Below are 229,434 nucleotides of genomic sequence, written 5' to 3'. Positions count from 1 at the left end.
TATTTACCTTAAAAGTCAGTACTGTGCGCCGAACAATCAAAGTTTTCTATTAATTAGTCTGTTCAGTATGTTTTTTATAAGTGCTATTGCCCTAACGGATAACTTTATCGCTTTCTGCCTGCATGCCGTGCCTTCCGCATTGGTCATTCTATTACTGGATGGGATGCACAATACCGTACGGATCGTATTCACCACGGTATTGCCGATTATCGCTTTCTCTATCCACCACTTGATGCTCAAACGCAGTGAGATCTTTACGCAAACGCTGGTGGCTAATCTGTATAACGAACGGGACAGGTTCAGCAATTTAAGCATGATCGATCCGCTAACCGGGCTTTATAACCGCCGTGGCCTGGAAAATAAAATCAATATGCTGAGTGCCTCGCCGTCGGGTTGCCATTTCGTTGTGTTACTCGATATCGACCACTTTAAGGCTTATAACGATAATTATGGTCACACCATGGGTGACCAGGCGTTGGTGCAGGTGGCGATCACCATCCGTGATTCGGTCCGTTCGCGCGATATTGTGGTGCGCTATGGTGGGGAAGAGTTTCTGGTGCTGTTGACCAATGTGAGCGAGGAATATGCCACTCTGTTGGCCGAAAGAGTACGGCAGCGGGTGCAGGAATTAAAAATCCCACACCGCTTCAACCAGTTGGAAAGCACGACCGTGACGCTCAGCGCCGGGATATCCGCATTGGATAAACTTGACGTGTCTGCAGCGATCCGGGCCGCCGACGCCGCACTGTATCAGGCGAAAAACAATGGCCGTAACAATATTCAAGTGGCGCCAAACGTGCAGCCCGCCGCTGTCTGAGCCGGCGGGCCTGGTGCTTAGCGGCGGCGCTGCTGCAAACCGTAAGCAAACACCACGCCGAAGCACAGCAACGGCAGCACATAGGACAGCGCCGTACTGTACTTGTCCGCCAACGCCCCCATAAAGTAAGGCATGATGGCGCCCCCAACGATCGCCATGATCATAAAGGAACTGGCACGCTTGGTGTGTTTACCCATGTTTTTCACGCCCAGGGCAAAAATGGTTGGGAACATAATCGACATGAAGAAGAACACGGCGATCAACGCCACCACCGAAACCCCGTCCATGCTGAGCATCACCACGCCACACAACACCATGTTAATCAGCGAGTAAAACATCAACAACGTGGCCGCTTTGACTCTGCCCATCAGCCAGGTACTGAAAAAACGTCCCACCATAAAGCAAATCATGGCGATAGAAAGCAAGTAGGATGCGCTTTGGTTGGAAACGTCGCGCCAGTGCTCAGTGGCATAGTTAATAAAGAACGCACCGACGCCGACCTGTGCCGCCACATAGAAGAACTGGGTAATCACCCCCCCGACAAAGTGCTTGTGTTGCCACAAGCCTTGAGCGATTTGACCGTGCTCAGGCTGTTCTTCTTCACGAATATCCGGCAGCCGTGTACGACTGAACAAAAAGGCAATCAGCAGCACCAACACGGCAATTGCCACGTAGGTCATCTTCACTGCCCCCTGGTCACCGCTACTTGCGCCCTGAGTGGCAGAGAAAAACAGCGTGCCGCCGATCATCGGACCGATAAACTGCCCCAGACCGTTAAACGACTGGGAAAGATTCAGCCGCCGTTCAGCGCCCTGCGCATCCCCCAGCACCGTTGCATACGGGTTAGCGGCCGTTTCCAAACAGCCCAACCCACAGGCAATAACAAACAGCGCGAACAGGAACATGGCAAAGCTGTTGGCAGACGCCGCCGGCACAAACAGCAATGCCCCCAGCGCATACAAACACAACCCAATCAGGATTCCGGCCTTGTAACCTTTTTTATCCATAAAATAGCCGGCAGGCAGCGCCACCAGGAAATAGGCGCCGAAATACGCGGCCTGCAATAATCCCGATTGCGCCTTGGTAACGTGCAACGTTTCTTGAAAATGTTTATTCAATACGTCCAACAGGCCATACGACAGCCCCCACATGAAAAACAGGCTGGTGACCAAGATAAACGCCCAACGCAGATTGGCAGTCGCCCTGGCGCCCGCCTGAGGTGGGGCCACAGTTTTTTCAGCAAGCATTGATATATCCTCGGTAGGGTAGGTTATTGTTGTTGCAAAGAGAATATCCGCTCCATCACCACCCATTTATCGCCCTGCGGCGTCCAGGGGGTGGCGACCTGGTAGTGCCACATCAGGGCTTCCCAGCGCTGCACGTGGGGATTGCTCAGGCTGGCGGCATCAAACCGCGCAGCATCGAACTCGGAACTGACCTCAACGATCATGAACAGCCGGGTACCCAGCCGATAAATCTCCATATCCAGGATGCCGTGCTCACGTAGATGAGCGGCGATTTCTGGCCAGATCTGCCGGTGATGGCTCAGGTATTCCTCGATCAGCGCCGGTGAGTCGACCAGATCTAACGCCTGACAAAAGCGCTGCCCCGCTGTGCCGTTCATGTGATTGCCCGATCAAGATGCAGGTAACCGCCGTCCACCGACAGCCATTGCCCGGTGGTGTGCGACGACCGCGAAGAGATCAAGAACACCACGGTATTGGCAATTTCCTGTGGCGTGGTCATCCGCTGTTCTAAAGGAATACGCGCAGTAATTTTCTCACGCTGCTGTTCCGGCTCCGCGAAGGTGTTAATCCAGCGCTCATACTGCGGCGTGATCACTTCTGCCGGTACCACCGCATTCACCCGTACGCCCTCATGCCGCAGCGACACCGCCCACTCACGCGTCAACGCCAGCACGGCGCCTTTGGCAGCGGTATAGCCGCTGGTCCCGCCCTGCCCACTGAGCGCGGTCTTGGACGCAATGTTGACGATGGCCCCCTTGCTCTTTTGCAAGGCTTGCTGGCACAGGTGCGCCATCAAGTAGTAATGAATCAGGTTTTTCTCCAGCGAGCCGACAAAGGCTTCACGTCCGGCGTCCAATCCCACCCCGTCGTTAACACCCGCGTTATTCACCACCGCATCGATACGACCAAAGGTTTCCTGCGTTTGTGCCACAGCCCGCCGACAGGCTTGTTCTTCACACAAATCGGTGATGATCACGGTGCTCTGCGGCTGCAAGCGGCGCAGCGTTGCCAGAAACTCCCCCTCCGGCATGGCGTTAGTGACAATCACCGGGATCGCCCCTTCTTCCGCCAACAATTGAGAGATGGCTGCGCCGATGCCAGAACCGCCACCGGTAACAATCACCACCTTATCTTTCAGATACAGATCCATAACCAGACTCCGTTAACCCATAAATTCGGCAGGCGGTGCCGCCCCAAATTTCCGCCTGCTGCGAAGGACTCAGCGTGGCGATCGCCTGCTCATTCAGTTGATAAACCTGGCTGTATTCACCCGCCAACAGGCACACCGGCCAGTCAGATCCGAACATCAGCCGCTGTGGCCCGAATGCCTCCAGCGCCGCCTCAAAAAACGGGAGCAGCTGCGACGCCTGCCACTGCCCGCCGGGTGCTTCCGTGATCAGCCCGGACAGCTTGCAAACCACGTGCCCCAACGCCGCCAGGGGTTTGATTTGCTGCGCCCAGTGTTTAGCCCCCTGCGCAATATCCGGCTTGCCGAGATGATCCAGCACCAGCCAGTAATCGTCGTGCTCCGCGGCAAACTGCGCTGCCGCGGCCAAATGCCGGTGGGTGACCAAAATGTCGTAGGTATAACCCTGTCGCTGCAACGCCTGCATGCCACGCCGCACTTCCGGTCGTGCCAACCACACGTCCGGCGCAGGTTCGTCCTGCACTTGATGACGAAAACCCCGCAGCAAAGGTTGTTGGCGCAGTACATCGAGCCGCTGCGCCAGCTGCGGTGCGGTCATGTCCAGCCAACCCACCACGCCACATACGCCACGGCTCCGCTGCGCCTGCGTCAATAGCGTCTGGGTTTCCTGCTCGCAGTGACGGGCCTGTACCACCAGCGCACCGTCAAAACCGTGGCGTTTCAGCAAGGGCTCAAGCTCTTCCGGGCCAAAATCTTGCCGTAACACTGCCATCTGTTCGCTGATCCACGGATAGCGTTGCGGATGGTAATGCCAGTAATGTTGGTGGGCGTCGATGCGTAGCATGGGCTGTTTCCCGTTCAACCGCGGAACCGGTACTGTTCAAGCGACGATGCATGCATTTCGATCGAATAACCGGGATTGAGTGGTGGCATGTATGCCGCCCCCTTGATGTCACAGGGGTGGACAAAATGTTCATGCAGATGATCGACGTATTCAATTACCCGGCCGTCGTGGGTACCGGCAATGCACAGATAGTCAATCATCGATAGATGCTGGACGTATTCGCACAACCCCACGCCGCCCGCATGCGGACATACCGGCAGGTTGTACTTGGCGGCCATCAACATCACTGCCAGGACTTCGTTAACGCCACCAAGGCGACAAGCGTCGATCTGCACCACGTCAATCGCCTCACGCATGATGAACTGTTTGAATAGGATGCGGTTTTGGCACATCTCGCCGGTGGCAACCTTCACCGGGTAAACGCCTTCGCGGATGCGGCGATGCCCTTCCACGTCGTCCGGACTGGTCGGTTCTTCGATAAACCAGGGTTTGGCGAAGGCCAGATGCTTTACCCAGGGAATAGCGTCGTTAACTTCCCACACCTGATTCGCGTCAATCATCAATTGACGATCGGGGCCGATGACCTCGCGCGCGATGCGCACCCGACGGATATCGTCTTCCAGATCGCGCCCCACCTTCAGTTTCAGGTAGGAGAAGCCCGCGTCGACCGCTTCCTGACACAACCGACGCAGTTTGTCGTCCGGATAACCCAGCCAGCCGGCAGACGTGGTGTAACAGGGGTAACCCTCCTGCAGTAGGCGCTCCAGGCGCTGCGCTTTGCCTTCGGCCCGCTGCTTGAGCAAGCTGAGCGCTTCCTGCGGCGTAATGCAGTCGGTGATGTAACGAAAATCGATGCAGCGCACCAGTTCTTCGGGTGTCATCTCTGCCACCAGTCGCCACACTGGCTTGCCTTCTGCTTTGGCCCACAGATCCCACACCGCGTTGATCACCGCTCCGGTCGCCAGGTGAATCGCCCCCTTGTCCGGCCCAATCCAACGCAGCTGGCTGTCGCCGGTGAAGCGCCGCCAGAAGGCCCCCATGTCGGCAGTGATCTCCTCAAGCCGGACGCCGACGATCTGGTGCTCCAATGCGCGGATCGCGGCACAGCAAATCTCGTTGCCGCGACCAATGGTAAAGGTCAATCCGTGGCCGTTAAGATCGGCGCGATCGGTTTCCAGAATCACATACGCAGCGGAGTAGTCCGGATCCGGGTTCATCGCGTCGGAACCGTCCAGCGCAAGCGAGGTCGGGAAACGAATATCTTCAACCCGCAGTGCGGTAATCGTCGTCATGGCAATGCTCCTCATCAGGCTTGTACGGTTGTTTGACGCTGTTCACCCAATCCTTCAATGCCCAGGCGCATGGTCTGCCCGGCTTTCAGGTAGATGGGCTGCGGTTTTTGTCCCATGCCGACGCCTGGCGGCGTACCGGTAGAGATCACATCGCCCGGCTGCAGACTCATAAAACGGCTCAAATAGCTGATGATGTACGGAATGCGGAAAATCATGGTGCTGGTGTTACCGTCCTGATAGCGTTTGCCATCGACTTCCAGCCACAGATTCAGGCTGTGGGGATCGGCAATTTCGTCGGCCGTCACCAGCCAGGGGCCTGTGGGGCCAAAAGTGTCGCACCCTTTCCCCTTGTCCCAGGTACCGCCGCGTTCAATCTGGAATTCACGCTCAGAAACGTCGTTAATCACACAGTAACCAGCAACGTGGCGCATCGCGTCCTGCTCGCTGATATAGCGTCCTCCCTGGCCGATAATCACGCCCAGTTCCACTTCCCAGTCGGTCTTTAGCGAGTCGCGCGGGATTTGCACTTCATCGTTCGGCCCGACCACCGCGCTGGTCCATTTGTTGAACACCACGGGTTCAGACGGGATCGCCGCACCGGTCTCCGCGGCGTGATCGGCGTAGTTCAGGCCGATGCAGATAAACTTGCCGATGCTGCCGACGCAGGGGCCAAGCCGCGGCTGACCTTCGACTCGCGGCAATTGGTTGATGTCCAGCGTGCGCAGCTTGTCGAGCGCGGCTGGCAGCAACGCCTCACCGCTCAGGTCGGCAATATGCTGCGAAAGGTCGCGGATCTGTCCGTCTGCATCCAATATCCCTGGGCGTTCCTGCCCCGGTGCGCCATAGCGTAAAAGTTTCATTCAATCCTCTCCAAGAAAGTGGAGGTCTGGGTCAGCGGGCGTTGTGAACGTACACGGCGTAGATGAGGAGTCCGAGTACTGCCCAAGCGTGAAATGACAGGCGCAACGGCCCGATCGCCCATTCCTCAGTTGCTCCAGCCACCATCAATAATCTGCACCGTACCTGTGGTGTAGGAACTGGCGTCAGAAGCCAGATACAGCGCCAGCTGGGCTATCTCGCCGGTGGTGCCGATGCGGCCAATCGGTTGGCGGGCAACAAATGCCTGATACACCTCTTCTTCGCTGCGCCCCTGCTCGCGTGCCTGCTCGGCAATTCGTTGACGCAACGACGGCGACTCTACCGTTCCGGGGCAAATGGCATTGCAACGAATACCCTGCGTGACGTAATCCGCCGCGACGGAGCGCGTCAGGCCGATCACGGCGGCTTTGGTCGCGCTGTAGGCAAAGCGGTTCGGCACCCCTTTCACACTGGAGGCAACTGAAGACATGTTGATAATCGAGCCGTTTTTGCGCGCCAACATGCCGGGCAAAAAGGCGCGGATCATGCGGAACATCGCCGTCACATTAAGATCGACGGCGAATGCCCACTGTTCTTCACTGCATTCCAGGATCGAACCGCTGTGCACCACGCCCGCACAGTTGAATAACACGTCGATCGGCCCGAGCGTTTCTGCCGCTGCGGCGATCGCCGCCGGATCGGTCACGTTCAGGGTCATCGGCTGAATGCCGGACAATCCCTGTAGTTGCTCGGTGTTGATATCGGTGGCAATGACATCAGCGCCTGCCTCGGCAAAAAGCCTGGCGGTGCTCAAGCCAATGCCCTGCCCAGCTGCGGTGATCAGCACGCGTTTTCCGGTTAAATTCATTTTCGCTCCCTTGGCTTAAAGGTCTAATGGTCAGGCCACTAAAGGCGATTAAAGGTCAGGCCTTTAACATGACAAAAGACGCTGTTCGCGTTATGGTTTGGTGATAATGTTATAAGACTCGTTTAAAACAGCATTTTGATTAACCAACTTTTTACACTTGATTAACCATTACTCAAGCAGCTTGACTAATAATTGTGCGCTGAATCACTTTTACCCGAACAGCCTAAGGTAATATATGCCGATCACAAGACTGGAAAACCCAAGGATTTACAGGCAGATAGCCGACCAATTGAAACGGCTTATCGATAATAATGAATTTCCTCCCGGCAGCCGCCTGCCCTCCGAACGGGATCTGGCCCAGCAATTACAGGTCAGCCGTGCTTCCGTCCGTGAGGCGCTGATTGCGCTGGAAGTGATTGGGCTGGTGGATGTCAAAGTCGGCAACGGGGTGATTGTCCGGGCCCAAACGCCGGTGATGGCGTCGCAAGAACCGGTCATGGCGCAAGCCGGGCGCGATCAGTGGGCGGAAATCGATGATGAGTTGAATATCGAGCTGGATTTTAACGCCGAGCTGCCGCCATTCTCCCTGTTGCAAACCCGCCTGTTGATCGAGCCAGAAACCGCCGCGTTGGCGGCACGCCATGCCACCGATCAAGAACTGGCGGGCATCCGCGAGGCCTACGAGCAAAACTGCCGCGACAACCGCGCGGGATCGGCCACCCACCCCGGCGATCGGCTATTTCATATTCGTATCGCCCAGGCCAGCGGTAACCCGGCTTATGCCTTTATCATCGGCCATCTGCTCGGCCACCGTTACGGAAGCATGTTCCGCGTGCTGCAACGCCACTACACGCCTGACGATATGCCACACCGTTCCGAGCAAGAACACCGGGAGATTCTGGCGGCGATTGAAGCCCGTGACGTACGCGGAGCGCGCAAGGCAATGAAAGCCCATCTGGATGAAGTCATCGCCATTTTCACCCGCGCGCAGTAGACCCATCAGGCGTCATCGGGGCGGTGATAAATTATTTATCAAACCGCTCTTTTTTCCACATGCAGCCAAGGCCGAGGCACATTACACTGACAGCAGACAAGACCGGGCTATGCCACGGTTTGGGCCTTTCTCTGCTGCCTTTTTAAATGGATAACGACCGTTGAAGAACTCTTTCTCCACTTCATTGCTGGCGCTGTGCCTGTGTGCCGCGCCGCTGGCTGCGCAGGCCGCCGCCCCGCAACTGGCTTCGCAAATCGTCGACCAGTATGCCGAACATATTTTCTACAACAGCGGTGCCACCGGTATGGCGCTGGTGGTGATCGACGGGAATCAGGTGGTTAACCGCAGCTTTGGTGACACCAAACCCGGGAATAACCTGCGCCCACGGCCGGACTCACTGATCCGCATCGCCTCGATCACCAAGCTGATGACCAGTGAAGTCATGGTCAAGATGGCGGCAGAAGGCCGGGTTAAGCTCAATGATCCCTTGCGTAAATATGCCCCGCAGGGCGCTTACGTGCCGGCGTATAATACGCGCCAACCTATCACGCTGCTGAACCTGGCAACCCACACCAGCGCACTGCCGCGCGAACAGCCGGGCAAGAAGCCGCCAAAAACGCCCGTCTTTACCTGGCCGACCAAAGCGCAACGCTGGCAATGGCTGGAGCATGCCAACGTCACCGTGCCACCCGGCGTACGTGCGTCTTATTCCAACCTGGCGTATGACCTGCTGGCCGATGCACTGTCACGGGCAGCAGGCAAACCCTACAGCGCGCTGTTGAAGGAAAAAATCACCGCGCCGCTCGGCATGGTAGACACCACCCTCACCCCAAGTGCCGAACAGTGTTCACGCCTGATGGTGGCCTCGGCCGGGCCGAGCGCCTGCCGCGACACGACGGCGGCAGGCGGCAGCGGTGGTGTTTACTCTACCCCACGCGACATGCAGCGCTGGATGCAACAGTTCCTTACCTCTAACGTCTCAGGCTCACGCAAATCGACCGCCGCCAGCGAGCAAACCATGTACTTCCAGCGTAACGATCTGGTCTCGCTGAAAGGGATGGACGTACCGGGCGAAGCCAGCGCACTGGGTCTGGGTTGGGTGTATATGGCACCGAACGGTGAGCTGCCGGGGATTATTCAGAAAACGGGCGGTGGCGGCGGCTTTATTACCTATATGGCAATGATTCCGCAGAAAAATGTCGGCGTATTTGTGGTGGTCACTCGCTCAGAACTGAGCAAATTCACCAACATGAGCGATCCGGTTAACCGGCTGGTGGGCGAGTTAGCCGCCAACAAAAGCTAAGTTTAAGGGGGCAGCTTGCCGCTGCCCCCCCGTTAATCTCAGGCTAAACTCATCTCGTGCATGACCGGATGGAAGTTACGCTTGAAGTAGATCAAACCGTTCCCTGCCGCACTTACCACGATCTGGCGGATCTGCACCAGATACACCTGATGGGTGCCAATACTCTGGATCTGCTCGATCTCGCCTTCCAGGCTCGCCAGCGTATTACGCAACACCGGTTGGCCCAACGCACCATTTTGCCACGCATCCAGTCGGAAGCGCTCCTCCATGCTCACCTCCGTCATACCGGCAAAGTGGCGCGCCATCAGCTCTTGTTCGTGGTTCAACACGTTGACGCACAGCCGCTGATTCGCCTGGAAAACCGGATTCATCGCGCTATTGCGGTTGATACACACCAGCAGCGTCGGCGGTGTATCCGTCACCGAGCACACCGCAGTGGCGGTGATACCACAGCGCCCTGCCGGGCCATCGGTCGTCACGATATTTACCGCCGCTGACAGGCTGGCCATCGCGTCGCGAAACAGCAGACGGTGTTCATTTTCCTGAGACATACAAACCTCCTACCGGATCACTTAAGCAGTTTATCCAGTTGATTAATATCATCATTGTTATGCAGATGCGGTACTTTCCAGCCGTGCTGGTCGTAGTCGGACAGGCATTTGTCGACCATTTCCATCATCTTGCCCATGGTGCCGGATCCTTGCGCATGGCGCAGACATTGCAGGCGGATCTCATCTTGGCTGCCGGCATAGTTAATCTCATACAACTCGTGACGACCGCCGAATTCACTGCCGATCGCGTCCCACATCAACTTGAGGATCTTGATACGTTCAACATGATCCATGCCGTCAGATCCACGCACATAGCGCGACAGATACTTGTCGATCTCTGGGTTGTTCATGTCACGGACACTCGACGGCAGGTAGATCAAACCGCTGGTAACGTTCTTTTCGATGATGTTCTTCACCTTGGCATAGGCCATCGGCGCCATCACGCGATAGGTCTGAATCGCGGCGGAATCTGGCAAATAAGCGCCGTTTTCCCACTTGGTGGCTTCAGCGCACATGGCATCGCTCAACGACCAGAACAGATTACGCCAGGCAACCACTTCGCCGAGATCGGCCTGCACGCCGCGGAACTCAAGCACCCCGGTACAAGACAGGCTTTTTTGCAGCAGTGCGGTAATGAAGTCCATCTTCACCGCCAAGCGTACGCACGCCTGTAACGGGAATAGCCGGGCAAAACCACCTTCGGTACTCCAACGGCGGCAACGATCGAAATCACGGTAGATCAGGACGTTTTCCCACGGGATCAACACATGATCCATAATCAGGATCGCATCGTTCTCATCAAAACGGCTCGATAGCGGATAATCAAACGGCGATCCCGTGGCACCTGCGACCAATTCATAAGAAGCACGAGAGATCAGCTTCACCCCTTCAGCGTCCATCGGTGCGACAAACATCAGTGCGAAGTCCGGGTTATCGCCCATCACCTGCGCGGAGCCAAAGCCGATAAAGTTGTAGTGCGTCAACGCCGAGTTGGTCGCCACCACTTTGGCACCGCTGACAATGATGCCGGCGTCCGTCTCTTTCTCCACCTTAATGAACACGTCTTTCACTTCGTTAACCGGCTTGTGACGATCAATAGGCGGGTTGACGATAGCGTGGTTAAAGTACAGACCGGTTTCCTGGATGCGTTTGTACCAATGGCGTGCGTTGTCGGCAAACTGACCATAAAATTCGGGATTGGCGCCCAGTGCGCAGCCAAACGCCGCTTTGTAATCTGGGGTACGCCCCATCCAACCGTAGCTCTGGCGCGACCAGTCGGCGATAGCATCGCGCTGCTGGCGCATCTCTTCAGGGCTGCGGGCGTAGCGGAAGAATTTGTGCGTGTAACCACCGTTGCCGGTATCGGTATTCCAGCACAGGCGATCCTGACCGATCGGATCGTGCAATGCGTCATACAGTTGGCCGACTGACGCCGCCGCGTTACGGAACGCCGGATGAGTGGTAACATCTTTCACTCGCTCGCCATAAATGTAGATTTCACGGCCATCCTGCAAACTTTTCAGGTATTCGGCACCGGTGAACGGGCGTTTGCTGTCAGCACGAAAGTCTTCTGGTTTCATTCGTTGTCTTCCTCGTAATCGGCATTTTATGGGCCGTGTATTCGGCCACTTGTTAAAATAATGTTTTCTTTTGGTTGCTTAATTGAAGCTCCCAACGCCGATTTCGAGAAGAGACTTTTGCGGCAATCGCGGGTACTTTTCAGGTGGGTTTGCCGCTTTCGCGGCAAACTGTGATCCAGGCCGTATCCGGCCGTTACGAAAGGGAATGTTGTGCAGCGCGGTAACTTGAGGGAGAGCACCCTTCCAGCCGGTTGAAAAAACGCGCGAAATAGGCGGGATCCTTAAAGCCGAGGCTATAAGCGGTTTCATGCACCGTGCAGGCGCTGAACAGCAGCATCCGCTTGGCTTCACGCAATACGCGATCAAATATCAGCCGCTTGGGGGGCTGATTGGCAAAGCGCCGGCACAGATCGTTCAACCGTGATTCAGTCACCCCCAGCGCCTGAGCGTAGTCCGGTACCGGCAGGTGATCGCGGAAACGTTCATCGACCATCTTGTTGAAACGCTGGAACAACTTGAGCTCGCCGCGCACGCCGCTGGTCGCGGAATCTTCCAGTGCGGCATTGCGTAGCAACAGGGTCAATACCGCCTGCGCGAGCAGCGCCAGCGTCTGCTCGCGGCCGGCCAACCCTTGGCTGAACTCACGGCGAATCAGCGCCCAGTAATGACTGAGCGCCGTTAATTCCTGCGGTGCGTCTGCCATCGACAAACAGATACCTGGCATATCCAATGCAAGATTGCTGCCGGGGTACAAGCGCTCCAGCAGCGGCCATATCAACTCCTGACGCACCGTCAGTACGTGGCCGTCGCTGTCCGGTTCAGTAAAGAACGCGTGCGGTACCGAGGGCGGCGTCAGGATAAACAGCGGGGCCTGCACCGAATAGTGCTGGCTGTCCAACTGCAACTCAATCTTACCGGTCTCCAGGAAATGTACCTGGAAGAAACGGTCATGCCAGTGCACCTGCATATCGCGGCCAAAAAATGCCGCCAGCCCGGCGAAGGTTTCGTAGTGCACTTCATCCGTAGCGTAACGCGCATCGTATTCTTTACAGATATCGATATTGGCGATAAAACCGGTACTTTTCTGCATTATTGTCCTCACTCTCCCCGAAAACGGGTTGAGCGTGCTCAACCCCTACAGGTGTTCGGTAGGGGCCCAGCATGCTGGGCCCGTCCATTACGGCGTGGCCCGTGGGCGCGAGCCCTGCATTGGGATACGCCAGACAAGTAACGCACCGATGATCAACAATGCCGAAACGAAGTACAGCCCAGAGTTAAAGCTCCCGGTCAGATCCTTAAACCAGCCGATCAACAACGGACTGACCGCCGATCCAATATTGCCGGTGGCGTTGATCACCGCGATCCCAATCGCCCGCGCCTCCAGACTGATCGATTGATCCGGCGTGGTCCAGAAGATCGCCATAGCGGTGAAGGACCCCACCGATGCCATCACGATCCCCAGCAATTGGATCATGCTGTGATCGGTCGCCGAAGCCAGCAACCAACCGGCCGCGGCAAACAGATACGGCAGTGCCGTATGGTGTTTTCGCTCCTGCAATCGATCCGATCGTTTACTCCACCAAATCATCCCGGCAATGGTACAGATCTGCGGGATCGCCGCCAGAATACCGATCACAATGTTGCTGCTGCCCTGGTTAAAGCTCTGCAAGATCTGTGGCGTCCAGATGTTGATGGCGCTCAGCGTATTGGTCAGGCAGAAATAGGCCAGCGTATACATCAGCACAATTGGCGTGAACACTTCCCGCCACAGGCTGCGCTGCTGCATCGCCCGGTGGCTACCTGGCCCATTAGGCTGCACCAGTTGCAGCTTGTCGGCATCCATCATCGCTTTCAGGCTGCTTTTTTCTTCATCGGTCAGCCATTTGGCTTTGGCCGGGGTATCGTCCAGATAGAACCACACCACCACACCCAGCAGCACTGAAGGAATCCCCTCCAACAGGAACAGCCATTGCCAACCCTTAAGGTTCATCAAGCCGTCCAGCGCCAAAATATAGCCGGATACCAGTGAACCGATCGCCATGGTCACCGGCATGGCGATCATAAACAGCGCGTTGGCACGGGCGCGGTAAAACGCCGGGAACCAATAGGTGAGATAAACCAAAATACCCGGCAGAAAACCGGCTTCGGTGATGCCGACGATCATCCGTAGCACATACAAGCTGGTCGGCCCGGTGGCAAACAGGGTGCAGGTTGAGGCGATCCCCCACAGCACCATGATGGTGGCGATCCAGCGCCGTGCCCCCACGATCCCCAGCATAATGTTGCTCGGAATACCAAAAATCACATAGGTGACGTAGAACAAGGTCGCTGCCAAACCAAACATGGTCGAGCTGAGGCCAAGATCCTTACCCATCGTCAGCCCGGCGAAACCGATATTGATGCGGTCGAGGAAAGAGAAAACAAACAGCACAAACAGGAAAATAATCAGTCGCCGAAATAACTTTTTAATCACCGATTGCTCGGCGGCGGTTAACGCTTTATGTTGCTGCGCCGGGTTGGCCGGTGGCAGCGAATCGACGTTGCTCATGGTGTCTCCAATAAGATTGCACCTATACCTTTATCTTTCACATCGCAGGGGTGTTGCCTGCAGCGTGAAATCTATTGGGTATACAACCTAATAAACGCTCGGGGATTGCACGGGGGCTTGCGCGTGTTTAAAGCGGCCTGCCAGCGTTTCCGCTGCCCGCGCCAGCAGAGTGGTATCCACCCCCACCGCGACAAACAGTGCGCCGGACGCCAGGTAATGCTGCGCCAGTTCCGGATTCGCCGTCAAAATGCCCGGTGCCTTGCCAGCTGCGCTGATACGCGCAATGGCGTCGTCGATGGTGCGCTGCACCTCCGGCTGCTGCGGATTACCGGCAAACCCCATATCTGCACTCAAATCCGCCGGGCCGATGAATACCCCGTCGACCCCGTCGACCTGCAGGATCTCGTCCAGATTTTTCACCGCCTCACGCGTTTCGATCTGCACTAACACGCACATCTGCGCGTCGGCCTGTTGCAGATAATCCGGCACCCGATTCCAGCGCGATGCACGCGCCAACGCACTGCCAACACCGCGTATACCGCTCGGTGGATAACGCGTGGCTCGCACCGCATCACGCGCCTGTTCGGCGTTTTGAATCATCGGGATCAGCAGCGTTTGCGCGCCAATATCCAGCAGTTGCTTAATCATCACCGCGTCATTCCACGCCGGGCGGACCACCGGCTGGCTCGGGTAAGGTGCGATCGCCTGCAACTGTCCCAGCACCGTTTGCACGTTGTTAGGCGCGTGCTCACCGTCGATCAACAGCCAATCGAAGCCAGAACCGGCCAGCAGTTCTGCGCTGTAACTGCTGCATAACCCCAGCCAGAGGCCAATCTGCGGGCGCTTTTCCTGCAACGCCTTCTTAAAAGAGTTGGTTAACATCGCATTCTCCCTGATTAACGGGCGCAGCCAGCAGCGCCCGGACACGCTTAAGGTTCGGCCTGCCGAACCCGCTGATTACACAAATCGGCAGCTAATGCAGCCCATCGGGCCATAATCCGCATGGAAGGTATCACCGCGCCGGGCGGCGACCGGCCGGGTGAAGGAACCGCCAAGGATCACCTGTCCCGCTTCCAGCTCCACGTCATACGGGAACAGCTTGTTGGCCAACCAGGCGACGCCATTGGCCGGATGGTTCAGCACCGCCGCCGCGACGCCAGACTCTTCGATGACGCCATTGCGGTACAACAACGCACTGATCCAACGTAGATCCAGTGCATCCGGTTTGATCGGTCTGCCGCCCATCACCACACCGGCGTTGGCGGCGTTATCGGAAATGGTGTCGAATACCTTGCGGGGACGCTGCGTTTCGGGATCGACGTTATGGCTGCGTGCATCGATGATCTCCAGCGCCGGAATGATATAATCAGTGGCGTTGTAGACATCAAACAATGTGCAGTTTGGCCCGCGCAGAGGCTTGGCCAGCACAAACGCCAGCTCAACCTCAACCCGTGGCACGATAAAACGATCGATGGGAATGTCGCTGCCGTCATTGAAAAACATGTCATCGAGCAAGGCACCGAAATCCGGTTCCGTAATCTGCGAACTGACCTGCATAGCACGCGACGTCAGGCCGATCTTATGGCCCTTTAATGTGCGGCCTTCTGCAACCTTTAGCGCCACCCACTGCCGCTGAATGGCGTAAGCGTCTTCAATGGTGATCTCGGGATGATCCAGTGATAACGCGCGGATCTGTTCACGGCTCTGCTCCGCCTGATGCAAACGCTGCACGGCACGGCTAACCAGTTCTTTATCCAACATTGACGGCCCCTTACTCTTTGCGGAATAGCGCGTGGACATTGTTTTGTTTGTAGTTCAACACCGGATCCAGCTCTTCCATGGTGAAGGACAGCGCCAAATAGCGGCTGGCCATCAGCGCAGCAAAGTGCTCGGTGATCAGCGCGAACAACATTTCCCCTACCTGTTCACGACTTTCCAGGCTGCGGCCATGACCAATCTTCAGCGTCATGTGTACGAAGGCGTAATCCTGCTTGCCGTCAGCCATCTGCCAGGTATCCAGCCAAATAGCGCGGCTGCGCACCCCGGCCAACGGGAAAATGCCGGTGTCCGCCAGTGCCTGGTTGACCTTGGCGAACAGCGTGGGCAAATCCGCCTCACGGCGGATATTGTCGGTACATTCAGCGTAAAAATGGGGCATGGCGACTCCTCAGGCTTCGGCTGGCAGCGGGAACACGGCATTGACCTGCCCGGTGCCGGAACTGGCGAACAGCGGCGTAATGAACTCCACCTTGCCGTCATATTTATCCCACCCCAGCAAGCCGAGCAGCATCACGGTGTCATGCATGTTGCCTTCGCCGTAGCAGTAATCGGCGTACTCCGGCAGCATTTCGCAAAACTCGCGGAAGCGCCCTTCCTCCCACAGCTTGACGACCCGTTCGTCCATTTGCTGGTCGAACTGACGCGTGTAACTGTTCATGCCTTCTTCAGCGCGCTGGTCGTCAATAAAACGGTGAGAAAGCGACCCGCTGGCCAGTACCGCCACCGTGCCATCGTATTTATCAATCGCGGTTTTGATCGCTTCACCCAAACGGCGGCTGTCGGCAAAGTCATGCACGGTGCAGAACGCAGAGATCGATATCACCTTGAAATGCTTATCGCTGTTCATATAGCGCATCGGCACCAGCGTGCCGTATTCCAGCTTCAGGCTTGGGATCTCATGCGCTTTAGCGCGCACTCCGAGTGCGCAGGCTTCGGCGGCAATCAACTGACCCAACGGAGGATTACCTTCGTATTCGTAGGTCATGTCGCGGATGAAGTGCGGCAGTTCATTACTGGTGTAGAGCCCCTCGAAGTGCGGGCTGCAATTGATGTGATAAGCGCTGTTCACCAGCCAGTGGGTGTCGAACACAATAATGGTGTCGACACCCATTTCACGGCAGCGCGCGCTGATCTCTTTGTGGCCGTCGATCGCCGACTGGCGGCAACCAAAGTTTTTTCCAGGAATTTCCGACAGATACATCGATGGAACATGTGTAATCTTGGCGGCTAACGCTAACTTACCCATACAACCTCACATGAAACAAAAATGATTCCGTGAAACAGTGCCGGGGCGGACTTAAACGCCCCAACGTGGGATCGGGTGATCACCCATGGAAATACACACGTTCTTCATCTCGGCGAACACTTCGAAGCTGTATTCCCCGCCTTCTCGGCCGGTGCCGGACGATTTCACGCCGCCAAAGGGCTGGCGCAAATCACGTACGTTTTGGGTGTTAACGAAAACCATACCCGCTTCAATATTGCGGGCCAGACGCAGCACCTTGCTCACATCCTGCGTCCAGATATACGACGCCAGGCCGTACTCCACGTCGTTGGCCATACGCAGGCCGTCTTCTTCTGATTTGAACGGCAGCAGGCAGGCCACTGGCCCAAAAATCTCCTCCTGCGCGATGCGCATACGGTTATCGACATCAGCCAGCACCGTCGGGCGCAGGAAGTTGCCGTGGCTCAAGCCAGCCGGTTTGTCCGGGCCGCCTGCCAGCAAGGTGGCGCCCTCTTCCAGCCCAAGGCGAATATAGCCAGAGACTTTTTCCCAGTGCTGTGGGCTGATCAGCGCCCCCACCTGGGTGTTGGGATCCTGCGGATCACCCACGCGCAGGCGGTTGGCACGCTCGGCGAAGCGTTTGACGAATTCCGGATAAATGCTCTCTTGAATGAAGATGCGCGAACCGGCCGTGCAGCGTTCACCATTGATCGAGAAAATGGTAAACAGCGCAGCATCCAGGGCACGTTCGATGTCCGCATCTTCAAAAATCAGCACCGGCGACTTGCCGCCCAGCTCCATGGAAAACTTCTTCAGCCCTGCGCTTTCAATAATGCGTCGACCGGTGGCGGTACCGCCGGTAAAGGACACGGCACGCACATCTTTATGGCGTACCAAGGCATCCCCGGCAGTCGCACCGTAGCCCTGCACCACATTGAGCACCCCGGCCGGGATGCCCGCTTCCAGCGCCAGTTCCCCCAGACGATCGGCGGTCAGCGGCGACAGCTCGGACATTTTCAGCACTGCGGTGTTGCCCAATGCCAGGCAGGGCGCAGTTTTCCAGGTGGCCGTCATGAATGGCACGTTCCACGGCGAAACAAGCGCACACACCCCCACCGGCTGGATCAACGTGTAGTTGAGCATCTTGTCGTCCACCGGATAGGTGCGACCATTCATCTGCTGGCAGATCTCGGCGAAAAACTCAAAGTTGTGCGATGCGCGTGGAATCAACACGTTTTTGGTTTGGTGGATAGGCAGACCGGTATCGGCGGTTTCCATCTCCGCTATCTGCGGGACATTCTCGTCGATCAATTCACCCAAGCGACGCATCAGGCGTGCGCGCTCTTTCATTGGCGTATTGGCCCATTTCGGGAAAGCCTCTTTGGCGGCGGCCACCGCCTGATCGATCTCCAACTGCCCGCCAGACGCCACTTCTGCCAGCACCTCGCCGTTGGCCGGGTTGGTGGTGGTGAAATACGCTTTGCTGGCTACATTCTTACCGTTAATCCAATGGTTGATGGTTTTCATCGCAGGCTTTCCTCGTAATCTTTTTCACTGATGATGTGGTTAACCAAACGGCCAATGCCCTCGATCTCCACCACCACTTCGTCACCCGGCAGCACGTCAGCCAGCCCTTTCGGCGTGCCGGTGGCGATCATGTCGCCCGGCTGCAGCGTCATAAATTCGCTCAGGTAACTGATCAGGTACGGAATATCGAAAATCATATCGGCGGTGCTGCCGCGCTGGCGCAGCTCGCCGTTGACGTAGGTGCTGAGCGCCAGGCGGTGCGGATCGGCAATATCGTCACGATCCACGATGTACGGCCCAATCGGCGTCAGCGTGTCGCGGCTTTTTACCCGCAGATTCGGGCGGTAGTAGTTTTCCAGGTAATCGCGAATGGCGTAGTCGTTGCACAGGGTGTAACCCGCAACATAGTCCATGGCGTTTTCACGGCTGACATTGCGCGCAGTCTTGCCGATCACCGCCACCAGCTCGGCTTCGTAGTGCATATACTCGACGTCAGCCGGGCGCACCGACACCTGGCGGTGCCCGGTCAGGGTGTTTGGCGCTTTCAGGAACACCAAGGGTTCTTCCGGTGCCTTGAACTCCAGCTCGCTGGCGTGATCGGCGTAGTTCAGACCCAGCGCGAACACCGTGCCCTGTGCAGGCGGCAACCACTCGGCCTCCAGCTCGTTCAGAACGTTGCCGTCCGGCAGGGTAACGCGTAATTGTTCATCGACGCTGACGTTAACAATTTTGCCGTGATGGCGAATACGGGCGTGTCTCATGATGCTTCTCCTGCCTGCGTCACAGGGTTGGTCAAGGTCGGCAAGCCGGCTGCGCGTACCCTGACTTCATCCCCCGGCATGATCTCCACACGTTGGTGTGGTGTGCCGATCAATACCGCGTCACCCGGCTGCAAGGTAATAAAATCGCTGATGGCCGCAATCAGCTCCGGCACCGAACGCACCAGATCGGCCGTTGACCAACGATCCCGCTCCACGCCATTGATTTCGGTGATGATTTCCAGCTTTGCCGAGGTCGCCAACTGGCCGATATCGCCTAACGGACAAAAGCCGTCGCGGCATTTCGCTTTGATTGCCGGCCGATAGAAGCTGCTTTCCGGCAGGCTGATGTCATTGGCCAGGGCATAACCGGCCAGATAATCAGCCACACGCTCGGCCGGCACCTTACGCGCGGTGTCGCCGATCACTACCGCCAAGGTTGCGCCGCTCTGTACCTGTTCACCGGCAGGAAACGGGATCGCCCCGCCGTTGGCGAGGTGGGTATTACGCGGCTTGATAAACCACACTGGGGTTTTCGGCGGGGTTTTATAAGGTAGCTCATGGAATGCCTGATCCCAGGCGTCAATTTGGCTGCGGTGGTTTAGCGCGACGGAAAATACGGTGCCTTTCATGCAAACTCCTTTCAATGACAGAACATGACAACCGGCATTCATTAATATGTTAATGATTACTTTTATACGCTGTTCAGCTTTTACGCAACGCGGGAGGGTTGATTTGTGATCGTGATAACAAAATATTCACAACCAGTGAACATTAGCGTGATTATTCAACGTATTAATCATTTTTAGGCGATTTTTCCACCCACAGGTACGTTTTCGCTTTATCCGGTAAGGTAAACTTGGCTACTATTAAGTTATTAATAAATCCAGGCAGTACATTGCGTTCTCTGCGATCGGTGCCGGAATAACAAACACCTTGATAGCAAAGGCTAAACCTATGCATGAATCCTTAACTATTGCCCTGCTGCAGGCACGTGAAACCGCCATGGGGTTTTTCCGCCCAATCCTGAAAAGCCATAATCTGACGGAACAGCAGTGGCGCATCATTCGCGTGCTGGCCAATAGCCGCTCCATTGAGTTCCATGAACTGGCGGCGGAAACCTGTATCTTGCGTCCCAGCCTGACCGGCATCTTGTCGCGTATGGAGCGCGATAAGCTGATTTTCCGCCTGAAACCGGTTAACGATCAGCGCAAGCTCTACGTTTCACTGACCCAGCAAGGTCAGGAATTGTATGAGGTGGCACGTCATCAGGTCGAACAGGGGTACGGTGAGATCGAAGCCGCATTCTCGCAGCAGAAGATGGACCAACTAATGGCACTGCTGGACGAGCTGATCACTCTGGGGGATAAATTGCCCGCCAACGTAACCGCCCATCCCACAAAGAAATGATCCTCCCGGCTCTCATCCTCAATGAATTGGCGTTGCCGCTTGGCGGGCGGTAGGGGCGCTGCGTGCTGCGCCCTGTTAGCCGGTCCGAATATATTCGCCCCCTGCGGTGAGCGTAGGCAGCCAACAACGCTGCAACTTCAGGCAAGAAGAGGATGGGCCTCGGGTAATAATGCGCCGCCATCCACCACCAGCGTCTGCCCGGTAATATAGGCCGCCGCCGGTGAGGCCAGGAACACCATCGCCGCAGCAATGTCTTCAGGTTCCCCCAGCCGCCCGAGTGGCACTGCGGCGGCAATGGCCTGATTGACCGTGGCACCACCCAGGTTGGCCATCGCCGGTGTGCGGATCATCCCCGGCTCCACGCCGTTCACCCGCACGCCTGCCTCTGCCAGCTCCAGCGCTGCCGCGCGAATAAAACCGTTAACCCCGGCCTTGGAGGCGGCATAATGCGCCAACCCCGGATAAGCCACCCGTGGGCCCGTCACCGATGAGGTCACCAGAATGCTACCGCCGCCCTGGCGCTGCATCCAGGGTAACGCCGCCTGCGCCAGAAAGAACGGAGCCATCAGATTGACGCTCAGCGTGCGTTGCAACAGCTCAGCATCGATTTCGGCAAACGGCGTCAGCGGGAAATACGCCGCATTGTGGACCACGACGTCCAGCCGCTGATAACGTTGCCCCACTGCCGCCACCCATTCTGCAATCTGCCCAGGGTCCGCCAAATCGCAGGCCATCGCCTGCACCTGCCAGCCCTGCTGTTGCAGCGTCTCAGCCGCTGCTTGTGCCTTTTGTCGCTGCAGATCCGCCACCACTACCGTCGCACCCAACTGGGCAAAAGCGCTGACAATCGCCAGCCCAATGCCCTGTGCACCGCCGGTTACCAGCACGACCTTGCCGCTGAAGGCATCGTCCGCATACGTCGTCTTCATCGGCTTATCCCCGTGGATGGCGGGTCGTATTGAGCACTTGCGCATGGGCACCCACCGCAAAATTGCTTAGCGCACTGAAATCGCTGCCCTGATAACCGAGGATCTTGCCGTCAGTTCGCATCCCTTGCAGATCGATCATTACCACCCCTAACGTTGGTACGATTTTCTCGCGCCAGACGAACAAGTAGAGTTTTTCAGCCACTTTCACGTAGTGGCAGCGATCGACATCCGCCAACCCTTTCTCCACACCGTCCAGACACTGCCAGGCGTAGAAATTGTCGTTCAGGTAGATATGTTCGTACCGTTCTGTCGGGCTATAGGTGTACATATTGCGCATACCGATCAACTCGTCGGTGAAATGCGGCGGCGTAACCTTGGCATCATCCAAGGTGCCAAATTGGAACTCGACGTTGACCGCCGTTAACGGCAGCCCCTGCTCAACGCGGCTGAAGGCATCCAGACGGGTTTGCTCCTCACTCGGCAACTGGCCGTACACCGCAGTGAAATTGCCCTGGTTGCGATCGCACACCAGCGTGATACTGGCGTTATCCTGTGCGGGATCGAGAAAATCGATAAACAAAATGCCGGGACGAATACTGGTAGCCCGATAAGCAATGCCCCGGTACTCGCCCCAGCTCAGCGTCTGCTCGTCCACAAAATGACAGCTCAGCATTTCCCCGTCGGTAAAGCGCAATACCAGCGTGCTGCCGCTCAATCCGTGCTGTTGCTCCAGCGTATTGCTGTGTGGGGCAAAACCTTCCGCCAACGCGCCAACCTGAATAAATACCGCTTCTGAACTCATTTGATGCTCCTTAAAGAGAAGTGAAAGCCAATGTCGGTACGTCAACAATGGTTGAACCGCCGTCCGCCACAAGCGCCGCGCCGGTAATGATTGACGCTTCCGCCGAACAGAGAAAACGACAGATGCCGGCAATTTCTTCGGCGCTGGCCGGGCGGCGCAGCGGCACGTCACGGCAGACATGCTGGTAGGCCTGTTCCAGCGTAAGTTGGTGCGCTGCCATCAACGGCTGCATTTCTTCATCCGCCATCGGTGTCGTGACCCACCCCGGGCAGACGGCATTGGCACGCACGCCTTGTGGGCCATAATCGCGGGCGATGGATCGCATCAGCCCGATCAACGCGTGTTTGGCGGTGACATAGCCGCAGACCTCCGGCCCGGCGGCCAGCGAGGCGATAGACGCGACAAACAACAGATTACCGCCGGTTTTAACCAGCTCCGGCAGGCAAGCACGGGCGCTGGCAAACGCACTATTGAGATTGCTGTCCAACGCGTGGCGCCAGTGGTCATCGCTCATCTCGGTAATGCGCCCCAACCCCATGCCGCCCGCGCTTCCTATCAGGCAGTCGATGCGCCCAGCCTGCTGCAAAATGGCCGGCAGCAGCACGGTTTTCCAACAGTCCCCGCTTGACGCGTCGCCCACTAAAGCCTGTGCGCCAATGTCGTCTGCCAGCGCCATCAGGGGTTCACGACGACGGCCGATGATGAACACGCGGTCGCCGTTGCCCGCCAGCAATCGGGCACAGGCGGCGCCAACACCGGTGCCACCACCGGTAATCACTACGACTCTACTCATCCAGTTTCTCCATCAATTGGCCGATCATCAGCAAACTGCTCAACAGCAGCCGCCGCTGTTCCGGCTCCAGCCGCAGATAGCGGCGACCTGCCGGCAACCGGCTGACCACTTCCGAAGCGGCAAAATGCTCGATCTCCAACCGCCAACGGCCAGCGACCGCCGTCAGTTGAATACGACGAAAATCAAGCTGTTCCAGCGTTTGACCTATTTGCGGATAACGCTGCAGGGCAGCAATCACCTGTTGCGCCACGGCATCTTCTCGGCGGGTGCGGTACACCACGCCGCGTCGACGTAGCCAACCCCCTGTGGTGATACGTAGCGTCAGCGGCGCCTTCAGCGTGCAATCACCCTGCAACAGAAAACGGTGGCTGACGATATGCGCCATAAACAACGCGCTAACCTGTTCGCTGATGTCGATCACCGGCCCCTGCGGCAAGGTCAGGCGCAGCAAACAGGGCGACAGACGCTCACAGGCATAAGGCTGCAGGTTGTTTGCCAGGCGGCTCAGGGTTACCCCAGGCTGATAGCCGGCTGGCGCGCGCTGCCAAAGGCGGTTAAGTGAGGGAAGTAAGCCGATCAAACTGCGCCTCCTCGTTTTCTGCTTTCGCAAAGGCAGTTTCCAGCACCTGTTCAACCGGCACGGGCTTGAACGGGTTAACCTTCTGCACGCACAGGGTCCAGAACAGCGCATAGGCCGCAGTCAGGCCAATCATGATGCTGAAAGGAATGTAGACGGCTCGCGGGTTCATACCCGGCGGGGTGATATAGATAATCGCCAGCACGATGCCCACACTGGAAATGATTTGTGGCAGCGGGAACCACGGCGATTTATACGCGCGTGGCAAGTCTGGACGACGAATACGCAGGATCACCACCGAACAGGTCACCAGCAGGTAAGCCACGCCCCAGGCGCAGACCGCTGCCAGCACCAAGGGAATAATGCGATCGAGATTGCCCTGAATGGCAAAGGCGTGAATACAGGGGATCAGCACCGCCACCAAAATCCCCACCACCGGGGTTTTAAAACGCGGGTGCAGATAGGCGAAGATACGCGGCAGTGCGCCGTCCAGCGCCATGCCGTAAAGAATGCGCGGTACCGCCGCCATCAGCGTATTAATGGTGGCCGCGCCGGCCAGCAACAGCCCGACGCCCAGCCAGTATTTGCCGAACTCCCCCATTACCTGGCCGGCAAAGGCCGGGATCGCCATCGGCGTATCCAGCAGGTGAACGCCATTGGCGGCATCCACGACCACGTTTTCCACCTGATGACTGAGTGCCGCACCGTATAGCGCCATGCAAACCGCCACGCCGCACAACCCCAGCGACATTGCACGCGGGATCACACTGGCGGAACGTTTGATCTCCGGCGCCATCGGCGTGACCAACTCACAGCCGACGAACATGAACATCGCCATGCCAATCAGGCTAAATACCGCGAACGGATCGCTTAGACTCAACGTGCTGCCAAACCAGCCTTCCAGAGGAACCGCATGCGGCGACAGCAGCCCCGCAATGCCAAAGATCACCAGCGTGCTCCACATCGCGAAGGTCAGCACGATTTCCGCTTTGCCGAACGCCTCAATACCGAATGCGTTAAGCAACCCGAACACAATCACCAACCCCACCCCCACCATCCAGGACGCATTATGGGTTTCCATCAGGGTGTTAAGGTGTTCAAAATTCACCAGCGCCATAATGCCGGACAGAATGGTTTCTGCAGTACCGGCAAAGATATGCACGATCAGGTAGGCTGACAGCGCGCCGGTGATGGCAAAAAAGCGCCCCATGCCACAGGCGATATAGTCATATACCGAGCCGGACGTCGGCAATATCGCCGCCGCCTCGGAGAACGTGGTGAGCTGGGCCTGCATCATAATAAAAGCGATCAGCATCGCCAGCGCGAAGGTGTCGCCGCCGATACCAAAACCACTGGTGACAGTGAGGATCACCGGACTGGCCATAATCACCCCGACCGAGCTGGCCAGCGTGGTGGGGAATCCGACCTTACCCCGCTCAAGGTGGGCGTGAAGCCGCGACGACAGGTTCATGGTTATTTCCTCTTATAGTTTTATCGTTTTGCCCTGATGGTGCATTTGCAGGTTTTACGTCGCCAGTGGCGGCAATATCACTATAGAGAGGAATCGAAAATGCTGACTATCGTCCTAAAGGACGAGAGGGGCTCAAGCTGTGCTGCCGCTCACAGCACTGCGCCATTGCATGGCGCCCTGGGGGCTACGCGGGTAAGCACGCAGCGGTTCAAGCAGCGCAGAAAAGAAGGCGTAATAGCCCGCACACAGCCGGTTATAGCGATCCGCACCGATGTGCGCCGGGCAGCCGCCCTGGCAGACAGTTTTCACGCTGCAGCTCTGGCATTCGCGGCGCAGGCTTTTGACCCTGCCGAAGTCCATGGCCGTTGCCGCCGATACCGCGTCCGCGAAGGGCGTATGTTGATCGAAATGCCCCAGATAATGCTGCGCGTCCATCAGATGATCGCAGGCGTAGAGCCGACCATCCGGCTCCATCACCAAATTGCCGCCGCAGCGTTCGGCATGCACGCAGCTGGGGCTGACCTGGGTGAAGTACTGCGCGTAAACATGTTCGATGTTCATCACAAACACCTTGCCCCAATGCCCCTGTGCGCGCCAGCGACGGTAAATCGCTAGCATAAAGCGCCCCCAGTTGGCGGCGCTCAATCCGTAGCCGGCATCCGGGGCGTCACCTTCCAGCATCAGGGGCTGAAATTGCAGGTAACGTGCACCGAGCGCAACAAAATGGTCGTACATCGCCTGCGCTCGATCCACCACACCGTCATGCACCACCACCAGCAGGTTGAACGCGATGTGATGCTGATGCAGCAGCGCAATACCGCGCAGCGCATCGTCATAGCTACTGCCACCCCGCTTATCCGGACGGTGTGCGTCCTGGATCTGCCGGTCGCCGTCAAGGCTGACGCCAATAATGAAATCATGCTGTTTGAACCACCGGCACCAGGCGGCGTTCAGCAACGTGCCGTTGGTCTGAAGACTGTTGCTGATCCTAACGCCCGGTGGCGCATATTTTTGTTGCAGCGCCAGCGCTCGCTTGTAAAAACCGATACCTGCCAGCAACGGCTCGCCCCCCTGCCAAACAAAGTTGATCTCGCGGCTGTAGCGCGGCTGGGCGGCGATATAGCGACGGATAAAATCCTCCAGCAGCCCGTCGTCCATTTTTTGCGGTCGCTCGCCCTGTCGCTGCGGGTAATAGCAATAGTTGCAGGCCAGATTACAGCCAGCCCCGATAGGTTTGACCAACAGATGGAAAGGCACCGCGGCACGCGGTTCGACATCAACCGGGATCTGCTGCGCGCGCAGCTGAGTCAGGTTCATTCTGCCGCCTGCGGCAAGGGCTTATGGGTAATGGGATCGAGGCCAATATAGTTGCCGGTTTTGCCGTCCACCCCAAGGTAATCAATCGCTTCGCCTTTGGCTTCTATCACCATGCCTTTGTCAGCGTACTCCTGGTATTCCTTACTCAGCTGCTTAACCCGCTCGGGGTTGGCGGCAGCCACATCCTGTGTTTCGAGGGGATCGTCCTGCAGATTGAACAGCCCCCAGGGTGCCATTTGCGCCGTCGGCCCGGCTTTCACCAGCCGTCGCAGCTTCCAGATGCCATCCACGTAGGCGGCCTGATTGTGCAGCTCAACGCCGTAGGTTGAGCGCGGCACGCTGTCGGCATCGCCGCTGAAATACCGCTTGAAGCTGACGCCAACCATCGGCAACGTCGGTTTTCCCTTCAGTTGCTTACGGGCATCAATACCGGCGTAGTCGTACAGCGTCGGTGCGATGTCATACACCGCCATGGGCGTTTTATCGATGCCGCCCCGGCCTTTTAACTGCGGCGCAGAGATGATGAAATCAGTATTGATCCCCCCCTGCGCGCTGGTGGTTTTATGGTGGTTAGCGTACGGCGCATTGCTGACGTTAGCCCAGTGTGGGCCGTAAGAGATAAAGGACCCTTTGCGGCCAATATTGGCGTAACTGTTATCAAACTGCTGCCAATACTCCGGCTTAGATCCGTAGTAAAAGCCGCTGGCCGGGTTAGCGCCATTGTCGGTGGCAAAAATGATCACCGTGTTTTTATCACGCCCGGTCTGTTTTAGCGTCTTTAGCACCCCACCGACCTGATCGTCCATATAGGCGATCATCGCCGCATACACCTGCATGGTTTTTGCCGCGTATTTCTGTTGCTCCGGCGTCATGTCCTGCCAGGCTTTATCGAGCGCCAACGTCGGCATGGGCGTGTTATCAGAAATGATCCCCAATGCCTTCAGCCGCTGAATGCGTTGCTGATAGGCCTGCTGGTAACCAGCATCATACTTGCCGTCAAATTTTGCGATCCAGTCGTCCGGTGCCTGCAAGGGATCGTGCGGTGCGGTGAAAGCCAGGTAGGCGAAGATAGGCTTATCCTTCGGCGTATCGCTGATCCACTGCGCCATTTGGGTAGCGTAGGCCTTGCTGGAATAGAAATCCTGTGGCAGCGAGACGCGCTTGCCGTTCAGGGTGTAGAAAGTATGGAAGGCCTCGACCGTCCCCAGCGGTTTTGCATCGTCGAAATGGCTGGTACCGCCCCCCATAAAGGCAAAAGCGCGTTCGAAACCGCGATCGGTCGGTTTCGACCCCTCGGCATAGCCCAGGTGCCATTTACCCGCCATCATGGTGGCATAGCCAGCGTCCCGGAAACGTTCAGGCATCGTGGTCACCCGGTCGGTCAGGCGCATTTCGTAACCCGGCTGCGCCGCCGTACTTTCGTACCACCACATGCCACCCATGCCGGCCTGTTGGTTGGTGTTGCCCGTCATCAGCATCGATCGCGCCGGGGCAGACATCGGCGAAGTATAATACTGGCTCATGCGCACCCCTCGCTCGGCCAGCGCCTGCAGGTTGGGCGTGGGGATCTCACTGCCGAACGGGCTGATGTCGGAATAGCCCATGTCATCCACCAGAATGATCAGCACGTTGGGGCGTTCGGCGTCTGCCGCATGTGCCATCCCCGACAATGCGCTACCCAGCGCCACCGCCAGCGTTTTCTTCTTCATCATCACCTCATCCCCTGCATTGTCATTCGGGTTGAACAACCAAACGCCTCAGCCCGAGAAAGGTCATAGTTTTTTCGTCTTATCCTTTTGCCGCCGGCTGCCGTTATCTTCAAGGCATAGCCAGAGCGGTTTTTTGCAGTGTAGGAAGCAATGGAAAAGCCTGGCTATCGTTCTTAAGAACGAGGCGCCGCAACGAAGAAGCCGAGATGTAGCACGCAGAACGCAAAACTGTCCGCGCCACGGAAAGCGCGAAAACCGCTGTAAATTCAGCGGCAAAACGTCATAAAGATTTCATTAATGTATTAATGAAACAGGCTAGAAATCGAGTGCAGGCAAGGATGAGGAGCCAAGTGGCATCTTGTTATTTATGTATTTTATTGCAATCAGGCTCACGTTGTTAATATGTTTTTATTGTGTTGCGAAATTGCTACAACTATGCTTGTATCGTTCATATTGTATACAGATGCGCGTACCGTCCCAGTACCAGAATGACATACCCAGTGAATTTAACGTTGCCGCTCATCACGCTGCGGTTTAAAGACGACGGGTAAAGGGAGGAAATGAATCATGCACACTGCACCACCTGATGCCTTTATCACTAGCTGCCTGGCCACCATCGCGCACCTGATCCCGGTGTCCGCTGGGGTATTTTATTTAGTGAATTCCGATCTGCGGCCAGATCACTATATTTTGCATGGCATTTCCGATAAAACCCACCAGCAGTATTTGAACCATTTTCAGCAGATCGATCCGCTCAAACCGGCCAATTTCCACCATCAGGATATCAATATGGTCGGGATGAGCCCGATGGCGATAGCCAATAATCGTCATTATTATCATGATTTTATGCTGCCCAATGACATGCGCGACATGACCGAGATTTTTATCCGGCAACGTAAACGCATCGTCGCTGGCGTGTCGCTGATCCGCGATACCCCCTTTACTGAATTGGAGCGTGGTCGCTTGCGGGCGGTCATGCCGTTGATCGAACTGGCGACCCGCGATCTGCTGCCCGAGGGGGAAGCCCAATTACTGACGGCCAAAGAGCAAGAAATCGTGAATATGGTACGCGAAGGAGCCAGCAATAAACGCATTGCGCTGAAATTAGGCATTTCACTTTCAACCGTGAAAACCCACATGCGGAATATATTTGCCAAAACCGACGTGGTAAATCGTACCGAATTAGTCGCCAGCAGCTTTATTGCCCACGGCTAATAAATAAATCGAGTCATAGCAAGGAGTTATAGCGTTGGTCATACAACGCGTTAATTATTCGCCATCCTTGGCGCGGTGCCCGCCTGCCTAAAATCCGGCATCGCGGCTATATCTGATTCAGACTTAACCTGCGGGGATAATTATTATGTCCAGTGATTCCGTTTCTGTGCCCGCTGCCGGGGCGGCTCTCCCCTGCCCGCCACGGCTGTTGACTGCCATTATTATCTTTGCCGCCATTGCGCCGGGCATCCTGATGACAGCCCCAGCGGTAGCGGCGCAATTGGCCAGCCAATGGCACCTCACCCCGGCACAAATCGGGCATTTGTTTTCCACCGAACTGGGCGCAATGAGCCTGGCGACGCTGCCCGCCTGGTGGTGGATTGGGCGCGTTAACTGGCGCCAGATCGCGGCGCTGGCGGCAGCCGTATTTATTGCCGGGAATCTGGCCTCAGCGCTGGTCAGTGATTTTAGCCTGTTATTGGGGCTACGCTTTGTCGCTTCGTTGGCGGGCGGTACGCTGATGATCCTGTGTATCACCTGCGCCGCCGGCACCGCCAACCCCAGCCGAGTCTACGCCCTGTGGGTGCTGGGCCAACTGGTACTGGGAACCGTCGGGCTGCTGGTACTGCCGCCGCTGTTCGCCCATGTTGGCCTGATGGCGGTTTATCTGATCCTGGCAGCCATCATGCTGTGTTGCCTGCCACTGATCCGCGCCTTCCCCAGCGGGTTTCACCCGGCGCAAACCACAACCCAATCCGCAGCGATTCCCTGGATCCGTAAAGCCTTCGCCGTACTGTCCGTGCTGACCTTTTATATCAGCCTGAGCGCAGTCTGGACCTTTATCGGCAGCATCGCCGCCGCTGCCGGGCTTTCGCCGGTCAACAGCGGTCAGGTACTGGCTGCCGCCACGCTGTTTGGCATCGCCGGTGCCGGCGGTGCCGCGTTAATCAGTGCGCGCCGTAGCGGCAATGTACTGATTTGGCTGGGCTACGCGTTGTTGATCGCCGGTATTGGGCTGTTGTTCAGGGAACCCCTATTGCTGCGTTTTGCTGCGGCCGCCGTGCTGTTCAAGTTCACCTGGACCTTTGTACTGCCGTTTATTTTGGCCCGCGTTGCCGGCCTGGATAACAACGGCAAACTCATGAACAACATCAATCTGGTGATTGGCGGTGGTATGGCGATAGGCCCAACGCTGGCCGGTTATCTGATCGAATCTTTCGGCGGCTTCGACGCACTGTTGGTCGGCGCACTGGGCAGTGCGCTGCTGTCGCTGCTGTTGATTTTGTTGGCTTCACAGCGCGTTCGCCGCGCCGTTTAACAGGAGTAAAAAGGTGAAAAGAAAAACCGGTTTCTTGTTTGATGAACGCTGTTTCTGGCACAGCACCGGCCTGCACGCCACCACGCTACCGGTCGGCGGTTGGGTACAACCCCCCTCGGGGGCGGGCCATGCCGAATCGCCGGAAACCAAACGGCGCATGAAAAACCTGATGGACGTGTCAGGTCTGTCGCGCCAGCTCACCCTGCTGAGCGCGGAACTGGCGTCGGATGAAGACCTGCTGCGCATTCATCCGGCCCACTATTTACAACGCTTCAAACAGTTAAGCGACAACGGCGGCGGCATGCTGGGTGAGGAGGCGCCGCTCGGCCCCGGCAGTTACGAGATCGCCAAGTTGTCCGCCGGGCTAGCCTGCGCGGCAGTCGAGGCGGTGCTGCAGGGCGATCTGGACAACGCCTACGCACTGTCACGCCCACCGGGCCACCACTGTCTGCCGGATCAGTCGATGGGCTTTTGCTTTTTGGCCAATATCCCCATAGCCATAGAACGTGCCAAAGCGAAATACGGTCTGGGCAAGGTGGCGGTGCTCGACTGGGACGTTCATCACGGCAATGGTACCCAGCATATCTACTGGCAGCGGGACGACGTGTTAACGCTGTCGCTGCACCAGGATGGTTGCTTCCCTGCAGGATACTCCGGTGAGCAGGATCGCGGGGCCGGTGCGGGCGAAGGCTATAACATCAATATTCCGTTGCTGGCCGGGGCCGGTGACGACGGTTATCTGCATGCCATGCGCCAAATTGTCATTCCGGCACTGGAACAATTCCAACCAGAAATGATCATTGTCGCCTGCGGTTACGATGCTAATGCCCTCGATCCGCTGGCGCGTATGCAGCTGCACAGCGACAGTTTCCGTCACATGACGGCGTTGGTGCAGAACGCCGCCGATCGCCTGTGCGGTGGCAAATTGGTGATGGTACATGAAGGCGGTTATGCCGAATCCTACGTCCCCTTCTGCGGCCTGGCGGTGATGGAAGAGCTCAGCGGTATCCGTACCGAGGTACAGGATCCTCTGCTGGCCTTTATCCAACAACAGCAGCCGCGTGAAGCCTTCAACCAGTTCCAGCGCCAGGCTATCGATCGCCTGGCACAGCAGTTCATTCGCTAATCGCCTCGGGGTGCAGCATCTTGCGCCCCTACCAATTCCTCGCTTTGCCGCTACGCTCAATAGGGTTTCCGTTTATCCCTACCGATGAGAAAAATAATATGTCTGAACAGAAAATTACCTTTATCAAAGGTGTCCAGGGCGATATCGCGGTACATGATTGGGGCCATGACCGGCCGCGCTTTCTGGCGCTGTTGGTACACGGTTACGGTGAGCATCTCGGTCGCTATCAGTACGTCGCGCGCACGCTGGAGGCGCAAGGTGCGCGAGTCTTTGGCCCCGACCACATTGGCCACGGTTTGTCGCAGGGTGAGCGCGTATTAATTGAAGATTATGACGCCGTCGTCGACGACGTTCACCACGTGGCGGCACATTTCCAGCAACGGCATCCGGGGGTACCCCTGGTGATTATTGGCCATTCCATGGGCGGCATGATCGCCACCCGCTACGTTCAACGCTATGGTGATAACGTGCGTGCGCTGGTGCTTTCCGGCCCGTTGATTGGCGAAAGAACCCAGATTTCCGATCTGCTGAATTTACCGAAGATCCCGGACACGCCACTTGATACCGCGACGCTGTCGCGCGATCCGGCCGTCGGCGTTGCCTACCAGGCCGACCCGCTGGTGTGGCACGGCCCATTCAAACGCCCGACGCTGCATGGCATGCAGCACATGCTGGCCAAAATCAACGCCGGGCCGGGCTTTGGTGCCTTACCCACGTTATGGATACACGGTGATGACGACCGGCTGGTGCTCATGGCACAGTCGCAAACCGCCATCAACATGCTGAAGGGCAACGATTTTGAATCTATGGTGAACCCAGGTGGGCGTCATGAGAGCTTTAACGAAACCAACAAAGATCAGATCCTGAGGCGGATCGGCAGTTTTATTGAGCGGGTGCTGGGATAAGCGGTTTCCCCTCTCCTGCAGGAGAGGGGATTGCAATAGGATCAGCCTTCGACAATGGCCAGATAGTGTTTTACAAAACGATCGGAGGTGATTTCCCAGCGAACCGGCGTGCCCTTCTCGACAAACCACGAGTCACCAGCCTGGTACTGCACAGATTTACCGGTGTTCTCATCAGTCAGCGTGGCCGTGCCTTCCCATACGGTGGCATGTTCGGCGAACGGGTATTCCATCACGAAGGTACCGCGCGTACAGCTAAAAATGCCGCAGTTCAGGTTATCGGTTGGCTCACCGAAAATAGTCGCGACGCCCACGTTCGGCTCCCCGGCGATCACCTTGGCACCCAGGTTGCTGACGCTGCCAATTTCCAGCAATTCAGGCAGCGGTTGCTTAAGCAGTAATGGTTTCATGTCTCTCTCCTCTCATAAGAATTAACGGCGGCCTTTCCAGTAGCCGGATGTCTGGTGCCAAACTTTGCCGGCAGTGGTCATCACCCGCCGCAGTTTGTCCTTGCCGAAGATATTGACGTGCGGAATCGAACTCATCAGATCGTAACGATCCGATCCTTCGCTCATGCCCTCCGCCAGCACCTTGCAGACGATATGACTCGGCGTGACGCCAAAGCCGGAGTAACCCTGTACGTAGAACACGTTATCGTGCTGTGGCAAGGTACCAATCTGCGGGAACAGGTTGGCGCTACAGCACAGCGGGCCGCCCCAGGCCAGGTCAATTTTGACGTCATGCAGATAGGGGAACACCTTCAACATCAGATTACGGTTCCAGGCTTTGAGATCTGCCGGAATGTATTCGATCAACCGGGTCGCACTGCCGAACAGCAGCCGGTTTTCATTGGTCACCCGGTAGTAGTCGATCACCGGGCGAATATCGCTGTAGGCGCCGCGGATCGGGCTGATCTGCCGGATCAACGCGTCAGGGAGCGGTTCGGTCGCCAATTGGAAAGCATAGGTATTGATGGTTTTGTTGTAGATGAACGGCTCCATGCCGTTGAGAAAACCGTTGCAGGCCCACAGCATCTTATTGGCGCGTACCGATCCCATGGCGGTGCGTACCTTAATGCGCGAACCGTACTCCACGCCCAGCACGCTGCTGTTCTCGAAAATTTTCACACCGTAGTCGCTCAGCGCTTTGGCCTCGCCCAGCAGCAGGTTAAGTGAATGCACATGCCCACCGCCCATGTGTTTCAACGCGCAGGTATAAGCGTCCGATCCCACCACCTGCTTCACTTCCGCACCGGTATAAAGTTCGATCTCTTCGTCAGGCGATACCGCTTTAAATTCCTTCAGCCAGCTGCGCAGGGTTTTTTCCTGGCGCGCGTTGCTGCCGAGGTAGCCGTAGCCAAAGCAAAAATCGGCGTCGATTTGGTATTTTTTGATGCGTTCGCGAATAATCCCGGCACCGAGGTTGCTGATTTTAAAAATGGTTTCCAGCCCGGCAGGACCGACGTGGCGTTTGATCTTTTCCAGGTCATGGCCGATCCCCGCCATCACCTGCCCACCGTTGCGGCCGGTGCCACCGTAGCCCAGATGACGTCCTTCAAGAATGGCGATATTGGTGATGCCCCGCTCCGCCAGCTCCAGGGCAGTATTAATGCCGGAGAAGCCGCCACCGATGATGACGACGTCAACGTCCAGATCTTCTTCCAACGTCGGGAAGCGCAGATCGTACTTTTTGGTTGCCGCGTAGTAGGTTAAGGATTCGATATTATTATTCACTGCCGCACTCCCGATGACCTTGGCTCTATCATCGGATTATCGGCAAGCGACCCGGCGGCCACCATATCCCCTTAGGGACATTCGCAACAAATAATTAACACTCAGGCGCTGCGACGCAGCGGGGTGGCTAACAGCAAGCTGAACAATTCAGCCTGTGAGCCGATATTCAGCTTGCTGTAGATGTTCTTGCGGTGATTTTTCACCGTGCCCAAGCTAATAAACAGCCGGTCGGCAATCTGCTGTGAGCCGCAACCCTCAAGGATCAGATCCACAATCTCGCGTTCGCGGGGCGTCAGCAGATAACGCGCCTGCACGGCCTTGTCCATTACCTTTTCCGGCGTAGCGGGGGCGGCAATCACTTCCCCATGCAGACGAGCGACGCTTTTCAATAGCGTCAGCGCATCGCGTAAATCCGCCAGTTGGGGGGAACGTACCCCGACCGATTGACGCGCCGACCCGAAGAACACCCCCAGCCCGCGTTCCGCCGTCAGGGGCAGCAGCACGCCAGCTTCGTCATGCCAGCCGGTCTTGCGGTAAAAATTACGGTAATAATCAGTATGGTAGAAACCGCAGGGCGCGAGCTGGCGCAGCGTTAGCACGTCGCCCCCAGCGCCGCCGTTCAGCGCCTGATAAAACGGATCCTGGAGGTAGGCGCCCTGTTGGTAAAGTTGGTTAACCGCGTCGCTGTTTTCCTTCTCGGTTTTTATCAGGCAGCGCGGCGCCTGGCCGCGTTCAAAAGCGTAGACAATGGCATTATCAAAAGCGAAAAAGCCTTCCAGCCAGGCCAACAAGCCAGGATAAAAGCCTGGGGTCGCCACCGCGTCGATCACCGCTGATAATCGTTCGACCTGAATAGTCATCTCTGCCCGCCATCATTAATAAATTAACAATTACTGTGCTCCGGCTTCATCCTGGCCTGCTTGTTATAAAAAACACTCAATGGCGCCAAATGCAATCCCTGAATTGTTTACATGTTAAACAAATCACACCTTCGCAAGATTATTGCGCCCTGCCACAATCATGCTGGGTTAACATATTAATGGAATGTCATTCAGGCAGTGAAAAGCAGTGGTTCGGCCGCTGAGGCTGGCTTATGCTGTGGTTTTCGTGCGCCAAGGAGAGACTATGACAACCAGCCTGACGATCGCCAACCGCCATACCTGGTTCGGCCACGGCAGTATCAGCCAACTGATCCCGCTACTGAACGCAGAACCGCAGCCGACGCTGCTGTTTAGCTGCCGCTCATTTCTCAATGGCGCGGTGTATTCTTCGCTGGCGGACACGTTGACGCCGCTGCTTATCGGCACTGAGATCGTCAGCCACGAGGCGTCACCGCACGAGATCGACGCCTGGGTAGCGCGCTGGCGCGGCAAGGTTCAGCGGGTGGTGGCGATCGGCGGCGGCAGCGTGCTGGATGCCGCCAAGGCCTTTGCCGCCCTGGTTGAGCACCCACTGCCAACCCTGCGCTATATGGAAAAAATCGGCGACACTAAAATCAGTGGGGCCACCTTGCCGCTGATTGCCATCCCGACCACGGCCGGTACCGGCAGCGAAGTCACCCAGAATGCGGTCATCACAGATACCCAGTTCAGTAAGGTGAAAGCCTCGCTGCGGCATAACAATTTTGTCCCTCATACCGCTATTCTGGACCCGCAACTGCTGCAGGGTGCGCCGGATAAGGTCCTGGCTTACTGCGCCATCGATGCCTTCACCCATTTGTTCGAGGCCTACCTGTCCAAAACCGCCAATGCCATGACGCGAGAGATGTCATTGACCGGTATCCGCCACTTCCTGCAAGCCTGGCCCAGGCTCAACCGCAGCGATCAGGCACGTGAGGACATCATGCAGGCTTCCTACTTAGGTGGGCTGACGCTGAGTGCCGCGGGGCTGGGTGTGATCCACGGTATTGCAGGTGAGATTGGCGCATTGCGCGATTATCACCACGGACAGGTCTGCGGCCGTCTGCTGCTGCCTTTCCTCGAGCTGCTGGCTCAAAGTGAACAACCGCAGCAGCGGGCACTGATGGCCGACCTCGCCACTCGCCTGTTCCCCGAACAACATGACAGCCCGGAACGCTACCTGATCGACTTCATTACCCGCAACGCCATCGCCACGTTTTGGCAGGACGATCTGCCCCTGTCCGCCGACGAACTGGCCGTGACGCTGGCTAAATCCAACAGCAAGAACGCGCTGATCGACTACAGTGCGCCGCAGCGTCAGCTGATGATCGAAGGCGCATTCCGCGTCGAATGATTATAGAATGAGATCAACGTAATAGCGGGGGATCGGAAATGGGTATCATCAGCTGGATTTTCACCGGCATCGCGATTGGCATACTGGTCGGTGTGCTGCTCAAAATTTTCAGCAAGAAGAAAGATCAGTAACATCAAGCTGTTCCATGAGCCGCCAGCAGGCACTCGTGGAACAGCTTCACGACCCGTTGCGGGCTGGGTGAACGCCGTAATACGCTGGAATACTCACAGTGGTAACAGAACAGCGACGGTTTGATCGCCCGCATCATATTCTGCGCGACAAAAAATGCCGCATAGTGGTCGGGAAGAAAACCGACGTACTTGCCGGAAAGGATCAACGTCGCGATCGACTCCTGAGCAAATCCGGTCGCTTTACGCTGCAAATGCTGTTGCAGGCTCAGCTCCATATTCGGTGAATGGTAGCCTAAACCGGCAAAGGCATAATGGTGCAACAGATCCCAATTCAGCGTTTCATGATTAACAGAAAATAATTCATGCTGCGCACCACAATATAAGAACATCCTCTCATTAAATAACGAACTATAAGATAAACTTTCTGCACTACGGTGCATGGGAATAATACCCACCTGGAATTGGCCATCAATAACGCCACGCTCAATGGTATTTATTGGTTCCACATACATTTGCAAAGACACGTCCGGTGCCTGCTCGCTAAATAATGCAATCGCCCGGCCGATGTGTGCCTGAGGATTACTGACGGTGTGATCAAATATCGCCACATGCAGTTGCCCCCCCAAACGCTGGTGCACATCATCCACCCCACGGCGGAAAGCTTCGGTCGCCGCCAAGAGATTGATGGTTTCCTGATAAATCAACAGCCCTTCGTCAGTGACTGCAAACCCCTCACGCCCGCGATGGCAGAGCGTCAGCCCCAAACGCTGCTCCAGATCCTTGATATGCTTGCTGATGGTCGACAGGCTGATATTCAGTTCCAGCTCAGCCGCACTCATGCCGCCGCAGTCAACCACGGCCTTAAACACTCGCAGCAACCGTAAATCCATATCCGCTAACTGCCCCAAAAGTGCGCGCTTTTTTACTTGCATAAAACCTTAAGTAAGTTTCGATATATGATTATTCACATTAGTGAAGAAGCAGAACATAGTCAATTTCAAGCAACAATTCATTAACACGTCAGATAATTTAATAAACCTACCTATTCTCCCCCCGGAGGGAAAAATGGCTGATTTAAATCACCCTGAAAATAAGCCCGAACGTGAATGGTTAGAAGCACATTGGATGCCGTTTACCGGTAACCGTAATTTTAAAGCCAACCCGCGAATCATCAGCCACGCTGAAGGCGTTTATTATACCAGCCAGGATGGGCGTAAAATCTTTGACGGTTTATCCGGGTTATGGTGCTGCGGATTAGGTCATGGCCGTCAGGAAATAGCCGACGCGGCCTATAAACAACTTTCCCAACTGGATTACTCCCCGGCATTCCAATTCGGCCATGCCTTATCATTCGAGTTGGCGAATAAAATTAAAGCCATGACACCGGCCGGGCTGGATTATGTCTTTTTCACCGGCTCCGGCTCCGAAGCGGCAGACACGTCATTAAAAATGGCGCGGGCCTATTGGCGAGCCAAAGGTCAGGCAGGGAAAACCTGCTTTATCGGCCGCGAAAAAGGCTATCACGGCGTCAACTTTGGCGGGATTGCCGTGGGCGGGATTGCCGGTAACCGCAAAGCCTTTGGCACCAGTGCCGAGGCAGACCACCTGCCGCATACCTTGCTGGCGGAAAACGCCTTTTCGCGCGGGATGCCTGCGCAAGGTGCCGATCTGGCGGAAGAACTGAACCGGATCATCGCGCTGCGTGATGCGTCGACCATCGCTGCCGTCATTATCGAACCCTTTTCCGGTTCCGCTGGCGTTATTGTCCCCCCGGTCGGCTATCTGCAACGTATCCGTGAGATCTGCACCCAACACAATATTCTGCTGATCTTTGACGAAGTGATCACCGCCTTCGGTCGTTGCGGCGCATTGACCGGCGCTGAAGCCTTCGGTGTCACGCCAGATATGATGAATATCGCCAAACAGGTGACCAACGGTGCGCAACCCATGGGCGCAGTCGTGGTTCGCCCAGAGATTTATCAGGCCTTTATGGCCACCGATGACCCCGAGTATTTGCTCGAATTCCCGCACGGCTACACCTATTCCGCCCACCCGGTTAGCTGTGCCGTCGGGTTGGCGACGCTGGATATCATTGAGCGCGAGCAGATGATTGAGCAGGTTCAGGCGCTGACGCCGTATTTTGAGCAGGCCGTGCACGGATTGCAAAGCTGCCGCCACGTTACCGACATTCGCAATTTTGGCCTGGCGGCGGGCATCACGCTGGCGGCACGACCGGGCGAAGCGGCACGCAGGCCATATGAAGTGGCGATGCGCTGTTGGGAAAGTGGGTTTTATGTCCGCTACGGCGGCGACACCCTGCAACTGGCACCGCCGTTTATCAGCAGCGAAGCGCAGATTGATTCGTTAATCAACGCCTTGGGCGACGCCATCAACGCCACCGAATAAGGAACGAATACCATGCCAATTGCACATTGGATCAACGGCCAGTCCGCCACTGGCGGTACTCGCAGCCAACCGGTCTTCGATCCGGCGACCGGGCTGTCACATCAGGCGGTCTTGCTGGCTGACCGCGCCACCGTGGAAAGTGCCATAGACGCCGCCGAACGGGCCTATCCAGCCTGGCGAGATACCCCGCCGTTGAAGCGGGCCAGGATCATGATTCGTCTTAAAGCGCTGCTGGAACAGCACGCCGATCACATCTGCCAACTGATTACCGCCGAACACGGCAAAGTCCTCAGCGACGCCATGGGTGAACTCCAACGCGGGATCGAAAATATTGAGTACGCCAGCTATGCACCGGAACTGCTGAAAGGCGAACACAGCAAGGACGCCGGACCAGGTATCGACAGCTGGAGTGAGTTTCAGCCACTGGGTGTGGTGGCCGGTATCACCCCCTTTAACTTCCCGGCGATGGTCCCCTTGTGGATGTGGCCAATGGCCGTGGTATGCGGCAACACCTTTGTATTGAAGCCGTCAGAACGCGTGCCTTCCTCCACGCTGTATATCGCTCAACTGGCATCGGAGGCCGGCTTACCCCCCGGCGTACTGAATCTGGTCAACGGCGACCGCGAAGCCGTAGACACTCTGCTGCACGATCCACGCGTTAAGGCGGTGAGCTTTGTCGGCTCCACGCCCGTGGCTGAACACATCTATCATACCGGCTGTGGCCAGAATAAGCGGGTACAGGCGTTGGGCGGCGCGAAAAACCACGCTGTAGTGTTGCCGGATGCTGACATCGCCGGTAGCGTCAGCGCACTGATGGGCGCGGCATTCGGCTCCTGTGGGCAACGTTGCATGGCAATCCCGCTGGTTGTCGCGGTGGGGGATGATACCGCCGACGCCCTGATCGCCGGCTTGCAACAGCAAATGGCCAACATGCGAATTGGCGCGGGTAATGATAACCGCAACGATATGGGGCCTTTGGTTACCCAGCAACATTTTCAAAAGGTAAAAAGCTACATCGATCAGGGTGTTGAAGAAGGCGCCCGCCTGGTGGTCGACGGCCGTGAACTGAAGGTACAAGGCGACGACGGGCAATTGAGCCAGGGTTATTTCCTCGGCCCAACGCTGTTTGACCACGTGCAACCGGGGATGCGGATTTATCAGGAAGAGATCTTCGGCCCCGTGTTAGGCGTTGTGCGGGTCGGCTCATTGAAAGACGCGATGGCAATGATTGACGCCCATGAATACGGTAACGGCACCTGTCTGTTCACCCGTGACGGCGAGGCGGCGCGTTACTTCTCCAGCCATATTCAGGTCGGCATGGTGGGGATCAACGTTGCACTGCCGGTACCGGTGGCGTACCACTCATTTGGGGGCTGGAAACGTTCACTGTTTGGCGACTTACACGCTTACGGCCCGGATGCCGTCAGGTTTTACACCAAGCGCAAAACCATTACCCAGCGCTGGCCTTCGTCCCATGACGCCCAATATGCCAGCTTCAGCTTCCCGTCCGGGCAAGGGTAAATTCACTATAGAAATAAATATGTTACAGGGGCGAAGACATTCGCCCTCTTTTTCCACGCGTTCCATTTAATCAGGCCCGGGCGACGACATGCCATCGCAATGATCTACTGCATGAATCGCCGCCCGCAACATCACTCACTTACGCGTTGTTCATGGGGTATTGAATGAAAGAGCCCACACCAGAACATAAATTCAAAGGCAATCTCAGCGTCCTCGACGTGGTGATGATCACTGCCTCCGGCGTCACACCGGCCAGCTCTATCTTTGTCATTGCCCCACTGGCGATTGCCAGCGCCGGCAGCGGTGCCTTTATTTCATTCCTGATCGCCGCCTTTATCGCCGCCACCATTGCGTTGTGCTACGCCGAGCTGGGTGCAGCGCACCCCAGCGCAGGCGGCGAATACAGCATCATCAAGCGGCTGTTTGGCACCCTGTGTGGGCTCCAAACTTACCTGTTTATCCTCAGCGCCGCGCTGTTTGTCCCGGCAGTGCTGGCCACTGGCGCGGTGCCCTATTTAAATACCGCACTGGGTACGCAATTTGACGCCTCTACGGCAGGTATGATCACCATCCTGATCGGCGGTGCCTGCGCCATTTTCAATATCAAGGCCAATGCCCTGCTGACCGGCACCTTTCTGGTGGTCGAGATCGCGGTGTTGGGCTTAATCGCCTGGCTGGGATTCAGCAATCCGCACCAAAGCGCAGACATACTCACCGCACCGGTGATACTCAACCCCGAAGGGGGGCTGTCGCCGGTCTCCGTGCCGTTGATCGTCACCATGGTCGGCGTCGCGCTGTTTTCCTACAACGGCTATGGCGCGGCGGTATACATGGCAGAGGACATGCGTGAACAGGGCAAACCGATGGCGACCGCCATCATGTTAACGCTGGTCATCGTGGTGCTGGTCGAATTGCTGCCCTTCACCGCGCTGTTGATCGGCGCACCGTCTTTGGTTGAAATGGCCAAACAGGCCGATCCCGTCGGCTACGTGGTCAGCCAGTTGGGCGGGCCGACGCTGGCGCGGGTGGTCAGCGGGGCAATTTACCTCTCCGTGTTTAACGCCATCATCGCCATCGTGGCACAGTTCAGCCGGATGATGTTCTCCAGTGGGCGTGACGGTTTCTGGCTACCGCAGATAAACCGGGCACTGAAAAAGATCCACCCGCGTTTTGGTACCCCGTGGATCGCCACCCTGCTGTTCGGCATTCCCTCCGCGCTACTGGCCTTTTGCTCCAACCTCGGCGATCTGACCTCCTTTACCGTGATCCTTCTGTTGCTGGTGTACATCATCATGGCCATCGCCGCGCTGATCAGCCGCCGCCGGGTGCATTTCCATCACCCGTACCTAATGCCACTGTGGCCATTGCCGGTAGTGATTGCACTGCTTGGCTGCCTGTACGTGCTGTGGACAATTTTGATCGCCAGCAGCCTGAAAGACTTTATTATCATTGCCGGTATCCTCTGTTTTGGCCTGGTGCTGAGCTACATGCACACCCGTCAAACCGTCCCGCTCGTAGAACCCTCAATTGAAGGAGAATAACCATGTCGCAGCGCGCTCAGGATTTGGGCATTAAGATCGGCCACGGCGTTGCCGGCCCGCTGAACGCCATTACCGATGTGCCCGGCGTCCGCGTTGGCCACGCCAGCATCCACGCCGATCTGGCCGACGGCCGCAGCGTGCGCACCGGCGTTACGGTGATTGAACCCCGTGCCGGCCAGGCCCGGCAATCCCCCTGCTTTGCCGGTGTGCATGTCCTCAACGGCAACGGTGACGCCACGGGGTTGGAATGGATCCGCGAAGCCGGTCTGCTCACCAGCCCAATTGCCTTCACCAATACCCACAGCGTCGGGATAGTGCGTGACAGCCTGATTGCCCTGGAACGCGAAGCCCTGCCCGCCGGCGACAATGCGGTGTATTGGAATATGCCGGTAGTGATGGAAACCTTCGACGGCCTGCTCAACGACATTAACGGATTTCACGTCAAGCCGGAGCACGTACGGCAGGCACTGCAAGCGGCGCACAGCGGATTACCTCAGGAAGGTGCGGTCGGTGGCGGCAGCGGCATGATTTGTCATGAGTTCAAAGGGGGAAGCGGTACGGCATCCCGTCGCCTGCCCGCCGATAGCGGGGGTTGGACGGTGGGTGCCATCGTGCAGGCCAACCACGGCAAACGCGCGTCGCTGTTAGTGGGCGGATACCCGGTGGGTCGCCATCTCGGGCATATTCACTCGCCATTCACGCCGCAACTGCCACATCCCGGCATGGGATCGATCGTTGTTACGCTCGCGACCGATGCGCCGTTGTTGCCGCACCAATGTACACGATTGGCCCAGCGTGCCAGCATCGGCATTGCCCGCACCGGCGGCGGCACCGAAGACTCCAGCGGCGATATCTTTATCGCTTTCGCCACGGGCAACGACGGGCTGCCGCCTGCCGACTACGCCAACAAAGGGACATTCACCACCCCAATGCGCATGGTCAATAACGATTACATTTCTGAGTTGTTTGAGGCAGCGGCGGAGGCGGTGGAAGAAGCGATTATCAACGCCCTGCTGGCGGCCAATACCGTTTCGGGCAATGGCCACCGGGCAGAAGGGTTGAGCGCGGAGCAATTGCTGACGGCATTGGAAGAAAGCGGCTGGCGGAAATAAGGCCAGAGGCACTGCATACTGCGCCCAATGCCAGAATCAAAGCGTTAAATCGGGTCCACCCTGGTCGACCCGATTTAACACGACGTGAGCCGGTCGGCAATCTCAGGACTCGCCGCCCGGTTTGGGCGCCGGGTAGTCGTAATCCAGTTTAAGCGGTTCGGCGTAAACGCTGTTCCACAGCTGGCTGTAGAGCTTATCCACGCGCTGACTCATCAGCGGGTTGTGCAACACCAGTTCCAGATTACGCGAGTTATCCAAATAACCGCCGGTCCAGTTGCTGGTGCCGATCCACGCCGTTTCGCCGTCGATGGTCATGATCTTGCTGTGGATCACCCGTGCAAACGGAATGAACCCGCTGCTTGCCGGGGGGATCGTGACGATCTTTATCTGCACATTCGGCACCACGGACAAACTTTTCAGCCAGGCAATATCCGGTTTTTTGGTGTTCCAGTTGGCAACCATCAGCTCGATCTTCACGCCGCGTGCAGCGGCACTGCGCAGGGCGTTGTCGATCACGGCATAGTAAGGCCGGCTGCGCTCCGGGCCATAGGACAGCGGCGCATAATCCATCACCTGCACCCGAACCTGCTGCTTGGCGGTCGCCAACAGGCGCGGCAGCTCAACCTGCGAGTCAATCACGCCAGCCGGATTGTAAGCGCGTGGGCTGGCAACCAAATAGTTGCCCTGCGGCGTGTCGGCATTGGGCTGGTACGGCAGTGGCGGCACTGGTTTATCCGCGGCCAACAAGGCCTGTGCTTGCCAGTCCTGCTCGAAGATCGCCTGGATTTGCCCAACAACCCCGGCATCGCTGATGCGCAATCCCGTTTCGTGGATATGCGCCAGCGCCCGCCAGTCAAAGTTTTGGCTGCCGACAAATGCCTGTTCACCGTCCACCAGCAGGTATTTAGCATGCAAAATACCGCCGCTCAGGCGCTGATAAGGGATAATGCGCAGTTCCAGGTTCGGGATCGCCTTAAGCTGCTCCAGCGTCTCAGGGGTGGAAATGCGAATGCCCTTCTCTTCCATCAGAAAACGGATTTTCACCCCGCGTTCGCCCGCGGCTTTCAGGTGCTGCAATACACCGTCCAACAACGATCCCTGTTCATTCGCCACGTAGAACTGGCCCAGATCGATACGGGTTTTCGCCGCATCAAACATCTGCTGCCACACTTGCGCAGTGTTGCGCAGGTCATCTGCCTGCAACGCAGTTTCTACCGGCGCGGTATACACCAGCTCGTAGCCGGGGATCTCAAAACGTGCCGCCGCACTCTGGCTCAACATCAACAGACAGCTACCCCATAACGCAGTGTAAAGGCGGCCCAGCGGCCGCCGTGGTTGACGGCCATTAGGCATAGCGTGGTGCCTCACTGTCAACCCATTGCTCACGGCTGCCGTTTTCCGGGCGGCTGGTCGGCGCACCGGCGCGGATCAACAGCACTTTCAACAGTTCGTTTATCCGTTCCATGCGGCTTTGCAGATAGTTGTTCCCGACCAGGCACAGCAGCGCGATGGCGATACCCAGCCCGGTGGCGTACAACGCCGTACCCATACCGGCAGAAACCAGGCTCGGCTCAGACACGCCAGAGGCAGCCAGCGCCTTAAAGGTTTCGATAATCCCCATGACCGTGCCCAACAGCCCCAACAACGGTGCGGCCGTCACGATGGTTTCCAGCAGCCACAGGCCACGCGCCATCAGTGGTTTACTCAACAGGTACTGCGCGTCGATCAGATCGCCGATCGCCTCACGGTCGCCGGCACGGTGCTTTTGCTCCAACACTGGTGAAATAACCGCCAGCGGCAGGCTGTTGCGTTGGGTCAGTTCATCCGGCAAATCGGCGGTGCGACGCACGTCCAGCGTCAGCGCCTGCTCCAGCCGACGCGCCTGACGTTGGGTGTAAGCGAAATACAGCGCACGCTCGACAATGATCACCAGCGCAATCGCCAGTGCGGCATACATCACGTAGAAAATAATGTCGTGTAACAGGTTGGCATTCATCGCTCAGTCCTCTTGTTCATCGTCCTTCACGCTGCGGCCTTGTCGGCCACAACGTGAAGGACATGACGTTTAATTAGTTAAAAGGTGGCTTCCAGCGAGACGCTGAAGGTACGTTCTTCCCCGACGTTGTAGTACGGCGTGCTGGCCCTCACACCGCCATAAGGCGCTGCGTTAAAGGTGGTGGTACGCACCGACGTCAGGTACTCCTTGTCAAACAGGTTGCTGATACCAAAGCGTAATGCCGCGCTCTTGACGATCTTTTTGTCCACCGGCAGATGCACGCCCGCAGCCAGATCGAATACCGTGCGGCCGCCGATCTTCTCGTCATTGGTCAGGTCGCCATAGAAGGAACCGACGTATTTGCCACTGACGCTGCTGTAGTACAAACCGTCGTCATAACCCAGCGTCATGTTAAGCAGGTTTTTCGGTACGTTCGGCACCTCTTTGCCGCTGGTTGGCAGCGGCAGACCGCCGTTGCTGACAATGTCGCTCTTCTGCTTGGACTCGGTGTAAGTGTAAGAGGTGTAGTAGTTGAAGTTATGCGGCAATTGGCCGCTCCACTCCAGCTCCAGCCCTTTGTTCTCTACGTTGCCGATGTTCATCATCTCGTAGTCGCCCGCCGGGTTGGTGGTAGAGATCTGGCGATCGCTGTAGCGCATGTAGAACAACGTGGCACTCATCAACATGTCTTGCCGCTCGAAACGCCAGCCCAACTCATGGTTCCAGCTCAGTTCCGGCTTGGTGCTGATCGAATCCCCCACGTTGTACAACACGTAGTTTGGCGGGGTACGCATGTTACGCGTCAGGTTATAGAACACCTGGTTTTCCGGGTTCAGCTTGTAGCTGGCGCTGAAGTTCGGCAGGAATTCATGGTATCTGGCATCGCGCTTTTCCGGCACGTTATACAGGCTGCCTTTATTGTCCCCATTGCGTTCAACGTACTGATAGGCCAGCCCGCCGACGAAGGTCAAGTCCGGCGTAGCAAACCAGGTATCCTGCAGCCACACTTTCTGTGCCGGCGTGATGGTGTACTGGTTACGCCCCTGCACGGTTTTGCCGTTGGCATCCTTCACCTGATCGGAACCGCCCGGTTTACCCGAAATTTGCTCCGGGTTGCCGTCGTCCTTGATGCCGATAAAGGGTTGGGTCTGTGACTGACGCGCACGTTCATACCAGTAGCCGATATCCAGGCTGTGCTGATCGTTGATGTCCCACTTCAGCTTGGTGGTGATACCCGGGCGCCAGGTCTGGGTCCATGACGGGCGGTAATAGGTGTTGGATTTCAGATTGCTGAGATCGTACTGGCCGGCCTTATCTGAGGTGTTGGACAGCACGGAAGCGGTTTGCCCGTTGAAGCTGCCGCCGTTACCCCAGTAGTAATAAGGTTGTACCGTCAACGCCAGGTTGTCACGCAGTTGCAGTTTCTGGGTGAACGACAGGGTGAAGGTATCAAACGGGTTACGGTTGAGTTTGTAGTACTTGTTCAACTGGCCCTTACTGTTGTACTCCGGTGTAGCAGAGTAGTCGTTGGCATAACGGCCGTCCTTGTCAAACTGCGCCTTGCTCAGGGTGTTGTAGTTGATGTTATTCTGGCGGTTGTACTTCATCACCAAGTTGCTGCTGTTACCGTTGCCGTCTTCGTACAGCGAGTTCATCTCAAATTTGTCGGAATAGTTGCGCCCTTCACCGCGCCACTTTTTCGCTTCGGTGTGCGAGTAAGAGAGCCAGTTGCTGAAGCCGTTGTACTCACCGGTCTCCAGACGCGCAAAGGTTTTGCTCAGGTTGTTGCTGCCCAGCGTCTGTTTGACAAAGCCGCCAAAGTCCTTCGACGGACGGCGCGTCACCATCCCGATGTTGCCGCCGCTGGAGCCGATATGCGGGCCATCAACTTCTGAGGACCCCTGAGTAACGAATATCTCTTCCAGGTTCTCCGAATCGCCCAGCAAGTTCGGGTACACCGCATAGTTACCGGAGTCGTTGATCGGGATACCGTCCATCGACAGACCGATTTGATCGGAGTTCATACCCCGCATGGTGTAATCGACGCCGCTCAGGCCGCTGGCGTCGTTACTGTTGACGTTCAAGCCGGGGGTATATTTCAATTTGTCGATGGCGTTGGCCGCCGCCGGCATTTTATCCATGGCTTCTTTGGTGACGGTGGAGCGTGACTTGGCGCTGTCGTCCTGCACCATCATGCCACCGCCCAGCGACTGCCCTTTTACACTGATGGTACCGACGTCGGTCGAGTCCGCCGCCAGCACCGCGCCCGGCAACATCGCCGACATCACTGCCAGATAAATCCCAGAACGATTAAAAGATTTCATTGTTTCCATCCCATAAAGATCAAACTGTTATGCCAGGCGTCAAGGCGCCTGATAATTGAACGTGGCTGAAAATCGTTTTGTTGTTTGCCCGTTGAAAGCGTCGCTTGGAAACGGCTTCACCTGGCTGATGCTTTGCAGGCTGCTCAGCGCCGCACGGTTGAGCAGCATGCTGGTGGCCTTATTCGTGATGCCGGACGAGAGCACTCGGCCGCTGCGGTCAACCTCCAGCCACACCTCTACGTTGCCTTGAGGCCGTTCGAGAGAGGCCTGCCGTCCGCTGGGGTAGCGCTTGCGCTGTTCCAGTTCGTGGCGTAGTGCCTGCAGATACCCGTTTTCGATCGCCTGGGTGTTCACCTTTGGCGCGGCCGGGGCGACCGGAGCGGGTACTGCCGCCGGTTTGCTGACGAATGCTCTTGGCGCGGCAGGTGCTGCGACAGGTTTGGCCTTCTCCACCGGTTTGGCTTTTTCTTTCACCGGTTTCGGTTTCGGCTGCGGTTTTGGCACCGGCTTAGCCTCGATAATCGGCTCTGGGGCCGGCACGACCGGTTCAGGAATCGGTTCCGGCTCTGGCGGCGGGGGTTCGGGTTGCGGCGGCGTTTCCACCGGGGGTTCCGGCTGTGTCTGAGGCTCCGGCTCGACCAAGGCCAGCTCCATGGCAGTTTCGTCATAGCGCGGCTGAATTTTCAGTGCCGCCTGCTGGCTGGCGAACAGCACACAGCCCGCGACGATCAGCGCCGGTAACCAGCTGAAAAGGTGACGTGAACGATAAAGCAGATACATGTCACAGCTTCCGTGTGGCGATAGAGACGGAGTAGAAGCCGCCCTGACGCAGGTTATCCATCACCGCCACCAGCCGTTCCACCGCCACGCCTTTGTCACTGTTGACGATAATGGTGGTGGTCTGGTTTTCCTGCTGCTGTTGCTTCAGCGTGCTGACCAGCGCGCTCAGTGCGACCGGTTGGCCGTCGAGCTGCAATTGATCCTCTGCGCCCAGCGTGATGATCGCCTTCTTCTGCGGTTTCAATTGCTGCGCACTGCCGGCGGACGGCAGTTGGGTCTTCAGCCCAAGGGCCGGGATCACGTTCAGGCTAATCAACACAAAAAACACCAGCAAAAACATCATCACGTCGATCATCGGGATCAATTCGATGTGCGCCTTGTTCTTTTTCGGCTCGTTCCAGTTACGCATGGCACTCCCTCCCAAAAGCAAAGCAGCCAATATAGAGAGCCTATGTTTACCTTTTGTTACGCTTGTGTGATCTTATTTTCACAGCACACATATTTTGAGAGAATTCTTTCAACCGGGAATGGGTCAGAGGGGTTATATAACGTATTAATCAGCGATGATTTTTAATGGAATAATAACGAAGTGGCCATTTCTGGACGCGATGACCAAGGTGGATGGGTTGTGATTATTATGACAATTTACCGCATGGCCTCCGGCCGTATTGTCTCCCCAGAAGCGTTTTTCAGCCAAAAAAAAGACGCCCGAGGGCGCCTTTCTCACAGCGATTCAATCAATCAGTTCACTTTAACCGGCATACCGGAACGGGCTTTGATCGCCGCATCCACTGCGCTCTGGTTAACCGCAGGATCCATCATCACTTTGCCCACAGGCGCAGAGATGGTCAACGGCACAGGGTCTTTCGACTTCAGCTGTTCTTCGTTAGCAGAAAGTGGGTTATGCACTTCAATGTAACGGGAACCGTCCGGTTCAACGCTGGCTTTGATCGGCTCATTGATGAACTGCACGCGCGTACCGACCGGCACGTTTTCGAACAGGAACTTGATGTCATCAGCACGCAGACGCACACAGCCGTGGCTCACGCGCAGACCGATACCGAAGTTGGCGTTGGTGCCGTGGATCGCATACAGACGACCGACGTACAGCGCATACAGGCCCATTGGGTTGTCCGGGCCTGCAGGGAATACCGCAGGCAGGATCTCGCCATCCGCGGCATATTCTGCGCGCATCTTGGCAGTTGGCGTCCAGGTTGGGCCGTCTTTCTTACGCTGTACCGTGGTAGTCCAGTTCAACGGGGTGTCTTTACCCAGTTGGCCGATACCAATCGGCAGCACGATCACCGTGTTGGTGCCTTTCGGGTAGTAGTACAGACGCATCTCTGCGCTGTTGATGATGATGCCTTCACGCGGTGCGTCCGGCAGGATCAACTGTTGTGGAATAGTCAGTGTACTGCCGGCCTTCGGCAGGAAGGGATCCACACCTGGGTTGGCTTCCAGCATGTTGCTCAGGCCCATCTGGTATTGAGCGGCAAAGCTCTCCAGCGGCAACTTGCTGTCTTCCGGTACGGTGATTTGGATGTTTTCACCCACCAGACGACTGTCTTTGGCAGGCAAAGGATAGACAACGGCGAAGGCAGCTTGGCTGAATACCACCAGTGCCGTAAACAGGGTTAGTAACGCGCGAATGCTCATTTTCATCTTCGTGTTGGTTGTGGCCACTGGCAATTATAGATATAGGTTAACTCGGCCCTCTGTACCCAAAGAAATTCTGGTTGCGGCCCGGCGGCAAATGCGCGAATGCTCGGACGCTTACTCAGGTAAGTGGACGAGCTGTACGCACACAGCCAACAACGCTGCAGTTTGAAAGGCATAGGGTATATGACCGGATGCGCATTATATGTGCACATCAACCTAAGTGTGAAACATTACCGGCGCAATATCGAACTTTTTTGTAACCTGGTGCAGCACGAAGGGGCATTTGTGTGAAAACCGCCGCTAAAGTGCGGCGGCTGGCGGTGAGATACGACGAATAGGAATCAGATATTCGCAGCGGATCGCCGCGCCATCTGCGTTACAAATGCCGCTCGGCATGGAATAAAACCGCTCGATGTCCTGTCCTGGCCGCCGTATCGCTTTCATCATGGGGATCGCGGTGTCATACAGGCGGGCGACAAAGTTTTGTAACTCTTCAACTTGCCCCTGATAGGTAAAGCTGGCGTAGTCGCCCGGCTCGATCAGTACCCTTTCGCCCTCGGCTCGCTCGTCCGCCAGCGCCAGAGTATAAGCCATCCGTTGCCCGCCGCGCTGTCGGCTGTCGGCCTCCAGGCTGGTAAGGCCGTATACCACTGTTGAGGTTTCGGCTTCCTTCGGCATCATCTGACGCCAGGCGTGCTGACGCAGCGCGTTTTTCGAATGCAACAGCTGCCCCAACGTACAACTGCGGTGCTGAGTACAGCCAATCAATTGCATCGCCGGTAACGTAATGATCTCCGCCTGCGGCAACGGCGCATCCATCGGCCGCAGTGGAGGCTGCATCCCCTGCCCTGACCAGTCCGCACTGCGACGATAACAGGCCGGTGGCATGCCAAACTGCTTTTTGAAACAGCGGGTGAAGGTCTGCTGGGAATCAAACTGATACTTGTCGGCGATAAAGGCCACGCCGTGGCTGGTCAGCCGCAGTTCACGTGCGGCGGCGGTCAGCCTCCTGCGCCGGGCGTAAGTCCCCAGGATCTCGCCGGTTAACGCTTTAAATAACCGTTGCAGGTGCCATTTGGAATAGCCTGACTTAGTGGCAATGTCGTCCAGTGACAATGGCTGCTCAAGGTTTTGCTCGATCCAGGCAAGCAGTGCCGTAATAACCTGTTGTTGATACATCGCCCCCCCTTATTGCGTCATTGCGTCATTGCGTCATTGCGTCAGCAAACGTTGCGCCAGTTCATGAGCCAGATGCTCGCTGGCAACCACCTGTACCGGGTAGCCCCAGAAACGGCTGGCGAAATCGACAAATTCTTCCGCAGCCTTCCGCCGCACGTCGTCCGGTTCAATCAGCACCATGCCTTTCACCCAGCGTGCCAGCGCCTCACGGTGATCACGCTTCCAGAGTGCGATTTGGGTGCGCTCATCACGATCGTGCTCGTCGTTCTGATCCATACGCCGGTCGCACAGCAGCACGAAGGGCTGCTCGCGCTGCAATAAGCGGCTGAACTCGGCAAACTCGGCAGCGGTGTCGTGCGGTTGTCCTGCCGTTGGCTGACGCATCCACACCAGCGGGAAGGTGGCGGAGTCTAATGACATGGTGTGTCTCCTGAGAGTGCTAAAACGAGCGCTTACTTTATCGACCAGGGTGCTAGACCACATTGCACAATCAGGACATAATGTTTTTCAATTCCGCCAAATTGAGAATTATTCTCATGACCTTTATCACCGAACCGCGTTTCGATATCGATCAGGTCCCGCGCGCCATTTTTGCCGTGCAGGGCTCCACCATTGGCAAAGATTGGGAGATCACCCATCACCGGCACCGCAAGGCACAGCTGATTTATACGGTGCGCGGCATGATCCGTTGCGAGGTGGAAAACGGCCTGTGGCTGGTACCACCACAGTGTGCGCTATGGATGCCCAGCAATGTGCTGCATAACGCCCAGGGGGCCAGTGCCAGCGAATGCTACTGCCTGTTTGTCGATCAGGATGCTATCGCAGGATTGCCAACCCACTGCTGTACGCTGGCGGTGTCCCCACTGCTGCGTGAACTGCTGTTCCAGGCTAGCGGGTTCGAACAGTTGTACGACCAACAGGGCCCGGAAGGACGATTAGCCAGTGTGTTGTTGGATCAACTCGTCAAAGCACCTGTTGAGAACCTGCACCTGCCGGTTTCCAACGACGCGCGCATTCGCCAGTTAACGGAGCGCCTGCTGGCCAACCCGGCGGACAAGGCAACCCTCGGCCAATGGGCGCAGCGTATCGGCATGAGCGAACGTTCGCTCAACCGCACTTTGCAACAGCAAATGGGCATGAGCTTTGGCCACTGGCGGCGACAACTGCACGTGGTGCTGGCGCTACAGCGGCTGACCCAGGGCGACAGCGTGCAACGGGTGGCGCTGGATCTGGGCTACGAAAGCGCCAGCGGTTTTGTCACCATGTTCCGCAAAGCGGTTGGCAAGCCACCGGCGCGTTATTTGGCAGAGAAAAACGCGGCCGATCGGGCACAGGGCGCCGGGATCGTCATGTAATACGCAGCAGTATGGCAATTGAGGTGCCCGAGGCAGTCGGGCCCTTGCCAGCAACCCCCTCCGGCCCTCCACACTGTGATTTTCACTCAACTCCAGATTGAAATAACTCCCATTCTCAATAAATAATGATTACTATTCGCAAACATAAAAGACCCGGTGCGCCACGACGCGACCGGCAGGACTTTACCTTCAATTCGATGATGAGCTTTCTTGGTCCCAGAGCAACGGCCCTGTGACGATAGGCTTTTTAACTCCATGGAGAGGTTATGAACTCTGCAACAACTCGCAACCGTCGTTTCGGCGGACGTACAGCTTTCCCACTGATGCTTCTCACTTCAATGCTGTTCTCCGCCCCGCTGTTCGCGCAGGGTGAGCCAGAACTGCTGCGCAAACCCGTCGGCAAAGGCGCCTATGAAATGGTGTACAGCCAGGGCGAGAACGCGCTGTATCTGGCCACGTCGCAAAGCCGTAAGCTGGATAAAGGCGGCGTGGTGTATCGTTTGGATCCGCAGACGCTGGACATCACCCAGATTATTCACAATGATATCAAGCCGTTCGGCGCAGCCATTAACAGCAAAACCGATACGCTGTTCTTCGGCAACACCGTCAATAACTCGGTGACCGCCATCGACGGCAAAACCGGTGAAGTGAAAGGCCGCCTGGTGCTGGATGCGCGTAAACGCTCCGAGACGGTAAAACCGCTGGCGCCGCGTGAGCTGGTCGCTGATGCCACCACCGATACCCTGTACATCACCGGGCTGGGTGAATCCAGCGTGGTGTGGGTGGTGGACGGTAAAGACCTGACGCTGCGCACCACCATCACCGAAACCGGTAAATACGGTACCGGCCTGGCGCTGGACGCTGCCGCAAACCGCCTGTATGTGACCAACGCCGACGGCGAACTGGTGACCATCGACACCAAAACCAACAAAATTGTCAGTCGCAAGAAGCTCGATGAGTCCAAAGAGCACTTCTTCCTGAACATCAGCCTGGATCCAGCCAGCCACCGTGCCTTTATCACCGATTCCAAGCAGGCACAGGTATTGGTTGTCGATACCCGCGACGGCAAGATCCTGAGCAAAATCGACGTGCCGGAATCCCTGGCCGTGCTGTTCAACCCGGCACGTAATGAAGTCTACGTGACCCATCGCCAGGCCGGTGAAGTCAGCGTGATCGACGCCAAGAGCTACAAGCTGCTGCAAACCATCAAAACGCCAACCCACCCGAACAGCCTGGCGCTGTCACCGGATGGCCAAACGTTGTACGTCAGCGTTAAGCAAGCTTCCAGCCGCGAGAAAGAAGCGTCCGCACCGGACGATGTGATCCGTATTGCGTTGAAATAAAAACATCAGGGCGCCCAGGCGCCCTTTTTATAGGTTAAACCCTAAACCCAACATGCTTGCCATCTGGCAGTTCGATATCCAGTCGCAACGTCCCCCCCATGGCTTCTACATAACGTTTTAAGGTGGAAATCTTCAGCTCATTACCACGCTGCTCGATCGCCGCGACGGAGGGTTGTGAGATACCAAGACTATTCGCCAACGCCTGCTGCGAAATATTCAGCGTTTCACGCAACTCGTACAAACGCGTCTCCAGCAGCATCTCTTCTGCCATTTCCTCAATCCGTTGCCTGCTCTCTGGGGTACGCGAAGCTAGCATGTCTTTTAATGTACCCATTGGTTACTCCTCAAAATTAAGATTCAAATGCTGGGTAAATTGCGCATCTGCAATAGGTAGCATGACTTTGTAAAACCGTTTCTCATTGCCTGTCTTGTCGCCCGCACACAAAACGATAGCCTTACGTTTCGGATCAAATGCAAAGAAAGCACGAATTGGCCGCCCCCGATGCTGAATCCGCAACTCTTTCATATTGGGATACAGTGACCCCTTCAGCGAGTCGACAAACGGACGTGATAGATTGGGGCCACTCCGTTCGAGCATCACCAGTGCAGCAAGAACCTTCTCTTGCGCGGGTTCATCTTGCGATGTAAACCATCGATCAAACGCTTCCGTTGTTATTACCGTCCACATGGCATTCCCTTTTTATAGGCTACGGTCTATAAAAAAGATATAGACTATAATCTATAAACACAACGCCATTGCTGAATTTTTAGCCATTGATAGCCAAATTGCTACACCTTACCCAGCAGCCCGTCAGCTTCCTGAACCACCGCTTTTTTGGTTGCACGTTGGTAAAGGCACAGCGCTTTGCCCGCTTTGTTATGCATAAAAGGCTGCGGGTATCGGCCGGTGATCAGCAGTGCGGAGTAACCGACGTCGTCGCCGTAATGAATAATGTTGCCGGCGGCTTTGGCGCCTGTTAACCCACTGGCCTTCAGGCAGGCCGTTTGCAATGCTTTGTCGCCGTTGGCCCAGGCGGCTTCGGACGACGCCGTCGCGTTGAAGGCCGTAATGGCGGCGACAAACACAATAAAGACTCTGAACATGGATATCTCTCCTGAATAAGGGGGTCACCCGCAGTATATGCAGCCATTTATTATTCAGCCATCAGACCCAAGCCGATTATTTACAGCTTTTTTATTCCAGACATAAATAACGTTACGGCGTTTTTACAGACAGTTTTCAGGGGCACGGATAACATCATTACATCGCCGATATGGCCTCACGAGACGGATGCCTCATGTGTTTATCCCCTGCCCTGATGATGATTTCCCCCACTGTTTTTATTAAATCCGGGGGCCACCATGTATTCTAATATTATTGGCTTTAACCCGTTGCTGGCGGAAATACCTGCCTCGCAGGCGCGTTCATTCCGCAAAGACGTCGAGCAGTATTTACAGCGTTATCCAGATACCGAACACGTCGATATTTATCTTAACGATCTGAACGGCCAATTCCGTGGCAAGCGGCTGCCGGTCGCCGAATTGTTCGCGCTGGATAAGGGCTGTTATTTCCCGCTGTCGATCTACGCCATGGATCTTGCTGGCCAGGTGATTGAAGAAAGCGGGCTGGGCCAGCAGGCGGGCGAACCCGACCGGCTGTGCCTGCCGGTACCCGGCACGCTACGGCCCTGTGCCCGCGATCCGCAGCACCACGCACAACTGCTGCTAACCATGAAAAATACCGACGGCGACGCCTGCGAACTTGAACCGCGCGTGGTGCTGCAACAGGTACTCAAACGTCTGCAGGCCAAGGGGTATTACCCTGTGGTCGCGGCAGAGTTGGAGTTTTATCTGCATGACCCGCTGCAACAGCCTGCTGGCGCCAGCCAGTGCCCAACGCAGAGTTTTTCTGTCGATGCACCAGAGCGCCACCATGCGCTGCTCAATGACATCGAACATCAGGCCCGATTACAAGCGCTGCCGCTAACCGGCATCGTCGCCGAGGCGGCCTCCGGCCAATATGAGCTGAACCTGCACCACAGCGCACGAGTGCTGGAAGCCTGCGACCAGGTGCTGGCGTTGAAGCGCCTCACCCGCCAGATAGCAGAGAAACACCATCAGCACGCCTGCTTTATGGCAAAACCCTGCGCGCAGGCAGCGGGCAGCGGTTTGCATTTTCATATCAGCCTGCAAGACGAACAGGGCAACAATCTGCTGGCCAGCGCGCCGGGCGCGCTGAGTACCACCATGACGCAGGTGATAGCCGGGATGCTGGCGCTAATGCCGGCTTCAATGGCGATACTCGCGCCAAACATCAACGCGTTTCGTCGTTTCCGTCCGGGCATGCATGTGCCATTACGCGCGTCATGGGGGCACAACAACCGCACGGTAGCGTTGCGCCTGCCCTGTGCCGACAGTGCCAACCAACGCATCGAATACCGGCTTGCCGGTGCCGACGCCAACCCTTATCTGGCGGTAGCGGTAATGCTGAGCGGCATGCTGTACGGGCTGGAACATGCGCTGCCACTGCCCCCGCCAGCCTGTGGCAACGGTTATGAAAATGACGACGCGGCAGTGCTGCCGCTCAGCCAGCAGGAAGCGTTGACCCTATTCCAACAATGTCCGGGGCTGCGCGACAGCCTTGGTCCGGCATTTACTGCGCTGTGGCACACCTGCAAGACCGCAGAACTGCGCCGCTTTGAAGGGCAGGTCACCGCAGCGGAAGTGAGCTGGATGCTTTAACGGCATGCTGCGCCCACGTTAGCCGGGACACTCCCAATGAACCACCATGCCGTCGGCTTAAACACGACGTGTACCGGGAAAGAGGACCACCATGAAATATCAGCAATATTCAGCATTGGCTGAAAATACCGATCAACCCATCGTGTTAGATCATGGGCACGTATTTATCTGGCATAAAGGCGCTTTTCATATCAGCACCGATCGCCAGCGGCTGGACATGGATTTTATTCATCGTTTTCTCAGCCATTCACATTGGGCGCAGGATATCGACCGCACTACGCTGGAAAACGCCCTTCGCCACAGCCTGTGTTTTGGCCTGTACCGCAAAAACCGTCAGCTCGGCTTTGCCCGATTGATCACAGACCACGCCACCTTCGCCTACCTGAGCGATGTGTTCATCACCGCCGAATACCGCGGCAATGGGCTGGGCTTGTGGCTGGTGCAAAGCTGCCTGGATCACCCGCTGATGGCCGGATTGCGCCGCATCATGCTCTATACCAGCCAGGCGCCTTGGCTGTATGCCCGGGCGGGTCTTGAGCCTGTCAACCAGCCGGACCGGGTGTGGACGCTTACCCGGCCTGATATCTATCAGCAACCCGGCACGCTTCACACCGCCCCGTCCGTACACTAAACAAGGAACGCACCATGTCTCGTTTGGTTTTGATCTCGAATAAACAGTGTGACAGCAAGGATCTGGCCTGCGCCACCCAGGCCTTATCGCCTGACACCACCAGTGATGACAGTCAAGGGTTGTGGCTGGGCTGGAACGGCGACGTGCAAAATTTTGGCGCAGCAACGCGCCGCCCGATCAGCTATCAGCACCGCAGCGGCTATGAACAGGTGACCTTTCCGCTGTCTACCGAGGAGTTTCACTTTCACTATCAGGGCTACTATCACGATGGCCTGTGGCCGGTGTTCCACAACCGCCCGGAGAAAGCGCATTTCACGCCGGAGAACTACTGCGCATACCGGCAACTCAACCAGCATTTCGCCGATATAGCCTGCGAATATGTGTGCCCAAACGACATCATCTGCATTGATGATTACCAACTGCTGCCCTGCGGCCAGGCGCTGAAAGAACAGGGGTTGCTGAACCCCTGCGCATTTTTCTTCCATTTACCCTTCCCGTCGGCGACGTTGCTCAGGCAGATCCCCGAGCATCACGGTTTAATCGAGTCGCTGCTTTTCTATGATCTGATCGGCTTTCAGGCACTCGACGATCGCAACAACTTCCTCAATTATCTGGCCAACGACTATCCGGTAGAAATGCTGCCTGATGACCAGTGGCAGGTTAACGGGCACATCTTCACTGCTGGCATCTTCCCGGCCGGGATTAACACCCGAAAACTCTATTAATCTTTGCCTTCCGCGGCGTACTGACTTTTCGTGAAAGCCGCCTTCCATTCTGCGTATATACCGCTGAGATGAATATCAGCGGTATACCTGTCACTTATATTTAATTAATGAATACATCCGTTATAAAATGAATTTTCATCCTGTTACATATATATTATAAAAATATACGACACTCAATTGATTTCCATTAACTAAAAACCTTACCCTCTCCCTGTATTTTTCCATCAAGGGAGGGCCAGTGGACGATGACATATTTAATGTCAGCCTAACGCTATTGAGTATCTTTCAGTAATGCCCTCTACGCTGCATTCTGAAAGAAGCAGAATGCGGCAGACACTCGGTTTTTCATCGATGGCATCCTGCTATGCCAATGATTTAAAACTGATAAATTGCCCATCAAACGTCCCAAAAGCGGATCGTCCACGATTAAAAAAACACAATAAAAATGGCTACAGCCGTCTTTCTCTCCCAGCAATGGCGTATTCACCATGTCAAAAACCGGATTTTTGGGAAAATAAAGGGTCTGCATTATGCAAAATAACCAGGGTATATCTATTTTTAAGAAGTACTATTTAAACGACATTATCGTCATCGCCATCGGGATGTTATTTATAGCCTTCTTCATCCGAGCCTGGGGTGATATGCACAGTGGATTTAATGAGAAGAATACCCCGGCAATGAGTCTCGATGCCTGGAACCTTTTTTATTATTCGCTGAGAACCAGCATGCGTTTTATCATCGGCATGGCCTGGTCATTACTGTTTTCTATCGTCTTTGCGGTACTGGCAGCCCGCTATGTCCCCCTCCGCCGGGTGATCCTGCCCTTCGTCAACTTTATGGAGTCAGTCCCCCTGGTGGGTTTCTTAACCTTCACCACGGTGTATTTCCTCAATCTCTATCCGCACAGCGTAATGGGATTGGAATGTACCGCCATCTTTGCGGTATTCACCGGCCAGGCCTGGAACATGATGTTGACGCTGTATCAGACATTACGCATCATTCCGCATGAGCTGGATGAGGCCGCACGCAGCTTTAATTACAACCCATGGCAGCGCTTCTGGCGACTGGAGTTTATTTATTCGGTCCCAGGACTGCTATGGAATGCCATGGTCTCGCAATCCGCCGCTTGGTTTGCCTTGGTCGCGTCTGAAGCGATCCCGGTTGGCGATCGTTCTATTGCATTGCCCGGCGTAGGTTCCTATATCGCCGAGGCGCTGGCGCAACAGAACATTCAGGCCATCTTGTTTGCAGTGATCGCCTTGGTTGCCAACATTGTCGTATTGGATCAACTGATTTTCCGTCCGCTGGTACGTTATACCTCGCGCTTCAAATACGAAGACGTTACCGCCACTCGGGCGGAAGGCGGCTCATGGTTTTACAACTGCCTGACTTTCTCTTATGTCGGAGCGGCATTCAGCGGAACGCTGCGTGTGCTGGCAGATCTCTGGCTGTTCAAATTACCGCGGGTTTGGTATGCGCTGGGTTTACATCATCTGTTTCGTATTGTCGCCAAAGGCAATTGGCTGTGGCGCAGTCTCTGGTATCTCGCGGTGGTGATGGCTTGCGTTTGGTTTGGCTATCAACTGTGGGAATACTTCCCTAAACAGTATTTCAGCATGCTGCCAGAGTGGATGCTGTTGACCACGGCCCGCGTCGTGACGGCCATGCTGTTAAGCATCGTCATTTTCACACCGCTGGGGGTGTGGATTGGCATGAATCCACGACGGGTGAAGTTCTTTCAACCGATCATCCAGATCCTGGCGGCCATCCCGCCCAATATTTTCTATCCGCTGATCGCTGCCTTCATCGCTATTTATCATCAGGATCTCGGCTGGTGGGCCATTCCCATGATCATGTTGGGCACACAGTGGTACGTGCTATTTAACGTAATAGCTGGCGTATCGGCCATCCCTACGCAGATTACCGAAGTCAGCAAAACCTTTCGCCTACGAAACGTCAACTGGTGGCGTTATTACATGCTGCCGGCGATTTTCCCCTACATCGTAACAGGCATCATTTCCGCCGCCGGTGGGGCCTGGAACAGTGCGATTGCTGCTGAGGTGATTCAGTGGGGTAGCACCACCCTCAGTACGACCGGTTTGGGCGCATTCATTTCTGTGGTGACTGATGCAGGCAAAAACCCAGAATCCGCATTGGGTTGTACCGCCATGATCGCGCTGGTGGCGCTGTGCATCATTTTCGTCTGGCAGCCACTGTACCGACTGGCAGAAACCAAATTCAAATACGATTGATGAGGTAAGACATGGAAACTCAAAACGTTATTCTCCAGGCTACGCAGGTGACTAAAACCTTCATCGGTGAAAATGGCCGGCCAAAAACCGTGTTGAAGAAGGTTAACCTGACCGTTCATGAGGGAGAGTTTGTCACTATCCTGGGCCAGTCCGGCTCGGGGAAATCCACCCTGCTGCGCATATTGGCCGGGTTACTCTTCCCCGACAGTGGAACAGTCAGCCTGGAAAACGTCCCTCTCAAAGGCCCGGATGAAAGTATCAGTATGGTATTTCAATCATATGCACTTTATCCCTGGCTAACCGTTTACGACAACATCGCTTTTGGCCTACTGGCACAGAGTTTGCCCCCACAAGCGATCGCTGAAAAAATCGGAGGACTGTTGAAGTTGATTGGCCTGACAGGCTATGAACAAGCCAGGCCACGTGAACTGTCCGGTGGTATGCGCCAACGCGTCGGCTTTGCCCGGGCGTTGGCCGTGGAGCCCAAAGTATTGTTGCTGGATGAGCCATTCTCTTCTCTCGACATTTTTACCGCGCTTAAACTGCGTCAGGATCTCATGGCGCTGTGGATAGCAAAAAGAATCAGCACTCGCGCCATGGTGATGGTGACGCATGACGTTGAAGAAGCGGTGATGATGTCCAACCGGGTGATCATCCTGGATGCATCCCGTCGACAAATAGCCGATCAATTCACCATCACTGTCCCGCCCCCACAGCGCAATCGGCAAAATATGCGTCTTATTACTGAAGAGATTACGGACTGCCTGTATAAAAAAATCGCGGTATCGCAAGCGTCATCGTAATCCGCCATGTTTATCACTGGCTCAGGATGGGATGATGTACCTACGCTGAGGCTTTGCAATTACTCGTAAACAAGCATGAGGGGGAACACATCAAATCGGTTCCCCATAATAATCCTGAATAACGCTGCCATTATTATTTCCAATTCCGTTTACCTACGGTTTATATTTCAAATAATTGATGGCAATATTCATTTATGAACCAATCTGGTTTACATCCCGTTTAAACAAAACAGGTTCCCTCTCCTGCATTAATATTAAATTACATTTTGATTAGACAAAACAACTTCGCACCGTTGAACAATGCACGCTATTACGGTTATTATCCTCCCATGAAAAATAACGAGGAAATTATATGGACGGCGACGGTTCGTTGTTTAATGGTTTGTTGAATTTACTGAAGGACCAGGAGCAATAGTCATCATATTGCGTCCTGAAAGTGTCAGGATGTGAGTCCGTTACACCCCTTTTCGCTTTTCCCTTCGGTTTTTTGCTTAAGCGTTCCTGGCTCTGCAGGATGCTTATGCCCTGTCAGCACCCCATAAAACGCCTTTTTTATTAACAGTCCGACAAGCGGTCCGGCATGTTTTCGCCTGCAATTATGGCATTCATGTTCACACCCCATTTGCGGGCAATATTCTATGCACATACTTTTTAATAGATTAAAAAGGGTATTTCATGATCAATAGAAAAAGTCTGCTAACGCTCAATAACGTCAGCAAGAGTTTTCAGCTTGCCGGAAAGAAAAGTCATTTAGTCTTGAGTGAAATAAACTTTAAGATTTACGATAATGAAATCGTCAGTATATTGGGCAAGTCCGGTTCGGGAAAATCTACCCTGTTGCGCATTATTTCCGGTCTCATCAAGCCAGATTTAGGCACCGTCATGATCGGAGAAAAAAAGGTTTCGGGGCCTAATCCACAGATCAATATGGTATTCCAGACCTTTGCCATTTTCCCTTGGCTGACCGTTGACCAAAATATCGCTTTCGGCCTGCAGGCTCAGGATCTCCCGCAGCAAGTGATCGAAACCCAGACCCTGAAAATGTTGGATCTGGTCGGCCTGACCCCCTATCGCGACGCTTACCCACGAGAACTTTCCGGCGGTATGCGCCAACGTGTGGGTTTTGCCCGTGCGCTGGCGGTAGAACCCATGTTGCTACTGTTGGATGAGCCCTTTTCTTCGCTGGATATTTTTACCGGCGAAAATCTGCGTCGCGATCTGCTGCGGATCTGGATGACTCGGCAAATAAAAACCCGCTCTATGGTGTTGGTAACTCACAGCGTAGAGGAGGCGGTGATGATGTCGGACCGCATTGTCCTGTTAGGATCTGAACCCGGCACCCTTAAAGGCTATTACCACATCAGGTTACGTCGCGAAGAGAGAACCCGCCAAGGAATGCAAGCACTGACAGAGGAAATCAGTGAGGCACTCAGCCAGCAAATCGCCAGCGCACATTAACCGGAAACCGCGGCTTGGCAGGTGTCCTGCCTGCCGTATTAACTACCTGTTTATCAAGAATTACCCCCCGATGGGTGGTTCATGATAAGCGGATAATACATTGAGTATTTATCATGCATTTCATTCATACATTACTGACGCTGTTTACTGCGTCCGGGTTAGGTGCCGTCATTGGCTACGAAAGGCAATTCCGCCAGCGCACCGCAGGGTTGCGCACCAATACCCTGGTGGCAACCAGCGCGGCAATCTTCGTACATCTGGCTATGACGATTGACGGCAGCGGCGGCGCGGTACGGGTTATTTCCTATGTGGTTTCTGGCGTTGGCTTTCTCGGCGCCGGGGCAATCATGAAAGAAGGAATGAATATCCGAGGTTTGAATACCGCAGCCACACTGTGGGGTTCCGCCGCGGTCGGTGCCTGTGCCGGCTGCGCCCTGTATGGCGATGCGCTGGCTGCCACCCTGTATGTATTGGCAGCCAATACCTTGTTGCGCCCTATCGTCAATATGGTGAATAAGCAGCCGTTCAACGACGTTAACGGTGAGTCCACCTACCAAATCTGCGTGATCGCCTTCGAACACGAACAGCGCGATGCCTTGGCCAAATTCAAAAAGGTGCTACAGGCAGAAAGTTGCTTCATCTCGCATCTGGATATTGAGCCCTTCGGTGATGACGACGTAGAAATTACCGCCACGCTGATGCCTGCTTCCGTCACCACCCTGGTGCTAGACCGGACCATCAATAAATTGCTGGGCGACAGCATGATGAAACAGGCCTACTACAGCCGCATCGCCGGCTCCGGTTAACGCAGGACAGGGTCTTTTCCTCCTTGCCATGCCTTATTCTCCGAATAGAGAGATTTACCATGAAGAATATGCCGAAATTTTCTCATCTGACTATTTTCAAAGAAATTGTTACCTGTGGAAGTTTACTTGAAACGTCAAAAAAACTGGGCATTTCACAGCCTACGCTTAGCCGTATAATCAAAGAACTGGAAGCGAACATTGGCTCTCGCCTGCTGGAGCGCAGCAACCGCGGCGTACGCCTGACTGCGGTTGGAGAGGTCTTCTATCAAAAGATAGATCGGGTCACTAATCAACTGAGAAATGCGATTGATGAACTGCGGGGAATGAGCAGCTCGGGGGAGAAATACCTGCGGTTGGGTATGAGCATTGACCCCTTGTTGTGTTATCTCGGGGAGGCGATCGACAGCTTTAACCAACGCTACCCTCACACCAGAGTGACCCTGGTTGAAGACTCGCCAGAGGGGCTGATTGCTAAACTCAGAAACAGCGAGCTGGATTTGGTGCTATGCAGCCTGAGCAACAACACGACCTGCGCAGACTTGGCCATGCAGGCGCTCACCCGCGAGCATTTCTCCCTCTATCAAAACGGGGATAAAGCGACGGCCACGCTGCCGCTAGCCGAAGCCAAATGGGTGGTACCGCGTTCATGTTCAGTAGGCCACGCCACCATTAAGGACATCGCCAGCCAGTACACACCGAACGGGAACATCGTGGAGACCGATTCCTTTTTGGCTACCTGGTGTCTGGTCAAACAACAGGGCTATCTTGCACTGCTAAGCGACCGGGTTGTCGCGCAATATGCGCCACAGTTGAACCTGAAAAAGATGCCCGCGGAAGAGATCGACATCAGTGCACAATTTTATATCTTCACCCGCAATGAGCCGGTAATGTCCCCACTCAGTACCGCATTCATCGATATCCTGCAGGCCATACAACCCGCCTGAAAGACTCAGCCCACTGACGCTCCGTGTTCATCTCGTTGTCGTCGGTGGCGCCCAACCGCTCACCCCTGTTTTTTGACCGCTTACCGCCCCTATAGCACCGCTGACTGAAATTCGCATGTCTTCCCCAGTCCCAACCCGCAATGATGAGCTGTTCCTAAACTCGTCATACTTCAAGTTGCATCATTGTTGGCTACGATTGCTCACCCGAAACACTTACTTATGTAAGCTCATCGGGCCTCACTCCCTTGCCGCCTCGATGCCACTCGAATTATTTAGAGTTCATACCCGACCGTTATCCGCACCCAGGCCGCGTGCCTGAAACATCTTATAAGCGGATTAACTCACTAATTTTTTTTGCAGATTTTAACTAAGGACATCTCAATGAACCGAGAGGGGATTTTAAAACACATACCCTGGATGCTGCTGGGGATACTCGGCGCGTCCTGCCTGGGCGTAGTGGCACTGCGCCGCGGCGAACACATCAGCGCCTTGTGGATCATCGTCGCTTCGGTGGCGGTGTATCTGGTGGCATACCGTTATTACAGCCTGTACATCGCCACCAAGGTGATGAAGCTGGACGCCTTCCGTGCGACGCCGGCCGTGGTCAACAACGACGGCCTGAACTACGTCCCGACCAACAAGAACGTGCTGTTCGGCCACCACTTCGCCGCCATTGCCGGTGCCGGCCCGCTGGTCGGCCCGGTGCTCGCTGCGCAGGTCGGCTACCTGCCCGGCACGCTGTGGCTGCTGGGTGGCGTGGTGCTGGCGGGGGCGGTGCAGGACTTTATGGTGCTGTTCATCTCCTCACGCCGCAACGGCGCATCGCTCGGTGAGATCATCAAAAAGGAAATGGGCCCGGTACCGGGCACCATCGCGCTGTTTGGCTGCTTCCTGATTATGATCATCATCCTGGCGGTGCTGGCCCTGATCGTGGTGAAAGCGCTGGCGGAAAGCCCATGGGGCGTGTTCACCGTCTGCGCCACCGTGCCAATTGCCCTGTTTATGGGCGTCTATATGCGCTTCCTGCGCCCGGGTCGGGTGGGTGAAGTGTCGGTCATTGGTATCGTGCTGCTGGTGGCATCCATCTGGTTCGGCGGCGTCATCGCCCATGACCCGTACTGGGGCCCGGCGCTGACCTTTAAAGACACCACCATCACCTTTACGCTGATTGGTTATGCGTTCGTTTCTGCCCTGCTGCCGGTATGGCTGATCCTGGCACCGCGCGACTACCTGGCGACCTTCCTGAAAATTGGCGTGATCGTCGGGCTGGCGATTGGCATCGTGATCCTTAACCCTGAGCTGAAAATGCCGGCGGTGACCCAGTTTATCGACGGCACTGGCCCGGTGTGGAAAGGCTCGGTGTTCCCGTTCCTGTTCATTACCATCGCCTGTGGCGCCGTGTCCGGCTTCCATGCGCTGATCGCCTCCGGCACCACGCCAAAGCTGTTGGCCAATGAGAAAGACGCACGCTTTATCGGTTACGGCGCGATGCTGATGGAATCCTTCGTTGCCATCATGGCACTGGTTGCCGCTTCCATCATCGAACCTGGCCTGTACTTCGCCATGAACACCCCACCGGCAGCACTGGGCATCACCATGCCAGACCTGCACCGTTTGGGGACCGAAGATGCGCCGATGATCATGGCGTCACTGCGTGATGTGAGTGCCCATGCGGCAGCGACCGTCAGTTCCTGGGGCTTTGTCATCAGCCCGGAACAGATCCTGCAGACCGCCAAAGACATTGGCGAACCTTCCATACTGAACCGCGCCGGTGGCGCGCCAACGCTGGCAGTAGGTATCGCCCACGTGTTCCACCAGATCATCCCTGGTGCCAACATGGGCTTCTGGTACCACTTCGGTATTCTGTTTGAAGCGCTGTTCATCCTGACCGCACTGGATGCAGGTACCCGTTCCGGCCGCTTTATGCTGCAGGACTTGCTGGGCAACTTTGCGCCATTCCTGAAAAAAACCGACTCACTGGTGGCCGGGATTGTCGGCACCGCGGGCTGCGTCGGCCTGTGGGGTTACCTGCTGTATCAAGGGGTGGTCGATCCGCTCGGCGGCGTGAAGAGCCTGTGGCCGCTGTTCGGCATCTCCAACCAGATGTTGGCTGCCGTCGCCTTGGTGCTGGGCACCGTAGTGTTGATTAAGATGAAGCGCACCCAATACATCTGGGTCACCGTGCTACCGGCGGTGTGGCTGCTGATTTGTACCACCTACGCGCTGGGCCTGAAGCTGTTCAGCGACAACCCGCAGCTCGAAGGTTTCTTCTTCCAAGCCGGTGAGTACAAGCGCAAAATCGCTGAAGGCGGTGCCGAGCTGACCGCCCAGCAGGTGGCAAACATGAACCATATCGTGGTGAACAACTACACCAACGCCGGGCTGAGCATTCTGTTCCTGCTGGTGGTGTACAGCATCATCTTCTACGGGGTGAAAACCGCCATGGCGGCGCACAAAAACCCGAACCGCAGCGACCAGGAAACGCCGTACGTGCCGGTGCCTGAAGAAGCGCCTTCCCACGGCGTAACTGAGGGGGACGTCAAAGTTTCACCGCAGCACTGATGTGATTTAACGGATACCCTGCATAATGAAAGTTAAGTAGTACCCAATGGATTTCGAGCCGCAGCAAGGCGGCAAATGAGCGACAAATCGGTAGGGAACCGATTTGAACAGCGTTTGCGCTGGCCCAAAGGGTGAGCCTCAGGGATGAGGCTCATTAATCCCCAGGAGCTTACTCAAGTAAGTGACTGGGATTCGTGAATGAAGCCAACACCGCTGCGGTTCGAAAGACGAAGGGTATGCAGGGTAATTTTTGGGAGAAGGTTTATGTTCGGTAATCTCGGCCAGGCGGGTAAATATCTCGGGCAGGCGGCGCGCATGTTAGTTGGCGTGCCTGACTACGATACCTACGTCCAGCATATGAAAGACAACCACCCGGACAAGCCGGTGATGACCTATAAAGAGTTTTTCCGCGAACGCCAGCAGGCCCGCTACGGTGGGGACGGTAAAGGCGGTATGCGCTGTTGTTAGTTAAAAGGATCCGCAATGAAACCCATCGCAGTCACCATTCTGACCGGCTTTTTGGGTGCCGGTAAAACCACCCTGCTCCGCCATATTCTCAACGCCGAACACGGCTACAAGATTGCCGTGATTGAAAACGAGTTCGGCGAAGTGCCGATCGACAACGCGCTGATTGGCGACCGCGCCAGCCGCATCACTACTCTGAGCAACGGCTGCATCTGCTGCAGCAAATCCAACGAGCTGGCAGACGCACTGCTCGACTTGCTGGACGGCGTAGACAGCGGCCAGCTGGCGTTCGACCGACTGATCATCGAATGCACCGGCATGGCCGATCCCGGCCCGATCACCCGGACCTTTTTCTCGCACGAGATCCTCTGCGAACGCTTCCTGCTGGACGGCATCATCACCCTGGTGGACGCCGCACACGCCGATCAACAACTCAGCCAGTTCAGCATCGCACAGGCGCAGGTGGGCTACGCCGACCGCATTCTGCTGACCAAAACCGACGTGGCACCGGACTGCGAAGCGCTGATACAACGCCTACAGCAGATGAATGCCCGCGCACCGGTGTATAAAGTGACGCACGGCGATATCGATCTTGGCGTATTGTTCGACATCGAAGGCTTTGTGCTGAACGACAAGCTGACCCTGACGCCGCCTGCCCCGCTGTTCCGCCGCATCCCGCAGGCGCAGAACAACATTACGTCGATTGTGGTGTACCACGAGCAACCGCTGGAACTGATGCAGATATCCGAAGTGATGGAGGGCCTGCTGCTGGAATACGCCGACAGCCTGCTGCGTTATAAGGGGATTTTGTCGATCAAGGACGAGCCGCGCCGCCTACTGTTCCAGGGCGTGCAACGGCTGTATAACGCCGACTGGGACCGCGAGTGGCTGCCAGAGGAAGAGCGCCGCAGCACCCTGGTGTTTATCGGTGTGGATTTGCCGGAGGAGACGATCCGCCAGCGGTTTGCCGACCTGACATAACCTTAAGTTCATCAGGCTGCGCCTTTGCTCGCGCAGCCCATTTCTGCCCCTTACCCCTTCTGAAAATACGGCCCCGCCGCTACAGAATCCCGCAGGATCAGGCTCGCCGGGAAGGCCGGGCGTTTGCTCAGCTCGCCGCCATCCAGCATCGACACCAGCCGATTGATGGTTTCCTTGATCATGTCGGTCACCGGCATTTTCATGCTGGAGAGCGAGGGAATGGTATAAGGTGCCAGCGGGATGTCATCAAAACCTATCACCGACACGGCGGACGGCACCGGGATTTGGCACTCTGTCAGCCGCTTGATGGCGCCGATGGCCATCTCGTCGTTGCTGGCAACAATGGCGCTGAACGTGCAGCCGCTAGCCAGCAGCGCATCGACCGCCGCCATGCCGCTTTGCGCATTCCACTTGCCTTCGACAATCAGGTCGCTATCGACCGCGATACCCTGCTCCGCCAACGCGGCTTTATAGCCGGAAAGCCGCTCCAGCCCTGTGGGTGAATCCAGCGAACCGGTGATAAAGGCAATATCGCGGTGCCCCTGTTCGATCAGGTGCCTGACCGCCGTCGCGCTGGTGGCGTGCTGATCGCTGAAGATGCAGTAGCTGTCGTTCAGCCTTAACCGGCGATTGATGACCAGAATCGGCTGTTTATGCTGGGAAATGATCGCGTCCATCTCCGCAATCGACAGAAAGCGCGGGTAGATGATCACGCCGTCACAGCGCAGATCCAGCAGGAATTGAATGGCGGCCTTTTCCTCTTCGGCGGTGTGCTTGCCGTCCGCCAGGATCAGTTGGCGGCCGTGCTCTTCCATGATGCGCGCCGACTGAAACATCAGCTCGCTGAAGTAGTTGCCACTGTACAGCGTGTTGGTGACCACCAGCCCGATGGTCTGGGTAGTTTTGGTGGCGAGATTGCGCGCCAACAGGTTGGGCCGATAGCCGGTCTCGGCAATGGCTTTCTCTACCTGTTCGCGCTTTTCCGGGCCGACATAGCCGCTGCCGGACAGCACGCGGGACACCGTCGCTTTCGACACGCCCGCCCTTTTAGCCACCTCAAGTATTGTTGCCATCTCTGCGCCGTCAAAATCCAGGGTTCAGCGCAGTCTACCCAAGACGCCCCCCGTTTGAAATCTTTTCACGCCTGCCGCTGCCGTCCCCTTCGGCCTTAAAGTGACCAGGTTCACGAAACGAAAAACCCAAAAATCATAATTCTTGCCAGACAAAAAACAGATCAGCATTATTTTGTGAAACCGGTTTCTTGTGGGCGTTTCATTCAGATGGAACGGCGGATCGCCCAGGCAGTAAAAGTGAGCCTTTGGGCAATCCGAATTCATATCTGAAGAGACGACAACCTTATGCCGAAGAACTACGCAGAGATCTCACCCGCCATCGTGAATGCGTTGGGCGGTCTCAGCAACATCGACGCCGTTACGCACTGCATGACCCGCTTGCGATTCGTGGTGAAAGACAAGGCGCTGATCGACACGCCGAGACTCAAAGCGATTAGCGGCGTGATGGGCGTGGTGCACAGCGGCGAGCAGTGCCAGGTGATCATCGGTAACGAGGTGTCAAAAGCCTATCAAGCGGTGTTGGCGCTCGGCCTGCCGGGCAACGCCCCCGCCGCCGTGCCGGCAAAGCGCAAAATCACCCTGAAAGGCATCGGCGCCGGCATTCTCGACGCGCTGGTCGGCACCATGTCGCCGCTGATCCCCGCCATTATCGGCGGTTCGATGGTGAAGCTACTGGCAATGATGCTGGATATGGCCGGGGTGTTCGACAAAGGCTCGTCGACGCTGGTGATACTGAACGTGATTGGCGACGGGGCGTTCTTCTTCCTGCCGGTGATGGTGGCGGCCTCTGCCGCCCTTAAATTCAAAACCAATATGTCGCTGGCGATCGCCATTGCTGGTGTACTGCTGCACCCTAACTTTATCGATCTGATGGCCAAGGCGGCGCAGGGCCAGGCGGTTGAGTTCGCTTACATTCCGGTGACGGCGGTGAAATACACCTACACGGTGATCCCCGCGCTGGTGATGACCTGGATCCTGTCGTACATCGAGCGCTGGGTAGACCGCATCACCCCGGCGGTGACCAAAAACTTCCTTAAGCCGATGCTGATTGTGCTGATCGCCGCGCCGATCGCGATAGTGTTTATCGGCCCGCTCGGCATCTGGATCGGTAGCGGGATCTCGGCGCTGGTGTACACCGTGCATGGCTATTTGGGCTGGCTTTCCGTCGCCATTATGGGGGCGATCTGGCCGCTGCTGGTGATGACCGGCATGCACCGCGTCTTCACCCCGACCATCATTCAGACCATCGCCGAAACCGGCAAAGAGGGCATGGTGATGCCGTCAGAGATTGGCGCCAACCTGTCGCTCGGCGGCTCTTCGCTAGCGGTGGCGTTCAAAACCAAGAACCGCGAACTGCGCCAGACCGCCTTGGCCGCGGCCGCCTCCGCCATTGTGGCGGGCATTTCCGAACCGGCGCTGTACGGCGTGGCGGTGCGCCTCAAACGCCCGCTGATCGCCAGCCTGATCAGCGGCTTTATCTGCGGTGCCGTCGCCGGCATTGGTGGGCTCGCCAGCCATTCGATGGCCTCGCCCGGCCTGTTCACCAGCGTGCAGTTCTTCGACCCGACGAACCCGATGAGCATTGTCTGGGTCGGCGGTGTGATGGTGCTTTCTGTGGTGCTGTCGTTCGTGCTCACGCTGCTGTTGGGCTTTGAAGACATTCCGGAAAGCGAAGCCTCGCCAACGGCGGCCACTGCGCCTGCGGTAAATACCGCTAACGTTGTCCATTAACGCACTATTTTTATACCCTAAATAATTGGAGTTGCATCACGGCGGCAAGGCCGTACATCCCCAGGAGCTTAGTCAACTAAGTGACTGGGGTGTGCGACAAATCTGTCAGGAACAGATTTGAACGCTGCTTGCAGCGGCCCCGAAAGGGCAAGAGCCACGGATGGGTCTTGTAACGCAGCCAACACAGAGGCAGCTTCAAGTATGACGGGTAATTGAGGATTACATGTCTGATTCAACATTCCCGCAAGGGTTCTTATGGGGCGGCGCCCTGGCCGCCAACCAGTCGGAGGGGGGTTATCGCGAGGGCGGCAAAGGGCTGACCACGGTTGACATGATCCCGCATGGCCCCAACCGCATGCCGGTGAAGCTGGGCCTGGAGAAGCGCTTTAGCCTGCGCGAAGACGAGTTTTACCCCAGCCATGACGCTATTGATTTTTACCATCGCTACCGCGACGACATTGCGCTGATGGCGGAGATGGGCTTCACCGTGTTCCGCACCTCCATCGCCTGGAGCCGGATTTACCCGAACGGCGACGAGCTGACGCCTAACCCGGAGGGAATCGCCTTCTACCGCAGCCTGTTCGAAGAATGCCGTAAATACGGCATCGAGCCGCTGGTGACGCTGTGCCATTTCGACGTGCCGATGCACCTGGTGACCGAATACGGCTCCTGGCGCAGTCGCAAGATGGTGGAGTTTTTCACCCGCTATGCCCGCACCTGCTTTGAAGCCTTCGACGGGCTGGTGAAGTATTGGCTCACCTTCAACGAGATCAACATTGTGCTGCACAGCCCGTTCTCCGGCGCAGGATTGGTGTTTGAAGCCGGCGAAAACCCCGAGCAGGTAAAATACCAGGCCATACACCACGAACTGGTGGCCAGCGCCCTGGCGACCCGCATCGCGCATGAAGTGAACCCCGCTAACCAGGTGGGCTGCATGCTGGCCGGCGGCAATTTCTACCCCTGGTCCAGCAAGCCGGAAGACGTGTGGGCCGCGCTGGAGAAAGACCGCGAGAACCTGTTCTTTATCGACGTGCAGGCCCGCGGTGCTTACCCTGCTTACTCTGCGAGGGTGTTCCGCGAGAAAGGCGTGAGCATCGCGATGGAAGAAGGCGACGCCGAGATCCTGAAGAACACCGTCGATTTTGTCTCCTTCAGCTATTACGCCTCACGCTGCGCGTCTGCCGACATGAACGACAACAACAGCAGCGCCGCCAACGTGGTGAAATCCCTGACCAACCCGCATATTCCGCGCAGCGACTGGGGCTGGGGCATCGACCCACTGGGTTTGCGCATCACCATGAACATGATGTACGACCGTTACCAAAAGCCGCTGTTCCTGGTGGAAAACGGCCTGGGCGCCCACGACGAGTTCAATGCCGCAGGCGAGATTGAGGACGATTACCGCATCAGCTACCTGCGGGAACATATCCGTGCCATGGCCGACGCCATCGCCGACGGCGTACCGGTGATCGGCTACACCACCTGGGGCTGCATTGATCTGGTGGCGGCATCGACCGGGGAAATGAGCAAGCGCTACGGCTTTGTTTACGTCGACCGCGACGACCACGGCAACGGCACCCTCGCCCGTACGCGCAAGAAATCCTTCTGGTGGTATAAGAAGGTGATTGCCAGTAATGGGGCGGATTTGGGGTGATGGATTTGGCGGCGGCAAGAGCCGCTAATGGCGATTGTTGCGAGCCGCATTCCAGATTGAGCAGTAAGCCCCTGTAATTCTATACAGCCTATTTTTTCGCCTTTTTGTCAGCGCTATAGTCTCCCGGCTGCGGCACAATCCGCAGCCGGAGTTAGCGTTCCGAACATACACTGAGCAGCATTATGTATATAATGCTGGGGCCTTGAACATCCAGAATTATGGTGGCCCAGGCGGAGGCTTCGCAAGAAGCGCCGGTTTCCTTAGTGTCCGGTAACGCTAACTCCGTTTGGGCTACCACCATGGGTTTAGCGTCTCATGTGGTAGCAGCGCACCACACTAAGGAGAGCAACCACATGGAAAACACTTCCACCTCACAACCCGAGACAAGCACCCTCACCCTCTATCGCCAACTGTTCAATCAGCTCGATCTCAGCACCTTAGACGCAACACAACTCTTAGACCTTGCCGCCCTCTCCGCCGAACAGGCCGAAGGGTTATGTCATGGCCTAATACTGTTCGGTGAGCTAATGCAAAAGAACCCGCAGCCCAACGACACCCAGTGGGAACAGCTAAATCACTACCTCAACGCAACGGCTCACTTAGTACCGGCATTGTGCAACCTTTATGGCCGTGCTCTGCGCGAGATGGAATGCCAGAGCTGATAAGTTAAAATAAAAGCCAAAACAAATAATAAGAACGGTATTAGTTTTGTGCCGTTCTTATCACCCTGGTAAATCTCATAGATCTGACTGACATATCACGATAAACACATTCACGAAGGTAGGCATTTCCCCCGTGGCCTGGCATAGTTAACGCATTCGATAAATCGATGAGTTAACTGCTGGATAATGACGCATGGCCGCTGGCAGTACGCAAACGCATTGATCAGAATCCGTTCTGCAATGAGGGGAATGTTTTGGCTATAAAGATCGCAATGTTATCTTCGAAAGAGGCTGTTTTAGACGCAATCAAAGAATATAACAACCAAGGTTATGATGATTTCCTTAAGAAAAATAAAGTTGAAAAAATAAGAACACACAAGGTCCGTTATAATAAATCCCTGTACGACATTAATGGAATCGCCACCGCAGCTTATATTCTCCAAATTGGTGAACCATCAGATAAAGTAAAATTCAGTGTTAATCTAGAAACGGTCATCCAAGAGTTAAAAAAACTCGGCCTCGAGGTAGTTGAAACGCCGCATCCTCTGGAGAAATTAGAGAAAGGTGAACTTTATAAACGTAAAGACCTCCACGACCTCTACGGCGGGCAAGAGCAAGGCGGAATATCGACACCCAAAGAATTCCCCGTGATCTTCATTTTCACCGGCGAGGCTGGCGAAACGCATGGGTACAAAGACGGATGGTCTAACGACGACCACTTCTCCTACACGGGAGAGGGGCAGAAAGGTGACATGGCGTTTACCAACGGTAATAAACATATCCGAGACCATAAAGATAATGGTAGGGATATACTTTTATTTGAATATAATAAAAAACGTACGGGCGTAAAATTTATTGGATTGTTTGAGTGCGATTCATGGAATTACACCCAATGTCTAGATACCGAAAAAAACATGAGGCAAGGGATAGTTTTTAATTTATTCCGAGTATCTTCTGCTCAAGACGTAGACAATGACACCACTACATCAGAAGTAGACCCAAAGAAAGAAACACTCGAGCAGCTACGCGCCAAGGCGATAAAATCATCCATGATGACAGGCCAGCGTAAAGAGAGTGACAGCAAAAACTCTTGGTTCAAACGCAGCGAAGACGTGAAAAAATACGTACTTCAACGCGCCAATGGCATCTGTGAATCCTGCGAGCAACCCGCACCGTTCCAGAAAAAGAATGGCGATCCTTATCTAGAACCTCACCACACAAAACGCCTGGCCGATGAAGGCCCCGATCACCCGCAGTGGGTTGGCGCCATCTGCCCTACCTGCCACCGCCGGATCCACAGTGGTGCTGATGGAAAAGCGCTGAACCAGACTTTAATGGTGAAGTTGGAGCTGAAAGAAGCGAGTTTTAAATAGCCATTGTTTAAAAACTATTTGAGTAGAAGTGTTCGAGGATGGTGTTTAAAGAGATGATCCTAGAATTATTGAACGTAGAACAGTTCGTTCTCACGTGTATGACAAAATCCGCAGTATGATCGATATCTTTGTTAATGGCATGAGTGGGCTCTGATAGGAGAGTAATAATGGCATTAGATCTGAGTAATACTTTGGTTATTGGTATAAGTGCTACCGCACTGTTTGATATGAGTGAGTCGGATCGTATATTTCAAGAGACATCGGTGACAGACCCCGACAGTGCAATTGAGCAATATCGTGCCTATATGCTAGAGCATGAAAATGAACCACTCAAGCCTGGGACTGGCTATCCACTAATAAAAGCATTACTCGGGCTAAACCAGCATAAACAAGCCGAGGATACATCGCCGTTAGTAGAAGTCGTTGTTATGTCTAGAAATAGCCCAGAGACCGGTATTCGCGTATTAAACACAATCCGCCACGATAAGCTGAACATCTCACGTTCGGCGTTCACCGCTGGAGAAACGGTTGCCGATTACTTAGATGCATTTGATGTAGACCTTTTTCTGACGACAAATGTTGCTGATGCACAGAAAGTAATTGACTCTTGTTTCTGTGCTGCAGCCATTTTGAAAGATCCTCCCGCAGATGCTCCAGAGATCCCTGAAGGCCAAGTCAGAATTGCCTTTGATGGAGATGCCGTACTTTTTTCAGATGAGAGTGAATTGGTCTATAAAACACAAGGGATAGCAGCATTCCACGCTCAAGAGAATGCACAGCAAGACATCCCTATGGGGGAGGGCCCATATGCTACATTGCTCAAAAAGTTGGCAAAACTTCAAGAGCGTCTGCCAATAAGAATAGAATACTCCCCAATCCGTATTGCTTTAGTCACTGCAAGAAACTCCCCATCAGAGATGAGAGTGATTAAAACGCTACGCAACTGGGGCGTTTACGTTGACGAAGCATTTTTTCTCGGCGGTGTTGGAAAAGACAAAGTTTTAAAAGCATTCAGACCACATATCTTCTTTGATGATCAAGATGTTCATTTGGATGCAGCAGCAAAGATTGTGCCTTCAGGTAAAGTGCCTTATGCAAAAACTTCTGGACTCTACTTAGCGGCAGATACGAAGAATTGATATTGTAATTGGATGCCAAGCGGGTAAATTATACGTGATTAAGCCCCAATATCTGGGGCAACATGATCGGCAATCTACTCCTTACCAGCACCGCTTATTATCTCCCCGCCAACCGCGCGCACTGCTGCCTGAGACCATCAAAAATGCATGCCGCTAATTCAGGCGGAAACGAAGCAGGCAGCAGTCCAGCGACCAGATCAATAACTCCCGGGGTCGCCGCCAGCAGCTCTTCAATAATAGATTCAACCTCCTGTTGCCCTAACCCGGTTATTTCACCGTGTTTTATCCAGTGGCGGCGTCGGATCTGATTAATGAGATAATGGTTACTGCCCCCGCGAACGGCCATTGCCAGTTTACACTTCCGCCAGGCTATCTGGCTATTCCCCGGGCCAATCACTGGCCAGGCGGATAACACATCGTACAGGGGCGTCAGGTGGTAACGATTCTGCGGTAAATGCGCAAGACTGAAATTCTTTGCGTGACCATCGGTCGCGGCAAGCAACCAAAAAATAATCTGTGCCTTAAAAAAGTGTCTGCGATCTGTTTCAGCCTGATCTGAACGGCTCAGAACTTCCATAATATCTGTAATGCCAGGGCCACCATCAGACTGATATTTCCTCAGCGGTGAGACACCCAGAGCCTGGCACATATCTTCTTGAGGCAGGCGTATCCACCATTGCCTATCACTCGATAGCTTCCTGTCAAAACGCTCAACGATCAGTGCCTTTTGATCTTCAAATTGCGCAATAGCCGTTCTTGCGACAGGCACACCATAGTGCTCAAGAATCAGAGAGCAGAGCCACTCATTCTCGATAGATGTCCTCATATCGGCCCGCATATTCCCCACCAGCCCCAGCGCTAATTTGAAAATATGCGTGGTCGGCGTATTTCCCTCAGGCAAACACCACTGATTGTCATGCCACAACAACGCTGTTTTTTCCTGAGCACCGGCAATAGATAAACGTAGATCGTCATCCTGGCCATGTTGTCCCGGTAACACCGCGGCAGTATTACGAAGCATCTCGGCAATTTGCGCCTCTGAAAGCGGGCGCTGCCTGATGGAAAAGATATGTGTGGGTTGCTCATCAATATCAAGAAGCTGTATAGCGCCAACGCAATCACGGCCAAGCTCAGCCAGTAAATCAAAGGGATCCAGACTTTCGGCATGATAACGCATTGCAAGACGGCGACGGATCCCCTCGCTATCAGGCAGCAGGTTATCGAAATAATCGCGCACTAAGTTGCCACGATAAGGCTGATTCCCCGGTGTGAACGGCAACGAAAGCGACAAAGGCCTCCCCTGACTATCAGCAATCCAGTCAGGCAGATATTCCAGCCGACCTTCACCTTTGCGCTTTTCCCAGTATCCCACCGGAATACCGTTCATCCAGATAGCTAAGCGTTGTTGCAAACGACGCATATCATCACCACTGTTCCCGTCTGGCGGGTGAGTCTATATGAGCTGTAGAAGCTTCCTCGGTTTCACATCCCGGAGGGGTAAGCTCTGATGAAAACACCATTTCAATACCCAGCACATTAAACACCCTAAACAGACGTTCCAGGCTGGCTGATGTCGGGTTTGACTCCATGCGTGCATAGGTCTGCTGGGTGACGCCCAGCCTCTCAGAGACGTCTTTTTGCGTCAGACCTTTTGCTTTACGAAAACCCACCAGTAAAGGACGTAGCTGGCTTAGTGTTTTTAACGGATATAGGGTATTCATAGATAGCGGCTCGCTGCCTCATCGCTGTGTACAGATTATAAGCTGTATGGTTCACATTACACCCCGTAGGCTGTAAATGCAAAATACAGCCTATAGGGTGTTTTATGATAAATACAGCCTAAAGACTGTTAACTTAGCTAAATTTATCCCTAAAAAAAATCCACGCCGAAGCGTGGATTCAATGTCATAGCCAAAGCCAGATATCACGTTATTCGAAGTGAACTTCGGGGTTATCCGCCAGTGACACGAAATTCTTCGTATTTTTATCCAACGTGCGGATCTCGCCACTTTCGATGTCGTACACCCAACCGTGAAGGCGCAGGCCGTTGTTGCGCAGGCCCACGGCAACGGACGGGTGAGTCTTAATATTATTTAGCTGGGCGATGACGTTCTCTTCGACCATAGCGTTAACTTTGTCGGTTTCGTTATTCCAGGTTTTCTTCTCTACCACCGCTTTGGCCGCGTCCGCATAGTGCAACCAGTGGGCCACAGCAGGCATCGGGTCAAGGCACTGGCAAGAGGCTATCGCCTTCATGGCACCACAGTTCGAGTGCCCGCAAATCACGATATCCGTGACGCCCAGTGCCACTACCGCGTATTCAATGGTCGCCGACACCCCGCCCGGTTCCGGGCCAAAGGAAGGAACGATGTTGCCTGCGTTACGGATAACGAAAAGCTGCCCCGGATCTTGCTGAGTCACAAGCTCGGGTACCAGGCGGCTGTCAGAACACGAAATAAAAAGCGCTTTAGGGTTCTGGCTGGAGGCAAGGCTGCGGAAGAGTTCCTTACGCTGAGGGAAAATCTCTTTCTGGAAGCTGAGGAAACCTTCAATGATATGTTGCATAACACGCTCTCTGGATCGGTAGTATCGATAACATGATAATCATCACTCCCGGTTAGTCCAGCATCTCTTTGGCGGAAATGAACAAGAAGCAACTGCACAACGGCCTACAAAAGTGGCAATGACGAGATGCGGCAATCCGTTGATGGATAAATCTAGGTAAGGTAGGAAAAACTCGCGGGGCTGGATTTCAGGCACAAAAAAACTACCTTTCGGTGGCTTCTGCAAAGAGTAAAAAACACATAAATGCGTTTCCCATCAGCAAGCAATACTCACTAATGAGAAGAGCGGCTCTTCATCGTTCTTCTTTCGTATGCCAGAGATCAACGATGTAAAGGGAAGCGTCGCGGAGCTCGTAGTGAACCTCGTAGTCATCGAATAATACTTTTCGAACTTCCCGAGGTTCATAGCGACTCTGCTGTACGCCAATTGCCGGGTGTGCTGTAAGAGCGGTGTTGCCAATGATCAAACGATCTAAAACGTCATCGGCATGCTGGCGGCTGTACTGAAGGGCAAAACGGTAGATACGTTCCAGGTCATCCTGAGCTTTAAGCGTCCAGTAAATTTCCATTTATCAGGTTTTCTTTAAACGATTGGCAAAATCCACCATGTCCGAATGACTCACTACACGACCGGCATCCACATCAGCAAGACCGGCCTGGATGCTCTGGTGACGCCGTTCACTTTCGGCCAGCATACGGGTCAAGGCTTCCTTAATAATCCAGCTTTTAGAACGATCCAACTCAATAGCCAGATTTTCGACAGCAGCTGCCAACTCAACGGGTATCTGTGCGCTGATGGTTTGTTTAGTAAGCGAACCCATAGGGACTACCTCGTTTAATAACAGTTAATAACTCCTATTAACCTTAACATGCTTCTGCTTATAAAAACATCACCGCTCATTTTGCTGGTAGCATTTCAAGGTCGTGGTTCGCCACGATCTCGTTCATCTTCTCTACCGGATCCAGGCGTTTAAACGTAATGTGTACATTCCCCACTTTCGGAAAATCAGGTCGTCGTCAGCCATCTGCTTATGCAGGTGATCAGGAGATGTACGTTGAAGTCGGTTGACCTTGAGAGAGTTAATTTAGTGGGAAGGGGAATCCATACTGAATCGCAGGCACAAAAAAACCACCTTTCGGTGGCTTCCTGTTCGCGCTGTACTAATGGTGCGAAGGCCGGACTCAAACAACAATCCAACACAATGAAATATATAGAATAACTATATATAATTCGAGATTATGCCCCTTTTTGTGCCCCCAGTATAAATTCTGTGATACATCAGAAAATTAATCCTTCCCCCCTGCATTTTCGACCAGTATTCAATCAGATAAAAAATTTCGGTTCGGTTCCGTCCTACGAACCCAAACCGGAAGCGCAACTAAGCATAAATTGTCACGGGTATTTTCTGAACACAGGGTTCTCTTTCTTGGAGGTTGAAAAAAAAGATTTATAGAAAAACTGGTCACACTGTTCACTTTTTATTTTAATTGTTTAAAAACAATAAATTAAACTGTTATTAGTTGGTGATGAGTTTGCCCTGACTGGTCACTTATCGTGAACAGTCAGCCCCAAAATGCAAAATACCGGCCTGAGCCGGTTATTGAGTTGCTTCTCACGATGATGTAAGTAATTTCTACTGTGGCGGAATTTGAGCGGGGTCTGTTGCTTAAGCGCGCGCTCAGGTATTGCGAGGGCAAAACAGCTGGAAAGCGATTTGGTCGCCCTTCAGCACTGAATGAAGAACAACAACTTGCTGTGATTACACGTATAAGCGCCGGGATCAGTATCTGCGCCATTGCACGGGAATTTGATACCACCCAGTAAACAATACTCCGGTAAAGATAGGGCAGTAATAATCCTGAATGCAAATGTATAGCTCCGGGTTGACAGTTTGCTATATGCCAGAAGCAGATGTTGTTAATATCAGCCTGTTTTAATCCATAGGGCAGGTCATACTCATTTACATGAGAAGAACACACCTTACCTGACATATAAAAAAACCAGAATCTCCGTGTCATCCAAACCTGCAGAGCCATAAGAGACCGGATAGCACCTTATGCTACTTAACGATGATACGTTAGAGATGTTTGAGTCAATTTAGCTCTGAACCTGTCAGGGCTTCTGTGGCAACCCAGTGCCAATATAATAGAGCGGTCTCTGAACAAACGTGAAACTTTTCACCACGCAACACTAATTCTAATATCGTTTCCAGACAGAAAATTTATCGCTGGTTTTTCAAGATTACTCATGTGGGCAAACACGATCAAGACGGTCACAAACAAGAATTTTCTGTTCATTTTTTCAACTCCTTCCAAGATGAACATTCATCATCAACTAAGCAGCAGCCTAAAGCACGATCATAAAATTCTGATAAAAATGATCTAGACGGGCGGACTAAAGCACATGCATGATATGTTACATAGAAACTTATCGTTGAAAATTTATACTAGTAGAGGGTATATGTTATGAATGCCGTTGATCATGATCGCCATGCTTTTTCGGATATCACAGATTTTATCGCTCAAGAAATATATATTTTGTCCGTAAGAAAAAAGTTTCCTTTAGAGTTTGATTTAATATGCCAGTTAGCAAAAGATACAAAAGAAGAGTTTAATTTCGTTAAAGATGAATACAATGAGCATTATGCATATGAAGATATTGTTGAGATCTTAATAAATAGCATCGCTACGAAGGGGGATAAAAATTCATTACAGAAAGAAATATGTTATCATCTAGATAATATACGCCTAGGCCATGAAGATAACGACAATCTCTTTAATTATATAGCAAACCTGAAAAATAGAGTTCTTACATCCTTGGTAAGACTATCTGAAAAATATTGTAAATTCTCTCTCAATTTTACACCTCAGTATCCTCCATATATATTTTGTCTAAATAATGATTACCTATCTGCACTAGTATATTATTATGGGAAAGAATATCTTCCAAAAGAAAAATACACTAAAGAAGGGCGTGAGACATGCTTTACCAATGCTCCATATAAGCTTAGAAAATGCTATTGGTACTCAACTTACAGAACTCGACACATGCAACATGAAGTCGATGTTCCAGAAAACACTTTGAAGAAATCTATAAAAAAAGAACAGTTAATTATAAATTTTAAAGATGAGCAGGAAAGTTTAATTCAAGAATTTCTTGTCATGGACATGCTTCGTGACATGGATACTGTAAGCTTTACGCATGAACTACGGATAAGTATTGATACGTCGGCTCCATTAGATGATTTGGCTGTCGATAAGCTCTTGGCAATGATTCGAAATGAACTATCTTCACTACAACTCAAAAATAAATACTCTAAATATATTTTAGCGGAAAGCATGGATGATTTAGAAGAAGCATCTAAGATTCCAACTATTAAGTCCCATGGCCTAATCGATTTAAAAGAACTACATAGTTCACAGATCCCTGGACTAACAAGTTATTACACTGCAAAGAATTATCTGTGCGGGCTAGTTATTTTACATCGACATCTTTTTGATCATAAACGCGAGGGTTCTTCTTTAGATAATTTATGCTCAGACCTCTCAGAAGAATTGACGAACGTTATTAAAATAGACAATTCAAAGTTTTCACCAGTAACAATAATCAGGGGATACAAGCAAGTAAGAAAGTTACTTCACAATCAAATTAAATTGCTTTGTGTCGACAACCATGGGCCAGAAAATTTTTTATGACTTCGCTCTTCTCTGAAAATCTAAGCAAGAGGCGGTTTACAGCCTCTTGTTGAATCCGGCACTTGAACTAGAGTGCTATAGCGTCCAGTTTTGCAGGTTACAAAGTGAAGTAAAATTATAACCGTGAGTCTGCTTATTACGAGATTTAAATTGGATAAGTGGTTAGAAAAATCTATCAGCTACTTACATTTCCATTACCTTCTGGGGTGAACAGCTACAATTTTTTTATTCATTCTATTAGTTCGCTATTTCTTCGTTCACCACATATAACTCCCGCTTTTCGCTCAAAGCTGCCTGTCAGAACCTGTTTGCCTAAAAAATTCTTAGAGTGGGATTTTTTCCGTTTTCCACACGGCCCCCTCTATGGCTAACTTTGGATAAGGCATATTATGAGACAGTCTTTATTGATACCTAATGAAAGGATTCGGATGATGGCATTTGAAGATAAGAAGAAAAAGGCAATAGCCCTGATGGAAGATAAAAAGATGTGGCGGAGCAATTATGCACCGCCGATCTTGCGCCTGTTTTGGAAAATGGGGGGTAAAATGCCACCGCCACCGTTTGCCCCTTTCTGGCTAAATACGTTGTTCTTCGCCGTCTGGTTTGGCCCTCTATGGGGCATTGTTATGTGGTTTAGTCGCTGGAAAAATCAAGACTTCAGCGTATTGCTTGCGGTGTTCACCGCCCTCTTGGCCGGTTTGCTGTTTGGTTGATTCATGGCGTTAATCCACTCTTGGCGCAAATGGGCCAACAAACTGCCTGACTGGAAGAGTCTCTAATGGGGCGACAATCTAAACGTCAGAAAAAAAAGATTTATAGAAAAACTGTTCACAGTGTTCACTTTTGGTTTTAGTTGTTTAAAAACAAATGATTAACCCGTGATTAGTTGGTGATGAGTTTGCCCTAACTGGTCACTCACAGTGAACAGTCAGCCCCATAAATGCAAAACACCGGCCTGAGCCGGTGACTTAATGTACTGAGGGTGAGCGGCAGGGAGAGGTTTCAGACAGAGAAAAGGCCTGCAATGCAGGCCTGAGTAGTCACCGCTACGGGGTTCCCCGGTGTTGGGTGTATGCGGTTTGTACAGGGGAACTATAAGTGCCCCTACACAACAGCGTCCAATGGGTTCGGCAGATCAATAACCGCCTATTGATCGGCAGAAACGATCGTGACGCTATTTGCTCAGCGCATTTCACACTTGGGGAGCCAGTCGGCTTCACAGTCTTCGCTCAATATCAGGTTGGTCTGCATCCCCTGATTGGTCTTGCGTTTCAACAGCGCGACTTCATACTCACGCAGGGTTTGCGGCACGGCACGCCCGAACGCGGTCAGATTCAATGGGTACTTGTGTCCACGCGCTTCCATGTAAGAGAGGTACGCGTGATACAGGTATTTGCGTGGGTTCGCCGGGGTAATGTTGGCATTACCGATATAGAGGCCGTCAGGCGCACTGACCGCCAGCAGGTAGCCGCAAAAATCGACCAACGGATCGGCACTGCGTTTAATCTCCAGCGCTTCATCGGAGTTCTGCTGCGCTTCCAGCAATACGCGGGCCTCATTGGGCGCGGCAAAACGCTGCATCAGGTGGCGCACGATCACCGCCAGCTCGCCGGTAATTTTTGCCAGCAACTGCGGGTCACGCTCGTTGGCCGGTATCACCTCCGGGAACGGCAGGATCACCCGACGGCGAGACACCCCGCCGCTGCGGTCACTGAACTGCATCGGGTTGTTATTCACCGCCAGAATCACCGCCGGAATGTGCGTGGAGTAGGCATCCCGGTATTTCGGATCGATAGCCACCGCATCGCCGCCGGTGATCGCTTTGATGCCCGCGCCATCACCGCTCCATTTCTCTTGGTCAGGCAGGATAATTAGCGAGAACCCGACCACGGAAGCCCGCTCACGTGACGATTCCAACGTATCGATGGTGGCCGAGGTGGTGTTGTCTTTCCCCGCCAGCAGGCTGGCTATGGCGGCCATCACGCTTTTGCCGCTGCCACCGGGGCCGGTGACCTCAAAGAACAGTTGCCAGTCATACCGGTTCGCCAGCACCATAAACAGCGCGGCAAGAATACGCGCCTGCTTGTCGGATTGCTGTCCGGCGGCACGGGTCAGCCAGCGCCAGAAGTGCGGGGCATGGTCGGCCAGATTTTCCCCGGCCTTGGGCGGCGTGTAGTCCACGCTGTTGACGGTGCGCAGCCAGTGCGTTTTCTGGTGCGCGCTGAATTGCCCGGTGGTGGTATCAAACACCCCGTTACGAAAGCCAATCAGGTGGCGTGCCGGCGTGCCCATTTGCGGCACCATCAGCCGGAGCGTGTCCAGAATGCTGTTGATACCCGCCGCCGAGAACGGGGCGCGGATTTTCTGGAACAGCGCGGCAATCTCGCGGCTGAGCACCCGGTACGGTAACACCTGCCATGCGCCGTTTTCATAGCGGCACAGGTCTTCACCGACCTGTGGCACAGCCAACAGGTGCTGGTAGTGTTCTGCCAGTAACTCGGCCTTTTCACTGGCGCTCAGGGCTTTCAGGTCGGCATCGCTGAGCGTATCAAACGGGCTGGGTTGCTTGGGCTGGCTGAAGGCCGTCAACTGCGCAAGTGTGGCCAGCTTGCCCTGTTGCAGGTAAATGTCGTTCCAGTCTCCCACCTCTGGCGGTAATGCCGGTTTGCCGCCGCTCAGTTGCGCGGCTTCGGCAGCGCGGGTTTGCCCAGTGCCGTTCTCATCATTATCGGCCGCCAGCAGCAACAACGCATCAGGATAGTGAGCGCACAATTGCTGCGCCATCGCAGACAGGTTATTGGCGCTGAGCGCAACGCAGACGCTTTCCCCGGTCAGTTGGTGCACTGTCAGGCCAGTGGCGTAACCCTCGGCCAGCCAGATAACGGCATTATCCTGCCCCGGCAGGAAATGGCAGGTTTTTTTCACCTGTCCTCCGGCCAGCGTGCGCTTGTCGCCCGCAGCATTAATTAACTGGACGTTGACCACCTCCCCGGTGCTGTCGGTCAGTGGCAACAGCAGGTCGCCGGGCTGGTAAGTGATACCGCCGACACGCAGTGACGCCCCCTGTAATGTCAGGGCGTCAGTGTCCGGCCAGCCTTTGGTGGTCAGATAGGCATTCCCGACCTGCTTCAGGGCACTGTTGAGTAACTGTCTGGCCTGTTTTGCCGCATGGTGGTGTGCCTGTGCTTTGTCTTGCTGTTCCTGTTGGGGATTGTGCTCCGGCAATGTACTGCCCGACGGCTCACCCAATACCCCGGCCACCTTCACAGCGGCCTCTTTGGCGGTCACGGCCAGCGCCTTTTCGACCAGATTCAGGCCATCGCCACCGCCGCACTGGTTACAAAACCATGTGCCACGGCCCTGCAGATTATCAAAGCGAAAGCGGTCTTTGCCGCCGCAAACCGGGCAGGGCTGCGCCCGGCCCCCTGCCGTAATGTGAATGCCCAGCGCGGGAAGCAAGACCGGCCAGTGGCCGGTAGCAGCACGTGAGGTGTGAGAAACGCTTAATGCGGTCATTGTTTTGCCTCCTCAGTGCACGGTGGTGTGACAGGTGACGGCCATCCGGCCACAGCACAGCTCATCCATCATCTTTTGGCCGAGCGTGGTCAGTCGCGGTGGCGCCACCAGAATATCTGGCTGCACCATATCACTGAGCATGGTGCAGGCCATGTCCATGCCTACCTCTGCGCCGTGCTGGCGGACAAAGTAGCCCTCAATGTCCATCGCGATAACCATTTGCAGCTCATCCAGCGTGTAGCCGGGGGTCACCCGGTAAAAAGCGCAGGTATCGAGATAGGCATGGGCCAATGCGCGGCGGTAAACGGCGGTACGGACTTCAACGGGTAAACAAGACTGTGGGGTGTTCATGCGGCGGAAGCCTCCATGCTGGCGATGATGTGGGAATCACAGGTTTTGACGACTTGCCCGAGCTGGTCAGTGAGTACGGCAATGACAGATGCAAGGGCGGCTTTCTGAGCGGCGTCCGGCCGCTGACCGGTCGATTCGAGTGTGTCCAGCATGTCGAGGAACAGCACGCCGGTAGAATGTGCGTGCTGAAGACGCAGGAAATCAGCATGCGGAATGGGGTAATAGGTTTCACTGTGGAAACGGGCGGCCAGCGTATTCATGCCACCCCCTGCACGGGCAGACGGCCCGCAAACGACAGAATATAGTCACGCGCCAGCAGGCGGCGGGCGCTGTGCTCAGAATCCGCCACGGTGCGCAGCATACACGGGGTTGCCGTCAGGGCAGTACGGCGAATGGCCGCAAACAGGAAACAGAATTTAGGGTGAGACGGGATGAGGGTCGTAGCCATGGTGGCAGCCTCCATTGAGTAATGGTTATTGCTACCACCGAAGTTTCCACGCTTATGGGTGGTAGCCCAGACGGGGGTGGAAATACCGGCCTCAATGGATACCGGCCTGACCGAAGTCAGCCCCGCCTGAGCCACCATTGTTTGACAGCCACAGTAGCATAAAAACCACTGTGCAAAAAATGAGCGCACTAAGGCCGCGACATAAAAAAACACGCTAGGCGCGTGTTGTGTCGCCATTGAGTTACACGGGTTTCCACGCCCGGCTGCCGATTGTGCGACAGCGGGAGGACTATAGCGCAGGGCCGGACGCGGGGGCAAGCCGTAAGACGCCCCCGGACGTTCAATCGATCGCATAGTGATCAACAGTCGGTAAGCTGGTCATTGCGGGTATCGGCTCCCGCATCGGTCAAGGGGATCGGCCCGGCGCGGAATAAACGTGGCTCGGCCTGGCTGCTGGCCAGGCGGATCACGCCGTGTTTATCAGAGCGGTGCTCCGGCAAGGCAATATCCGGCTGTTTGCGTTGCAACAGGATGGATTCTGCGACAAACAGTGCGTCGTTGTCGCTCAAGGTAAAGTGCTGGCGACCAAAGGTTAACCTCATCATGCTGCGGCCCCCTGATGACGGTTGGCGATGCGTTCAGCCATCCAGCTTTCGATTTCTGATTCGAGCCATGCAACGGTTTTACCGCCAAGGGAGATTTGGGCCGGGAACTGCCTGCGCGTCATCATCTCGTAGACGGTAGAGCGTGACAGCCCGGTGGTGTACAGCACTTCCGGCAGGCGCATAAAGCGATCGCGTGGTGTCTAATCAACCGGGACGGGCGAGAGTGTGGAAGGGGTCTGTGTGGCAACTGCAAGCATGGAATGCTACCTCGTTTATACCCGGTGGGATCTCACCGGTGCTGTGTGGGTTCGTTTGGTAGCGCCCTATTATGAGAGTATTTTGCGGGGTGGCAACAAGGGGATGTTGTGTGATGAATTAAGGAATTGCACGTAAAAACAACGAATTGTATTAAGTTGCACTAGCCCACCCCTCCTCGTACTTCCTCACCTTTAGCCCATAGTTTTCAGCAATCAATAAGCGATTTATAAATAGGCAGGAACATCAAAAATAAATCTAACCATGGCTAGCCAGAGAAAAGGTCTTTTTTAGAAAAGTGAACAGTAGTGAACACTTGGTGACGAGTTTTAGATAAACTAGTCACTACTTTATTTACTGATTTATTTAACTTTTTTATTAAAGTGAACAGTAGTGAATAGTTCTATATAAAACTAAAATCTCGTTGATGGTTTTATCGTCAGTTTTCAGTGCTGTTGTCCTGCGGACAGTCCAACCGGGATGAATGGCGATGTTGTACGGCAGTCAGCAGAATAGCTTCACATTGACTGACACCGGAGATAACCTCATGAGCACAACTACATTACCCAAGTACATCAACGACAAACTGCAAGCCCTGCGTGATGCCCGCGCCGCCCACGACAAAAACTATCAGGCGCTGACAGACGTCATTACAGGGATCGCCCGCTGCCATCAGCAGAAGAAAGACACGGAAGTGGAAAGTCACGAGGCGGAAAGCCAGTGGCGCACCCTGTTTCGCAAACTCCGCGGGGAAATGACCCCGGAGCTGCAAGCGCAGCATCACAGCCGGATTTCCCAACGGGAGCTGGCGAAAGAGTTCGATGGTCTGGTTGAAGAAATGGAGCTGGATAAAATGCAGCTCCACCTCAAATGCGGCGGCACGGCTCCGAAGGTGGTGGTGGCGCACGAAGCGGCCCTGACGGCCTTTGCCGAACACGCGATGAGTAAGGCGGTGGATGCGCTGAGCACTGTGCTTATTAGTCCTGACGTTATCAAGGCTTGTGTGCTGGCGAAACAGGCTTACGGCGTCTACGGGAACGACCCGATGACAACGATTGAACAGCGTCTGTTAGGAGCACTGAGCGGCCATATTCATGCGGCCACGGCACTACAGGGCATTGAGCACCCAGTATTGAAAGATATCGGGCTGACGAAGCCGGAAGAAACCGGGGCATTACCGGAGTTGCAAAACAGCCCGGCCACACGGATGAAAGTCGCGAGGGAACTGGCGGAAAAACGTCAGCGCTTACAGCAGAAGGGGGCCACATCATGATGCGTTGTCCGCTGTGCACCCATTCGTCTTATACCCGTACCAGCCGTTATGTCACGGAACAGACGAAAGAGGCCTATTACCAGTGCCAAAACATCGTGTGCTCCTGCACCTTTAAAACGGTAGAGAGCGTCGATAAGATTTTATGTCAGCCTATAAAAGCGGAGACGGTGACTAGTGGTGATTTACCGCCGCCGGAAAAAAGGACATTAAATCGTTACCGCCGTTATAGCCGAAATCAAACACTTCACTGATTGAACAGCCCCGTTGCAATGCTGATTTTGCTGCGGGGCTTTTACCGTTCCCCAAGTCCAAAAACAGCCTTTTTTCTGGCTAGCCTGCCTCAAACTGCGCGTGCATGCATAGGGTGCATGATTTTGCATTAATCCCCAGCCTCTCAAAACAGTCGAAACCCCGCGCCACAAGGGCTTACAGGGCCTCTGAGTCATGCATGAAATGTGCATGATAAAGTCAGAGCGCGTAGGCGAGGGAGTATTGCGCGCAATTAGGCATTTCTAACCTCATTTTTTTCATTCATGCATAGTTTCAACGAAAATGTTTGAAAAATGCCATATTTGATGAACAATCAATTTTTTTCGAAATATGATGATTGCAATTATCTACTCAAGAACTTAAATTAATCTCATCCACTAAGCGATGAGAATAAGAAACATGAAATATCAAATGCTTGTTAATATATTAGATAAAATTCGAATGGGCGCACCAGCAAACCAAGAAAAAACCTATAAACCAGACCCAAATGACATTGATAAGATTAATGCCTCAAGAGCAAGAGCATTCATTCATTTATTTATAAAAGTCAAATTTGGCTTGATGGAATTTAAAGAAAGAGAGAGGAACATCACGGATTCCAGCTATGATGGTGGAATTGATGGTTATTACATTGACAAAGAAGACAGATTGATTTACTTAATACAATCAAAATTCAGAACCACAAAAACAAACTTTGAAAGCAAAGATATTTCATATGATGAAATACTCTGCATGGATGTTGAGAGAATATTAAAAGGAGAGTCACATGATGAAGCAGGTAATGAATACAATGGAAAAATAAAGCAACTACAGAGGGAGTTAAGCGAAACCGACAATATAACCAAGTTTAATTACAAGATAATAATTCTTGCAAATTTAAAAGACATCCAACCAGCAAGACTTCGAAAGCTAACCGATGGGTATAATGCCGATGTATTTGATTATACCAGAACCTATAATGAATTAGTTTTCCCTGTAATTTCAGGCACACTTTTTACGGCACATGACATTTGCATCCCTATTGACTTATCAGCCAAAAATGCCGGAAGCAAGATAAGCTATACTGTTAAGACTAAAGCGAGCACCTGTGAAATAACAGTTTTGTTTGTGCCAGTCTTAGAAATAGCAAAAATAATGAGCAAGTATAAAAACTCAATTCTAAAATACAATCCACGTAGCTATTTAGAATTTCAAGGACAAGCTGTTAATGCTTCCATCAGAAAAACTGTTATAGACAATAACACGAATGAATTCGCGCTATACAATAATGGCATAACAATGATTTCCGATGACACAAGCATCAATGAACGAATCGGACAAAAAAATAAAGCCCAACTAAGCATAAAAAACCCACAAATTATAAATGGCGGTCAAACGTCATATATTTTGAGTAGGATTTATGAAGAGACTCAACTGGATAAACTAGAAGAAACGTTTAATGAAAAGGAGGTGCTACTTAAAATAATAACGTTAATTGATAATGATAATGACGAGAATAAGCTCAAGCTTATTGAAGCTGTATCTGAGGCAACGAATAAACAAACCCCAGTAATTAACGCAGATAAATTTGCTAATGAACCTATTCATCAAAAAATCCAGAGGACTCTTTTCGATAATTTTGGATTGTTATATGAGCGTAAAAGAGGAGAGTTTGCTGATGGCTTAAACTTCGGATACATCAATTCAGATCAAGTAATAGAACGTAACTTTTTCCTAAGAATATACTTTGCTGCAAATGGTGAAATCAATCTAGGCTCTCAGAAGAAACTATTCCAAAAAAACCCAGAGAGCAAGCTAAAAATAGATGATGAGAAAATAAATAATTTTTATATCGGTCACCACCTATTTGATGAGCTTACAAAAAAATTAAGGAATAGGAGGCAGCACCTCAACATAAAAAAAATAGACAAGTCTTACTCAGGTAAAATTTATCTCTATAACATATTATTTCCAAACTCAAAAATCCATGATATTAAAAATAACATAAACACGCTTGAGGACAAATGGGTTGAATTTATGAAGTTTGCATTAAAAGAAAATGAGAACATCAAAAGACTATGGATTGGCGGGACAAATTTCAATGAAGATAAATATTATAATTCTGAACATCTAGAAAAAGATCTCCATTTGTATATCAAGAACAACTTTTGATAAAGAAGAGGGGATTACCCCTCTTTTATTTGCTATTGCTATATATGTTTTTTTTACCATATTCAAAGGGGGCGATGTAGGATTTTCTGTTGATATCAAGATAATCCGCCCACCACTGAACCATCAACCTACGCTCATCCAAATGCTCAGAGGTATGGATGTAAGCAGCACGTACATTATTACGCTCCGAATGGCTTAGCTGACGTTCTATCGCATCATCGCTCCACAACCCAGACTCACCCAAAGCACCACGCGCCATCGTCCTAAAACCGTGCCCACATACTTCCGTTTTGGTGTCGTATCCCATCGCACGCAACGCATTATTCACCGTGTTTTCGCTCATGATTTTTTTGGGATCGTGGTCGCCGGGGAAAAGTCGCTCGTTATCACCACTTAGCTGTTTCAACCTCTCCAGCAAGGACAACGCCTGACGACTTAGCGGAACAATGTGCTCTTCTTTCATCTTCATCCCACGATGGGAATAACGTACACCTTCTATTTCTTTCCGCTTTGCAGGTATGCGCCAGCAAGCCTTATCAAAATCGAACTCATTCCAGCGAGCAAAACGCATCTCACTAGAACGTACAAAGGTAAGCAATGAAAGTTCTACAGCGATACGCGTCATCTGACGGCCACGGTAGGCACCAAGACGTGTAAGAAACTCTGGAAAACGGTGTGGAGGCAGAGCCGGATAATGTCGAGCCTTGGTTATCGTTAACGCTCCAGCCATATCAACGGCAGGGTTCGAATCGATATAATCGTTCTGGACAGCAAAACGCATGATAGCCGTAACACGCTGTTGTAGGCGCTGAGCAACATCGTGCTTGCCAGTGGCATCAACAACCTTGATCGGTGCTAAGAGATGGCTGGTTTTAAGACCACGAATATCAGCAGCGCCAATATACGGGAAAATATGCAGTTCCAGATAGCGGAGCACTCGCGAACGGTGATCCTCACTCCAGCGCTTGTTGCTGATATGCCATTCTCGGGCGATGGTTTCGAAAGTGTATGCCCCTGCCGTTTCGGCCTGTGCTTCTTTCTGCTCGGCTTTTGGGTCTACTCCCTGCACCAGTAACCTTTTGGCCTCATCTCGTTTTCCACGAGCTTCGGCAAGGGTAACTGTCGGCCACACACCAAATGCTAAGCGATCTTCTTTTTTGTCATTAGGTCGTCGGTACTTCATGCGCCAGTATTTGGATCCCCTCGCGGTGATCTCAAGATACAAACCGCCACCATCGGCCATTTTGTAGGTTTTGTCTTTGGGCTTTGCGGTCTCGACTTGGCGGGCATTGAGCTTCATTTTGGGGGCACATTTTCAATCGAAGTGTAGATGCCCCCAATTATGCCCCCACCGATACCCGGATTGCAACGGATGTGCTCGGACGGATTCAGGCCAAAAAAAAAGCCTTTCGGCTTTAATTTTAGTAACTTACGGACTGTTACGGACGTTCTCGAACATACTAATGGTGCCGAAGGCCGGACTCGAACCGGCACGTATCTCTACGGTTGATTTTGAATCAACTGCGTCTACCGATTTCGCCACTTCGGCACTGCAAGTAGTATGCGGAAAACGTGTGCATTATACCTTTCAGCGATCCGCACGCAACACTTATCCGTTGTTCAATGAGTTAAGTGCTGAAAAAAACGCCGACATGCTTATATTAAGCCCGTTTTGTGGGCGAAATAAGCAGTGTCTCTACGAATAATATCGGCGATATCTGCGGCAAACAGCAGGGGCGCAGCGTGCTGCGCCCCTACGGATGACATCGACGATAATTTGCACCTGTGCGTAGCGATATCAGCAGCAGCGCGTCCAAGAAGCACCAGAAACAAAAAAGGCGTAACCGCATGGCTACGCCTTTTTACATCGTCTGTCGCGTCGCTACTTGCGTTTTAGCAGCATATACACGCTGATCAACAAGAACAGCATGCTTGGCAGCAGCGCACCCAGTACCGGCGGCATATTGTACACCAGGCTCAACGGGCCAAATATCTGGTCCAGCACGTAGAACAAGAAGCCGAAGCTGATACCGGTCACCACACGCACGCCCATCGGTACGCTGCGCAACGGCCCGAAGATGAACGACAGCGCCATTAGCATCATCACCGCAACGGAAAGCGGCGAGAACACCTTGCTCCACATGTTCAGCTGGTAGCGGTTGGCTTCCTGGCCGCTCTGTTTCAGGTACTTCACATAGTTGTGCAGGCCACTGATAGAAAGCGATGTTGGGTCCAGCGCCACCACGCCCAGTTTGTCCGGGGTCAGGTTGGTTTTCCATTCGCCGGTCAGCGTTTGGGTACCGGTAACCTGCTTTTCGTTGGTCAGGTCGGACGTATCCACCTGCGAAAGCTTCCACACGCCGTCTTCAAAACTGGCGGTGGCGGCATAGCGCACCGTCTCCAGCCTGCGCTGGTCGTTGAAGTGGTAGATGTTCACGCCGGAAAGCTCTTTCTCGCCCGCTACGCGTTCAATGTAGATAAAGTCGTTGCCGTCCTTCGCCCACAGGCCGCTCTTGGTGGAAAGCAGTGAACCGCCGTACATCTGCTGCGCACGGTAGTTACGCGCCATCTGGTCGCCCTGCGGGGCAACCCACTCGCCAATCGCCATGGTCAACAGCACCAGCGGGATCGCGGTTTTCATCACCGAACCGGCGATCTGCATGCGGGTAAAACCAGATGCCTGCATCACCACCAGTTCACTGCGCGTCGCCAACTGACCTAGCCCAAGCAAGGCGCCCAGCAAGGCCGCCATCGGGAAGAAGATCTCGATGTCCTTCGGCACGCTGAGCAGGGTAAACATCCCGGCGCCCAGCGCCGTATAGTCACCCTGGCCCACTCTGCGCAGCTGATCGACAAACTTGATGATGCCGGAAAGCGACACCAGCATGAACAGCGTCATGATGATGGTGTTGAAAATCGTCTTACCGATATACCGGTCTAAAACACCAAACATCAGGCCGCTCCTCTCAGGCGTGCACGCAGCTTACGCATCGGCACGGTATCCCACAGGTTCAGCGCCAGCGCGATCGCAAAGTACACGGCGTTGACCAGCCAAAGCCACAGCATCGGGTCCAGCTTGCCTTTACCGGCGTTAGAACGCAGCGAGGTCTGCAGCAGGAAGAATATCAAATACAGCAGGATCGCCGGCAGCATGCTCAGCACGCGGCCCTGTCGTGGGTTCACCACGCTGAGCGGCACGACCAGCAAGGCCATCAGCACCACAGACACCACCAGCGTCAGGCGCCAATGGAACTCGGCGCGTGCGTCCGGATCGTCAGACTCCAGCAGCGTCTTCATCGACATCTGTTCGGCCTGGTTACCGTCCACGGCAACCGCACGGTGGCCGACCACCGCTTTATAGTCGTTGAAATCGGTAATGCGGAAGTCACGCAGCATCGCGGTGCCTTCAAAGCGGGTGCCTTTATCCAGCGTCACCACCTGCGAACCGTCCTTCAACTGGTTGATCTGGCCGTGTTCAGCCACCACCACGGATGGGCGTTGGTTGCCGTTCGGCCGCAGTTGCGCCAGGAACACATTGTTGAAGGTGCTGCCTTTAACGTTGCCGATAAACAGCACCGCGTTACCGTCTTGGGACGTCTTGAACTGCCCTTCTGCCAGCCCGGCAATGCTCGGGTTAGCTTTGGCTTCGGACACCACTACGTCCTGATAGCGCGAGGCCCAGGGCCCAACCCAGAACACGTTGGCCGCCGCAATCACGGAGGTGAAGAGTGCCAGCACCATTGCCGCGATGATCAGGGTACGTTTACCCAGCCCGCAGGCATGCATCACGGTGATTTCGCTATCGGTATACAGCCGCCCAAGCGTCATCAATAAGCCAAGAAACAGGCTTAATGGCAGGATTAGCTGCGCCATCTTCGGCACACCCAATGCGAGCAAAGAAAGAACTAAATTTGTCGGGACATCGCCGTCCACCGCATCGCCTAACACCCTGACTAAGTTCTGACAAAAGAAGATCAGAAGCAGGATGAACAAGATTGCGATTTGGCTCTTTAGCGTTTCCCGTACCAGATATCTTATGATGATCACGCTTATTACGCCTGTGAAAACTTGTCTTTTTGCAGGAAAATCGATAGTTTCATCGCTAATCCGCCATTTATTCTCATCATATGGCAACAGACACAGCTAAAATAGTATTACAACATCTAGCATTTGGGTGTCCTATAGGAACTTACTTATAGTCGCCAAAACAGAGCAATTTACGCCGTTCAGGTTAACATAGTTAGTTAACTCGACGGCCGGAGATCGTTACGGAGTGCGTCATTCTAGCCGTAGCGTCCGCCTTTGTCTTTAAGATTCAGGAGAGTGCATGGAGTTCAGTGTAAAAAGCGGTAGCCCGGAAAAACAGCGCAGTGCCTGTATTGTAGTCGGCGTTTTCGAACCGCGCCGCTTGTCCCCTATCGCAGAACAACTCGACAAAATCAGTGATGGTTATATCAGCGCTTTGCTGCGCCGTGGCGAACTGGAAGGTAAAGTCGGGCAGACGTTACTGCTGCACCATGTACCTAACATTCTCTCCGAACGCATCCTGTTAATTGGCTGTGGCAAAGAGCGCGAGCTCGATGAACGCCAATACAAACAGGTGATTCAAAAAACCATCAATACCCTTAACGATACCGGCTCCATGGAAGCGGTCTGCTTCCTGACCGAGCTGCACGTGAAAGGCCGTAACACTTACTGGAAGGTGCGTCAGGCGGTAGAAACCGCGAAAGAAACGCTCTACACCTTCGATCAGCTGAAAAGCAACAAAGTGGAGCCACGTCGTCCACTGCGTAAAATGGTGTTCAACGTGCCGACCCGTCGTGAACTCACCAGCGGTGAACGTGCGATCCAGCACGGTCTGGCGGTGTCTTCAGGCATCAAAGCCGCAAAAGATCTCGGCAATATGCCGCCGAACATCTGTAACGCCGGTTATCTGGCTTCGCAGGCTCGCCAACTGGCGGACGCTTTCAGCACCAACATCACCACCCGCGTCATCGGCGAACAGCAGATGAAAGAGCTGGGGATGAACGCCTATCTGGCGGTTGGCGCAGGTTCGCGCAACGAGTCATTGATGTCGGTGATGGAATATAAGGGCAATCCGAACCCGGACGCTAAGCCGATCGTGCTGGTGGGCAAAGGGTTGACCTTCGATGCCGGCGGCATCTCGATCAAACCTGCCGATGGCATGGACGAGATGAAGTACGACATGTGTGGCGCAGCCACCGTGTACGGCGTGATACGTGTGGTGGCGGAACTGAACCTGCCGCTGAACGTGATCGGCGTGTTGGCCGGCTGTGAGAACATGCCGGGCGGCAGCGCTTATCGTCCGGGCGACGTACTGACCACCATGTCCGGCCAGACCGTCGAGGTGCTGAACACCGACGCCGAAGGCCGCCTGGTGCTGTGCGACACCCTGACCTACGTCGAGCGTTTCGATCCAGAGCTGGTGATTGACGTTGCCACCCTGACCGGTGCCTGCGTGATCGCGCTGGGCCACCACATCACGGGCCTGATGTCGAACCACAACCCGCTGGCGCACGAACTGATCGGCGCGTCCGAACAGGCCGGCGACCGCGCGTGGCGCTTGCCGATGTCCGACGAGTACTACGAGCAACTGGACTCCAACTTTGCCGATATGGCAAACATTGGTGGCCGTCCGGGCGGGGCTATCACCGCAGCCTGCTTCCTGTCGCGCTTTACCCGCAAGTACAGCTGGGCGCACCTGGATATCGCCGGCACCGCATGGCGTTCCGGCAAGGCCAAAGGGGCTACCGGTCGTCCGGTCGCACTGCTGTCACAGTTCTTACTCAACCGTGCAGGCCTGAACGGCGACGATTAAAATACCCTTCATCTTTCAAGCCGCAGCGTTGTTGGCTGCGTTTGTTCCCCCCAGTCACTGACTGTATGTCAGTTCCTGGGGATGAACGAACTTGCCGCCTGGCTGCAACTTGAAACCTATTGGGTATATAATCACGGTAACAAAGCGAAGGGCGCACAAGTTGCGCCCCTAATTTTTTCTAACGGCAATGAACTCATGAGCAAGCAGGCGACGTTTTATTTACTCGAACACGCGGAACCCGCAGGTGCGCTCAGCGCGCATGAGGCCGTGGCCTGCGCCGTTGCCGCTGAACGTTGGCGCTCCGGCAAGCGGGTGTTGATCGCCTGCGAAAGCCAGGAACAAGCCCAACGGTTGGACGAAGCGCTGTGGCAGCGCGATCCGCACCAGTTTGTGCCACACAATCTGGCCGGTGAAGGCCCGCACTACGGTGCGCCGGTCGAGCTATGCTGGCCCGGTAAACGCGGTAACTCGCCGCGCGATCTGCTGATCGCCCTGCTGCCGCAGTTTGCAGATTTTGCTACTGCTTTCCATGAAGTGGTAGACTTCGTCCCTTACGAAGACACCCTGAAACAGTTGGCGCGCGACCGATATAAAGCTTATCGCAGCGTCGGCTTCCATTTGACCACGGCCACGCCGCCAACTCACTGAACAACGATATAAAATGGAAAAAACAAACAGTCATCTCGATACCGCATACGACCCGAAAGAGATCGAACAGAAGCTGTACGATCACTGGGAAAACCAGGGTTACTTCAAGCCAAATGGTGATACCAGCCAGGAAAGCTTCTGCATCATGATCCCGCCGCCGAACGTCACCGGCAGCCTGCACATGGGCCACGCATTCCAGCAGACCATCATGGACACCATGATCCGCTACCAGCGCATGCAGGGTAAAAACACCCTGTGGCAGGCAGGTACCGACCATGCCGGTATCGCCACCCAGATGGTGGTTGAGCGCAAGATCGCCGCAGAAGAAAACAAAACTCGCCATGACTATGGCCGCGACGCGTTCATCGACAAAATCTGGCAGTGGAAAGCGGAATCCGGCGGCACCATCACCCGTCAGATGCGTCGTCTGGGCAACTCCGTGGACTGGGAGCGCGAGCGCTTCACCATGGACGAAGGCCTGTCCAACGCCGTTCGCGAAGTGTTTGTTCGCCTGCACAAAGAAGATCTGATCTACCGTGGCAAACGCCTGGTGAACTGGGATCCGAAACTGCGCACCGCCATCTCCGATCTGGAAGTGGAAAACCGCGAATCCAAAGGCTCCATGTGGCACCTGCGCTACCCGCTGGCCGACGGCGCCAAAACCGCCGAAGGTAAAGATTACCTGGTGGTCGCCACCACCCGTCCGGAAACCGTGCTCGGTGATACCGGCGTGGCCGTAAACCCGGAAGATCCGCGTTACAAAGATTTGATCGGCAAAGAGGTTATTCTGCCGCTGGTTGGTCGCCGCATCCGCATCGTCGGTGACGAACATGCCGACATGGAAAAAGGCACCGGCTGCGTGAAGATCACCCCGGCGCATGACTTTAACGACTACGAAGTCGGTAAGCGTCACGGCCTGACAATGATCAACATCCTGACTTTCGACGGCGATATCCGTCAGGAAGCGGAAGTGTTCAATACCCTCGGCGAAATCTGCACCGATTACTGCAACGAAATCCCGGCCCAGTTCCGTGGCCTGGAGCGCTTCGCTGCGCGTAAAGCCGTAGTGGCAGCCTTTGAAGAGCTTGGTTTACTGGATGAGATCAAACCGCACGACCTGACGGTGCCTTACGGCGACCGCGGCGGCGTGGTGATCGAACCCATGCTGACTGACCAATGGTACGTACGTACCGCTCCGCTGGCCAAAGTCGCGGTTGAAGCGGTTGAGCAAGGCGAGATCCAGTTCGTACCTAAGCAATACGAAAACATGTACTTCAGTTGGATGCGCGACATTCAGGACTGGTGTATCTCTCGTCAGCTGTGGTGGGGTCACCGTATCCCAGCCTGGTACGACGTGAACGGCAAAGTCTACGTTGGCCGCAGCGAAGAAGAAGTGCGCAGCGAGAACAACCTGGGCCCTGACGTGGTGCTGAACCAAGACGAAGACGTGCTGGACACCTGGTTCTCTTCCGGCCTGTGGACCTTCTCCACCCTGGGCTGGCCAGAGCAAACCGATGCGCTGAAAACCTTCCACCCAACCAGCGTGATGGTCAGCGGCTTCGACATCATCTTCTTCTGGATTGCGCGCATGATCATGCTGACCATGCACTTCATGAAGGACGAAAACGGCAAGCCGCAGGTTCCGTTCAAGACGGTTTACATGACCGGCCTGATCCGCGATGACGAAGGGCAGAAAATGTCCAAGTCGAAAGGTAACGTGATCGACCCGCTGGACATGGTTGACGGTATCTCGCTGGAAGACCTGCTGGAAAAACGTACCGGTAACATGATGCAGCCGCAGCTGGCGGAAAAAATCCGTAAGCGCACTGAAAAACAGTTCCCGAACGGGATCGAACCGCACGGCACTGACGCCCTGCGCTTCACCCTGGCGGCACTGGCTTCAACCGGCCGTGACATTAACTGGGACATGAAGCGCCTGGAAGGCTACCGCAACTTCTGTAACAAGCTGTGGAACGCCAGCCGCTTTGTGCTGATGAACGCAGAAGGCCAAGACTGTGGTTTCAACGGTGGCGAGAAAGTGCTGTCGCTGGCGGACCGCTGGATCCTGGCCGAATTCAACCGCACGGTGAAGGCATACCGCGAAGCGCTGGACACTTACCGCTTCGATCTGGCCGCCAACATCCTGTACGAATTCACCTGGAACCAGTTCTGTGACTGGTACCTGGAGCTGACCAAACCGGTTGTCAGCAACGGCAGCGAAGCGGAACAACGTGGCACCCGCCACACGCTGATCACCGTGCTGGAAGCCCTGTTGCGCCTGGCACACCCGGTGATCCCGTTCATTACCGAAACCATCTGGCAGCGCGTGAAGACCCTGACTGGCGAAACAGCAGACACCATCATGCTGCAACCCTTCCCAGAGTACGACGCCGCGTTGGAAGACGCACAGGCGTTGAACGACCTGGAGTGGATCAAGCAGGCGATCACCGCGGTACGTAATATCCGTGCCGAGATGAACATTGCGCCGAGTAAAATGCTGGACGTGCTGCTGCGCAACTGCAACGCCGACGCGCAGCGCCGCGTGCAGGAAAACCAGAGCTTTATCGAGCGTCTGGCGCGTCTGTCGTCTATCACTCTGCTGCCTGCCGGTGACAAAGGTCCGTTATCCGTCACCAAGCTGGTTGACGGTGCCGAGCTGTTGATTCCAATGGCGGGCTTTATCGATAAAGACGCCGAGATTGCGCGTCTGTCGAAAGAGATGGGCAAGCTGGATGCAGAAATCGCGTCAATCGAAGGCAAGCTGTCTAATGAAGGCTTTGTGGCACGTGCGCCAGAAGCCGTCGTCGCCAAAGAACGCGAACGTCTGGCCGCCTGCAAAGAAGGCAAAGTGAAGCTGCAGGAACAGCAGGCGACTATCGCCGCGCTGTAATCTGTCGGTTCGCTGCAACAGCTGAAAACAGCGGGGATTTCCCCGCTGTTTTTTTATCGCCATTGCATCCGGCCCGCTTAAGATGTTATTACAAGTTTTACCCTATAGCTTTCAAGTTGCAGCTAGGCGCCCAGCTCGCTCATCCCCAGGCGCTTACTCGAGTAAGTAACTGGGGTGAGCGAGTGCAGGTAACAACGCTGCAACTTGAAAGATGACGGGTATATTAATGCTGCATGGACGCCGCTGGAAAATAACCCCAGCGCGTTTTGTGTTGCGATAAAAACGAATGTGGTTCCCTTTAATGGCGAGTGTAAACATGACAACAGCAACCCCAGTACGTCTTCTGGTGCGCCCAATAACGGCTGACGACAATGCCGCTATTGCTAATGTCATTCGCGAAGTCTCCGCCGAGCACGGTCTGACAGCGGACAAAGGCTATACCGTTTCCGATCCCAATCTGGACGTCTTATATCAGCTCTACAGCCTGCCACGCAGCGCGTATTGGGTGATAGAAGTCGATGGCCGGATTGCCGGCGGCGGCGGTGTTGCGCCACTGCAAGGCGGTGAAGACGATATTTGCGAATTACAGAAAATGTATTTCCTGCCGCTGTTACGCGGCCAGGGCCTGGCAAAACGCCTGGCGCTGCAAGCACTGGAGTTCGCCCGTCAACAGGGCTTCCGCTGTTGTTATTTAGAAACCACCGCCAGCCTGACGCAGGCCATTGGCCTGTACGAGCATCTGGGCTTTGAGCACATTGACCACGCCATGGGCACCACCGGTCACGTCGACTGCGAAGTCACCATGCTGAAGACGCTATAGTCTTGCTTCTGCGCTCGTGGTAATCACGGGCGCAGCATGCAGCGCCCCCTACTGGGCTCCCACCCTCTGCGTCTTCCTGCCCTTCACTGCCACTTCAATACGGCTGAGTACCACACTCGTCAGGTACGACACCCCAATCAACAACAGCAAAATCAGCGGCGTATAGCGCGGCGCAAAAATCAGCTTTTGGGCGAAGTAATAGCAGTAGAAGCTGTGGGTCAGCCACATGTACATCGAATGCTTGCCCAGCTCGCCCATGACCCGGTTCACCGTGCTGCCCAGACCGTCTGCGGTGTTCATCAGCGCGATAATAAACAATGGCGTCACCAACAGCAGCCCTGGGTTATGGGCAACGATAAACACCGCCACCGTCACCATCAGCAGGATCAGCGGATGGGTGCGGCTCAGGGTGACAATCAGCTTCGCCAGCCACGAGTCCTCCGGCATCTGCTTGCTGCGGCCAAACACCATGCCAAAGCCGAAAGGCAACAGCCAGGTACAATATTCGATTAATACCTCCGGTGCCCAGGCGACATATTGCAGCCCCTTGCCGCACACCGCCGCCAGTACCAGCAGCCCCAATAGCGGGTAGGTATTTAGCCGCGACAACAGCGGCAGAGAAAGCACGTACAAAACGTAAAGTTTGAAGAACCACCACTCGCTGTTATACGTGGATTTTAAGCCGATCAGGTTTTCGAAAAACAGCGACAGTGAGTGGGAATATCTTTCGCCAGGAAAGAAAAAAAGGCCAATCGGCACAAAGATAAAAAACACTATCCAGTAACTGATATATAAGTTTTTCAGCTTTCCCCAACTATATTTAAACGTGACTTCTTTTTTAAGCGAGAATCCGTAACCGGATAAAAACAGGAACATCGACACGCAAATCTTACCGAACAGGCCAAGGTACATCTCAATGTCGACACTGTTAACAATATGATAGACGGGGATATCCGGGCTAATTCGGAGAGGGTAGGCAAACAGGTGATGGACCAACATCAAAATGATGGCAATCCCTTTTAAATAATTAGACTTATTAATCGAAATGTCCATATTTCTTAATATCTTATCCAACCATAGAGTGATTCATCATATAGCAGCATTTTTGCGCTGGCATCCTCTTTCCTAATCGGATAAGTCTCATATTTGATATTCCGTTTAGAAACAATGCACCGAATATTTATAACAGCGTACTTTTCCCCACGTGCATTCCGTCACCCTGTAAAACCGAAAAATTATTAATATGAATAATTAATTTATTAACCATACAAATCAATAACATGATTAATGTTAAAAACATTTTATGTGATATTCATTAATAAATTAACGATGATAAATTGACCTGCCGCCCGCTTGCGCTACTCTGCCAGAACAGGCTAATGCCGCAATCGCACAGGGAGCAGTCATGTCGGAAAACGCTTTTGATTACATCATTGTCGGCGCTGGTTCTGCCGGCTGCGTACTGGCAGCACAGTTAATCCGCCGTACTCAAGCGCGGGTGCTACTGCTGGAGGCCGGTGGCGACGACAATAATTTATTCATCAAGATGCCGGCCGGCGTCGCGAAGATTATCGCCAAAAAGAGCTGGCCGTATGAGACCGAACCGGAGCCACATGCCAACAACCGGCGTATGCAAATCGCCCAGGGCAAAGTGTTGGGCGGCAGCAGTTCGGTCAACGGCATGATCTACATCCGCGGTCAGCGGCAAGATTATGACGAATGGGCCGAACGCTACGGCTGCGTTGGCTGGGGGTATCAAGACGTACTGCCCTACTTTAAACGCGCCGAGGCCAACGAAAGCCTGTCCGGTGCCTATCACGGGGGCGGTGGGCTGCTGCCGGTCAGCGAGAACCGCTACCGTCACCCGCTCAGCATGGCGTTTATCCGCGCGGGCCAAGAGCTGGACCTGCCCTATCGCAACGATTTCAACGGCGACAGCCAGCACGGCGTCGGCTTCTACCAAACCACCACCCACAACGGCGAACGCGCCAGCACAGCACGTACCTACTTGAAAGCGGTACACAACGAGCAACGCTTGGTCGTGAAGCTCAATGCGCTGGTACACCGCGTGGTGTTCGACAACAACGTCGCCACCGGGGTGGTGTATAGCCAAAATGGCGGCGCAGAAGTCACCGCGCATGCGACGAAAGAAGTGATCCTCAGCGCTGGCGCAGTAGGATCGCCGAAGATCCTGATGCTGTCCGGCATTGGGCCACGCGAACATCTGCAGCAGTTGGGCATCGAACCGCGCGCGGATCTGCCGGTGGGCAAGAACTTCCACGACCATCTGCACATGTCGATCAACGTCAGTACCCGCGACCCCATCAGCCTGTACGGCGCCGATCGCGGCCTGCAAGCATTGCGCCACGGCACCGAATGGCTGGCCTTCCGCAGCGGTGTCCTGAGCTCCAACGTGCTGGAAGGCGCAGCCTTCACCGACAGCCAGGGCGACGGCCGACCGGACGTGCAGATCCACTTTTTGCCGATGCTCGACAGCTGGGACGACGTGCCCGGCGAGCCGCTGCCCAATATCCACGGCTTCACGCTGAAAGTCGGCTACCTGCAACCCAAAGCACGCGGCGAAGTTCTGCTGCGCAGCCGCGACCCGCGCGATCCGGTGAAGCTGCATGCCAACTACCTCGGGCACCCGGAAGACCTGGCCGGCAGCGTGCGCGCAGTGAAATTTGGCCTGAGTTTCCTGCAAACGGCAGCCCTCAAGCCGCTGATCAAAGATCTGCTGATGCCGCAGCCGGCGTGGTTGAACGACGAAAGGCAGTTGGAAGAGTTTGTGCGCAACTTCTGCAAAACGGTGTACCACCCGGTGGGCAGCTGCCGCATGGGGCAATCCCCGCAGGATTCGGTAACTGATTTACACCTGCGGGTGCATGGTTTTGAACGACTGCGCGTGATCGACTGTTCGGTAATGCCACAGGTGACCAGCGGCAATACCAATGCACCGACCATTATGTTGGCAGAAAAAGCGGTGGATTTACTGCTGGGCGCACCGGAATAAAAACCCATCACGGCGGCCCGGTTATCAGGCGATGGCCGGTACGCCGCTGTGGAAACGGAACTCGCTGTCCGGCGTTTGGATCAGCTCGGCTTCAATACGGCCAAAGTGAGCCACCCGTTCACTGATATCGCCACCGGCAATTTGCTCGGCCAACGTCAGGTAATCCTGATAGTGGCGCGCCTCGGAGCGCAGCAGCGAAACATAGAAGCGGTTTAATTCGTCGTCCAGATGCGGTGCCAGCCGGGCAAAACGCTCGCAGGAACGCGCTTCGATATAAGCACCACAAATCAGTTTGTCGATCAGCGTAGCGGGATCGTGGGTCCGAATCTCACGGATCATGCCTTTGGCATAACGGCTGGCGGTGATCTTCTTGTACGGGATCTGCCGCGCCAGCATGATCTCCAACACCTGTGAGAAGTGGTGTAACTCTTCTTTGATCAACAACACCATCTTGTCCGCCAGATCCTGGCCATAGGCCGATCCGTTTTTTGGCAGGATCTTACGGGTGAAGTTATTCTGCTGGAACAAGGCTTCCGGCACGCCCTGCGCTTCATGCAGAAACGCCTCATAAGGCCTGAGCAACGCCAACAGTGCGTCGCCGCTCTCCTTGTCAGCCACATAGCGGCGGATCAACCACATGCCGGTCTGCGCCGCTTTCAGCTCACACACCATATGGTCAGTCAGCAACAGCGGCAGGTTTTCCGGGCGGCGTGCGGCATCAATCCAGGCGTCCGGAGTTTCGCAACGCAGGAAGTGTAAAATGGGGGCTAACAGGGATTGGTATTTCATAGGCTTCAACGAAGAAAGAGGGGCTGGCACATACCGGCCCCCAGAGCAGAATTGATTAGTGGCGTTTACCGTCGTCGTCTTCGTCGATGAAGTCACCTTCTTCTTCGTCGTCGTCGCCTTCTTCGCCGTTGGGATCTTCAAAGTAGGTGCCCCAACCGTCGTAGTTAACGCCACAACGTGCTGCCAGCGCGACCAGTTGTTCTACCTGAGTGTCGATCAGCTCGGCGTTCAGGCCGATTTCGCTGATCACGTCACAGCACATCACCAGGGTACCGTCTTCCACTTCCAGCTCTTCGGCGTCGGTCACTTCGTAGCCCAGTTTGAAGGCTTCGACAGCGGCTTTCTCCAGCACTTCAAACTTTTCAGCAGAAAGGTGGTGTTCGATAGTGTAGAGCGCCTCTGGATCACTGCCGTCTTCCAGCAGTTCTTCGATGATCAGGCGGGTCTCTTCACGTTGTTCTTCTAGCTGTTCGCGGTTTGCCATGCCTATATCCTCAAGTCAAATGGCCTGTATTCCTTCTATTTTCACACACCGCTGGCATTGCTTCCACGATAAACGTGAAAGATTTCTATCTCGGGGTTGAAATTGAATATTCATACATATAAAGTGAATTTAAATTCAATTTAAGCGATAAGGATATACGGCAATGAGTAGCATAAACCCGTTCTACAAACGTCACTTCCTGAGGTTAATGGATTTCACCCCGGCGGAACTGCAGATGCTGTTGCAACTGTCGGCCGACTTGAAGCAGGCCAAGAAGCAAGGCAAGGAAACTCGCCACTTGCAGGGCAAAAACATCGCGCTCATCTTCGAAAAAGACTCGACCCGCACACGATGCTCTTTCGAAGTTGCCGCTTTCGATCAGGGCGCTCAGGTCACCTATCTCGGCCCCAGCGGCAGCCAGATCGGTCACAAAGAATCGATGAAAGACACCGCCCGCGTGCTGGGCCGCATGTACGACGGTATTCAATACCGCGGTTACGGTCAGCACCTGGTGGAAACCCTGGCGAATCATGCCGGCGTTCCGGTGTGGAACGGGCTGACCAATGAGTTTCACCCCACTCAGCTATTGGCGGATCTGCTCACGGTGCAAGAACACCTGCCGGGCAAGCCACTCAATGAGGTGAAGTTCGCCTACCTGGGCGATACCCGCAACAATATGGGCAATACCCTGCTGGAAGCTGCAGCATTGGCGGGCATGGATCTGCGCCTGGTGGCACCAAAGGCCTGTTGGCCACAGGCCGACCTGGTGGCAGAGTGCCAGGCGTTAGCGCAAAAGACCGGTGCCAAGATCACCCTGACTGAAGACATCGCCGAAGGGGTTAAAGACGCGGATTTCCTCTATACCGACGTATGGGTGTCGATGGGTGAGCCGAAAGAAACCTGGCAGGAACGTATCGCACTGCTCAAGCCGTATCAGGTCAACATGGCGATGGTGAAACTGACCGGCAACCCGCACGTCAAATTCCTGCACTGTCTGCCGGCATTTCACGACGACCAAACCACCCTCGGCAAACAGATGGCAGAACAATACGGGCTGCACGGCGGCATGGAAGTCACCGATGAAGTCTTCGAATCAGCGCACAGCGTGGTGTTCGATCAGGCCGAGAACCGTCTGCACACCATCAAAGCGGTGATGGTCGCCACCTTAAGCAAAACGTTTTAAGCATTACCCTCATCAGTGGGGTGGCTTTCTCGTCACCCCACGCCCAACCGATTAACTATTCCGCCCTCTCTGGGGGTATCGCAGATTTTTATGCACCTGACGTACATAATATCGCCCTCATTAAGCCAATGCCCTCCGCTAATGCTTTGTTTATTCTCTTGGAATAAAATAGAAGCCAGCCGCATCACAAAATAAAAAACCATCCTCTTTTACCGACCGGAATAAAAATTCAAAATAATGTGCACACATCAGAATATTAATAACCTGAAAATGCATAACTACGCCACACGACAAAGAAAAACCAATAATTACAACACATTAAGAAAGTCGCCTCTAAGGTCCCCTGACTTCCCCATGGATAATTAACGCGACAAATGGGTATTAATGCATTTTGGCAAATGAAATTTCCAATAAAACAATGACGTTAATCAATTGATAATCCTTTTCATTCACCTCGCCTTCTCAATGTGACATTCATCACAAAACAACCTAAGGCAATGTTTATTATCAGCGGCAACGGAACGGCACCCATTCTCAATAAATGAAATAACTCTTTATTTCGTTTTGTTCGATGTTACCTAAATCTGATAATAGGAAATGACATGGATAAGAATTATGTAGGTTCTGAAATAGGCCAGCTGCGCAGCGTTATGCTTCACCGACCTAATTTAAGTTTAAAGCGATTAACCCCATCAAACTGTCAGGAGTTATTATTCGACGACGTATTGTCCGTCGAACGCGCTGGTGCGGAACACGATATATTTGCGCAAACATTACGTGCACAGAATGTTGAGGTTTTACTGCTGACCGATCTGCTGACCGAAACCATGAGCATTCCCGCCGCCAAGCAGTGGTTGCTGTCGGCGCAGGTCTCTGACTTCCGCCTGGGGCCGTCGCTTGCCGCCGATATTCGCGGCTGGCTGGGCGATTTACCCGACCGCCAATTGGCGCGACATATGACCGGTGGCCTGACCTATGAGGAAGTGCCGGCCAGCTTCAGTAATATGGTGGTCGATACCCATCAGGGTACCGACTTTATTATGAAGCCATTACCTAATCATTTATTTACCCGCGATACCTCATGCTGGATATATAACGGCGTATCGATTAACCCCATGGCCAAACCCGCACGCCAGCGTGAAACAAATAACCTGCGCGCTATCTATAAATGGCACCCGTATTTTGCCAACGGCAATTTCACCACCTATTTTGGCGATGAGGAGCGTAATTACGATCATGCCACACTGGAAGGCGGCGACGTTTTGGTCATTGGTCGTGGCGCCGTATTAATCGGCATGTCGGAGCGTACTACGCCGCAAGGGGTCGAATTCCTGGCGCAGGCGCTGTTCAAATCCCATCAGGCTGAGCGGGTCATCGCGCTGGAATTGCCGAAGCACCGTTCCTGCATGCACCTGGACACCGTCATGACTCACATCAATCTGGATACCTTCTCGGTCTACCCGGAAGTGGTGCGTAAAGAAGCGCAGTGCTGGACGTTAACGCCTGACGGCAAAGGGGGTTTGCATCGCCAACAGGAAAAACACTTCCTGACCGCCATTGAACGCGCACTGGGTATCAGCCAGGTGCAGCTCATCACCACTGGCGGCGACAGCTTTGAGGCCGAGCGCGAACAGTGGAATGACGCCAACAACGTTCTCACCATCCGGCCTGGCGTGGTCGTCGGCTACGAACGCAACACCTGGACCAACGAAAAATACGACAAAGCTGGCATCACCGTCCTGCCGATCCCCGGCGATGAGCTGGGCCGTGGCCGCGGTGGCGCACGCTGTATGAGCTGCCCGCTGGAACGCGACGCCATCTGACCCCCCAACGGAGTAAACATCATGACTAAACCCACAGTGGTGATTGCCCTGGGTGGGAACGCCCTGCTGCGCCGCGGAGAACCGCTTGAAGCGGATATCCAACGCCGTAACGTTCTGCTCGCCAGCCGCCAAATTGCGGCACTGACCGAAAGCTGGAACGTCGTGCTGGTGCACGGCAACGGCCCGCAGGTTGGTTTGCTGGCACTGCAAAATAGCGCCTATCCACAAGTTGCCCCCTACCCGCTGGACGTACTCGGGGCGGAAAGCCAAGGCATGATCGGCTACCTGCTGCTGCAGGCGCTGAAAAACTGCCTGCCAAAACAACAGATCAGCGCCCTGCTAACCCAAGTGGAGGTCGACCCCGACGACAGTGCGTTCGGCAACCCCAGCAAATACATCGGGCCGGTCTATGACCAGAAAAGTGCACTGGCGCTGAGCCTGAAGAAAGGCTGGACGATCAAGCCGGACGGGCAATACTTCCGCCGCGTCGTGCCGTCCCCCAAGCCGCTCAACATCATCGAGGCGGACGCGATTAACACCCTGATTGCGCAGGGGCATCTGGTGATCTGCGCCGGTGGGGGTGGCATTCCGGTGTTACGCCGCGACGGCCACCTGGAGGGTATCGAGGCCGTGATCGATAAAGATCTGTCCGCCGCGTTCCTGGCAGAGCAGATCAAAGCCGATGCGCTGCTGATCCTTACCGATGCCGACGCGGTGTACCTCGGCTGGGGTACGCCACAACAGCGCGCTCTGGACAAGGCAACGCCAGACGATCTGGCCGGTATCGCCTTCGACGCGGGTTCGATGGGGCCGAAGATCTCGGCCGCCAGCCATTTTGTGCGCTACGCCCAGGGCATCGCCGGCATCGGCGCGCTACAGGATGCCACCCGTATCCTGGCCGGTGAAAAAGGCACGTTAATTACGCCAACGCTTTGAACAGAGAGGAACACGATTATGAGCATTAACTTACGTCACCGTCATTTCCTGAAACTGCTGGATTTCAGCAGCGATGAGATCCAACACCTGATCGATCTGGCCTTCACGCTGAAAAAAGCCAAATACGGCAATGTAGAAAAGCAGCAACTGCGCGGCAAAAACATCGCGCTAATTTTCGAGAAAACCTCCACCCGTACCCGCTGTTCATTTGAAGTCGCGGCGTTCGATCAGGGTGCTCAGGTGACCTATCTCGGCCCAAGCGGTTCCCAGATTGGCCATAAAGAGTCGATGAAAGACACCGCTCGGGTATTGGGCCGCATGTATGACGGCATCGAGTACCGGGGTTTCGGGCAGTCTATCGTAGAAGAGCTGGCCGAGTTTGCCGGGGTGCCGGTATGGAATGGCCTGACCGACGAATTCCACCCGACGCAAATCCTGGCTGACTTGATGACCATGCTGGAACATGCGCCAGGCAAAAGCCTCGATCAGATCTCGTTCGCCTACCTCGGTGACGCGCGTAATAACATGGGTAACTCGCTGATGGTGGGCGCAGCAAAAATGGGCATGGATATCCGCCTGGTTGCGCCGAAGGCCTTTTGGCCGGACGAAGCCTTGCTGGCGCAGTGCGCAGACATCGCCCGCGATACCGGTGCGCATATCACCGTAACCGACCAGGTTGAGGAAGGCGTGAAAGGCGTCGATTTCCTCTATACCGACGTGTGGGTATCAATGGGTGAACCGAAAGAAGCCTGGGCAGAACGTGTCAGCCTGATGCAGCCTTACCAGATCAATGCTGCAGTGCTGAAAGCCACCGGTAACCCGCAGGTTAAATTCATGCACTGTCTGCCAGCCTTCCACAACGAGCAGACCAAAGTAGGCAAGGAAATTGAACTCGCCTATGGCCTGAAAGGGCTGGAAGTCACGGATGACGTGTTCGAGTCGGCCCACTCCATTGTGTTCGATGAAGCGGAAAACCGCATGCACACCATCAAGGCCGTGATGGTCGCCACCCTCGGCGACTGATTGACGACGCGGCGGTATCGTCTGCCGCCGCGTCCTCTCTCCCTCTGAATCATTATTTTCCTGCTGCCCTGCGCAGCTGGAGGAACCCTCATGTCTGAAAAAAAACTGGGACTGGTAGCCCTGATTGCGCTGGTCATCGGATCCATGGTGGGCGGCGGCGTGTTCAGCCTGCCGCAAAACTTCGCTTCCGTCGCTTCGCCAGGCGCATTGCTGATTGGCTGGCTGATCACCGCAGTGGGGATGATCTGCCTGGCATTAATTTATCAGAACCTAAGCGCCCGCTGCCCACAGCTAGAGGGCGGTATTTACAGCTACGCTCGCGCGGGATTTGGCGATTTTATTGGCTTCCAATCCGCCTGGGGCTACTGGTTCTCGGCCTGGTTGGGGAACGTCTCTTATGCGGTGCTGCTGTTCAGTGCCCTCAGCTTCTTCTTCCCGGTGTTCGGCCTGGGCAATAATTGGCAATCGATCCTCGGCGCATCCATCGTTTTATGGCTGGTGCACGCGCTGGTACTGCGCGGCGTGCAGGAAGCGGCGATGATCAATACCGTGCTAACGGTGGTCAAAGTGCTGGTGTTGTTGGTGTTTATTGTGGCGGTCGTGATCGCCTTCCGCATCGGCATTTTTACCGCAGATTTCTGGGGCCGCATGATGGTGATCGACGGCAGCCATCCCGCGCTGTTTGATCAGGTCAAAAACACCATGCTGGTCACCACCTGGGTATTTATCGGTATTGAGGGCGCCACGGTCGTCTCCGCCCGCGCCGCCAGGCGCGCTGACATCGGCAAAGCGACGGTGATAGGTCTGCTGGGTTGTCTGGTGATTTATATTCTGGTCAGCGTGTTGTCGATGGGCGTGCTCGATCAGGCAACGTTGAACGGATTAAAAAACCCGTCAATGGCCGGGGTGCTGGAGTCCGTGGTCGGTATCTGGGGGGCACGCTTCGTCGCCGCCGGCGTGATTTTGTCGGTTGCCGGTGCGCTGCTTGCCTGGACGCTGTTCGCCGCAGAGCTGCCGTTTGTCGCAGCCAAAGACGGCATGTTCCCGCAGGTATTCACCAAAACCAACGCCAATGGATCACCAGCGGTGTCGCTGTGGATCACCAACGGCCTGATACAGCTCTTTTTGTTGCTGACATTGGTCTACAGCGCGGGCTATCAGGCGCTGTTCTCCATCGCGACTGCCGCTATCCTCCCCCCTTATTTGTTCAGCGCCGCCTATGGCTTGAAGCTGGCGATCACCGGTGAAAGCTACCAACCGGGTGAAACGCGTACCCGCGATCTGATCCTCGGGCTGATAGGCACCGTCTACGGTTTCTGGCTGTGCTATGCCGCCGGTAGCCAGATGCTGCTGACTTCATTGTTGTTTGTCCCTGGTTTGCTGGTTTTCCTCTGGCATCAAAAAAACCAGCATGCAGAGCGGTTATTGAAGGGTTATGAAGCGCTCATTGCCGTTCTTTTGGTCATTGTCGCCCTTATTACCCTTTATATGATTGCGACGGGTCATATCACCCTCGGTTAACCCATCTTCATTGCATTGATTTATATAGAGTTGTCACTCATTTTTAAACCAAGGCAACATAATGGCGAATAAAACAGAAACCCTGTGGGAGAAAGAACAACGGAAACTGGCCCTGTGCCGCAAGCTGGTCGTGAGCCAACGCTATTCATCACAGGAGGAGATCCGCAGTGAAATGATACGAGGGGGTTATACGGGCATCAGCCAGTCGACCGTTTCCCGCCTGCTGAAAGCGCTGGGAGTCATGAAGGTGCAAAATGCCAAAGGGAAAAAGGTCTATTCCCTTAATGCACTGCATCATCCGGCCCCCTGTATCAGCGAACCCCTGTCAGCCATGCTGATTGATGTCGAGCATAACGACAATTTTGTGCTGATCCACATGAATTCCGGCTATGCAAAAGCCATGGCGCGGATCATCGATCTTTGCGCCTGGCCCGCCGTATTGGGTGTTATCGCCAGCAGTAATGTGGTGTGGGTAGCACCGCGTGATACGCGCTATGTCGCGCAGCTGCACCAGCGCCTGAAGGCGCTGTTGGAAAACGTCCCTCTTCTTTAGCCAACCTTCCAAGCCCTCTTCATGAGGGCATTTTGCTAAATGGGTATCGACCCGCCTTTTTCCCTGCTTACTGTTATAACGGGCGCAGCATGCAGCGCCCCTACGCCAGGCACCGGTGAAGGTTTTGCCAGCAGTCTCACACCCTCTGCATGAGGGCTTTATTTTCTGTCGCGGTGGGCGGAGGATGGCTCGGCGTCCTATAGTGCTTTTGGACATATCAAATAGCCGATTGACCTTTGTCAGTCGCCGACAAAGATTTTAACGTGGCATCCTGGCGGTGAAAACGCCGTGAAAAACAATGATAACAATGCGTTCCAGACACCGGAGACCACGGTGCATTCAAGGGAAAACATCAATGAAAGCCAAAGTTCTGCCGCTATTCGTCCTCGCAGCCCTGTCTACCCCCGCACTGGCTGCAACCCCACCCAACACGCTCGTGGTGGTGCAATCGCTGGACGATATTGTCAGCCTCGATCCGGCGGAAGCCAACGAATTATCCAGCATCCAGACCGTACCCAGCTTGTATCAGCGGTTGGTACAGGCGGATCGCGATGACCCGGCAAAAGTCGTGCCCGTACTGGCAGAAAGCTGGAAGGGCGATGCCGCAGCGAAAACGCTGACGGTCAAACTGCGCCCGCAGGCGGTGTTCGCCTCCGGCAACCCGCTCACTGCCGACGATGTGATCTTTTCCTACCGCCGCGCCGTGAAGATGAATAAGTCACCGGCATTTATCCTTAACGTACTCGGCTGGCAGCCGGACAACATCGACGCGCAGCTCAAGAAAATCGACGACCACAGTCTGCAACTGAGCTGGACGGCAAACGTAAGCCCGGCGGTGGCGCTGAACATTCTCTCCACGCCGATCGCCTCGATCGTCGACAGCAAGGCGGTGCAGCCTAACGCCAAAGACGGTGACTACGGCAACGCCTGGCTAAAAATGCACTCCGCCGGCAGCGGGCCTTTCAAAATGCGCGTCTACCAACCCCATCAGGCCATTGTGCTGGACGCCAACCCGACGTCACCGGGCAGTAAGCCATTGCTGAAAAGCATCATCATTAAAAGCGTGCCGGACTCCGCCACCCGCCGCCTGTTGATCCAGCAAGGTGACGCCGACGTGGCACGTGAGCTTGGCCCAGACCAGACCGTCGCATTAAAGAATCAAGCGGGCGTGAAGGTGCTGGAGATCCCCTCAGCCGAGCAGAACTATCTGGTATTCAATACCGGCAATACCGCTAACCCGTTGCTGAAAAACCCGGCCTTCTGGGAAGCGGCGCGTTACCTCATCGACTATCAGGGCATCACCAACGATTTACTGAAGGGCCAATATTTTGTTCATCAGAGCTTCCTGCCCGTCGGGTTGCCGGGTGCACTGAAAGAGAACCCGTTCAGCTTCGATCCGGCAAAAGCCAAGGCGATCCTGGCCAAGGCCGGTATCACCCAGGCTTCTCTGACGCTGGACGTAGAGAACAAACCGCCGTTTATTACCATCGCGCAGGCGTTGCAGGCCAGCTTTGCCGAAGGCGGCGTGAAGGTAGAACTGTTGCCGGCGGCTGGCAGCCAGGTCTATTCACGTGTCAGAGCCAGACAGCATCAAGCCGCGATCCGTTTGTGGATCCCGGATTATTTCGATGCCCACTCCAACGCCAGCGCCTTCGCCTATAACGACGGCAAGACCAGCACGGTCGCAGGCCTCAACGGTTGGCAGATCCCACAGCTGAACCAGCAGACGCTGGCGGCAGTTGCCGAAGCCGATCCGGCCAAACGCACCGCGCTATACACCGCCATGCAGCAGGAACTGCAGCGCAGCTCGCCGTATGTCTTTATCGATCAGGCGAAAACCGAAGTGGTGCTGCGCGATAACGTCAAAGGCTATCAGCAAGGTCTGAACGCCGATATGGTCTACTACGATCGCGTCAGCAAGTAAGCCGCGGCAAAACGCCGGGCCTGATGCCGGGTAACATCCGGCGTTTGGCCCGCGCGATACAGATCCGATCCCAACCCGGCGCCGCTGCAACCGGCAGCCAGATAGTCCGCCAGATTTTCCGGCGTAATGCCGCCAACGGCATACAGCGACGTACCTTTAGGTAATACGCTGGCCAACGCCCCGATGTAGCTCACGCCCAGCACGCTCGCCGGGAAGACTTTCACGGTATCGGCCCCCGCCGCCAGCGCGGCAAACATCTCGCTCGGCGTCATCGCCCCGATGCAGGTCATCAGCCCCGCCGCTTTGGCACGGCGGATCAACCCCGGATCGGTATTGGGCGTCACCATCAGCGACGCGCCGCTGGCGATCAGCGCGTCCAGCTTTTCGTCATCCACCACCGTTCCGGCACCAATCTGTGCACGCCCACCGTAGTGTTGCTGCAGCAGTTGCACGCTTTGGCGCCAGTCGGGCGAGTTGGTCGGCACTTCTATCATGTCAAACCCGGCCTCAAGCAGGGCAGCTGCGTGCTCCAGTACCTCGGGCGGCGTAATGCCACGCAAAATAGCCACCAGCGGTAATTTACAAGGCTGCATAAATCCTCCCGAATCCGTTCAACATGGCGACCTGCGCCTCAACAACCACTGCCTTTTGCTCAGCGATGCGACACGCGGCCAGGTAATGCGTCACCAACGGAGTGTCCCCCACCAGCGCTAACAGTTCGCTCTGCGGCCAACGCCGCGCCAGCTGTGCCAATTCGTCACCTATCAGCACACCGGATAACCAGGACGCCACGCTCGCCGCCGGCAGATACCCTAAAACCCGTCGCGAACGCGCGTAGAACAGGCGATTCAACAGGCTGCCTTCCCCACGCAGCGACGCCAGCACGCCGTCGGCGAATGCCTGAGGATCGCTCTCGCCTTCCGGTAGCCCCTGCCCCAACAGGCTATGCTGGAGCAGCAACTGATACATCTCGCCGGTGATGGCGGTCGAGAATTCCGCTATCCACGCCCCCTGCGGCGTAATCACGGGTTTCACCCACTTGCTGTGCGTGCCGGGGAACAGATAAACGTCCGCCTGCTGGCAAGCCAGCGCCCCCAACAGTTGCACCTCTTCACCGCGCATCACGTTAGCGCGTTCCTCTTCTGGCAACGCCAACCCTGGGCGCAGCCACACCGCGCTGCGCAACGAGGAGGGCACCGCAATGCAACCGGCGGCGATCGCCGTTACCGGCAGTGGCAGCTTTTGATAACCGCTGTCCAACCAGCCGCGATCGCTGCCGATCATGCCGGCCATCAGCACCGGAATTTGTCGCGCCTCGATCCAGGCCCGCCAGGGGGCCAGCAGCGCCATCAATACCTGGTCGTGGCTGCCCGGTTCAATGAACTTCACCCCCTGCGCCGTCTGCTGGTGCGCAACGCATTCACCGTTCTCTATCCGCCAGGCGCGCAGGTGGCTGGAGCCCCAGTCAATGGCGATATAATTTGCTGTCATGTTGCTTTCCTGGCCTTAAACGTTGCGGTTAGCGGTGGCATTTTTACCCAGCGGTACCTTGACCGTTGGGCGGCTCTCCCGCTCGCGGGTGATCATGTCCAGTGCCTGTTCGCGGCTCATTTTGTTGGCCGGTGTCACCAGCGTGACCACCACCGCCCCGATCAGGCTGAACAGCACCGACGGGAAACAAGGATTGCCCCAGAACGCCAGCCAGTGGCTGTTCATCAACACGGCCATCGAGGTTGCCGCCCCGGCGATCAGCGCCGCCAGTGCGCCCTGCCAGTTAAAGCGGATCCAGAATCGGCCCAGAATCGAGCAAATAAACAGGCCGGACATGATCATCGAGATCATCTTGGTGATGTAGCTAATGATGTCGTTGGAGGTCAGGGCAAACACCAGCGCCAGCGCAATCACCAGCACCAGGAAGATCCGCGACAGCCGAATCGCCTTGTCTTCCGCCGGCATATGCCCGGTAAACAGCGTGTAGAGGTCGCGCAGGATAATCGACACCCCGGCGATGGCGTCCGAGCTGCCTGAAGACATGTTCGCCGACATACCGGCCACCAGGATCACCATCGCCACCGCGTGCGGCAGCACCTGGGTGCCGTACAGGAAGGCAAAGCCGCTGTTTTCCAGATTGGGATCCATGGTCCACACCGCCATGCCGATGATTGCCGGCAGGAAGGAGAAGAACAGGTAAAGCACGCCGGTAATAGTGAATGACTGACGCACCGAGGAGACGGTTTTGGCCGAGTAAATCCGTTGACGGTAAGAGGGCGTCGCCAATACGCCCACGGCGATCACCAGTGCCAACGAGAACGCCGGCAGCATGCCCAGTTTATCGATGGCAAACAGGCTTTGCGCCGCCGGATCCACCGCGTGCTGGATGCTTGACCAGCCGCCGACGTGCTGCACCGCCAACACCGCCATCAAAATAAAGCCGAGGAACAACACAATAGATTGCACCGTGTCGATCCACACCACCGCAGAATAACCGCCGATTCCGACATACACCACAAAGGCCAGGGCAATAATCACTTTAGCCACATTAATATCAATGCCGCTGGCCCAGGCCAAATATAAACCGCCCCCTAAAATATGCGCACCCAGCCAACCAATAGACGCAATGAATATTAATAGGGCAACGACGTTTTTTATTATTTTACTGCCGCCGGTATAATAAGATATCTCTTCGCTCATGGTCATAAAACGCATTTTTCTGACCGGTGCAAACAGCCAGGCCACCAAGAGTATTCCCACCGCGCCACCAATGCCGTACAGCATGCCGGCCCATCCGTTGGCGTAGCCAAAGCCCACTGCACCTACGCTGGAGCCGGTACCGACCATAGTGCCCACCGTCGAACCGAGCGTCAGGATCATCGGCAGGGAACGACCGCCCAATAAAAAGTCATCGCCGTTTTTTTGATTGCGTGAAACGTACCAGCCAAGCGTAATCATGGCCAGGGCATATAGAGCAAACCAGATAAGGAAGGATAAATTATTCATGTCTCACATCCAGTTAGTGTTGGGTAGCAGTAAAATAAGAAAAATAAAATAGCGTTATGCCGCCCGAATTAAATCAGGCGTTTATTATTAAGGGTGGTTTAACCACCCTATACAGTTTTATATTTTAGAAAGGACTTATCGGGTAATACGTGCTGCGTTATAACAGGTAATATCAACTTCGACTTTGCAATCCACCACCAGATCGGCAACCGCACAAATACGTGCCGGTGGGTGAGCGGCAAAGAATTCGCGGAACACTTTATTGAATGACTGGAAATAACGCGCATCGGTCAGAATGACCTTCACGTGCACCACATCTTCCAGGCCGTATCCCGCTTCCGCCATAATATCCAGACAGTTTTGGATCGCCAGGCGGGACTGCTCAATAATCCCCCCCTCCACCACTTCGCCGTCTTTCATCGGCGTTTGGCCAGAAATGTACAACCAGCCGCCGGCTTCTACCGCGCGGGAAAACGGCAAGTGTTGCCCGCCGGTTCCGGTGCCACCGTCAATGCCGTATCTTTTAATCGTCATACCTTGCTCCTGTCTATTTTGTTGCCCTCGCGGCACAAAAACCGCCCGGCGCGCAGGCCGGTCACGGCCTGATGTTCGTAACTCAGTACGCCATTCACCCACACCGCGTCGATTCCGGCAGCGGGTTGCCGAGGGTTGCTGAACGTCGCGCTGTCTTTCACTTTTAACGCATCAAACAATACCAGATCGGCGTAATACCCTGTTTTGATCAGCCCACGCTGCGGCAACTGATAACGCGCCGCGGACATGCCACTCATTTTGTGCACCGCCACGGTCAGGGGGAATAACCCTTCGTCACGGCTGTAATGGCCAAGTACCCGCGGGAACGCGCCCCACAAGCGCGGATGTGGCATAGGATCGTTCGGCAGGCCATCCGAGCCCACCATCGTCACCGGGTAGCTCAACACGCGGCGCACATCCTGTTCGTCCATGTTGTAGTAAATCGCGCCCGCCGGCATCAACTGCTTGCCGGCATCATGCAGGCTCATCGACCAGGTACCGGCGATATCCCGCAATGATTGCCCCGCCATCTCCGGGTGTGGCTCTGACCAGGTAATGACAATATCGAATTCATCGGTGATCTGCTTTAAGTCCAGTGTGGACGAGCTGGCGGAATAGGGGTAGCAATCGCAGGAGACATCCTGCGTTTGGCGCACCTTGTCGAACAGCTTTAGCGTTTCCTGCGTACGGCCCCAGTTTTTGGCCCCGGCGCATTTATGGTGCGAAATTACCACCGGCACTCGGCCATGGCGCCCAATGTGGAATGCTTCCTCCATTGCGTCGAGTATGGGTTCAAACTCCGAACGCAGGTGGGTGGTATAAATGCCCTGCTCGCCCGCCAGTTCTTCCGCCAGCGCCATCACCTCTTCCGTGGGTGCCGAGAACGCCGTGGCGTAGGCCAGGCCGGTGCTCAGACCCAAGGCGCCCTGCCGCAGCGCGGTGCGCAGTTGCTCGCGCATCGCGGCGATCTCTTCGGCACTGGCCGGGCGGAACAGGTCATCCATCTGATTGCTGCGCAGCGTCGTATGCCCAATCAGCGTCGCCACATTTACCGCTGGCGTCACCGCCTCGACCTGCTGACGGTAGGCGGCAATCGTCGGATAAACGAAGTGCGCTTTTTCGCCCAACAAGTTCATCGGGTCGGGTACGCTGGTTTTGATTACCGCCCCGGCAGCGCTGATGCCGCAGTTGCCGACAATCACCGTGGTCACGCCCTGCGAAATCTTCGGCAGCATCTCGGGCATACGGATCACGTTGGTGTCATCGTGGGTATGCACGTCAATAAATCCCGGAGACAACACCCGGCCTCGCCCGTCGATCACCACCTCGGCGTCGGCGTCGAGGGCAGGCGCAATCGCCGCTATCCGATCGTCTTTTACCGCCACATCGGCGCGATATTGCGGCCCGCCGCTGCCGTCGATCACCGTGACATTTTTAATCAGATACTGATACCGCATGAATCATCATCCTTCCGTTAGTGTCTTGGCTCACCGACTCAGTCCCCCAGCGGCTGGCGATCTGCCCCTCCGCGGTGGCTGTCCAGCGCCAGCTTGATGCGACGCAGCCGGTCACGAGACTGGCGCTTGTTCGCCATGGCCAGCGCCGTCGCCAGCACATCGACCATCGCTAACATGGCATAGCGCGACGTGCTGGGTTTGTAGATGTAATCATTTTCCCGCACCACCAGCGCCAGCAACACATCAGCCTGCGCCGCCAGCGGCGTTCCCGCTGGGGTAATCGCCACCACTTTGGCCCCGTACTGGCGCGCAATGGCTGCGCTTTCGACCATTTCCTGCGTGTAGCCGCCCAATGACAACGCCACAACCACATCTTGCTTCGTCACCGCCGCAGCCATCATCCGCACCAGCAGACCGTCGCTTTGCGCGGTCACAGGTAAACCAAGGCGGAACAGACGATGCTGGACCTCTGCAGCGCAAATGGTTGAACCGCCTCCCATGCCTAGCGCCAGAATGTGTCGCGCATCGCCTAACCACCCCACCGCCTTGGCCAGCGCAGGCTCATCAATCGTCCGACGATTAATATTCAGGACATTGATGATGGTTTCATAAATCCCCTGGATCCCTTCAAGATCAGGCTCCTCATGAATGAACCGCTGCCCCACCGCCAACGACTGCGCCAGTTTGACCTTAAGATCGCGTACGTCTCGACACCCCAAGGTTTTGGCAAAACGCGTGATCGACGCCTGACTGACGCCGGCCTGTCGGGCCAGTTCGGCAATCGGCAACGCGGTCACCGCCTCTGCATCGTCCAGAATGAATTGCGCGATGCGTTTTTCGGTGCTGCTCAGCTCAATAAAACGCTCTGTAATACGCGAGATAATGTCGATATCAACACCCATCGCTTCACCTCATAGTGGTTAAATTTTGTCATTTACAATGCAAGAAAACAGTGGAAGACTACACAAAAAACAGTTCAAAAAATGATACTTTGTACCCTAATATCGATAATAAATATTAAAAATACAGTTAAATCAAAGCAATTAATCAAGATACCTAATTTCAAAAAGATAGAACACCCAAAGGATAATGTTATGAAATACCAAAACGATTTCACCGTTACCCACAAAGCCGCCGTGATGCGCAGTGACCCGACTGCGCCAGCGAACCTGCTGAATGAAGATGTCTGCCTGCCGGCCGCCGTGATTAAGCTCAGCAGCCTGGAAAACAATATCGCCTGGATGCAACACTATGCCGACGCCCGCGGCGTCTCGCTGGCGCCGCACGGGAAAACCACCATGACACCCTGGATCTTCCAGCGCCAGGTGGCTCAGGGCGCCTGGGCCGTTGGCGTCGGTTCCGCCTGGCAGGCAAAGGTAGCGATGGAAGCCGGTGTGCCACGGGTGCTGATGGCTAACCAATTGGTTGGCAAGGCCAACATGCGCTTGATAGCCGAACTGAAAGCGCAGCATCCCGCGACAATGTTCTTTTGCTGCGTCGACAGCCTAAGCAATGCACAAAGCCTCTCGGCATTTTTCAGCCAGCAGGGGCAAACGCTGGATGTTCTGTTGGAATTGGGCGTCCCTGGCGGCCGCTGCGGTTGCCGCAACGTGGCGCAAGCGGAGCAACTGGCGCAGGAGATCGCCAGGCTGCCGGGGTTACGACTGCACGGTATCGAGCTGTATGAAGGCGTGATGCACGGCGACGATGCCCAGCGCAAAATCGAACAGTTTCTGCGTGACGCTGCCGGCTTGCTGCGTGAACTGCACCGGCAAGGTGTATTTGGCGGTGAAGAAGCGATCCTCACCGGGGCCGGCTCTTCCTGGTATGACGTGGTCTGTAGCGTCTGGAGCCAAGAGACGCTGCCAGCAAACTGCCGTCTGGTGATTCGCCCCGGCTGTTACATCACCCACGATCGGGGGATTTACCAAGACGCGCAAAATGCCGTGTTAGCCCGTGACAGCTACGCCTGCGACCTGGCAGGAGAGTTAACCTCAGCGCTGGAACTGATTGCGCTGGTCCAGTCTGTACCGGAACCCGGCAGGATTATCGTCAATTTCGGCAAACGGGATGCGGCCTTCGACGCCGGCTTGCCACAGCCGATCGCCCATTACCGTAGCGGTGTTCAGCAACAGAGCGACGTCCAACGCCTGACAACCCAGGGGATTATGGATCAGCACGCCATGCTGAGCTGTCCGGCAACGTTCCCGGTACAGGTCGGTGATATTCTGGTGTTCGCCACCTCACACCCCTGCCTGACCTTCGATAAATGGAAAACGCTATTTTTGATTGATGATGATTACAATATCATCGAAACCATAGAGACGTTTTTCTGATAACGGAAAAGGATATCTGATGAATAACCTGCCCACCGACAGTCTCTTGTCGGTGCAGAATCTCTCCCTGGCAAGTCCAGGGAAGCCACCGCGGATTCATGGCGTCACCTTTGCCCTTCAGCAAGATGAATCCGTCACCATTATCGGCCCAAACGGCAGTGGAAAATCCACGTTATTACGGCTGCTTACCGGTGAGCTAAAACCGAGTGGCGGTGAAATATGCTTTCAGGGAACGCCCTTATCCACCATCAAGCCGCATCAACGTGCCCGTTCTATCGCTTTGCTTAGCCAGCACGATAATGCCGATTTACGGCTTAAGGTTAACGAGTATGTGGCCCTGGGTCGGTTACCCTGGCAGGCCGATAGCCTGCCATCTGAGCATCTACGCATTGTGGCAAAAGCGATGGATGACGTGGGCCTCCACTCCCTGCAACATGTGCCGTTGGGCAATCTTTCGGGTGGCGAACGCCAGCGTGCCGGATTCGCCCGGGTATTGGCGCAGCAGCCGATGCTGCTCTTACTCGATGAACCCACCAACCATCTCGATCCGCTAGCCCGCCACCAACTGCTGTCGCTGATTCATAAAAAAAAGATAGCCACGTTAAAAGTGCTGCATGATCTGGAGTTGGTACAGCCCTTTTCAGACCAGGTCATCATGATGAATCAAGGGAAAATCGTTTGCCATGGCAGCCCTGATGCCGTGCTGGAGTCGGTGCACCTGCAACAGGTGTTTGGGATGAAATCCCTGCAAGCCCGCCATCCTGAAACCGGCAAAGCCCTGCGCTTCTTCGAGGCATTGCCGACATAAACCCGCTTAAATCCCAACAATCGACGGTTGTTTGATCTAACTACATTTGTCATATGAATTATTCAGGTATGTTGCCCCCGTATCCAACGAGCCGGGTGACTGACTTCGGTTTTTGAATCTGGAGTCGATGTGAAAAAGTTAACCCTCGCCACATTACTGGCATTAACTGCAGGAAGCGCCGGCGCTTCTGGTTTCCCTGTCACGGTGGACAACTGTGGTCAGCCACTGACCTTTACCCAAGCCCCACAGCGCGCCGTTATTCAAGACATTAATATGTCGCAAATGGCGTTTGCCCTGCGGCTGCAGCCGGCGATGGTTGGCGTGACGGGGATCTCCGGCTGGTATAAAAATATTCCTGAATTCACGCAACAGCAGGGGGCGATCCCTGAACTGGCGCCGAAATACCCAACGATCGAAAACCTGCTCGCCGTGAGTCCTGACCTGTTCTTTGCAGGCTGGAATTATGGTCTGCGTGGTGACGTTACCCCGCAAGCGCTGGCAAAATTCAATGTCAAAACGCTGGTGCTGAGTGAAAGCTGCATCCACGTCGACAAGCATCGCCCACGCGCCAGTATGGATTTGTTATACGGAGACATCATTAGACTCGGTAAAGTATTTGGTAAACAGGAAGATGCGGAAACACTGGTCAATGGCTGGCAGAAACAGGTGGAAGGTATCCATCGCAAAATTGCGACGCAAAAACCGATAAAGGTATTTCTTTATGATTCCGGTGAAGAAAAGCCCTATACCAGTGGGCCTTACGCCATGCCGACGGCAATTATTGAAGCCGCTGGGGCAAAGAATGTGATGGAAACCCTGAACACCAGTTGGACGACCACCAATTGGGAAAGTGTCGCGGCGATGGAACCTGAATTTATCATTCTGGTGGATTACCAATCAGAGGCATCCAGCGATACCGACGCACGGCAGCTTTTCCTTGAACAACATCCCCTGATGAAAAAAACACTGGCGGTTATTCACCACCGTTATTTGAAATTAAAATATCAGGAACTGACGCCGGGGCCGGCCAATATTGAAGCCATCCATAAACTGGCTCACGCTCTTTATCCCGCCGCCTTCAGCTAATGTCGGAAAAAAACCGTTTTAGGCTGGCATGGGCAGTCGCCCCACTGCTATTGGCAGGGCTCATCCTCGGCAATATCGTGCAAGGCAGTGTGCCACTCTCTTTTTCTCAGGTGATGACCGCGCTGGGTATCACCCAGGGTGATGTGCCGCCAATGATTAAAAGCATTGTGCTGGAACTGCGTTTGCCACGAACGCTGCTGGGTTTACTGGCAGGAGCCGGATTGGCACTGGTCGGCGCACTCTTGCAAACCACTACCCGCAACGATCTGGCCGATCCTTTTCTGTTCGGCCTTTCCTCGGGCGCCTCTGCCGGCGTGGTGCTGGTGATTACCCGTCTCGGTAATAGCCTGGGGGCGTGGGCTTTACCCGTTTCCTCTTTTGTTGGCGGAATACTCTCCGCCGCGGTCGTGATGCTTATTTTCATGACCCAATCGCAGAAAGGCACCGAGAAACTGATCATCTGCGGCCTCGCGGTCTCTTTTTTATTCGGGGCCTTCACCAATTATCTGGTTTTTTCCGGCGATCAACGAACAGCCGGCAGCGTACTCTTCTGGACACTGGGCGGGCTGGGTCTGGCCCGTTGGGATAATTTGATTTTTGCCTTGATCGCGCTGCTGTTACTGGTGGTATTGATTACATTACGCTGGCGATCGCTGGATGCTTTACTGGCGGGTGAACAGACTGCCGGCACGCTGGGCATCAACACCAGCCGATTACGCATGGAAGTCTTTCTGTGTTGTTCGCTGGCGACCGCGTTACTGGTGGCATTAACCGGAGTGATTGGGTTTGTCGGCTTAATGGTTCCCCATCTGGCACGCCCCTTTACCGGCGTTCGTCACCGGCGCCTGCTGCCGTTGGTTGGCGTCATGGGAGCAATGTTACTCTCTGCCGGCGATCTGCTAAGCCGCGTCATTGCCTCGCCCCAAGAACTGCCCATCGGGATTATTACTGCCGGTCTTGGCGGGATTTTCGTGCTGGTTATTTTACTGCGGCGCACTCACTGATCCTTGATTTACAGGGCAGGTTCCTAAAAGCAACCAGCCAATCGATTGCGAAATGGCAAAAAATCGGCGTTTTAGCGCTTGCAGTGTCCAAAAGCGCGAGTATAATGCGCGACAATTTGCCAGGAGAAAGCATGAAAAACGACGTTTGTTTTGTTAGCCACAACCGACAAAACCGACTGCCAATCGGCAGCCAACTGCCGTTATTTCTCCTGTTGCTAAACCGATCGTTTCAAGCCCCTCATTGAGGGGCTTTTTTTTGCCTTAAAAAATCATGCCCGAGAGATTTCGGGGCGCAGCCAGAGGTAACCGCTTGAATCACCCTGCGCTTAGTCAGCTAAGTGACGGGGGAAAAGCGAGAAGCCAACACCGCTGCGGTTCGAAAGATGACGGGCATTCCCGCGCCACGGGCATGTGTCGAGAAGGAGTGAAAAATGGCCAATCCGCTGTATCACAAAAATATCATCTCTATTAACGATCTCAGCCGCGAGGATCTGGAGCTGGTGCTACGCACCGCCGCCAGCCTGAAATCCAATCCACAGCCTGAGCTGCTAAAGCACAAGGTCATTGCCAGCTGCTTCTTTGAAGCGTCAACCCGTACCCGCTTGTCGTTTGAAACCGCGATGCACCGCCTGGGGGCCTCGGTGGTTGGCTTTGCCGACGGCAGCAACACCTCACTCGGCAAGAAAGGCGAAACCCTGGCTGACACTATCTCGGTCATTGGCACCTACGTCGACGCCATCGTAATGCGCCACCCACAGGAAGGCGCTGCACGGCTGGCAACCGAATTCTCCGGCGGGATCCCGGTGCTCAACGCCGGTGACGGGGCCAACCAGCATCCGACGCAAACGCTGCTGGATCTGTTCACCATTCAGGAAACGCAGGGCCGCCTGAACAACATCAATATCGCTATGGTGGGTGACCTGAAATACGGACGTACCGTGCATTCACTGGCACAGGCGCTGGCTAAATTTGAAGGCAACCGCTTCTTCTTCATCGCCCCGGACGCGCTGGCCATGCCGACCTACATCCTGAAAATGCTGGAAGAAAAAGGCATCCAATACAGCCTGCACAGCAGTATCGAGGAAGTGGTGCCTGAACTGGATATTCTCTACATGACCCGGGTACAGAAAGAGCGCCTGGACCCTTCCGAATACGCTAACGTGAAAGCGCAGTTCGTCCTGCGTGCAGCGGATCTGGCAGACGCACGTACCCATCTCAAAGTCTTGCACCCGCTGCCGCGCATTGACGAGATCACTACCGACGTGGATAAAACACCCTACGCCTACTACTTCCAGCAGGCAGGCAACGGTATTTACGCGCGTCAGGCACTGTTGGCGCTGGTATTAAACGCAGATTTGGCTCTTTAAGGGGGAACCGTCATGACTCACGATAACAAACTGCAGGTTGAAGCAATCAAATGCGGTACGGTGATTGACCATATTCCGGCACAGATAGGGTTTAAGCTACTGACGCTGTTTAAACTGACTGCCACCGATCAGCGCATTACTATCGGCCTGAACCTGCCGTCCAATGAGCTGGGCCGCAAAGATCTGATTAAAATCGAGAACACGTTCCTGACGGAGCAACAAGCCAACCAATTGGCGATGTACGCCCCCAAAGCGACGGTTAACCGCATCGATAATTACGAGGTGGTGCGTAAACTGACTCTCAGCCTGCCGGATCATATCGACGGCGTGCTGACCTGTCCGAACAGCAACTGCATCAGCCGTAGTGAACCGGTATCGTCCAGCTTTAGCGTGAAATCCCGCGACGGTGACGTACACCTGAAGTGCCATTACTGCGAGAAAGAGTTCGAACACCAGGTCGTATTGCAGGCAGACTAAATCTGCGCTTTTCGCCGGGAGACGGCGCTGTTATTCTCCCGGCGACGCCCTATAATGGGGTTTCTGGATAGAACAACCCACGTTGCTACCCAATGGATTTTAAGCCGTAGCCAACAACGCTGCGGTTTGAAAGACGAAGGGTAAATTAGGAGAAAAAATGTCACGTAACATCAGCACTGAACTCGCCCCGGCAGCCATTGGTCCTTACGTGCAGGGCGTTGATCTGGGCAGCATGATCATCACTTCCGGTCAGATCCCTGTCGATCCTAAAACCGGTGCCGTTGCCGACGACGTGACCGCTCAGGCACGCCAGTCACTGGAAAACGTTAAAGCGATCGTTGAAGCCGCAGGCCTGAAAGTCGCCGATATCGTGAAAACCACGGTATTCGTGAAAGATCTGAACGATTTCGCCACCGTTAACGCCGCGTACGAAAGCTTCTTCACCGAACATAACGCGCCTTTCCCAGCACGTTCTTGCGTCGAAGTTGCTCGTCTGCCAAAAGACGTGAAAATCGAAATCGAAGCCATCGCCGTTCGTCGTTAATTCTACGGCAACGCGCCCAACGGTCAGCCATCGGCTGGCCGTTTTTATTTTTCCACTTGCAGCATGCCCCTCTTCTGACGCGCCACTAACGATCACTCTGGCTCTCGCTCACTGCAGTTTCGCCCCGTTTTAAGGCACCCCTCGCTTTGATTGCACCTAGAGAGTGCTCCTTCTCGTCCCAATCCTGTGTTTTCGCGCCATTTTCGCCCCTTTCTCACCTTGGCACATTTTATGCTGGATCCGTTTACAGCCTGTAATGTCGACGAGGTGATGATGCTAAATATCGATCTGTCCGCTTCACCGTTTTTTGATGAGATGCTTCTGGCTGAGGGTAAACACCGGGGTCACTACGAAGCTTACTGGCACTGGCTGCAACAGGCCGACCAAAAGGCCATTCAACGCAAAAGAGAAGAAGCTGCACTGCTGTTTCACCGAGTGGGGATTACCTTTAATGTCTATGGTGATGACGATGGTGCCGAACGACTGATCCCGTTTGATAGCGTGCCACGCATCATTCCCGCCAGCGAATGGGCGATGCTCGATCGCGGCATTCGCCAACGTGTTCAGGCGCTAAACGCCTTTCTTCACGACATTTACCATCAACAACATATTCTGAAGGCCGGGATCATTCCGGCAGAACAGGTGCTGGCGAACGATCAATATCAGCCTTGTATGCAAGGGGTCGATCTGCACCGCAATATTTACGCGCACATCGTTGGCGTGGACATGGTGCGTAACGGTGACGGCCAATATTACGTGCTGGAAGATAACCTGCGCACGCCCTCCGGCGTTTCCTACATGCTGGAAAACCGCAAGATGATGATGCGCCTGTACCCCGAACTGTTCGCCCAGCAACGCATTGCACCGGTGGAACGCTATCCGTCGCACCTGCTGCAAACCCTGCGCGAAAGCTCGCCGATTAACGATCCCACGGTCGTGGTACTGACTCCGGGCCGCTTTAACAGCGCCTATTTCGAGCACAGTTTCCTGGCGCAGCAGATGGGGGTTGAGCTGGTGGAAAGCGCCGACCTGTTCGTCAAGGACGGCGCCGTGTTTATGCGCACCACCGCCGGGCCTTGCAAGGTGGATGTGATTTACCGCCGGGTGGACGACGCGTTCCTCGATCCGCTGGCGTTCCGCCCCGACTCGATGCTCGGCGTTCCGGGGCTGCTGTCGGTTTACCGCACCGGCAATGTGGTACTGGCAAACGCCATTGGCACCGGCGTGGCCGACGACAAGTCGATCTATCCGTATGTGCCGGACATGGTGCGTTTCTATCTGCAAGAAGAGCCGATCCTCAACAACGTCCCCACCTGGCAATGTCGTCACAAGAATGAGCTGTCCTATGTGTTGGCCAATCTGGATCAGATGGTGGTGAAAGAGGTCCACGGTGCCGGTGGTTACGGCATGCTGATCGGCCCGGCGGCGACCAAAGACGAAATCGCCCATTTCCGCACCTTGCTGTTAGCCAAACCCCATAACTACATTGCGCAAAATACCCTGGCGCTGTCGACCTGCCCGACTTTCGTCAACGAAGGCTTGGCCCCGCGGCATATCGATCTGCGGCCGTTTGCCCTCAGCGGGGCTGAAATTCGGCTGGTGCCCGGCGGGCTGACGCGTGTGGCGCTGGCGCAAGGTTCGCTGGTGGTCAACTCGTCGCAAGGCGGGGGAACCAAGGACACCTGGGTGTTGGAGGACGACATATGCTGAGCCGAACTGCCAGTGAACTCTATTGGATGGCCCGCTATCTGGAGCGGGCAGAAAGCATTGCCCGGGTACTTGATGTGACCAACAAGCTGTCGATGATGCCAATCCGCGACAGCGAAGATCAGGATTTGCAGGTGCCACTCAATTTGACCAGCACCGGGCAACTGTATGCCGCCGCCTATCCCGATCTAACCATGGCCAACCTGGTGAGTTTTTTCGCACTCGACAGCCGCAATTACAGCAGCATTTACAGCTGCCTGCAAATGGGGTGGAACAATGCCCATGCGGTGCGTGGCAGCCTGTCCTCCGAGGTGTGGGAGTGCATTAATGCCACCTGGATCGAGATGAAGCTAATCCGCCGCCAAGGCATAGGTTCGGTAGGCGCAGATGCCTTTTTCGACTGGGTGAAAGAGCGTTCACACCTGTTTCGCGGTGCCATGTTCGGCACCTTGTTACGCAGTGACGCCATGTGCTTTATCCGCCTCGGTACCCTGTTGGAGCGGGCCGACGGCACCGCACGTCTGCTGGGAGTCAAGAATAGCTTGATGGACAGGGACGGCGACCCGGTACGCGAGTATTACCGCATGGACACGTTGCTGCGGGCCGTGAGCGCACGCGAAGCCTATCACAGCATCTACAAACAGCAGCTCAGCCGGGACACCATTGCCGAACTGATGATCCTGCGTAATGAAATCCCACGCTCCCTGCTGGCCTGCGTCGGCGACATGGTGCAGCAGCTGGAGCAAATTGGCGGTAACCGTTCAAATCAGCCACGCCGACTGGCGCACACCCTGCACGCCGAGCTGCGATTCAGCAGCATGAAAGACCTGAACAAGGTGGGGCTAACCAACTGGTTAGACGCGTTTCTCGGGCAGATTAGCGGTATTGCGGAGAGCGTCCATCACACTTATCTGGAGGCACAATGAAACTGAACATTGAGCACAACACCCATTATACCTACGCCCAGCAGGTACAGCGTAGCACTCAGTATCTGCGCCTGACGCCACAGGACTCAGAGCATCAACGCATCATCTCCTGGCAACTCACGCTGCCGGAAGAGGCGGTATGTACCACCGACGCCTTCGGCAACGTGCTGCATGTACTGACGTTGGATCATCCACACCAGGCGATTACCATTCAGGCCCATGGCGTCGTGGAGATTGAAGATAGTGCAGAGGATCAGGTCACGGGGCATCTGTCACCGCTGGTTTTTCTGCGTCACAGCCCGTTGACCCAGCCCGACAGCGCGATACAGGCCTTTGCCCTGCGCTATCATCAACCACAGGCGGTGCTGGACGGGCTGGAAAACCTGATGGGCGAACTGTTGCTAAAAATGCCTTACAGCCCAGGCTCCACCAGCGTCACCGACAGCGCCGCCCAGGCATTCGCGACCGGTACCGGCGTTTGCCAGGATCATACCCATGTGTTTCTGGTCTGCTGCCGCAGCCTGAACATTCCGGCGCGCTACGTCAGCGGCTATCTCTACAGCGAAGACTCCACCCATGTCGCCACCCACGCCTGGGCAGAAGCCTGGATCGACGAACGCTGGCACAGCTTTGACGTCACTAACAATACCCGCTTGCCGAATCAGCACCTTAAGCTGGCCGTGGGCATCGACTATCTGGACGCCTGCCCGGTGCGCGGCATGCGGTTGGGGGGAGGGTGTGAAAATATGCAAACCATGGCCGAAGTGCAGATGATGCCAACCGGGCAATAGCCTCTTGCCGAAAGCGAAGGTTTACGGCACGCTGGCGTTTGGCGGCGTGCCAGTACTGTTTTGAGGGATTTGGTATGACCTATTGTGTGGCCATGCGCTTGTCATCCGGGCTGGTCTTTGCTTCCGATTCACGCACCAATGCCGGAGTGGACCATATTTCCACCTTCCGCAAACTGCACGTGTTCCAACAAGACGGTGACCGCATGCTGGTGCTGCAAAGCGCCGGTAACCTGGCAACCACCCAAAGTATCATTAGCCTGCTGCAGCGCCGCTGCAAGGACACCGAACGTCTCAACCTGTTGAATGCCCCCAGTATGTACGAAGCCGCCACGCTGGTGGGCGAAACGGTGCGTGAAGTGATCCAGCGCGACAGCGAAGCACAGCAAAGTGGCAGCACCACTGACTTCAGTTGTAGCCTGTTGCTTGGCGGCCAGATCACGGGCGAAGAGATGCGGTTATTCCATATCTACCCGCAGGGTAATTTTATCGAAGCCACCCGCGATACGCCTTATTTCCAAATTGGCGAAAGTAAGTACGGCAAACCGATTATTGATCGGGTGCTGAATTACGACACGCCATTGGAACAAGCAATGCAGTGCGCGTTGATTTCGCTCGACTCTACGCTGCGCAGCAACCTGTCGGTCGGCCTGCCGCTCGACGTGATGATCTACCCACGCGACAGCTTTAGCAGTTCGCAACAGTACCGCATCACCGAAGATCACCCACATTTTAGCGCCATCCGTAAAGGCTGGGGCGAAGGGTTAGTCAGCATTTTCAAACAGTTGCCGCCGTTGCAACTGTAGGTTTTTGAGGGCTCAGCATGCTGAGCCCCTATACATGTTGAGCTCCGACGCCCGCTGACTTACCTCACTCGACGGCGCTGGCGCGCAATAGCGTTTCCAGCGGATATACCGCCGCAATCACCACTTCATCCCGTATCTGCGCCGCTGCGTCAAGCTGCTGCTGTATCTGCGCCGCTTCTGCCTTACTCAGCGGCTTGTCCTGTTGATAACGCTCCAACAGCATCAGCCCCAGCGCGGATAGCGCGCCGACATCTTGCGCCACAGGCGCCAGATCCTGCATCACCCGGTTACCGGCAATCACCGTTTTTACCGGGGCAGTATTGAGCTGCCAGCGTTGTAGGCGCTCACGCAATGCCTGCGCTGACGCACGGTCGTTGCGATCCTTCACCAAAGCGGCAACCTGCTGGCCCATTTCACGTACCGCGTTACTTTCCGGGGGTAAGGCATCGGCAAAGCGGTTCAACGGTTCGAACTGATGGTAATTGCCGGCCTTGAATTTGAGATGCTGACGGGTGTAGTACTGGCCCGGCTCCACGGCTTCGGCCAGGGTTTGCAGCGGTGCAATCTCTACGCTATTTGCGAGCCGGGTAAATTCGCGCGCGGTCTCAGCATGCTGTTGCAGCCCCACCGACACCACCGACCAGGCATCAACCGCCGCCAAGCGCCGATACATGTTGTTTTCATCGGTCACATCCTGCGCCGACCACAAACGCTCCGCTACCGCAAACCCACGTGGCCACAGCTTGAGATCAAGGATGGGCGCTCTGATATTTTCCGCCCACAGCGCCGCTTCACCGCCGAGAATATTGGCCTGCTGCTTCACCCCCGGCACTACCGGCATCTTGCCTGCCGGGATAGCCGCCAGCTTGCTGCCGCTCGTCGGGTAACGTACGTTACCGACCAACGTATACCCGCTGAGTTTGTCTTGATCTAACCTGAACACCGGACGCGTATCCCCCATCCAGGTATCGAGACGGAAACTCACCTGTTTTGGGGAACGCCAGACAATATCGTGCAACGCACGGCGCGACTTGCCGTTGAAGTCAATAAAACCGCGCCAGCCCTGTTTCCCTTCAATCAGAGTAAAACTGCCCTCCACTGCGCTACCCTTCAGGCGTGGCATGCTGAACTGCCAGCTCTGCGCCTTCTCATCAGGCTGTACCTCGGTAGCGACGCCCAGTGGTTGAGGCAGGATCTCATTGCGATAGTGATATGCCGTGCTCTGCGGTTGATCGAGGTAAAAACCGGTGGACAGGATCCCTTGATAACCGTCCTGCGCACTGGCGCCGAGCGAGTCCGGCCCCTGCCAAGACTGGATAACGATGGTGCGCGGCAGAGACGGATGATAAATCTCATCCCAGCCGACCATCTGCCGCTGGTGCTGTTCAAGGATTTTTTCCAGCCTCTGGTTGAAGTAGGCCTGCAACGCATGGGCGTCTGCCAGCTGATGCTGTTGCATAAAGGCCTGAATGGTTTTTGATGCTTTCCACTGGCTGGCATCGACCTCGTCACCGCCAATATGCAGGTAGGGATCGGGGAAGATCGCCGCCAGCTCACCAATGATCGCGTCAACAAATTGATAAACTTCATCGCATGTCGGATCCAGGGTGGGCTTATGTACGCCCCACTTGCGCTCCATTTGATACGGCCCCGGTGCGCTCATCAATTCCGGGTAGGCCACGGCGATACTGGAAGCATGGCCTGGCAGATCGATTTCCGGCACGACGCGGATGCCGCGAGCGGTGGCGTAGGCCACCACCTGTTGCATCTGCTCGCGGGTATAGAACTGACCATCGCTGGCCTGCTGTTGCAATTTAGGGTAATGCTCGGAGGCAAAACGCCAACCCTGATCGTCGGTCAGGTGCCAGTGAAATACGTTGAGCTTGGCTGCTGCCATGCCGTCAAGCTGGCGCAGAATATCTACCACCGGCAGGAAATGACGTGCGGAATCTAACAGCACACCGCGCCACGGGAAGCGCGGCACGTCGGTAATGCTCACCCACGGCAGGAAAGTGTTCTGCCCATCGGTCTGCACCAACTGGAGCAGGGTTTCCATACCCCGTAGCGCACCAAAACGGGTATTTGCCGTCAGCGTAACGCCGTCCGGCTTCACCACAAGTTTATAGCTCTCGTCACTGCCCGGCAGCGGCTGCATCGCCACCTTATCTTTGATATCGACCTGAATGACCACACCCGCGTCTGTTGCTGCCTGCGGTGCCAACGTCCAGCCGGTTTGCAGTTCAATACGCTGCCGCCAGCGCTGCGGTGCATCGGCCAAATCGTCGCCCTGTACCTTGATCGATAAGCGGTGATCCAGCACCAGCTTGCCCGCTGGCTGGGTCAGGTCAACCTGTTGCGGCCAGGGCATCAGCGGCAGATCGCCGGCCGGCTGCGCCAGTGCGCCCAGAGACAACAATAACGATGAAGCCAGTAGCGTATAACGCAAAGTTCTGTGCATCAGAAATTCCTCAGAGGAAAAAATATCAATAAAAACAGCAAACGATAATGAAGCTGTAAATAAAGACTGAGCACCGTGCAGATGTCCAACTCTGAGACTGAAAAGCCGGGTTGGATCACAGATGCCCCTCCTACGGACGTAAGAGGGGCGCGGGTATTATTGCCAGCCGTAGCGGCGCACAAACCAGCCTTTTACGCACTGGGTCAGCACCATGTAACCGGCCAGGATTAGCACCAACCACGGGAAATAACCAAGTGGCAGCGCCTGCAATTGCAGGAAACCGGCCAACGGCGAGAACGTCAACCCAATGCCGGTCGTGATCACGACCAGAGTCATGATACACAGCGGCCACGAAGGGCGACTCTGAATAAACGGAATTTTGCGGGTGCGGATCATGTGCACAATCAGCGTTTGCGACAGCAGGCCCTCAACAAACCAACCTGACTGGAACAGCGTCTGCATTTCTGGCGTGTTCGCCTTAAACACCCACCACATCAGGCTGAAGGTCAGCACGTCGAAGATCGAACTGATCGGCCCGAAAAACACCATAAAGCGCCCAATATCGCCAGAGTTCCAACGCTGTGGCTGCGTTATCTGATCGTCATCCACGTTATCAAAGGGAATCGCAATCTGCGAAATATCATACATCAGGTTCTGAATCAGCAGGTGCAGCGGCAACATCGGCAGGAACGGCAGGAAAGCGCTGGCGATCAGCACGCTGAACACATTCCCGAAGTTGGAGCTGGCGGTCATCTTGATGTACTTGAGCATGTTGGCAAAGGTACGCCGCCCCTCGATCACCCCCTGCTCCAGCACCATCAGGCTTTTTTCCAGCAGAATGATATCCGCCGCTTCCTTGGCAATATCCACCGCGGAATCAACCGAAATACCAATATCCGCCGCACGCAGCGCGGGCGCATCATTGATGCCGTCCCCCATAAAGCCGACCACATGGCCCTGCTGGCGCAGCAGCTTGACGATACGCTCCTTGTGCAGCGGCGTCAGCTTGGCGAACACCGTGGTGCGTGCCGCCGCTTGTGCCAGCTGCTCGTCGTCCATTTGTTCGATTTCACTGCCGCGCAGCACATGATCCGCCGCCAGCCCGACGTCTTTACACACTTTCGCCGCCACCAGCTCATTGTCACCCGTGAGAATTTTCACCGTGACACCGCTGTTTTTCAACGCCGCCAGTGCCGGCGCCGTGCTCTCTTTCGGTGGATCGAGGAAGGCCACATACCCTTCGAGGATCAAATCGGATTCATCGGCCACACTATATTCATGAGCCTGCGCCGGCAGGATTTTGTTCGCCACCGCCACCACCCGCAGCCCTTGCTGGTTAAGATCGTCGGTGATACGCCGAATCCGAGCCAGCAGCGCCTCAGTAAGCGGGATGACCTCATTTTCCTGCCGCACATGGCTGCAAATCGCCAGCATCTCTTCCAGGGCACCCTTGCAGACAAGCTCGTGATATTGCGCGTCTTTGGCGACCACCACCGACATGCGGCGGCGCTCAAAATCAAACGGGATCTCATCGACCTTGCGGTAATGCTGTAGCACATCCGGCTGTTCATTCTGCTCTGCGCAGCTCAGCACCGCCACATCCAGCAGGTTTTTCAACCCCGTCTGGTAGAAGCTGTTCAGCCAGGCATAATGCAGCACCCGGTCACTGGCGACACCGAAGACATCAGTGTGGCGTTCCAGCACAATTTTATCCTGGGTCAGGGTGCCGGTTTTATCAGTGCACAGAATGTCCATGGCGCCAAAGTTTTGAATGGCATCCAGACGTTTGACGATCACCTTCTGCTTGGACAGCTTCACAGCCCCTTTGGCCAATGTCGACGTGACGATCATCGGCAGCATTTCCGGGGTTAGCCCCACCGCAACCGACAGCGCAAACAGCGCGGCCTCCCACCAGTCACCCTTGGTGTAGCCGTTGATCAACAACACGATCGGCGTCATCACCAACATAAAACGGATCAACAGCCAGCTGACCTTGCTAATGCCGCTCTGGAAGGCATTCGGTTGTTCATCCTGGTTGATTACGCGCTGCGCCAACTGGCCAAAATAGGTATCGCCACCGGTGCCGATCACCATCGCAAGCGCCGTGCCACTCACCACGTTGGTCCCCATAAAGCACAGGTTTTGGCATTCCAGCGGATCTTCCGCCTGGCCGCGCAGCTCGGCGAGCTTTTCTACCGGCAGGGACTCACCGGTCAGCGCGGCCTGGCTGATGAACAGATCCTTCGCGGACAGCACGCGGAGATCTGCCGGGATCATGTCGCCCGCCGCCAATTTAATGATATCGCCCGGTACCAGCTGAGATATCGGCAGTTCAATATGCTCGCTTTTGCCCGTCAACGCGTCACTGCGGATCACTGTCGCGGTGTTGCTGACCATGGCTTTCAGCGCATCCGCCGCCTTGTTGGATCGCGCTTCCTGAATGAAATTCAGTAACGTTGAGATCACCACCATCAGGGCGATCACCAGCGCGCCGGTCAGATCTTCAGTCGCATAAGAGATCATGCCCAGCGCAGTCAGCAACAAATTGAACGGATTGCGGTAGCAGTGCCACAGGTGTTGCCACCAGGCCTCTTGCTGCTGATCGTCGATAATGTTTTCACCGCAGCGCTGGCGCACCACATCCGCCTCATGGGCGGTCATCCCTTCCGGGTGGCTATGGAAGCGCAAATAGAGCTGGGTTGTGTCGGCAACAGCACAGTCTAAACGTTGCTGCGCCAGGCCGGCGGGCAGCCCCTGAGCTTTGCCGCCAAGGCCATCCAACAGACTGTCACGGTGCACCAAACGGCGCGGTAAATTGCGGCTGAGCAGGCCCAGCAGCCGACGGGGGATATTTTTCAGTTTCATTTTTTCGCACCTCGTCGCCCATTGCCTCACGGCAGCGGGTGAACGCAGGATCTTTCCCCTGCCGGGCTTTCGGACACGCCAAAAAGCCTCTGCCGGGGCAGATTCTTGTATTTTTAGAAGCAGCAGGAGCGAACGACGGACGTGCGCTACCGGTTACCGTTTACTTCACCGGTAAAACAGCAGCGCAGAGCGGGCAGGTTTTACCGGATCACCGAGTGAGTGTCTAAGGCTGTCGGATCGGGATCCATACGGGTGATAACCTCCGGTAAATGAAAAGATCGAACGACAAGAGCGGCCGTTCAGCGCAGTACACAAATCCCCTTATTGCGCCAAGATCCGTTGCGGAAAATAGGCTATGCTGACGGGCATTCAGCGTACGCCGTCAATTTACGCCTTTTAACCTAAACGACAAGTAAACCATGCAAAACCGGCTGACCATCAAGGACATCGCACGCCTGAGCGGCGTAGGAAAATCCACCGTATCACGGGTGTTGAACAACGAAGGCAGCGTAAGCCCGCAGACCCGCGAACGGGTAGAAGCGGTGATCCGTCAGCAGGGGTTTACGCCGTCCAAGTCGGCACGTGCGATGCGCGGCCAAAGCGACAAAGTGGTGGGGATTATCGTTTCCCGACTCGACTCGCCGTCGGAAAACCAGGCGGTGCGCACCATGTTGCCGCTGCTGTATCAACAGGGCTTTGACCCCATCGTTATGGAAAGCCAGTTTGAAACCCGGTTGGTGAAAGAGCATCTGCACGTCCTGCAACAGCGCAACGTCGACGGGGTGATCCTGTTTGGCTTCACTGGCCTGACCGCGGCGATGCTCAGCCCGTGGCAAGACAAGATGGTCGTGCTGGCGCGTGAATACGAAGGTTTTTCTTCCGTTTGCTATGACGATGACGGTGCCGTACGGCTGTTGATGGAACGCCTGCAACAACAAGGCCACCGGCATATCAGCTACCTGGGGGTGCAACTGTCGGACGCCACCACCGGCCTGCGTCGCCACCAGGCTTATCTGGACGCTTGCCAACAACAACAGATAACCCCAAGCGTCGCCTTGGGCGAGCTGAGCTATCAGAGTGGTTTCCAACTGGCGGCTTCTGCCATCGACTCCCAGACCACGGCACTGGTGTGCGCCTCGGACACCATCGCCCTCGGTGCCATCAAATACCTGCAACAACAGCATATTGCCCCACTGCAGGTATGCGGCATCGGTAACACCCCGCTGCTTAACTTCCTGTTCCCCGAGACATTTTCTGTTGACCTCGGCTACGGAAGCGCTGGGCTGCAGGCAGCCCAACAGTTACTGGGCCAGCTCAGCGGCGAATTGGGTATCCGCCAGATCATCGTACCAAGCAAACTCGCCTGACAGCGGTTTTGCTATGGTTATTAGATAGTGTGATACCGCCCCTCAAGGCCGGCCTTCATAGCCATCCCAGTAGGTAGCCACGGCGGAATCCAGCAGGATCTGCTGTCGCTTCTGCGGGTTGTCTACTGAATACTTACGATTGATAAAGATACTTTTATTGCCTGTTTCACCGATGAATTCAGGGCTGCGGAAATAGGCTTCCCTCTGCTCCGCCTGCTGGCGCGTCAATCCCTTGGCCCGATCGGTTTTCCCCATCTGATAGAACTGATCAAAGAACGGGATAGACGCTTTTATCGAATCAGGAATTTGGGTGCGCATTTCAGGGGAAAAATCCTCCCGCGCCAACTGATAAATCGCATGCCGGGCATGGCGCTCCGGGCTGCTTTTTTGGCTGGTACAGGCGCTCAGGAACAGGGCGGTGAACAAAATAAGGGTGCGGGGTACTGTCAGTATCATCATTCTTCCTTGAGAAAAGTGCGTGGTCGCGGCATGAATGCCACCCAAACAAACCAACCTGTTGATTGTTAAGGCTGACAGTATAGCCAGCATTTCGTGTATTCAAAATAATGCCCCTGAATATTTCGGCCAGCGCTCACATTCCCCTGCCGTAAAAATGGTCATTTTTTTATCGTTTTGTGATCCTCGCCCCAAACCGGGAACGTTCCCATTCCATAAGAAAAGCGGAATGACTAAGCTTTGATCATGATTCGGACAACACCTCTGCAGCAGTCTCATACCAAGAAAGGTATCTAATAATGGGCAAAGTAAAACAGCAGGATATCGATCGCCTGATTGTGCTGGTGGGCGGACGCGAGAATATCGCCACCGTCAGCCACTGCATTACCAGGCTGCGTTTCGTTCTCAATGATCCCAGCCAAGCAAAACCGAAAGAAATCGAAGAGTTGCCGATGGTCAAAGGCTGCTTCACCAATGCCGGGCAGTTCCAGGTAGTGATTGGCCCGGAGGTCGGTGACTATTATCAGGCTTTGATCGCCACCACTGGCGTTAATGAAGCCGATAAAGAACAGGCCAAAGTGGCAGCACGCCAGAATATGACCTGGAGCGAACGTGCCATCTCCCACTTCGCCGAAATCTTCTTCCCACTGCTACCCGCGCTGATCAGCGGCGGTTTGATCCTCGGCTTCCGCAACGTGATCGGCGACATCCCGATGTCTGGCGGCCAAACGCTGGCGCAAATGCACCCGGCGTGGAAAACCATCTACGACTTCCTGTGGCTGCTCGGCGAAGCCATCTTCATGTTCCTGCCGGTCGCCATCTGTTGGTCAACGGTGAAAAAAATGGGCGGCACGCCGGTGCTTGGCATCGTGCTGGGCGTCACCTTGGTGTCCCCGCAGTTGATGAACTCCTATCAGCTCGGCCAGCAGATTCCAGAAGTGTGGAACTTCGGCTGGTTCACCATTCAAAAAGTCGGCTATCAGGCACAGGTTATCCCTTCGATGCTGGCCGGTATGGCGCTGGGCTGGATTGAAACCCGCTTGAAAAAGATCGTGCCGGATTACCTGTATCTGGTGGTGGTACCGGTGGTTTCACTGCTGCTGGCGGTGTTCCTGGCGCACGCCTTTATCGGCCCGTTCGGCCGCATGATTGGCGACGGCGTAGCCTGGGCGGTGAAAGCCGTAATGACCGGCAGCTTCGCGCCGATTGGTGCCGCGCTGTTTGGTTTCCTGTATGCGCCACTGGTGATTACCGGTGTGCATCAGACCACGCTGGCCATCGATATGCAGATGATTCAAAGCATGGGCGGCACCCCAGTGTGGCCACTGATTGCGCTGTCTAACATTGCGCAAGCCTCAGCGGTGCTGGGTATTATCATTGTCAGCCGTAAAGCCAACGAGCGTGAAATATCGGTACCGGCGGCAATTTCTGCCTACCTCGGCGTCACCGAGCCGGCCATGTACGGGATCAACCTGAAATACCGCTTCCCCATGCTATGCGCGATGATCGGCTCCGCCTTCGCCGGTTTGATCTGTGGTCTGGACGGCGTGATGGCCAACGGTATCGGCGTCGGCGGTTTGCCGGGCATCCTGTCGATCAAACCGCAGTTCTGGATGATTTACACGGTGGCGATCCTGGTGGCGGTCATTATCCCGCTGGTACTGACCATCATGGTTTACAAACGCAAAGCCAGCCGCGGTGAGCTGCCGGTTTAACTCACCCGATATGAATGTAGGGGCCCGGTATGCCGGGCCTGTTGTCACGATTCAAAGGTATGACTATGAGCAATCCAATCCCCTGGTGGCAAAACGGCGTCATCTACCAAATCTATCCAAAGAGTTTTCAGGACAGCACCGGCAATGGCTACGGCGATCTGGCCGGAGTGACCCAGAGGCTGGACTACCTGCAGGAACTAGGTATCGACGCTATCTGGCTGACGCCGGTGTATGTCTCACCGCAGGTGGATAATGGGTATGACGTGGCGGACTACTGCGCCATCGACCCGGCCTACGGCACGATGGAGGATTTCGACCGACTGATCGCTGCCGCCCACCAGCGCAGCATCCGCATCGTGATGGACATGGTGTTCAACCATACCTCGACCGAACACCCTTGGTTCAAAGCCTCACAGGCTCCTAACAGCCCGTTCCGTCAGTTCTACATTTGGCGCGACGGTGAAGGCGACACGCCGCCAAACAACTGGCGTTCCAAGTTCGGCGGCAACGCCTGGCAATGGCACGCCGACAGTGGCCAGTATTATCTGCACCTGTTCGCGACCGAGCAGGCAGATCTTAACTGGGAGCACCCGCCGGTACGCGAAGAACTGAAGAAAGTGTGCCAATTCTGGGCCGATAAGGGCGTCGATGGTCTTCGCCTCGATGTGATCAACCTGGTCTCCAAGCAGCAAGATTTCCCCTCCGATAACCAGGGTGACGGCCGCCGTTTCTATACCGACGGGCCGCGCATTCATGAGTTTCTGCAGGAGATGAGCCATGACGTATTCCAGCCACGCGGCTTGATGACCGTGGGTGAGATGTCGTCCACCACATTGGAACATTGCCAACAGTATGCGGCGAAAAGTGGTGAAGAGCTGTCGATGACCTTCAATTTTCACCACCTGAAAGTGGACTACGCCGGTGGCGAAAAATGGACGCTGGCAGCACCTGATTACGTTGAACTCAAACAGATTTTCCGCCACTGGCAACAGGGTATGCATAACCAGGCCTGGAACGCGCTGTTCTGGTGTAACCATGACCAACCGCGCATCGTTTCCCGTTTCGGTGATGAAGGCGAACTGCGGGTACCGGCCGCCAAAATGCTGGCAATGGTGCTGCATGGCATGCAAGGCACGCCTTACATCTACCAGGGCGAAGAGATCGGCATGACTAACCCGGGCTTTAGCGCCATCGGGCAGTATCGCGATGTGGAAAGCCTGAACATGTACGCCGAACTTAGCGCACAGGGCAACAGTGACGCCGAGCTACTGGCGATATTGGCCAGTAAATCACGCGATAACGGCCGCACTCCCATGCAGTGGAGCGCCGCACCGAACGCCGGCTTTACTCAAGGCACACCGTGGATTAGCTGTGCGAAGAACTACCCGCAGATCAACGCCGAAGCCGCACTGGCCGATCTGGACTCGGTGTTTTACGCCTACCGTCAGCTGATTACCCTGCGCAAACAGTACCCGCTGCTCACCCACGGTGACTATCAGGATCTGGCCCCGACTCACCCGGCGCTATGGTGCTACCAACGTCGTTGGAACGGCCAACGCCTGCTGGTAGTGGCTAACCTCAGCCGCGAACCGCTGGCCTGGCAAGCGGAAGGCATGGAGCCATCAGCGTTGTGGCGCCCACTGATGAGCAACTACGCCGATGCGCCATCGCAGCCGCAAGCCGCGACCTTACGGCCATTCGAAGCCGTATGGTGGATATTAGAAGACTAATGCTGTCGGGGCGTAGCCTGCTGCGCCCTACAGTTTTTCTACCTGCGCCACCACCCCCGCCGCCTCTTGCGCCAGGTGTTCATCGCTCATATCAAATACGCCCTGTACCAGATACGGCGGCAGATAATCCATACCGGTCAGGTTAGCCATCGCATGGAACGGACGCAGCAAATCCTCGACCGGATAGCGGTTATAGCCTTCTGCCGTATAGGCCTGCTGATTACCGCCGGTAGTCACCACCAGCTGCAAGGGTTTGCCCTGCAGTTTGGTGCCATCGGTGCCGTAAGCAAAACCGTGGGTTAATACCGCATCCTGCCACTCACTAAGAATGGCCGGTGAGCTGTACCAGTAGAAGGGGAACAGCATCACCACGGCATCATGGTTTTGCAGCAGCTCTTGCTCACGCGCCACATCGATTTGATAGTCCGGGTAAGCACGCATCAGTTCGTGGACGGTGACGTTAGGCAAAGGGCGCAGTGCTTCGATCAACGCTTTGTTGATACGTGAATCATCCGGGAAACGGTGGGCGGTCAACACTAAAATACGCGACATAAGAGATCCTTGATTGATATTTGATAGCCTATTTTTCCATTTCCTTCGCCCAAGGTGTAGGCTGCTGATTGTCACTTCAATTTCAACCGAAAGTATCAACCACTATGTCGCTGCCCTATGACGTGCATCGCCTGTTGCCGGCCTTTCTCGCCGCGGCTCAGGCACAGAACTTTTCCGCCGCCGCGCGCCAGTTGGGCGTTACCCCGGCGGCGATCAGCAAAAATATCCGCGTGTTGGAAGAGAAGCTGGCACTGCGGCTGTTTCAGCGCAACACTCACAACGTGGTGCTGACCGACGAGGGCAAGGTGCTGTTGCAACAGGTGGCGCCGCTGTGGCAAGCGCTGTCCGCCACGCTGGAAACGGCCGGTAGCGCGCAGCAGACGCCTTCCGGCACGGTGCGCGTCAGCATGATCCCCGGTTTCGGCCGCCAAATGCTGATGCCCTTGATCCCCCAGTTTCTCGATCGCTATCCGCAGATCGATCTCGATCTTTCACTGGATGCGCGAGTGGTCAATCTGGTGGGTGAAGGTTTTGACGTGGGTATCGGCAGCCGGGTCGATCCCGACAGCCGACTGGTAGCGCGCCCCCTGTACCCCATGCAGATGGTGCTGGCAGCCTCACCCGGTTATCTGGCGCAACGCGGCATGCCGATGGATCCTGACGATCTGTTGCAACATAACTGCCTGCTGCACCGCAATCCAGCGACCGGACGCAGCGCAAAATGGCCGCTGCGCCAGCACGGCGAAGCCAAAACGCTGGAGCTGCATGGTCGCCTGGTTGCCAGCCGACCCGAGATGCTGCTGGATGCAGCACTGGCCGGATTAGGTATCGCCTGTCTGGCTCGCTGGTACACGCAACAGCATTTTGCGCAAGGTACCCTGCTGCCGGTGCTGGCGGACTGCTGGCCACAGCCGACCCAACTGTGGCTGTATTACGCCTCTGCCGATCTGCCGCCCCGGGTGCGCGTCTGGGTTGAGTTCTTACTCGAACATTTCCGCCACCGCCCGGCCTGAATTTCAGGCCGTAAATCATCCTTTGTACAGCTAACGTCCGCTCTTTCCATTTCTTTGTCCCACGTCAAAAGAATCCCGCCAATATCTATATATAGTGCATTAATAAATATCAGCATCTATATATAGTAGTTATCCACAAAACCATCCACACGTCGCCTCAGCCCTTGTGCGCTGCGGCATTGCCCTGTGGATAAGCCGAAATCATACCGATACCCAATAGCTTTCAGGCTCAAGGGCATCAGTGCTCCCTCGGGGAACAAGGAGTAACAACGTGAAACCAGTAGTGATTAAACGGGACGGTTGCCAGGTACCTTTTGACGAAGCACGCATTGGCCAAGCTGTCGAGCGGGCCGCGCTGGCCGCCGGCATTGTCGATGCCGACTACTGCGCTACTGTCGCCCGTGTGGTCGCTCAACGGATGTCACAGCAGCAGCGCGTTGATATCCATGAAATACAGCAGGCGGTTGAAAATCAGCTGATGGCCGGCGAATACAAACAGCTGGCACGCGCCTATATCGAGTATCGTCACGATCGTGACGTGGCGCGCGAGCTGCGCGGGCGACTCAACCAAGAGATCCGCGGCCTGGTGGAACAAAGCAACATGGCATTGCTGAACGAAAATGCCAATAAAGACAGCAAGGTGATCCCCACCCAGCGCGATCTCCTGGCCGGGATCGTTGCCAAGCACTACGCCAAGCAGCATATCCTGCCGCGTGACGTGGTGCTGGCCCACGAACGTGGTGAGATTCACTACCACGATCTCGATTACTCGCCCTTCTTCCCTATGTTCAACTGCATGTTGATAGATTTGAAAGGCATGCTGACCAACGGCTTCAAGATGGGTAACGCCGAGATCGAGCCGCCGAAGTCGATCTCCACCGCGACCGCCGTCACCGCGCAGATCATCGCACAGGTCGCCAGCCATATTTATGGTGGCACCACCATTAATCGCATCGACGAAATCCTGGCCCCCTTCGTCAGCGAAAGCTTCAATAAGCATCGGCAGGTCGCCGAAGAGTGGCAGATCCCCGACGCGCAAGGCTACGCCATGGCACGCACCGAGAAAGAGTGTTACGACGCCTTCCAGTCACTGGAGTACGAGGTCAATACCTTGCACACCGCCAACGGGCAGACGCCGTTCGTCACCTTCGGATTCGGCCTGGGCACGTGCTGGGAATCGCGGTTGATCCAACAGTCGATCCTGAAAAACCGTATCGCCGGGCTGGGTAAGAACCGCAAGACGGCAGTATTCCCTAAACTGGTGTTCGCGATCCGCGACGGCCTGAACCACCAGTATGGCGATCCAAACTACGACATCAAACAGTTGGCGCTGGAGTGCGCCAGCAAGCGCATGTACCCAGACATCCTCAATTACGATCAGGTGGTGAAAGTCACAGGTTCGTTCAAAACGCCGATGGGTTGCCGTAGCTTCCTCGGCACCTATGAAGAGGATGGCGAATTGGTCCACGACGGCCGCAACAATATCGGTGTCATTAGCCTAAACCTGCCGCGCATTGCGCTGGAAGCCATGGGGGATGAAAGCCGCTTCTGGCATTTGCTGGATCAACGTTTGCTGCTGGCGAAAAAGGCACTGATGACGCGCATCGCACGGCTCGAGGGTATCAAAGCCCGGGTGGCCCCCATTTTGTATATGGAAGGTGCCTGCGGTGTGCGGTTGAAAGCAGACGACAATATCGCCGACATTTTCAAAAATGGCCGCGCGTCGATCTCGCTGGGTTATATCGGCTTGCATGAAACGATCAATGCGCTATTCGGCAGTGAACAGCACGTTTACGACGATGAAGCCCTGCGCGCCAAAGCGGTCGCCATCGTTGCGCACCTGCGGGCCGCCACCGACAGCTGGAAAGAAGAGACCGGCTACGGTTTTAGCCTGTACAGCACACCAAGCGAAAACCTGTGCGATCGCTTCTGCCGACTCGACACCGCCGATTTTGGCGTGGTGCCAGGCGTAACCGACAAAGGCTATTACACCAACAGCTTCCACCTCGACGTGGAGAAAAAGGTCAATCCGTACGACAAACTGGATTTTGAAGCGCCTTACCCACCATTGGCCAATGGCGGGTTCATCTGTTACGGCGAATACCCGAACCTGCAACACAACCTGAAAGCGTTGGAAGACGTGTGGGATTACAGCTACAGCCGCGTACCTTATTACGGTACCAACACGCCGATCGATGAGTGCTACGAGTGCGGCTTTACCGGCGAATTTTCCTGTACCAGCAAGGGCTTCACCTGTCCAAAATGCGGTAATCACGAGCCGTCCAAAGTGTCCGTTACGCGCCGGGTGTGCGGCTACCTCGGTAGCCCGGACGCCAGGCCGTTCAACGCCGGCAAACAAGAAGAAGTGAAGCGCCGGGTGAAACACCTGGGGAATGGGCAGATCGGCTAACGCCGGGCTGTTATGAATCTGGGCTCAGCATGCTGAGCCCCTACCGTCAGAAAGCGAAATATGAATTACCACCAGTATTACCCCCTCGACGTGGTTAACGGCCCCGGCACCCGCTGCACGCTGTTTGTTGCCGGCTGCGTGCACCAGTGCCCCGGTTGCTATAACAAAAGCACCTGGCGGCTGAATTCCGGCCAGCCTTTTACTCAGGAAATGGAAGACCGGTTGATTGCCGATCTGAACGACGCACGCATTCCGCGCCAGGGGCTGTCGCTGTCCGGCGGCGATCCGCTGCACCCGGCCAATGTAGCGGCGGTGCTGCAACTGGTAAAACGGGTACACGCCGAATGCCCCGGCAAGGATATTTGGCTGTGGACCGGTTATCGACTGGCGGAGCTGGACGCACAGCAAATGCAGATAGTAGACAGGATTAACGTATTGATTGACGGCAAGTTCGTGCAGGATTTGAAAGACCCGGCGCTGATTTGGCGCGGCAGCAGCAACCAGGTGGTGCATAGGTTGCGCTGAGCTAGCGGTACTTGCCTCAACGTGTGTTAGCCCCAGTTCAACCAGGTATGGCTACAGTATGGAGACAATTTGATGGGCGGGTTTGTGCCAGGAGCGGGCATTTCAGAGTCAGTGTGTTAAGTTTAAACGCTGCTATCGTTTGCTTAAAACAGGAGTCAACAAGTGAACATCGACTGGCATAGTTCTTCATTAACACGTTCAACAATCGTGGATAAAGACTACAGAAATACACAAAACGTTCGCCGTTTCATGATGGATGAGTGCGGTCCAGATTTCCGATTTGACCGCGAATTCATGGCCTGGATACGCAATGACGCACCAAAAAATTTGGGTGATGTCGTTGATGAGTGGAAGCGCAGACATTCACTATAGCGCAAGAACGTCGGCTCCTCGCTCAAAGCCGACAGCCAGATAAGATTGTGTTCTATCCGTGGAAACTGTCGGTTCAGCTCTGAGCCAGTACAGCTCGACATTATCGCCGATAACTCCCCCGGATTTTCGCTTTGAATATAGCCATTCGTTTTTCTACCTCCGAATGGCTTATATAAACCGCAGTGCCGTTTCTTAAGCGTTCAAAGGCGGCATTCACCCTCTCACGCACCCTTCCTCTTGGGACATAAACTTCGCGTCCACTTCAGGTTTATTCCGCTGTTCCATTTCCATCTCCTCCCTTGAGACAGCATCAGGCCACGAATCAGTGGCTATAAGTTACACCAACCCCATCCCCACCACGCCCGTGATGATGCCGCACAACACCACCAGCAATGCAGTCAGGCACAGCGCTTTGGCAGAGAAGGCGTTGTTCAGCATCAGCAGCGAAGGCAAGCTGACCGCAGGCAGGGTCATCAGCAGCGCCAGCGCCGGGCCGGTGCCCATCCCCGCCAGCATCATGGCCTGCACAATCGGAATTTCCGCCGCCGTCGGGATCACGAACAGGCAACCGGCGATCGCCAACCCAATAATCCACAGTACGCTGTTATCTATCGCGCCATCGGCATGCGGGAACAGCCAAACGCGCGCGGCCCCGAGCGCCAGCACGGCCAGAATGTAAATCGGAATGGTTGACCAAAACAGCGACCACAACGCCTTGAGCCAACGGCCGAGGAAGGGGTGACCCTCAGTTTTATCCAGCGGCATCAGAGGCTGTTGCAGCGCAGCGGGGTGTGGATCCTTAGCCGTAACACGCTGCACCAGCCAAGCAATGCCGAGCACCATAACGACGCCCGCCACCAGCCGGATCGCGGCAAACTGCCAGCCGAGCACAAACCCCATAAAAATCAGCGTCGCCGGATTTAACACCGGGTTACTGAGCCAGAATGCCATCGCCGCCCCGCTGGATACCGACTGGCGACGCAGCCCGGCGGCAACCGGTGCCGCACAACAGGTGCACATCATCCCCGGCAGAGCCATCGCCGCCCCCAGCAAGGTGCCGGAAAAACGCGGGTGTCCCAACGTGCGTATCAGCCAATCACGTGGGATCAGCACCTGTACCAGTGAGCCCAGCACCACGCCCAGTACCGCTGCCTTCCACACCGCGGTGAAGTAGACCAGCGCATAGTGCCATGCCGCCAGCCACGGGCTGCTCTCACCGTTAGCCAGTATCGATTTGCCGATCGAGTGCGTATCCGCCGCCAGGAAGGCCTTGCCGTAATAAGGCTGCCATTTGACGTAGTAGAGGCCCACGGCCATCACCAGCAGAAACAGGATCGGCTTCCACAATGGCCAAGGGCGGGGACGGTTTTCAGTTGCAGTCAGGGGATGCGGCATGGGGTTGGCTCGGTTCAATCATCAATAGCATCAGCTTAGCGCGACGCAGGCCCGTGCGCATCATCGGCCTGTCCTAAATAGTTCATCTGTTCGCCACCGACGCGTAACGCGATTGTCATCTGGCCCCGGCAAGATTATGCCAACTTCACCACGGGGTACACATCATGCAACGCCAACCATCTGCATACAGCGAGTGGGTATCCGGCACGACGAGGTTTTTATTATGATGGACTTATCTAGACATCCGACCAGTTTCCCTACCCGTTACCAGCAAATCGCGGCACAGCTTGAGCAAGAGTTACGCACCCAATACCGCTGCGGCGACTATTTGCCTTCCGAGCAGCAGTTGGCAGAGCGCTATCAGGTGAACCGCCATACCTTGCGTCGCGCCGTCGACCAATTGGTGGACCGCGGCTGGCTACAGCGCCGACACGGCATTGGCATTCTGGTGCTAATGCGCCCGTATGATTACCCGCTGCATGCCAATACCCGCTTTAGCCAGAACCTTTTCGAACAGGGAAGTCACCCCACCAGTGAGCGCTTACTCGCAGTATTACGCCCGTGTAATGGGCATATCGCCAGTGCGCTGTCACGTGAAGAAGGCGAAATGGTGATCCATCTGCGTACCCTGCGTCGGGTCAACGGCGTGCCGATGAGCGTGATCGACCATTATCTGCCTGATTTGGACTGGTGGCCGGCACTACAGCAGTTCCACAGCGGTTCGCTGCACGAATTTATCGAATCAAACATCCACCAGTCGCTGACCCGCAGCCAGACGCGCATCAGCGCACGCCGCGCTCAGGCTAAAGAGAGCCGGTTACTTGAAATTGCCACCCACGCACCTCTGTTGTGCGTACGCACCCTGAACGTCTGCACCGGCAGTGACAGCGTGGCGGAATACTCCGTCAGCCTGGCGCGCGCCGACATGATTGAACTGACGATGGAGCACTGAATGCAAACCTTACAGCCTAGACAACGCTGGATGTCAGTATTGGCGCACAGCCAACCCGCCCAGTTGCGCAGCCACTGGCAGGCGCTGAACCTGAACCCGCGCTTCCAAACCCTTCGCGCACCGGAGATTGGCCTGGCGCAGTTGCAGGGGCGCATGGGCGCGACCGGCCGCCGCTTTGTATTGGGTGATATGACCGTCACCCGTGCGGTGGTCCAGCTCGACAACGGCGGTTACGGTTATAGCTACATTGCCGGGCGTGACAAGGCTCACGCCGAACTTTGCGCACTGGCAGATGCCCTGCTGCAACAGCCGGAGCAGGCCGAGTTACTGCAACAGCAGCTGATTGAGCCGCTGGCTGCCCTTCAACATGAACAGCGCCAGCTGCGTGCGCGGGCAGTGGCGTCCAGCCGGGTGGATTTCTTTACGCTGGTGCGGGGGGATTAATCCATGAGCCTACTGACAGGTTTTGCACAACCGATCGAACAATCACAGCACGCTTTTCGCTTGATTCTTAAAGCGTTAAGCGAGCCTGGGCATGTCGTTACGCTTCCGGGTAGCCCCGCCTGGGGCACCCTGAACGCCGCCAGTACCGCCGCGCTACTGACACTGGCAGATCAAGAGACACCACTGCAACTCTGCCCAGCGCTAGAAAGTGAGCAAGTACTAACAAACATTCGCTTCCACAGCGGTGCGCCATTGGCAACACAGGCCGATAACGTGAGTTTTGCCCTGTTTGATATGCAACTGCAAGCCACTGATTTACAAGCATTACCACACGGCAGTGAGATTTCCCCTGAATTCAGTACCACCGTGGTGGTGCAGATCGCGAGTTTAGAACAAGGCACCGCATTACGGCTGACCGGCCCCGGCATTGAACATCAACGGGTTATCTCACCGTCGTTACCCCCGGCACTGCTGGACTATCTCATCAACCGACCGCAACGCTTCCCGCTGGGGTTGGACTTTCTACTGACCTGCGGTGAACGTCTGCTGGCGTTACCGCGGACCACCCGCGTGGAGGTATGCTGATGTACGTTGCCGTTAAAGGGGGCGAAAAAGCCATTGAGGCCGCCCATCAGTTACAAGAGCAATTGCGGCGCGGTGACGACAGCGTGCCGGCGCTCGGCACTCAACAAATTGAACAACAGTTGGGATTGGCCGTGGATCGCGTGATGACCGAAGGCGGTATCTACGACCCGGAGCTGGCAGCGCTGGCGATCAAGCAGGCGAGCGGCGATCTGGTCGAGGCGATTTTCTTACTGCGCGCCTATCGCACCACCTTGCCACGGCTGGCGGTCAGCGAGCCTTTAGAGACCGTAAATATGCGGCTGGAACGCCGTATTTCTGCGGTTTACAAAGACTTGCCCGGTGGGCAGGTTCTCGGCCCCACCTACGACTACACGCACCGCCTGCTGGATTTTGCCCTGTTGGCGGAAGGCGAAACACCGCGTGCTCCCCATGCCGACGAACCCTTGCCAGAGAATTGCGCGCACGTGTTCAGTCTGCTTAGCCAGCAGCAATTAGCGCAGGCGGAACAGGATGACGGCAGCACGCCAGATGACATCACCCGCAATCCGCCGGTTTACCCTTGTTCACGCTCGGCACGCCTGCAACAACTGGTGCGCGGCGACGAAGGTTTCTTGCTGGCCCTGAGCTACTCCACCCAGCGTGGCTACGGTCGCACCCACCCGTTCGCCGGTGAGATCCGCACCGGCTATGTGTCGGCGGAGATCGTACCTGAAGAGCTGGGTTTCGCCGTAGATATTGGCGAGATCCTGTTAACCGAGTGCGAAATGGTCAACGGTTTCATTGACCCGGTCGATCAGCCACCGCATTTCACCCGCGGCTACGGCCTGGTGTTTGGCCGCGCTGAACGCAAAGCGATGGCGATGGCGCTGGTGGATCGTGCTCTGCAAAGCCCCGAATACGACGAAGGTATCGCCAGCCCGGCGCAGGACGAAGAGTTCGTACTGGCCCATGCCGATAACGTCGAAGCCGCCGGTTTTGTTTCCCATCTCAAATTGCCGCACTACGTCGACTTCCAGGCCGAGCTGGAATTGCTCAAGCGTCTGCGCCAGGAATTCAGCGAGCGTCAGGAGGCCCGCAATGAGTGAAGTATTAACCGGTTATAACCTTGGCTATCTGGACGAGCAGACCAAACGCATGATCCGCCGCGCGATTTTGAAGGCGGTGGCGATCCCCGGTTATCAGGTCCCGTTCGGCGGCCGTGAAATGCCGATGCCCTACGGCTGGGGGACTGGCGGCATTCAGTTGACCGCCAGCGTGATTGGCCGTGCCGACGTACTGAAAGTGATTGACCAAGGGGCCGACGACACCACGAACGCGGTTTCCATCCGCCGCTTCTTCCAACGCGTTGCCGGGGTTGCCACCACCGAACGCACGCCGGAAGCCACGCTGATCCAGACCCGGCACCGTATCCCGGAAACCGCCTTGCGCGAGGACCAGATCCTGATTTATCAGGTTCCGATCCCGGAACCTCTGCGCTTTATCGAACCGCGTGAAACCGAAACCCGCAAGATGCACGCACTGGAAGAGTATGGCGTGATGCAGGTGAAGTTATATGAGGACATCGCGCGCTACGGCCATATTGCGACCACCTACGCCTACCCGGTGAAGGTCAATGACCGCTACGTGATGGACCCGTCGCCGATCCCGAAATTCGATAATCCGAAGATGCACATGATGCCTGCACTACAGCTGTTTGGCGCTGGGCGTGAGAAACGTATCTACGCCCTACCGCCGTTTACCAAGGTAGAAAGCCTGGACTTCGACGATCACCCCTTCAGCGTGCAGCAGTGGGACGAACCTTGCGCGCTGTGCGGCTCACGCCACAGCTATCTGGATGAAGTGGTTCTCGACGACCAGGGCAACCGCATGTTCGTCTGCTCCGACACCGATTACTGCCAGCAGCAACTGGCGCAACCTTCGCAAAAGGTGCAGCACTGATGACTTCTACCCCGTTGAGCACCACGCCGCTGCTGTCAGTGGCTAACCTGACCCACCTGTACGCACCCGGCAAAGGTTTTAGCGATGTGTCTTTCGATATTTATCCCGGTGAAGTGCTGGGTATTGTCGGCGAATCCGGTTCTGGCAAAACCACCCTATTGAAATCCATCTCTGCACGGTTGGCACCGCAGAATGGGCAGATCCTCTATCGTCCTCAAGCCGGGCAACAGCATGATCTGTATGCGATGGCGGAAAGCGATCGCCGCCGCCTGCTGCGCACCGACTGGGGCGTGGTGCATCAGCACCCGCTTGACGGGTTACGGCCCAAGGTGTCTGCCGGCGGCAACATCGGTGAACGTCTGATGGCTATCGGCCAGCGCCACTACGGCGATATCCGCCGCCAGGCCAGCCAGTGGCTGGAGGATGTTGAGATCCCTGTGTCGCGCCTTGACGATCTGCCGACCACCTTCTCCGGCGGTATGCAGCAGCGGTTGCAAATCGCCCGCAATCTGGTGACCCACCCGAAACTGGTATTCATGGACGAACCGACCGGCGGGTTGGACGTGTCGGTACAGGCGCGGCTGCTCGATCTGCTGCGCACCCTGGTGGTGGAGATGCAGTTGGCGGCGGTGATCGTGACTCACGATCTTGGCGTAGCGCGCCTGCTGGCACACCGATTGTTGGTGATGAAACAAGGCGAGGTGGTGGAAAGCGGGCTGACCGACCGGGTGCTGGACGACCCGCACCATCCCTATACCCAACTGCTGGTTTCTTCGGTGCTGTCGTAACGTAAGGTGATAACAGATGACTATTCAGATCCGGGTTGAACACCTCAGTAAAACCTTTGTGCTCCACCAGCAACATGGCACACAACTGCCGGTGCTACAGGATGCCAATATGACCGTCAGCAGCGGCGAATGTGTCGTTCTACATGGCCATTCCGGCAGTGGAAAATCGACCCTGCTGCGTTCGCTGTACGCGAATTACCTGCCCGACAGCGGCCATATTTGGGTCAATCACCAGGGCGAATGGTTGGACATGGTGCAGGCCGAAGCACGCCAGATTCTGGCCGTACGCCGCCACACTCTGGGCTGGGTCAGCCAGTTTCTGCGGGTGATCCCGCGTATTAGCGCGCTGGACGTGGTAATGCAGCCGCTGTTGGAACAAGGCGTTAACCGCAACGAATGCCGCGAACGCGCCGAAACGCTGCTCAATCAACTCAACGTGCCGCAACGTCTGTGGCAGTTGGCGCCATCCACTTTCTCTGGCGGTGAACAACAGCGGGTCAACATCGCGCGCGGCTTTATCGTCGACTACCCGATCCTGCTACTGGATGAGCCGACGGCCTCACTCGACAGCCGCAACAGCGCGGCGGTCGTCGGCCTCATCGAACAGGCAAAACAGCGCGGTGCCGCAATCGTCGGCATTTTCCATGATGAAGGCGTCCGTCAGCAGGTCGCCGACCGGTTATATGACATGCAGGCGCCACAGGCGCTGGAGATCCCCTGATGATCATCAATAACGTTAAGCTGGTGCTGGAAGATCAGATCGTCGAAGGATCGCTGGAGATCAGCGACGGCATTATTCGCAGCTTTACCGATACGCCCAGCCAGTTGCCGCAAGCACTGAACGGTGAAGGTGGCTGGTTACTGCCAGGGCTGATTGAGCTGCACACCGACAATTTGGACAAGTTTTTCACCCCGCGCCCGAATGTCGACTGGCCGGCACATTCGGCGATGAGCAGCCACGATGCGCTGATGGTTGCCAACGGCATCACCACGGTGCTGGACGCGGTGGCAATCGGCGACGTGCGTGACGGCGGGCACCGTCTGGAAAACCTGCAAAAAATGATCGATGCCGTGATCCACAGCCAGCGTGCGGGGGTCAACCGCGCCGAACACCGGCTACACCTGCGCTGTGAACTGCCGAACGAAAGCACCCTGCCGCTGTTCGAGCAGCTGATGGACAAGCCTGGCGTGTCGCTGGTGTCGTTGATGGACCATTCGCCGGGCCAGCGTCAGTTCGCCTCGCGTGAAAAGTACCGCGAGTATTACCAAGGTAAGTATCACCTCAATGACCAGCAAATGAGCGAGTATGAAGAACAGCAGGTAAGCCTTTCCGCCCGCTGGGCTACGCCTAACCGCGAGGCGATCGCTGCCCATTGCCGAGCGCGCAAAATTTCACTCGCCAGCCATGATGACGCCACCGCGGCACACGTCAGCGAGTCCTGCGGGCTGGGTAGCGTAATCGCTGAATTCCCGACCACCGAGGATGCCGCTCTCGCTTCGCATCAGCAAGGGCTGCAGGTGCTGATGGGCGCCCCCAACATCGTGCGTGGCGGTTCGCATTCCGGCAATGTCGCAGCACACCATCTGGCGGCGCTGGGGGTGCTGGATATCCTGTCCTCCGATTATTACCCGGCCAGTCTGCTGGATGCTGCATTCCGCATCGCCGCCGATGAACGCAACGGCTACAACTTGCCGCAGGCGGTGCAAATGATCACCCGCAACCCTGCCAGAGCATTGGATTTACACGATCGCGGGACGATCGCCGAAGGCTTACGCGCGGACCTGGTATTGGCGCGATCACACGGTGAGCACATCTACGTGCAAAACGTGTGGCGCCAGGGCAAGCAGGTGTTCTGATGGCGTACCTTATCTATTTGATGGGGCCTTCCGGCTCAGGTAAAGACAGCCTGCTGGCTGCACTGCGTGCCGATGCTGACAGCGCGCCGCTGGTTGCACACCGCTATATCACAAGGCCGGCAGACGCTGGCTGCGAAAACCATATTGCGCTCAGCGAACGCGAATTTCTGCGCCGCCGAGCCAAGGGGCTTTTTGCCCTCGACTGGCAAGCGCACCAACACCATTACGCCTTTGGGATCGAGGTCGATCTCTGGTTGCTTCAGGGGATCGATGTCGTGGTCAACGGTTCGCGCGCCCACCTGCCGCAAGCGCAGCAGCGCTATGGTGCACAACTGCTGCCGGTCTGCCTGCAGGTCAGCACCGACATTCTGCGCCAGCGTCTACACAACCGCGGGCGCGAAAGTGCCGACCAGATCGAGCAGCGGCTGGTTCGGGCGGCGGAGTATCAACAGCATCTGCCCCCCCATTGCCGTTTGTTGGATAACGACGGCAACCTCGATGCCACTCTGGCGGCACTGTTCGCGCTGCTGCCTTCATCCACAAAATACCCTCAGGACGCCATACCATGAGCGACTTTGCACAACCGAGAATCGGCGACAACGTGACCCTTACCCGCAGTCGGCTCGGTCTGTATGTCCATCTGGCTGACGACGCCATTCTGGAGGAAGTAGAAATGGGCGACTATTCCTACACTGCCGGACATAACCAGATTTTTTACGCCACCATCGGCAAATTTGTGTCCATCGCCTCTTACGCACGCATCAATCCTGGCAACCACCCTACCTACCAGCGCATTGCCCAACATCATTTCACCTACCGCGCTTCAGAGTACGATCTGGGTGAGGATGACGAGGCATTCTTCGATTGGCGGCGTGAGCACCACGTGACCATAGGCCACGACGTGTGGATCGGCCATAACGCCATCGTGATGCCCGGCGTCAGCATCGGTAACGGTGCGGTCATCGGCAGCGCAGCGGTCGTCACCAAAGATGTCGGGCCTTATGAGATTGTCGCTGGCGTGGCAGCCAAAAAGATTGGCATGCGTTTCGACGATGCCTTGATAGAGCGAATTGAACGCAGCCAGTGGTGGCATTGGGATCATCAGACGCTGCAACAGCGGCTGGCGGATTTCCGTGATATCCATGCCTTTGCGGAGAAATATCTCTAAGGCCTTATCAATATTACCCAATGAATTTCGCGTTGCGGCCAGGCGGCAAAGGCGAAGGGAATAGGAGTGACGACATGCAACTGACGTTTCTCGGCACCGGCGGCGCGCAGCAGATCCCGGTGTTCGGCTGTGACTGTCTGGTGTGTCAGCGGGCGCGGCGTGAACCGGCTTTTCGGCGACGACCGTGCAGCGCGATGCTTAAATTTCAGGGAGAAACGACCTTGCTGGATGCGGGATTGCCGTCGCTAGAACGGCGCTTTTCGGCGGGGGAAATTCAACGTTTTTTACTGACACATTACCACATGGATCACGTTCAGGGGTTATTTCCTTTGCGCTGGGGGTGCGGAAATTTCATCCCCGTGTACGGTCCGGCGGATGAGCAGGGTTGCGATGACCTCTTTAAACACCCCGGTATACTGGCATTTCAGCCTCCGCTTACACCTTTCGAACCTATTGCGCTGGGGGGGCTGCACGTCACCCCACTGCCCCTACAGCATTCGAAACTCACGCTGGGTTATCTGATCCAGGCCGCAGGGAAATCACTGGCCTATCTGACCGATACCGTCGGTTTGCCGCCGGATAGCGAGGCTTTCCTGCGCCAAGTGCCGCTGGATTTGCTGGTACTCGACTGTAGCCTACCGCCCCAACCACAGGCGCCACGCAACCATAACGATTTAACCCGTGCGTTGGAGATCCAGCAGCGCCTGCAGCCGGGCCGCACGTTGCTCACGCATATCAGCCACCATCTCGATCTGTGGCTGATGGATAACGAATTACCGCTCGGCCTGGAATTGGCGTTCGATAATCTCAGCGTGTGCTGTGATAACAATGCAGCCGATCGGATTCCAATACCTTAACGCCGCTGCCGGGGCTGAACGTCTGATCCAGCAGCGTCTGCGCCACATCCTTCGCGGCAACGGCGCGCCATTTGCCGGGTAACAACGAGAACAATGGCGCGGTGATGCGTTCGAGCAAACGTGGCGACGAACGTTCGCCCAACAACATTGAGGGGCGTACCAACGTCAGGCGCGGCCAGTTTTGTTCACGCAATGCCTGCTCCATGTTCCCTTTAGTACGGTTATAAAGGAAGGTAGAGCGGGGATTTGCACCTAATGCGCTGACAACCAGACAGTGTTGGGCGCCTAACCGCCGGCCGGTCAACGCGCTTTCGATCACCAGCGTGTAGTCGACATAGTGGAAATTCGCATCGCTGCCCGCCTCACGTCGTGTGGTGCCTAAACAACAGAAAACAATATCGGCCGGTTGCTCCTGCTCTGTCAGCAACGCGAACAGATCATCACCCACAGGGTTGGCTAATTTTTCATGCGCCGGCAACGGCTTACGCGTCGGCGCTACGATCGCCGTGACCTGCGGATTGGCCTGCAACAAACGCAGCAATTCGCTGCCCACCAGCCCTGTGGCCCCTACAATGAACACCCGTGCCATAGATCCTCCCGCCAATTGATAAGTATGAGAAAGTATACACACTAGATCATTGGAGTTGCGTCGAGGCGGCAAGTCTGTAAATCCCCGGGAGCCTGGTCAACCAGGTGACCGGGGTGAGCAGGCGCAGCCAACAAAGAGGCAGCTTCAAGTATGACGGGTATAGTGTGTTGTGTCAGGCCCGCGCCCAATGCAGCTTTTTACCGAAGCCGAGCGTGTTGTCCGTCATTTTCACTTCTTGCAGTTCCAACCGCCAAATCGGTGCTTTCATCATCTTGGCTATTGGAAAACGCTTACAGTAACGCGCCCGGGCCAAGGCTTCTTCATCGCCGGTCAGTATCACCGCTTCGGCCCGATACTGTACGCCGCGGATCAGTGCGATAGTCTTCGGCTTTGGCGCGACTGTCCCCACCACCCCCGCGTTTTTCAGCATCAGTTCGCCGTGACGCGTGTGCGTTTCCGTCATCACCCACAGCGCCATATTCTCGGCATCAAGCACGTAAAAACAGTTGGCACACCACATGTCCTTACCATTGCCGGCGCACAGCGTTAGCACATGCTGCTTACTGAGGAAATGCACGATCTGTTGTTGCTCTTCAGTCGTTTTCAACGTCTGTTCTCCCTTTTACCTCTCCTCATCTTACCCTGCGTTGTTGAGGAGGGTCACAAATAACGATAATGCCTGCAAAAACGAAAATAGAATATAAAAACAATAAAACTGCATTAATATTCCAAACAACCGCAAGTGGGTTTATAACATAAAAAAAACAAAGCATCTTTATATGTGCATTATACAGCCGGTTTAAACGGGGTTCTTTTGCTTAGTCTCTATCTCGGGCAAAGCGTAATGCAAAAAACCCTTTTTCTTTTATCAATCTATTTACATGCAGAAAATCCCATAAATCACTTTTTATGCACACAACTGAATAATAAATGAATAATTATTTATCAATTGCCGCATTTACGTGACTAATGTCACATAATTTAGCTTGAAGGGCGTTAAAATAGCGCCATCTTTTCACTCAGCAAGGTGGATTAGAAATGGAAAACAACAACCGCAAAATGGCGCATATTAGGCGCACAACACATATTATGATGATGGCTCATCGCAGCTGCTTTAGCTTTGCCTTCTTTAACTTCAGATAACGCCCCCTCTCGCTTTACCCAAAGCAGCTTGTCACTATTACACCCACATTATTTATCCTGAGAAATCGGGACGGATATGCACTTCAATTTTTCAATAAATCGTGCAAGTGAATAGCTGCATGGCGTAAGCGCCGCATCAGAAAATACAAAAGAGCGAACTCAGGCTGTGCTATTAAGCACTGCCGCGTTCTTCTCTCGCCTTTATTTTATATAAGGTACCCACGATAAGATCACGCATCTTGTCGGTGGAAGACCTTTGCCTGAAGAATGATGAAAATGAATAAATTAAAAATTGCCGCCAATACCAAAACCCTAGGCTGTTTTGAAACTTCTCGCGAAATTGTCGATGTCCATCAGAGCGACTTTAATGATATTGCTGCCATCGTATTGTCAGTAGAAGACGTCACGCAGGGTATGGTGGCGCATCTCGAAGAGATCGGCTTGAATATTCCTGTGTTCGTCGCAGTTTGCTGCGAAGAAGAGTTGGACAACGCCATACTGCCTGCCCTGCATGGCGTATTTGAACTCTGTGGAAAAAACACCCAGTTCTATGGCAAACAGCTGGAAGCCGCAGCGGTTAAATATGAGAGTGAACTGCTGCCTCCTTTCTTTAATACGCTCACGCAGTATGTCGAGATGGGTAATGCGACCTTTGCTTGCCCTGGGCATCAGGGGGGTGAATTTTTCCGTAAACATCCGGCAGGACGCCAGTTCTTTGACTTCTTCGGCGAGACCCTTTTCCGTTCTGATATGTGCAACGCAGACGTGAAGTTGGGGGATTTACTGATTCATGAAGGCGCCCCCTGCGCAGCACAACAGCATGCCGCTAAAGTGTTTAACGCAGATAAAACCTATTTCGTTCTCAACGGCACATCTGCCTCAAACAAGGTCGCGACCAACGCCCTGCTGACACGCGGTGATTTGGTGCTGTTTGACCGCAATAACCATAAATCGAACCACCATGGCGCGCTGATCCAGGCGGGGGCAACGCCGATCTATCTGGAAACTGCCCGTAATCCGTTTGGCTTTATCGGCGGAATCGATGCTCATTGCTTTGAAGAACGCTATTTACGTCAGCAGATCCGCGAAGTCGCCCCTGAACGCGCCAATGAAGCCAGGCCTTTCCGTTTGGCAATCATCCAGTTAGGCACCTACGACGGCACCATTTATAACGCCCGTCAGGTGGTCGATAAAATTGGTCATCTGTGCGATTACATTTTGTTCGACTCTGCCTGGGTTGGTTATGAGCAATTCATTCCAATGATGAAGGACTGCTCGCCGTTGCTGCTTGAGCTCAACGAAAACGATCCGGGGATCATTGTTACTCAGTCTGTCCATAAACAGCAGGCCGGGTTCTCACAAACCTCGCAAATTCACAAGAAAGACAAGCATATCAAGGGGCAAGATCGCTACTGCAACCACAAACGCTTTAACAATGCCTTTATGCTGCATGCGTCCACCAGCCCGTTCTACCCCCTGTTTGCCGCACTGGACGTCAATGCCAAAATGCATGAAGGCAAGAGTGGCCGGCGTCTGTGGAAAGAGTGCGTTCGCGTAGGCATTGAAGCACGCAAGATGCTGCTGGACACCTGCAGCCTAATCAAACCTTTTGTTCCAGACCAAATCGACGGCAAAGCCTGGCAGTCCTATGACACTGAAACAATGGCCAACGACTTGCGTTTCTTCAACTTTGTTCCCGGCGAGAAATGGCACGCCTTTGAAGGCTATGCGGAATCGCAGTATTTTGTCGATCCGTGCAAATTGCTGCTCACTACGCCGGGAATTGATACGGCAAGCGGTCATTATAGCGATTTCGGTATTCCGGCAACCATTTTGGCCAACTATCTGCGCGAAAACGGCATCGTACCGGAGAAATGCGACCTCAATTCTATTTTGTTCTTGCTTACACCGGCCGAAGACATCGCCAAAATGCAGCATTTGGTGGCGCTTATTGCCCGTTTCGAAAAGCATATCGAACAAGACTCTTTAATTAGCGACGTTTTGCCTGCGGTTTATAAAAATAACCAGCAGCGCTATGAAAACTATACCCTTCGCCAGCTCTGCCAAGAAATGCACGACCTCTATGTAAGCTACGACGTTAAGGAACTGCAAAAAGAAATGTTCAGGAAGAGCTATTTCCCTCGTGTAGCCATGAATCCACAGGATGCGAATACCGCATTTGTTCGCGGCAATGTGGAATTAGTCTCGCTGGCAAAAGCCGAAGGCAGAATTGCCGCCGAAGGTGCCTTGCCTTATCCCCCAGGTGTTTTGTGTGTTGTGCCTGGGGAAATTTGGGGTGGTGCTGCACAGCGTTATTTCCTGGCATTGGAAGAAGGCATCAATTTATTGCCTGGTTTCGCACCGGAATTACAAGGCGTGTATATCCAGAAAGATGAAGATGGCTGGAACCGTGCTTACGGTTACGTAATGAAAAATTAAACACCTTACAAGGCGGTGAATACCCTTCACCGCCCAGATCGCATTATAAAAGAGAGAATGATCATGAGTAAGTCTACTAATAAAATGGGGGTCGTGCAGCTAACGATCCTCACCGCAGTGAACATGATGGGTTCTGGCATAATTATGCTGCCGACTAAACTGGCCGAAGTGGGCACAATTTCCATCGTATCCTGGTTGGTCACTGCCATAGGTTCAATGGCGCTCGCTTATGCCTTCGCCAAATGCGGCATGTTCAGCCGAAAATCCGGCGGCATGGGCGGGTATGCCGAATACGCCTTCGGTAAATCGGGGAACTTCATGGCGAATTACACCTACGGTGTATCGCTGTTGATTGCCAATATCGCCATCGCTATTTCCGCCGTCGGCTACGGCACTGAATTGTTTGGCGCCAATCTAAGCCCACTGGGGATCTGTATCGCCACCATTGGCGTGCTGTGGTTAGCGACGGTTGCTAACTTCGGTGGCGCGCGCATTACCGGCAGGATCAGCGGTATCACGGTCTGGGGCGTTATTATTCCGGTCGTGGGGATCTCTATCATCGGCTGGTATTGGTTCAGTGGCAGCGCCTATATCGCCGCATGGAACCCGCATTCGGTACCCACCTTTGAAGCCATTGGGGCTTCTATCTCCATGACCCTGTGGGCGTTCCTGGGCCTTGAATCCGCCTGTGCCAATACTGACGTAGTGGAAAACCCTGAACGGAATGTTCCGATCGCCGTACTCGGCGGCACCCTCAGTGCTGCGGTTATCTATATCGTTTCAACCAACGTCATCGCCGGCATCGTCCCCAACATGGATCTGGCGAATTCGACCGCGCCTTTCGGGTTGGCGTTTTCACACATGTTCAACCCGACGGTCGGTAAGATCATCATGGCGCTGATGATCATGTCCTGCGTCGGCTCGCTGCTGGGTTGGCAGTTCACCATTGCGCAGGTGTTCAAATCCTCTGCCGACAGTGGCTTCTTCCCGAAAATTTTCTCAAAACTCAGCAAGGCGGATGCACCGGTTAAAGGCATGCTGACCATTGTTGTCATCCAGAGCCTGTTGTCTCTGATGACCATCAGCCCGTCACTGAATAAACAGTTCAACGTGCTGGTGAATCTGGCGGTGGTGACCAATATCATCCCCTACATCTTGTCGATGGCAGCGCTGATCATTATTCAAAAGGTGGCGAAAGTGCCGGAGAACAAAGCGCGGATCGCCAATATTATCGCCGGTATTGGGGCACTCTACAGCTTCTATGCACTCTACAGTTCCGGCGAAGAAGCCATGATGTGGGGCGCAATTGCCACCTTCCTCGGCTGGACGTTATACGGCATGGTTTCACCGCGCTTTGAAATGGCGGGGAAAAAAGGCTAACGGGCGTCAACTCTGGGTGGCCGGGGATGGGATTACGGCAGGGAACATGCCATCATATTCCGACCTTGGCCACCAACGTTGCTGCTTATTCATGACGGACACACACTCAGCCTGGCATCTCTACATGCTGCGCATGCCCAGCGGTATGCTATATACCGGCATCACCACCGATGTGGCACGGCGGTTAACGCAACATCAAGCCGGTAAAGGTGCGAAGGCACTGCGAGGGAAAGGGGAACTGGTGCTGGCGTTTCACTGCCTGGTGGGGGATCGCTCGAAAGCATTGAGACTGGAATACCGGGTAAAACAACTGACTAAAATGCAAAAAGAGAGGCTGGTGAGTCACCCGCCTCTTTCATTGGATTATTTACTGCCGGACGTTAATGTTAAAGCCGGTTAAACGGCTCTGAGTACTCAACCAATCCGCTTACGTCGGTCAAGGCATCTTCCGCCAGTGGGTACACCTGGAACGCAGTTTCGGTTCCCGGCCAACGACATTGCAGGCCGTAGGCGGCGGCAGGCTTAAAGCCCAATCGCCCGTAGTAGGCCGGTTCGCCCAGTACGACTACCGCGGCATAGCTGAACTCGTTCAGTGCATCCAACCCCTCGTAAATCAGCTTTTCGCCCAACCCTTGCCGGCGCAGGCTTTCATCTACCGCCAGCGGAGCCAAACCGACCCATTGGCGATCAACGCCTGCGACATCTACCGGGCTGAACGCGGCATAACCCACCACGCCGCCTTCATCGTCGGTGGCGACAATGCCGAGCGTCAGCAGGCCATCTTCGCGCAGTTGTTGCACCAGGTCAGCCTCATCATCACGGCCGAAGGCGCGGCGCAGCAGCGCATCGATCCCCGCGGCATCTACCGGAATTTCTACGCGAATTAGCATGATACCGGCACACGGGAAGTGTGCACCGTGCCCTCCTGCAGCCCTGCTTCCACAAACTCAGCCAGTTGCAGCAGACCCACGCGCAATGGTGTAGGCATGGCTTCCAGCTCAATGGCGTCCATCAGATTTTTTACGTACAGGCCCAATTCGGTATCCCCTTCAATCTGCAGCCGACGCTGAAAGAACAGCGTATCCGGATCTTGCTTACGCGCCGCGATCAGAATCAGATCGTTGGCGTCCCCGCTGAAGCTCACATCAGCCTCGGCGTGTTGGCTGACAACCAGTTTGTCGTTTTCTACCGTCATAAACCAGTGTAGCGCCAGATCGCGAACTTCGATCTTTAACCAGCGCGACTCGAGAAATGCCAGATCGCCATCCGCCAACGCCTGACGGAACTGCCAGCCCAACACCTGTTCCAGAAGTTGACGCTGCAAAACAAACGGCGTGAATTTTAGCGGTACGCGCAGCAGCGACGGCCCCTGGCGCACAATGCGCGCTCGTAATTGTTCCAACACTGTCGTTCACTCCTTTCAATACAGACTCGCGCTATTTTGCCACAATGACGCGCGGCTGAAGCGCTCTATATCAACAAATAGTGCATTTCACCGCCAACGTTATCAATACGCCAGAAGCTGCCCCAAATCAAAGCCTGTTCATCGCGCTTTCACTAAAATTGCCTCCCGATTAGCGTTTGCCGGTTGGAAACGGTCACCGGCAACCATTGTGACAGCCTACGCCCGTCACGGGTGTGCGGCTGAGTCAGGATAAATCTATGGAGCTGCTTTGTCCCGCCGGTAATCTGCCGGCCCTGAAGGCTGCGGTGGATAACGGCGCAGATGCCGTGTACATCGGCCTGAAAGATGATACTAACGCGCGCCACTTTGCCGGCCTTAACTTCACCGAGAAAAAGCTGCAGGAAGCGGTCGACTACGTGCACCGCCACAACCGTAAACTGCACATTGCCATCAACACATTCGCCCACCCGGACGGTTATGCCCGCTGGCAGCGCGCAGTAGACATGGCGGCACAATTGGGTGCCGACGTGTTGATCCTGGCTGATTTGGCCATGCTGGAATACGCCGCCGAACGTTACCCGCAGCTTGAGCGTCATGTGTCAGTGCAAGCCTCCGCCACCAATGAAGAGGCAATCCGCTTTTACCAACGCCATTTTGATGTCGGCCGGGTCGTCCTGCCGCGCGTGTTGTCGATGCATCAGGTCAAGCAGTTGGCACGTACCAGCCCAGTACCGCTGGAAGTCTTCGCCTTCGGCAGCCTATGCATCATGGCCGAAGGACGCTGCTACCTCTCTTCTTATCTGACGGGGGAGTCGCCCAATACCGTCGGTGCCTGCTCGCCGGCACGCTACGTGCGCTGGCAACAAACGCCTCAAGGTATGGAGTCACGCCTGAACGGCGTGTTGATCGACCGTTACCGGGATGATGAGAATGCCGGCTACCCTACCCTGTGTAAGGGCCGCTATTTAGTCGACGACGTGCGTTATCACGCGCTGGAAGAACCCACCAGCCTCAATACGCTGGAGCTGCTGCCAGAGCTGCTGGCCGCCAATATTGCCTCTGTGAAGATCGAAGGTCGCCAGCGCAGCCCGGCCTATGTCAGCCAGGTTGCCCGCGTTTGGCGTCAGGCCATTGACCGCTGTCAGGCCGATCCGGCTGCCTATCATGCTGATGCCGGCTGGATGGAAGCCCTTGGGGCGATGTCTGAAGGTACGCAAACGACGCTCGGTGCCTATCACCGCAAATGGCAGTAGCAGGAGGAAACATGAAATACGCATTAGGCCCGGTGCTGTACTACTGGCCGAAAACCGAGGTCGAAGATTTTTACCGGCAAGCGGTGAGCAGCAGCGCAGAGATTATTTACCTCGGCGAAAGTGTCTGTACCAAACGGCGCGAGATGAAGGTAGGTGATTGGCTCGCGTTGGCACAAGAGATCGCCCGCCGCGGTAAACAGGTGGTGATCTCCACGCTGGCGCTGTTGCAGGCCCCCTCTGAGCTGAACGAGCTCAAACGCTATGTGGAAAACGGGGAATTCCTGATTGAGGCCAACGATTTAGGCAGTGTGAACATGGCGGCAGAACGTGGCCTGCCGTTCATCGCCGGTCATGCCCTAAACTGCTACAACGCCTATACCCTGCGCCTGCTGCACCGTCAGGGCATGATGCGCTGGTGTATGCCCGTTGAATTGTCACGTGACTGGCTGGCTAAACTGCTGGAACAGTGCGATGAACTGGGTTTCCGCCAGCAGTTTGAGGTTGAAGTGCTGAGTTATGGTCACCTGCCGCTGGCCTATTCTGCACGCTGCTTTACCGCACGCTCGGAAGATCGCGCCAAAGATGAATGCGAAACCTGTTGTATCAAATACCCGCAGGGGCGAATGATGCGCTCGCAGGAACAGCAGCAGGTGTTCGTGCTCAATGGCATTCAGACCATGAGTGGTTACTGCTACAACCTGGGTAACGAGTTGGCCAGTATGCAGGGATTAGTGGATATCGTACGCCTGTCTCCGCAGAGCACGGAGACGTTGGCACTGGTCGAGCGCTTCCGCGCCAACGAGCAAGGTGCGCAGCCGCTGGCTTTGACCAATCACACCGACTGCAACGGCTACTGGCGCCGGGTGGCGGGGCTGGAATTGGTGTCTTAGCGAGGTAAGCGCCGGCGGCACTCTGCCGCCGGTGTTGGTTTACGCCGTACGTTTCTCCTGTTTTCTCTGCAGCATTCCTCACTTTGCCACCTTCAATCACCCGCTTTACGCGCCATTATCTGTTTTGTTCACTGTGCTTCTTGATTAATTCATTTGAATGAATTAATTTTTTAGACGACATTCAATAAATGAGATGAGGAGTAACGACATGTTGACACGCCCTGAACCGTTATCTCTGGCCGAGCGCGACCGCCGCTGGCAGTTGGCGCGGGACATTATGCAGGCGGAAGATCTTGCGGCCCTGATCGTCTATGGCGACCGGGAAGCGGCCGCCCCTGCCGGTTTCGCACCGGATTGCTACTTCACCAACGATCGTCCCGGTTCGATCGTCGTTTTCGTCGGCGATGAATCACCACGCATTTACACCTTCGCTTCAATGATGGTGGCCGACCACCTGCAGGCCTCGTTGCGCGGCGATCTACAGTGGGTCGGTGCGGAACAGCTGTTCGTCGGTAAAACCGGCCGCGATGTCGGTGCCTGGCTGGCCGAGCGCCGTTTAGCAGGAACCCGCATCGGCATCATCGGGCTGGAACCATACCCCCCCTTCTACTTCGACGGCGCCATGCCGGCCCGCACGCTGCAGGGGTTGACGGAGGCGCTCCCAACGGCCAATTGGATACCGGTCTACCGCGAATTCTTCCGGCGCGCCTCGGTAAAAAGCGAGGAGGAATTGCTGCTGGTACGCTATGCCGCACACATCGGCGAAGCCATGAGCGAAACATTGCGAGCCACTGCCAGCCCCGGCGTTTCCGAAGCCGATCTGGTGGCGGCGGTGACGGCGACCTGCTTCTCGATGGGCGGTTATACTGCAGAGCTGCTGTTGGGATCCGGCCCCGAATACGTCGGTTGGGGGCCACCGGCCTGGCAATATCGCGCTCAGGCGCCACGGATTCTGCAAGAAGGCGATTTGGTATTGTCGGAGATCTTCGCTCTGTACGGTATGATGGAAACCCAGCATCAGGCCGCCGTCGCCATCGGCGAGGTACACCCCGATATTCTGAGCGCTGCGGCGATCGCCAGAGCGAGTTATGAGGCGGGATTAGGCGCGCTACGAACGGGTAACACTTTCGGCGATGTGGTCGACGCCATGGAACAACCGCTGCTGGCCGCCGGTGGCTGGCACGTGCATCCGCTGATCCATAGCCTTAATCCCTATGGTCCGGTCGGTTTCGGCACCGCGCCCGGCATAGAGTCTCTCCCCGAAGCCGCCCGTTATGCGCAGCTCAGGCGTTTGCCTACCGTGGGGCGTGAACTGCCGCTGCAAGCGGGCATGTGCTTCGCTTTTGAACCCAACTGTGCTTTCGGCAGGCATATGGCCAACATCGGTGGTACGGTATTGGTGGGTGAAACAGGCGGCGTGGCACTGAATGAGAACTCAACCCGGCTGATGTTCGCAGGCGGCTAACATCGATAATCAGGAGACAATGTTTCAATGCAGAATCAGGACAGGCTCAATGAGCGTACCCGCGAAACCCAGGAACGTCTTATCCGGGCAGGCTTGAGCCTGTTCAGCAAACATGGGCTCGAAGGCGTGCGCACCCGCCAACTTGCCGAAGCGGCAGGGGTGAATCAGTCCGCCATTCCCTACCATTTTGGCGGCAAGGAGGGCGTCTATCTGGCGGTGCTGGAACATGTAGCCGGTAGCATTGTCGCTCATTTGGCCTTCCCGCGCCGCCTACTCGCCGGGCAAACCCCGGCGGAAGGGTTACGGACATTGATGCAAGATTTCGTCACCGCCTTGCTGGGGTCGGAAACATCTGCGGCAAGCAGCCTTTTGTTGGCACGTGAACAGCTCCAGCCCAGTACGGATTTCGATGCTCTGCATACCCGTTTATTCTCACCGCTACATCATGCCGTGAGCGAGCTGGTCACGGCGATCCGCTCCGACCGACCTGACCTGAAAGAGAATATCCTGCGCGCGCACGCGATACTCGGCCAGGCGTTGTCCTTCGCCGTCGCGCGCGAGGCGCTGTTGCGAAGGCTGGGAGAAAACGCGCTGTCGCCACAGGATATCGCGCAGATCGCCGCTCTGGTTGGCACGATGTCAGTCGCCGCCGCGCAAGGCTGAACGCGGCGGCATTGGTTACGCCCGCCGTTTCCTGAACATCCCGCGCAACGCCACGCTGTTGCGAATAAAGCCCACACCGAAGCCCAACAGGGTGTAAATGATCCCCAGCACCAGCAGCATCACTACGTCACCCCCGACTTCGTTCAACGAAAGCCCCATCTGGTTAACCCCCGCAACGGCTTTGGTCGCCCAAGTGGAGGGAATACAATAGGAAATCGCCCGCACCCAGCCCGGCATCGCCTGCAGCGGCCAGATGGTACCGGAGAGGTAGAATATTGGCGTGGTAATAAAGGCCAGCGTCAGGTAGATCATCTCTACGCTGCGCAGACACTCGGTCACCAGCTTGCCCAGCCCCAATACCGCCAGCAAAAACGGGAACGTCAGCAGCAGAATTTCCGCAATGCCCGCGGTTTGCCGGTAGCCAAGCACCCATGGCCACAGCACAAACAGCACGATAGACAAAAATAACCAGATAGGCAGCAACGCCGTCAGCCCCCCCAGATGTGCTGCCAGCGGTGCTTTCCCACCAGGCATGCTCTTCATGGCAATACTGACTCGCACACAGGCAATCAACAGTGAGTGCTGTAGAAGCATCACCAACAGGCCGGGGAAGATAATTGCCGCAAAGCTGATACCCGGGTTGAACACATCTAACGTCTGCCCCACTATCGGCGTCAGGATCACCTGCGCCTGGCGCTCACTGAAGCCGCTGCGCAGCAGCAGCCCGTTGTTGTACTGGGTCAGCAGTTGCTGATAAGCCGCCACGACGTCCTGCTGGATCTGGCCATTCGCCAGGCGGTTGGTCGCATCGCCGTAAACCGGCACCACGATATTTTGGCCGCTCAGGATCTTCTTCTCCAGATCCACCGGCATGATGATCACCGCGAACAGCTTGCGCCAACCGAGATCGCGCTGTGCCTGTTCCAGGCTGTCGTAGGTCACGATGGCGATTTTCGATGTGGCGTCCAGTTGACGGATAAGTTGACGGCTGGCAGTGCTGTGATCCTGATCGATAACACCCACCGGCAAATCCCATACCGTGCGGTTGGCATAGACCATACTCATCACGCACAGCGACAGGATCAACATCAGCCACATCGGCCGCTCAAGCATCCCGAGCAGCACCCGGACGAAAGTTTGCCAATAGAGCTTCATCCTGCGCTCCCTTCTTTTTGCAGCCGCACCAAGAGCCGGTTGCGCACCAACAGCCCAGCCACCAGCGGATAAATCGACAGCAACGCACAAACGCTGAAAATGGCACTGGCCGGCACCTGCCGCAGGAACACGTCAAACATCGCGTACAGTGCGTGGGTTAGCGGCTCGATATTGGAGATAATACGCGCAGGCAGCGGCATCGACAGTTCCGGCACCGCCATGCCCGAGAAGGTCAAAGCAATACTCACCAAAATGGCGATCAGGCTGTAAGCGGTGATGGTCGTGCTGGTGAAGGTAAATAACAGCAGGCCAATGCTTTGCGCCGCCATGACATAGAAAAAAGCGATCATCAGCATGAACAGCGGATTGCCGCTGACGCGAGCATCAAAAATACCGACCAGCGCGGCAATCTCCACCATCAGCAAACTGGTGAAACAAAGGGTATAGGGCGCCAGTTTACCGAGCAGTGCCAAGCTGAACGGGCGGGCTTTCAATAGCGATTTACTGCGCGCCAAAACGTAGATCGTGCAGGTCACCACAAACAGCTGCAGTAAATGGATGGTGGCGGCAAACTGCTGGTAATAGATGTAACTGCCGCTGGCGTTAAACAAGCTGCCATACGATAACGTCACGTCCGCCAAAGGCGGCAGCGTCTTACCCATCTCACCTGCGATAATACTGCGGTAGCTGGCGTTAATCTCAGCCATCAACCCGCTGAAATCCTGGGTGGAATACAAACCGGCACCGTAAAACAACGCGTTGTAGTACATCACCACGCTGGGCTGCTTGCCTGCCAGCGCGTTGGCTTCAAAATCCGGCGGCACATACAGTAGCGCGTAATCTTGCGCACTGCGCAGACGATGCAGCGACTCAGCCAACCCACCGTTATAAGCTTCAACATGGGCATGTGAGCCGGCATCCAACCTGCGGGTCAACGACTTGGACAATGAGCTGTGATCGTTATCCACCACCGACACGGGCAGATCCAGCAAGGTCCCTTCCGAAAAGTTACTGCTGATCAGCCCAAACAGGATCAACGGAAAGATCCAGCTTAGCCAGTGTACAACCGGGCTGCGGAAGGCCATGCGACATTCGTTATCGAATGCGTGGCTAAAACAGCGCCAACCGGCCCTTACTCTTTCCATAGCCATAAGCTGCTCATCCCTGGACGCAAGCCTTCCACCGGTTGTGACGGATACAGACGCACTTCAAACGTTTTCAGATCGAAGTCACCGGTAGCGCGCGTGGCGCGTTTGGTGGCGTAATCACCCAGTGGGGCGATATAGCGTACTTCGGCTTCAATCATTTTGTCCTTCAGCGCCGGTACACGCATTTTGATCTTATCGCCCTTGCGCACATGGGCCAAAATGTCTTCGCGCAGGTTGAACACGAAATAGGCGTCAGGAATGCGGATCAACGTCAACAGCGGGCTACCGGCGTTCAACAGTTCCCCGACCTCTGCCGGAATAGGCCCCACTTCACCATCGACCGGCGCTAACACCTGCAAATCGTCCGTCTGTGCTTTGACTTGCAGCAGATTTTCTTCCGCCGCCCGCAACGCCGCCGCGTATTGTTGCCGCAGTTCGATACGGTCACCGTTGGTGCCTTCATCCAGATTGGCTTTGGCCGCTTGCACCTGCTGGAAGGCGGTATCACGCGCACGGCGTGAGCTGTCCAGCTCAGACTTTGAAATATAGCCTTTGCCGGATACGCTCAAGTTACGGTTGTAATCGTTCTGTGCATTACGGTATTGCGCTTCGGCCTGCGCCAGATTGGCACGCAAGTTACGGATGCTTTCTTCACGCGTCCCGTGCAACGACTGATCGAGCTGCGCCTTGGCTTCGTCCCGCGTCGCCTGTGCGGAGCGCAGTTGGGCCATCAGCTCTGGGCTGTCGAGCTGAATCATCACCTGCCCGACCTTCACGTCGTCACCGCGTTCCACTAAACGTTCTACGACCCGCCCCTTGGCCTTAGACGCCACAATCACCTCGGGTGCGTCCACTTCCCCTTGCAGCAGCAGGTCTTGGTTATGGGCACGGAACAAAATCGCCATGGCGATCGCTACCACCATCAATAGCAGGGTAAACAATGTCTTTTTTTTCATTATCTCAGCTCCCTGAGCGGTAAGCGGCAGGCGGAAATCAACACGTCCATATTTCAATAAGCTCCCAAAAAACCATTTTTATCATAAGGATATTACAAGCACATATATCCTCTTTTATAACCATAAATTGGATTATGCTTTTAACACTAAAAGCACATTCTGCTTTGTAGTTTGCAGATCCCTGCAATCGCCCTTTAAGCGATCAACTCTTTGATGGACGATGACATGACTGAAAAAACTGCGGTACCGGTTTCGGTACTGGATTTATCCCCCATCCCGCAAGGGGCCAAACCGCGTGATGCGTTTCATGCCTCTTTAGATTTAGCACAACACGCCGAGAAATGGGATTACCAACGCTATTGGCTGGCTGAACACCACAATATGACCGGCATCGGCAGCGCGGCAACGTCGGTGCTGCTGGGTTATCTTGCGGCCGGCACCCAAAGCATTCGTCTTGGTTCCGGCGGCGTAATGCTGCCTAACCATTCGCCGTTGGTGATCGCCGAACAATTCGGTACGCTGGAATCGCTGTACCCTGGGCGTATCGATTTGGGCCTTGGTCGCGCACCCGGCACCGATCAGCGCACGATGATGGCACTCCGGCGCCATCTGTCCGGCGAAGTGGATAACTTCCCTCGCGACGTACAAGAACTGCAACATTACTTCTGCGATGCGCAGCCAGGACAGCCGGTGCAGGCCGTCCCCGGGCAAGGATTACATGTACCGCTCTGGCTATTGGGCTCCAGCCTGTATAGCGCCCAACTGGCAGCCAAGCTCGGCCTGCCATTTGCTTTCGCGTCCCACTTTGCGCCGGAGATGCTGTTCCAGGCACTGAACCTGTACCGCGATAATTTCAAGGCCTCCGAACAATGCCAACACCCGCACGCCATGGTATGCGTCAACGTGGTGGCTGCCGACAGCGATGCCGATGCGCGCTTCCTGTTTACCTCGATGCAGCAGCAATTTATTAATCTGCGCCGCGGCTCGCCGGGCCCGCTGCCAGCGCCAGTGGACAATATCCACGCGCTGTGGACAGCCGGGGAGCAATACGGGGTCGATCAGGCGTTGCGCATGTCGATTGTCGGGAATGAAAGCACGGTTCGTAACGGATTGCAGACATTACTGCGCGAAACCGGCGCGGATGAAATCATGGTCAACGGCCAGATTTTTGATCATCAGGCACGGCTACATTCGTTTGAGATTGTTGCCGCAGTCAAAGGCGATCTGGTGAAAGGCTAAACGACTCGGGCGCCTGCACGGCGCCCTCATTTTATCAGCGCTGGATTAAATAACGGATGGTCGGCCCGTCCTGTTGGATATCCAGCACCTTGTAGCCATGGTTGCGCGCATCGAGAGGAATGTTGTTGATCGACTGCGGGCAATCGCTGATTACCTCCAGGATTTCCCCCGGCTTCAACTGCGGCATCGCCTCCAGCGTCGCCACCGCCGGATAAGGACAAGGCTCGCCGAGCATATCCAGCCGGTAATCCGGCACTATCGCCGCTTGCTTCATGACACACTCCTTAAATTAACCACCTGCGCATTGGGTTTCGCGCGGAAAAAACGCTTCTCCCACCACAGCATCGCGGCAAATGCCAATGCCAGCAGCAGGTAGGTCACAAGCAACCCTCCGATAGGACCGAAGGTGTCGAGTAAATTGACTTTGTCGTAATCCGTCGCCAATGCCGGGGCCAAATCATCCCAATAGTAAGCCAACAGCGTGGCCCCGATAATATTACCCAGCCCGACCCACCAATAGTGGACTTGCCCTTCCACCGCCCGATACATCCAGCCGGTTTCACAACCACCGGCCAGCACGATGCCAAAGCCGAACAGCAGGCCGCCGAGTACCGCATTCGGGCCGGCCCACATGATTTTCGGCGCCACACCCAGTTGCACATAACTGAAAATGCCAATGGCGCTGACCGCCATGCCGATGATGATCGCTTTTGCCATATGAGTACGTCCGGTGATCCATAAATCACGAAACGCCGAGGTAAAGCAGATCTGTGCGCGTTCAATCAACAGGCCAAAACCGATACCAAACAACATGGCAATACCCAGCTTCGGCGCATCAAATAACGTCCACAATGACCAGGCAATCGACAGGAAGAAAATCACCATCCCCAAACGGAAGCGGCGACGAGCCTGCTCCGGCTTTTGCGTCAATGGTGCGGCAGCCTTCACTTTCTGTAATTTTATCGGGATGCGGAACATGGGCAACAGGGTAAATTTAGCGCCAAAGTAAGAGCCCGCGGCGGTTGCCAACGCGAAGAACCAAGCGTGGAGCGAGAACTGAGGAATACCGGTAAAGAACGCAGCCAGATTGCAACCCATCGCGAGACGCGCCCCAAAACCGGCGATAATACCGCCCAGCAGCGCTTGTACAATACGGATACGATGCTGCGGCTGCCGCAGCTTGATGTTATTGGCCCACAGCGCCGCAGCGATACAGCCAGCGAACATGCCGATGATCATCCGGCCATCAATGCGTTGCAGCGGCGTCCCCTCAAGGCCAATGACTTTGAAGTAACCCCATTGTTCAGGGTGGAAACCAAACCATTGCAATACATGGCCGCCCCAACGGGTAAATTCCCCCGTTACCGCCCAGAAGGTACCGGTCAGGCCGAAGTAATAGGTAGAAAGGATCCCCGCAGCAATCACCGCGGGTAAAGGTGCCCAAAAACGCACCAGGTATTGAGACTTAAACTGCTGCCAACTCATGGCATCTCCCGTGCATAGTATCCATAAGAAAAAACCTTATAAATGATACGCCATTTTCCTGCACTTCATGGTGAATTTCAGGCATAAAAAAACCAGCCCGAAGGCTGGTTTTTAGTCCGACTCACCGCGAACGGTTAAATCAGGCGTTATGCATCACCGAAGCGACGACGTGGTGTAGCCGGAGCGGCGTCATCACGACGTGGTGCGCGCTGGCCATCACGGTTGAAGTTGCCGCCACGACGCTCGCCACCGTTGCCAGCAGGTGCAGCAGCACCGCCTTCACGACGATCACCGAAAGAACGACGACCTGGGTTTGCCCCTTCACGACGTTCGCCGTTGAATGGACGACCACCGCCACGACGCTCGCCGTTACCGGCAGAAGCAGGACGCTCACGACGCTCATGCGGCTGTGCATCGCCCAGCAGTTGCATGTTCATCGGTTTGTTCAAGATACGGGTACGGGTGAAGTGAGACAGGATCTCGCCCGGCATACCTTTTGGCAGCTCAATAGTAGAGTGGCCAGCGAACAGCTTGATGTTACCGATGTAACGGCTGCTGATGTCGCCTTCGTTAGCGATCGCGCCAACGATATGACGAACTTCCACGCCATCATCACGGCCCACTTCAATGCGGTACAGCTGCATTTCGCCAACATCACGACGTTCACGACGTGGACGCTCAGCGCCACCATCACGGCTGTCTGGACGTGAATCACGACGACGGTCGTTACCACGATCGTCACGGTCGTTGAATTCACGACGTTGACGCGGTTTGAATACAGGATCCGGTGGCAGAATCAGAGGACGTTCACCCTGGGCCATTTTCAGCAGTGCTGCGGCCAGCGTTTCCATTTCCAGCTCTTCTTCCGGCTGCAGTTTAGCCAGCAGTGCGCGGTACATGTCCAGATCGCTGCTTTCCAGCTGTTGCTGTACTTTAGCGGCGAACTTGGCCAGACGACGCTCACCCAGCAGTTCTGCATTTGGCAGTTCTACTTCTGGAATGGTCAGCTTCATGGTGCGTTCGATGTTGCGCAGCAGGCGACGCTCGCGGTTTTCTACGAACAGCAGCGCACGGCCGGCACGACCAGCACGACCGGTACGGCCGATACGGTGAACGTAAGACTCTGAATCCATAGGGATATCATAGTTTACAACCAGGCTGATACGCTCAACGTCCAGGCCACGAGCCGCAACGTCGGTCGCGATCAGAATGTCCAGACGGCCACTCTTCAGACGCTCCAGGGTTTGCTCACGCAGGGCCTGGTTCATGTCACCGTTCAGCGCGGCGCTGTTGTAGCCACTGCGCTCCAGCGCTTCAGCCACTTCCAGGGTCGCGTTTTTGGTACGAACGAAAATAATCGCCGCATCAAAATCTTCAGCTTCCAGGAAACGCACCAGCGCTTCGTTTTTACGCATGCCCTGCACAGTCCAGTAACTCTGGCTGATGTCCGGACGGGTAGTGATGCTGGATTGGATGCGCACTTCCTGCGGCTCTTTCATAAAGCGGCGGGTAATGCGACGGATCGCTTCCGGCATAGTTGCAGAGAACAGCGCGGTCTGATGTTCAGCCGGGATCTCCGCCATGATGGTTTCTACGTCTTCGATGAAGCCCATGCGCAGCATTTCGTCGGCTTCATCCAGCACCAGACCGCTCAGATTAGAGAGGTTCAGGGTGCCACGCTTCAGGTGGTCCAGCAGACGGCCTGGAGTCCCTACTACGATTTGCGGGCCCTGACGCAGAGCGCGCAGCTGCACGTCATAACGCTGGCCGCCGTACAGGGCCACGACGTTAACGCCATGCATGTGTTTAGAGAAATCGGTCATCGCTTCAGCAACCTGAACCGCCAGTTCGCGGGTCGGTGCCAGCACCAGGATCTGAGGTGCTTTCAGGGAAGCGTCAAGGTTGTGCAACAGTGGCAGCGAGAATGCTGCAGTTTTACCGCTACCGGTCTGTGCCATGCCCAGCACATCACGGCCGTTCAACAGGTGAGGAATACACTCAGCCTGGATCGGTGACGGTTTTTCGTAGCCCAGATCGGTCAGGGCAGAAATGATAGGAGCAGACAGCCCCAGGTCAACAAAAGAGGTTTCAAGCTCAGTAGTCATGTACACGTGCCTCATTAATAATGGCAGCCAGTCTACATAACTCGTCGAGAAAATTTTCAGTCATTTTCATTGAAAAGTGTGAACCGGCTCAAATTAGATTATAAAACGAACAAAAAAGCCCTCGCCCGTAAAGGCGATAACTTTGGCGGTAAAACCAATGTCAATCAGGCTGATTACCCTTCATCTTCCAAGCTGCTGTGTTAGCTGCTCTCCCTCATCCTCGTCACTTAGTGAACTAAGCTCCCAGGGATTCGTTAGATTGCCGCCTTGCCGCAACGTGAAATCTTTTGGGTAGAGGTGTTCGTCAGCTATTGCTGGTCCGATTCCGATAGGTCGTCTTGTTCTTGGCCCAACAGCGCCAATTCCAACAATGCATAGCGGTGCTCAACGAAATTATGAACGTTGTTAGCAACCGTCAGTTTGAACAGCGCCGAAGCGGTGTCCTTGTCCCCCAGACTCAGGTAATGTTTACCTAAATAGAAGTCAGTTTCACTGAGATGCTCAGCGAGCGAAGTGTTATCCGTTGCATCTGCCTTGAGGCGTTCCATCAGCGTTTTTTCGCTAATGTTGCCCAGGTAGAATTCGACAATATTCCATCCCCATTGCCCTCGGTTCGCTTTGTCATAACGCTGCTGGAGCGCTACGTCAGCCTTCTTGGGATCGATTTCTCTTTCCACAAGATACAGCCACAACGAACGGAAGGGATCGTTTGGGTCGTCTTGATAAAACGCCTGCAGATCATCCTGCGCCAACGGGAAGCGGCCGCCATAATACAGTGCGATGCCCCGGTTTAAACGCGCGTAATTGTAAGTTGGATCAAGCTCTAGTACAGAATCAAACGCTTCATAGGCAGCATCAAAATTGCCTGCCTGCGTTAAGTAAATGCCCAGGTAGTTGAAAACTTCTGGCATATCAGGACGTATTGCTAGCGCTTGCGAGAAATCATTGCGCGCTAATGCACGTAGCCCGAGGCTATCATACAACACACCGCGCTCATATAAAAGCTGCGCACGCTCATCGTCCGTCAGTGCCCGGCTGGCAAGTATTTGTTCCATGCGCGCCAGGATCACTTCCTGCTGCAGAGTTGGCTGCAACGGGATTGCCAAAACTTCGTCTTTACGCCAATCATGGTTGCTGCATCCTGCCAGCATGAGTGCTGTCGCAACGTAACACCAGCGCAAGAAAGGCTTCATTTCCCACTCCCGAAGACAAACATTGGATGAACGTCCTGTCATCCGTTTGCTAATACGCAGGCATCCTACCCGCGCGATACGAACAGCTCCCAACCCCATGGTGGGGAGCTGTAAATCTATCTATACAGTTTTTCTACTTATTCTGCTTCAGGCGCAGGTGAACCTGCTTCTGGTGCGGTCGCTTCTTTGATGCTCAGACGCACACGGCCCTGACGGTCAACTTCCAGTACCTTCACAGGCACTTCCTGACCCATTTGCAGATAGTCGGTCACTTTCTCAACACGCTTGTCAGCGATTTGAGAGATGTGAACCAGGCCTTCTTTACCGCCGCCGATCGCCACGAATGCGCCGAAATCAACGATACGGGTAACTTTACCCTGGTAAATACGGCCAACTTCGATCTCAGCAGTGATCTCTTCGATGCGGCGAATAGCGAATTTCGCTTTCTCACCGTCGGTAGCAGCGATTTTAACTGTACCATCATCTTCGATTTCGATGGTAGTGCCGGTCTCTTCAGTCAACGCACGGATGACAGAACCGCCTTTACCAATCACGTCTTTGATCTTATCCGGGTTAATGCGGATAGTATGAATACGTGGTGCAAACTGAGAGATATCGCCACGCGGAGTGCTGATAGCCTGTTCCATCACGCCCAGGATGTGCAGACGTGCGCCCTTGGCTTGGTTCAGTGCCACCTGCATGATTTCGCGGGTGATGCCTTCAATTTTAATGTCCATCTGCAGCGCGGTGATACCGTCGCGGCTACCGGCCACTTTGAAGTCCATGTCGCCCAGGTGGTCTTCGTCACCCAGAATGTCGGACAGAACAACAAAGTTGTCTTGTTCTTTCACCAGGCCCATTGCGATACCCGCAACAGCAGCCTTGATTGGCACACCTGCGTCCATCAGCGCCAGAGAAGCGCCACAGACTGAAGCCATGGAAGAAGAACCGTTAGATTCGGTGATTTCAGAAACCACACGCACCGTGTACGGGAAATCTTCTGCTTTAGGCATCATAGCTAATACGCCACGTTTCGCCAGGCGACCGTGACCAATTTCACGACGTTTAGGCGAACCCACCATCCCAGTCTCACCAACGGAGTACGGAGGGAAGTTGTAGTGGAACAGGAAGCTGTCGGTCTTCTCGCCCATCAGCTCATCCAGATTCTGTGCATCACGGGCAGTACCCAGCGTTGCAGTAACCAGAGCCTGAGTTTCACCACGGGTGAACAGTGCGGAACCGTGAGTACGCGGCAGAACGCCAGTGCGCACGTCCAGGCCACGAATCATGTCTTTTTCACGGCCATCGATACGCGGTTCGCCACGCAGTACGCGGCTACGAACGACGTTTTTCTCAACGCTGCCCAGGATGTCCTGAATTTCAGACACGTCCAGAGTTTCGTCTTGCGCCAGCAGGGTTTCAACAACGCTGCTCTTAATCGCATCTACCTGAGCATAGCGCTCTTGTTTCTCGGTGATGTGATAAGCGTCGCCCAGACGGGCTTCTGCCAGTTCTGCAACGCGCGCGTGCAGCGCTTCATTGATGGCAGGTGCCTGCCAATCCCACTTAGGTTTGCCCGCTTCAGCAACCAGAGAATTGATGTTCTCGATAACAACCTGCTGTTGTTCGTGGCCAAATACCACCGCGCCCAACATTTGATCTTCGCTCAGAACGTCTGCTTCGGATTCAACCATCAGCACTGCACCCGCGGTACCCGCAACCACCAAGTCCAGGCTGCTTTCTTTCAGCTCGTCGGTGGTTGGGTTCAGCACGTACTGGCTGTTGATGTAACCGACGCGCGCTGCACCGATTGGGCCATTGAACGGAATACCGGACAGGCTCAGGGCTGCAGAGGCACCGATCATCGCAACGATGTCTGGGTTAACCTGTGGGTTTACAGAAACAACGGTCGCAATCACCTGAACTTCGTTCAGGAAGCTGTCTGGGAACAGTGGGCGGATCGGGCGGTCAATCAGACGTGAAGTCAGCGTTTCGCCTTCGCTCGGGCGGCCTTCACGACGGAAGAAGCTGCCTGGGATACGACCAGCAGCGTAGGTACGCTCCTGATAGTTAACAGTCAATGGGAAGAAGCTCTGGCCTGGTTTGGCTTTTTTCTGGCCAACCACGGTAACGAATACGGCGGTGTCATCCATGCTCACCATAACAGCGGCAGTGGCCTGACGAGCCATCATGCCCGTCTCAATAGTGACGGTATGCTGGCCATACTGGAATTTGCGAATGATCGGTGTCAGCAAAATTATATCCTTTGATTAGGCGCGCAATCGTATTGACGACTCGACACGCCAGTGACTCGACTTGCCTTCTCACTACATCCTCGCGACTAATGACAATCCTTATCTCAAGCCTGAGACAAAGCCTCTCATTAGCCGCGCGAACCTCTGTAATGGAAGATCCTATTTGGAAACATCAGTAATACATTAACCTGATTTGCTTATGCTTCCTAGAAGAAAGGGGCCAAAATAGGCCCCTTTCCACTGAAACTCGCTAGATTAGCGACGCAGACCCAGACGCTCGATCAGGCTGGTGTAACGTGCTACATCTTTACGCTTCAGGTAGTCCAGCAGCTTACGACGCTGAGAAACCATACGCAGCAGACCACGACGGCTGTGGTGATCTTTTTTGTGCTCTGAGAAGTGGCCTTGCAGATGGTTGATCTGCGCAGTCAACAGGGCAACCTGAACTTCGGAAGAACCGCTGTCGTTAGTACCACGACCGAAATCAGCTACGATTTTAGCTTTAGCTTCAACACTTAGAGACATTGTCATACTCCAGAATTATAGATAATAAATACAGGCGCCGATCTCTAATTCAGCAACCCAATGCATAAGCTGCGCCATTCTACTCTTAGCGCAGTGCGATCGCAAGGCAGCGCGCTTTCTACCCTCAGTCGAAATATTCGACGACCAGGCGGCGCGGCGCCACACGACCATCATCGGCAATATCACCCACGCCGATAAATTTACGTTCTTCACCTTCAGTGATGCGCACCATACCTGAAGCCGGTGCACCGGCGACCTGTACCGGCTGCCCCTGCTTGACGTAACCCGCAACAACGGGCAGCAGGTTCACTTCAGGGTAGTTTTCAACCGGGCTATCCATCGGCATCAGCAGCGGATCGAGCAATTCTGCCGGCGCGATTTCCTGCGCCTGGGCTTGCTCCATCAGTGCGTTCAACTGCTCCAGCGTGACCATGCGTTCGGTCGGATAGGTCGCCACCTGCAGACGACGCAGGTAGATCACATGCGCACCGCAGCCTAACAGCTCGCCGAGGTCATCGGTGATGGTGCGGATGTAAGTGCCTTTTGAGCAGTGAATCTCCAGCTCCAGCTCATCCCCTTCCCAGCGAATAAATTGCAGCTCGTAAACGGTAATGCTGCGTGCTTCACGTGGGACTTCAATACCCTGGCGTGCATACTCATAGAGTTTCTTGCCTTGATACTTCAGCGCTGAGTACATCGAAGGCACTTGCTTGATACCGCCACGGAAGCTTTCAAGCGCTACGTCAAGCTGGGCTTGGGTGAAATTCACCGGACGCTCTTGCACGATTTGACCATCGGCATCCGAAGTATCCGTACGCTGACCAAGACGGGCGATAACACGATAACGTTTATCGGAGTCGAGCAGGAACTGTGAAAACTTGGTCGCCTCACCGAGACAGATCGGCAGCATACCGGTCGCCAGCGGATCGAGCGCACCCGTGTGGCCCGCGCGGTTGGCGTTATAGAGACGTTTTACTTTTTGCAGGGCGTCGTTGGATGACAAGCCCTGCGATTTGTCCAACAGCAGGACACCGTGGATATCACGGCCGCGGCGACGAGGGCGACTCATTAAGCCTCCTCGTCATCGCCTGATGCGGAACGGCGTTCGACGTCCTTCTTCACGACGTTGGTGACCAGGTTAGACATGCGCATGCCTTCAACCAGGGAGTTGTCGTACGCGAAGGTCAACTCTGGAACGACACGCAGGCGCATAGCTTTACCCAGCAGCGTGCGGATATAACCGGAAGCGTCTTGCAATGCTTTAATGCCGTTAGGCACCAGTTCCGGATCGGCGTTTTCGGTCAACACGTTCAGGAAGGTGACATAAACTTTGGCGTAGGCCAAATCACGAGAAACTTCTACACCAGAAACGGTAGCCATGCCGATACGCGGATCTTTGACTTCACGCTGCAGAATGATAGCAATCTCTTTTTGCATCTCTTGTGCCACGCGCTGACCGCGGCTGAATTCTTTTGCCATTTTGGATTCTCCAGACAAATCGGGGGGCACAAGGCCCCCCAGAACAGACTTAAGCAGATGTGCTAGCGTTAAGCGATGGTGCGTTGGATCTCGATGATTTCGAACACTTCGATCATGTCGCCGACGCGCACGTCGTTGTAGTTCTTAACGCCGATACCACATTCCATGCCGTTACGGACTTCGTTAACGTCATCTTTGAAGCGGCGCAGGGATTCCAGCTCGCCTTCATAGATAACCACGTTGTCGCGCAGAACACGGATTGGGTTGTGACGCTTGATGTTACCCTCGGTAACCATACAACCTGCAATGGCACCAAATTTAGGGGATTTGAACACGTCACGTACTTCGGCCAGGCCGATAATCTGCTGCTTGTACTCAGGCGCCAACATACCGCTCATCGCCTGCTTCACTTCGTCGATCAGGTTATAGATCACGGAGTAGTAACGCAGATCCAGGCTTTCTGCTTCAATCACGCGGCGCGCAGAAGCGTCGGCACGGACGTTGAAGCCCAGGATGATGGCGTTGGAAGCGGCTGCCAGCGTTGCGTCGGTTTCAGTGATACCACCGACACCGGAGCCAACAATCTTCACTTTCACTTCGTCGGTAGAGAGTTTCAGCAGTGAATCCATAATGGCTTCACAAGAACCCTGTACGTCAGATTTCAGTACGATGTTCAGCTCAGAAACTTCACCGTCGGTCATGTTCGCAAACATGTTTTCCAGTTTAGATTTCTGCTGACGCGCCAGTTTAACTTCACGGAACTTGCCTTGACGGTACAGCGCAACTTCACGCGCTTTCTTCTCGTCACGCACAACAGTCGCTTCATCACCGGCAGCAGGAACGCTGGACAGGCCCAGGATCTCAACCGGAATAGAAGGACCCGCAGAGGTCACTTCACGACCCAGTTCGTCACGCATCGCACGTACGCGGCCGTATTCGAAACCACACAGAACGATATCGCCTTTATTCAGCGTACCTTCTTGTACCAGTACGGTAGCAACCGGACCACGACCTTTATCCAGGAAGGATTCGATAACCACGCCGCTTGCCATGCCGCTGCGAACTGCTTTCAGTTCAAGCACTTCAGACTGCAACAGGATTGCGTTCAGCAGTTCGTCGATACCGGTACCGGCTTTCGCAGATACGTGGACGAACTGTGCTTCGCCGCCCCACTCTTCCGGCATAACGCCGTACTGGGACAGTTCCTGCTTAACGCGGTCTGGATCAGCTTCTGGCTTGTCAATCTTGTTCACTGCAACAACCAACGGCACCTGCGCTGCTTTCGCATGCTGGATAGCTTCGATGGTTTGCGGCATCACGCCGTCGTCGGCAGCAACAACCAGAACAACGATGTCAGTCGCCTGAGCACCACGGGCACGCATTGAGGTAAACGCTGCGTGGCCTGGGGTATCCAGGAAGGTGATCATGCCGTTTTCGGTTTCTACGTGGTAAGCACCGATATGCTGGGTAATACCGCCGGCCTCGCCTGCTGCCACTTTGGTGGAGCGGATGTAGTCCAGCAGAGAAGTTTTACCGTGGTCAACGTGGCCCATGATGGTCACAACTGGCGCACGTGGCTCAGCAGCGGCACCGGTATCACGATCGCTCATCAGCGCTTCTTCCAGCTCGTTCTCACGACGCAGGATAACTTTGTGGCCCATCTCTTCGGCAACCAGCTGTGCGGTTTCCTGATCGATGACCTGGTTGATAGTGGCCATTGCGCCCAGTTTCATCATCGCTTTGATGACCTGAGAGCCTTTAACCGCCATCTTGTTAGCCAGTTCAGCTACGGTGATGGTTTCACCGATCACAACGTCACGGTTAACCACTTGAGCCGGCTTGTTGAAGCCCTGCTGCAGAGTGCTTGGCTTACGCTTGCCTTTACCACCACGGGTAACGGCGCGCGCTTCTTCACGGTCTGCTTTAGACTCGGAAAGCTTGTTGCCTTTCTTCTGCTTGGTTGCTTTACCGCCACGCGTACGGCTGCGGCGTTCGCCTTCAACTTTAGCGTCGTTTTCGTCTTCGGCTGCACGGGCGTGCTGAGAGGTGGTCACGTGGTAGTCGGCTGTTTCAACCGCAGCGCTTGCTGCTTCAGCTTCGGCCCACTTCTCACCGTTCTCTTCGGCCATGCGGCGCGCTTCTTCCGCGACACGTTTGGCGTCTTCTTCAACCTTACGTCGTACTTCCTCTTCCGCTTTACGTTTCAGTTCGGCGGCTTCGGCTTCACGGCGTGCTTTTTCTGCCTGAGCTGGCTTGGTCATTTCGTCGGTATGTTGATTCGTCACTTTTTCTTTTTCCGCTGAATTACGCTTAGCAATCTCCGCGGCCTCACGTTTGGCTTGCTCTTCGGCTACGCGCTTTGCTTCTGCTTCGCGTTTCGCTAGCTCTTCTGCTGCGCGCTGTGCCTGCTCTTCCGCTTCACGCTGTGCCTGCTCTGCCGCTTCAGCCTGTTGGGCTTCTGGCGTATCGCGATTTACATAAGTGCGTTTCTTGCGGACCTCAATTTGCACCGATTTACTTTTACCGCCGGTGCTCGGAATATTCAAGGTGCTGCGCGTTTTGCGCTGCAACGTGAGCTTACCCGGCGCGCTACCGTGTTCACGGTTCAAGTGCGCCAGTAAAGCTTCTTTCTCATGTTGGGTTACAGAGTCTGTCTCAGACTTGTTAATCCCTGCATCAGCAAACTGCTGTACCAGGCGATCAACTGGAGTCTGAATCTCTGCTGCCAGCGATTTTACGGTTACATCTGTCGTCATGCTGTTCCTTCCTGCTACAGTTTATTACGCGTTGTCGCCAAACCAACAGATATTACGTGCGGCCATAATCAGCTCGCCGGCTTGCTCATCGCTAAGCCCTTCAATATCAGCCAGATCGTCAACACCCTGCTCGGCAAGATCTTCCAGCGTACAAACCCCACGCGCGGCCAGTTTAAAGGCCATGCTGCGCTCAAGACCCGGCAGGTTGAGCAAATCATCAGCAGGTTTTTGGTCGCCCAGGCTTTCTTCTTGTGCCAGGGCCAGCGTGGTCAATGCAGCTTTGGCGCGATCGCGCAACGCTTCAACCATATCTTCATCCAGACCGTCGATTTCCAGCAACTCTTTGATTGGCACGTAAGCCAACTCTTCCAGAGTAGAGAAGCCTTCTTCAACCAGTACGGTGGCGAAATCTTCGTCAATATCAAGATGCTTGGTGAAGGTATCAATGGCGGCATGAGCTTCGGCCTGATGCTTGGCCTGCAGATCGTCCGCCGTCATCACGTTCAGTTCCCAACGGTCATCGTCACGATGTTGTTTTAACAGCTGGGATGCCAAACGCACGTTTTGGCCATTACGGCCGATCGCCTGTGCCAGATTGCTGGCTTCAACGGCGATGTCCATAGTGCAATTATCTTCATCAACCACGATAGAGGCAACATCAGCTGGCGCCATAGCGTTGATGACGAACTGCGCTGGGTTATCATCCCACAGGATGATGTCGATACGTTCACCGCCGAGCTCGCTCGAAACGGCCTGAACGCGCGCACCGCGCATACCGACGCAAGCACCGACAGGGTCGATACGCTTGTCGTTGGTTTTCACTGCAATTTTTGCACGGGAGCCAGGATCACGGGCTGCCGCTTTAATTTCGATAACTTCTTCGCCGATTTCCGGTACTTCGATGCGGAACAGTTCTTTCAGCATCTCGGCGCTGGAGCGGCTGACAAACAGCTGCGCACCACGGGCTTCAGGACGAACAGCGTACAGGATGCCGCGGATGCGGTCGCCCGGACGGAAGTTTTCGCGTGGCAGCATGTCTTCACGACCAATCACTGCTTCAGCGTTGCTACCCAGATCCAGCGCAATGCTGTCACGGTTAACTTTTTTCACCACGCCGGTGACGATTTCACCTTCGTGCTGACGGAAAGCATCAACAACCATGGCGCGCTCAGCTTCGCGTACTTTCTGTACGATAACCTGTTTCGCGGTCTGAGTGGTGATACGGTCAAAGGTAACAGACTCAATCTGATCTTCGATGTAACCGCCCAGCTCAATGCCTGGCTCTTCATACTGTGCAGCTTCCAGCGTGATTTCACGCGTCGGCTGAGTCACTTCATCTACGGCGACCCAACGGCGGAAGGTATCGAAATCGCCAGTTTTGCGATCAATGCTGACGCGAACTTCGATTTCCTGCTCGTATTTTTTCTTGGTGGCGGTGGCTAATGCGGTTTCCAGCGCTTCGAAAATCTTCTCACGCGGAAGGGATTTTTCATTGGAAACAGCTTCAACAACAGCCAGAATCTCTTTATTCATCCTAGTTGCCTCATCCAAACTTTAAAAGTGGGGTACCAGGTTCGCTTTCTGGATATTGCTCAGCGCGAACACTTCATCTTTCCCTTCCACAGTAACCGTGATCATCTCGCCATCGACAGACTTAATAATGCCCTGCCATTTGCGACGGTTCTGTACGGCCATGCGCAGGACCAGGCTGACTTCTTCACCGAGGAAACGCGTATAGTGCTCTGCGGTGAACATCGGGCGATCAAGGCCAGGAGAGGAGACTTCCAAGTTGTAAGCGACTGTGATTGGCTCTTCAACGTCCAATACAGCGCTGACCTGGTGGCTGACATCAGCACAATCGTCAACATTGATGCCGTTTTCACTATCAATATAGATACGGAGCGTCGATTGGCGCGCACGAATAAATTCGATGCCTACAAGTTCAAAGCCCAACGCTTCTACCGGTGCCGAAAGCATCTCTGTTAATTTTTGCTCTAATGTGGACAAGCCCACCCCCAAGACATAAAAAAAGGGCCTAATAGCCCAGTGATTCTGTTGCCAAATAACAAAAAACCCCGAAAATTCGGGGCTTTATGCAACTGGACCCTGTTTGCCGCTAAGCGGCTTCGGTGCAACTTTCTAACAAGTGTCATTTTCAAATGTTGATCGAGAAAAGCGGAATTCAATCGAAAAGTGTATTTGAAAATAAACACTTAAAGGAAAGTGGTTGCGGGGGCCGGATTTGAACCGACGACCTTCGGGTTATGAGCCCGACGAGCTACCAGGCTGCTCCACCCCGCGTCCGAAAACGTGGCAAATATTACGCCGATAATCGCAAAATTGCAAGTTATCTCTGGGATTTGGTACCGAGGATGGGACTCGAACCCACAAGCCCGTTAGGGCACTACCACCTCAAGGTAGCGTGTCTACCAATTCCACCACCTCGGTACTGATTCTTACTGCTAACGGCTGTTATTTATATGAGGTAACAACAACCGTTTTCAAACTCTGTTACTGCTTGGCGCTTACTGCGGGATATCGCTGCTCGGCTTGGTTGGTGCTGCCGGCGCGGTAGTCTGCTCAGATTTCACTGGCTGACCCAAATTTTCCCACTCGCTGCCTTTCTTGCTCTGGTTGGTGCTCAGGTTGCCCAAGATCAGACTGATGACGAAAAACAACGTCGCCAGCACAGCTGTCATGCGGGTCATGAAGTTACCGGAACCACTCGAACCGAACAATGTGCCAGATGCACCTGCTCCGAATGAGGCTCCCATATCAGCGCCTTTACCTTGCTGCAGCATAATCAGAGCAACCAGCCCGATTGAGATCAGCAGGAAAATTACCAGAAGAGCTTCGTACATAGTTGTACCCGTATCCTTGCGGCTTCACCGCGTGCCAAATGCTTCACACCCCAAAGGCTTCTATTTCTATTAAGAAGTCGCAGGCGTTATATCAAACTGCCCACTGAAGCGGGTGTGAATACTAACCAAAGGCGCCAAACCGCGCAAGGGCAATTTGCAGCCACTGGCGCGTTTGCAGAAAAAAACACCAATAAAATTCGCAGGCTGTGATTTCCGGAGACACTTAGTGCCCCCGGAACGCAGTAATGGTCAATTAACCCGCAGACTTCACCGCATCAGCAATGCGATGCGCCAGCGCAGTAACCTGCTGCTCATCTTCACCTTCCACCATCACACGGATCAAAGGTTCAGTACCCGATTTACGCAACAGCACGCGGCCACGACCCGCCAATTCAGCCTCAACCTGCTCGGTGATTTTACGCACGTCTTCAGACTCCAGCGGGTTGTGTTCACCGACAAAGCGTACGTTGACCAGAATCTGCGGCAGCAGTTTCATGCCGCTGCACAGATCATGCAGGGTCATGCTATTGCGTACCATCGCGGTCAGCACCTGTAGCCCGGCCACAATGCCATCGCCGGTGGTGGTTTTGTCCAGCAGGATCACATGGCCTGAGTTTTCTGCACCGATGCGCCAGCCCAGTTCCTGCAGCTTTTCCAGTACATAGCGGTCGCCTACCTTAGCGCGCGCAAACGGGATGCCCAGCTGTTTCAATGCCAGCTCCAGCCCCATGTTGCTCATCAGCGTGCCGACAGCGCCACCGCGCAGTTGCCCCTGACGAAGCCCTTCACGGGCAATGATGTAGAGAATCTGATCGCCATCAACCTTGTTGCCCAAGTGATCCACCATCATCACGCGGTCACCGTCGCCATCAAACGCCAGACCGACATGTGCCTTTTCCAGCAGCACACGCTCCTGCAGTTGACGCACGTCTGTTGCACCACATTTTTCATTGATGTTCATGCCATCCGGCTCAACGCCGATAGCAATCACCGTGGCGCCCAGTTCACGCAGAACGCTAGGTGCAATGTGATAAGTCGCGCCGTTGGCGCAGTCCACCACAATTTTCAGGCCCTTCAGGCTCAGTTCGCTCGGGAAGGTACCTTTACAGAATTCGATATAACGACCCGCTGCATCGATAATTCGGCTGGCTTTACCCAATTCTGAGGATTCGACACAGGTCAGCGGTTTTTCCATTTCAGCTTCAATGGCTTCTTCGACGTGGTCTGGCAGCTTCGCCCCGTCAATGGAGAAGAATTTGATGCCATTGTCGTAAAACGGGTTATGCGATGCCGAGATCACAATACCGGCCTCCGCACGGAAGGTCCGCGTCAAGTATGCCACCGCCGGCGTTGGCATGGGGCCGGTAAAGGAGGCAGACAACCCTGCAGCTGCGAGCCCCGCTTCCAGCGCCGACTCCAGCATATAACCGGAAATACGGGTATCTTTGCCGATAATAATTTTACGTGAACCGTGACGTGCCAATACTTTACCCGCCGCCCAGCCAAGTTTCAGAACGAAATCAGGGGTAATCGGGCTATCACCGACCTTGCCACGAATGCCGTCAGTACCAAAATATTTGCGCTCGCTCATGTCTCTGTCATCCTTTAGCTGAAAGTGTTGCCTCGACGACACGCATCGCCTCGACGGTTTCTTTAACGTCATGCACTCTGACAATCTGTGCGCCCTGCATGGCGGCGATCACCGCACAGGCCACGCTGCCGATAACTCGCTGATCAGGCGGTACATTCAGCAGTTGTCCAATCATCGACTTGCGCGACATCCCTACCAATAGCGGCAGGCCGAAGCGATGAAATTCTGACAATCTGGCCAGAAGCTGATAATTGTGCGCTAAATTCTTACCGAAACCGAATCCTGGGTCGAGCAGCAATTTCTGATTTGTAATACCGGCAGCATGACAACGTTCAATATGTCGTTGGAAAAATGCATGCACATCGCCGATAAGATCATCATAGTGTGGCGCCTGCTGCATGGTACGCGGCTCACCCTGCATGTGCATCAGGCACACCGGCAGGCCACTTTCTGCGGCCGCCGCCAGCGCACCCGGTTCTTGCAGCGAACGAACGTCGTTGATCAGGTGTGCGCCCGCCTGGGCCGACTCGCGAATCACCCCGGCTTTCGAGGTATCCACAGAGATAAAGACTTCAAAACGCTGAGCAATCGCCTCGACTACCGGCACTACCCGTGCGATCTCCTCCTCTTCACTGACCTCTGACGCTCCCGGTCTGGTCGATTCCCCCCCCACATCAATCATGGTCGCACCGGCCGAAATCAACGCATGTGCATGTAACAACGCCTGATTGAGCTGGTTGTGCTTACCGCCGTCAGAAAAAGAATCCGGAGTTACATTGAGGATCCCCATCACCCTTGGGTGGGAAAGATCGAGAGTCATGTCTCGCACGGTTAACTGCATGGCTAATTCACCTTACTATTGCCTGATTGCCTGGTTTACTGCCCACCGGGCAATAAAAAACCCCGGCATGCCGGGGTTCGATGTTATTACACAGCTAAAGTTACTTGTCTAGCTGTTCAGACATGGTATTACCTGGGTTCGGCGTACGTGGTTCATCAACCGGCGTTGGGGCTTTTGGTGTGCCGCCGTTGTCGGAATTGCTGCCTTTACCCGCATCGTCCCAACCCGCTGGCGGACGCACGTCTTTACGGTTCATCAGATCGTCGATCTGTGGCGCATCGATGGTTTCATACTTCATCAAGGCATCCTTCATTGAATGCAGGATGTCCATGTTTTCCATCAACAACGCACGCGCACGGATGTAGTTGCGTTCGATCAGGGATTTAACTTCCTGGTCGATAATGCGCGCAGTTTCGTCAGACATGTGCTTCGCCTTGGCGACGGAACGGCCCAAGAACACTTCGCCCTCTTCTTCCGCATACAACAGTGGCCCCAGCTTCTCGGAGAAGCCCCATTGGGTCACCATGTTACGGGCAATCGAGGTTGCCACTTTAATGTCGTTCGACGCACCGGTAGAGACTTTCTCTGGCCCGTAAATGATTTCCTCAGCCAGACGACCGCCATACAGAGTAGAGATTTGGCTCTCCAGCTTCTGACGGCTAGCGCTGATCGCGTCACCTTCCGGCAGGAAGAAGGTCACACCCAATGCACGGCCACGAGGAATAATCGTTACCTTGTGCACCGGATCGTGTTCAGGAACCAGACGACCGATAATGGCGTGGCCTGCTTCGTGATACGCGGTCGACTCTTTCTGCGCTTCGGTCATCACCATGGAGCGGCGTTCTGCCCCCATCATGATCTTGTCTTTGGCTTTTTCAAACTCAACCATCGACACGACACGTTTATTGCCACGGGCAGCAAACAGCGCGGCCTCGTTGACCAGGTTGGCCAGATCGGCGCCCGAGAAGCCCGGAGTACCACGTGCCAGCACGGAAGCATCAACATCTGGAGCCAGTGGTACACGACGTGAATGCACCTTCAGGATCTGTTCACGACCACGTACATCTGGCAAGCCAACAACCACCTGACGGTCGAAGCGGCCTGGACGCAGCAATGCCGGGTCAAGCACGTCTGGACGGTTGGTTGCAGCGATGACGATAATGCCTTCGTTGCCTTCAAAACCATCCATTTCAACCAGCATCTGGTTCAGCGTTTGCTCACGTTCATCGTGACCGCCACCCAGACCGGCGCCACGCTGGCGACCAACGGCGTCGATTTCATCGATAAAGATGATGCACGGTGCGGCTTTTTTCGCCTGCTCGAACATATCACGCACACGAGAAGCACCAACACCCACAAACATTTCGACGAAGTCGGAACCGGAAATGGTGAAGAACGGCACTTTTGCCTCACCGGCGATCGCTTTCGCCAGCAGCGTTTTACCGGTCCCTGGAGGGCCAACCATCAGCACACCTTTAGGGATCTTACCGCCCAATTTCTGGAAGCGGCTCGGCTCGCGCAGGTATTCAACCAGTTCGCTCACTTCCTCTTTCGCTTCGTCACAACCTGCAACGTCAGCAAAGGTGGTTTTGATCTGGTCTTCGGTCAGCATGCGGGCCTTGCTCTTGCCAAAGGACATCGCGCCTTTGCCGCCGCCGCCCTGCATTTGCCGCATGAAGAAGATCCAAACCCCGATCAGCAACAGCATTGGGAACCATGAAATAAAGATAGAAGCCAGCAAACTCGGCTCTTCAGGCGGTTCACCAACAACTTTCACATTCTTGGTTAACAACGTATCCAGCAACTTAGGATCGTTGACAGGGATATAGGTCGTGTATTTGTTACTGTCTTTCTTGGTAACGTTAATTTCACGTCCGTTGATTCGCGCTTCGCGAACCTGATCTTGGGTCAGTTCGGACATGAAGGTAGAGTAATCCACCCTACGGCCATTCGACTCGCTGGGCCCAAAGCTCTGGAATACAGACATCAACACTACCGCGATGACTAACCAGAGAATTAGGTTTTTCGCCATGTCACTCAAGGGATTAACCTCATATTACAACTGTGTTAACAAACAGCGTTAGGGTACTACAGCTTGCGCCCTGTCGCTACAATGTACACTTCGCGCGAACGTGCGCGGGAAGCGTCTGGCTTACGAATCTTAACCTTCGTAAACAGGGAGCGAATTTCCCGTAGGTACTCGTCAAAACCATCTCCCTGGAACACCTTCACCAGGAAACTTCCGCCTGGTGCGAGGACATCACGACACATTCCCAGTGCTAATTCCACCAGATACATCGATCTTGGAATATCGACGGCCGGAGTGCCACTCATATTCGGAGCCATGTCAGACATGACTACCTGAACCTTGCTTTCACCTACACGTTCCAACAGAGCCTTGAGCACCAGTTCATCACGAAAATCGCCCTGAAGGAAATCGACGCCAACGATAGGATCCATTGGCAAAATATCACAGGCGATGATGCGGCCGGAACCGCCGATCTGGGTCACGACATACTGCGACCAACCGCCCGGCGCCGCACCTAAGTCCACTACGGTCATGCCAGGTTTAAACAGTTTGTCACTCTGCTGTATTTCATCAAGTTTAAACCAGGCGCGCGAACGCAGCCCTTTTTTCTGCGCCTGTTGCACATATTTATCGCTAAAGTGTTCTTGTAACCAGCGACTGGAGCTAGCAGAACGCTTTTTATTAGCCATCTCGTTTTCCAACTATCATAAAAAGAGTCTTAATGTCAGGTTCGCAGCTCTTGTAGACTCACACCGGTGAAGACCGATTTGGTGATATACATGAGATGGCGGTAGAATGTACCGTTTTCAATCCCAACTTAAGCAAAAAAGACAATGAATCTGAATAATAAACAAAAACAGCACCTGAAAGGCCTGGCGCATCCGTTAAAACCGGTTGTCATGCTGGGTAATAACGGTCTCACCGAAGGGGTGCTGGCTGAAATTGAACAGGCTCTGGAGCATCATGAGCTGATCAAGGTAAAAATCGCTGCTGAAGATCGCGAAACCAAAACCCTGATCGCCGACGCTATCGTGCGTGAAACGGGTGCCTGCAACGTGCAAGTTATCGGCAGTACGCTTATTCTTTACCGCCCGTCTAAAGAGCGCAAGATCAGTCTACCGCGTTAATAAGCATTGGGTTAACGAAAAGGTGCCATGCACCTGATTCAGATAAAAGGCCGCGTGCGGCCTTTTTCCTTTCTTTACAAAACCCTGGCGAATTTCTGAACGAATAGCGAATATTCAGAGATATTCAACCTTCAAGATCTCATAATCGACATCGCCGCCCGGTGTTTTTATCACAACAACGTCATCTTGCTCTTTGCCGATCAAACCGCGCGCCATTGGGGAATTGACCGAAATCAGATTTTTCTTGAAATCGGCTTCGTCGTCGCCAACGATACGGTAAGTCACTTCTTCTTCGCTATCCAGGTTCATCACCGAAACGGTGGAGCCAAAAATCACGCGGCCATTATTGGGCATCTTGGTGATATCGATCACCTGCGCGTTCGACAGCTTGGCTTCAATTTCCTGGATACGCCCTTCACAGAATCCCTGCTGCTCACGCGCGGCATGGTACTCTGCGTTTTCTTTCAAATCGCCGTGTTCACGGGCGTCAGCGATATCCGCAATGATTTTCGGACGGCGCACACTTTTCAAAAATTCGAGCTCTTCGCGCAGTTTTTCTGCGCCAAACAAGGTCATCGGAATCTGTTTCATCGTGTAAATACCTCTAAATCTTTCCTGTTCAAATAGCCGTCATCCTGACGTGTTCGTATGAAAAAACGGGGGGTACGTGCCCGCCGCCTCCAGGCGATAAACAAAAGAAGCCTGACTCGGGACACTAGCCCAAGTCAGGATCGATTTTGCATTTTGATACGCATTTTAGCGTAGAGTTCCTTGAGGGTCATCGTTTACTTTTTCCCTGAATGCACCGTAGTATGACGGCACGTTATCCAGCTGTTATCCCGAGATTATGCGTTTTTCACGAATTGTCAGTGCATTGGCTTGCGCATTTGTTCTAAATGCGAATGCGGCCCCGGTTGAAGATTACACACAATATTTGCCTGATGGGGCCAACCTTGCCCTGGTAGTTCAGAAGATCGGCGCCGATACGCCGACCATCGATTATCATTCACAGCAAATGGCGTTACCGGCCAGTACCCAAAAAGTGCTGACCGCGCTGGCTGCATTGTTGCAGCTCGGCCCCGATTACCGCTTCACGACCACGCTGGAGAGCCAAGGCGATATCAGCGACGGCGTTTTGCGCGGCAATTTGATTGCCCGCTTCAGCGGCGATCCCACCTTTAAGCGCCAGAACCTGCGCAATATGGTCGCCATACTGAAAAAGCAGGGTGTGCGGCAAATTACCGGTGATGTGCTGGTCGATACGTCCGTATTCGCCAGCCATGACAAAGCTCCCGGTTGGCCGTGGAACGATCTGACGCAGTGTTTCAGCGCACCGCCGGCCGCGGCGATTGTCGATCGCAACTGCTTCTCGGTGTCGCTCTACAGCGCGCCGAATCCGGGCGATATGGCCTTTATTCGCGTGGCCTCTTATTACCCGGTCAATATGTTCAGCCAGGTGCGCACGCTGGCGAAAGGCTCTGCGGATGCTCAATATTGTGAGCTGGATGTGGTACCCGGCGAATTGAACCGCTTTACTCTGACTGGCTGTCTGACCCAGCGCAGCGATCCATTGCCGCTGGCCTTCGCTATCCAGGATGGTGCCAGCTATGCCGGAGCCATCCTGAAAGATGAGCTGACACAGGCTGGCATCCAGGTAGACGGCCACCTAAAGCGCCAGACCCAGCCAGGGCTGAAAGGGACCGTGATAGCACAAACGCAGTCAGCACCGCTGCACGACCTGCTGAAGATCATGCTGAAGAAATCGGACAACATGATCGCCGATACCGTATTCCGGACGATCGGGCATGAACGTTTTGGTGTCCCAGGAACGTGGCGTGCCGGCGCTGATGCCGTACGCCAAGTGCTGCGCCAGAAGGCCGGTGTTGATCTGGGCAATAGCATCGTCGTGGACGGTTCAGGGTTATCACGCCATAACCTGCTGGCCCCAGCGACCATGATGCAGGCGCTTCAGTACATTGCGCAGCATGACAATGAGCTGAACTTCATTTCGATGCTACCGCTGTCAGGCTACGACGGAACCCTGCGCTACCGCGGCGGGTTACACGAAGCTGGCGTTGACGGTAAGGTTTCTGCAAAAACCGGTGCGCTGCAAGGCGTATATAATCTGGCCGGGTTCATTACAACCGCCAGCGGTCAGCGCTTTGCATTCGTACAGTATCTGTCAGGTTATGCCGTACCGCCGGAAGATCAAAAACAGCGCCGCGCTCCATTGGTGCGTTTTGAAAGTCGCCTGTACCGGGATATTTATCAGAATAACTGAGGGTTATGATGAAACTGCTGATTGTGGAAGACGATGAGCTCCTGCAACAAGGATTGGCGCTGGCATTAGCAGGGGAAGGCTATGCTTGCGACTGCGCCGCGACGGCGGCGGAGGCCAACGCCCTGCTCATTACTAGCCAGTACAGCATGATCATCCTCGATTTGGGTCTGCCTGACATGGATGGCGCCAGTCTGCTGCGGCAGTGGCGTCGTCAACAAGTTGACTTGCCGGTACTCATTCTGACGGCTCGCGATGCCCTTGAAGACCGTGTTGATGGGCTGGACGCCGGTGCTGACGATTACCTGGTAAAACCCTTTGCGTTGGTTGAACTGCAAGCGCGTGTACGCGCCTTAATTCGCCGCTATCAGGGCCACAGTGACAATCTGATGCAGTTGGATGATCTCCAGCTCAATCTTTCCAGCCAACAAGTCTATGTTCAGCAACAGCCGGTGGAAGTCACACCGAAAGAGTTCGCCATTCTGTCACGCCTGATGATGCGCGCCGGCCAAACGGTCAACCGCGAGTTGTTACAGCAGGATCTTTATACCTGGCAGGATGATTTGGGCTCTAACACGCTAGAAGTGCATATTCATAACCTGCGCCGCAAATTAGGTAAGGACCGTATCCGTACCGTACGTGGCATCGGCTACCGCCTGGAGTCTTCATCATGATCAGCATGCGCCGCCGTCTGTTATTGATGCTGGCGCTGATCCTTTTGGTCACCCAGCTTATTAGCGCATTTTGGCTTTGGCACGAAAGCCAGGAGCAAATCAGCTTTCTGGTAGATGAAACCCTGTCGGCTAAAGTGCGTACCGAACGTGTCGATACGGAGATCGCCGAAGCCATCGCCTCGCTACTTGCCCCCTCGTTAATCATGATGATAGTCACGCTGCTCGCCTCATTTTGGGCTATCAGTTGGATTATCCGGCCACTCAATCAATTGCAGGAACGGCTGGAGAAGCGTTCCGCCGATAATCTGACGCCACTCCCGCTCAGCAGTGACAGCCTTGAAATGATGGCGGTTACCACCACACTCAACCAACTGTTTTCACGACTGGATAACACTATTCAGCAAGAGCGGCTCTTTACCGCCGATGCCGCACACGAACTGCGCACGCCGCTGGCAGGGATTCGGCTGCATCTGGAACTCATGGAAAAACAGGGCATTCCACAAAGCGGCCCGTTAATTGCCCGCATTGACCAGCTGATGCACACCGTCGAACAATTACTGATGCTCGCGCGCGCCGGGCAAGATTTTGCCAGCGGCCATTACCAACAGTTCGACTGGGTAAACAACGTGATCCAACCGCTGCAGGAAGAGCTTGAGGAATTGGTCGCCCAGCGCGAGCAAAAACTGCAATGGCAATTGCCTGAAACCGCGCCGGTTCATGGTGACCCTGTCCTGTTGCGCCTGTTGTTGCGTAATTTGGTGGAAAATGCCCACCGTTACAGCCCAGAAGGCAGCAGTATTCGGGTACAGCTTGCCGCGCAGAAGCACGGTTATTTGCTGCAAGTGATTGATGAAGGCCCGGGAATCAAAGAAAAAATGGTTGGCGAACTCACCCAGGCGTTTCGTCGTATGGACCAGCGCTACGGCGGTAGTGGATTGGGGCTAAATATAGTGACCCGTATCGTACAGCTGCACCAAGGGCGCCTGACGATGGAAAACCGCCAGGATACCCACGGGCTGAATGCCCAATGCTGGCTACCGGAAAACGTGCTAAATAAATAGTGTCGATAAAAAAAGGGCCCAGTGTTAACTGAGCCCTTCTCTTCACAAGATTACTTCTGGTAAACGATTTCGACGCCTTCGTCGTCATCTTCGTCCCAGTCATCATCCCAGTCGTCATCCGCTTCAGCTTCCACTTCTGCGAGTTGTTCACGGTGGTAATCATCCCACATGAACTCGACTTTCTCCGGCGCGCTTTCTTCGATCGCCATCGCCTTCGGCTGCGTGTTGATAAACTGCATTACATCCCAGCACAGCGCGTTGACGCCTTCACGATTAACGGCGGAGATCATGTAGTACTTGCCTTCCCAGCCCATGCCTTCTGCAATCGCCTTGGCACGCACGGCAGCTTCTTCTTCACCAATCACATCAATCTTGTTGAAAACAAGCCAGCGTGGCTTGTCTGCCAGATTTGCGCTGTATTGGTTCAACTCATTGATGATGATTTTGGCATTTTCTACCGGATCAGATTCATCGATAGGAGCGATATCCACCAGGTGCAGCAACACACGGCAGCGTTCCAGATGCTTCAGGAAGCGAATACCCAAGCCAGCACCGTCAGAGGCCCCTTCGATCAACCCCGGAATATCGGCAACCACGAAGCTTTGTTCGTGATCCATACGTACCACACCCAGGCTTGGCACCAAGGTCGTAAACGGATAGTCAGCAACTTTCGGCTTGGCCGCGGAGACTGCACGGATGAAGGTCGACTTGCCGGCATTCGGTAAACCGAGCATGCCCACATCAGCCAACAGCAACAGCTCCAGCAGGATGTCACGCGCTTCACCTGCGGTACCCAGCGTTTTCTGGCGTGGAGCGCGGTTAACGGATGATTTAAATCGGGTATTGCCCAAACCATGCCAACCGCCTTTCGCGACCATCAAAAGCTGGCCATGGCGGGTCATGTCACCGAGGATTTCACCCGTGCCCTGGTCTTGCACACGGGTGCCGACAGGGACTTTGATAGTAATGTCTTTGCCACGCTTGCCTGTACAGTCACGGCTTTGGCCGTTCTGACCACGTTCGGCGCGGAAAGATTTCTCAAAGCGGTAGTCGATCAGCGTGTTGAGGTTTTCGTCCGCCAACAAATAGACGTCGCCGCCATCACCGCCGTCACCACCATCTGGCCCGCCGTTCGGGATATATTTTTCGCGGCGGAAGCTGACGCAACCATTACCACCGTCACCTGCAACGACCAAAATCGCTGCTTCATCTACAAACTTCATTTACCGTCTCCGTAAATCATTCACCGGGCTGCTTCAAAGGAGCAACCAGGCGGGTTTCTGCCCGTCGCGGCCACCAACGGTGACCAATTGCGGAAAACATGGCGCCCGCAACCACCACGAAAGCACCGACATAGCCAACGACATTCAATGTCGGGGCGGCGAATACGTGTGGCCAGGCCAACGCCAATAAATCTGAAAAAAGCAGGGTAAACAGCGGTGTCAGCGTAACTAACGCACTCACCTGCGCCGCCTGCCAGCGCGCCATGGCTTCCGCCAGCGCACCATAGCCAATCAGCGTGTTGGCGCCACAGAACAGCAGGCAGGCTAATTGCCAGCCGCTGAGCTGAAAAATCACCCCTGGCTTGGCCAGAGGAAATAAAGCTATTGCACATAAAGTGTACAACATTAACAGTATTTGCGGCGAGGCTAATCGGCGCAGCAACACTTTCTGCGCAACGCCATAAGTGACCCACACCATCGCCGCACACACGCCTAGCAGCACCCCAAGGGTGTAATCCGTCAAGCGAGTGAAAATCTCAATCAGGCTGACGTTAAAAAACAACAACAACCCGAAAATCAGCATTAGCGCGCCTATCACCTGAGTGATGCGCATGCGCTCTTTTAAAATCAGCACGCTGGCAAACATCATGCCGACCGGCGACAGTTGGCCGATCACCTGCGATGCTGTCGGGCTGAGATACTGCAGCGAAGAGCTGAAGAAAATGAAGTTCCCCAGAAGGCCCGCCGTCGCGATAGCCAAAATCAGCAACCAGCGCGGTTGGCGAAATAGAGTCACTGGCGGCAGCCTGCCGCGCACGGCTAAAATAAGCCCCAACCCAAGCGCAGCAATGGTAAAGCGATACCAAACAACGGTAAACGGCTCCATCACTACCAGCACTTCTTTCATCGCAATCGGCAATGCGCCCCAGCAAACCGCTGTAGTCACCGCCAGAGAAATGCCAATTCCGACCTGCTGTTTCGTTTCCATCTTACCTTTGCCAGCGCTAACGGGTCTGCGCACAAGCAGCCCAACACCCTAGAATGTAAAAAGCCCCGCAACGAATTGCGGGGCTTACATCTATTTAGTCAGGCTCGGAAAATTATTCAGCTTCGATGCTGATGAATTTACGATTGCTCGGGCCTTTAACTTCGAATTTGACTTTACCGTCTTTCAAAGCAAACAGAGTGTGGTCTTTGCCGCAACCCACGTTGGTACCAGCGTGGAATTTAGTGCCGCGCTGACGAACGATGATGCTGCCTGCCAGTACTGCTTCGCCGCCAAAGCGTTTTACGCCCAGACGTTTAGCTTCTGAATCGCGACCGTTACGAGTCGAGCCGCCAGCCTTTTTGTGTGCCATTAATCTGCTCCCCTAACTTAAGCGCTGATGCCGGTGATTTTAACGTCAGTGAACCACTGACGGTGGCCCTGCTGCTTACGATGGTGTTTACGACGACGAAACTTAACGATCTTAATTTTCTCGCCACGACCGTGAGCAACTACTTCAGCTTTGATCTTACCGCCATCGACGTAAGGAACGCCGATTTTGATATCTTCGCCATTAGCGATCATCAGAATCTGGTCAAACTCAACAGCTTCACCAGTTGCGATGTCCAGCTTTTCCAAGCGAACGGTTTGACCTTCGCTTACTCGGTGTTGTTTACCACCACTTTGGAAAACCGCGTACATATAAAACTCCGCTTTCCGCGTGCCCAACTGTTCAGTACAGAGCGCGCTATAAATATTCACAATAGGGCGCGAATTCTACGCAATAATCCCGCATATGACAAGAGCAGAATAAGACCAGAAGCAGAAAAAAGAAGAAAAAAAGCACAGTTTCTTTCATGGCGTTTATCTGAACCGTTTTTCAAGTACAATCAGGAGGACAGTTACCGCCATGTACCGATGTGAGCAGCGATCTCAACGCGGTGAAGAGAAACACAGCTGAAAAAAATACAATGAACCTAGAGCAAATTACCGAGTTAACCGCGCAAGATATGGCGGCCGTGAACGCAACAATTCTCGAACAGCTGAATTCTGATGTCACGCTCATCAATCAGCTTGGCTATTACATTATCAGTGGTGGCGGTAAGCGCATCCGCCCGATGATCGCCGTTCTGGCGGCCCGGGCTTTGCATTATCAGGGTGATAAACACATTACCGTTGCTGCGCTGATCGAATTCATTCATACCGCCACGCTGCTCCATGATGACGTGGTAGATGAATCCGACATGCGTCGCGGCAAAGCGACCGCCAATGCCGCCTTTGGCAATGCTGCCAGTGTGTTGGTTGGCGACTTCATCTATACACGGGCTTTCCAGATGATGACGAGTCTGGAATCGCTCCGCGTGCTGGCACTGATGTCCGAAGCCGTTAACGTTATTGCCGAAGGCGAAGTACTGCAGTTAATGAACGTGCACGATCCGGATATCACAGAAGAAAGCTACATGCGGGTGATCTACAGCAAAACTGCACGCCTGTTTGAAGCAGCGGCGCAGTCTTCGGCAATCCTGTCAGACGCAAGCGTTGCAGAGGAAAAAGCGCTGCAGGATTACGGCCGCTATCTTGGTACCGCCTTCCAGTTGATCGACGATCTGCTCGATTACAGCGCCGATGGCAGCACCCTGGGTAAAAATACCGGTGACGACCTCAACGAAGGTAAACCGACATTGCCGTTGCTGCATGCCATGCATAATAGTGAAGGTGAGCAGAAAGCCATGATCCGCGGCGCAATTGAGCAAGGCAACGGTCGTCATTTGCTGGAGCCCGTACTGAAAGCCATGGAGCAATGCGGTTCGCTGGAATACACTCGCCAGCGCGCGGAGGAAGAAGCCGACAAGGCCATTGCCGCGTTGCAGGCCCTGCCTGAATCCCCGCATCGCACCGCGCTGGAAGGATTGGCGCACCTCGCGGTTCAACGTGATTTTTAAGAAACAATAGGCAACCTGCTGTTTCCACAGACCCGCTCTGCGGGTCTGCTCATTTCTCCGGTGAAATTCGCGCCAACAGGCCACCAATACCTTCACGCATCAAGAACGTCAAAACTTTCTCACGTTCGCTCTCTGTCAGGTGATAGTAATACTCAACCCACACCGTCAGTGGGTCCTGACGCTCAACGTCATAAATTGCCGAGTCCTCTTTCAATATCAGAAGATTACGGGTGCTATTAGGTAAGCTGTCGATATGATATTCCAGCGCTTTGCCTTGTACGCCTTTACGGCGTCGGCTGAGCCAACCTTCACGGCGCGCCATCAAATTTATTCCCTGTGGTGAGGAAGGTAACCCTGCCACGCTTGTCAGCTCCTTGGCGGTAAACCACTCTTTTTTCATAGCCATGATCTCTGGGAAGTTGGCAAATATCTTTTTTTGGAAACTATTCGGGTATTTTTTAAGAAACTTAGTGGTATGCTAGTTTCCGCATAAGCGATTCATGTTGTTTAAACGATTAATCTTGACCTGTTAGTTATACCACTAACAGAACTTTCGCTAATCAAAAAAAGGAATGCAAACATGAACTCAGAGAATAAGGACTGGCACCCGGCGGATATCATTGCGGCTTTACGTAAGAAGGGAACGACATTGGCGGCGGTATCGCGCAAGGCGGGGCTTAGCTCTTCAACGCTGGCAAACGCGCTATCGCGCCCCTGGCCAAAAGGAGAATGGCTCATTGCCGAAACACTCGACATTCATCCTGCAGAAATCTGGCCAAGCCGTTACTTCGATCCACACACCCATAACCTGCTGGATAGAAAAGCGCGAATTCGGTCATAACCGCAGGCATAAAAAAACCGCCGGAACACTGTCCGGCGGCTTATGCATATCTTACATCGCGGGGTGATCAGTTATTGATAAACTTTTCGCCCAGTTCAATATCTTTATGCAGCACATCCAGCATATCTGTCAGCGCTTTCTGCTCGAATGCACTCAGGGTACCAATGTCTTTGCGTTCTTCAACGCCGTTTTTGCCCAGCACCAGCGGTTGAGCGAAGAAGCGAGCGTATTTGCCATCACCTTCCACATAAGCACATTCCACCACGCCTTTTTCGCCTTGCAGTGCACGAACCAGGGACAGGCCGAAACGCGCTGCTGCCTGGCCCATTGACAGGGTTGCAGACCCGCCACCGGCTTTGGCCTCAACCACTTCCGTACCCGCATTCTGAATACGTTTGGTCAGATCCACCACTTCCTGCTCGGTAAAGCTCACGCCAGGGATCTGTGACAACAGTGGCAGGATGGTCACACCAGAGTGCCCACCGATAACTGGCACGTTCAACTCTTCTGGTTGCTTGCCTTTCAGCTCGGCCACGAAGGTGTTAGAACGGATGATGTCCAGCGAGGTGACGCCGAACAGTTTATTTTTGTCATAAACACCGGCTTTCTTCAGCACTTCTGCTGCGATAGCCACGGTTGTGTTAACCGGATTGGTGATAATACCGATGCAGGCTTTCGGGCAGGTTGTTGCCACTTGCTGAATCAGATTACGCACGATGCCCGCGTTCACGTTGAACAGATCTGAACGGTCCATACCCGGCTTACGTGCAACACCGGCAGAGATCAGCACCACGTCTGCGCCATGCAGAGCTGGCGTTGCGTCTTCGCCGCTGAAGCCTTTGATTTTAACTGCGGTTGGGATGTGGCTTAAATCGACGGCAACACCTGGAGTCACTGGGGCGATGTCGTAGAGAGAGAGTTCAGAACCTGAAGGAAGCTGGGTTTTGAGTAGAAGGGCGAGGGCCTGGCCGATACCGCCAGCAGCACCGAGAACTGCAACTTTCATCCTATACTCCTTTATTATCTTAAATATATAAAGCGCCGTGAATATGTTGGTTACGGACCTTAGATTATTACACCTTTAAAAACAATCTCTTAACAGTTCATTTGAGAACTGGCGCAATAAAACAGCCGATGTCGCGCTCATTTTAGATTAAATAGCTTACGCATTAAGGGCATAGCGCACACTAATCAAAAATACTGCGAGGTTATTCACGAGCAAGTTAACCGGCGGTTACATTACACCCTTACACAACATCAGAACAACATCATTTTAATAACATTTTCTTTACCACCACGAACCACTTTAAGGTCGCCGAAAGGGCATATTCATGGGGTTCGGATTTTGTTAAAATGCCGACCTTTCCTCATTGTCCGGGCATGATTGTTTTTGCTGGACGTCCTCTTATTGCATAAAAATTCATTTATATGCATAATAATCACTTCTATTGTCAACATTCTACGGTGCAAAATGCGTAATCCCGCAAAGCAGGAAGATCTGATCAAAGCGTTTAAAGCGTTATTGAAAGAAGAAAAATTCAGTTCTCAAGGCGAGATCGTTTTGGCGCTGCAAGAAGAAGGCTTCGAAAACATCAACCAATCCAAAGTATCGCGCATGCTGACCAAGTTCGGCGCAGTGCGTACGCGCAATGCCAAGATGGAAATGGTGTATTGCCTTCCAGCAGAACTCGGTGTGCCGACCACCACCAGCCCGCTGAAGAACCTGGTACTCGATGTCGACCATAACGATGCAGTCGTGGTCATCCACACCAGCCCTGGCGCTGCACAGCTCATTGCCCGCCTGTTGGATTCATTAGGGAAGTCCGAAGGTATCCTGGGCACCATTGCCGGCGACGACACTATTTTTGTTACCCCGGCCAGCAGCTTTACCGCTCGCCAATTGTACGAAGCCATCCTGACGCTGTTTGAACAAGAGTTATGATGCTTAGCGCTAACAAAATGCGGCTAGCCGTCGCGTTTTGTTAGCGCTTCTTTAACCCTATGCTTACGTTTCTCTCATCCCTTTCCACGTAAAACTCTAGATTTCCTTCACACCACAGCACATTTCAATGACATTTCTGTGTAACCAGTGATAGCCACTGCAATCTTTCGCACTTTTGGTCAAAAGCACTTACCTTATTGAAATTACATAAATTTAACATCAAAAGATCATTTTATGACCCGTTTTTATTCCATTTGGTTATAAAAAACAAACAACACCATGATAAAGTTTCACTAGAAACTGTTAGCTAACTATTAATTTTTAGCGTTACTAGATGTATACTCATTTCCGTGACGTAAATCACAGTTCACTGGAACTGATAAAAGAATACGATGAGGTCAAACCATGAAAATTAAAGCTACCGTTGCAACTATGAGCATTCTATCCATGCTTTCTTTCGGCGCATTTGCAGCACAATCTGTTGATGCAAGCCAGGCGGCAAAAATGCAGGCTGCAGGTACCATTACCGTAAGCGGCGTAGCCGGTGCACCTTCCGACATCCGTCAGGCACTGTCTGAGAAGGCCGATGCCAAAGGCGCAACTGCATACCGTGTCATTGAGGCGCGTAACGAAGGTAACTTCCACGCCACCGCAGAAATTTACAAGTAAGTACAAAATGTTACCCGGAAACGGGCAAAAGAACTCTGGTACCCAGCATCACCGATAACGGCCTTCAAGAATAAAAACGCTGTAAAAGCCCTTCCAGGCGGTTATCGCAACAGGACGCAATATGATGAACATGAAAACAACCCTCGCCGCACTTAGCCTGCTGTCAGTCGTTTCGTTCGGGGCCTCGGCCGCCACGTTAATCACTAATGACCAGGCAGATACCCTGCAATCTGCCGGTACCATCACCGTCAGCGGCATCACCGGCGCGCCTTCTGATATTCGCCAGGCCTTGTCAGACAAAGCTGATAAGCAAGGTGCCAAGGCTTACCGTGTAATTGAAGCCTATGAAAACGGTAATTGGCACGCGACGGCTGAAATCTATAAATAACAATTCAGGGGACGTGCTTACGGAACTGACTACCCTCGTCACTGCCACTGCCGAGTTCTGTCGTAAGCACTGATTCCCTGAAGAAATGTCGTCGTCCTATCCGACGAACCCCGTTGCCCTCGCTCGCGAGGGCTTTTTTATGCGCGAAAAAAAGGGCCGCGACCGGCCCTTAGAAAGGTTGTTTCACGCCACCCATATGATCAATAGGTGACTTTCGGTTCAGACTTGCGAGCCAAAGCGTCCAACAGTCGATCGTGGATACCGCCGAAGCCGCCGTTGCTCATGACCAGAATATGGTCACCCGGCTGAGCCGTTTTCACAATCATCTCTACCAGGGTGTCGAGATCGGCGCTCCAATGGGCCGGCTGCACGCAGGCTTCCGCCACTTCTGCCACCTGCCAGGGAATATGATGCGGCTGGAACAGGAATACTTCATCGGCACGACCAAGCGATGGCGCCAGATCGTTCTTACTGATCCCCATCTTCATGGTATTGGAACGGGGCTCAAGCACGGCAAGAATACGGGCAGTGCCACCAACCTTGCCACGCAGCGCGGCCAAGGTTGCCAAGATAGCCGTTGGGTGATGGGCAAAGTCGTCGTAGACCGTCACTCCATGGGCTTCACCACGCAGTTCCAGACGGCGGCGCGCATTGATGAAATCACCGAGCGCACGGCAAGCATCCGCAGGCATCACACCAACATGGCGCGTAGCAGCAATGGCCATTAAACCATTATGCATGTTGTGTTCACCCACCAGCGACCACTTCACTTCCCCCACCTGCTCACCATGCAGGAATACCGCATAATGGCTGGCGTCCGGTGTTAGCTTCTGTGCACGCCATGCGCCTTCTTCCCCGACCAGCTCCTGCTCGCTCCAGCAGCCCATCGCCATCACCTGTTTCAGGTGATTGTCGTTGTCAGGCAAAATGATCTTGCCCTTGCCGGGAACCAAGCGCACCAGATGATGGAACTGTTTCTGGATCGCTTTCAGATCATCAAAGATATCGGCGTGATCAAACTCCAGATTATTCATGATCAGCGTACGTGGGCTGTAATGCACAAACTTGGAACGCTTGTCGAAGAACGCGCAGTCATACTCGTCAGCTTCGATCACAAAGAACGGGCTGTCGCCCAAGCGGGCGGAAACGTCAAAGTTGCCAGGAACACCGCCGATCACAAAGCCCGGTTTATATCCGCAGACGTCGAGGATCCAGGTTGCCATACCCGCAGTGGTGGTCTTACCGTGAGTCCCGGCAACGGCCAGCACCCAGCGATCGCGCAGCACATAGTCATGCAACCACTGTGGACCGGAAACGTAAGGGATGCCCTGCTCCAGTACCGCTTCAACACAGGGATTGCCACGCGTCATGGCGTTACCAATGATCACCAGATCCGGCATGGGATCCAACTGAGCGGGATCGTAGCCTTGGATCAGTTCGATCCCTTCCTTCTCCAACAGCGTGCTCATCGGCGGATAGACATTAGCGTCAGAGCCGGTCACCTCATGCCCTAGCGAGCGAGCCAGCACAGCGAGCCCGCCCATAAAGGTGCCACAGATCCCAAGAATGTGAATGCGCATAGTTTTCTCATAGAGTACGTCGAATGTTGGCTTATTCTAACGCCCAGAATCATCCAGAAGAAATGGATTTGCCTATGAATAGCGCTCATCTTTGGGCTACACTGCTCGCGAATACGTTGGCGGTATGTTAACAAACCGCTACCCATCCGTAGATTCAGGGATTGTGTCATGAAAACGTTAGGCGAATTTATCGTCGAGAAACAGCACGACTTCTCTCACGCCACCGGCGAGCTGACTGCGCTACTTTCTGCAATTAAACTGGGCGCCAAAATCATCCACCGCGATATCAACAAAGCGGGTCTGGTTGATATTCTGGGCACCAGCGGCGTTTCCAATGTACAGGGTGAAGTTCAGATGAAACTGGACCTGTACGCCAATGAAAAGCTGAAAGCGGCGTTGAAAGCGCGCGGTGAAGTTGCGGGTATCGCTTCCGAAGAAGAAGACGAAATCGTGATATTCGACGGCGAGCGGGCTGAAAATGCCAAGTATGTGGTGCTGATGGATCCATTGGACGGTTCGTCCAATATTGATGTCAACGTCTCGGTCGGTACGATTTTCTCTATCTATCGTCGCATTACCCCGGTAGGCATTCCGGTAACCGAAGAAGACTTCCTGCAACCGGGCAGTGCTCAGGTGGCTGCTGGCTACGTAGTTTATGGTTCATCCACCATGCTGGTGTACACCACCGGTTATGGCGTGCATGCCTTTACTTACGATCCGTCTCTGGGCGTGTTCTGCCTGTCCCATGAGAAAGTCCGCTTCCCAGCCAGCGGCAACATGTATTCCATCAACGAAGGTAACTACATCAAGTTCCCACGCGGTGTGAAGAAATACATCAAGTATTGCCAGGAACAAGACGAAGCAACACAACGTCCTTACACCTCACGCTACATCGGTTCACTGGTTGCAGATTTCCATCGCAACCTGCTGAAAGGCGGCATTTACATTTATCCAAGCACCGCCAGCCACCCACAAGGCAAGCTGCGCCTGCTGTATGAATGCAACCCGATGGCGTTCTTGGCAGAACAAGCCGGCGGCAAAGCCAGTGACGGTAAAAACCGTATTCTGGACATTACCCCGGTGAAACTGCACCAGCGTGCACCTTTCTTCGTCGGCACCAAATCCATGGTTGAAGACGCAGAACGCTTTATCGCCGAAAATCCGGACGAATAAAGCGCCCAACGCAGGGGTGCAGCATGCTGCACCCCTACATTATAATTTGAACGCCGCCATACTCTGCGCCAGTAACTGCGCCTGATCCTCCAGCGATCGTGTCGCCGCCGCTGACTCTTCGACCAACGCCGCATTTTGTTGCGCCACCTGGTCCATCTGAGCGACCGCCAGGTTTACCTGCTCAATCCCACTGCTTTGTTCGCGCGTAGCCGCAGAGATTTCCCGCATCAACGCCGTTACACGCCCGACTTCGCCGGTAATGCCATTCATGGTTTTCGCCGCAGACTCTGCCATCTGCTCGCCTTCCTGCACGCGATTCTGCGACGCTTCAATCAGCCCTTTAATCTCTTTCGCTGACTGTGCGCTGCGTTGGGCCAAACTGCGTACCTCACCGGCCACGACCGCAAAACCACGGCCCTGTTCGCCAGCACGTGCCGCTTCTACTGCCGCGTTCAGCGCCAAAATGTTGGTCTGGAAAGCGATGCCGTCCATCACACTGATGATATCGGCGATACGACGCGAACTGTCGGTAATCGCCTGCATCTTGCTCATCACCTGACTGACCACCTCACTGCCTTGATTGGCAATGCCAGATACACTCAACGCCAGTTGATTGGCCTGCTCGCAGTTTTCGGCATTCATTTTCACCGTCGAGGTCAATTGCTCCATGCTGGCTGCCGTCTCTTCCAGCGAGGCGGCCGACTCTTCAGTGCGCTGGGCCAGATGTAAGTTACCGGCAGCCAACTCGCGCGAGCCGGTATCAATTTGGCTGCTGGCATCACGTACCTTGCTGACCGAACTCGCCAGAGCCTGCTGCATACGCTGCATTGCACGCACCAAACGGCCCATTTCAGTATTCCCTTCGCCCGTGATGGTATGCGTCAAATCGCCACCTGCAATATATTCCAGTTGGGCGATAGATTCATCGAGCGGGCGCAAGATAATCAACCTCAATGCAAACCAGGCCAATACTGCCAGCAATACGCTCAGCAGACCTGCGATCACAATCAGGGTAATCTTGGTACTGGCATTACTTTCCGCTTCCGTTACCCGCTGCTGGCCAATCTTCATCGCAAAGCTGCGGAAATCGCTCAGGTCTTTCTCAAAAGCAATACTCAAGGCAGAGATTTTGGTTTCCTGAATCTCGTAGTAATCGTCGACTTTACCCGCCTTGATGGCATCAGCCATCGGACCAACACCTTGCTCCAAATAGGCTCGATAGCTGTTTTGCAGACGGGCAGACAGCTCGCGGCCACGTTCGGTGACGGTGCCCACTTTGACAAAACGCGCCATTTCCTGCTTCGATTGCGCAAGGTAGTCATAAATGCGCCCCACTGTCGCGTCGGAAACCTCAATCTGGCCGATTTCCCGTTGGCGCACCGCCAGTGAGGCCGCGGTTCTGGCGCGCAGCGTCAGGTTGGAGCTGCTGGCCAGCGACCCCAATTCTTCCCCCAGGATTTGATTCAGAGTGTGTAACGAGCGCGATCCTTCGTTAATCGCGTTGACGCCGATCGTGCTGACCATAATCAACAGCAGCGTCATCAGGCTCAACAGGGCAATCAGCCCGGCCTTGACCGTAATCTTTTTTAGCATGAGTTCTTCCCGGCTTCAGAAATAGTGAGATCTTACGTAGAGGAGGTAAAACGGAGAGTCAGACTTCGCTGACTCATTATTATTTGATGAAGTTATCGGCAACCCTTGGGAAAACTTAACGCCGCAGGAAGATTTATCTGGAAATTCGATGGATGGCCCTGCGCCGGGGCGTGGATGATGAAAAGGGCAGGAATTCGTAAAAGAGTCCGCTATAATAGCCGCCACTCCATTTCTGGTTTGATTAAAGGAAACCGACATGAGCTTGAACCTGGTCCCTGCTGGCAAAGACCTGCCGGAAGACATCTACGTAGTTATCGAAATCCCGGCAAACGCCGATCCGATCAAATATGAAATCGACAAGGACACCGGCGCGCTGTTCGTTGACCGTTTCATGTCCACCGCGATGTTCTACCCGTGCAACTACGGTTATATCAACCACACCCTGTCTCTGGACGGTGACCCGGTTGACGTGCTGGTGCCGACGCCATACCCACTGCAGCCTGGCTCTGTGATCCGCTGCCGTCCGGTTGGCGTGCTGAAGATGTCTGACGAAGCTGGCGAAGATGCGAAACTGGTTGCCGTACCGCACAGCAAGCTGACCAAAGAGTATGATCACGTCAAAGATGTGAACGACCTGCCAGAACTGCTGAAAGCGCAGATCGCTCACTTCTTCGAGCACTACAAAGATCTGGAAAAAGGCAAATGGGTGAAAGTGGAAGGCTGGGCAGACGCTGCTGCGGCTAAAGCTGAAATCGTTGCCTCTTTCGAACGCGCAGCCAAGAAGTAATTCTTACCTGCCGCTCGAAAAAAAACACCGCTCAGTGAGCGGTGTTTTTTTTTACTTTTCGTCGAGACGCTTCAGCCAGTCTCCGCTTTGAATCCGCGGGTAACCGTCTACGCTGTGTTTATACAGGTAGATCCACGCACTCCCATAAGGCGTCTGAATCAGCTCACGCTTATAGTCCCGGGTGTTGCTTTTCAGTTCGTCCAGCTCGGCCAATATCGATGAGTTAATACGGTACACCTCACAATGTACCGTGCCCTCTCCAGGGATCGCCGCCGGGTAATGGCCCAGATTATAAATCTGATAGCCTTCGAGCTCATGCTCGCCGAGCCATTGGGCGTTGGTCATCCAATGGCTGTTTCCCTGTTTGCGTCGTAAACTGCCGTAGACAATTATTCGCATCGCTAAAACTCAAACTGATAGAGCAAATCTAATGCCTGGTCGAGACCAGACACCGCTTCCAGATACAACTTAGGCATCAGGCGGTAGCGCAACGTCAGCGTGGCCAGTGAGTCGAATATACCCACCCCATATTTTACTTGTAAGCCTGGGAGAACATAACCGCTCACGACAACCTGCGAACTGTCACCGACCCCTTGAGTATCCAGGGCCAAATTACTTACGCCAAACGCCTCGCCGATTTTACCCACAAGTTGACCACTTTGTGCAACCCCCATCCCAATTAACATTGAGGTCATTGCGTTACCATCAGCGCCGGAGCTATTCAGTCCTTGCCCACGCAACAGATAAGACAGCGCTTCCTGCTGCGATTTTGCCGGGTCCGAGAACACCTCCAACTTCGGCGCATCAGCCAGCCCGGTGACGCGCACCCCTGCGGTGACATCGTCTTCGGTCGACTCCGGATTACGGATGGCCTCAAGGTTCAACAACGGCTGATCCGGTGGCCCCGAGAACAGCAGCTGTCCCTTGCGGACAATCAAATCCTGACCATAAGCATGGAAGCGCCCGGATGGGATGTCAATCTGACCATTCAAGCCCAACCCGTTTTTATCCTGCACAACTTTCAGATCGCCCTTTAATCGCGCCTTCAGACCAAAGGCATCAAGCCGCACGTCATTGCCAACGTGGATCATCAGGTTGCTATTGATCGGGATCGCCGCCGTTTTCGGTTGTAACGGCTTCAGTTGATCATCCAGCATCACCTCGTCTGAGGAAACACCCACAGCGCTCTCTGGTAGTTCCTGCACCGTAATGCGCGCCCAAGGAATATCAACGGAACCGTTGAGCGAGAACAGCTGCGGCGTGGCCTCGAATATCAAATCCGGCGACACATCAATCCGGATCATGGGCGGTACCGTCACGCGTAGCTTATCGCCCTTAGCGGCAATGCGTGCACGCCATGCGTTGATATCACGCCAATCGGCATCACCGGACAGGTTAAGCTGACCGTGGGTCGTGCTGACCAACCCTTCCAACGTCGACGTCATGCCGTCGAAATTCATCGCCAGCCGGCCTTCCGTCATGTCAAACGGCATCCAGTGCCCCTGCACCTTCACCTTGTCCAGAGCCATCCGGCCATACACTAAAGGCTTTAATGCACTGCCGCCCAAACGCAGGTTGGCGTTCAACATACCCGCGGCTTTTTCGCCCTGCATCAGCGCCGGGTTAATCATCGCCAGTGAAAGATTCGTGATATTGACGTTACCGCTGATATTGCGGCGTACCTGTGGATCAGCCACCTGAATATTGCCGTCAAACTGGCCATTGTTATTCAGTTTGATCAACCAATCGGCCTGCGCCCGACCGTTGGTGAGGCCGGCATTGAGGTTCAACTTGTCAAAGGCAATCGGCAATGGATTCCCCTGCACCTGCTGTACCACTTTAACCCCGTTGCCCACCAACGAGACTTTCGCCTCTGGCAGTGCACCACCAGGCTTCCAGCTAACGTCGGCCCGTCCGGTAAAGACGCCACTCAGAGCCGTCTCCGGGCCAAGGAAAGGTTTGATCATCGCCAGATCAAAACGGTTCAGCACAACGCTTGCCTGGCCGCTCTGACCAGCTTCGATAGTTTTCGGCACGCACAGTTCGGCATTCGGGTTCTGCCAGCAATGTGGCCCAATACTGATTTTCTGCGCGGTATTCAGGTAATCCAGCGCAATGGCGCGCGTTAATCGCCATTCGCCCACCGGCGTATCGAAACGCGTGTTGTTCAGGTTGCCGCGCCAGCGTTGCTGCTGACGGTCGAAACTGCCTTGCAACGCCAGTTGGCCGGATACCGGTTTGCCATCAATTTTCAGTTGCAACTGATGCTGTTTTTCACTGCCTTTGGCATCCAGCGTCAGCAGGTTGATGTCCAACGCATCTTGCTTGAGCCGTTCAACACGCACAGCCAGTTGGCCCTGAATTTGATCGCTGGAACGCACGTCGCCGTCGATTTTCACACGGTTAATGCGTAACGCCTGCCACTGCAGACCAGACGCGGTCAGATCGGCCAATAATTGAGGTGCCTGCAGGTTACCACGCAGTTTAATCAAGCCTTTCGCCGTACCGCCGAGCCCTGGCAGGGCACCGTCCAGACGCGGTGCGTCAATATTTGCATCCAGGTTCCAACTCTTTTCATCCAGTTGGCCCTTCACGTTCAGTTGGTTGCGTCCCAGCGTCAGGTCGATACCTGGGATTTTCCACTGACCGGCGGCATTGCCGCTAAGCGTGCCACGTGCAGTGACCTTGTTCTGCTTCACGTTACCGTCGAGTTGCAGCACGGGGACCTGCAATTGCCAACTGCCGCCGTGCAGGCTGCCACGCGTGGTGATTTTACCGTCCAACTTCGCTGGCCATTCCGGCCACTGCTTAGCGGTATTGATCCCACTCAGTGTCAGCTGTGAATTCCAGCTGATAGCCTTACTCCAGTCCACCAGCGCCGTCAGATCGGTATTGCCCTGCAAGGCGGCCAACCGCAGGCGTTCCAGCTTAAACTGGTCAGTGTTGCCTTTACCGTCCAGCGTCAATACGGCTGGGGGCAGATCCTGCCCTTTGATATTTGCACGTGTCGACAACGCATAATCGGTCGCCTTGCCATTGAAACGCAGGCGGAAATCATTGATCTGGTACTGCGCCTCACCGCTCAGAGGCCATTTCAGTTGTTTGCTTTGCAGCGTCAACGCGAGCGGCAAACCGGCCTCGGCCAATTGGGTTTGTAGATCAAGCTGCGCGCCAACGGGCCCAGAGAGGTTGAGTGCGACCTTGAGTTCTTCGCGTAAACCACCGCCAATGTTCAGTTTGATCTTTTCGCCTTTCAGCGGTTCGATGTTCACCGTGCCGTTGGCGACCATCTCTACCGGCCAACTGCCGGTCAGCGTTGCCTGCCCTTGCGCTGACAACGTGCCCTGTGGGGATTTCACATCGAAATTGTCCAGCTTGATATGCTGATCTTGAGTGCTGGCCTGCAACAGCAAGCTTGCGATCAGTACGTCGGTATCCCCTGTCAGCCGTAGCTGTTCACCCCTGATCTCCTTGACGGTGATGTCCAGCGGCAAACGGATATCCGGCAAGTCCGGCAGCAACGGTTTCGCGAACAGTTCTTTCAGCGTTTCGCCCAGTGGCTTCTCTTCGGGCTGCGGTACGGGTTTCGTGGCCGGATTGGCCTTTTCCTCTACTTTCTTCGCTGCGTCTACCACCGGCTGCACGGCCTCCGGCAGCGGATTTTGCGGCGTTTTCGGCAGTGCGATCAGTAATCCGCTGATCTTGGTTGGCAGCAGTGTCAACGCACGTTCCTGCCACTGAGCACCGGTACGGAATTCAGCAAGCGAAATCGCCGTGTCGTCTACGCTGACTTTGACGTTATTCAGCGCCAACATGCGCAAAGTAATCGGGTATGGCGTGCTGAGATTGGTTGTTGGCTCGCTGGTCTCTTCGACTGGCGCGGACGGCGTCATTTCTTTGGTTTTCACCACGACGTCCACGTCCTGTGCCGTCAACGCATTGACGCACAACGCACTGTTTTTAAAGCAGGCCAGATCGAGTGACAAATGGAACTGCCCGGCATTCACGGTGACACCCGGCATTTGATATTTCACGCCTTTCAGCGTCAGATCACGCCAACCGCCGCTGACACTGGCAATATCCAGTCCCGGCACCCAACGCGCCGCACCGTTTATCACCATATGCAAACCACTGGTGGTGCCCAGCAAGAACGCAACCCCGCCAATCAGCAGCAGCAGAATAATCAGGAAACCCAGGCAAATCTTTTTTATCAGGCTCATAGTTCAGGCCCCAAACCAATATAGAACTGCACCCCGTGGGTATCTTTATCCCCAACCGGAGCAGCGATATCCAGTTTCACCGGGCCGACCGGTGACTGCCAGCGCACACCAAAACCGGCACCGGTCTTGAAATTACTCTGGGTGATATCGTTTACGGCTTCACCGGAATCCACAAACACTGCGCCCCACCATTTGCCGGTCACGTTATATTGATACTCCAGCGAACCGGTCAGCATTTTAGAGGCCCCGGTCAACTTGCCGTCGTCGTCGCGAGGGGAAATGCCCTTGTATTTATAACCGCGAATACTGCGGTCACCACCGGCGAAGAATCGCAGGTCTGGCGGGACTCTTTCAAAGTCGTTGGTTTCAATCCACCCTACCTGCCCACGCGCAACAAAGCGGTGCTTGTCGGCCAACGTGCGAATCCAGACGTTCTGAGCCTGCATCAGCGCAAAGTCCACGTCCGAACCCCAGGTGCTGTCGGACACATCAATAGAATAACGTTGACTGTCACCCCAGGTCGGCATCAAACCACCCCGGGAACGGGTCCGGTTTACGCTCACCCCGGGATACAGCAGCATAGTCGTATTGGTCACGGTACCCTGAGTAAAGTGGTCCCAACGCCAGGTGAGGTTTATCGCCCGTTGCCAGCCGCTGGACAGATCCCAGTTACGGGAGACCACGGCTTTTGACGTGACGGATTTGGTATCGTTGAGGTCGACGTTTTTGAACCCCCCTTGCAGCAGGTAATACTGCTCAAGCGGATTCTTCAGCAACGGGATTTTATAGGTCAAATCGAGCTGCTGTTCCGGGGCCGAAACACTGGCGCTGGTTTCCAGGCTGTGACCACGATCGTTGAGCCACGGTTTTTTCCAGGTGCCCTTCACGCGCGGGCCAACATCCGTGGAATAACCCACCCCGGTTTCAATGGTGTTGCGGGTGCGTGGCGTCACCAACGCATCTAGCGGCAAAATCTTGTTCTCTTTGGCGTCTTGGAAATCAGGAGACACAACCACCGAGTTAAACCAGTTGGTGGCGGACAAACGGCGGTTCAGCTCGGCCAAATCCTCCGAGCTGTAGTAATCCCCCTGATGAAAGGGCACCAGATTTTGCAGATAGTCTTCACGGATTTGCGAGCCGCTGAACTTTACTTGGCCGAAGCGATAACGCTGTCCGCTGTTGAAGTCGATGTCCCAATAGGCCTTATGCAGATCTTCCGCGACACCAAGCTGGCTTTTGGTCATGTCAGCATCGAAATAGCCTTTGCGAAGCGCCATGCCGGTCAATGACCCTTTAAAGCTGTCGTACTTGCCGTGATTGAGGATCTCACCTATCGTCGGCTTGCCTTTCTTGACCAGTGCCAGGTAGTCGTCATCGGTTTTCGCGCCGCCTTCCAACACAATATTGGCACCGGCAATCCGCACGGGTTCACCTGGGTTCACCTTGGCATGCAATACCGGACGTGACAGACCTGGGCGATCGTCCAGGGTAAAGTCGATGGTGGGTTGATAATAGCCGAGCGCTCGCAGCCCCTGACGGACAGCTTCATCCACGCGTGCGCGGAAACGGCCGTCAGTGCTGACCTCTTCCGGCGTGATGGATGACAAACGCACCCGGACGTTTTTTTCCAGTTCCCCGCTAAGTCCTTCAACCTGCAGCCGCACATTCGCCGAATACGCCGCAGGCGTCGCGAGCAGCGCACACAAAAAGCACAGGGCTCGGTATCGTGGCACGCGTTCTCCTTAATTTATTTTACTTTCCTGTAATAACACTCGCTCTGGTACCAGGGCATACTCCGCGCTATCAAGACGGCAGCCCTTTCAGCATTATTCCAGACGCTGCATGTTACGGTTTTACTGTCGCAGTAAACTGGCGCATTCTTCGCTTTTGGCGCTCTAAATACTGCGTTAATCTGATACATAATCTGAATATGTAGCTTATTGTGGGCAAAGTTTCGGTTAGATACAACCGAACTGCCGCGTCTTAGGCCAATTCTTACTGTGACAACAGGAGTCAACCGTGGTGCCATTTTTTGATAAAACACAAACCGTCGACAAGGCGAACGCACTGCCTGGCCGCACGACTCCCATGCCGGTTGCCACACTCAATGTGGTCACCGATCATTCGATGACTCACGTGCCGGATGGCATGGCGGTAGCGATCTTCGCCATGGGCTGTTTCTGGGGTGTGGAGCGCCTGTTCTGGCAACAGCCGGGGGTATACAGCACCGCTGCGGGCTACAGCGGCGGCTATACGCCGAATCCAACCTACCGTGAAGTGTGCAGTGGCCAGACCGGCCATACCGAGGTGGTTCGTGTCGTGTTCGATCCGAAAATCATCAGCTATAAGCAGCTGCTGCAGGTCTTCTGGGAAAACCACGACCCGGCACAGGGCATGCGTCAAGGTGGCGATGTCGGCACCCAGTACCGCTCGGCAATTTATACGCTAACGCCAGAACAGCAGGCCGAAGCCGAAAACAGCCTGCAGCGCTTCCAGCGGGCCATGGTTGAAGCGGGCGACAAGCGCACCATCACGACTGAAGTCGTGCCCGCGCTGCCGTTTTACTATGCCGAAGATGACCACCAGCAATATCTGTACAAGAACCCTGAAGGCTACTGTGGCTTGGGCGGTATCGGTGTCTGCTTGCCTCCTCAACGCTAACTCACTGGCCAGCGGTAATTTTTAACCGCTGGCGGCTCCTGTAAGGCTGCTGCTATACTGTGCGGGCCGCATCTGCGGCCTGATAGCCTCCTTTCTGGTTGTTATCACTACTTTTTTTACAATGTACTACCCTTCCTCAAGAGCGCCGTCATCCCGTCGGCACGTATGGATAGATTATGTTAAACAGTATTTTACTGATTCTTTTTCTGATCGCAGTGAGTGCGTTTTTCTCGCTGTCGGAAATATCTCTGGCCGCGTCACGCAAGATTAAACTGAAACTGATGGCTGACGAAGGTAACGTCAATGCTACCAAAGTCCTCAAGCTGCAAGAAACGCCGGGGTTGTTCTTTACCGTGGTGCAGATTGGCCTGAACGCCGTCGCCATCCTGGGTGGTATCGTCGGTGATGCAGCCTTTTCTCCTAGTTTTAAAGTGTTGTTCGACCGTTTCTTATCCCCAGAGATGGCTGAGCAGGTTAGCTTCATCTGCTCGTTCGTGCTGGTGACCAGCTTGTTTATCCTGTTCGCAGATTTGACGCCGAAGCGCATCGGTATGATTGCACCAGAGACGGTCGCCGTCCGGATCATCAACCCGATGCGTTTCTCGATCATGATTTTCCGGCCGCTGGTTTGGTTCTTCAACGGTATGGCAAACCTGATTTTCCGTCTGTTCAAACTGCCGATGGTGCGTAAAGACGACATCACCTCCGACGATATCTATGCGGTGGTGGAAGCCGGTGCGCTGGCTGGCGTTCTGCGTAAGCAAGAGCATGAACTGATCGAAAACGTTTTCGAGCTGGAATCACGTACGGTGCCTTCGTCGATGACCTCACGTGAAAGCGTGGTTTACTTTGATCTGCGCGAGAGCGAAGAAAGCATCATCGAGAAAGTCTCAACGCATCCGCACTCCAAGTTCCTGGTGTGTGACGGCAATATCGATCAGGTTGTCGGCTACGTTGACTCCAAAGACTTGTTAAACCGCGTGCTGGGTAATCAAAGCCTGGTATTGAGCAGTGGTGTGCAGATCCGTTCAGCCCTGATCGTGCCAGATACCCTGACGTTGTCTGAAGCATTGGAAAGCTTTAAAACGGCGGGTGAAGACTTTGCCGTCATTCTCAATGAATATGCGTTGGTTGTGGGCATCATCACGCTGAATGACGTAATGACCACGCTGATGGGTGATTTGGTCGGCCAGGGTCAGGAAGAACAGATCGTGGCGCGTGATGAGAACTCATGGCTGATTGAAGGCGGTACGCCTATCGATGACGTGATGCGCGTGCTGGATATCGACGAGTTCCCACAAGCAGGTAACTACGAGACTATTGGCGGCTTTATGATGTATATGCTGCGCAAGATCCCTAAGCGTACCGATTTCGTCAAATATGCCGGCTACAAGTTTGAAGTGGTAGATATCGACAGCTACAAGATTGACCAGCTGCTGGTCACCCGGTTGAGCGATAAGCCGGCGTCGACGCTGCCAAAAGCGCCGGACGACACCCCTTCAGCCTGACGCACCTACAGCAAAAACATAAACGGCCCCCTCGGGGCCGTATTTTTTGATTGGCGCTCTGTGCCCAATCACCCCATTTCAGACTGCAGCAGCAACACCTGACGGTTTACCTCTGACATCACACTGAAATGGCGCCTGTCGCGGATTTTTGGCAACAGGATTTTTCCTTCATCGAATTCAAACGCACCAACATCTTTGATATACAGCCGACCGCGAAACAAGGTCTTTACATACTTTGCCACTTTCAACGGATTATAACGCTGGAAGATTCTCATTCTATTACTCTCCTCCGTTTGTCCATGCGCTCAGCGAGCCGCCAAGGTGGCAGCCTCTAAAATAAGAACGCAACGTGATTGCCATGTAGTAGACCCAGTAAAGACCATATCGTTCATTTCCGCTTGGAGATCTGCACTGGATTTACACTTTTTGACAGAATTGTATATGATAATATATAACTTTTTCAGTATATCCCTTCAAAATACAGGCATTTGCCCCCAGAAGGAAAAACTGCGATCCGGCTAACAGGACAGACCTCTGATCACCACCTATGCTTTAGGCTATCGGGTGCTGTCGGCACCATTTCCCCTTAAGGAGAAGGCATGAAAAAAAGTCACATGCTCATTGTATCCCTGCTGTTTGCTCCCCTTTTTGCCTCCGCGCACAACTTCCAGCTCCAGCAACGCGTCGCACCGGTTGGCGTCAGCGATAAAGGAGAGTTGGATTACGCTAATAATAAGTTTAGCTATCAAAACTGGAATAGCGCGCAGCTCAGTGGGAAAGTGCGAGTGATCCAACACATTGCCGGCCGCAGTTCTGCCAAGGACATGAACGACCCACTGATAGAAGCGATTAAGAAAGCTAAGCTACCGCACGATCGTTACCAAACGACGACAATTGTGAATACCGACGATGCGTTGCTCGGCACCGCGATGTTTGTGCGCAACAGCATTGAAGACAGCAAGAAAGAGTTCCCGTGGTCGCAGTTTATTGTCGACAGCAACGGCAATGTACGAAAAGCGTGGGATCTGCAGCCAAAGGGCTCAGCCATTGTGGTGTTGGATAATCAAGGCAGGATCCAGTTTGCCAAAGACGGCGCACTGACACCGGAAGAAGTGCAGCAGGTCATGACCCAACTGCACCAGCTTCTGGCAAAGTAAATTAGAACAGCGATACCCGAAAGCCGGGGTTAAGGAACGATTCACGCGGTGTGTAGAGCAGAGGTTTGCCCTGCCAATCGTGGATCTGCGCCCCGGCCGCAACGGCGACGGCATGACCGGCAGCGGTATCCCAGATGTTAGTTGGCCCAAAACGTGGGTACAGCTGCGCTTTACCTTCCGCGACCAGACAAAACTTTAACGAGGATCCGACAGAAACCGTCTGATGCTCGCCCAACTGGTTCAGGTAATCCTTCAATTCTTCGTCACTGTGTGAGCGGCTGACGACCACCAGCGGTGGGTGGGCGTTACTGACGCTAATGGCCTGGCGTCGGCCCTTTTCTTCTTTCCAGGCTTTGCCGCGCTCGGCCAGATACAGCACGTCAATCGCCGGGGCGTAAACCACGCCCATCACGGCTTGGCCGTCTTCAATCAGCGCAATATTTACCGTGAATTCACCATTGCGGTTGAGGAATTCCTTGGTGCCGTCCAACGGATCGACCAGCCAATAACGCGTCCAGCTCTGCCGTTCAGTCCACACCGGTGGATCTTCCTCTGAGAGCAGCGGGATGCCCGGCGTTAATACCGCAAGACCGCGTTTGATAATATGGTGCGCCGCCAAGTCGGCCGCTGTCACCGGAGAATCGTCTTTTTTCTTTGCAGCATCAAGCGGTTGTTCACCTTGATACACCGCCATGATCGCCGCACCCGCCTCGCGGGACAGTTGGCAAATTTGTTCTAACATCATTCACCTCAGATAAATACCCTGAATAACTGGAGCTGCATCGCGGTGGAAAGTCTACGAATCCCCGGAGCACAGTCCACTATGTGACCGGAGTGACCAGACGTAGCCAACAAAGAGGCAACTTCAAGTATGACGGGTATACAGTTCAGTGGGGCATTTCCCCTTTCTCATTGCTAGCAGCCTAGTTTTTTTTGCAGGGAATATCCATCATAACGATTTAACCTGCGGTAATTACTCAAGTCTTTCCCGTCACAACTGCGATATTTCCTCAGATACCTCGGTCAGTTTTCTGCCACACTTCACAGTTTGGTGAGACAACCAATGTTAATTACATGTCCCTCTGCGATAAAACTCGAAAAATGGAATGGAGAAAGCCAAAAATGATGAAGCGTTCGCTGACGTTGTCTGCCCTCGCTGTACTGGTTTGCGCCTCGGTGCAGGCGGCTACGGTCGATCTGCGCGTGCTGGAAACGACCGACCTGCACAGCAACATGATGGACTTCGATTACTACAAGGATAAACCGACCGATAAATTCGGTCTGGTGCGTACCGCCAGCCTGATTGAACAGGCTCGTCAACAAGCGGCCAATACGGTGTTGGTGGACAATGGCGACATTATTCAGGGTAGCCCGCTCGGCGACTATATGGCGGCCAAAGGCTTGAAGCCGGGAGATGTTCACCCGGTGTATAAAGCGATGAATACCCTGAACTATGTGGTTGGCAACATCGGTAACCACGAGTTCAACTACGGGCTCGACTACCTGAAAAATGCCATTGCCGGAGCCAAATTCCCGTATATCAACGCCAACGTCATCGACGCTAAAACACAGAAACCCTTGTTCACACCTTACATTATCGTCGATACACCGGTAAAAGATCGTGATGGCAAAGAACATACTTTGCGAATTGGCTATATCGGTTTTGTACCGCCGCAAATTTTGGTCTGGGATAAAGCCAACTTGCAGGGCAAGGTTAGGGTTAACGACATCACCGAAACCGCTAAACGCTATGTACCGGAAATGCGCAAACAAGGCGCCGACCTGGTGGTCGCTATCCCGCACTCCGGCTTGTCCAGCGAGCCATACAAGGCAATGGCAGAAAATTCGGTGTACTACCTCAGCCAAGTACCAGGCATTGACGCCATCATGTTCGGCCATGCTCACGCCGTGTTCCCAAGTAAGGACTTTGCCAATATCAAAGGCGCAGACATTGCACAGGGTACGCTCAATGGCATACCTGCGGTAATGCCGGGTCAATGGGGTGATCACCTCGGCGTAGTCGATCTGCAGCTAAACAACGACTCTGGCAGTTGGAAAGTGGCCTCCGCCAAAGCGGAAGCACGGCCAATCTACGACAAAGAGAACAAGAAATCGCTGGCCGCAGAAGATGCCAGTCTGGTGAAAGTCCTGGCGGAAGATCATAAAGGCACACGTGATTTCGTCAGTAAACCCGTCGGTAAAGCGGACGACAACATGTACAGCTATTTGGCACTGATTCAGGATGATCCCACAGTGCAAATCGTGAATAACGCGCAGAAGGCTTACGTGGAGCACTATATTCAGGGCGATCCCGACCTGGCCGACCTGCCCGTGCTGTCAGCCGCTGCACCGTTCAAGGTGGGCGGACGCAAAAACGATCCGGCCAGCTTCGTCGAAGTGGAAAAAGGCCAGCTCACCTTCCGTAACGCTTCGGATCTTTACCTCTATCCCAATACCTTGGTGGTCGTGAAAGCCAGCGGCAAAGAGGTGAAGGAGTGGCTCGAGTGTTCCGCTGGGCAATTTAATCAGATCGACGTTAACAGCCCCAAACCACAGGGCCTGATCAACTGGGACGGTTTCCGCACCTATAACTTTGATGTGATTGACGGGGTAAATTACCAGATCGACGTCAGCCAGCCTGCGCGTTACGACGGTGAATGCCAGTTGATCAACGATAAGGCGGAACGCATCAAAGATCTGACGTTCAAAGGCAAGCCTATTGACCCAAACGCCACCTTCCTGGTTGCCACCAATAACTACCGTGCTTACGGTGGTAAGTTTGCCGGCACCGGCGATCAACATATTGCCTTCGCTTCGCCGGATGAGAATCGTTCGGTGCTGGCCGCTTATATCAGCGCTGAAACTCAGCTGCATGGCGCAGTACGGCCACAGGTGGATAATAACTGGCGTTTGGCGACGTTCAGTAACCCTCAGCCACTGGATATTCGTTTCGAAACATCACCAAGCGAGAAGGCTACGGCGTTTATCAAAACCCATGCCCAGTATCCAATGAAATCCGAAGGTACGGATAACATTGGATTTGCGGTTTATCAGATTGATTTAAGCAGCAAATAAGCAGTAGGCCGGAGGGGAAATCACCTTCCCTCTGGCCATCTATCCCTTTTTCTCTCTGGCGCGCCCTTTAAATTGCATTTAAAATGCATGTTATAGTTTTTCATTTAAAGAGGCCTTCCTATGAATTACCGTGACCAATCCCTCGGCGCTCTCGCCATCGCTATTCCCCGGGCATCACGCCTGTTCCGCCTGAACGACTTGGATTTCTGCTGTGGCGGCAAACAAACGCTGCAACGCGCCGCCGAGCGCAGAGGGCTGGATATCGACCGGCTGGAAACCGAATTGGCCGTCCTCGCCGCCAAACCGGAACAAACCCGCGACTGGCGCACTGCGCCCCTCGGCGAAGTGATTGACTATATCCTGCCACGCTTCCATCAGCGGCACCGTGAACAGTTAGCCGAGCTGGTACTGATGGCAGAAAAAGTCGAACGGGTTCATGCCGACAAACCCACCTGTCCACGTGGACTGGCGAAACAGTTGAACCTGATCCGGCTGGATCTGGAAAATCATATGATGAAAGAAGAACAGATCCTGTTCCCGATGATCAAGCAAGGTATGGGACGCCAGGCGAGTGGACCCATCTCGGTGATGGAACATGAGCATGACGACGCGGGCGAACAGTTGGAAGTGGTAAAGTTCCTCACCAACAACGTGACGCCACCAGAAGGTGCCTGCAATACCTGGCAGGCGCTGTATGGCGGTATCGACGAGTTCATCGGTGACCTGATGGAACACATCAATCTGGAGAACAACCTGTTGTTCCCGCGCGCACTGAACGGCGCATAAAACAAGGGCGCCATGTAGGCGCCCAGAGAAACCTGTCAGAGGATTACAGAATTTCCAGCAGTTCGACGTCAAACACCAGCGCGCTGAATGGCGGGATGGATGCGCCAGCACCACGCTCGCCGTAGGCCAGGTCGTGTGGAATATACAACTGCCATTTAGAACCGACCGGCATCAGGGTCAGCGCTTCGATCCAACCTGGGATCACACCGCTAACCGGGAATTCTGCCGGTTGGCCGCGCTCTACGGAGCTGTCGAACACGTCACCGTTGATCAGACGGCCGGTGTAATGCACACGCACGCGATCCTGACGGGACGGGATTGGGCCATTGCCCTGCTCCAGTACGGAGAACTGCAGACCGGATTCGGTCAGCGTCACTTCGTCACGCTTGGCGTTGTCTTCCAGGAATTTCTGGCCTTCAACAGCCATCGCCTGTTGACGATCACGACGCACGGCATCCGCACGTTCGTGGATTTCACGCAGCGCACGGTGCACCACGTCTACCGGAACCGCCGGGGCATTCCCTTCCAGCGCGTCACGCAAACCTGCCAGCAAAGCTTCCGGTTGTAAACCTTCCAGACCGGACTCTTGTAACTGCTGGCCGACCTGTAAACCAATCCCGTAGCTCGCCTGCGCTTCAACGCTGTCAAAAGAAGGGGTTGTCATGGGGTTTTCCTTTAGTCTGTAAAAAGTCGAAAGCGCAGCATAACAGCGCCGCAATGCCGGGTAAAATCTTGTGTGGAGAATGATGACTTTTGTCGTAGAAAAAGAAACAATAACCCTCAGTTAACACCCGCTCCCGCGAGCCCAGGCGAATCGCCTGTCGCAACAGGCATGGGTTTGCTGCTGCCTTTCACTTCAATCAGTTAGCAGACTATACTGGAAACAGGGCATCGGGTCGGCGGTACACCCTTTTGTACCGTGATATTTTTACGCCGTTGAAGAGAGGTTACCATGGGCAGAATCTCGCCCAGGAGAAGGAAGACCACCCGAGTCTACCAGCCGTTGTTGCGCACCTGGTTGAACTTCAGCCAGCGCCTGAAGCCGGGGTCCGCGCCAGAGGCAGTAGAGAATCCGGATTCAGAACAACCACCGGAAAGCGGTAAGGGGCAAAACATCAAAGCGCTACTGCTGAAGATCTGGCACCTGCCGGACGGCTTCGGTTGGATGGAGCCATTACCCTATTTCCACCGCCGCTGGACACTGATTTTCGGCTGCATCTTGCTACTGGCACTGCTGTGGCCGTATTCATCGGAAAACAGCGGGCAGCCATTCCCGGTCACCCAGCAGGGCAACAACATACCCCTGCAGGCCGATCTGCAAAATGATCCTCAGCAGCAGCACGCCGCCGAACCGGAACCCGCCGGCAACTGGCAGCGTTACCAGATCCAACCAGGGCAAACGCTGGCGCAACTGTTCCGCGACAATAGTCTGCCGGTGAATGAAGTCTTCGCGATGGCGCAGGTGGAAGGTAACGATAAACCACTCAGCAACATGAAGGCCGGCCAGGAAGTGCGTATCGAACGTGACACCAACGGCGTGATTACTGCGTTATCGGTCACTGCCGCGGATAACACTCAGGTATTATTCCGCCGCCAGGCCGACGGTAGCTATCGCCGCGAGCGTTAAACCTTGCCCCGCCATTGACCGCGTGATCGCACGCAATGGCCAGGCAACTTAAATCTGCGCCAATAAAAAGTCGCGCAGCACGATGCCGTGGTTGTGCTGTGTGTCTTTGCTGCCATAGAGCAAGGTTAAGGGCTCCCCTTGCCGTAATAACGCCACCAGGGGCCGCCAGGCGTCATTTTCAGCCAATTGCTGCCGGTAACGGCTCTCAAATAATTCCCACTGTTCAAGGTGCTGGTGAAACCACTGTCGTAGTGTGTTATCTGGCGCAATCTCTTTTAGCCACTGCACTCCCAGTAACTGCTCCTTACTGATGCCCCGCGGCCATAACCGGTCAATCAGGTAACAGTTAACCGGTGCAGGGCCTGTAAACCCATACACGCGTTCTAAGTGAATCTCTGCCATTTGCCGCTGCTCCTCACCCAAGGTGCTGGCAGAATAACGCGTTTTACCGGGCGCAGAAAAGCAAAACGCCAGCACGAGGCTGGCGTTTTAACTTGGTGAACAGGAGCGATTAAGCTTCTGCTACCACAACTACATTCAGCTGTGCGAACACGTCGCTGTGTACCTGGAAGTGAACTTCGTGTTCACCAGTGGTACGCAGAACGCCATTCGGCAGACGAACTTCGCTCTTGGCAACTTCAACGCCTGCCGCAGTAACTGCGTCAGCGATGTCGCGGGTGCCGATAGAGCCGAACAGTTTACCTTCGTCGCCTGATTTAGACGCGATGGTGACTGAACCCAGTTCGTTGATCTTGGTTGCGCGAGCTTCAGCAGCGCCCAGAACGTCAGCCAGTTTAGCTTCCAGTTCTGCACGACGTGCTTCGAAGAACTCTACGTTTTTCTTGGTAGCAGGAACAGCTTTGCCCTGTGGTACCAGGAAGTTACGGGCGTAGCCCGCTTTAACGTTAACTTGATCACCCAGGCTGCCCAGGTTTGCTACTTTATCAAGCAGAATAACTTGCATTACCTTATCCTCTCAAAGTCGTTAATGGACAGTGGCCGATTACTGATGACGATCAGTGTACGGCAACAAAGACAGGTAGCGCGCGCGCTTGATAGCACGGGCCAGCTGGCGCTGATATTTTGCACGAGTACCGGTAATACGGCTCGGGACAATTTTACCACTTTCAGTGATGTAGTTTTTCAGCGTAGCGATGTCTTTATAGTCAATCTCTTGAACGCCTTCCGCGGTGAAACGGCAGAACTTGCGACGACGGAAATAACGTGCCATTAGGCTAGTCTCCAGAATCTATCAATTCAATCTGCTCGGCATGCAGAACCAGTTTGTTCAGCCCGTTGCGCCCTTGATGGCTGCTAACAAAGCCTTGCACGGTTATCTGACTGCCGACCGTTAATCTTTGAGTTAGTGCTTGTGACTGTTGTCCGCTGACAACCACGGGCATTCGGCACCATGCTTGTCTGCTGAATCCGGCTTCCATTTGCTGCGAACGGTGCTCAAGCACAAATTGGCAGTGGGGTATCCCGGAAGGACTCACTTTTCGAACCGGCGTCTTGCACACAGTGCCCGACAAAACCAGACGATTAGATGTCACGGCAGCAATTACTCTTCAGAATCCCCAGCATCTGCATCATCTGCGGTTTCGTTAGCGAAGTCTTCGCGGCGATCGCCACGACGTTCATCTTTCGCTTTAACCATCGGAGATGCTTCAGTTACCGCGTGCTTAACGCGCATAACCATGCTACGGATAACGGCGTCGTTGAAGCGGAAGTTTGTTTCCAGCTCATCGATCGCTTCCTGCGGAGCTTCAACGTTCAGCAGAACGTAGTGAGCTTTGTGCAGTTTGTTGATCGGGTAAGCCAGTTGACGGCGGCCCCAGTCTTCCAGACGGTGAATCTGACCAGCAGCGTTAGTGATGGTAGCACTGTAACGCTCGATCATGCCCGGAACCTGTTCGCTTTGGTCAGGATGGACCATAAAAACGATTTCGTAATGACGCATCGAATTGCTCCTTACGGATTATTCAGCCTCCTGTCAGGGTCAACCGCGGCCCATGGAAGCAAGGAACGTGTATGTGTGTGCGGCTGAAAAAATGACGCGTAATCATACTTGCGCTAGCGGGGAAACTCAAGGACCGAGGGGGATTTATTATCAGTAATGCGAGCCTGCTACGGAAATAGCACGATTTGCTGTCTGCACAACCTATGTACACAGATCCATCACTTCAGAAAATCTTTCAATGAAATCATCACTGACGCGCAAAATTCATTCATTTTTTTTGAAAGAGGCTATCAAAATACCTCCCTTTTTAATCCTGAATGAAGGTCTAAAATTGTACTTATCCGCCGCAGACAGCGCGACGAAAAAGATTCGAGGTTATTCAATACATACAAATAACTTTTTGCTGCACTGGCACTGGCTGTCAGGCCGTTGAAGCAAACAGTTAAGAGAGGCACTTATGAAACACGTTACCATCGCCACTGCCATTGCTTTACTGTTTTCTGCCCATGCCATGGCCGCCACTGAAATCACGTCACATCAGGCCGATCAACGCCAAAGCGTTGGGTTCGTGACCCTAAACCAGGACGTTGTTTCCCCTGACGATGCCAGTAGCCAAGTGAACAAAATAGCCGAGCAGCGCGGCGCGACGGCCTATCGGATCATCGCTCTGCATGAACCTGAAAACAACAGCACCATGCATGTGAGTGCCGAGCTGTATCGCTAAGAGAAAATGCAGCACCAGGAAGTCAGCCGCGCCCAAAAGCGGCAAATAAAAATGTGAATGTCATCGTCAGCCCCCTGATTCAGGGGGCTTTTTTTATAACGTGCGCCTGAAGAAATCGGCCGTTACGCTAAGCGCCTGTGGTGTAATGCGGTGCTTGACGTCAGGTTCCGTAAGCAACGTTAGTTGTTGATCCCAACCGCTCTGACGAAGTTCGGTCGCCAACCGCAAGCTTTCTGCCACCGGCACTAAATCATCTGCCTCGCCGTGCCACAACAACAGAGGGCGATCGGCAATTTTCTCCAACTGGTGTTCCAGACCATAATCCGCGAGCACAGCAATACGAGCCTCAAAGCCGTTTGCTGTCAAAGGGCTGCCCTGTTCATCCAAAGGGGGGAACAGTGTCTGCGCCAGGGACGTGTAATACCCGGCCCCCATCAGGCTGGCAGCCGCTTTCACCCATGGGTAACGGGCGAAGCTCCCCAGTGTCGTCATCCCGCCCATAGACGCACCGGCAACGCCGATACGTCCTTCAGCAATCAGTCCGCGCTGTTCAAAATGCGCTTTCAGCGCCGGCAACTCATCGATATTGCTGCGCAGGATCTCCCAAAAACGGGATAACCGCTTCTGTTCATCTCCGTCAAAGCGCTCGCCGTGAAAATCGGCATCCGGCAACACCACGCGAAATCCTGCCTTGGCTAACGCATAGCCAAAATAGGCATACACTTCTTTAGACGAGGTATAACCATGGTAGAAAAATATCGTCGGCAGCGGCTGATGGTACTGCCCCGCAGGTACCGCGTGGATCACGGCAATATTCCCTGCCCGCTCGTCATAGATTTCAATCATCCGTTTTCCCTCTGCATATTTGTTGCCTTCATAATGGCAAACTTGCGCTAAAAAGCATTAGCTCAATCTGTTCCAATTTATAATGGGTTACACTGAAATCATGCCGTCGACTTTCCCGAGGTGCTCATGAAGCTTTCCCGCCTGTTGCTCCCCCTAACACTGATCACGCTGCTTAGCGCCTGCGGCATCATGACCACAACCCCAAAAGCACCGCCATCACCGACCGGTCAAGCACAGGAGATCACCCGGGCACAAACCGGCACTCTGGTGAAAATGGGTACCACCAGCGCCCTGGTCCGCGGCAGCCCGATGGATGTGGAAGCGGCAATACAGCAGAAAGCCAACGCCAGTGGGGCTCGTTATTACATGATCATTATGAACAGTGAAACCGTGGTTCCCGGCCAATGGTACTCACAGGCGATCCTGTATCGGTAACCTTTAGAGTTTTAATAAGATTTACATTGGCTTTGCACAGACTGAAGTTGGATATTGCACACTGGCAAACAGCGCGCCGCACCCTGCGGCGTGGATACAGGACCCTACGAAGGGGAACGCCATGACACGCTCCGCCGCACTCACCGCCCTCCTGCTTTCCATGGAGTTACTCAGCGCCAGCGCCCAGTCCGCTGAACTGGCCCCCGCAGACCGCGTGACGCCTCTT

General features: G+C 54.7%; 220 protein-coding genes, 3 tRNA genes and 3 pseudogenes (2 of these 226 running past the window's edge). 108 read left to right on the top strand and 118 right to left on the bottom strand.

Annotated elements, in window-relative coordinates:
* Window positions 1-817, top strand: partial view of a diguanylate cyclase gene (locus ACI2J2_RS15110; RefSeq protein ID WP_209634889.1) — the 3' portion only. The gene continues 257 nt to the left of window position 1, outside the view; the window shows 817 of its 1,074 coding nt (coding positions 258-1,074); the start codon falls outside the window, past its left edge; the stop codon is at window positions 815-817.
* 17 nt (window positions 818-834) lie between these two features.
* On the opposite strand, the gene ACI2J2_RS15105 is transcribed toward ACI2J2_RS15110, so the two are convergent.
* The 7 genes from ACI2J2_RS15105 to ACI2J2_RS15075 form a co-directional block, all read right to left on the bottom strand.
* Entirely contained in the window at window positions 835-2,064 is a 1,230-nt protein-coding gene (locus ACI2J2_RS15105) for a sugar MFS transporter (RefSeq protein WP_209634886.1), read from the bottom strand.
* A gap of 23 nt (window positions 2,065-2,087) precedes the next feature.
* Window positions 2,088-2,441, bottom strand: coding sequence for an L-rhamnose mutarotase (locus tag ACI2J2_RS15100; protein ID WP_404760381.1), 354 nt, complete (start codon window positions 2,439-2,441; stop codon window positions 2,088-2,090).
* Window positions 2,438-3,214: an SDR family oxidoreductase gene (locus ACI2J2_RS15095; protein WP_404760380.1), complete on the bottom strand. Its 777-nt coding sequence runs from the start codon at window positions 3,212-3,214 to the stop codon at window positions 2,438-2,440. Before ACI2J2_RS15095 ends, ACI2J2_RS15100 begins: the two co-directional genes overlap by 4 nt.
* On the bottom strand, window positions 3,192-4,055 hold the full coding sequence (locus ACI2J2_RS15090; RefSeq protein WP_404760379.1) for an amidohydrolase family protein: 864 nt from the start codon (window positions 4,053-4,055) through the stop codon (window positions 3,192-3,194). Before ACI2J2_RS15090 ends, ACI2J2_RS15095 begins: the two co-directional genes overlap by 23 nt.
* Window positions 4,056-4,069: 14 nt before the next feature.
* Window positions 4,070-5,347, bottom strand: coding sequence for an L-fuconate dehydratase (locus tag ACI2J2_RS15085; protein ID WP_209634874.1), 1,278 nt, complete (start codon window positions 5,345-5,347; stop codon window positions 4,070-4,072).
* Between the two features lie 14 nt (window positions 5,348-5,361).
* On the bottom strand, window positions 5,362-6,207 hold the full coding sequence (locus ACI2J2_RS15080; protein WP_404760378.1) for a fumarylacetoacetate hydrolase family protein: 846 nt from the start codon (window positions 6,205-6,207) through the stop codon (window positions 5,362-5,364).
* 125 nt (window positions 6,208-6,332) lie between these two features.
* Window positions 6,333-7,073, bottom strand: a complete 741-nt coding sequence (locus ACI2J2_RS15075) for an SDR family oxidoreductase (protein WP_404760377.1) — start codon at window positions 7,071-7,073, stop codon at window positions 6,333-6,335.
* A 235-nt stretch (window positions 7,074-7,308) separates the two neighbouring features.
* On the opposite strand from ACI2J2_RS15075, the gene ACI2J2_RS15070 reads away from it, so the two are divergent.
* A complete protein-coding gene (locus ACI2J2_RS15070) occupies window positions 7,309-8,067 on the top strand; it encodes a FadR/GntR family transcriptional regulator (protein ID WP_209634865.1) in 759 nt (252 codons plus the stop codon).
* A 160-nt stretch (window positions 8,068-8,227) separates the two neighbouring features.
* Entirely contained in the window at window positions 8,228-9,370 is a 1,143-nt protein-coding gene (ampH, locus tag ACI2J2_RS15065; RefSeq protein WP_209634862.1) for a D-alanyl-D-alanine-carboxypeptidase/endopeptidase AmpH, read from the top strand.
* A gap of 38 nt (window positions 9,371-9,408) precedes the next feature.
* Here the strand turns inward: ampH and hpaC are convergent, their stop codons facing one another.
* The 11 genes from hpaC to ACI2J2_RS15010 form a co-directional block, all read right to left on the bottom strand.
* Window positions 9,409-9,921: a 4-hydroxyphenylacetate 3-monooxygenase, reductase component gene (gene hpaC, locus ACI2J2_RS15060; protein ID WP_209634859.1), complete on the bottom strand. Its 513-nt coding sequence runs from the start codon at window positions 9,919-9,921 to the stop codon at window positions 9,409-9,411.
* Window positions 9,922-9,938: 17 nt separating this feature from the next.
* Entirely contained in the window at window positions 9,939-11,501 is a 1,563-nt protein-coding gene (gene hpaB / locus ACI2J2_RS15055) for a 4-hydroxyphenylacetate 3-monooxygenase, oxygenase component (RefSeq protein ID WP_209634854.1), read from the bottom strand.
* Between the two features lie 193 nt (window positions 11,502-11,694).
* Window positions 11,695-12,591, bottom strand: a complete 897-nt coding sequence (hpaA, locus tag ACI2J2_RS15050) for a 4-hydroxyphenylacetate catabolism regulatory protein HpaA (RefSeq protein ID WP_209634851.1) — start codon at window positions 12,589-12,591, stop codon at window positions 11,695-11,697.
* A gap of 87 nt (window positions 12,592-12,678) precedes the next feature.
* Entirely contained in the window at window positions 12,679-14,049 is a 1,371-nt protein-coding gene (gene hpaX / locus ACI2J2_RS15045; protein WP_209634848.1) for a 4-hydroxyphenylacetate permease, read from the bottom strand.
* An 87-nt stretch (window positions 14,050-14,136) separates the two neighbouring features.
* On the bottom strand, window positions 14,137-14,931 hold the full coding sequence (gene hpaI / locus ACI2J2_RS15040) for a 4-hydroxy-2-oxoheptanedioate aldolase (protein WP_265555831.1): 795 nt from the start codon (window positions 14,929-14,931) through the stop codon (window positions 14,137-14,139).
* A gap of 75 nt (window positions 14,932-15,006) precedes the next feature.
* Window positions 15,007-15,810: a 2-oxo-hept-4-ene-1,7-dioate hydratase gene (hpaH, locus tag ACI2J2_RS15035; RefSeq protein ID WP_209634842.1), complete on the bottom strand. Its 804-nt coding sequence runs from the start codon at window positions 15,808-15,810 to the stop codon at window positions 15,007-15,009.
* 10 nt (window positions 15,811-15,820) lie between these two features.
* Window positions 15,821-16,207: a 5-carboxymethyl-2-hydroxymuconate Delta-isomerase gene (locus ACI2J2_RS15030; RefSeq protein WP_209634839.1), complete on the bottom strand. Its 387-nt coding sequence runs from the start codon at window positions 16,205-16,207 to the stop codon at window positions 15,821-15,823.
* Window positions 16,208-16,216: 9 nt separating this feature from the next.
* Window positions 16,217-17,074 (bottom strand): 3,4-dihydroxyphenylacetate 2,3-dioxygenase, encoded by an 858-nt coding sequence (gene hpaD, locus ACI2J2_RS15025; RefSeq protein ID WP_209634836.1) that lies wholly within the window; start codon window positions 17,072-17,074, stop codon window positions 16,217-16,219.
* Between the two features lie 51 nt (window positions 17,075-17,125).
* Window positions 17,126-18,580, bottom strand: coding sequence for a 5-carboxymethyl-2-hydroxymuconate semialdehyde dehydrogenase (gene hpaE, locus ACI2J2_RS15020; protein WP_209634833.1), 1,455 nt, complete (start codon window positions 18,578-18,580; stop codon window positions 17,126-17,128).
* Complete coding sequence (locus tag ACI2J2_RS15015; RefSeq protein ID WP_265555833.1) at window positions 18,577-19,341, bottom strand: fumarylacetoacetate hydrolase family protein; 765 nt, start codon at window positions 19,339-19,341, stop codon at window positions 18,577-18,579. Before ACI2J2_RS15015 ends, hpaE begins: the two co-directional genes overlap by 4 nt.
* Window positions 19,338-19,970 (bottom strand): fumarylacetoacetate hydrolase family protein, encoded by a 633-nt coding sequence (locus ACI2J2_RS15010; protein ID WP_209634827.1) that lies wholly within the window; start codon window positions 19,968-19,970, stop codon window positions 19,338-19,340. The genes ACI2J2_RS15015 and ACI2J2_RS15010 overlap by 4 nt, the downstream gene beginning before the upstream one ends.
* A gap of 325 nt (window positions 19,971-20,295) precedes the next feature.
* Between ACI2J2_RS15010 and hpaR the strand changes: the two genes are divergently transcribed.
* Window positions 20,296-20,748: a homoprotocatechuate degradation operon regulator HpaR gene (gene hpaR, locus ACI2J2_RS15005; RefSeq protein WP_209634824.1), complete on the top strand. Its 453-nt coding sequence runs from the start codon at window positions 20,296-20,298 to the stop codon at window positions 20,746-20,748.
* A gap of 137 nt (window positions 20,749-20,885) precedes the next feature.
* Here the strand turns inward: hpaR and ACI2J2_RS15000 are convergent, their stop codons facing one another.
* From ACI2J2_RS15000 to ACI2J2_RS14970, 7 genes are all read right to left on the bottom strand, one after another.
* On the bottom strand, window positions 20,886-21,677 hold the full coding sequence (locus tag ACI2J2_RS15000; RefSeq protein ID WP_404760376.1) for an SDR family oxidoreductase: 792 nt from the start codon (window positions 21,675-21,677) through the stop codon (window positions 20,886-20,888).
* Window positions 21,678-21,681: 4 nt separating this feature from the next.
* Entirely contained in the window at window positions 21,682-22,479 is a 798-nt protein-coding gene (locus ACI2J2_RS14995; RefSeq protein WP_404760375.1) for a MoaF C-terminal domain-containing protein, read from the bottom strand.
* A 10-nt stretch (window positions 22,480-22,489) separates the two neighbouring features.
* Window positions 22,490-23,272, bottom strand: a complete 783-nt coding sequence (locus tag ACI2J2_RS14990; protein WP_209634816.1) for an SDR family NAD(P)-dependent oxidoreductase — start codon at window positions 23,270-23,272, stop codon at window positions 22,490-22,492.
* Complete coding sequence (locus ACI2J2_RS14985) at window positions 23,265-23,852, bottom strand: DUF3156 family protein (protein ID WP_404760374.1); 588 nt, start codon at window positions 23,850-23,852, stop codon at window positions 23,265-23,267. Before ACI2J2_RS14985 ends, ACI2J2_RS14990 begins: the two co-directional genes overlap by 8 nt.
* Window positions 23,827-25,320: an APC family permease gene (locus ACI2J2_RS14980; protein ID WP_209634811.1), complete on the bottom strand. Its 1,494-nt coding sequence runs from the start codon at window positions 25,318-25,320 to the stop codon at window positions 23,827-23,829. The genes ACI2J2_RS14985 and ACI2J2_RS14980 overlap by 26 nt, the downstream gene beginning before the upstream one ends.
* Before the next feature lie 132 nt (window positions 25,321-25,452).
* Window positions 25,453-26,637 (bottom strand): anaerobic sulfatase maturase, encoded by a 1,185-nt coding sequence (locus ACI2J2_RS14975; RefSeq protein WP_404760373.1) that lies wholly within the window; start codon window positions 26,635-26,637, stop codon window positions 25,453-25,455.
* Complete coding sequence (locus tag ACI2J2_RS14970) at window positions 26,634-28,346, bottom strand: arylsulfatase (protein WP_404760431.1); 1,713 nt, start codon at window positions 28,344-28,346, stop codon at window positions 26,634-26,636. The genes ACI2J2_RS14975 and ACI2J2_RS14970 overlap by 4 nt, the downstream gene beginning before the upstream one ends.
* 567 nt (window positions 28,347-28,913) lie before the next feature.
* Here ACI2J2_RS14970 and ACI2J2_RS14965 point away from each other — a divergent pair.
* The 4 genes from ACI2J2_RS14965 (at window position 28,914) to ACI2J2_RS14950 (ending at window position 32,910) form a co-directional block, all read left to right on the top strand.
* Entirely contained in the window at window positions 28,914-29,561 is a 648-nt protein-coding gene (locus tag ACI2J2_RS14965) for a LuxR family transcriptional regulator (RefSeq protein ID WP_209634805.1), read from the top strand.
* A 145-nt stretch (window positions 29,562-29,706) separates the two neighbouring features.
* Window positions 29,707-30,879: an MFS transporter gene (locus ACI2J2_RS14960; protein WP_265555839.1), complete on the top strand. Its 1,173-nt coding sequence runs from the start codon at window positions 29,707-29,709 to the stop codon at window positions 30,877-30,879.
* Between the two features lie 13 nt (window positions 30,880-30,892).
* On the top strand, window positions 30,893-32,005 hold the full coding sequence (locus ACI2J2_RS14955; protein WP_404760372.1) for a class II histone deacetylase: 1,113 nt from the start codon (window positions 30,893-30,895) through the stop codon (window positions 32,003-32,005).
* A gap of 98 nt (window positions 32,006-32,103) precedes the next feature.
* Entirely contained in the window at window positions 32,104-32,910 is an 807-nt protein-coding gene (locus tag ACI2J2_RS14950; protein WP_404760371.1) for a lysophospholipase, read from the top strand.
* 41 nt (window positions 32,911-32,951) lie between these two features.
* Here ACI2J2_RS14950 and ACI2J2_RS14945 read toward each other — a convergent pair whose 3' ends face one another.
* The 3 genes from ACI2J2_RS14945 to ACI2J2_RS14935 form a co-directional block, all read right to left on the bottom strand.
* The gene (locus ACI2J2_RS14945) at window positions 32,952-33,317 is read right to left on the bottom strand and encodes a cupin domain-containing protein (RefSeq protein ID WP_209634794.1); all 366 of its coding nucleotides are present in this window, start codon (window positions 33,315-33,317) and stop codon (window positions 32,952-32,954) included.
* Window positions 33,318-33,338: 21 nt separating this feature from the next.
* The gene (locus tag ACI2J2_RS14940; RefSeq protein WP_209634791.1) at window positions 33,339-34,640 is read right to left on the bottom strand and encodes an FAD-binding oxidoreductase; all 1,302 of its coding nucleotides are present in this window, start codon (window positions 34,638-34,640) and stop codon (window positions 33,339-33,341) included.
* Between the two features lie 101 nt (window positions 34,641-34,741).
* Window positions 34,742-35,500: a response regulator transcription factor gene (locus ACI2J2_RS14935; protein WP_209634787.1), complete on the bottom strand. Its 759-nt coding sequence runs from the start codon at window positions 35,498-35,500 to the stop codon at window positions 34,742-34,744.
* Between the two features lie 265 nt (window positions 35,501-35,765).
* Between ACI2J2_RS14935 and ACI2J2_RS14930 the strand changes: the two genes are divergently transcribed.
* Window positions 35,766-36,893 (top strand): iron-containing alcohol dehydrogenase, encoded by a 1,128-nt coding sequence (locus ACI2J2_RS14930; protein WP_265555842.1) that lies wholly within the window; start codon window positions 35,766-35,768, stop codon window positions 36,891-36,893.
* A gap of 133 nt (window positions 36,894-37,026) precedes the next feature.
* On the opposite strand, the gene ACI2J2_RS14925 is transcribed toward ACI2J2_RS14930, so the two are convergent.
* The gene (locus ACI2J2_RS14925) at window positions 37,027-37,956 is read right to left on the bottom strand and encodes a LysR family transcriptional regulator (protein WP_209634781.1); all 930 of its coding nucleotides are present in this window, start codon (window positions 37,954-37,956) and stop codon (window positions 37,027-37,029) included.
* Window positions 37,957-38,089: 133 nt separating this feature from the next.
* Between ACI2J2_RS14925 and ACI2J2_RS14920 the strand changes: the two genes are divergently transcribed.
* The 4 genes from ACI2J2_RS14920 to ACI2J2_RS14905 all read left to right on the top strand — a co-directional run bounded on the left by ACI2J2_RS14920 (window position 38,090) and on the right by ACI2J2_RS14905 (window position 43,604).
* Entirely contained in the window at window positions 38,090-39,430 is a 1,341-nt protein-coding gene (locus ACI2J2_RS14920; protein WP_404760370.1) for an aspartate aminotransferase family protein, read from the top strand.
* A 12-nt stretch (window positions 39,431-39,442) separates the two neighbouring features.
* Entirely contained in the window at window positions 39,443-40,951 is a 1,509-nt protein-coding gene (locus ACI2J2_RS14915) for a CoA-acylating methylmalonate-semialdehyde dehydrogenase (RefSeq protein WP_265555844.1), read from the top strand.
* A 164-nt stretch (window positions 40,952-41,115) separates the two neighbouring features.
* On the top strand, window positions 41,116-42,492 hold the full coding sequence (locus tag ACI2J2_RS14910) for an APC family permease (protein ID WP_209634770.1): 1,377 nt from the start codon (window positions 41,116-41,118) through the stop codon (window positions 42,490-42,492).
* Window positions 42,493-42,494: 2 nt separating this feature from the next.
* Window positions 42,495-43,604, top strand: coding sequence for a P1 family peptidase (locus tag ACI2J2_RS14905; RefSeq protein WP_404760369.1), 1,110 nt, complete (start codon window positions 42,495-42,497; stop codon window positions 43,602-43,604).
* A 102-nt stretch (window positions 43,605-43,706) separates the two neighbouring features.
* On the opposite strand, the gene ACI2J2_RS14900 is transcribed toward ACI2J2_RS14905, so the two are convergent.
* The 8 genes from ACI2J2_RS14900 to ACI2J2_RS14865 all read right to left on the bottom strand — a co-directional run bounded on the left by ACI2J2_RS14900 (window position 43,707) and on the right by ACI2J2_RS14865 (window position 51,962).
* Window positions 43,707-44,957 (bottom strand): phospholipase D-like domain-containing protein, encoded by a 1,251-nt coding sequence (locus ACI2J2_RS14900; RefSeq protein ID WP_265555846.1) that lies wholly within the window; start codon window positions 44,955-44,957, stop codon window positions 43,707-43,709.
* Window positions 44,950-45,600 (bottom strand): MotA/TolQ/ExbB proton channel family protein, encoded by a 651-nt coding sequence (locus ACI2J2_RS14895; protein ID WP_209634762.1) that lies wholly within the window; start codon window positions 45,598-45,600, stop codon window positions 44,950-44,952. Before ACI2J2_RS14895 ends, ACI2J2_RS14900 begins: the two co-directional genes overlap by 8 nt.
* 77 nt (window positions 45,601-45,677) lie before the next feature.
* Entirely contained in the window at window positions 45,678-47,924 is a 2,247-nt protein-coding gene (locus tag ACI2J2_RS14890) for a TonB-dependent receptor family protein (RefSeq protein ID WP_404760368.1), read from the bottom strand.
* A gap of 39 nt (window positions 47,925-47,963) precedes the next feature.
* Window positions 47,964-48,704, bottom strand: coding sequence for an energy transducer TonB (locus ACI2J2_RS14885; protein WP_265555848.1), 741 nt, complete (start codon window positions 48,702-48,704; stop codon window positions 47,964-47,966).
* A 1-nt stretch (window position 48,705) separates the two neighbouring features.
* The gene (locus ACI2J2_RS14880) at window positions 48,706-49,113 is read right to left on the bottom strand and encodes a biopolymer transporter ExbD (RefSeq protein ID WP_209634754.1); all 408 of its coding nucleotides are present in this window, start codon (window positions 49,111-49,113) and stop codon (window positions 48,706-48,708) included.
* 332 nt (window positions 49,114-49,445) lie between these two features.
* The gene (locus ACI2J2_RS14875; protein ID WP_209634751.1) at window positions 49,446-50,366 is read right to left on the bottom strand and encodes a L,D-transpeptidase family protein; all 921 of its coding nucleotides are present in this window, start codon (window positions 50,364-50,366) and stop codon (window positions 49,446-49,448) included.
* A 297-nt stretch (window positions 50,367-50,663) separates the two neighbouring features.
* Window positions 50,664-51,542, bottom strand: coding sequence for a helix-turn-helix domain-containing protein (locus ACI2J2_RS14870; protein WP_404760367.1), 879 nt, complete (start codon window positions 51,540-51,542; stop codon window positions 50,664-50,666).
* A gap of 33 nt (window positions 51,543-51,575) precedes the next feature.
* Window positions 51,576-51,962, bottom strand: coding sequence for a hypothetical protein (locus ACI2J2_RS14865; protein ID WP_209634747.1), 387 nt, complete (start codon window positions 51,960-51,962; stop codon window positions 51,576-51,578).
* 116 nt (window positions 51,963-52,078) lie between these two features.
* Here ACI2J2_RS14865 and ACI2J2_RS14860 point away from each other — a divergent pair, with 116 nt between their 5' ends.
* Both ACI2J2_RS14860 and ACI2J2_RS14855 read left to right on the top strand, forming a co-directional pair.
* Window positions 52,079-52,897: a helix-turn-helix domain-containing protein gene (locus tag ACI2J2_RS14860; protein ID WP_265555849.1), complete on the top strand. Its 819-nt coding sequence runs from the start codon at window positions 52,079-52,081 to the stop codon at window positions 52,895-52,897.
* Between the two features lie 266 nt (window positions 52,898-53,163).
* Entirely contained in the window at window positions 53,164-54,240 is a 1,077-nt protein-coding gene (locus ACI2J2_RS14855) for a YncE family protein (protein ID WP_404760366.1), read from the top strand.
* A 34-nt stretch (window positions 54,241-54,274) separates the two neighbouring features.
* Here ACI2J2_RS14855 and ACI2J2_RS14850 read toward each other — a convergent pair whose 3' ends face one another.
* From ACI2J2_RS14850 to ACI2J2_RS14840, 3 genes are all read right to left on the bottom strand, one after another.
* Entirely contained in the window at window positions 54,275-54,574 is a 300-nt protein-coding gene (locus ACI2J2_RS14850; protein WP_209634740.1) for a helix-turn-helix domain-containing protein, read from the bottom strand.
* Window positions 54,575-54,577: 3 nt separating this feature from the next.
* The gene (locus ACI2J2_RS14845) at window positions 54,578-54,928 is read right to left on the bottom strand and encodes a type II toxin-antitoxin system RelE/ParE family toxin (RefSeq protein WP_404760365.1); all 351 of its coding nucleotides are present in this window, start codon (window positions 54,926-54,928) and stop codon (window positions 54,578-54,580) included.
* A gap of 101 nt (window positions 54,929-55,029) precedes the next feature.
* Window positions 55,030-55,344, bottom strand: a complete 315-nt coding sequence (locus tag ACI2J2_RS14840) for a hypothetical protein (protein WP_209634737.1) — start codon at window positions 55,342-55,344, stop codon at window positions 55,030-55,032.
* Between the two features lie 258 nt (window positions 55,345-55,602).
* On the opposite strand from ACI2J2_RS14840, the gene ACI2J2_RS14835 reads away from it, so the two are divergent.
* From ACI2J2_RS14835 to yjiA, 11 genes are all read left to right on the top strand, one after another.
* Window positions 55,603-56,982, top strand: a complete 1,380-nt coding sequence (locus ACI2J2_RS14835; protein WP_209634734.1) for a glutamine synthetase family protein — start codon at window positions 55,603-55,605, stop codon at window positions 56,980-56,982.
* 91 nt (window positions 56,983-57,073) lie between these two features.
* Window positions 57,074-57,613: a GNAT family N-acetyltransferase gene (locus ACI2J2_RS14830; RefSeq protein WP_404760364.1), complete on the top strand. Its 540-nt coding sequence runs from the start codon at window positions 57,074-57,076 to the stop codon at window positions 57,611-57,613.
* A gap of 14 nt (window positions 57,614-57,627) precedes the next feature.
* On the top strand, window positions 57,628-58,338 hold the full coding sequence (locus tag ACI2J2_RS14825) for a trehalose-6-phosphate synthase (RefSeq protein WP_209634729.1): 711 nt from the start codon (window positions 57,628-57,630) through the stop codon (window positions 58,336-58,338).
* Window positions 58,339-58,868: 530 nt separating this feature from the next.
* Window positions 58,869-60,590: an ABC transporter permease gene (locus tag ACI2J2_RS14820; protein WP_404760363.1), complete on the top strand. Its 1,722-nt coding sequence runs from the start codon at window positions 58,869-58,871 to the stop codon at window positions 60,588-60,590.
* Between the two features lie 11 nt (window positions 60,591-60,601).
* Complete coding sequence (locus ACI2J2_RS14815; protein ID WP_404760362.1) at window positions 60,602-61,393, top strand: ABC transporter ATP-binding protein; 792 nt, start codon at window positions 60,602-60,604, stop codon at window positions 61,391-61,393.
* Window positions 61,394-62,068: 675 nt separating this feature from the next.
* Window positions 62,069-62,851, top strand: a complete 783-nt coding sequence (locus tag ACI2J2_RS14810; RefSeq protein WP_404760361.1) for an ABC transporter ATP-binding protein — start codon at window positions 62,069-62,071, stop codon at window positions 62,849-62,851.
* Between the two features lie 113 nt (window positions 62,852-62,964).
* Window positions 62,965-63,657: an MgtC/SapB family protein gene (locus ACI2J2_RS14805; protein WP_209634702.1), complete on the top strand. Its 693-nt coding sequence runs from the start codon at window positions 62,965-62,967 to the stop codon at window positions 63,655-63,657.
* Between the two features lie 59 nt (window positions 63,658-63,716).
* Window positions 63,717-64,601, top strand: coding sequence for a LysR family transcriptional regulator (locus tag ACI2J2_RS14800; protein WP_404760360.1), 885 nt, complete (start codon window positions 63,717-63,719; stop codon window positions 64,599-64,601).
* A 381-nt stretch (window positions 64,602-64,982) separates the two neighbouring features.
* A complete protein-coding gene (locus ACI2J2_RS14795; RefSeq protein WP_265555857.1) occupies window positions 64,983-67,163 on the top strand; it encodes a carbon starvation CstA family protein in 2,181 nt (726 codons plus the stop codon).
* A gap of 264 nt (window positions 67,164-67,427) precedes the next feature.
* Window positions 67,428-67,631: a YbdD/YjiX family protein gene (locus tag ACI2J2_RS14790; protein WP_004953088.1), complete on the top strand. Its 204-nt coding sequence runs from the start codon at window positions 67,428-67,430 to the stop codon at window positions 67,629-67,631.
* Window positions 67,632-67,646: 15 nt separating this feature from the next.
* Entirely contained in the window at window positions 67,647-68,609 is a 963-nt protein-coding gene (gene yjiA, locus ACI2J2_RS14785) for a GTPase (RefSeq protein ID WP_265555858.1), read from the top strand.
* 50 nt (window positions 68,610-68,659) lie between these two features.
* Here the strand turns inward: yjiA and ACI2J2_RS14780 are convergent, their stop codons facing one another.
* Window positions 68,660-69,682 (bottom strand): LacI family DNA-binding transcriptional regulator, encoded by a 1,023-nt coding sequence (locus tag ACI2J2_RS14780; RefSeq protein WP_265555859.1) that lies wholly within the window; start codon window positions 69,680-69,682, stop codon window positions 68,660-68,662.
* 285 nt (window positions 69,683-69,967) lie between these two features.
* Between ACI2J2_RS14780 and ascF the strand changes: the two genes are divergently transcribed.
* From ascF to ACI2J2_RS14750, 6 genes and pseudogenes are all read left to right on the top strand, one after another.
* On the top strand, window positions 69,968-71,413 hold the full coding sequence (gene ascF / locus ACI2J2_RS14775) for a PTS cellobiose/arbutin/salicin transporter subunit IIBC (RefSeq protein WP_404760359.1): 1,446 nt from the start codon (window positions 69,968-69,970) through the stop codon (window positions 71,411-71,413).
* Between the two features lie 223 nt (window positions 71,414-71,636).
* Complete coding sequence (locus ACI2J2_RS14770) at window positions 71,637-73,067, top strand: 6-phospho-beta-glucosidase (RefSeq protein WP_404760358.1); 1,431 nt, start codon at window positions 71,637-71,639, stop codon at window positions 73,065-73,067.
* Window positions 73,068-73,285: 218 nt separating this feature from the next.
* Window positions 73,286-73,366: pseudogene (locus ACI2J2_RS14765) on the top strand (ash family protein); the annotation flags it as partial.
* Window positions 73,367-73,420: 54 nt separating this feature from the next.
* Window positions 73,421-73,729, top strand: a complete 309-nt coding sequence (locus tag ACI2J2_RS14760) for a hypothetical protein (protein WP_404760430.1) — start codon at window positions 73,421-73,423, stop codon at window positions 73,727-73,729.
* Window positions 73,730-73,983: 254 nt separating this feature from the next.
* Complete coding sequence (locus ACI2J2_RS14755; protein WP_404760357.1) at window positions 73,984-75,102, top strand: HNH endonuclease; 1,119 nt, start codon at window positions 73,984-73,986, stop codon at window positions 75,100-75,102.
* Window positions 75,103-75,269: 167 nt separating this feature from the next.
* A complete protein-coding gene (locus tag ACI2J2_RS14750) occupies window positions 75,270-76,241 on the top strand; it encodes a 5'-nucleotidase (RefSeq protein ID WP_404760356.1) in 972 nt (323 codons plus the stop codon).
* A gap of 97 nt (window positions 76,242-76,338) precedes the next feature.
* Here ACI2J2_RS14750 and ACI2J2_RS14745 read toward each other — a convergent pair whose 3' ends face one another.
* From ACI2J2_RS14745 to ACI2J2_RS14720, 6 genes are all read right to left on the bottom strand, one after another.
* Window positions 76,339-77,661: a type II toxin-antitoxin system HipA family toxin gene (locus ACI2J2_RS14745; protein WP_404760355.1), complete on the bottom strand. Its 1,323-nt coding sequence runs from the start codon at window positions 77,659-77,661 to the stop codon at window positions 76,339-76,341.
* Window positions 77,662-77,665: 4 nt separating this feature from the next.
* Window positions 77,666-77,962, bottom strand: coding sequence for a helix-turn-helix transcriptional regulator (locus ACI2J2_RS14740; protein ID WP_404760354.1), 297 nt, complete (start codon window positions 77,960-77,962; stop codon window positions 77,666-77,668).
* A 208-nt stretch (window positions 77,963-78,170) separates the two neighbouring features.
* Window positions 78,171-78,806: a carbonic anhydrase gene (locus tag ACI2J2_RS14735; protein WP_404760353.1), complete on the bottom strand. Its 636-nt coding sequence runs from the start codon at window positions 78,804-78,806 to the stop codon at window positions 78,171-78,173.
* 292 nt (window positions 78,807-79,098) lie between these two features.
* On the bottom strand, window positions 79,099-79,374 hold the full coding sequence (locus ACI2J2_RS14730) for a type II toxin-antitoxin system RelE/ParE family toxin (protein WP_404760352.1): 276 nt from the start codon (window positions 79,372-79,374) through the stop codon (window positions 79,099-79,101).
* Window positions 79,375-79,377: 3 nt separating this feature from the next.
* A complete protein-coding gene (locus ACI2J2_RS14725) occupies window positions 79,378-79,626 on the bottom strand; it encodes a ribbon-helix-helix domain-containing protein (protein WP_346828385.1) in 249 nt (82 codons plus the stop codon).
* Between the two features lie 76 nt (window positions 79,627-79,702).
* Window positions 79,703-79,801, bottom strand: coding sequence for a hypothetical protein (locus ACI2J2_RS14720; protein WP_404760351.1), 99 nt, complete (start codon window positions 79,799-79,801; stop codon window positions 79,703-79,705).
* A 631-nt stretch (window positions 79,802-80,432) separates the two neighbouring features.
* On the opposite strand from ACI2J2_RS14720, the pseudogene ACI2J2_RS14715 reads away from it, so the two are divergent.
* From ACI2J2_RS14715 to ACI2J2_RS14705, 3 genes and pseudogenes are all read left to right on the top strand, one after another.
* Window positions 80,433-80,630, top strand: a pseudogene (locus ACI2J2_RS14715) (helix-turn-helix domain-containing protein); the annotation flags it as partial.
* 641 nt (window positions 80,631-81,271) lie between these two features.
* A complete protein-coding gene (locus ACI2J2_RS14710) occupies window positions 81,272-82,501 on the top strand; it encodes a hypothetical protein (RefSeq protein WP_404760350.1) in 1,230 nt (409 codons plus the stop codon).
* Between the two features lie 431 nt (window positions 82,502-82,932).
* Window positions 82,933-83,280, top strand: a pseudogene (locus ACI2J2_RS14705) (DUF6404 family protein).
* Between the two features lie 403 nt (window positions 83,281-83,683).
* Here ACI2J2_RS14705 and ACI2J2_RS14700 read toward each other — a convergent pair.
* Genes ACI2J2_RS14700 through ACI2J2_RS14675 form a run of 6 tightly spaced genes read right to left on the bottom strand, consistent with a single transcriptional unit; the run spans window position 83,684 to window position 87,603 of the window.
* Window positions 83,684-86,017, bottom strand: a complete 2,334-nt coding sequence (locus ACI2J2_RS14700) for a primase-helicase zinc-binding domain-containing protein (RefSeq protein WP_404760349.1) — start codon at window positions 86,015-86,017, stop codon at window positions 83,684-83,686.
* Between the two features lie 12 nt (window positions 86,018-86,029).
* Window positions 86,030-86,368, bottom strand: coding sequence for a DUF5375 family protein (locus ACI2J2_RS14695; RefSeq protein WP_404760348.1), 339 nt, complete (start codon window positions 86,366-86,368; stop codon window positions 86,030-86,032).
* Window positions 86,365-86,628 (bottom strand): hypothetical protein, encoded by a 264-nt coding sequence (locus tag ACI2J2_RS14690; RefSeq protein ID WP_404760347.1) that lies wholly within the window; start codon window positions 86,626-86,628, stop codon window positions 86,365-86,367. Before ACI2J2_RS14690 ends, ACI2J2_RS14695 begins: the two co-directional genes overlap by 4 nt.
* A complete protein-coding gene (locus ACI2J2_RS14685; RefSeq protein WP_404760346.1) occupies window positions 86,625-87,170 on the bottom strand; it encodes a host cell division inhibitor Icd-like protein in 546 nt (181 codons plus the stop codon). Before ACI2J2_RS14685 ends, ACI2J2_RS14690 begins: the two co-directional genes overlap by 4 nt.
* Window positions 87,171-87,175: 5 nt before the next feature.
* Entirely contained in the window at window positions 87,176-87,421 is a 246-nt protein-coding gene (locus ACI2J2_RS14680) for a hypothetical protein (RefSeq protein WP_404760345.1), read from the bottom strand.
* Entirely contained in the window at window positions 87,418-87,603 is a 186-nt protein-coding gene (locus ACI2J2_RS14675) for a helix-turn-helix transcriptional regulator (protein ID WP_404760344.1), read from the bottom strand. The genes ACI2J2_RS14680 and ACI2J2_RS14675 overlap by 4 nt, the downstream gene beginning before the upstream one ends.
* 620 nt (window positions 87,604-88,223) lie before the next feature.
* Here ACI2J2_RS14675 and ACI2J2_RS14670 point away from each other — a divergent pair.
* The 3 genes from ACI2J2_RS14670 (at window position 88,224) to ACI2J2_RS14660 (ending at window position 91,370) form a co-directional block, all read left to right on the top strand.
* Entirely contained in the window at window positions 88,224-88,949 is a 726-nt protein-coding gene (locus tag ACI2J2_RS14670) for an NAD-dependent aldehyde dehydrogenase (RefSeq protein ID WP_404760343.1), read from the top strand.
* The gene (locus tag ACI2J2_RS14665) at window positions 88,946-89,200 is read left to right on the top strand and encodes an ogr/Delta-like zinc finger family protein (protein ID WP_404760342.1); all 255 of its coding nucleotides are present in this window, start codon (window positions 88,946-88,948) and stop codon (window positions 89,198-89,200) included. The genes ACI2J2_RS14670 and ACI2J2_RS14665 overlap by 4 nt, the downstream gene beginning before the upstream one ends.
* 418 nt (window positions 89,201-89,618) lie before the next feature.
* Window positions 89,619-91,370: an AIPR family protein gene (locus ACI2J2_RS14660; protein WP_404760341.1), complete on the top strand. Its 1,752-nt coding sequence runs from the start codon at window positions 89,619-89,621 to the stop codon at window positions 91,368-91,370.
* Window positions 91,371-91,395: 25 nt separating this feature from the next.
* Here ACI2J2_RS14660 and ACI2J2_RS14655 read toward each other — a convergent pair whose 3' ends face one another.
* From ACI2J2_RS14655 to lptF, 4 genes are all read right to left on the bottom strand, one after another.
* On the bottom strand, window positions 91,396-92,670 hold the full coding sequence (locus tag ACI2J2_RS14655) for a tyrosine-type recombinase/integrase (RefSeq protein WP_404760340.1): 1,275 nt from the start codon (window positions 92,668-92,670) through the stop codon (window positions 91,396-91,398).
* A 164-nt stretch (window positions 92,671-92,834) separates the two neighbouring features.
* A tRNA-Leu gene (locus ACI2J2_RS14650) sits at window positions 92,835-92,919 on the bottom strand.
* A 333-nt stretch (window positions 92,920-93,252) separates the two neighbouring features.
* Window positions 93,253-94,323: an LPS export ABC transporter permease LptG gene (gene lptG, locus ACI2J2_RS14645; protein ID WP_209634521.1), complete on the bottom strand. Its 1,071-nt coding sequence runs from the start codon at window positions 94,321-94,323 to the stop codon at window positions 93,253-93,255.
* Window positions 94,323-95,417, bottom strand: a complete 1,095-nt coding sequence (gene lptF, locus ACI2J2_RS14640; protein WP_209634519.1) for an LPS export ABC transporter permease LptF — start codon at window positions 95,415-95,417, stop codon at window positions 94,323-94,325. The genes lptG and lptF overlap by 1 nt, the downstream gene beginning before the upstream one ends.
* Window positions 95,418-95,697: 280 nt before the next feature.
* Between lptF and pepA the strand changes: the two genes are divergently transcribed.
* The 4 genes from pepA (at window position 95,698) to ACI2J2_RS14620 (ending at window position 101,567) form a co-directional block, all read left to right on the top strand.
* A complete protein-coding gene (pepA, locus tag ACI2J2_RS14635) occupies window positions 95,698-97,209 on the top strand; it encodes a leucyl aminopeptidase (protein ID WP_404760339.1) in 1,512 nt (503 codons plus the stop codon).
* Between the two features lie 195 nt (window positions 97,210-97,404).
* A complete protein-coding gene (locus tag ACI2J2_RS14630; protein WP_209635274.1) occupies window positions 97,405-97,857 on the top strand; it encodes a DNA polymerase III subunit chi in 453 nt (150 codons plus the stop codon).
* A gap of 13 nt (window positions 97,858-97,870) precedes the next feature.
* The gene (locus tag ACI2J2_RS14625) at window positions 97,871-100,747 is read left to right on the top strand and encodes a valine--tRNA ligase (RefSeq protein WP_265556197.1); all 2,877 of its coding nucleotides are present in this window, start codon (window positions 97,871-97,873) and stop codon (window positions 100,745-100,747) included.
* 316 nt (window positions 100,748-101,063) lie between these two features.
* Window positions 101,064-101,567 (top strand): GNAT family N-acetyltransferase, encoded by a 504-nt coding sequence (locus ACI2J2_RS14620; protein ID WP_265556199.1) that lies wholly within the window; start codon window positions 101,064-101,066, stop codon window positions 101,565-101,567.
* Between the two features lie 48 nt (window positions 101,568-101,615).
* Here the strand turns inward: ACI2J2_RS14620 and ACI2J2_RS14615 are convergent, their stop codons facing one another.
* Window positions 101,616-102,620, bottom strand: a complete 1,005-nt coding sequence (locus ACI2J2_RS14615; protein WP_404760338.1) for an acyltransferase — start codon at window positions 102,618-102,620, stop codon at window positions 101,616-101,618.
* Window positions 102,621-102,972: 352 nt separating this feature from the next.
* On the opposite strand from ACI2J2_RS14615, the gene ACI2J2_RS14610 reads away from it, so the two are divergent.
* Window positions 102,973-104,580, top strand: a complete 1,608-nt coding sequence (locus ACI2J2_RS14610; RefSeq protein ID WP_404760337.1) for a GMC family oxidoreductase — start codon at window positions 102,973-102,975, stop codon at window positions 104,578-104,580.
* Between the two features lie 24 nt (window positions 104,581-104,604).
* Here the strand turns inward: ACI2J2_RS14610 and miaE are convergent, their stop codons facing one another.
* Window positions 104,605-105,369: a tRNA isopentenyl-2-thiomethyl-A-37 hydroxylase MiaE gene (gene miaE / locus ACI2J2_RS14605; protein ID WP_404760336.1), complete on the bottom strand. Its 765-nt coding sequence runs from the start codon at window positions 105,367-105,369 to the stop codon at window positions 104,605-104,607.
* Window positions 105,370-105,424: 55 nt separating this feature from the next.
* Window positions 105,425-105,853 carry a ribonuclease E inhibitor RraB gene (gene rraB, locus ACI2J2_RS14600; protein ID WP_209634505.1) on the bottom strand — a complete coding sequence of 143 codons (429 nt, stop codon included), beginning with the start codon at window positions 105,851-105,853 and terminating at the stop codon, window positions 105,425-105,427.
* Between the two features lie 163 nt (window positions 105,854-106,016).
* Here rraB and argF (ACI2J2_RS14595) point away from each other — a divergent pair, with 163 nt between their 5' ends.
* From argF (ACI2J2_RS14595) to ACI2J2_RS14565, 7 genes are all read left to right on the top strand, one after another.
* Window positions 106,017-107,036, top strand: coding sequence for an ornithine carbamoyltransferase (gene argF, locus ACI2J2_RS14595; protein WP_404760335.1), 1,020 nt, complete (start codon window positions 106,017-106,019; stop codon window positions 107,034-107,036).
* A 602-nt stretch (window positions 107,037-107,638) separates the two neighbouring features.
* Window positions 107,639-108,859: an arginine deiminase gene (gene arcA / locus ACI2J2_RS14590; RefSeq protein WP_209634502.1), complete on the top strand. Its 1,221-nt coding sequence runs from the start codon at window positions 107,639-107,641 to the stop codon at window positions 108,857-108,859.
* 21 nt (window positions 108,860-108,880) lie between these two features.
* Window positions 108,881-109,795 (top strand): carbamate kinase, encoded by a 915-nt coding sequence (locus ACI2J2_RS14585; protein WP_404760334.1) that lies wholly within the window; start codon window positions 108,881-108,883, stop codon window positions 109,793-109,795.
* Window positions 109,796-109,813: 18 nt separating this feature from the next.
* Window positions 109,814-110,818 carry an ornithine carbamoyltransferase gene (argF, locus tag ACI2J2_RS14580; RefSeq protein ID WP_209634499.1) on the top strand — a complete coding sequence of 335 codons (1,005 nt, stop codon included), beginning with the start codon at window positions 109,814-109,816 and terminating at the stop codon, window positions 110,816-110,818.
* Window positions 110,819-110,908: 90 nt separating this feature from the next.
* Window positions 110,909-112,339 (top strand): arginine-ornithine antiporter, encoded by a 1,431-nt coding sequence (gene arcD / locus ACI2J2_RS14575; protein ID WP_265556205.1) that lies wholly within the window; start codon window positions 110,909-110,911, stop codon window positions 112,337-112,339.
* 61 nt (window positions 112,340-112,400) lie between these two features.
* Entirely contained in the window at window positions 112,401-112,892 is a 492-nt protein-coding gene (locus ACI2J2_RS14570) for an arginine repressor (RefSeq protein ID WP_209634494.1), read from the top strand.
* A 355-nt stretch (window positions 112,893-113,247) separates the two neighbouring features.
* Window positions 113,248-114,816, top strand: coding sequence for an ABC transporter substrate-binding protein (locus ACI2J2_RS14565; RefSeq protein WP_404760333.1), 1,569 nt, complete (start codon window positions 113,248-113,250; stop codon window positions 114,814-114,816).
* Here the strand turns inward: ACI2J2_RS14565 and ACI2J2_RS14560 are convergent.
* From ACI2J2_RS14560 to ACI2J2_RS14535, 6 genes are all read right to left on the bottom strand, one after another.
* Window positions 114,795-115,409 (bottom strand): 2-dehydro-3-deoxy-6-phosphogalactonate aldolase, encoded by a 615-nt coding sequence (locus ACI2J2_RS14560; protein ID WP_209634490.1) that lies wholly within the window; start codon window positions 115,407-115,409, stop codon window positions 114,795-114,797. The genes ACI2J2_RS14565 and ACI2J2_RS14560 overlap by 22 nt on opposite strands.
* On the bottom strand, window positions 115,396-116,307 hold the full coding sequence (locus tag ACI2J2_RS14555) for a 2-dehydro-3-deoxygalactonokinase (protein ID WP_209634488.1): 912 nt from the start codon (window positions 116,305-116,307) through the stop codon (window positions 115,396-115,398). The genes ACI2J2_RS14560 and ACI2J2_RS14555 overlap by 14 nt, the downstream gene beginning before the upstream one ends.
* 15 nt (window positions 116,308-116,322) lie before the next feature.
* Entirely contained in the window at window positions 116,323-117,813 is a 1,491-nt protein-coding gene (locus tag ACI2J2_RS14550; protein ID WP_209634485.1) for a sodium:solute symporter family protein, read from the bottom strand.
* A 135-nt stretch (window positions 117,814-117,948) separates the two neighbouring features.
* Window positions 117,949-118,347: a RidA family protein gene (locus ACI2J2_RS14545; protein ID WP_209634482.1), complete on the bottom strand. Its 399-nt coding sequence runs from the start codon at window positions 118,345-118,347 to the stop codon at window positions 117,949-117,951.
* Window positions 118,344-119,804, bottom strand: a complete 1,461-nt coding sequence (locus tag ACI2J2_RS14540; RefSeq protein WP_404760332.1) for an amidohydrolase family protein — start codon at window positions 119,802-119,804, stop codon at window positions 118,344-118,346. Before ACI2J2_RS14540 ends, ACI2J2_RS14545 begins: the two co-directional genes overlap by 4 nt.
* Before the next feature lie 38 nt (window positions 119,805-119,842).
* Window positions 119,843-120,706: a MurR/RpiR family transcriptional regulator gene (locus ACI2J2_RS14535; RefSeq protein WP_209634476.1), complete on the bottom strand. Its 864-nt coding sequence runs from the start codon at window positions 120,704-120,706 to the stop codon at window positions 119,843-119,845.
* Between the two features lie 192 nt (window positions 120,707-120,898).
* Between ACI2J2_RS14535 and ACI2J2_RS14530 the strand changes: the two genes are divergently transcribed.
* The 11 genes from ACI2J2_RS14530 (at window position 120,899) to ACI2J2_RS14480 (ending at window position 131,653) form a co-directional block, all read left to right on the top strand.
* Entirely contained in the window at window positions 120,899-122,140 is a 1,242-nt protein-coding gene (locus tag ACI2J2_RS14530; protein ID WP_404760331.1) for an amino acid deaminase, read from the top strand.
* A gap of 19 nt (window positions 122,141-122,159) precedes the next feature.
* Window positions 122,160-122,948, top strand: coding sequence for an ABC transporter ATP-binding protein (locus tag ACI2J2_RS14525; RefSeq protein WP_404760330.1), 789 nt, complete (start codon window positions 122,160-122,162; stop codon window positions 122,946-122,948).
* Window positions 122,949-123,077: 129 nt separating this feature from the next.
* On the top strand, window positions 123,078-124,034 hold the full coding sequence (locus ACI2J2_RS14520) for an ABC transporter substrate-binding protein (protein ID WP_209634467.1): 957 nt from the start codon (window positions 123,078-123,080) through the stop codon (window positions 124,032-124,034).
* Entirely contained in the window at window positions 124,034-125,038 is a 1,005-nt protein-coding gene (locus ACI2J2_RS14515) for a FecCD family ABC transporter permease (protein ID WP_404760329.1), read from the top strand. The genes ACI2J2_RS14520 and ACI2J2_RS14515 overlap by 1 nt, the downstream gene beginning before the upstream one ends.
* A gap of 431 nt (window positions 125,039-125,469) precedes the next feature.
* Complete coding sequence (pyrB, locus tag ACI2J2_RS14510) at window positions 125,470-126,405, top strand: aspartate carbamoyltransferase (RefSeq protein WP_209634462.1); 936 nt, start codon at window positions 125,470-125,472, stop codon at window positions 126,403-126,405.
* 12 nt (window positions 126,406-126,417) lie between these two features.
* The gene (gene pyrI, locus ACI2J2_RS14505) at window positions 126,418-126,882 is read left to right on the top strand and encodes an aspartate carbamoyltransferase regulatory subunit (protein WP_209634459.1); all 465 of its coding nucleotides are present in this window, start codon (window positions 126,418-126,420) and stop codon (window positions 126,880-126,882) included.
* Between the two features lie 157 nt (window positions 126,883-127,039).
* On the top strand, window positions 127,040-127,426 hold the full coding sequence (gene ridA, locus ACI2J2_RS14500) for a 2-iminobutanoate/2-iminopropanoate deaminase (RefSeq protein ID WP_209634456.1): 387 nt from the start codon (window positions 127,040-127,042) through the stop codon (window positions 127,424-127,426).
* A gap of 273 nt (window positions 127,427-127,699) precedes the next feature.
* Window positions 127,700-129,136, top strand: a complete 1,437-nt coding sequence (locus ACI2J2_RS14495; RefSeq protein ID WP_265556261.1) for a circularly permuted type 2 ATP-grasp protein — start codon at window positions 127,700-127,702, stop codon at window positions 129,134-129,136.
* Window positions 129,130-130,059: an alpha-E domain-containing protein gene (locus ACI2J2_RS14490; protein ID WP_404760328.1), complete on the top strand. Its 930-nt coding sequence runs from the start codon at window positions 129,130-129,132 to the stop codon at window positions 130,057-130,059. The genes ACI2J2_RS14495 and ACI2J2_RS14490 overlap by 7 nt, the downstream gene beginning before the upstream one ends.
* Window positions 130,056-130,850, top strand: coding sequence for a transglutaminase N-terminal domain-containing protein (locus tag ACI2J2_RS14485; RefSeq protein WP_404760327.1), 795 nt, complete (start codon window positions 130,056-130,058; stop codon window positions 130,848-130,850). Before ACI2J2_RS14490 ends, ACI2J2_RS14485 begins: the two co-directional genes overlap by 4 nt.
* A gap of 74 nt (window positions 130,851-130,924) precedes the next feature.
* A complete protein-coding gene (locus ACI2J2_RS14480) occupies window positions 130,925-131,653 on the top strand; it encodes a peptidase (RefSeq protein ID WP_404760326.1) in 729 nt (242 codons plus the stop codon).
* A 64-nt stretch (window positions 131,654-131,717) separates the two neighbouring features.
* Here the strand turns inward: ACI2J2_RS14480 and ACI2J2_RS14475 are convergent, their stop codons facing one another.
* Both ACI2J2_RS14475 and mgtA read right to left on the bottom strand, forming a co-directional pair.
* A complete protein-coding gene (locus ACI2J2_RS14475; protein ID WP_404760325.1) occupies window positions 131,718-134,111 on the bottom strand; it encodes a beta-N-acetylhexosaminidase in 2,394 nt (797 codons plus the stop codon).
* A 156-nt stretch (window positions 134,112-134,267) separates the two neighbouring features.
* Window positions 134,268-136,976 (bottom strand): magnesium-translocating P-type ATPase, encoded by a 2,709-nt coding sequence (gene mgtA, locus ACI2J2_RS14470; RefSeq protein ID WP_404760324.1) that lies wholly within the window; start codon window positions 136,974-136,976, stop codon window positions 134,268-134,270.
* A gap of 419 nt (window positions 136,977-137,395) precedes the next feature.
* On the opposite strand from mgtA, the gene treR reads away from it, so the two are divergent.
* Window positions 137,396-138,343 carry a trehalose operon repressor TreR gene (gene treR / locus ACI2J2_RS14465; RefSeq protein WP_209634433.1) on the top strand — a complete coding sequence of 316 codons (948 nt, stop codon included), beginning with the start codon at window positions 137,396-137,398 and terminating at the stop codon, window positions 138,341-138,343.
* Between the two features lie 42 nt (window positions 138,344-138,385).
* Here treR and ACI2J2_RS14460 read toward each other — a convergent pair whose 3' ends face one another.
* Window positions 138,386-138,802, bottom strand: coding sequence for an Exc2 family lipoprotein (locus ACI2J2_RS14460; protein ID WP_265556221.1), 417 nt, complete (start codon window positions 138,800-138,802; stop codon window positions 138,386-138,388).
* A 296-nt stretch (window positions 138,803-139,098) separates the two neighbouring features.
* Between ACI2J2_RS14460 and treB the strand changes: the two genes are divergently transcribed.
* Both treB and treC read left to right on the top strand, forming a co-directional pair.
* Complete coding sequence (gene treB, locus ACI2J2_RS14455; RefSeq protein WP_209634426.1) at window positions 139,099-140,514, top strand: PTS trehalose transporter subunit IIBC; 1,416 nt, start codon at window positions 139,099-139,101, stop codon at window positions 140,512-140,514.
* A gap of 65 nt (window positions 140,515-140,579) precedes the next feature.
* Complete coding sequence (treC, locus tag ACI2J2_RS14450) at window positions 140,580-142,244, top strand: alpha,alpha-phosphotrehalase (protein WP_404760323.1); 1,665 nt, start codon at window positions 140,580-140,582, stop codon at window positions 142,242-142,244.
* Between the two features lie 27 nt (window positions 142,245-142,271).
* Here the strand turns inward: treC and ACI2J2_RS14445 are convergent, their stop codons facing one another.
* Window positions 142,272-142,796, bottom strand: a complete 525-nt coding sequence (locus tag ACI2J2_RS14445; protein ID WP_404760322.1) for an NAD(P)H-dependent oxidoreductase — start codon at window positions 142,794-142,796, stop codon at window positions 142,272-142,274.
* 104 nt (window positions 142,797-142,900) lie between these two features.
* On the opposite strand from ACI2J2_RS14445, the gene ACI2J2_RS14440 reads away from it, so the two are divergent.
* The 4 genes from ACI2J2_RS14440 (at window position 142,901) to ACI2J2_RS14425 (ending at window position 147,116) form a co-directional block, all read left to right on the top strand.
* On the top strand, window positions 142,901-143,809 hold the full coding sequence (locus tag ACI2J2_RS14440) for a LysR family transcriptional regulator (protein ID WP_404760321.1): 909 nt from the start codon (window positions 142,901-142,903) through the stop codon (window positions 143,807-143,809).
* Window positions 143,810-144,080: 271 nt separating this feature from the next.
* Complete coding sequence (nrdD, locus tag ACI2J2_RS14435; protein WP_404760320.1) at window positions 144,081-146,219, top strand: anaerobic ribonucleoside-triphosphate reductase; 2,139 nt, start codon at window positions 144,081-144,083, stop codon at window positions 146,217-146,219.
* Window positions 146,220-146,279: 60 nt separating this feature from the next.
* Window positions 146,280-146,744, top strand: a complete 465-nt coding sequence (gene nrdG / locus ACI2J2_RS14430) for an anaerobic ribonucleoside-triphosphate reductase-activating protein (RefSeq protein ID WP_404760319.1) — start codon at window positions 146,280-146,282, stop codon at window positions 146,742-146,744.
* 162 nt (window positions 146,745-146,906) lie between these two features.
* Complete coding sequence (locus ACI2J2_RS14425; RefSeq protein WP_261154675.1) at window positions 146,907-147,116, top strand: DUF6434 domain-containing protein; 210 nt, start codon at window positions 146,907-146,909, stop codon at window positions 147,114-147,116.
* 336 nt (window positions 147,117-147,452) lie between these two features.
* On the opposite strand, the gene ACI2J2_RS14420 is transcribed toward ACI2J2_RS14425, so the two are convergent.
* A complete protein-coding gene (locus ACI2J2_RS14420; RefSeq protein WP_404760318.1) occupies window positions 147,453-148,511 on the bottom strand; it encodes a permease in 1,059 nt (352 codons plus the stop codon).
* Between the two features lie 226 nt (window positions 148,512-148,737).
* Here ACI2J2_RS14420 and phnF point away from each other — a divergent pair, with 226 nt between their 5' ends.
* The 11 genes from phnF (at window position 148,738) to phnP (ending at window position 157,100) form a co-directional block, all read left to right on the top strand.
* Window positions 148,738-149,463: a phosphonate metabolism transcriptional regulator PhnF gene (gene phnF / locus ACI2J2_RS14415; RefSeq protein ID WP_265556262.1), complete on the top strand. Its 726-nt coding sequence runs from the start codon at window positions 148,738-148,740 to the stop codon at window positions 149,461-149,463.
* A complete protein-coding gene (gene phnG / locus ACI2J2_RS14410) occupies window positions 149,464-149,907 on the top strand; it encodes a phosphonate C-P lyase system protein PhnG (protein WP_404760317.1) in 444 nt (147 codons plus the stop codon). It begins immediately after the preceding gene.
* 3 nt (window positions 149,908-149,910) lie between these two features.
* Window positions 149,911-150,492, top strand: a complete 582-nt coding sequence (gene phnH / locus ACI2J2_RS14405; protein ID WP_209634408.1) for a phosphonate C-P lyase system protein PhnH — start codon at window positions 149,911-149,913, stop codon at window positions 150,490-150,492.
* Window positions 150,492-151,577 (top strand): carbon-phosphorus lyase complex subunit PhnI, encoded by a 1,086-nt coding sequence (locus tag ACI2J2_RS14400; RefSeq protein WP_209634406.1) that lies wholly within the window; start codon window positions 150,492-150,494, stop codon window positions 151,575-151,577. Before phnH ends, ACI2J2_RS14400 begins: the two co-directional genes overlap by 1 nt.
* Window positions 151,570-152,430, top strand: coding sequence for an alpha-D-ribose 1-methylphosphonate 5-phosphate C-P-lyase PhnJ (locus tag ACI2J2_RS14395; RefSeq protein WP_037426030.1), 861 nt, complete (start codon window positions 151,570-151,572; stop codon window positions 152,428-152,430). Before ACI2J2_RS14400 ends, ACI2J2_RS14395 begins: the two co-directional genes overlap by 8 nt.
* Entirely contained in the window at window positions 152,430-153,218 is a 789-nt protein-coding gene (phnK, locus tag ACI2J2_RS14390; RefSeq protein WP_209634404.1) for a phosphonate C-P lyase system protein PhnK, read from the top strand. Before ACI2J2_RS14395 ends, phnK begins: the two co-directional genes overlap by 1 nt.
* Window positions 153,219-153,234: 16 nt before the next feature.
* Entirely contained in the window at window positions 153,235-153,939 is a 705-nt protein-coding gene (gene phnL / locus ACI2J2_RS14385; RefSeq protein ID WP_404760316.1) for a phosphonate C-P lyase system protein PhnL, read from the top strand.
* Window positions 153,939-155,075, top strand: a complete 1,137-nt coding sequence (gene phnM / locus ACI2J2_RS14380) for an alpha-D-ribose 1-methylphosphonate 5-triphosphate diphosphatase (RefSeq protein ID WP_404760315.1) — start codon at window positions 153,939-153,941, stop codon at window positions 155,073-155,075. The genes phnL and phnM overlap by 1 nt, the downstream gene beginning before the upstream one ends.
* Entirely contained in the window at window positions 155,075-155,644 is a 570-nt protein-coding gene (phnN, locus tag ACI2J2_RS14375) for a ribose 1,5-bisphosphokinase (RefSeq protein ID WP_265556228.1), read from the top strand. Before phnM ends, phnN begins: the two co-directional genes overlap by 1 nt.
* The gene (locus ACI2J2_RS14370; RefSeq protein WP_209634397.1) at window positions 155,641-156,243 is read left to right on the top strand and encodes a DapH/DapD/GlmU-related protein; all 603 of its coding nucleotides are present in this window, start codon (window positions 155,641-155,643) and stop codon (window positions 156,241-156,243) included. Before phnN ends, ACI2J2_RS14370 begins: the two co-directional genes overlap by 4 nt.
* Window positions 156,244-156,317: 74 nt before the next feature.
* Window positions 156,318-157,100 carry a phosphonate metabolism protein PhnP gene (gene phnP, locus ACI2J2_RS14365; RefSeq protein WP_209634395.1) on the top strand — a complete coding sequence of 261 codons (783 nt, stop codon included), beginning with the start codon at window positions 156,318-156,320 and terminating at the stop codon, window positions 157,098-157,100.
* Here the strand turns inward: phnP and ACI2J2_RS14360 are convergent.
* Entirely contained in the window at window positions 157,051-157,689 is a 639-nt protein-coding gene (locus ACI2J2_RS14360; protein WP_404760314.1) for an NAD(P)H-binding protein, read from the bottom strand. The genes phnP and ACI2J2_RS14360 overlap by 50 nt on opposite strands.
* 172 nt (window positions 157,690-157,861) lie before the next feature.
* A complete protein-coding gene (locus tag ACI2J2_RS14355) occupies window positions 157,862-158,296 on the bottom strand; it encodes a YhbP family protein (RefSeq protein ID WP_404760313.1) in 435 nt (144 codons plus the stop codon).
* A gap of 431 nt (window positions 158,297-158,727) precedes the next feature.
* On the opposite strand from ACI2J2_RS14355, the gene speFL reads away from it, so the two are divergent.
* The 4 genes from speFL to ACI2J2_RS14335 all read left to right on the top strand — a co-directional run bounded on the left by speFL (window position 158,728) and on the right by ACI2J2_RS14335 (window position 163,051).
* Complete coding sequence (speFL, locus tag ACI2J2_RS14350) at window positions 158,728-158,832, top strand: leader peptide SpeFL (RefSeq protein ID WP_112363015.1); 105 nt, start codon at window positions 158,728-158,730, stop codon at window positions 158,830-158,832.
* A gap of 276 nt (window positions 158,833-159,108) precedes the next feature.
* Complete coding sequence (gene speF, locus ACI2J2_RS14345; protein WP_265556230.1) at window positions 159,109-161,271, top strand: ornithine decarboxylase SpeF; 2,163 nt, start codon at window positions 159,109-159,111, stop codon at window positions 161,269-161,271.
* Window positions 161,272-161,334: 63 nt separating this feature from the next.
* Window positions 161,335-162,651: a putrescine-ornithine antiporter gene (gene potE / locus ACI2J2_RS14340; protein ID WP_209634385.1), complete on the top strand. Its 1,317-nt coding sequence runs from the start codon at window positions 161,335-161,337 to the stop codon at window positions 162,649-162,651.
* Window positions 162,652-162,742: 91 nt separating this feature from the next.
* Window positions 162,743-163,051 carry a GIY-YIG nuclease family protein gene (locus ACI2J2_RS14335; RefSeq protein WP_404760429.1) on the top strand — a complete coding sequence of 103 codons (309 nt, stop codon included), beginning with the start codon at window positions 162,743-162,745 and terminating at the stop codon, window positions 163,049-163,051.
* On the opposite strand, the gene ACI2J2_RS14330 is transcribed toward ACI2J2_RS14335, so the two are convergent.
* Together ACI2J2_RS14330 and ACI2J2_RS14325 are read right to left on the bottom strand one after the other, a co-directional pair.
* Window positions 163,038-163,541, bottom strand: coding sequence for a GNAT family N-acetyltransferase (locus ACI2J2_RS14330; RefSeq protein ID WP_209634383.1), 504 nt, complete (start codon window positions 163,539-163,541; stop codon window positions 163,038-163,040). The two genes, ACI2J2_RS14335 and ACI2J2_RS14330, sit on opposite strands and share 14 nt — an antisense overlap.
* Window positions 163,535-164,056: an SCP2 domain-containing protein gene (locus ACI2J2_RS14325; RefSeq protein WP_209634381.1), complete on the bottom strand. Its 522-nt coding sequence runs from the start codon at window positions 164,054-164,056 to the stop codon at window positions 163,535-163,537. The genes ACI2J2_RS14330 and ACI2J2_RS14325 overlap by 7 nt, the downstream gene beginning before the upstream one ends.
* A 257-nt stretch (window positions 164,057-164,313) precedes the next feature.
* Here ACI2J2_RS14325 and ACI2J2_RS14320 point away from each other — a divergent pair, with 257 nt between their 5' ends.
* The 4 genes from ACI2J2_RS14320 (at window position 164,314) to ACI2J2_RS14305 (ending at window position 168,327) form a co-directional block, all read left to right on the top strand.
* Complete coding sequence (locus ACI2J2_RS14320; protein WP_209634379.1) at window positions 164,314-165,309, top strand: peptidase U32 family protein; 996 nt, start codon at window positions 164,314-164,316, stop codon at window positions 165,307-165,309.
* Between the two features lie 11 nt (window positions 165,310-165,320).
* Window positions 165,321-166,199: a U32 family peptidase gene (locus ACI2J2_RS14315; protein ID WP_404760312.1), complete on the top strand. Its 879-nt coding sequence runs from the start codon at window positions 165,321-165,323 to the stop codon at window positions 166,197-166,199.
* Window positions 166,200-166,407: 208 nt separating this feature from the next.
* Window positions 166,408-167,664, top strand: coding sequence for a M24 family metallopeptidase (locus ACI2J2_RS14310; protein ID WP_404760311.1), 1,257 nt, complete (start codon window positions 166,408-166,410; stop codon window positions 167,662-167,664).
* Window positions 167,665-167,691: 27 nt separating this feature from the next.
* Window positions 167,692-168,327: a CerR family C-terminal domain-containing protein gene (locus tag ACI2J2_RS14305; protein ID WP_404760310.1), complete on the top strand. Its 636-nt coding sequence runs from the start codon at window positions 167,692-167,694 to the stop codon at window positions 168,325-168,327.
* Between the two features lie 15 nt (window positions 168,328-168,342).
* Here ACI2J2_RS14305 and ACI2J2_RS14300 read toward each other — a convergent pair whose 3' ends face one another.
* From ACI2J2_RS14300 to ACI2J2_RS14290, 3 genes are read right to left on the bottom strand one after another with little or no spacing between them, the layout of a single operon-like run.
* The gene (locus ACI2J2_RS14300; RefSeq protein WP_209634371.1) at window positions 168,343-169,482 is read right to left on the bottom strand and encodes an ABC transporter permease; all 1,140 of its coding nucleotides are present in this window, start codon (window positions 169,480-169,482) and stop codon (window positions 168,343-168,345) included.
* Window positions 169,479-170,633, bottom strand: a complete 1,155-nt coding sequence (locus tag ACI2J2_RS14295) for an ABC transporter permease (RefSeq protein WP_209634369.1) — start codon at window positions 170,631-170,633, stop codon at window positions 169,479-169,481. Before ACI2J2_RS14295 ends, ACI2J2_RS14300 begins: the two co-directional genes overlap by 4 nt.
* A complete protein-coding gene (locus tag ACI2J2_RS14290; protein ID WP_209634367.1) occupies window positions 170,615-171,586 on the bottom strand; it encodes an HlyD family secretion protein in 972 nt (323 codons plus the stop codon). The genes ACI2J2_RS14295 and ACI2J2_RS14290 overlap by 19 nt, the downstream gene beginning before the upstream one ends.
* Before the next feature lie 225 nt (window positions 171,587-171,811).
* On the opposite strand from ACI2J2_RS14290, the gene ACI2J2_RS14285 reads away from it, so the two are divergent.
* A complete protein-coding gene (locus ACI2J2_RS14285) occupies window positions 171,812-172,825 on the top strand; it encodes a luciferase-like monooxygenase (protein ID WP_209634364.1) in 1,014 nt (337 codons plus the stop codon).
* 34 nt (window positions 172,826-172,859) lie between these two features.
* Here ACI2J2_RS14285 and yedF read toward each other — a convergent pair whose 3' ends face one another.
* The 19 genes from yedF to rlmE all read right to left on the bottom strand — a co-directional run bounded on the left by yedF (window position 172,860) and on the right by rlmE (window position 192,634).
* Entirely contained in the window at window positions 172,860-173,099 is a 240-nt protein-coding gene (yedF, locus tag ACI2J2_RS14280) for a sulfurtransferase-like selenium metabolism protein YedF (protein ID WP_004952879.1), read from the bottom strand.
* The gene (gene yedE, locus ACI2J2_RS14275) at window positions 173,096-174,310 is read right to left on the bottom strand and encodes a selenium metabolism membrane protein YedE/FdhT (RefSeq protein WP_209634362.1); all 1,215 of its coding nucleotides are present in this window, start codon (window positions 174,308-174,310) and stop codon (window positions 173,096-173,098) included. Before yedE ends, yedF begins: the two co-directional genes overlap by 4 nt.
* 146 nt (window positions 174,311-174,456) lie before the next feature.
* Window positions 174,457-176,415 carry a DEAD/DEAH family ATP-dependent RNA helicase gene (locus ACI2J2_RS14270; protein WP_209634360.1) on the bottom strand — a complete coding sequence of 653 codons (1,959 nt, stop codon included), beginning with the start codon at window positions 176,413-176,415 and terminating at the stop codon, window positions 174,457-174,459.
* Window positions 176,405-176,479: a protein YrbN gene (gene yrbN / locus ACI2J2_RS14265; RefSeq protein WP_223499600.1), complete on the bottom strand. Its 75-nt coding sequence runs from the start codon at window positions 176,477-176,479 to the stop codon at window positions 176,405-176,407. The genes ACI2J2_RS14270 and yrbN overlap by 11 nt, the downstream gene beginning before the upstream one ends.
* Before the next feature lie 244 nt (window positions 176,480-176,723).
* Window positions 176,724-177,608, bottom strand: a complete 885-nt coding sequence (gene nlpI, locus ACI2J2_RS14260) for a lipoprotein NlpI (protein WP_012004952.1) — start codon at window positions 177,606-177,608, stop codon at window positions 176,724-176,726.
* Window positions 177,609-177,745: 137 nt separating this feature from the next.
* Window positions 177,746-179,863, bottom strand: a complete 2,118-nt coding sequence (gene pnp / locus ACI2J2_RS14255; protein WP_209634358.1) for a polyribonucleotide nucleotidyltransferase — start codon at window positions 179,861-179,863, stop codon at window positions 177,746-177,748.
* 255 nt (window positions 179,864-180,118) lie between these two features.
* A complete protein-coding gene (rpsO, locus tag ACI2J2_RS14250) occupies window positions 180,119-180,388 on the bottom strand; it encodes a 30S ribosomal protein S15 (protein WP_012004950.1) in 270 nt (89 codons plus the stop codon).
* A gap of 124 nt (window positions 180,389-180,512) precedes the next feature.
* Window positions 180,513-181,457, bottom strand: a complete 945-nt coding sequence (gene truB / locus ACI2J2_RS14245; RefSeq protein ID WP_404760309.1) for a tRNA pseudouridine(55) synthase TruB — start codon at window positions 181,455-181,457, stop codon at window positions 180,513-180,515.
* A complete protein-coding gene (gene rbfA, locus ACI2J2_RS14240; RefSeq protein WP_037423156.1) occupies window positions 181,457-181,867 on the bottom strand; it encodes a 30S ribosome-binding factor RbfA in 411 nt (136 codons plus the stop codon). Before rbfA ends, truB begins: the two co-directional genes overlap by 1 nt.
* A gap of 68 nt (window positions 181,868-181,935) precedes the next feature.
* Entirely contained in the window at window positions 181,936-184,623 is a 2,688-nt protein-coding gene (infB, locus tag ACI2J2_RS14235) for a translation initiation factor IF-2 (protein WP_209634351.1), read from the bottom strand.
* A gap of 24 nt (window positions 184,624-184,647) precedes the next feature.
* A complete protein-coding gene (nusA, locus tag ACI2J2_RS14230; RefSeq protein WP_012004946.1) occupies window positions 184,648-186,156 on the bottom strand; it encodes a transcription termination factor NusA in 1,509 nt (502 codons plus the stop codon).
* A 21-nt stretch (window positions 186,157-186,177) separates the two neighbouring features.
* Window positions 186,178-186,630: a ribosome maturation factor RimP gene (rimP, locus tag ACI2J2_RS14225; RefSeq protein WP_004952852.1), complete on the bottom strand. Its 453-nt coding sequence runs from the start codon at window positions 186,628-186,630 to the stop codon at window positions 186,178-186,180.
* Window positions 186,631-186,847: 217 nt separating this feature from the next.
* Window positions 186,848-186,924: transfer RNA gene (locus ACI2J2_RS14220), tRNA-Met, on the bottom strand.
* 60 nt (window positions 186,925-186,984) lie between these two features.
* Window positions 186,985-187,071: transfer RNA gene (locus ACI2J2_RS14215), tRNA-Leu, on the bottom strand.
* Window positions 187,072-187,148: 77 nt separating this feature from the next.
* Window positions 187,149-187,484 (bottom strand): preprotein translocase subunit SecG, encoded by a 336-nt coding sequence (secG, locus tag ACI2J2_RS14210; RefSeq protein WP_020824951.1) that lies wholly within the window; start codon window positions 187,482-187,484, stop codon window positions 187,149-187,151.
* A gap of 253 nt (window positions 187,485-187,737) precedes the next feature.
* Window positions 187,738-189,075 (bottom strand): phosphoglucosamine mutase, encoded by a 1,338-nt coding sequence (gene glmM, locus ACI2J2_RS14205; protein ID WP_209634349.1) that lies wholly within the window; start codon window positions 189,073-189,075, stop codon window positions 187,738-187,740.
* 7 nt (window positions 189,076-189,082) lie between these two features.
* Window positions 189,083-189,916, bottom strand: coding sequence for a dihydropteroate synthase (folP, locus tag ACI2J2_RS14200; RefSeq protein ID WP_209634347.1), 834 nt, complete (start codon window positions 189,914-189,916; stop codon window positions 189,083-189,085).
* A gap of 100 nt (window positions 189,917-190,016) precedes the next feature.
* Complete coding sequence (ftsH, locus tag ACI2J2_RS14195; protein WP_037423171.1) at window positions 190,017-191,948, bottom strand: ATP-dependent zinc metalloprotease FtsH; 1,932 nt, start codon at window positions 191,946-191,948, stop codon at window positions 190,017-190,019.
* A 56-nt stretch (window positions 191,949-192,004) separates the two neighbouring features.
* Complete coding sequence (rlmE, locus tag ACI2J2_RS14190) at window positions 192,005-192,634, bottom strand: 23S rRNA (uridine(2552)-2'-O)-methyltransferase RlmE (protein ID WP_012004940.1); 630 nt, start codon at window positions 192,632-192,634, stop codon at window positions 192,005-192,007.
* Window positions 192,635-192,778: 144 nt separating this feature from the next.
* Between rlmE and yhbY the strand changes: the two genes are divergently transcribed.
* Window positions 192,779-193,072, top strand: coding sequence for a ribosome assembly RNA-binding protein YhbY (yhbY, locus tag ACI2J2_RS14185; protein WP_004933536.1), 294 nt, complete (start codon window positions 192,779-192,781; stop codon window positions 193,070-193,072).
* Window positions 193,073-193,186: 114 nt separating this feature from the next.
* Here yhbY and greA read toward each other — a convergent pair whose 3' ends face one another.
* Window positions 193,187-193,663 carry a transcription elongation factor GreA gene (greA, locus tag ACI2J2_RS14180; protein ID WP_209634345.1) on the bottom strand — a complete coding sequence of 159 codons (477 nt, stop codon included), beginning with the start codon at window positions 193,661-193,663 and terminating at the stop codon, window positions 193,187-193,189.
* A 256-nt stretch (window positions 193,664-193,919) separates the two neighbouring features.
* Between greA and dacB the strand changes: the two genes are divergently transcribed.
* Genes dacB through pmrB form a run of 3 tightly spaced genes read left to right on the top strand, consistent with a single transcriptional unit; the run spans window position 193,920 to window position 197,085 of the window.
* Window positions 193,920-195,353 carry a serine-type D-Ala-D-Ala carboxypeptidase gene (dacB, locus tag ACI2J2_RS14175; protein ID WP_400767683.1) on the top strand — a complete coding sequence of 478 codons (1,434 nt, stop codon included), beginning with the start codon at window positions 193,920-193,922 and terminating at the stop codon, window positions 195,351-195,353.
* 8 nt (window positions 195,354-195,361) lie between these two features.
* A complete protein-coding gene (gene pmrA / locus ACI2J2_RS14170; RefSeq protein ID WP_209634341.1) occupies window positions 195,362-196,024 on the top strand; it encodes a two-component system response regulator PmrA in 663 nt (220 codons plus the stop codon).
* Window positions 196,021-197,085 carry a two-component system sensor histidine kinase PmrB gene (gene pmrB / locus ACI2J2_RS14165; protein WP_209634339.1) on the top strand — a complete coding sequence of 355 codons (1,065 nt, stop codon included), beginning with the start codon at window positions 196,021-196,023 and terminating at the stop codon, window positions 197,083-197,085. The genes pmrA and pmrB overlap by 4 nt, the downstream gene beginning before the upstream one ends.
* A 50-nt stretch (window positions 197,086-197,135) precedes the next feature.
* Here the strand turns inward: pmrB and cgtA are convergent, their stop codons facing one another.
* The 4 genes from cgtA to rplU form a co-directional block, all read right to left on the bottom strand.
* Entirely contained in the window at window positions 197,136-198,308 is a 1,173-nt protein-coding gene (gene cgtA / locus ACI2J2_RS14160) for an Obg family GTPase CgtA (protein WP_209634337.1), read from the bottom strand.
* 16 nt (window positions 198,309-198,324) lie between these two features.
* Window positions 198,325-199,296, bottom strand: coding sequence for a DMT family transporter (locus ACI2J2_RS14155; protein WP_400767686.1), 972 nt, complete (start codon window positions 199,294-199,296; stop codon window positions 198,325-198,327).
* 112 nt (window positions 199,297-199,408) lie between these two features.
* Window positions 199,409-199,666 carry a 50S ribosomal protein L27 gene (gene rpmA, locus ACI2J2_RS14150; RefSeq protein WP_004933559.1) on the bottom strand — a complete coding sequence of 86 codons (258 nt, stop codon included), beginning with the start codon at window positions 199,664-199,666 and terminating at the stop codon, window positions 199,409-199,411.
* A 17-nt stretch (window positions 199,667-199,683) separates the two neighbouring features.
* Complete coding sequence (rplU, locus tag ACI2J2_RS14145) at window positions 199,684-199,995, bottom strand: 50S ribosomal protein L21 (RefSeq protein ID WP_037423192.1); 312 nt, start codon at window positions 199,993-199,995, stop codon at window positions 199,684-199,686.
* Window positions 199,996-200,264: 269 nt separating this feature from the next.
* Between rplU and ispB the strand changes: the two genes are divergently transcribed.
* A complete protein-coding gene (gene ispB / locus ACI2J2_RS14140) occupies window positions 200,265-201,236 on the top strand; it encodes an octaprenyl diphosphate synthase (protein ID WP_209634333.1) in 972 nt (323 codons plus the stop codon).
* A 49-nt stretch (window positions 201,237-201,285) separates the two neighbouring features.
* On the opposite strand, the gene ACI2J2_RS14135 is transcribed toward ispB, so the two are convergent.
* Entirely contained in the window at window positions 201,286-201,636 is a 351-nt protein-coding gene (locus tag ACI2J2_RS14135; RefSeq protein ID WP_209635264.1) for a DNA-binding protein, read from the bottom strand.
* Between the two features lie 180 nt (window positions 201,637-201,816).
* On the opposite strand from ACI2J2_RS14135, the gene ACI2J2_RS14130 reads away from it, so the two are divergent.
* Window positions 201,817-202,077 carry a helix-turn-helix transcriptional regulator gene (locus ACI2J2_RS14130; protein WP_209634331.1) on the top strand — a complete coding sequence of 87 codons (261 nt, stop codon included), beginning with the start codon at window positions 201,817-201,819 and terminating at the stop codon, window positions 202,075-202,077.
* 67 nt (window positions 202,078-202,144) lie between these two features.
* Here the strand turns inward: ACI2J2_RS14130 and mdh are convergent, their stop codons facing one another.
* Window positions 202,145-203,083: a malate dehydrogenase gene (mdh, locus tag ACI2J2_RS14125; protein WP_209634329.1), complete on the bottom strand. Its 939-nt coding sequence runs from the start codon at window positions 203,081-203,083 to the stop codon at window positions 202,145-202,147.
* Window positions 203,084-203,548: 465 nt separating this feature from the next.
* Between mdh and argR the strand changes: the two genes are divergently transcribed.
* From argR to yhcN (ACI2J2_RS14110), 3 genes are all read left to right on the top strand, one after another.
* Window positions 203,549-204,019, top strand: coding sequence for a transcriptional regulator ArgR (gene argR / locus ACI2J2_RS14120; protein ID WP_020824937.1), 471 nt, complete (start codon window positions 203,549-203,551; stop codon window positions 204,017-204,019).
* 405 nt (window positions 204,020-204,424) lie between these two features.
* Window positions 204,425-204,688, top strand: coding sequence for a peroxide/acid stress response protein YhcN (gene yhcN, locus ACI2J2_RS14115; protein WP_209634327.1), 264 nt, complete (start codon window positions 204,425-204,427; stop codon window positions 204,686-204,688).
* 124 nt (window positions 204,689-204,812) lie between these two features.
* The gene (gene yhcN / locus ACI2J2_RS14110) at window positions 204,813-205,076 is read left to right on the top strand and encodes a peroxide/acid stress response protein YhcN (RefSeq protein WP_209635262.1); all 264 of its coding nucleotides are present in this window, start codon (window positions 204,813-204,815) and stop codon (window positions 205,074-205,076) included.
* A 200-nt stretch (window positions 205,077-205,276) separates the two neighbouring features.
* Here the strand turns inward: yhcN (ACI2J2_RS14110) and mpl are convergent, their stop codons facing one another.
* A complete protein-coding gene (mpl, locus tag ACI2J2_RS14105) occupies window positions 205,277-206,656 on the bottom strand; it encodes a UDP-N-acetylmuramate:L-alanyl-gamma-D-glutamyl-meso-diaminopimelate ligase (protein ID WP_209634325.1) in 1,380 nt (459 codons plus the stop codon).
* A gap of 168 nt (window positions 206,657-206,824) precedes the next feature.
* On the opposite strand from mpl, the gene fbp reads away from it, so the two are divergent.
* The gene (gene fbp / locus ACI2J2_RS14100) at window positions 206,825-207,829 is read left to right on the top strand and encodes a class 1 fructose-bisphosphatase (RefSeq protein ID WP_099064485.1); all 1,005 of its coding nucleotides are present in this window, start codon (window positions 206,825-206,827) and stop codon (window positions 207,827-207,829) included.
* 39 nt (window positions 207,830-207,868) lie between these two features.
* Here the strand turns inward: fbp and ACI2J2_RS14095 are convergent, their stop codons facing one another.
* Window positions 207,869-209,422, bottom strand: a complete 1,554-nt coding sequence (locus tag ACI2J2_RS14095) for a methyl-accepting chemotaxis protein (RefSeq protein WP_400767695.1) — start codon at window positions 209,420-209,422, stop codon at window positions 207,869-207,871.
* A 256-nt stretch (window positions 209,423-209,678) separates the two neighbouring features.
* Here ACI2J2_RS14095 and ppa point away from each other — a divergent pair, with 256 nt between their 5' ends.
* Complete coding sequence (ppa, locus tag ACI2J2_RS14090; RefSeq protein WP_400767697.1) at window positions 209,679-210,209, top strand: inorganic diphosphatase; 531 nt, start codon at window positions 209,679-209,681, stop codon at window positions 210,207-210,209.
* Between the two features lie 51 nt (window positions 210,210-210,260).
* On the opposite strand, the gene ACI2J2_RS14085 is transcribed toward ppa, so the two are convergent.
* Genes ACI2J2_RS14085 through ACI2J2_RS14075 form a run of 3 tightly spaced genes read right to left on the bottom strand, consistent with a single transcriptional unit; the run spans window position 210,261 to window position 216,162 of the window.
* Window positions 210,261-210,608: a gamma-glutamylcyclotransferase gene (locus ACI2J2_RS14085; RefSeq protein WP_209634320.1), complete on the bottom strand. Its 348-nt coding sequence runs from the start codon at window positions 210,606-210,608 to the stop codon at window positions 210,261-210,263.
* A gap of 2 nt (window positions 210,609-210,610) precedes the next feature.
* Window positions 210,611-214,429, bottom strand: a complete 3,819-nt coding sequence (locus ACI2J2_RS14080; protein WP_209634318.1) for a translocation/assembly module TamB domain-containing protein — start codon at window positions 214,427-214,429, stop codon at window positions 210,611-210,613.
* Window positions 214,426-216,162 (bottom strand): autotransporter assembly complex family protein, encoded by a 1,737-nt coding sequence (locus ACI2J2_RS14075; RefSeq protein ID WP_209634316.1) that lies wholly within the window; start codon window positions 216,160-216,162, stop codon window positions 214,426-214,428. Before ACI2J2_RS14075 ends, ACI2J2_RS14080 begins: the two co-directional genes overlap by 4 nt.
* A 289-nt stretch (window positions 216,163-216,451) precedes the next feature.
* Here ACI2J2_RS14075 and msrA point away from each other — a divergent pair, with 289 nt between their 5' ends.
* On the top strand, window positions 216,452-217,090 hold the full coding sequence (msrA, locus tag ACI2J2_RS14070; RefSeq protein WP_265556264.1) for a peptide-methionine (S)-S-oxide reductase MsrA: 639 nt from the start codon (window positions 216,452-216,454) through the stop codon (window positions 217,088-217,090).
* A 176-nt stretch (window positions 217,091-217,266) separates the two neighbouring features.
* Window positions 217,267-218,598 carry a hemolysin family protein gene (locus ACI2J2_RS14065; protein ID WP_209634314.1) on the top strand — a complete coding sequence of 444 codons (1,332 nt, stop codon included), beginning with the start codon at window positions 217,267-217,269 and terminating at the stop codon, window positions 218,596-218,598.
* A 68-nt stretch (window positions 218,599-218,666) separates the two neighbouring features.
* Here ACI2J2_RS14065 and ACI2J2_RS14060 read toward each other — a convergent pair whose 3' ends face one another.
* Window positions 218,667-218,873: a DUF1107 domain-containing protein gene (locus ACI2J2_RS14060; RefSeq protein ID WP_037423237.1), complete on the bottom strand. Its 207-nt coding sequence runs from the start codon at window positions 218,871-218,873 to the stop codon at window positions 218,667-218,669.
* Between the two features lie 324 nt (window positions 218,874-219,197).
* Here ACI2J2_RS14060 and ACI2J2_RS14055 point away from each other — a divergent pair, with 324 nt between their 5' ends.
* Entirely contained in the window at window positions 219,198-219,755 is a 558-nt protein-coding gene (locus tag ACI2J2_RS14055) for a YtfJ family protein (RefSeq protein WP_037423240.1), read from the top strand.
* Between the two features lies 1 nt (window position 219,756).
* Here the strand turns inward: ACI2J2_RS14055 and cysQ are convergent, their stop codons facing one another.
* On the bottom strand, window positions 219,757-220,497 hold the full coding sequence (gene cysQ / locus ACI2J2_RS14050) for a 3'(2'),5'-bisphosphate nucleotidase CysQ (protein WP_404760308.1): 741 nt from the start codon (window positions 220,495-220,497) through the stop codon (window positions 219,757-219,759).
* Window positions 220,498-220,877: 380 nt separating this feature from the next.
* Here cysQ and ACI2J2_RS14045 point away from each other — a divergent pair, with 380 nt between their 5' ends.
* Both ACI2J2_RS14045 and ytfE read left to right on the top strand, forming a co-directional pair.
* The gene (locus tag ACI2J2_RS14045; RefSeq protein WP_209634310.1) at window positions 220,878-222,830 is read left to right on the top strand and encodes a bifunctional 2',3'-cyclic-nucleotide 2'-phosphodiesterase/3'-nucleotidase; all 1,953 of its coding nucleotides are present in this window, start codon (window positions 220,878-220,880) and stop codon (window positions 222,828-222,830) included.
* A gap of 120 nt (window positions 222,831-222,950) precedes the next feature.
* Window positions 222,951-223,616 (top strand): iron-sulfur cluster repair protein YtfE, encoded by a 666-nt coding sequence (gene ytfE / locus ACI2J2_RS14040; RefSeq protein WP_404760307.1) that lies wholly within the window; start codon window positions 222,951-222,953, stop codon window positions 223,614-223,616.
* 43 nt (window positions 223,617-223,659) lie between these two features.
* Here the strand turns inward: ytfE and fklB are convergent, their stop codons facing one another.
* Entirely contained in the window at window positions 223,660-224,280 is a 621-nt protein-coding gene (fklB, locus tag ACI2J2_RS14035) for an FKBP-type peptidyl-prolyl cis-trans isomerase (RefSeq protein WP_037423251.1), read from the bottom strand.
* 288 nt (window positions 224,281-224,568) lie between these two features.
* On the opposite strand from fklB, the gene ACI2J2_RS14030 reads away from it, so the two are divergent.
* On the top strand, window positions 224,569-225,243 hold the full coding sequence (locus ACI2J2_RS14030; protein WP_209634306.1) for an OapA family protein: 675 nt from the start codon (window positions 224,569-224,571) through the stop codon (window positions 225,241-225,243).
* Window positions 225,244-225,291: 48 nt separating this feature from the next.
* On the opposite strand, the gene ACI2J2_RS14025 is transcribed toward ACI2J2_RS14030, so the two are convergent.
* The 5 genes from ACI2J2_RS14025 to rpsF form a co-directional block, all read right to left on the bottom strand.
* Window positions 225,292-225,645: a DUF488 domain-containing protein gene (locus tag ACI2J2_RS14025; RefSeq protein ID WP_265556247.1), complete on the bottom strand. Its 354-nt coding sequence runs from the start codon at window positions 225,643-225,645 to the stop codon at window positions 225,292-225,294.
* Between the two features lie 109 nt (window positions 225,646-225,754).
* Complete coding sequence (gene rplI, locus ACI2J2_RS14020) at window positions 225,755-226,207, bottom strand: 50S ribosomal protein L9 (protein WP_209634300.1); 453 nt, start codon at window positions 226,205-226,207, stop codon at window positions 225,755-225,757.
* Window positions 226,208-226,246: 39 nt separating this feature from the next.
* A complete protein-coding gene (gene rpsR, locus ACI2J2_RS14015; RefSeq protein WP_000135199.1) occupies window positions 226,247-226,474 on the bottom strand; it encodes a 30S ribosomal protein S18 in 228 nt (75 codons plus the stop codon).
* A gap of 4 nt (window positions 226,475-226,478) precedes the next feature.
* Window positions 226,479-226,796 carry a primosomal replication protein N gene (gene priB, locus ACI2J2_RS14010; protein WP_037422542.1) on the bottom strand — a complete coding sequence of 106 codons (318 nt, stop codon included), beginning with the start codon at window positions 226,794-226,796 and terminating at the stop codon, window positions 226,479-226,481.
* Between the two features lie 8 nt (window positions 226,797-226,804).
* The gene (gene rpsF, locus ACI2J2_RS14005) at window positions 226,805-227,203 is read right to left on the bottom strand and encodes a 30S ribosomal protein S6 (RefSeq protein WP_006317459.1); all 399 of its coding nucleotides are present in this window, start codon (window positions 227,201-227,203) and stop codon (window positions 226,805-226,807) included.
* Window positions 227,204-227,660: 457 nt separating this feature from the next.
* On the opposite strand from rpsF, the gene ACI2J2_RS14000 reads away from it, so the two are divergent.
* Window positions 227,661-227,927, top strand: a complete 267-nt coding sequence (locus tag ACI2J2_RS14000; RefSeq protein ID WP_209634298.1) for a DUF1471 domain-containing protein — start codon at window positions 227,661-227,663, stop codon at window positions 227,925-227,927.
* A 93-nt stretch (window positions 227,928-228,020) separates the two neighbouring features.
* On the opposite strand, the gene yjfP is transcribed toward ACI2J2_RS14000, so the two are convergent.
* Window positions 228,021-228,773, bottom strand: coding sequence for an esterase (gene yjfP / locus ACI2J2_RS13995; RefSeq protein WP_404760306.1), 753 nt, complete (start codon window positions 228,771-228,773; stop codon window positions 228,021-228,023).
* A gap of 126 nt (window positions 228,774-228,899) precedes the next feature.
* On the opposite strand from yjfP, the gene bsmA reads away from it, so the two are divergent.
* The gene (gene bsmA / locus ACI2J2_RS13990; RefSeq protein ID WP_209634294.1) at window positions 228,900-229,208 is read left to right on the top strand and encodes a biofilm peroxide resistance protein BsmA; all 309 of its coding nucleotides are present in this window, start codon (window positions 228,900-228,902) and stop codon (window positions 229,206-229,208) included.
* Window positions 229,209-229,329: 121 nt separating this feature from the next.
* Window positions 229,330-229,434: the 5' portion of a DUF1471 domain-containing protein gene (locus ACI2J2_RS13985; RefSeq protein ID WP_404760305.1), read on the top strand. It continues 171 nt past the right edge of the window; only the first 105 of its 276 coding nucleotides appear in the window; it begins with the start codon at window positions 229,330-229,332; the stop codon falls past the right edge of the window.

Origin of the sequence: Serratia sp. NPDC087055 (assembly GCF_044900985.1) — a bacterium.
Classification (GTDB): domain Bacteria; phylum Pseudomonadota; class Gammaproteobacteria; order Enterobacterales; family Enterobacteriaceae; genus Serratia.
Note: the sequence above shows the minus strand (reverse complement) of the source record. Positions and strands in the feature narration are given on the sequence as shown.

Excerpts from the sequence above, each read along its gene's own strand:
- ACI2J2_RS14615 (WP_404760338.1), bottom strand. The coding sequence starts at position 102,620 with ATGGACATTTCGATTAATAAGTCTAATTATTTAAAAGGGATTGCCATC.
- treR (WP_209634433.1), top strand. The coding sequence starts at position 137,396 with ATGCAAAACCGGCTGACCATCAAGGACATCGCACGCCTGAGCGGCGTA.
- ACI2J2_RS14815 (WP_404760362.1), top strand. The coding sequence starts at position 60,602 with ATGGAAACTCAAAACGTTATTCTCCAGGCTACGCAGGTGACTAAAACC.
- secG (WP_020824951.1), bottom strand. The coding sequence starts at position 187,484 with ATGTACGAAGCTCTTCTGGTAATTTTCCTGCTGATCTCAATCGGGCTG.
- ACI2J2_RS14865 (WP_209634747.1), bottom strand. The coding sequence starts at position 51,962 with ATGTCATTAGACTCCGCCACCTTCCCGCTGGTGTGGATGCGTCAGCCA.
- ACI2J2_RS14805 (WP_209634702.1), top strand. The coding sequence starts at position 62,965 with ATGCATTTCATTCATACATTACTGACGCTGTTTACTGCGTCCGGGTTA.
- ACI2J2_RS14900 (WP_265555846.1), bottom strand. The coding sequence starts at position 44,957 with ATGCCTAATGGCCGTCAACCACGGCGGCCGCTGGGCCGCCTTTACACT.
- ACI2J2_RS14290 (WP_209634367.1), bottom strand. The coding sequence starts at position 171,586 with ATGAAAAAAAAGACATTGTTTACCCTGCTATTGATGGTGGTAGCGATC.
- ACI2J2_RS14910 (WP_209634770.1), top strand. The coding sequence starts at position 41,116 with ATGAAAGAGCCCACACCAGAACATAAATTCAAAGGCAATCTCAGCGTC.
- ACI2J2_RS14685 (WP_404760346.1), bottom strand. The coding sequence starts at position 87,170 with ATGCGATCGATTGAACGTCCGGGGGCGTCTTACGGCTTGCCCCCGCGT.
- ACI2J2_RS15105 (WP_209634886.1), bottom strand. The coding sequence starts at position 2,064 with ATGCTTGCTGAAAAAACTGTGGCCCCACCTCAGGCGGGCGCCAGGGCG.
- ACI2J2_RS14545 (WP_209634482.1), bottom strand. The coding sequence starts at position 118,347 with ATGACGATTAAAAGATACGGCATTGACGGTGGCACCGGAACCGGCGGG.
- ACI2J2_RS14130 (WP_209634331.1), top strand. The coding sequence starts at position 201,817 with ATGAACTCAGAGAATAAGGACTGGCACCCGGCGGATATCATTGCGGCT.
- rraB (WP_209634505.1), bottom strand. The coding sequence starts at position 105,853 with ATGGCAAACCGCGAACAGCTAGAAGAACAACGTGAAGAGACCCGCCTG.
- ACI2J2_RS14030 (WP_209634306.1), top strand. The coding sequence starts at position 224,569 with ATGGGCAGAATCTCGCCCAGGAGAAGGAAGACCACCCGAGTCTACCAG.
- ACI2J2_RS14920 (WP_404760370.1), top strand. The coding sequence starts at position 38,090 with ATGGCTGATTTAAATCACCCTGAAAATAAGCCCGAACGTGAATGGTTA.
- folP (WP_209634347.1), bottom strand. The coding sequence starts at position 189,916 with ATGCAGTTAACCGTGCGAGACATGACTCTCGATCTTTCCCACCCAAGG.
- ACI2J2_RS14880 (WP_209634754.1), bottom strand. The coding sequence starts at position 49,113 with ATGCGTAACTGGAACGAGCCGAAAAAGAACAAGGCGCACATCGAATTG.
- rbfA (WP_037423156.1), bottom strand. The coding sequence starts at position 181,867 with ATGGCAAAAGAATTCAGCCGCGGTCAGCGCGTGGCACAAGAGATGCAA.
- ACI2J2_RS14270 (WP_209634360.1), bottom strand. The coding sequence starts at position 176,415 with ATGACTACTGAGCTTGAAACCTCTTTTGTTGACCTGGGGCTGTCTGCT.
- rpsF (WP_006317459.1), bottom strand. The coding sequence starts at position 227,203 with ATGCGTCATTACGAAATCGTTTTTATGGTCCATCCTGACCAAAGCGAA.
- ACI2J2_RS14895 (WP_209634762.1), bottom strand. The coding sequence starts at position 45,600 with ATGAATGCCAACCTGTTACACGACATTATTTTCTACGTGATGTATGCC.
- ACI2J2_RS14980 (WP_209634811.1), bottom strand. The coding sequence starts at position 25,320 with ATGAACCTGTCGTCGCGGCTTCACGCCCACCTTGAGCGGGGTAAGGTC.
- hpaR (WP_209634824.1), top strand. The coding sequence starts at position 20,296 with ATGCATGAATCCTTAACTATTGCCCTGCTGCAGGCACGTGAAACCGCC.
- yedE (WP_209634362.1), bottom strand. The coding sequence starts at position 174,310 with ATGAGTTGGCAGCAGTTTAAGTCTCAATACCTGGTGCGTTTTTGGGCA.
- phnM (WP_404760315.1), top strand. The coding sequence starts at position 153,939 with ATGATCATCAATAACGTTAAGCTGGTGCTGGAAGATCAGATCGTCGAA.
- ACI2J2_RS14930 (WP_265555842.1), top strand. The coding sequence starts at position 35,766 with ATGACAACCAGCCTGACGATCGCCAACCGCCATACCTGGTTCGGCCAC.
- ascF (WP_404760359.1), top strand. The coding sequence starts at position 69,968 with ATGCCGAAGAACTACGCAGAGATCTCACCCGCCATCGTGAATGCGTTG.
- ACI2J2_RS14710 (WP_404760350.1), top strand. The coding sequence starts at position 81,272 with ATGAATGCCGTTGATCATGATCGCCATGCTTTTTCGGATATCACAGAT.
- ACI2J2_RS14725 (WP_346828385.1), bottom strand. The coding sequence starts at position 79,626 with ATGGGTTCGCTTACTAAACAAACCATCAGCGCACAGATACCCGTTGAG.
- ACI2J2_RS14745 (WP_404760355.1), bottom strand. The coding sequence starts at position 77,661 with ATGCGTCGTTTGCAACAACGCTTAGCTATCTGGATGAACGGTATTCCG.
- ACI2J2_RS14915 (WP_265555844.1), top strand. The coding sequence starts at position 39,443 with ATGCCAATTGCACATTGGATCAACGGCCAGTCCGCCACTGGCGGTACT.
- ACI2J2_RS14935 (WP_209634787.1), bottom strand. The coding sequence starts at position 35,500 with ATGACTATTCAGGTCGAACGATTATCAGCGGTGATCGACGCGGTGGCG.
- ACI2J2_RS14085 (WP_209634320.1), bottom strand. The coding sequence starts at position 210,608 with ATGCGAATAATTGTCTACGGCAGTTTACGACGCAAACAGGGAAACAGC.
- phnP (WP_209634395.1), top strand. The coding sequence starts at position 156,318 with ATGCAACTGACGTTTCTCGGCACCGGCGGCGCGCAGCAGATCCCGGTG.
- rpsO (WP_012004950.1), bottom strand. The coding sequence starts at position 180,388 with ATGTCTCTAAGTGTTGAAGCTAAAGCTAAAATCGTAGCTGATTTCGGT.
- arcD (WP_265556205.1), top strand. The coding sequence starts at position 110,909 with ATGTCTGAAAAAAAACTGGGACTGGTAGCCCTGATTGCGCTGGTCATC.
- ACI2J2_RS14060 (WP_037423237.1), bottom strand. The coding sequence starts at position 218,873 with ATGAGAATCTTCCAGCGTTATAATCCGTTGAAAGTGGCAAAGTATGTA.
- nusA (WP_012004946.1), bottom strand. The coding sequence starts at position 186,156 with ATGAATAAAGAGATTCTGGCTGTTGTTGAAGCTGTTTCCAATGAAAAA.
- ACI2J2_RS14830 (WP_404760364.1), top strand. The coding sequence starts at position 57,074 with ATGAAATATCAGCAATATTCAGCATTGGCTGAAAATACCGATCAACCC.
- ACI2J2_RS15080 (WP_404760378.1), bottom strand. The coding sequence starts at position 6,207 with ATGAAACTTTTACGCTATGGCGCACCGGGGCAGGAACGCCCAGGGATA.
- ACI2J2_RS14315 (WP_404760312.1), top strand. The coding sequence starts at position 165,321 with ATGAAATACGCATTAGGCCCGGTGCTGTACTACTGGCCGAAAACCGAG.
- ACI2J2_RS14620 (WP_265556199.1), top strand. The coding sequence starts at position 101,064 with ATGACAACAGCAACCCCAGTACGTCTTCTGGTGCGCCCAATAACGGCT.
- ACI2J2_RS14760 (WP_404760430.1), top strand. The coding sequence starts at position 73,421 with ATGGAAAACACTTCCACCTCACAACCCGAGACAAGCACCCTCACCCTC.
- argF (WP_404760335.1), top strand. The coding sequence starts at position 106,017 with ATGAGTAGCATAAACCCGTTCTACAAACGTCACTTCCTGAGGTTAATG.
- ACI2J2_RS14655 (WP_404760340.1), bottom strand. The coding sequence starts at position 92,670 with ATGAAGCTCAATGCCCGCCAAGTCGAGACCGCAAAGCCCAAAGACAAA.
- ACI2J2_RS14700 (WP_404760349.1), bottom strand. The coding sequence starts at position 86,017 with ATGACCGCATTAAGCGTTTCTCACACCTCACGTGCTGCTACCGGCCAC.
- ACI2J2_RS14490 (WP_404760328.1), top strand. The coding sequence starts at position 129,130 with ATGCTGAGCCGAACTGCCAGTGAACTCTATTGGATGGCCCGCTATCTG.
- phnG (WP_404760317.1), top strand. The coding sequence starts at position 149,464 with ATGCAAACCTTACAGCCTAGACAACGCTGGATGTCAGTATTGGCGCAC.
- pmrB (WP_209634339.1), top strand. The coding sequence starts at position 196,021 with ATGATCAGCATGCGCCGCCGTCTGTTATTGATGCTGGCGCTGATCCTT.
- ACI2J2_RS14550 (WP_209634485.1), bottom strand. The coding sequence starts at position 117,813 with ATGAATAATTTATCCTTCCTTATCTGGTTTGCTCTATATGCCCTGGCC.
- ACI2J2_RS14770 (WP_404760358.1), top strand. The coding sequence starts at position 71,637 with ATGTCTGATTCAACATTCCCGCAAGGGTTCTTATGGGGCGGCGCCCTG.
- yjfP (WP_404760306.1), bottom strand. The coding sequence starts at position 228,773 with ATGATTGAAATCTATGACGAGCGGGCAGGGAATATTGCCGTGATCCAC.
- ACI2J2_RS14045 (WP_209634310.1), top strand. The coding sequence starts at position 220,878 with ATGATGAAGCGTTCGCTGACGTTGTCTGCCCTCGCTGTACTGGTTTGC.
- potE (WP_209634385.1), top strand. The coding sequence starts at position 161,335 with ATGAGTAAGTCTACTAATAAAATGGGGGTCGTGCAGCTAACGATCCTC.
- ACI2J2_RS14665 (WP_404760342.1), top strand. The coding sequence starts at position 88,946 with ATGATGCGTTGTCCGCTGTGCACCCATTCGTCTTATACCCGTACCAGC.
- yjiA (WP_265555858.1), top strand. The coding sequence starts at position 67,647 with ATGAAACCCATCGCAGTCACCATTCTGACCGGCTTTTTGGGTGCCGGT.
- ACI2J2_RS14835 (WP_209634734.1), top strand. The coding sequence starts at position 55,603 with ATGTATTCTAATATTATTGGCTTTAACCCGTTGCTGGCGGAAATACCT.
- speF (WP_265556230.1), top strand. The coding sequence starts at position 159,109 with ATGAATAAATTAAAAATTGCCGCCAATACCAAAACCCTAGGCTGTTTT.
- ACI2J2_RS14840 (WP_209634737.1), bottom strand. The coding sequence starts at position 55,344 with ATGTTCAGAGTCTTTATTGTGTTTGTCGCCGCCATTACGGCCTTCAAC.
- truB (WP_404760309.1), bottom strand. The coding sequence starts at position 181,457 with ATGAGTCGCCCTCGTCGCCGCGGCCGTGATATCCACGGTGTCCTGCTG.
- ACI2J2_RS14670 (WP_404760343.1), top strand. The coding sequence starts at position 88,224 with ATGAGCACAACTACATTACCCAAGTACATCAACGACAAACTGCAAGCC.
- ACI2J2_RS14960 (WP_265555839.1), top strand. The coding sequence starts at position 29,707 with ATGTCCAGTGATTCCGTTTCTGTGCCCGCTGCCGGGGCGGCTCTCCCC.
- ACI2J2_RS14055 (WP_037423240.1), top strand. The coding sequence starts at position 219,198 with ATGAAAAAAAGTCACATGCTCATTGTATCCCTGCTGTTTGCTCCCCTT.
- ACI2J2_RS15015 (WP_265555833.1), bottom strand. The coding sequence starts at position 19,341 with ATGAGACACGCCCGTATTCGCCATCACGGCAAAATTGTTAACGTCAGC.
- ACI2J2_RS14690 (WP_404760347.1), bottom strand. The coding sequence starts at position 86,628 with ATGAATACGCTGGCCGCCCGTTTCCACAGTGAAACCTATTACCCCATT.
- ACI2J2_RS14000 (WP_209634298.1), top strand. The coding sequence starts at position 227,661 with ATGAAACACGTTACCATCGCCACTGCCATTGCTTTACTGTTTTCTGCC.
- hpaH (WP_209634842.1), bottom strand. The coding sequence starts at position 15,810 with ATGTTGGATAAAGAACTGGTTAGCCGTGCCGTGCAGCGTTTGCATCAG.
- lptG (WP_209634521.1), bottom strand. The coding sequence starts at position 94,323 with ATGTTTGGTGTTTTAGACCGGTATATCGGTAAGACGATTTTCAACACC.
- ACI2J2_RS14495 (WP_265556261.1), top strand. The coding sequence starts at position 127,700 with ATGCTAAATATCGATCTGTCCGCTTCACCGTTTTTTGATGAGATGCTT.
- ftsH (WP_037423171.1), bottom strand. The coding sequence starts at position 191,948 with ATGGCGAAAAACCTAATTCTCTGGTTAGTCATCGCGGTAGTGTTGATG.
- pmrA (WP_209634341.1), top strand. The coding sequence starts at position 195,362 with ATGAAACTGCTGATTGTGGAAGACGATGAGCTCCTGCAACAAGGATTG.
- fbp (WP_099064485.1), top strand. The coding sequence starts at position 206,825 with ATGAAAACGTTAGGCGAATTTATCGTCGAGAAACAGCACGACTTCTCT.
- mdh (WP_209634329.1), bottom strand. The coding sequence starts at position 203,083 with ATGAAAGTTGCAGTTCTCGGTGCTGCTGGCGGTATCGGCCAGGCCCTC.
- ACI2J2_RS14555 (WP_209634488.1), bottom strand. The coding sequence starts at position 116,307 with ATGACAGCAAATTATATCGCCATTGACTGGGGCTCCAGCCACCTGCGC.
- hpaA (WP_209634851.1), bottom strand. The coding sequence starts at position 12,591 with ATGCAGAAAAGTACCGGTTTTATCGCCAATATCGATATCTGTAAAGAA.
- mgtA (WP_404760324.1), bottom strand. The coding sequence starts at position 136,976 with ATGAAACTGAAAAATATCCCCCGTCGGCTGCTGGGCCTGCTCAGCCGC.
- ACI2J2_RS14630 (WP_209635274.1), top strand. The coding sequence starts at position 97,405 with ATGAGCAAGCAGGCGACGTTTTATTTACTCGAACACGCGGAACCCGCA.
- ACI2J2_RS14285 (WP_209634364.1), top strand. The coding sequence starts at position 171,812 with ATGACTGAAAAAACTGCGGTACCGGTTTCGGTACTGGATTTATCCCCC.
- ACI2J2_RS14855 (WP_404760366.1), top strand. The coding sequence starts at position 53,164 with ATGAACTCTGCAACAACTCGCAACCGTCGTTTCGGCGGACGTACAGCT.
- treB (WP_209634426.1), top strand. The coding sequence starts at position 139,099 with ATGGGCAAAGTAAAACAGCAGGATATCGATCGCCTGATTGTGCTGGTG.
- ACI2J2_RS14530 (WP_404760331.1), top strand. The coding sequence starts at position 120,899 with ATGAAATACCAAAACGATTTCACCGTTACCCACAAAGCCGCCGTGATG.
- ACI2J2_RS14965 (WP_209634805.1), top strand. The coding sequence starts at position 28,914 with ATGCACACTGCACCACCTGATGCCTTTATCACTAGCTGCCTGGCCACC.
- phnF (WP_265556262.1), top strand. The coding sequence starts at position 148,738 with ATGGACTTATCTAGACATCCGACCAGTTTCCCTACCCGTTACCAGCAA.
- ridA (WP_209634456.1), top strand. The coding sequence starts at position 127,040 with ATGTCACGTAACATCAGCACTGAACTCGCCCCGGCAGCCATTGGTCCT.
- ACI2J2_RS14660 (WP_404760341.1), top strand. The coding sequence starts at position 89,619 with ATGAAATATCAAATGCTTGTTAATATATTAGATAAAATTCGAATGGGC.
- ACI2J2_RS14820 (WP_404760363.1), top strand. The coding sequence starts at position 58,869 with ATGCAAAATAACCAGGGTATATCTATTTTTAAGAAGTACTATTTAAAC.
- rplI (WP_209634300.1), bottom strand. The coding sequence starts at position 226,207 with ATGCAAGTTATTCTGCTTGATAAAGTAGCAAACCTGGGCAGCCTGGGT.
- ACI2J2_RS14890 (WP_404760368.1), bottom strand. The coding sequence starts at position 47,924 with ATGAAATCTTTTAATCGTTCTGGGATTTATCTGGCAGTGATGTCGGCG.
- ACI2J2_RS14610 (WP_404760337.1), top strand. The coding sequence starts at position 102,973 with ATGTCGGAAAACGCTTTTGATTACATCATTGTCGGCGCTGGTTCTGCC.
- ACI2J2_RS14525 (WP_404760330.1), top strand. The coding sequence starts at position 122,160 with ATGAATAACCTGCCCACCGACAGTCTCTTGTCGGTGCAGAATCTCTCC.
- ACI2J2_RS14845 (WP_404760365.1), bottom strand. The coding sequence starts at position 54,928 with ATGTGGACGGTAATAACAACGGAAGCGTTTGATCGATGGTTTACATCG.
- ACI2J2_RS14460 (WP_265556221.1), bottom strand. The coding sequence starts at position 138,802 with ATGATGATACTGACAGTACCCCGCACCCTTATTTTGTTCACCGCCCTG.
- ACI2J2_RS15100 (WP_404760381.1), bottom strand. The coding sequence starts at position 2,441 with ATGAACGGCACAGCGGGGCAGCGCTTTTGTCAGGCGTTAGATCTGGTC.
- ACI2J2_RS15090 (WP_404760379.1), bottom strand. The coding sequence starts at position 4,055 with ATGCTACGCATCGACGCCCACCAACATTACTGGCATTACCATCCGCAA.
- ACI2J2_RS15085 (WP_209634874.1), bottom strand. The coding sequence starts at position 5,347 with ATGACGACGATTACCGCACTGCGGGTTGAAGATATTCGTTTCCCGACC.
- ACI2J2_RS14295 (WP_209634369.1), bottom strand. The coding sequence starts at position 170,633 with ATGGCTATGGAAAGAGTAAGGGCCGGTTGGCGCTGTTTTAGCCACGCA.
- phnK (WP_209634404.1), top strand. The coding sequence starts at position 152,430 with ATGACTTCTACCCCGTTGAGCACCACGCCGCTGCTGTCAGTGGCTAAC.
- rplU (WP_037423192.1), bottom strand. The coding sequence starts at position 199,995 with ATGTACGCGGTTTTCCAAAGTGGTGGTAAACAACACCGAGTAAGCGAA.
- ACI2J2_RS14675 (WP_404760344.1), bottom strand. The coding sequence starts at position 87,603 with ATGCGCCTGCCGGAAGTGCTGTACACCACCGGGCTGTCACGCTCTACC.
- ppa (WP_400767697.1), top strand. The coding sequence starts at position 209,679 with ATGAGCTTGAACCTGGTCCCTGCTGGCAAAGACCTGCCGGAAGACATC.
- ACI2J2_RS14970 (WP_404760431.1), bottom strand. The coding sequence starts at position 28,346 with ATGAAGAAGAAAACGCTGGCGGTGGCGCTGGGTAGCGCATTGTCGGGG.
- ACI2J2_RS15030 (WP_209634839.1), bottom strand. The coding sequence starts at position 16,207 with ATGCCCCATTTTTACGCTGAATGTACCGACAATATCCGCCGTGAGGCG.
- ACI2J2_RS14875 (WP_209634751.1), bottom strand. The coding sequence starts at position 50,366 with ATGAAAATGAGCATTCGCGCGTTACTAACCCTGTTTACGGCACTGGTG.
- cysQ (WP_404760308.1), bottom strand. The coding sequence starts at position 220,497 with ATGTTAGAACAAATTTGCCAACTGTCCCGCGAGGCGGGTGCGGCGATC.
- ACI2J2_RS14305 (WP_404760310.1), top strand. The coding sequence starts at position 167,692 with ATGCAGAATCAGGACAGGCTCAATGAGCGTACCCGCGAAACCCAGGAA.
- ACI2J2_RS14320 (WP_209634379.1), top strand. The coding sequence starts at position 164,314 with ATGGAGCTGCTTTGTCCCGCCGGTAATCTGCCGGCCCTGAAGGCTGCG.
- ACI2J2_RS14475 (WP_404760325.1), bottom strand. The coding sequence starts at position 134,111 with ATGCACAGAACTTTGCGTTATACGCTACTGGCTTCATCGTTATTGTTG.
- ACI2J2_RS14740 (WP_404760354.1), bottom strand. The coding sequence starts at position 77,962 with ATGAATACCCTATATCCGTTAAAAACACTAAGCCAGCTACGTCCTTTA.
- ACI2J2_RS15000 (WP_404760376.1), bottom strand. The coding sequence starts at position 21,677 with ATGAAGACGACGTATGCGGACGATGCCTTCAGCGGCAAGGTCGTGCTG.
- ACI2J2_RS14155 (WP_400767686.1), bottom strand. The coding sequence starts at position 199,296 with ATGGAAACGAAACAGCAGGTCGGAATTGGCATTTCTCTGGCGGTGACT.
- ACI2J2_RS14950 (WP_404760371.1), top strand. The coding sequence starts at position 32,104 with ATGTCTGAACAGAAAATTACCTTTATCAAAGGTGTCCAGGGCGATATC.
- ACI2J2_RS14990 (WP_209634816.1), bottom strand. The coding sequence starts at position 23,272 with ATGAGTAGAGTCGTAGTGATTACCGGTGGTGGCACCGGTGTTGGCGCC.
- argR (WP_020824937.1), top strand. The coding sequence starts at position 203,549 with ATGCGTAATCCCGCAAAGCAGGAAGATCTGATCAAAGCGTTTAAAGCG.
- rpmA (WP_004933559.1), bottom strand. The coding sequence starts at position 199,666 with ATGGCACACAAAAAGGCTGGCGGCTCGACTCGTAACGGTCGCGATTCA.
- nlpI (WP_012004952.1), bottom strand. The coding sequence starts at position 177,608 with ATGAAGCCTTTCTTGCGCTGGTGTTACGTTGCGACAGCACTCATGCTG.
- phnL (WP_404760316.1), top strand. The coding sequence starts at position 153,235 with ATGACTATTCAGATCCGGGTTGAACACCTCAGTAAAACCTTTGTGCTC.
- ACI2J2_RS14795 (WP_265555857.1), top strand. The coding sequence starts at position 64,983 with ATGAACCGAGAGGGGATTTTAAAACACATACCCTGGATGCTGCTGGGG.
- ACI2J2_RS14540 (WP_404760332.1), bottom strand. The coding sequence starts at position 119,804 with ATGCGGTATCAGTATCTGATTAAAAATGTCACGGTGATCGACGGCAGC.
- hpaI (WP_265555831.1), bottom strand. The coding sequence starts at position 14,931 with ATGTTAACCAACTCTTTTAAGAAGGCGTTGCAGGAAAAGCGCCCGCAG.
- ACI2J2_RS14025 (WP_265556247.1), bottom strand. The coding sequence starts at position 225,645 with ATGGCAGAGATTCACTTAGAACGCGTGTATGGGTTTACAGGCCCTGCA.
- pepA (WP_404760339.1), top strand. The coding sequence starts at position 95,698 with ATGGAGTTCAGTGTAAAAAGCGGTAGCCCGGAAAAACAGCGCAGTGCC.
- phnN (WP_265556228.1), top strand. The coding sequence starts at position 155,075 with ATGGCGTACCTTATCTATTTGATGGGGCCTTCCGGCTCAGGTAAAGAC.
- cgtA (WP_209634337.1), bottom strand. The coding sequence starts at position 198,308 with ATGAAGTTTGTAGATGAAGCAGCGATTTTGGTCGTTGCAGGTGACGGT.
- ACI2J2_RS14370 (WP_209634397.1), top strand. The coding sequence starts at position 155,641 with ATGAGCGACTTTGCACAACCGAGAATCGGCGACAACGTGACCCTTACC.
- ACI2J2_RS14485 (WP_404760327.1), top strand. The coding sequence starts at position 130,056 with ATGAAACTGAACATTGAGCACAACACCCATTATACCTACGCCCAGCAG.
- ACI2J2_RS14780 (WP_265555859.1), bottom strand. The coding sequence starts at position 69,682 with ATGGCAACAATACTTGAGGTGGCTAAAAGGGCGGGCGTGTCGAAAGCG.
- ACI2J2_RS14360 (WP_404760314.1), bottom strand. The coding sequence starts at position 157,689 with ATGGCACGGGTGTTCATTGTAGGGGCCACAGGGCTGGTGGGCAGCGAA.
- ACI2J2_RS14395 (WP_037426030.1), top strand. The coding sequence starts at position 151,570 with ATGAGTGAAGTATTAACCGGTTATAACCTTGGCTATCTGGACGAGCAG.
- argF (WP_209634499.1), top strand. The coding sequence starts at position 109,814 with ATGAGCATTAACTTACGTCACCGTCATTTCCTGAAACTGCTGGATTTC.
- glmM (WP_209634349.1), bottom strand. The coding sequence starts at position 189,075 with ATGAGCGAGCGCAAATATTTTGGTACTGACGGCATTCGTGGCAAGGTC.
- ACI2J2_RS14625 (WP_265556197.1), top strand. The coding sequence starts at position 97,871 with ATGGAAAAAACAAACAGTCATCTCGATACCGCATACGACCCGAAAGAG.
- ACI2J2_RS14310 (WP_404760311.1), top strand. The coding sequence starts at position 166,408 with ATGTTGACACGCCCTGAACCGTTATCTCTGGCCGAGCGCGACCGCCGC.
- rpsR (WP_000135199.1), bottom strand. The coding sequence starts at position 226,474 with ATGGCACGTTATTTCCGTCGTCGCAAGTTCTGCCGTTTCACCGCGGAA.
- ACI2J2_RS14135 (WP_209635264.1), bottom strand. The coding sequence starts at position 201,636 with ATGAAAAAAGAGTGGTTTACCGCCAAGGAGCTGACAAGCGTGGCAGGG.
- ACI2J2_RS14885 (WP_265555848.1), bottom strand. The coding sequence starts at position 48,704 with ATGTATCTGCTTTATCGTTCACGTCACCTTTTCAGCTGGTTACCGGCG.
- yhbY (WP_004933536.1), top strand. The coding sequence starts at position 192,779 with ATGAATCTGAATAATAAACAAAAACAGCACCTGAAAGGCCTGGCGCAT.
- ACI2J2_RS14400 (WP_209634406.1), top strand. The coding sequence starts at position 150,492 with ATGTACGTTGCCGTTAAAGGGGGCGAAAAAGCCATTGAGGCCGCCCAT.
- yhcN (WP_209635262.1), top strand. The coding sequence starts at position 204,813 with ATGAACATGAAAACAACCCTCGCCGCACTTAGCCTGCTGTCAGTCGTT.
- ACI2J2_RS14995 (WP_404760375.1), bottom strand. The coding sequence starts at position 22,479 with ATGAGTTCAGAAGCGGTATTTATTCAGGTTGGCGCGTTGGCGGAAGGT.
- ACI2J2_RS14065 (WP_209634314.1), top strand. The coding sequence starts at position 217,267 with ATGTTAAACAGTATTTTACTGATTCTTTTTCTGATCGCAGTGAGTGCG.
- ytfE (WP_404760307.1), top strand. The coding sequence starts at position 222,951 with ATGAATTACCGTGACCAATCCCTCGGCGCTCTCGCCATCGCTATTCCC.
- phnH (WP_209634408.1), top strand. The coding sequence starts at position 149,911 with ATGAGCCTACTGACAGGTTTTGCACAACCGATCGAACAATCACAGCAC.
- ACI2J2_RS14080 (WP_209634318.1), bottom strand. The coding sequence starts at position 214,429 with ATGAGCCTGATAAAAAAGATTTGCCTGGGTTTCCTGATTATTCTGCTG.
- treC (WP_404760323.1), top strand. The coding sequence starts at position 140,580 with ATGAGCAATCCAATCCCCTGGTGGCAAAACGGCGTCATCTACCAAATC.
- ACI2J2_RS14975 (WP_404760373.1), bottom strand. The coding sequence starts at position 26,637 with ATGAACCTGACTCAGCTGCGCGCGCAGCAGATCCCGGTTGATGTCGAA.
- ACI2J2_RS14825 (WP_209634729.1), top strand. The coding sequence starts at position 57,628 with ATGTCTCGTTTGGTTTTGATCTCGAATAAACAGTGTGACAGCAAGGAT.
- arcA (WP_209634502.1), top strand. The coding sequence starts at position 107,639 with ATGGATAAGAATTATGTAGGTTCTGAAATAGGCCAGCTGCGCAGCGTT.
- hpaC (WP_209634859.1), bottom strand. The coding sequence starts at position 9,921 with ATGTCTCAGGAAAATGAACACCGTCTGCTGTTTCGCGACGCGATGGCC.
- ACI2J2_RS14870 (WP_404760367.1), bottom strand. The coding sequence starts at position 51,542 with ATGTATCAACAACAGGTTATTACGGCACTGCTTGCCTGGATCGAGCAA.
- ACI2J2_RS14480 (WP_404760326.1), top strand. The coding sequence starts at position 130,925 with ATGACCTATTGTGTGGCCATGCGCTTGTCATCCGGGCTGGTCTTTGCT.
- ACI2J2_RS15075 (WP_404760377.1), bottom strand. The coding sequence starts at position 7,073 with ATGAATTTAACCGGAAAACGCGTGCTGATCACCGCAGCTGGGCAGGGC.
- ACI2J2_RS15010 (WP_209634827.1), bottom strand. The coding sequence starts at position 19,970 with ATGAAAGGCACCGTATTTTCCGTCGCGCTAAACCACCGCAGCCAAATT.
- ACI2J2_RS14440 (WP_404760321.1), top strand. The coding sequence starts at position 142,901 with ATGTCGCTGCCCTATGACGTGCATCGCCTGTTGCCGGCCTTTCTCGCC.
- rlmE (WP_012004940.1), bottom strand. The coding sequence starts at position 192,634 with ATGGCTAATAAAAAGCGTTCTGCTAGCTCCAGTCGCTGGTTACAAGAA.
- hpaB (WP_209634854.1), bottom strand. The coding sequence starts at position 11,501 with ATGAAACCAGAAGACTTTCGTGCTGACAGCAAACGCCCGTTCACCGGT.
- bsmA (WP_209634294.1), top strand. The coding sequence starts at position 228,900 with ATGAAGCTTTCCCGCCTGTTGCTCCCCCTAACACTGATCACGCTGCTT.
- ACI2J2_RS14570 (WP_209634494.1), top strand. The coding sequence starts at position 112,401 with ATGGCGAATAAAACAGAAACCCTGTGGGAGAAAGAACAACGGAAACTG.
- ACI2J2_RS14535 (WP_209634476.1), bottom strand. The coding sequence starts at position 120,706 with ATGGGTGTTGATATCGACATTATCTCGCGTATTACAGAGCGTTTTATT.
- miaE (WP_404760336.1), bottom strand. The coding sequence starts at position 105,369 with ATGAAATACCAATCCCTGTTAGCCCCCATTTTACACTTCCTGCGTTGC.
- ACI2J2_RS14730 (WP_404760352.1), bottom strand. The coding sequence starts at position 79,374 with ATGGAAATTTACTGGACGCTTAAAGCTCAGGATGACCTGGAACGTATC.
- mpl (WP_209634325.1), bottom strand. The coding sequence starts at position 206,656 with ATGCGCATTCACATTCTTGGGATCTGTGGCACCTTTATGGGCGGGCTC.
- hpaE (WP_209634833.1), bottom strand. The coding sequence starts at position 18,580 with ATGAAAACCATCAACCATTGGATTAACGGTAAGAATGTAGCCAGCAAA.
- hpaD (WP_209634836.1), bottom strand. The coding sequence starts at position 17,074 with ATGGGTAAGTTAGCGTTAGCCGCCAAGATTACACATGTTCCATCGATG.
- ACI2J2_RS14850 (WP_209634740.1), bottom strand. The coding sequence starts at position 54,574 with ATGGGTACATTAAAAGACATGCTAGCTTCGCGTACCCCAGAGAGCAGG.
- hpaX (WP_209634848.1), bottom strand. The coding sequence starts at position 14,049 with ATGAGCAACGTCGATTCGCTGCCACCGGCCAACCCGGCGCAGCAACAT.
- infB (WP_209634351.1), bottom strand. The coding sequence starts at position 184,623 with ATGACGACAGATGTAACCGTAAAATCGCTGGCAGCAGAGATTCAGACT.
- ACI2J2_RS14300 (WP_209634371.1), bottom strand. The coding sequence starts at position 169,482 with ATGAAGCTCTATTGGCAAACTTTCGTCCGGGTGCTGCTCGGGATGCTT.
- ACI2J2_RS14790 (WP_004953088.1), top strand. The coding sequence starts at position 67,428 with ATGTTCGGTAATCTCGGCCAGGCGGGTAAATATCTCGGGCAGGCGGCG.
- ACI2J2_RS14905 (WP_404760369.1), top strand. The coding sequence starts at position 42,495 with ATGTCGCAGCGCGCTCAGGATTTGGGCATTAAGATCGGCCACGGCGTT.
- fklB (WP_037423251.1), bottom strand. The coding sequence starts at position 224,280 with ATGACAACCCCTTCTTTTGACAGCGTTGAAGCGCAGGCGAGCTACGGG.
- ACI2J2_RS14095 (WP_400767695.1), bottom strand. The coding sequence starts at position 209,422 with ATGCTAAAAAAGATTACGGTCAAGGCCGGGCTGATTGCCCTGTTGAGC.
- nrdG (WP_404760319.1), top strand. The coding sequence starts at position 146,280 with ATGAATTACCACCAGTATTACCCCCTCGACGTGGTTAACGGCCCCGGC.
- ispB (WP_209634333.1), top strand. The coding sequence starts at position 200,265 with ATGAACCTAGAGCAAATTACCGAGTTAACCGCGCAAGATATGGCGGCC.
- ACI2J2_RS14445 (WP_404760322.1), bottom strand. The coding sequence starts at position 142,796 with ATGTCGCGTATTTTAGTGTTGACCGCCCACCGTTTCCCGGATGATTCA.
- ACI2J2_RS14945 (WP_209634794.1), bottom strand. The coding sequence starts at position 33,317 with ATGAAACCATTACTGCTTAAGCAACCGCTGCCTGAATTGCTGGAAATT.
- greA (WP_209634345.1), bottom strand. The coding sequence starts at position 193,663 with ATGAAACAGATTCCGATGACCTTGTTTGGCGCAGAAAAACTGCGCGAA.
- speFL (WP_112363015.1), top strand. The coding sequence starts at position 158,728 with ATGGAAAACAACAACCGCAAAATGGCGCATATTAGGCGCACAACACAT.
- ACI2J2_RS14680 (WP_404760345.1), bottom strand. The coding sequence starts at position 87,421 with ATGATGAGGTTAACCTTTGGTCGCCAGCACTTTACCTTGAGCGACAAC.
- yedF (WP_004952879.1), bottom strand. The coding sequence starts at position 173,099 with ATGAAGCAAGCGGCGATAGTGCCGGATTACCGGCTGGATATGCTCGGC.
- ACI2J2_RS14695 (WP_404760348.1), bottom strand. The coding sequence starts at position 86,368 with ATGAACACCCCACAGTCTTGTTTACCCGTTGAAGTCCGTACCGCCGTT.
- ACI2J2_RS15070 (WP_209634865.1), top strand. The coding sequence starts at position 7,309 with ATGCCGATCACAAGACTGGAAAACCCAAGGATTTACAGGCAGATAGCC.
- ACI2J2_RS14860 (WP_265555849.1), top strand. The coding sequence starts at position 52,079 with ATGACCTTTATCACCGAACCGCGTTTCGATATCGATCAGGTCCCGCGC.
- ACI2J2_RS14515 (WP_404760329.1), top strand. The coding sequence starts at position 124,034 with ATGTCGGAAAAAAACCGTTTTAGGCTGGCATGGGCAGTCGCCCCACTG.
- ACI2J2_RS14810 (WP_404760361.1), top strand. The coding sequence starts at position 62,069 with ATGATCAATAGAAAAAGTCTGCTAACGCTCAATAACGTCAGCAAGAGT.
- ACI2J2_RS14335 (WP_404760429.1), top strand. The coding sequence starts at position 162,743 with ATGACGGACACACACTCAGCCTGGCATCTCTACATGCTGCGCATGCCC.
- ACI2J2_RS14735 (WP_404760353.1), bottom strand. The coding sequence starts at position 78,806 with ATGCAACATATCATTGAAGGTTTCCTCAGCTTCCAGAAAGAGATTTTC.
- pyrB (WP_209634462.1), top strand. The coding sequence starts at position 125,470 with ATGGCCAATCCGCTGTATCACAAAAATATCATCTCTATTAACGATCTC.
- ACI2J2_RS14925 (WP_209634781.1), bottom strand. The coding sequence starts at position 37,956 with ATGCAAGTAAAAAAGCGCGCACTTTTGGGGCAGTTAGCGGATATGGAT.
- ACI2J2_RS14750 (WP_404760356.1), top strand. The coding sequence starts at position 75,270 with ATGGCATTAGATCTGAGTAATACTTTGGTTATTGGTATAAGTGCTACC.
- ACI2J2_RS14420 (WP_404760318.1), bottom strand. The coding sequence starts at position 148,511 with ATGCCGCATCCCCTGACTGCAACTGAAAACCGTCCCCGCCCTTGGCCA.
- ACI2J2_RS14565 (WP_404760333.1), top strand. The coding sequence starts at position 113,248 with ATGAAAGCCAAAGTTCTGCCGCTATTCGTCCTCGCAGCCCTGTCTACC.
- dacB (WP_400767683.1), top strand. The coding sequence starts at position 193,920 with ATGCGTTTTTCACGAATTGTCAGTGCATTGGCTTGCGCATTTGTTCTA.
- pyrI (WP_209634459.1), top strand. The coding sequence starts at position 126,418 with ATGACTCACGATAACAAACTGCAGGTTGAAGCAATCAAATGCGGTACG.
- ACI2J2_RS14800 (WP_404760360.1), top strand. The coding sequence starts at position 63,717 with ATGAAGAATATGCCGAAATTTTCTCATCTGACTATTTTCAAAGAAATT.
- yhcN (WP_209634327.1), top strand. The coding sequence starts at position 204,425 with ATGAAAATTAAAGCTACCGTTGCAACTATGAGCATTCTATCCATGCTT.
- ACI2J2_RS14330 (WP_209634383.1), bottom strand. The coding sequence starts at position 163,541 with ATGCTAATTCGCGTAGAAATTCCGGTAGATGCCGCGGGGATCGATGCG.
- ACI2J2_RS14585 (WP_404760334.1), top strand. The coding sequence starts at position 108,881 with ATGACTAAACCCACAGTGGTGATTGCCCTGGGTGGGAACGCCCTGCTG.
- ACI2J2_RS15095 (WP_404760380.1), bottom strand. The coding sequence starts at position 3,214 with ATGGATCTGTATCTGAAAGATAAGGTGGTGATTGTTACCGGTGGCGGT.
- ACI2J2_RS14560 (WP_209634490.1), bottom strand. The coding sequence starts at position 115,409 with ATGCAGCCTTGTAAATTACCGCTGGTGGCTATTTTGCGTGGCATTACG.